Below are 230,686 nucleotides of genomic sequence, written 5' to 3' on the forward strand. Positions count from 1 at the left end.
TGATGCTGCTGACCATCAGCCTGTACCGGTTGCCGGATTTCCTGATGGGGCCGATGGCCAACCCGTTCTACGCCGATCTGGCCATGGACAAGGAATTGGTCGGTCAGGTGCGCGGCTCGTTCGGCCTGATCGCGACCATCGCCGGCGTGGCCGCGGCCGGCCTGAGCGCGGTCCGCTTCGGCTTCATCCCGACCCTGATCGCCGGTGCCGTGCTCGGCCCGGGCTCCAACCTCGCCTTCGCCTACCTCGCCCTGCACGGCAACGACACCGGCGTGTTCACCGCGGCGATGGTGATCGACAACTTCTGCAACGGTTACACCGGCGTGGCCCTGGTCGGCTACATGTCCAGCTTGACCAACATCGGCTACACCGCCACCCAGTACGCGCTGCTCAGCTCGTTCTACGCATTGCTGGGCAAGGTGCTCAAAGGCTTGTCGGGCGTGGCGGTCGAACATCTGGCGATCGACCGCAGTCTGCTGGAGGCGTATTCGCTGTTCTTCGTTGGCACCGCTGTCCTCGGTATTCCGGCACTTTTGTTGTGCATCGTGCTGGCGATACGGCGCCCGCCGACGATCGAGTCGCGGGTCGCGCCGGCGGCGTGAATCGCGTCCGGGCACCCCATCGGTGCCCCGGCGTTCAAGCAAAGTCGTGTTCCTGAACGCGATTCGGCCAACTTCGTGTTGCTAACGACACGCGAACGGTGGCAACTTGCCCGACAGTGACCGATATCATCCTGCACAACCTCGATGCCATCCTGGCCGACCGCCTGCGTCGGGTCGCGGAGGCGCGCGGCTGGAGTCTGCAGCGCACCGCCCTGCATCTGATCGAAAGCGGGCTGTTCGTGGTTGAGGCCGAGATGGTCGGGCGCTTCAACGACCACGACGCCGACGCGCTGCAGGAAGCGATCGCGGCGCTGCAGGAAATCCCCAGCGATCCGGGCTTCTCGCTGATCGGCCGCGCCGAACCGCAGGAGGCGCCGAAACCGCGCAGCGCCGGCCCGGACCTGAGCGGCCTGGAACTGCTGGAAGAATTCCGCCCCCGCACCCCCGATTCGGCCTGACTCACCGCGGCGCAAGCCCCGTCGCCGCATCGATGGCTCCCTGTAGGAGCGGCGCAAGCCGCGACCGCGCAACCGCGCATACGACGAAAACCCAATTCCCGGCATAGACCGCAAACGCTCGCGGCCTTTCGCCGCCATCCGCCGTGCTTCAACCCGCCGGATGCACCGTCCCCAACACCCGCGACCCGCGCGCCCCGGTCACGCTCGGCAGATTCCCCGGCAACCCCGCCAAGGTCTGTCGCGCCAGCCAGGCAAAGCCCATCGCCTCGACGAAATCCGGGTCCAGCCCGTACCGCTCGGTCGATTCCACCGTCACCCCCGGCAAGCGCGCCGCCAGCCGCGCCAGCAGCGCGTTGTTGCGCACCCCGCCGCCGCAGGCCAGCACCCGCGTGGTCGCCGGCTGATGCGCGCGCAGCGCGTCGGCGATGCTGATCGCGCTGAGTTCGAGCAAGGTCGCCTGCACGTCCTGCGGCCGCTCGCCGCCGCTCAGGCGCGCGTCGACCCAGTCCAGATGGAACTGCTCGCGGCCGGTGCTCTTGGGCGGCGGCAGGGCGAACCAGGGCTCATCTAACAACCGCGCCAGCAACGACGGATCGACCTCGCCCTGAGCCGCGAACGCGCCGTCGGCGTCGTAGGGCCGGCCCAGATGGCGCAGCGCCCAGGCGTCCATCAGGCAATTGGCCGGTCCGGTGTCGAACCCGCGCACCTCGCCGCGCGCCGGCAACAAGGTGAAATTGGCGATGCCGCCGAGATTCAGCGCGGCGCGGTCCTCGTCGGGCGAATGCAGCAGCGCGGCATGGAAGGCCGGCATCAGCGGCGCGCCGTGGCCGCCGGCGGCGACATCGCGGCGGCGGAAATCGGCGGCCGTGGCGATGCCGGTGCGTTCGGCGATCACCGCGCCGTCGCCGATCTGCCAGGTGAAAGGATGCTGGCCGTCGAACCGCGCCCCCGCCGGGCGATGGCGCACGGTCTGTCCGTGCGAACCGATCGCCGCGACCGCGCGCGGGTCCACCCCGGCTTCGTCGATCAGCGCCAGCGCGGCCTGGGCGAAGGCTTGCGCGATCTGGATATCGAGCGTGCCCAGCTCCTCCAGCGAGCGCGCATCGCCGCCCTGGCCGAGCGCGACCAGGCGTTCGCGCAGCGCGTCCTGCCACGGATAGGTGCGGCCGAGGACCAATGCGCAGCGCGTCGGCGCCGCGCCGTGTTCGAACCGCACCAGCGCGGCATCGATGCCGTCGGCGCTGGTGCCGGAGATCAGTCCAAGATAAAGGCCTGAAGCCGGTTCACCCGCGCCAGTGCCCGCCGGGATCGAAGAGTTGTCAGCCACGAAGCAGTTTCCTAAGGCCTGAAGCCGGCTCCCTCGCGCCAGCAGCCGCGGGGATCGAAGAGTTATCAGCCACGACGCAGTTTCCTAAAGCCAATCGATCGATCGCTGGATACTAACTGTAGGAGCGGCGTGAGCCGCGACCGCGACATCGCGCTTGCATCGAATGTGCGATGTCGCGGTCGCGGCTCACGCCGCTCCTACAAGGGGAAACCCACATCCAATCGCGTCCCCCAAAAAGCGAAAAGGCCTCCGAAGAGGCCTTTCGCATATGCCGACATTCGCCCCGGACTTACGCCCTGCGCGACTTGGCCACCTTCTTCGCCACCTGCTTGATCGACGGCGTCGCCTGCTGGGCCGGCGCGGGCGCCGGCGCCGGACTGGCGTCGGCATAGATCACGTTCTCGACCTGGCGGATGCGCGCCAGCGCCACGCTGGTCTGGCTGCGGAACTGCGCCAGCGCCACGCCGCTGAGCGGCTCCGGCGGCGGCATGGTCACCGACAGCGGATTGCGATGCACGCCGTTGACGCGGAATTCGTAATGCAGATGCGGACCGGTCGCCAGACCCGAGCTGCCGACATAGCCGATCACCGTGCCCTGGGCGATGCGCTGCCCCGGCTTGACCTTGCTGAAGTTCGACATGTGGCCGTACAGCGTGGTGTAGCCGCGGCCGTGATCGAGGATCACCGCGCGGCCGTAGCCGCCCTTCCAGCCGATGAACTGCACGCGCGCGTCGCCCGCGGCCATGATCGGCGTGCCGGTGCCGGCGGCGTAGTCCACGCCCTTGTGCATGCGGATGTTGCCGAGCACCGGATGCCGGCGCGAGCCGAAACCCGAGGTCAGCCGCGCGTACGCGATCGGCATGCGGATGAAGCTCTTCTTCAGCGGTCGGCCGTCGCCGGTGAAGTACTCGGGCTTGCCGCCGCGATCGAAACGGAAACCCGTGTGCAGCTTGCCTTCGCTGGTGAAGGTCGCGGCCAGGATCGGACCGGTGCTGAGCAGTTCGCCCTCGCGCCAGGTCTGTTCGACCACCACGCTGAAACGGTCGTCGCTGCCGACGTCTTCGTTGAAGTCGATGTCGTACTTGAAGATGTCGTCGGTCAGGGTGTTGATGTTGGCCGCGGTCAGGCCGACCTTGCGCGCCGAACGGAACAGGGATTTGCCGACCTTGCCGCTGAGCACCACGGTGCGGGTTTCGGTCGGACGCGCGATCACCTTCTGGGTGATCTTGTCGCCGGTGAGGCTCAGCTCGATCCGGTGGCTGTCGTCCTTGTCGTAACGGAAGGTACGCAGCGCGCCGTTGACCGGCATGTCGAAGCCGAGCTCGGTGCCGGGCTTCATCCGCATCAGCGCTTCCTTCGCGCCGGGCTGCTCGAGAATCTGGCGCATGGTCGAGGACGGAATGTCCATGTCCTTGAACACCGAGCCCAGGGTCTGGCCGCGGTTGACCCGGACCAACTGCCAGCTGTCGCCGGTTTCGCCTTTAAGGCGCGCCAGGGTCAGCGGTGGCAACGCCAGCGCCAGCGACTGACGCGGCTCGTGCGCGCGCACCGAGGCGGTGGACTGGCTGAAACCGGGAACGATCGCGGCGACCATCATGCCGAGGGTGGCGAACAGGCCGGCCTGCACCCACTGCCGGCCCGACCAGCGACCGTTGAACCCATCGGAGATATGACGCGCCAACACCGGTCGTTTCAACGCGGCTTCACGCAAGGCTTTCAGTCGTTCGCGTCGTTCGGCGACCACACTGGAAGCCTGCTCGGGTACTGTCATGGATGGATCCCTCGTGTCGAGGTGTGAAGGCCGCGTAGCGGCGTTACCATAGACACGCGAGCAGTACGCGTCAAACCCTTGAGCTGAATAGGGTTTTTCACTACCGTCGGGTGCCAATTCGTTTAACCCACACTTAACCTGAATTCGTGACGGCGTTAACAAAATCCGTTCGCGACCGTCCTTGAGTCCAGCCCTTTGAACAGCGTGCCTCCCACCACCCAAGAAGCCCTCGACCTGATCGCCCGCGGCGCCGACGAAATCCTCAAGCGCGAGGAGCTCGAAGCCCGGCTCAAGCTCGGTCGCCCGCTGCGGATCAAGGCAGGGTTCGACCCGACCGCGCCGGACCTGCACATCGGCCACACCGTCTTGTTGAACAAGATGCGGCAGTTCCAGGACCTGGGCCATCAGGTGATCTTCCTGATCGGCGACTTCACCGGAATGATCGGCGACCCGACCGGCAAGAACGTCACCCGCAAGCCGCTGACCCGCGAGGACGTGCTCGCCAACGCCGAGACCTACGCCGAGCAGGTGTTCAAGGTGCTCGACAAGGAGCGCACCGAGGTCCGCTTCAATTCCGAGTGGTTCGGCAAGATGTCGGCCGCCGACATGATCCGCCTGGCCGGTCAGCACACCGTGGCGCGCATGCTCGAACGCGACGACTTCGCCAAGCGCTACGCCGGCCAGCAGTCGATCGCGATCCACGAATTCCTGTATCCGCTGGTGCAGGGCTACGACTCGGTGGCGCTCAAGTGCGACGTCGAACTCGGCGGCACCGACCAGAAGTTCAACCTGCTGATGGGCCGCGGCCTGCAGGAGCACCATGGCCAGCCGGCGCAGATCGTGCTGACCATGCCGCTGCTGGAGGGCCTGGACGGCGTCAACAAGATGTCCAAGTCGCTGGGCAACTACATCGGCATCAACGAGCCGCCGATCGACATCGTCACCAAGACCATGAAGATCGACGACGTATTGATGTGGCGCTGGATCGATCTGCTGAGCTTCGAGATCGGTATCGCCGAAGCGGCGAGCCTCAAGGCCCAGATCGAGGCCGGCCAGCTCAACCCGCGCGACCTCAAGCTGCGCCTGGCGCGCGAGCTGGCCGCGCGCTTCCACGGCGAGCAGGCGGCCGAAACCGCGGTCGCCGGCTGGAATGCGGCCGTGCGCGGCGAGGGCGATATCGCTTCATTGCCGCTGACCGACGTGGCGGTGCCGGCCGAGGGGTTGCGGATCGCGGCCTTGCTGGTGGCCGCGGGCCTGACCCCCAGCAATGCCGAAGGCAACCGCAAGCTCAAGGAGCGGGCGGTCAAGGTCGACGGCAACGTCGTGGAAGACCCGCAGCAGGTGTTCGGCCCGGGCTTCGAGGGCGTACTGGCGGTGGGCAAGCGCAATTTCGCCCGGGTGCGTCTGGTGGCTGCCTGAGCGCGGGCCCGAGTCCTGGCCTGGGCCATAACCTGATTCCCGGCGAAAACCGGGCTGCCGCCTCGGCAGGCGCACCTAAGGCTGCCGAGACACTAATTAGCCACACGGGCACTTATAAGACAGCGCCCTGCTTGTCTCCCTCTCCCGCCCGCGGGAGAGGGCCGGGGTGAGGGCCCCGCCAAGCCGCGAACCCGCCGACAGCCCCGTCGCGCATAGCTTTTGATGCAGGGCAAAAAATTCCCTGTTCATTTTTCCCGAAACCCCTTCCCAACCCCCATTCAGATCTGCATAATGCGCGGCCCCGCTGACCGGTTGATTGGTTGACGGGGACGCGCAAAAGCAGCGGTTTCGACAGGTGTTGACGGTCTGAAACATTGCTGTAAGATGCGCGGCCCGCCGACCGGTTTGTAGGTTGGCGAGACGCGCGGAAAGCGGCGGTTTCGACAAGTGTTGACGAGTCGAAAACATGCTGTAAGATGCGCGGCCCGGTGAGGTGGAATGCTTCGGAAACGAAGGGTTTCGGCGAGTTGGGAAGCAGCAAGAAGTTCGCGGACAGGTGTTGACGTTCACGAAAACTGCTGTATAGTGTGCGGCTCCCTCGGGCACTTCGGTGACGAGACGGAACAAGGCGCTGAGGCCGGTTCCTAAAGATCTTTGACAGTGTGCGCAGGTGACTTGTGCGGGCGTCTGGCGGGTGGATAGTTGTCCATCTTGCAGACGTTCGTAACAGAGTCCAACGATTTAAGAAGCATGCAAATGCAATTGAGTAATTGGCCTGGAACGAAGTCTGCACTCAAAGCATTGATGAAGGCCGCAAGGCTGGAATCGAAACATTTAAGTGAAGAGTTTGATCCTGGCTCAGAGTGAACGCTGGCGGCAGGCCTAACACATGCAAGTCGAACGGCAGCACAGAGGAGCTTGCTCCTTGGGTGGCGAGTGGCGGACGGGTGAGGAATACGTCGGAATCTGCCTATTTGTGGGGGATAACGTAGGGAAACTTACGCTAATACCGCATACGACCTACGGGTGAAAGCGGAGGACCTTCGGGCTTCGCGCAGATAGATGAGCCGACGTCGGATTAGCTAGTTGGCGGGGTAAAGGCCCACCAAGGCGACGATCCGTAGCTGGTCTGAGAGGATGATCAGCCACACTGGAACTGAGACACGGTCCAGACTCCTACGGGAGGCAGCAGTGGGGAATATTGGACAATGGGCGCAAGCCTGATCCAGCCATGCCGCGTGTGTGAAGAAGGCCTTCGGGTTGTAAAGCACTTTTGTCCGGAAAGAAAAGCCTTGGGTTAATACCCTGAGGTCATGACGGTACCGGAAGAATAAGCACCGGCTAACTTCGTGCCAGCAGCCGCGGTAATACGAAGGGTGCAAGCGTTACTCGGAATTACTGGGCGTAAAGCGTGCGTAGGTGGTTTGTTAAGTCTGATGTGAAAGCCCTGGGCTCAACCTGGGAATGGCATTGGAAACTGGCTGACTAGAGTGCGGTAGAGGGTAGTGGAATTCCCGGTGTAGCAGTGAAATGCGTAGATATCGGGAGGAACATCTGTGGCGAAGGCGACTACCTGGACCAGCACTGACACTGAGGCACGAAAGCGTGGGGAGCAAACAGGATTAGATACCCTGGTAGTCCACGCCCTAAACGATGCGAACTGGATGTTGGGAGCAACTTGGCTCTCAGTATCGAAGCTAACGCGTTAAGTTCGCCGCCTGGGAAGTACGGTCGCAAGACTGAAACTCAAAGGAATTGACGGGGGCCCGCACAAGCGGTGGAGTATGTGGTTTAATTCGATGCAACGCGAAGAACCTTACCTGGCCTTGACATCCACGGAACTTTCTAGAGATAGATTGGTGCCTTCGGGAACCGTGAGACAGGTGCTGCATGGCTGTCGTCAGCTCGTGTCGTGAGATGTTGGGTTAAGTCCCGCAACGAGCGCAACCCTTGTCCTTAGTTGCCAGCACGTAATGGTGGGAACTCTAAGGAGACCGCCGGTGACAAACCGGAGGAAGGTGGGGATGACGTCAAGTCATCATGGCCCTTACGGCCAGGGCTACACACGTACTACAATGGTAGGGACAGAGGGCTGCAAACCCGCGAGGGCAAGCCAATCCCAGAAACCCTATCTCAGTCCGGATCGGAGTCTGCAACTCGACTCCGTGAAGTCGGAATCGCTAGTAATCGCAGATCAGCATTGCTGCGGTGAATACGTTCCCGGGCCTTGTACACACCGCCCGTCACACCATGGGAGTTTGTTGCACCAGAAGCAGGTAGCTTAACCTTCGGGAGGGCGCTTGCCACGGTGTGGCCGATGACTGGGGTGAAGTCGTAACAAGGTAGCCGTATCGGAAGGTGCGGCTGGATCACCTCCTTTAGAGACATAAAGACAGCCAATTGCCTGTCCAGACGTCCGCACAAGTGACCTGCATTCAGAGTTCCCGATCGCCACAGGGCGATTGAGGAGTCGTCCCGTTTCGATGGGGCTTTAGCTCAGCTGGGAGAGCACCTGCTTTGCAAGCAGGGGGTCGTCGGTTCGATCCCGACAAGCTCCACCACCTAGCCAGTAGCAGTTTTGGGTCTGTAGCTCAGGTGGTTAGAGCGCGCCCCTGATAAGGGCGAGGCCGGTGGTTCGAGTCCTCCCAGACCCACCACCCTGGTGAAGAGTTAAGGCAAACGACAAGACTTCTGAATTGCGCACACACATAAAGATTTGAAACTGGAAAGGCGCTGAAGCCTTTCAAGTGTTCTTTGAAAAACTGGAATGTAGCGAGCGTTTTGAGACGGAATGTCCATGACGTGTCGTGAGGCTAAGGCGAGTGTCGAAAGACACTTTATTAATTGAGTCGTTATATTCGAGTCCGGGCTTTGTACCCCTGGACCCGTGTAATTCCGAGGCAACTTGGGGTTATATGGTCAAGCGAATAAGCGCACACGGTGGATGCCTTGGCGGTCAGAGGCGATGAAGGACGTGATAGCCTGCGAAAAGCGCGGGGGAGCTGGCAATAAGCTTTGATCCCGTGATGTCCGAATGGGGAAACCCACCTAGCAATAGGTATCCTGCAGTGAATACATAGCTGCTGGAAGCGAACCCGGAGAACTGAAATATCTAAGTACCCGGAGGAAAAGAAATCAACCGAGATTCCCTAAGTAGTGACGAGCGAACGGGGACTAGCCCTTAAGTTGCATCAGCTTCAGCAAAACGAGTTGGAAAGCTCGGCCATAGAAGGTGACAGCCCTGTATGTGAAGGGGCTGATGCGATGAAATCGAGTAGGGCGGGGCACGAGAAACCCTGTCTGAACATGGGGGGACCATCCTCCAAGGCTAAATACTCCTGACCGACCGATAGTGAACCAGTACCGTGAGGGAAAGGCGAAAAGAACCCTGGTGAAGGGAGTGAAATAGACCCTGAAACCGTGTGCGTACAAGCAGTAGGAGCTCGCAAGAGTGACTGCGTACCTTTTGTATAATGGGTCAGCGACTTACTGTTCGTGGCAAGCTTAACCGTATAGGGGAGGCGAAGGGAAACCGAGTCTGATAAGGGCGCATAGTCGCGGGCAGTAGACCCGAAACCGGGTGATCTAGTCATGCCCAGGGTGAAGGTTGAGTAACATCAACTGGAGGCCCGAACCCACGTCTGTTGCAAAAGACGGGGATGAGGTGTGATTAGGAGTGAAAAGCTAATCGAACCCGGAGATAGCTGGTTCTCCTCGAAAGCTATTTAGGTAGCGCCTCGGACGAATACTGCTGGGGGTAGAGCACTGTTATGGCTAGGGGGTCATTGCGACTTACCAAACCATGGCAAACTCCGAATACCAGCACGTACTATCCGGGAGACACACGGCGGGTGCTAACGTCCGTCGTGAAAAGGGAAACAACCCAGACCCACAGCTAAGGTCCCAAATTTATCGCTAAGTGGTGAACGATGTGGAAAGGCACAGACAGCCAGGAGGTTGGCTTAGAAGCAGCCACCCTTTAAAGAAAGCGTAATAGCTCACTGGTCGAGTCGGTCTGCGCGGAAGATTTAACGGGGCTAAGCGATAAACCGAAGCTTGGGGTGCATCACTTTGTGATGCGCGGTAGAGGAGCGTTCCGTAAGCCGTTGAAGGTGGATTGAGAAGTCTGCTGGAGGTATCGGAAGTGCGAATGCTGACATGAGTAACGATAATGCGGGTGAAAAGCCCGCACGCCGAAAGCCCAAGGTTTCCTTGCGCAACGTTAATCGACGCAGGGTGAGTCGGCCCCTAAGGCGAGGCTGAAAAGCGTAGTCGATGGGAAGCAGGTTAATATTCCTGCACCTCGCGTAAGTGCGATGGAGGGACGGAGAAGGTTAGGCAGGCCAGGCGTTGGTTGTCCTGGTGAGAGAGTTGAGGCGGTTCCCTTTGGCAAATCCGGGGGAGCAACGTTGAGACTAAGGACCGGCCCATTCGGGCTAGGCTGCCGATATCACGCTTCCAGGAAAAGCTCCTAAGCTTCAGCTTACGCAGACCGTACCGTAAACCGACACAGGTGGGCAGGATGAGAATTCTAAGGCGCTTGAGAGAACTCGGGTGAAGGAACTAGGCAAAATAGCACCGTAACTTCGGGAGAAGGTGCGCCCTCCACGGTTAATAGCTGAGGGGGGCCGCAGTGACCAGGCCGCTGCGACTGTTTATCAAAAACACAGCACTCTGCAAACACGAAAGTGGACGTATAGGGTGTGACGCCTGCCCGGTGCTGGAAGGTTAATTGATGGGGTCAGCCGCAAGGCGAAGCTCTTGATCGAAGCCCCAGTAAACGGCGGCCGTAACTATAACGGTCCTAAGGTAGCGAAATTCCTTGTCGGGTAAGTTCCGACCTGCACGAATGGCGTAACGACAGCGGCGCTGTCTCCACCCGAGACTCAGTGAAATTGAAATCGCTGTGAAGATGCAGCGTTCCCGCGGCAAGACGGAAAGACCCCGTGAACCTTTACTATAGCTTTACACTGAACGTTGAGTTCGTCTGTGTAGGATAGGTGGGAGGCTATGAAACCATGGCGCTAGCTGTGGTGGAGCCATCCTTGAAATACCACCCTGTCGTGCTTGACGTTCTAACCTAGGCCCGTTATCCGGGTCAGGGACCGTGTATGGTGGGTAGTTTGACTGGGGCGGTCTCCTCCCAAAGTGTAACGGAGGAGCACGAAGGTACGCTCAGCGCGGTCGGACATCGCGCACTGTGTGCAAAGGCATAAGCGTGCTTGACTGCAAGATCGACGGATCAAGCAGGTACGAAAGTAGGTCTTAGTGATCCGGTGGTTCTGTATGGAAGGGCCATCGCTCAACGGATAAAAGGTACTCCGGGGATAACAGGCTGATACCGCCCAAGAGTTCATATCGACGGCGGTGTTTGGCACCTCGATGTCGGCTCATCACATCCTGGGGCTGTAGTCGGTCCCAAGGGTATGGCTGTTCGCCATTTAAAGTGGTACGCGAGCTGGGTTCAGAACGTCGTGAGACAGTTCGGTCCCTATCTGTCGTGGGCGTTGGAGATTTGAGAGGGGCTGCTCCTAGTACGAGAGGACCGGAGTGGACGAACCTCTGGTGTTCCGGTTGTCACGCCAGTGGCACTGCCGGGTAGCTATGTTCGGAAGCGATAACCGCTGAAAGCATCTAAGCGGGAAGCGCGCCTCAAGATGAGATCTCCCGGGACTTTAAGTCCCCTAAAGGAACCATCAAGACTAGGTGGTTGATAGGCAGGGTGTGTAAGTGCGGCAACGCATTGAGCTAACCTGTACTAATGATCCGTGTGGCTTGACCATATAACCTCAAGTTGCCTTGGCTTCATTGACACGTTAAGACGTTCCATCCAAAATACTGTTCGCTACATTCCAACTTATTCGCCGACAACGGGGTCCATTCCGTTGAAAGCACACCCACGTGAGCGTGAGCGCAACTTCAATCCACCGAAGCCTGCGACCCTCCACCCTCTCCCTGGTGATAATAGCTGTGTGGCACCACCCGATCCCATCCCGAACTCGGAAGTGAAACGCACATGCGCCGATGGTAGTGTGGCCTAAGCCATGCAAGAGTAGGTCATCGCCAGGGGCTTTACCCTAAAACGCCGCAACCACTGGTTGCGGCGTTTTTCTTTGCGCCAAACAAAAGCATGCCAGGCCCGCGGCTGGATTGCGAAGTTAATGCGCTGATAATCGATCGACGTGTCGTTCGGATAATCGATGCCGCCACGGCCCCGACCTGTAGGAGCGGCGCGAGCCGCGACCTGAATACCCACATCCGACGTAAGCGGGGCCTGCGGTCGCCGTTTGCGAAACGCCTACTGCGAGCGGATGCCGGAACGACGCAGACGGCCAGCTGCGCAATACATCCGCTTGGACAGATAACCGGTGTGCGACCACCGGGACGGCTTTGCCGAGACTGGCGATTTCCGGCTCGCATCAAATGCGCGGTCGCGCGGTCGCGGCGTGCGACGCGCCTACTAGGGCTACCGAGGCTGCGCGCCCATTGGCGCGTGGCGCTGATCAGGTCTGGCGGACAACCGATATCTGCTCGCTGGCGCCAAAAAATCTATGCGGAAAACAAGTTGCCGCATGATCTCTGGCAAGGCCTGGACCGGTCGCCGCCGCGTTGACAACGGGCCGGCCACCGCCGGAACGGCGCAATCGATGCGATAGCGCGCTGACAAAATCCAGGCGATGTCCGGTCACCAGTCCGGATCAGGCCAGTGAGCAAGGAATAGCCATGGAAGATATCTCGTTGCAAAGGCGCATGCCCCTGACGTTTCTGGAGGCATGCATGTTCACCCTCATCATCGGTCTGTGTCCGGCGGCATCGGCCCGGGCCGCGGAAGCGCAGCCACTGGTGACCTTGGCTCCCACGGGCGATTCCCAGCTTGTGTCGAATGTGAGGCAACGCGGTCGCGGCTTACGTCGAATGTGTAGTGGCCCAGTCGCGGCTTGTGGCCGAAGGAAATCCAGTAGGACGCCGATCCCATCGGGGATGTCGGGCATGCGTATGAATTTGGGTTGCGACGGTGATCGCGCCACCTGGGACGGTCCTGATAGATACGCGTCGTTAAATCATGAAGTTCCCGACTTCGATAAATGCCACCTGACGTCTGGACGAGCGTTCCCCATTCTCAATGTCGGCAACACATAACGGCGACAATGCGTCGGGGCGAATGATCTCGCACGGCCACGGACAGGACGAATTTGTATGAAAAGACGAAAGTTCATAACAGCGCCGTTGGCCATGACGGCTGCGGCTGCTGCTGCTGCATTGAGCAGTGGGAGCTCGGTAGCGCAACAAACGGTGCTTATCGATGCCAACGACGTGGGCTATTCGCCCACGGACGGTAGCGTCACGCCGCGCTCGGTCCAGGGGCGTTTGCGCGAGATGCTCAGCGTTAAGGACTTCGGAGCGATCGGGGACGGCACCACCGACGATTCGGCAGCTTTCGCCCAAGCCGCAACTACGACTGGACAAGTCTATGTGCCGGAAGGCGACTACACCGTTGCAATAGCACCGGCCTTGGGAAAGTTCTTCGGCCCTGGGCGGGTCAAGGTCGGCTCGACGCGTGTATATGTCCATCCCTTGCCTGGTCCGGTCAATGCGATCTACGCGGACGTCTTTGGACTGGGGTCGAACGAAGGCGTGGATTCATCCGCGGCACTGCAAGCGGCGGTGGACTATGCCAACGATCGCGCCATCGCGCTGGAGTTGCCGGCGGGCCGCAGGATTCGCGTGGACTCCACGGTTGTGGTCAAGCTTGGCGCGGCAGCGGTAGGAGACCCGCCTCGCAGATTCCTGTTGAAGGGCAACAACTGCGAAATCATGGCTAATGTGGCTGGCCCGGCACTGCGCTTGCAACCGCAATGCCCGGTCGGCGGCACGCCGGGTTTGGAAGTGGGCTATTTCCAGATCGATAACCTACGTTTCAACGGCTATTTCGCCAGCCAAAACGGCCTGATCGGTCGCAGCGCGATTCAGATCGGCGAAGTCGGCAAAAAGTTCGCCGGTTTCCAGAAGTGCCAACTACGGGACGTGTTCGCTCTGGGCTTCAATACGCCGACGATAAGACTCGTTGGTGCGTTGACGCGGATGATAAATTTCGATCGAGTTGTGGTCAACGACGGTGGTCTGGAGATCGCGACCCACGAAAACAATTCGTTCATCGGAGACTTGGATTTCAACAATTGCCAGTTCGGTGGCACCGTGACCAATCCACCACTCAAGATCGAATCCGCAGCAACCGGGGCAGCCAGTGAGATCCGCGGCATTCGCTTCTTTGGCACGATCTTCTATGGTTCGGGTACGTTGATCTACGCGCACAAGAATGGTCGAATCGGCGATCTATGGTTCAACTCGATTCAGTGGGAAGGCAGCAGCAATCCAGTGGGCGCCCATGCCCTGTGGATTGTGGTAGACGACACGGCCGACTTGTTCCAAATATTCATCGACAACCCTTATGTTGTCGGATTTAACGGCAATGCGATGCTGTTCGAGCGTTTCGGAGCAGCTCGGGTCAAGGCTGTCTCGGTGCGCGGCGCGAAGATTAACGAGATCATGACCGCGCAATACCGGCCTATCGTGTTGACCCAATTCGACGATACTTCGATCCTGGATTGCGATTTCTTCGGCCAGATCGCCGCGGATTCCTGCGTCTCGGTTTACAACGCCAAGAACGTGATTATCAGCCGTTGCCGCTCGATGCCCAATATCGCAACCCCGTACTTCACCGAGATCAGCGGGACCTCCGATCGTGTGCTGGTAGCGAACAACATCGCTGATACACGGGTGAGCTTCATCGCGAATTCGGCTGCGGGCAGCGTCGTCAGCGACAACAACATCAACTTCTGACGCAGTTCCATGCGTGGAGGTTACGACCGGTGGCGTCTTGTCCACCTTCGGTGAATCGATTGATGGAGTGATCGTAAGTGCTCGGCAACCCGATGGGAGTTGTCGCCGGCGACGCGGCCGTGTGGTGTACCGAGGCGAGGACAGCCACATCTTCGAACGGGTCGACTGGAGCGGCCAATGGCTGCTCAACGATTTGAGCGCCACCCGCGGCACGTTGAAAGCGAACGCCGGTCCGATGGGCTTCGTCGACGCGAATGGAGCGGCGTGAATCGTGTACCGCGGCGACGAGTACATGCAGCCGCAGGCGAGCGACGACAATATGCTGCATGAATTGTTCTACAGCGGCGGTCAGTGGTTGCATCGCGACCTGTAAGCGCGGTGCGAAACGCGGGGCGGGCGCGGATCCATGCGGTGCGGCGCCCGGATTTGCGATCGCGACGATTCACCGACTATGGCTGGATGCAGCGAGCGCGCAGCGCGGTTGCCCCCATCCTTGGTCGCGCATTGCGACCCGCGCGGCCCGGCGATTGAGCCCGGGCCGGCCGATCCGAGATCGCAAGGAGAGATTCAGATGAAGTTCACAACCATCGGCAAGTTCAGCAGCAAGTCCGATTCCGCCGTCAATTTCGGGCTTGCGTCGAATGTGGGTTACGCGGTCGCGGCTTATGGCTTAAGGAAATCCAGTGGGACGCCGCTACTACGCGGTTGTCGAGCCTGCGCATTGATTGTGGTTGCGGTGGTGATCGCGCGGGTGGCGAATAAACCGCGTCCAGGCGCCAACCTCCCGCCGGGAACGCGAACCATGACGGATTGGCCTCAGCCGTGGTCGACTGATCACTGCCGCGGTAATTGCGAATCGAAGTGGCGGGCGGGTTACCGCCGGGTCGTGCAAGCGATCGCGAACATCGCGCAGCAGTCGTTCGCATCTCAGGTGACGTGATCACCCCGCGGCGCCAGACCGAGTTCGACCCGCGTGTCTCCATCCTCAGCCTGGATCCGCAGGCCGATCCGATAGCGTTCGCACAGGCGGCGCACGATCGCCAGGCCGAGTCCGAGGCCGGCGCTGCCTTCGCGGCGCTGAAACGGTCGGTGCAGGGTCGCGAGCAAATCCGGTTCGATCGCGTGCCCGCTGTTGACGATGTTGAAGCTTGCGCGGTCTCGGCTTTGCGTATGCTCGATCCAGATACGCACCACGCCGGCTTCGGTGTGCGCGAAGGCGTTGCCGATCAGGTTCGACAACAGGATGTGCAATACCGATTCGGGCAGCACGCTGCGGATGTCGGGCGGCACCTGGACATCGAGTTCGATCGGTTTTCCTTCCAGCAGCACCGCCTGATCCAGGATGACCCGCTCCAGCAATGGCAGCACGGCAACGGGATCGCCCGTTCGAGCCGACTCTTGCGACTCGCGGGCCAGACTCAGCAGCGTGCCGACGGTCTGCTCAAGCTGCGATGCCGACTGGCGCAGATGCATCAGATGCTGGCGTCCGGCCGGCGACAGCCCGGGTTCGTCGAGCAGGCGCTCGCTGGTGCTGACGATCACCGCGAGCGGCGTGCGCAGTTCATGACTGGCGTCGCGAGTGAATTCCTGCTCGCGCTCGATGAAGGTGCGGATGCGGTCGATCAGCTCGGCGACGCCTTGCGCGACCAGGCCGACTTCGTCGTCGGCGCGCTCGGGTATCGGCAGCACCGGCAGATGCTGCGGCGTGATTGAGCCGACCTGCGCGGCCAGTCGCGCCAGCGGCGCCGCGGTCCGTCGCGCCAGCCAGTAAGCGATCAACAGCGCCAACGCGAACACCGCGACCGCCGACCAGGCCAGTAATTGCAGGATGCGGTCGCGCATCGGCCGGACCACCAACTGCTGGCTGACTTCGGCGACCAGCCATGCGTTCGCGGCGGGGGCGGAAGCCTGCAGGGTCTTGAGGTGGTAATGACGGCCATCGCGCCCGGCGTATTCATGACGCCAGGGTTCGTCCTGATAAGGCGAACGCAAGTCGTCGGGGAACTGCGCTACGCTGGTGTACACCTTCATGTACGGGCTGCGCGGTGTCTCCCAGCGGCCATCGTGCCGACGCGCGCGCATCAGGGCCGCGGCTTCCTGTCGCAACGCGGCGTCGAAGAAGGCGTCTTCGGTCGCATACATGAACACCATCGCGTACAGGCCGAACACGCCGGCGACGAGCACGGCGAATCCGCCGAAGGCGATCATCAGGCGATTGCGCATGCGCCGGCGCGGTCGTTTCATGGGCGCTCGCGCAGCTTGAAACCGACGCCGTGCACGGTGTGCAGCATCGGCCACGCGAAGGGTTTATCGAGCGCTTGCCGCAGCAGGTACAGATGCGAACGCAGCGGATCGGACTGCGGCACGTCATCGCCCCACAAGCGCTGCATGAGTTCGCTGCGGGTGAGGGTGCGGGGCCAGGCTTCGGCAAGAATCAGCAGGATGCGGTACGCGGTGTGGTGCAACTCGAGCGTCGCGCCATCGCGCTGTGCGCTGTTGCTGCGGCGATCGATGCTGAGCGGACCGATCCGCAGCAGATGGTGCTCGCCGCCGCGATGACGCTGCGACAGCGCGAGGCAGCGGGCGAGCAATTCCTCGCCCGCGAACGGCTTGACCAGGTAATCGTCGGCGCCGGCCTCGAAGCCCTTGAGTTTATCGGCGAGGGTGTCGCGGGCGGTGAGCATCAGCACCGGGATGCGGCGGTCGGCGCGCTCGCGCAACTGCGCGCATACGCGAAGGCCGTCCAGGCCGGGTAAGTTGAGATCCAGCACCAATACGTCGGGTGGATCGTCCAGCGCCAGGCGCAGACCGGTGCGGCCATCGGCGGCGAAGTCCGCCCGATGGCCGTGCGACTCGAACATCGCCGCCATCGCCGTGCGCAGCGGCAGATGATCTTCGACCACGAGGATGCGCAGACGCTCCACCATCGACGCTCAGCTTCCGATGCGCTGCAACAGTTGTTTAGCTTCGGCCATGTTGGGATGGCTTTCCAGTACTTCGCCGGTCAGCGATCGCGCGCGTTCGCGATCGCCCAGCCGCAGGTGCGCCTCGGCCATGCCCAGGCGCAGTTGCGGTTCGGGCATGTACGGCGCGGCCAGCTGCATGATCGCCAGCGCGTCGCGGGTGGCGGCCAGGTCCTGTGTGGCCTGCGATTGGTAGTAGCCGAGCAGGCCGATCAGTTGCACGTGATAGGTATCGCGATCGTCGGCCAGGGCCTGGCGCACGGCCGCGGATTCGCCGTTTAATGCGCGCTGCACCAAGGTCATGGTGCGTTCGTCGCGCCAGGGCGTGCGCGCCTTGGGCTGACGGCCGAGCGCGCTGACGATGGCTTCGGCGACCGCGGGTGTCGAGTACGGGTTCTGCCCGGTGATCAGGCGGCCGTCGACGACCAGCTTAGGCATCATCAACGCCGCTTCCTGCCATTGCGCGCCACGCGCCTTGAGCGCGTCTTCGAGCTGGAAGCGGTATTGCTTCGCCCAACGCTTGCCGAACACGGCTTCCTCTTCGTTGCTGAAACCGGTCATGCGCTTGCCGTCGACCAGCCATGCGCCGTTGCCGAGCCGCACATCGACCAGCGCGGCCGGGCCGTGACACACCGCCGCGACCACGCCGCCGCGTTGGTAGATGTCCGCCACCACGCGCTGCAAGGCCTGGTCGGCGGGCAGATCGAACATCGCGCCCTTGCCGCCGACCACGTAGACCGCGGCATAGTCGGCGGCCTTGAGCTCGCCGGTCTTGCGCGTGGCCGCGAGCTGCGCGGTCGCGCCGGCATCGGCGAGCAGGCTCGCGTTGAACGCTTCGGTCGCGTCGTATTTGTCGGCTTCGACGCGGCCGCCGTTCGGGCTGGCGACGTCGATGGCATAGCCGTTGTCGCGGAAGATCAGATAGGCCTGGGCGAATTCGTCCATCTCGAAGCCGGGCTGGGTCTTGCCCTGGTCGCGGCCTTCGCCGCTGACCACGATCAGGATCTTGTCGGCGGCCATCGCGGGCACGGCGGCGAGCAGCAACGACAAGGCGAGGACGGCGCGGCGAATACGGTGTGGGGTCATGGAGGCGATCTCGGCGAGAGGGAGCCTCAGTCTCGGCACGGGCTGTGAATCAAACTTCAAATACCGCGCAGCCGCGCCGACCCCGATGCGATCAACCGGTCTTGCGGAACGTCACCACCAGCACATCGCGATGCGCTTCGCGTTGCGGATCCTGCGGCGTCACCGCGGTGACGCCATGGAACACGCGCGCATCGTCGACCAGGGCGGCGTCGAGCGGCGCGGTCAGGGTGAAACTGCCCAGTTCGGTGCCGTCGGCGGTGTGGATGGTGGTGGTGCCGCTGAGGATGTTGTGGCGGTCGATCAACAGCACCAGCACATAGTCGACGCCGTCGCGATGCACGCCTTCGGGCGTGGGCTGGCCGTCTTCGTCGCCGCGCGCTTCGATGCGGAACTGGTGCAGCTCGATATGCCAGGCCTGCGTCTGCGGCGCGAGCGTGGAAAAGAAATCGCGGCAGAACCCGAGCACGGTGGTGAGACTGGCGCCGCCGGCGATGGCGTCGTGGACCGGTTCGAACCAGCGTTCGATGTCGCCTTGCAGGGCGTTGTAGTTGAGGCTTTGGTAATGCGGCTGATGCGGCTGGCGCTCGATCGCGCCGTCGCGGCCGGCGCGGAACACCGCATGCCGGCGGCGGCGGTGGCGGCCGACGCTGGCCAGGTACTGATCGGGCGCCAGGTCGTTCCAACTGTCGGCGAACGCCGGCCAATCCTGTAGCGAGCCGTGCTGCAGCAGATGGCCGCGCATGGTCTCGCCGTCGACGAAGCAAAAGCCGTCGCCGCGCAGGGATTGGGCGAAGTCGTCGTGATCGGTGCGCGGGGCGGGGGACATTCGCAACTCTTCGGGACAGCGGGGATGCGGCGGAGGACGTGGCGAACGCGATCTGCGTTCGCGAAGGACGGATGCGAACGACGTGCGCGAAAGACTCAGCTGGGCAGGCCGGCCTGCGCGGAGCCGTCGAGCAGACGCAGCACCACCTGCGCGCTGGCGTCTTCGGACGCCGCCAGCGCGGCCAGGACCAGCAAGGCCAGCACGCAGCCGAAGCCCAGCACCCAGGCCAGACTGCGCAGCCTGGGCTGGCGCGCCACATAGAACACGCCGTGCAGTACCCGGAAGACGATGAAGGCCATTGCCAGGCCGACGATCCAGTCGGTGGCCACGCCGGTCATCTGCGCGCCGATCACGCCGGCCGCGAACGGGGCGAAGGCTTCGAAGGCGTTGAGATGGGCGGCGTAGGCGGCATTGCAACGCGGGTTGTCCTGGCGGGTCTGCCAGCCGCGCGGGTCGCGGTTGTCGTAGCGCTTGCCGCTGGCCTTGGCGACGGCGACCCACAGGTACGGCAACAGCGCGGCGATCAGCACGCACCAGTAGGCGATGGACATGGACATGCGTGTTCCTTCAGGCATACCGCGAGCCGCGGCTGCTAAAGCCTAGCGGAAAAAACCACGGCGCCCTTGGGCGCCGTCGTCGGATCGCTGTGCGGCAAGGGTCGGCCCGTCGGGCCGGCCCTGCGCGCGGGCGCGGCTTACTTCGCCGGTGGCGCCATCAGCGTGTCGTGCGCGGCGCGGAAGGCGTTGCCCTCGTACCAGTTCGGCCACTGCTCGTTGCCGGCCAGCACCTTGCCCACGCCGTACAGCGCGTCCAGGTCCTGGACCAAGCCGTCGAGCTTCCAGGCCGCGTCAAATTCGTCGGCCGGCTTGTGGTACCGGTTGTCGCGATAGTCGATCTGGGCCTTCTTTCCGGCTTCGACGCCGCCGTCGATCAGGTCGTCGCCGCCCTTGGCGTACAGCGCGGGCACGCCGGCCTTGGCGAAGTTGAAGTGATCGGAGCGGAAGTAGAAGCCGTCTTGCGGGGTGGCTTCGGCGTGCAGCACGCGCTGCTGGCCGTCGGCGACGGTCTTGAGGATGTCCTCGAGCTCGGAGCTGCCGTAACCGACCACGGTCATGTCGCGGGCCTTGCCGATGATCGGCATCGCGTCGAGGTTGATCACCGCGACGGTCTTGTTGAGCGGCACGGTCGGATGGGCGACGTAGTACTTCGAACCCAGCAGGCCCGATTCCTCCAAGGTCACCGCCAGGAACAGCAGCGAACGGTCCGGCGGCGGGGTCTGCTTGCTGAAGGCTTCGGCGATTTCCAGGATGCCGGCCACGCCCGAGGCGTTGTCGACCGCGCCGTTGTAGATGGTGTCCGGACCGGTGGTCTTGGCGTCGGCGCCGTGGCCTTCATGGCCGCCTTCGCCGGTGTGGTTGCCCAGGTGATCCCAGTGCGCCATGTAGACGATGGCTTCGTCCGGACGCTTGGCGCCGTCCAGGCGCGCGACCACGTTGCGCGAGGACTTCTCGCTGATCTTGCTCTTCAGATCCACCGAAGCCTTGGCCTGCAGCGGGATCGCTTTGAAACCGCGCTTGCCGGCGGCCTGGTACAGCTGATCGAGGTTCTGGCCCAGATCGCCGAGCAATTTGCGCGCGACGTCGTTGCTGATCCAGCCCTGCACCGGCAGGCGCGGTTCCGGATCGTCCTTGGCCGGCAGGTCGAACTGCGCGCCCGACCACGAATTCTTGACCACGTCCCAGCCGTACGATGCGCCGGCGGTGTCGTGGATGATCAATGCGGCCTTCGCGCCCTGGCGCGCGGCCTCTTCGAACTTGTAGGTCCAGCGGCCGTAATAGGTCATCCGCTTGCCTTCGAACAAGGTCGCGTCCTGGCCGTGGAAGCCCGGGTCGTTGACGAACATCACCACCGTCTTGCCCTTGACGTCGACGCCGGCGTAATCGTTCCACTGCTGCTCGGGCGCGTTGACGCCGTAGCCCACGAACACCAGATCGCTGCCGTCGACCTTCACTTCCGGCTGGCCGGTGCGGGTGCCGACCACCATGTCGGTGCCGAACTTCAACTCGCGCGGCTGGCCCTTGACCTGGAGCGTGAGCGAGGTGGTCTCGTCGGCCGTGGTCTCGACCATCGGCACGGTCTGGAAATAACTGTCGCCGTTGCCGGGCTTGAGCCCCATGCGCTGAAACTGCGCCTGCAGGTACTGGACGGTCTTTTCCTCGCCGGCGCTGCCGGGCGCGCGGCCTTCGAACTCGTCGGAGGCCAGGATCTTGACGTGCTGGGCGAAGTCGGCGGCGTTGATCGCGCCGTCGAAGCCGTGCTCGCCGGCGGGCTGGGCCGGGGCCGACGTGGCGGCGCTCGCGCCGGCGTCGGGTTTGGACGCTGTCTTGTCGCAGGCCGACAGGACCAGGGCGGCGGCCACCAGCGAGGTGGCGGTGAGCAGCGGGGTGGTTCGGGACAGATGCTTCGGCAACAAGGTCGAGACCTCCAGGAGCGGCGCACGGGCCGGGGGTGGGGGAGGTCCATTCTAGGTGCTGCGGTTTGGCGGTGTTGTCCCGATCGGTTCGCCCGCCGAGCGGTCGGGCGCAATGCGAACGCCCCGCCCGGATCGCCGCGGCGGTGGCCGTGGCGACTCGGACGGGGCGCGGGTGCGGCTTTACTCGGCCGGCGGGGTCGCGGTGTTGAACGCGATCGCGGTGGCGCCGCGGATCGGGCCGGTCTTGGCGGTGCTGTGGACGTACAGCTTCACTTCGCGCTCGAACACCAGCGCGCCGTCGACGCGCGCGTTCGGTCCGATGATCACGCGCGGGTCGCGCTGCTTGAGCAACTGGATGCCGTTGGGCTTGGTGTAGCGAATGCCGCCGCTGACGTGCGAGTCCACGCCGACGGTGAGGTCGCCGTTGACCGTCTCGATGCCGCCGGTGACGTCGGTGTCGACCAGGCCGATCGCGCCGTTGACGGTTTCCAGGTCGCCGCGCACGGTGCCGCCGCGATCGACGAAGATGCTGCCGTTGACGGTTTCGATGCCGCCGTTCGCGGTCAGGTTGGTGCCGGCGCGGATGCTGCCGTTGACCGTTTCCAGGCCGCCGGTCTGGCTGCTGTTGCCGACGTTGATGCTGCCGTTGACCGTCTCGGCCTTGCCGACGCGGGCGCTGTCGCCGATCTTGATGCTGCCGTTGACGGTGTCCAGGTCGCCCTGGCGCTGGCTGGCTTCGACGTTGATGCTGCCGTTGACCTTGCTGATGCCCTCGTCGGCGAACGCCAGCGGCGAGGACAGGGCGATCAGGACCGACAGGCTGAGAGTGAGGCGGGTGCGCGTCATGGCGTGTTCCGTTGTCTGGTGGGCAAAGTCTGTGATGCGGCGAGCGTGCGATCGGTTTAAGCCGAATGCGTATTTCGTGATGTCGGTGGACACGGAGCGTGCCGGGCCAAGCACTATCAAGCACTTGCGGAGGCAGCTTCGAACCCGTCGCCGCGTTCCCCGGGGCTTCATCGTCCGCTTCGCTACAATCGCAGAATCCGCCTGCGGCGGCCCCTGCCCCTGGTCATAGGAATCCCCCACGTGTCAGCGAATGCCCGACCCAAGCCCGTAGTGCTGTTGATCCTCGACGGTTGGGGCCATCGCGACGACCCCGCCGACAACGCCCTGGCCCAGGCCACCTTGCCGAACTGGCATGCGCTGCTGGCCTCGCAGGCCCACACCCTGATCCACACCGAAGGCCGCCATGTCGGCCTGCCGGACGGGCAGATGGGCAATTCCGAGGTCGGCCACATGAACCTCGGCGCCGGCCGCATCGTCTACCAGGACCTGACCCGGGTCGATGCGGCGATCGAGGACGGCAGCTTCTACGCCAACGAGGAACTGCGCGCGGCCTGCGCGACGGCGAAGTCGTCGAACGGCACCTTGCACGTCATGGGCCTGCTCTCGCCCGGCGGCGTCCACAGCCATGAGAAGCACATCTTCGCGATGCTCGAACTCGCCCAGCGCGAAGGCGTGGCGCGGGTCGCGGTGCATGCGTTCCTGGACGGCCGCGACATGCCGCCCAAGTCGGCCGCGCCGAGCCTGCAGCGCCTGCAAGAGGTGTGCGACCGTCTCGGCAACGCGCATATCGCCTCGATCAGCGGCCGCTACTACGCGATGGACCGCGACAAGCGCTGGGATCGCCAGTTGCGCGCCTGGAACGCGATGGTCGAAGCCGACAGCCCCGAGCACGCGCCAACCGCGCTGGCCGGGCTCGAAGCGGCGTATGCGCGCGGCGAAACCGACGAATTCGTCGCCCCGACCGTGATCGACGGCGCCACCGCGATGGCCGACGGCGACGCGGTGGTGTTCATGAATTTCCGCGCCGACCGCGCGCGCCAGCTGAGCGCGGCTTTCGTCGATCCGAACTTCGACGGCTACGCAGCGCGCCGGCCGAAGCTGTCGCGTTTCGTCTGCCTGACCGAATACGACGCGCGCCTGCCGGCGCCGGTCGCGTTCGGCCCCGACGATCTGCACAACACCCTGGGCGAATTGCTGGCCGCCAACGACCTGACCCAACTGCGCATCGCCGAGACCGAGAAATACGCGCACGTCACCTTCTTCTTCAGCGGCGGGCGCGAAGATCCGTATCAGGGCGAAAGTCGCATCCTGGTGCCGAGCCCGAAGGTCGCGACCTACGACCTGCAGCCGGAGATGAGCTGCCCGGAAGTCACCGCCAAGCTGGTCGAAGCGATTCACTCGGGCACGATCGACGTTGCGATCTGCAACATCGCCAACCCCGACATGGTCGGCCACACCGGCGACCTGCAGGCCGCGATCCTCGCCGCGCAGGCGGTCGACAAGGCGATCGGCGCGATCGCCGCCGCGGTGCAGGAGGTCGGCGGCGCGCTGCTGATCACCGCCGATCACGGCAACCTGGAAATGATGCGCGACCCGAGCACCGGCCAGCCGCATACCGCGCACACCGTCGGTCCGGTGCCGCTGGTCTATCTCGGCCCGCGCAAGGCCACCCTGCGCAGCGGCGGCGCCTTGCGCGATGTCGCGCCGACCATTCTCGACCTGCTCGGCCTCGCCCAGCCGGTCGAGATGACCGGCACGAGCCTGCTGGCGCGCTGATGGCGAGCGCGCGCGGGTGGTGGCTGGCCAGCGTGGCGGCGTGCTCGCTGGCGATGAGCCTGGGCGCCCACGCGGCCGCGCAGAGCAACAGCCGCGACGCCGAGCGCAAGCTCGAGAAGATCAAGACCGAACTCAAGTCGGTCGCGGCCGAACGGCGCAAGCTGGAAGGCCAGCGCGGCGACGCCTCGCAGCAATTGCGTCAGGCCGACGAACAGGTCGGCCATTCCAACCGGGCCCTGCGCGACACCGAAACCCGGCTCGCGCGCGAACAGGCCGCGCTGAAGGATCTGCAGGGCAAGCGCGACGCGCTCAACGCGAGCCTGGGCTCCAAGCGCGACGAGTTGTCCCGGCTGGTGCGCGCCGCGTACGCGCAAGGCAACGATGCGCCGCTGAAACTGCTGCTGTCGCAGGACAAGGTCGCCGACAGCAGCCGCATCCTGACCTATCACGGTTATGTGCAGCGCGACCGCGCGCGCCGTATCGCCGAACTGAGCGCGCAGCTGCGCGAACTCGATGCGCTCGAGCGTCAGATCGTCGAGCGCCGCGCCAGCCTCGACAGCACCCGCAAGCAGCAGCGCAACCAGCTCGGCCAGCTCGAAAAAGACCGCAAGACCCGCGCCGCGCTGGTCGCCCAGATCAACGAAAAATACGAAGACCGCAGCACCCGCGAACGCGAACTCGGCCGCGATGCGAAGGGCCTGGAGCAGTTGCTGGCCAAGTTGCGCGCGGCCGCCGCGCGCGCCGAAGCGCAGCGTCGCGCCGCCGCCAAGGCCAAGGCCGAACGCGAGGCCCGCGAGGCGCGCGCCGCCGCCGCGGCGGCCAAGGCGCAAGGCAAGCCCGCGCCGGTGCGCAAACCGCCGGTGCAGGTCGCCAGCGCGCCCGCGCCGCAGGTCGGCGGCCTGGGCTGGCCGGTGTCGGGCGCCTTGCTGGCCGGCTTCGGCGGCACCATGCCCGACGGCCGCAGCAGCGAAGGCCTGCTGATCGGCGCGCCGGCCGGCGCCACGGTCAAGGCGGTCGCCGACGGCACCGTGGTCTATTCGGAATGGATGACCGGTTACGGCCTGTTGCTGATCGTCGATCACGGCAACGGCTACATGAGCCTGTACGCGAACAACGACGCCCTGCTCAAGGACGCCGGCGCGACGGTCAAGAAAGGCGACGCGGTCGCCACGGTCGGCAGTTCCGGCGGCCACGGCCGGCCGGCGCTGTATTTCGAACTGCGCCGCGGCGGCCAGCCGGTCAATCCGAATACCTGGCTGCGGCGTTGAACGGTGACGCCGCGCAGGTAATGGCCGGGGCGAAACGGGCCGGATCGACGCGGAGTTAGGTCGAAGCGAGCTGGATTGAAGCGCGCCGGGTCGATGCCAAGCGCCGGTCCGAGCGTTGCTGGCGTTCTTCGTGGCGGCGCGTCAGTCCCGACGCTGTCCGCTCCGGTCGCCTGACAGCGGGCTTGCTTGAACCCAACGCGTCGGGGCCGAAGCCGGTTCCACGCAACCGTCGAGGCGCGCGAACAAGTCAAAAACCGCGACCCGCCGACGATTTAACAAAAGCTTGCAAGCACGCGGCTTAACGTGCGCAGATAATCGATCGAACCCGGATCGCCTCGCGCGGTCCTATCGCTACCTGATTCGTACCCGTTCCGGAGCGCCGTGCATGTCCCTGCGTCACCCCCTGCGTAGTCTGCTACCGCTCGCCCTGGCGCTGGGCGCCGCTCCGCTGGCGTTCGCGCAGCAGGCGCCGACCACGCCGCCGGCCGCGCCCCAGAGCGCGCCCCAGTCCGCACCGTCGACGGCGCCGGCCACCCCGCCAGCCGAGACCAAACCGGCCGACACCAAGCCCGCCCCCAAGCCGGCCGATACCGGCCCGACCGACGACACCGACAGCCCGCCCCAGCCGGTGCCGCCCGCGCGCGCGCCGGCCGCCAAGGCCAAGCCCGGCAAGGACGGCGACGGCGTCGACTCCAAGGTGCCGATCGAGGAAATCCGCCGCTACGTCGCGGTCTACAACGCGGTCAAGCAGGCGTATGTGGAACCGGTCGACGACGCCAAGCTCATGCACGCGGCGATCCGCGGCCTGTTGCTCGATCTCGATCCGCATAGCGTGTATCTGGACAAGGTCGCGGCCGAAGACTTCGACGAACAATCGCGCGGCAACTACGACGGCATCGGCGTGGAACTGCAGCGCCAGCCCGACGGCACCTTGAAAGTCATCTCGCCGATCGACGACACGCCGGCGACGCGCGCCGGGATCAAGGCCGGCGACCTGATCATCGCCATCGACGGCAAGCCGTTCAAGGTCGACGAAGGCGACAGTTCCAGCACGCTGCGCGGCGCGCCCGGCAGCAAGGTGGTGTTGACCATCGTGCGCGAAGGCCGCGACAAACCCTTCGACCTGACCGTCGCGCGCGAAACCATCCGCGTCACCAGCGTCAAGAGCCGCCTGCTCGAACCGGGCTACGCCTATCTGCGCATCAGCGCGTTCCAGGCCGACACCGCCGCGGATTTCGAAACCCAACTGGAAAAGTTGAAGACCCAGTCCGGCGGCAAGCTGCGCGGCCTGGTCATGGACCTGCGCAGCAATCCCGGCGGTCTGCTGACCTCGGCGGTGCAGATCGCCGACGACCTGCTCGACAGCGGCAAGATCGTCAGCACCCGCGGCCGCATCGCGATCAGCGACGCCGAGTTCAGCGCGACCCCGGGCGATCGCCTCGACGGCGCGCCGCTGGTGGTCCTGGTCGACGCCGGTTCGGCCAGCGCCTCGGAAGTGCTGGCCGGCGCCTTGCGCGACAACGGCCGCGCGCGCGTGGTCGGCAGCCGCACCTTCGGCAAGGGCTCGGTGCAGACCGTGCTGCCGCTCGACAACGGCGATTCGGTCAAGCTCACCACCGCGCGTTACTACACGCCCAGCGGCAAATCGATCCAGGCGCTGGGCATCGTGCCCGACGTGGTGCTGCGCGCGCCGAAGGCGTCCGATGCCGACGGCCGCCCGAGCTACACCGAAGCGACCCTGCCCGGGCATCTGCACGGCGACGAAGAGGACACGCCCGGCACCAACGCCGGCGAAGTGCTCGAAGGCGACGCGCCGATCGCCTCGGCCCTGGCCGAACTGAAGAAACCCGCGGGCGCGAAAACGCCGACGGCGGTCAGCAAGGCGGCGACGCCGGGCGCGAGCAAGCGCTGATCGATGCGCTGACTTTTTCCATTGCAGTCGGCAAACGAACACCCGGCCCAGGCCGGGTGTTCGCTTTTATGGTCTGGTGCGGAGCGCCGCATGATCGATGATGTCGCTTCGATCGCTTCGATCGCTTCGATCGCTTCGATCGCGTCAATTGCGTTGACCGCGTTGATCGCGTCGGACGGATCGGCCGATGCGAGGTCGCGAGACGTTTGCGTGCGGGGCTTCAGCGCCGACGCCTTTCGATCGGTCCGCCGAAATCGTGTCGGTGAGCCGAACGCATCGACGCTGAAGCCGCTCTCGCAATGGAGATGGGTGTCTTCAGGCCGAACCGCGCGGCGCGCTTCAGTCGATCGGCGCAAAGAACGCGCGGATCAGCCGGTAATGCTCGTCGTCGGGATCGTCGCGAAAACGCCGATGATCGCGATAACTCAGGTGCTCGCCGGACAAGCCGCGGCGCGCCATCACCGCGCGCGCGGCGGCTTCGAAGTCTTCGTCGTCGTGCCGATGCCAGAACCGCACCTCCTGCTGCGCGAACTCGATCTCCAGCGCGATCCGGAACGGCAGCTCGCGGCCGAATGCCTCGTCCCAGTTCGCCTCGGCCAGGCCGTGCCAATCCAACGCGAAACGGTGGCCGCGGCGCGCGCCCAGGCGCAGTTGCGAGCGCGGCAGCGACAGGTGCGAGCACAGGTACAAGGTCGGCAGGCTGTTGCCTTCGTCGTCGTCGCTTTCCAGATCGAACGCGTAACCGCTGTGTTCGAGCTTGCGCCAGTCGTCGATGCGCAGCGGCATCGCTTCGTCGTAGAAGTGCGGGCTCAGGTCCTGGCTGAATTCGCCATCGCCGAAGCGCATCGCCATGCCGCGCACCTCGATCGACCAGCAGATCTCGCCGCTCGCATCGTCGTACAGCCGGCCCTCCACCCGCGCGCGCTCGACCGCGAAGCGCCGGTCCTTGAGTTCGATCGTATCGGTGGGAGTACCGGTCATCGCGTGCTGCTCCGCGTTTCGCCGGCCCTCAGTCTAGTCAATCAGCGCGGCTTGGCCGGAAACGGAAACGGGGTGACGACTTTCTCGCCGGTGGCCGCGTCGCGGATCGCCGACTGGCCTTTGCGCTCGACTTCCTCGATCCGCACGATGCTCTGCATCGGCAGGTGCAACACTTTGGTATTGCCGAACTCGTCGCGCAGGCGTTCCTCGGTCGGATCGACGACCAGGCCTTCATGCACGTCGAACACCAGGTCGCTGACCTCGGTGAACCCCCACAGCGACCCCGAACCGATCTTGCGCGCGTACAGCTCGTAGATCTTGCCGGCGTTGAGGAAGGTGACTTTGTAGAGGGTGGGCATTGGCGGGGCGGGAATCGGGAATGGGGAGTCGGGAATCGTGAAAGCGGCAATGTCGCGATCTGAAAACAGCGTTGGGGCTTGCGGGGTCAACTCAAGAGCGTCGGGCGGCTTTTACCATTCCCGACTCCCCATTCCCGATTCCCGGCTCTCAATACCCGCGCTTGCGCCGCAACCGCCGGGCGATGCCGGCGCGGGCGATCAGCGCGAACGCGCCGCCGAACGCGAAGCCGGCCAGATGCGCCGACCACGCCACCGCGCCGAAGGCCGGGCCGATGAAGGTGAACACCACCTGCAACGCCGCCCACACGCCGATCAGCAGCGGCGCGGGCACTTTGACGAACTGCAGGAACAGGCCCAGCGGCACCACCACGCCGAGCTTGGCGCTCGGGAACAGCGCCAGGTACGCGCCGATCAGCGCCGAGACCGCGCCGCTGGCGCCGATGATCAAGCGGTCCGGGGTGCCGATCGCGATCACCGCGGCCAGGTTGGCGACCGCGCCGCCGAACAGGAACAGCGCCAGCAGCCGCCACGGCCCCATCGCGCGCTCGGCCGGCAGGCCGAAAATCAGCAGGAACACCAGGTTGCCGAGCAGATGGGCCCAGTCGGCGTGCAGAAACAGTGCGCTGAACAGGCGCAGCAGGCTGCCGTCGCGCACCGCGTCCCACCAGGCCAGCGGGCTGGACAGGCCGCCCGACAACGCGCCCCACTCGAGCATCAGCCGGCGCTGCTCCGGGTCCGGCAGGACCACCGCCGAGACGATGAAGCACAGCCAGAGCAAGGCGAACAGCAGCGGAGTGGCCCAGCGCAGCCGGGTACGCTCGCGTGTGGGAATGGTGACGAACACGCGTTCAGCTCCGCCGGCCGGGGATGCCGACAGTTACCCCATTAAGGCACGAAAGATAGGTAAGTGGTTGCGTGGCTTGGCTTTGCGACATCGGTACGGACAGCTTTGCGGTCTTGGGCGTATTGTTAGCGTTCGGTTAATAGCCGCGCTATAGTGCATACGGCGTCGTACGTCGGGAGGGGTTTCCGGCGGCATGGAGCCCGCGACCGCGGGTCCGCGCACACGGCCGAGAAAGACTAAAAATACTCCAACGGAGACTACACGCATGCAACCCTCACACCGTTACACCCGCCTGACCGCGATCGCGCTCGGCATCGCTGGCGTCATCAGCTTCGGTTCGGCCGGCGCTTCCGGTTTCCAGATTCGCGAGAACAGCGTCAAGAACCAGGGCCGTGCCTTCGCCGGCAGCGCCGTTGCCAAGGACGACGCGTCGGTCGTGTCGAACAACCCGGCGGCGATGGTCAACCTGGACAGCACCACCGTCCGCACCGACGTCACCGTGATCGACCTGACCGCGAAGTTCCGCGGCGGCGGCACCTCGGCGGCGGGCACCCCGCTCACCGGCGGCAACGGCGGCGACCCCGGCGACGCGCAGCCCGTACCGGCGCTGGCCATCGTCGTGCCGCTGTCGGGCGCGTTCGACAAGGTCACCCTCGGCGCCAGCGTCAGCGCGCCGTTCGGCCTGAAGACCGAATACGACCGCGACTGGGTCGGCCGTTACCACGCGGTCGAATCCGACGTCAAAACCATCGACCTGACCCTGTCGGCCGCGGTGGCTCTGACCGATCGCTTCTCGGTCGGTTTCGGCGTCGTTTATGAGCGCGCCGAAGTCACCCTGACCAGCGCCGCCGATCTGGGCTCGCTGATCTGCGCCGGCAACCCGGCTTGCCGTTCGCCGGCTTCGCCGTTCGGTCCGCAGCGCAACGACGGCCTCGTCGACGTGACCGGCGACGACAACGGCCTGGGCTGGCTGGTCGGCTTCCAGTTCAAGCCGACCGACAAGCTGTCGATCGGCTACTCGCACCGCTCCGAGATCGACCACGACATCTCCGGCACGGTCGACTTCACCGTTCCGGCCGCTGTCGCTGGCGCCGCGGCCGGCAATCCGGTCCTGGCCGCGCGCATCGCCGACGGTCCGGGCGGCGCCAAGCTGACCACGCCGAGCGTGGACACGCTGAGCGTTTCCTACGCGTTCACCGACAACTTCCGCATGATGGCCGACGTCCAGGCGACCGATTGGCATTCGCTGCGCGAAGTCGACATCCGTCGCCACAACGCGCTCAACAGCCAGGTCTCGTTCGAAGACTTCGAATGGGAAGACACGATGATGTACGCGCTCGGCGCCGAGTTCGACCTCAACGATGCCTTCACCCTGCGTGCCGGCGCGGCTTACGACGAAACCCCGACCAACGACCGCACGCGCACCCCGCGTCTGCCCGACAACGACCGCATGCTGTACTCGGTGGGCCTGACCTGGAACGCCAGCGAGCATCTCAGCGTCGACGCCGCCTACACCCGCATCGAGATCGACAGCCCCAGCATCGATGTCCGGAACAGCACCGGCGCGCACTTGGTCGGCAAGTTCAAGGGCCACGCCGATCTGTTCGGCATCGCCGCTCAGTACAAGTTCTGATCCAACGCTTTATCGCTTGACGAAAAACCCCGCCTCGGCGGGGTTTTTCTTTGTCCGCGACCGGCCGGGCGATGGCCGTCGCTTCGACTCAGGGCCGCAGTTCGAACAAGGCCGGCAGCGGCGGCCGATCGGAAGGCACCTTGCGCACGCGGCTGAAGCCGGCTTTCGCGGCCATGTCGCGGGCGCGGGTCTCGCCCATGAACGCGCCGAGCCCGGCGCCACCGTGCGACAGCGAACAGGTCATGCAGTACAGCGTGCTCTGCGGATACATCACCCGGCCGAACAGATTCATGTTCTCGTGCAGTTCCTCGGACAGGTTGAGCTCGACCATGAGGTAGGTGCCGTCCTCGGCGGTCGAGCTGCGCAGGTCCGTCATCATCTGCTGCGGATCGGCGGCGTCGTGGATCACCACGAAGGTGGTCACGAAATCGAACTTCTTGCCCAGCAGCGCATCGGAATCGGCGACCTCGAAGCGCACCCGATCGCCGAGCCCCGCGGCATGCGCGTTGGCGCGCGCGCGTTCGATCGAGGGAAGGTGGAAGTCGCAGCCCAGGACGGTGGCCTTCGGAAACGCCTGGGCCATGGTGATCGCGGCCAGACCGCTGCCGCATCCGAAATCGAGCACGCTGCCGCCGGCTTCGAGCTTTTCCTTGACTCCGGTCAGCGACGGGATCCAGTGCTGGACGAGAAAGTGCTTGTACCAGGGCATGGTCATGCGCTCCATGCCTTGCCAGGTTTCGACCGGGTAGGCCTCTTCCGGCGCGCCGCCGCCGTGGCGGAAGGCCTCGATGATCCGCGGCGCCATCGACACGAACGGCACGCTCAGCTGGATGATGCCGCCGGCGAAGTAGGGCGAGTCCTCGTCGGCCAGCACCGGGACGAACTCGTCGGGCAGGCGATAACGCTTGCTGTGGCGGTCGTAGGTCACGTAGTCGCCGGTCGCCATGCTGCCGAGCCATTCGCGCAGATAACGCGCGTTGAGTCCGGTGTGGCGGGTCAGTTCCTCCAGCGTCACCGCGCCGGTCTGGGCCAGGGCCTTGAACAGGCCCAATTGGTCGCCGATATAAAGCATGGCGCCGCGCAGCGTGTTGCCGTAATCCTCCATGATGCGCGCGGAAAACTGCTGGACCTTGGCCGGATCGGCTTCGATGCTCACTGACATTCCTTTCTCCCGATGAGTGGTGCGGCGGCTTGTGATTGGCGCTGGTGATCGCGGCTGATGAATTCGCGCCTGGTGAATCGGATGCCTCAGAAACGACGGTTGCCGACCTGGGTCAGTACGTCGTCGACGATGGTTTCGGCCATGCCAAGATGGGTCCTGGGTTCGAACAGGCGCGCGAGCTTTCCCCCGTCCACGGCGGCGAGCACCCTGGGATCGCACTCGACCGCCTCGCGGATCGACACCCGATCGCGCTGACAGGCCTGGGTGAGTTCGAAGATGATTTCGTAGGCGCTGCTTTTGCCGAGCGTCTTCGCCATCTCGAACACGAACGCTTCCATGCAGATCGCATCGCCGTAGGCGTGCGCGTTGCGGTCCATCGCCGCGTCGTTGACGGTGAGCTTGCCGATCGTGTCGCTGAGCAAGGCCAGCGCGGTCAGCGCGTAATGGGAGACATCGGCGACCGCGCACCACTCCAGACGGGTTCCGCGGTAGTCGCGTTCGTGCTCGAGGATCATCGCGTCCAGCGCGAGCACGACCTGCGCCTTGGCCAGGCGGGCCATCACCACCACCTGCTCGCAACCTTCCGGATTGCGCTTGTGCGGCATCGTGCTGCTGCCGATCTGCTGGTCCGACCAGCCCACTTCGACCTCGGCGATCTCCCAGCGATTCAAGGTGCGGATCTCGTCGGCCACCCGCGCCAGCGACGCGGTCATCATCGCCAGCGCGCTGACGAATTCGGCGACGCGGTCGCGCGCCACGTGCCAGCCAGCGTGCGGCACGCCGAGACACAGCCGGCGCGCGAACACGTTCAGCAGCGCCATGGCGTCGGGGCCGAACGCGGCCATCGTGCCGACCCCGCCGAACAGCTGCACCACGAGCACGCGCTGGCGCGCCTGGCCGAGGCGATCGCGATGACGCAACAACTCGTCGATCCAGCCGGCCACTTTCAGACCGAAGGTGGTGGGCAAGGCCGGTATCGAATGGGTCCGGGCGACCATCAGCGAGCCGCGGTGCGCATTCGCCAGCGCCGCGAGCTGCGCGATCAATGCATCGAGCGCGACGTCGACGCTGTCGAGCACGTCGCGCATCTCCAGCGACTGCGCGGTGTCCTGGATGTCCTGGGTGGTCGCGCCGTAGTGAACGTACTCGCGCGCGCTCGGACTGCAGTTGTCCTGCAACGCGCGCAGCAGCGGCATCAGCGAGTGCCCGGTCTTGCTCACGCCGTCGGCGATCTGGTCCAGATTCATCGCCGACAATTTCGCGCTGCGCTGGATTTCCAGCGCGGCCTGCAGCGGGATCATATGGACTTCCGCCTGCGCCATCGCCAGCACCGATTCGACGTCGAGCCAGCGCTGCAGCCGACATCGGCCGCAGAAGATCGCCCGGCTCGCGGCGCCGGCGTAGCCGCCACCATGCACCTTCGAATCCAGAATGTGGCTGTGTTCGTGCCGGCAGTCGTCGACCAGCGCCGGCTCGCTCACCGAACAGCTTCGGCGCGCGGCGAACGCAGGATGCGGCGTCACGTTCAAGGTCTGTGGTTCCATCGCATACCCTCCATCCAAGAATGGGCTGACTGGAAACTCTTCGGGTGATGTCGCCCGCTCAGGATCGGCCGCGCGGCTGGCCGGTCGCGTAGCATGCGACCCGGTCGACCATCTCCACGGCCAGTCCCGCATAGGTGACCGGATCGAGCAGATCTTCGAGCGCCTGAGGCGTGAAGCTGCCGCGCAGGCGCTCGTCCTTGAGCAAGGCGTCGCGGAACGGAACATCTTGCCGGCGAGCCTCCATGGATATTTCATGCACCAGTTCGTGCGCGGTCTGCTTGCCGAATCGACCGCCCAGCGCGAGCATCACCCGCTCGGACAGAATCAACCCGCCGAGCAGATCGAGGTTGTCGCGCATGCGCTGCTCGCGTACGTCCAGGCCAGTCGCCAACATTTCGTCCATGCGCGCGAGCAGCGCGCCGGTGTAGACGAACAGTTCGGGCAACGCGGCCCATTCGATCCGCCAGGCCGTGCCGTCGCGTTCGTGCAGGTGGAACGCGGCATCGGTGAGCGCGACCATCTGCGCCCGGATCAGGCGCGACAGCGCGCTGATCAGATCCGCGGTCGACGGGTTCTGCTTGTGCGGCATGGTGCTGCTGCCGATCTTGCCCGGCGCGTTGCCTTCGCGGACCTCGTCGACTTCGGTTCGCTGCAGGTGATAAATCTCGTTGGCGATCCGCCCGAACGTGACCGCGCACTGGACCAGCAGCCCGCCGACTTCCAGGATCCGATCGCGCACCGAATGCCAGCTGGTGCGCGGAGCGCCGAGCCCGAGGCTGGCCAAGGTGCGCCGCTGGATCTCGAATCCCTGCGCGCCGAACGAGGCCATGGTGCCGACCGCGCCGGTGAGGTTGCCCACCATCACCCGCGCGCGCGCCTCGTCGAAGCGTTGCAGATGCCGGTCGATCTCGTCGACCCAGACCGCGACCTTGTAGCCGAAGGTGGTGGGCAGCGCGTGCTGGCCGTGAGTGCGCGCGACCATCGGCGTGCGCCGGTGCTTGCGCGCCAATGCGAGCAAGTGAGCCTGGATCGAACGCAGCCGCGCCAGCGCGAGCTCCCACGCTTCGGCGATCTGCAGCACCAGCCCGGTGTCGAGGATGTCCTGGGTGGTCACGCCGTAGTGAACGTATTCGCCCCAGCCGTCCTGACAGCGTTCGGCCAGCGCCCAGATCGTCGGAATCAGAATGTGCCCGGTTTCGCGGCTCTCCCGGCCCAGCCGCTCCAGATCGAACAGCTCCACATGAGTACGGCGCGCGATTTCCTGCGCCGCTTCATGCGGGATCAGGCCCATCTGCGCCTGGGTCAGCGCGAGCGCGCGTTCGACGTCGAGCCACTTCTGCACCTGATTGCCATCGCAGAAGATCGCCGCGAACTCGGGATCGGAGTAGACGCCCCCGTAAATGCGCGATTCGGTCACGTGGCTCGGCATGATCGCTGATCCGCCTGGTTGGCTGGCCGCTTGGCTGCCGGGCTGAAGGACGGCCCCGTCACGTCCTGCATTTCCGCCCAGACCGCGTCGTAGTACGCACGCTCGACCCGGAAATGCTGCGCGAGCGAGGTCAGGAACGATTTCTGGAACGCCGGATCGGGAATGCGCCGCGCGATCAGCTGCCACTCGCGCTTGGCGCGCGGCGGCACCAGGCTGACGTGGATCTTGTAGTACTCGGCGGCGTCTTCGCTGAGGCCGGCCTGGAGCAGCGCGTTGTAGAGCTTTTCGTGATTGCCCGGGACGACGATTTCGGTGATGTAGAACACCGCCAGGCCCCAACCCACGTCCGGATTGCGGAAGCTGCGCACGCGGTTGTTCAAGTACGCGATTTCCTCGGGCATCGTGCTGACGGCTTGGAAGTCGGCTTCCAGATCGACGGCATCGAGCAGCTTGGCCAACAGTCGCGGATGCGAGCGGACCTCGTCCTCCTCGCCGAGTTCTCCGTGCAGGTAGCGGCCGAGCGCCGCGGCGTCGTCCACGTCGACCAGGTTCACCAGCAGGTCCGCGGCTTCGCGGTACAGGCGGAAGGTGCGGAACCATTGCCGCCGCAGGAACACCCGCAGCTGCGCGGGCGAGGCGCAGCCTTCGAAGATGTACTGCGACATGGGGTGCTTCTCGCGCGAGCGCGACGACACCTCCTGTTCTATCCGCGCCAGGAACTCGGCTTCCGACAAGGCCGTGGGCACGTCCGCGGCGGGAATGAAACGTTCCTCGACCCGATACGCCCAGTTGCACAGCCAGCGGCGCGCGAGCGCGGTGGCGGTGTCGTCGCTCAACGACAGGATGTACAGCAGCGTCTGGTACTCGGTCTGGCTGTCGGTATGGCCGTTGAGCGCGCTTTCGGCGAGCTCGGACAAGGTCTTGGCCGCGGTTTCCAGATGGGCGAACGAGGCGCCCGGTTCCAGCGCGCGGGCGAGAATGCGCGCGCGGTTGGTCTGAAGGGCTTCGAGCTGTGGCAGGGAATGATTGCGGGTGTTCGACATGCGCGCTCCTTTGCAGGCACGGTGAGGAATCGGGCTTAGTGGATGTGCTGTCCCTGCATCTGTCGCCACAACATGTCGAAATAGGCCCGATTGATGTCGAAGTGACGCGTCAGCGATTGCATGAACGTGCGCTGGAACGATTCGTCGTGGGCGAACTTGGCGATCAGCTCCCACATCTCCTCGGTGTCGATCTCGTCCTGGGTTCCGTGCAGGCGATGGAATTCGCAGGGGCCTTCGGGAACGCCCATGCGCTGCAGCAGTTCGTAGATCCGCAGGTGATTGACGCAGCTGACCGATTCGACCGCGTACACCAGCGACAGCCCCCAGGCCACGTCGGTGTGGCGAACGCAGCGGATGCGATTGTTGATGTAGGCCTTTTCCAGCGGATCGAGCGCGGCGAAGTCCACGCGCAGCGGGATGTCGAAATACGCCATCAGCTGCGCCAGCAAGGTGGGATGGGCGCGCTCGGGCGTCTCGGCGCCGGCTTCGCCGTAGAGGTTGCGATAGAACACCGAGGCGTCGTGGATGGCCTCGAACCGGAACGCGAGTTCGGCCAGCAGGCTGTAGAAGTTGTACGAGCGGTTCCAGTGATGCCGCAGGAACAGGCGCACGTCGCGCAGCGGCGGCGCGCCCTGGAACAGGTGCAGCGACATCGGATGCCTGACCCGCGTGCGCGAGGCGATCTCGGCATCGACCTTGGCGCGGAACTCATCCACCGGCAGAACGCGGAAGTCCGGCAGCGCCGGCGCGAACCGGTCTTCGACCTGGTAGATCTGGCTCGCGAGCCAGCGTCGGGTCGGCTCGGTGCGAGGCTCGCCGGGCAGGTGCAGGTCGAGCAGGATGGACTGGTACTGCGCATATGCGGCCGCATCGCCCTCGAGTCCTTTCTGGGTGAGCGCGAGCAAGGCGTCGGCCGCGAGCGCGGTTCGCGAACTGGCCGCGCCCGGTTGTAGCGCTTCGGCCAGCAGGATCGATGCCTGGTCCGGCGCCGGCATGGCGTGGCCCGAAGGAATGTTTGCGTGCTGGGTATCGCGAAACGTGCTGGTCTCGTTCATGAGTGTCCCCGTTTGCTGGCGAATGGCCGCTGGCTGTGAATGAACGGCGCGCAGGCACGCGCGCCGCGATCGACTCGCGACCATGGTGTTTGTCGGTAATCAAGAACCCCGGAGGCCGCGCCGTGTTCGGCGGCCTGTCAGGCGGCGCGGACGGTGTCGTTATGCGCGGCCGCTGCGCTTGCCAGGGCTATTCCCCCTGCATCGCTGAAACCCGCTGTCAGCGCGCCGCCGAAGCCTGCGCGCTGGAATCGACGAACGCTTGCCGGCAATGCGCCGAACAGAAGTGATGTTCGACGCCGGCCTGCGTGAGGCGATGCGGCGTCGTGGCCGGATCCACCGGCATGCCGCAGACCGGGTCGATGCTGGCGGCGGCCGTCGTGGCGACGGTGCTGGCGCAGGTTCGCGCGGCCGAACAGCAATCGCGCGGGGCATCGTCGACGTTGTCGGATGGCTTATCCGACGCTTGGTTATCGCTCATGTTTCGTCCCCTCCCAGGGCGTTGAGAATCGGGCAGCGCTCCACCGCTCCGTGCCCGGGGCACGAATTGAGCAGCGTCCGCAGTCCGTTACGTATGCGTGTGAGTTCGTCGATCTTGGATTCCAGGTCGGCCAGCTTCTGGGTCGTGGTCGCCTTGACCCCCGCCATGTCGCCGCCGCGCCGACTGGACAGAGCGAGCAGTTCGCGGATTTCCTCCAGGGTGAATCCGAGCGCCTTGGCCTTGCGCACGAACTGCAGCCGGGCGATGTCCTTCGCCTCGAAACGCCGATAACCCGACAATTGGCGCATCGGCAGGGGCAGCAAACCCCGGCGTTCGTAATAGCGCACCGTGTCGATACCCACCCCTGCGCGCTGCGCGAGTTCCCCAATCTTCATTGCGCACCTCCATGTTCACAGTGGCGGGTATTGGAACAGTGTTCGGTCTGGACCATGGTCCAGAGTCAAGCCTTTTTGCGACCAACTTCCAGCAACGTTGACCGAGTTCTCACAGTCGGCGCATCCGGACGATGCGCTGGGCGGGCCGGTTCGGTCCGACTGCATCCGCGTTTGAGCGGGCGCTGCCCGTGATTGCGGTCGCGGTTCGGTCCATCCATTGCCATGGGTGAAACGGCGCGCGCCACGCGGCGAGTGCTTTATCCGGGTTTCGCATGGCGGCGGTCTGGTCTGGAGGGGCATGACCCCGCGGAGGTGCGAGAATGGCGGCGCAGGCCACGCCGGCTCGCACGAGCCATCGTTGCGATGCAGCCCCTGTGTGGGTACGCGCCGATCATGACCTCTCAGAGCGCCATCGTTTTGATCCAGTCCGACACCGTTATCGACGCGCTGTTGCGCGGCCGCGCCCGGCCTTACACACGGCCGGGCAGCGTCAGCGCGATCGCCAAGCGCGCGTTCGAGGGACGCGTGCATGTCGGCGAATCGGGTCTGGACGGCGACGAGCGGGGCGACCCGCGCGTGCATGGCGGTCCCGACAAGGCCTTGCATCACTACCCGCGCGATCATTACGCCTGGTGGACCGAGCGGATCGGCGGGCATCCGCTGTTGCGCGAGCCCGGCGCGTTCGGAGAGAACTTCAGCAGTCACGGGCTGACCGAGGCGCAGGTCTGCCTGGGCGATCGCTATCGCATCGGCGGCGTGCTGCTGGAGGTGAGCCAGGCCCGGCAGCCGTGCTGGAAACTCAACGATCGCTTCGGCGTGGCCGACATGGCGCGACAGATGCAGGCCAGCGGACGCACCGGCTGGTATTACCGGGTGCTGCAGACCGGCGAGATCGCCGCCGGCGAGGCGATCACGCTGCTTGAACGGCCTTGGCCGCAGTGGACGCTGCAACGCATCGCGACCCTGCTGTACACGCGCACCCTGGAACTGGACGAACTGCGCGCCGCGCTGGCGCTGCCGTTGGTGCCGTCGTGGCGCAGGCTGGTGGAGGCGCGGCTGGCGCGCGGCACGGTCGAGGACTGGCGACCGCGTATCGACGGGCCGGCGACGGATTGAACGTCGCGCGCGTGTGCATCGTCGCGCAATGCCGCGATTGAATCAGCTCATGCGACGCTCGACGCATACTGTGCGCGACCGGCACGATCGCGGCGCGTTCCGCATCTTGCCCTCCTCCCGGACTCGGACCCAGCGATGAGCGACATCAAATTCTCCAGCGAAGAAAAGACCCTGATCGCGGCCAAGCTGCAGCGCTACTTCAGCGAGGAACTCAAGCAGCAGATCGGCCGGTTCGACGCGGAGTTCCTGATCGACTTCATTTCCGAGGAGATCGGCGGGTACTACTACAACCGCGGGGTGTACGACGCGCAGACGGTGGTCGCGGCGCGGCTGGAGGATATCGGCGATCAATTGTTCCAGTTGGAGCGGCGGACCGATTTCAAGCGTTAGTGGGTTTGCGGAATCGGTCGGTGACGCGCGAGTGTCGATCGAAAGATGCGCATTGGCTTCGCCGGCCCGGCATCGAATCGATTCGGCCCGAGCCGCGCAAGCGATACGGCGACTCAACTCGCGTGCCGCGATCCGGCCCGCGCTTGCGCGAAGCACGCCCGCGCCGGCGTGCTCACGATCAGCACCGCTTCCTGCTTGAAGCGGCGCTTGTACTCGTCGGCGACCTCGACCACGCGCTTGCGCTCCTCGGCGGTGTCGGCGTGGATCAGATCGATCGCGCGCGAATCTTCCTGTTCGACCTGGCCGCTGTCGCCGCGCCACTGGCCCTTGGCCTGATACACGGTGAGCCCGGCGGGAAAACGCGGCGTCACCACCTCGGCGAGGAACGCCTGCCACTGCGTTTCGCTGACCGGGCCGTCGGGGCTGTTCATGCCGAACAGCACTCGGTCCTGACGGCGTTCGCTGCACGCGCTCGGATCGCCGGGCTTGACCGGCAGCGGGGCGAGGGTGGCGCAGGCGGTGAGCAGGCACAGCGCCGCGGAGGACAGCAGCAGGTTGCGCGACATGGTCCGTGTCTCGGAGGGGCGATGGCGTAAGCGTACTGCGCGCGGCCGAGGCGGCATCTGCGACGGCGGTCGCAGGCCGGGTGTCGGGTCACATCGTTGCGATGGATAGATCGTAGCGGTCGGCGAAACCACCCGCCCGCGCGAACGTACGAAGCCCGACTGTAGGAGCGGCGCGAGCCGCGACCGCGACACCTCGGTTACGACGTCAGCGCGGTGTCGCGGTCGCGGCTTGCGCCGCTCCTACAGGGAGTGAACGTTGCCGCGCGGCGAAATGATGGTGGGCTTGGGGTGTAACCGCGACATCGTGCGTGCGACGTCATTGAGGTGTCGCGGTCGCGGCTCACGCCGCTCCTACAGGGAGTGAACGATGCCGCGCGGTGAAGTGATGGGAGCTTGGGGCGATAACCGCGACATCGTGCGTGCGACGTCATTGAGGTTTCGCGGTCGCGGCTCGCGCCGCTCCTACAGGGAGTGAAGGATGCCGCGCGGTGAAATGATGGTGGGCTTGGGGTGTAACCGCGACATCGTGCGTGCGACGTCATTGAGGTTTCGCGGTCGCGGCTCGCACCGCTCCTGCAGGGAGCGGCCGAGGCTGCGCGGCGGGACGAATTGCTCGCCCCGCCGCGCTCGGCGATCAATCGCCCAGGGTCAGCAGCGAAGCGTTGCCGCCGGCCGCGGTGGTGTTGACGGTGATGGTCTTTTCGGTGGTGAAGCGCGGCAGGTAGTGCGGGCCGCCGGCCTTGGGGCCGGTTCCGGACAGGTTCTGGCCGCCGAAGGGCTGCACGCCGACCACCGCGCCGATCTGGTTACGGTTGACGTAGCAGTTGCCGACCTTCACCCGCGCGCTGATGCGGTCGATGGTTTCGTCGATGCGCGAGTGGATGCCCAGGGTCAGGCCGTAACCGGTGGCGTTGATCGCGTCGATCACCGCGTCGAGCTGATCGGCCTTCCAGCGGATCACGTGCAGCACCGGGCCGAACACTTCCTTGTGCAGCTGATCGAGCGACTTGAGCGCGTACGCGCGCGGCGCGAAGAAGCTGCCGTGGGCGCTGTCGGCGTCGACCGGCACTTCGGCGATCTTGGTCGCTTCGGTGTCCATGCGCGCGGCATGGTCGACCAGCATCTTCAGCGCGTCTTCGTCGATCACCGGGCCGACATCGGTCGACAGCAGGCCGGGGTTGCCGACCTTGAGCTCGGCCATCGCGCCGGCGAGCATGGTGGTGACCTTGTCGGCGATGTCGTCCTGCACGAACAGCACGCGCGCGGCCGAGCAGCGCTGGCCGGCCGAGGTGAAGGCCGAGCCGATCGCGTCCTTGACCAGTTGCTCGGGCAGCGAGGACGAATCGGCGATCAGCGCGTTCTGGCCGCCGGTCTCGGCGATCAGCACGCCGATCGCGGCGTCGCGCGCGGCCAGCGAACGGTTGATCGCGCGCGCGGTGTCGGTGGAACCGGTGAAGGCCACGCCAGCGACGCGCGGATCCTTCGTCAGCGCGGCGCCGACGGTGGCGCCGTCGCCGGGCAGGAACTGCAGCACCGCTTCGGGCACGCCGGCTTCGTGCAGCAGCTTGACCGCGTAGTAGCCGATCAGATTGGTCTGTTCGGCCGGCTTGGCGATCACGCTGTTGCCGGCGGCGAGCGCGGCGGAAATCTGGCCGGCGAAGATCGCCAGCGGGAAATTCCACGGGCTGATGCAGACGAACACGCCGCGGCCCGACAGATGCAAGGTGTTGGATTCGCCGGTCGGGCCGGGCAGGGCTTCGGGCGCGAACAGCTTGCGCGCCTGGGCGCCGTAGTAACGCAGGAAGTCGACCGCTTCGCGCACTTCTGCGACGCCGTCGGGAATGGTCTTGCCGGCTTCCTTGGTGCACAGCGCGATGTACTGCGGCATGCGCTGTTCGAGCAAGGTCGCGGCGTGTTCGAGGATCGTCGCGCGGCTGGCGGCCGGCATCGTGTCCCACGATTCCTGCGCGGCGACGGCGTTCTTCAGCGCCAGCTCGACGGTGGCGCTGTCGGCGGCCTTCCACTGACCGACGATTTCGCGACGGTCGGCCGGGTTGGTCACGGCGATGTCGGGGCCGGTGATGTTCGCGCCCGGCACCAGCGGCGCGGCGCGCCAATCGGCGGCCGCGGCGTCGTTCACTTGCGCGGCGAGGGTCTGCAATTGCTGATCGTTGGCGAGATTGACGCCCATGGAATTGGTCCTGTCGAAGCCAAAGCTGCGATACAAATCGGCGGGAAGAGGAATGCGCGGATGCGGAATGCTGTCGAACGCGGCGACGGTTTCGACCGGATCCTGGATCAGGTCGTCGATCGCGATGGCCTCGTCGGTGATGCGGTTGACGAAGCTGGAGTTGGCGCCGTTCTCGAGCAGGCGACGCACCAGGTACGGCAGCAGGTCTTCGTGCGAACCGACCGGCGCGTACACGCGGCACGGCGCGTTCAAGCGGTCGGCCGGAATCACTTCGGCGTACAGATCGTCGCCCATGCCGTGCAGCTTCTGGAACTCGAAGTGCTGCGCGCGGCCCATGGCCTTGGCGCGCTGGTGGATGGTGGCGATGGTCTGCGCGTTGTGGGTGGCGAACATCGGATAGATCGCGTCGCCGGCTTCGAGCATGCGCCGCGCATTGGCCAGATACGACACGTCGGTGTTCGGCTTGCGGGTGAACACAGGATAGCCGGCCTGACCGTCGACCTGGGCGCGCTTGACCTCGCTGTCCCAGTACGCGCCCTTGACCAGACGCACCGGAATGCGCCGACCGGTCTTGCGCGCGAGATCGGCGATGAAGTCGATCGCTTCGGGCGCGCGCTTTTGGTACGCCTGGATGGCCAGACCGTAGCCTTCCCAGCCGTCGAGCGACTTGTCGCTGTATGCCGCGGCGATCACATCCAGCGACATTTCCAGACGGTCGGCTTCCTCGGCGTCGATGGTGAAACCGATGCCGTAGCCCTTGGCCAGCTGCGCCAGTTCCAGCACGCGCGGGGTCAGTTCGGCGAACACGCGCTCGCGCTTGGCGTGCTCGTAGCGCGGGTGCAGCGCCGACAGCTTGACCGAGATCGACGGGGTGGCGAAGACGTCGGCGTTCTTGTAATTGCCGCTCTTGCCGATCGCATGGATCGCGTCGCGATAGGCCTGCAGATAACGCAGCGCGTCCTTGGTGGTCAGCGCGCCTTCGCCGAGCATGTCGAAGGAATAGCGGTAGTTGGCGTTGTCGCCCTTTTTCGAGCGCGACAGCGCTTCGCCGATGGTGCGGCCCATGACGAACTGGTGGCCCATGATCCGCATCGCCTGGCGCACGGCCAGACGGATCACCGGTTCGCCGACCCGGCCGACCAGACGCTTGAAGGCGTTGTGCACGTCGCGCTTGGTGTCGTCGGCCAGATCGACCAGCTTGCCGGTCAGCATCAGGCCCCAGGTCGAGGCGTTGACCAGGACCGAGTCCGATTGACCCAGATGGCGCTTCCAGTCGGCGTCGCCGAGCTTGTCGCGGATCAGCTTGTCGGCGGTTTCCTGATCCGGAATGCGCAGCAGCGCTTCGGCCACGCACATCAGCAGCACGCCTTCGTCGCTGCCCAGGTCGTACTGGCGCATGAAGGCTTCGATCGCGCCCTGGTCCTGGGCGCGGGCGCGCACGCGCTTGACCAGATCGGCCGCGGTGGCCTGGGCGGCGTCGCGGTCGGCATCGGGCAGGCGCGCGATCTCGAGCAGGTGGCGGACGTGATCGGCTTCGTCGCGGACCCAGCCGGAGGTCAGCGCGGCGCGCGGTCCGGTGGTGGGCGGCGGCAGCTCGGGGCTGATCATCGGGTTCGACGGCGGCGGGCCGTCGCTGGCGACGGCGGAGGGAGCATTGGTGGACATCGGGCCCGGCACGGGGGTGGGAAGTCCGACATTTTAGAGCTTTCTCTCGGGCGCGGACGGCCCCGGACCGGGCCGGGGCCGTGTCCATGGTGTCGGGCCGCGCGGAACGACCGAAGGGACACGCTGGGCAAGGTCGCCACGCCGCGCGGCGGGCGCCGATGGCGCGATCGGCGCGTTATGGCCCACTGGAACTTGCATGGATCACGTTTGCGCGGGACATCGTAGACGGGCCATAACCGCCCCGAAGCACGCGCAAAGCCCCGCGCGGCGTAGCGCGGCCGCGGTGGCGCGCGCGCCAGGTTCGCAGTTCCGGGTTGCCGCAGGACGGGTCGGCCGCTACCATTTCTCGGTTATCCGTAGCGCCGATGCCGGCGTGATGGGCCCTGATCAGGGCTCGCCAGCCACCTTTAGACCGGACGGCCCCCTGCCCAGCTCCATGGCGCAGGTCGGTGCCGGGAAAGGCAGCCCGCGGAGCGCGTCGTGAACATCACACTGATTTTTCGGGGCTCGAACTGATGAAAGCCGGTCGTTTCAAGCAGTGGGCAGCGGGCATCGCCTCGATGGCGCTGCCGGTCCTCGCGTTTGCCCAGGCTGCGGACCCTAAGCCGTGGCAGCTGAACATGGGCAAGGGCGTCACCGCCCAGTCGATGAACGCCTACTCCGCGCACATGCTGGCGCTGTGGATCTGCGTGGTGATCGGCATCCTGGTCTTCGGCGCGATGGCCGTGGCCATGTTCAAGTTCCGCAAGTCCAAGGGCGCGGTGCCCGACAAGGACTTCGTCCACAGCACCAAGCTGGAGATCGTCTGGACCGTGGTGCCGGTGGTGCTGCTGGTGCTGATGGCGTTCCCGGCGACCAGCAAGCTGATCGCGATGTACGACACCCGCGACGCGGGCATGACCGTCAAGGTCACCGGTTACCAGTGGATGTGGAAGTACGACTACCTCGGCGAAGGCGTGTCCTTCACCAGCCGTCTGGACCGCAAGAGCGACCAGCTGCGCCAGAGCGGCAAGCACGTCAGCGCCGCCGATCACGAGCACTACCTGCTCGACGTCGACAACGTGCTGGTGCTGCCGGTCGACACCAAGATCCGCTTCGTGATCACCGCCGACGACGTGATCCACGCGTGGTGGGTGCCGGCCCTGGGCTGGAAGCAGGACGCGATCCCGGGCATCGTCAACGAGGCCTGGACCGACATCAAGGAACCGGGCATCTACCGCGGCCAGTGCGCCGAGCTGTGCGGCAAGGACCACGGCTTCATGCCGATCGTCGTGCGCGCGGTGTCCAAGGTCGAGTACCAGCGCTGGTTGGCCGAACAGAAGTCCAAGAACGCGCCCGCTCCTGCCGCCGCGCCGGCGACTCCGGCTGCCGCGCCTGCCGCCGCCCCGACCGAAGCGGCGCCCGCCGCGCCGGCCGCCGCGGCTTCGAATTCCGACACCACGACCGCGGCTCCCGCGGTCGCCGGTTGATCGTCCAAGCATTCTCAGAGGTAGGCCATGGCAGCCACGCACCCCGTCGCCGATCATCATCACGACCACGATGATCATCATGCCCACCAGCAGGGCTTCATCGAGCGTTGGTTCTTCTCGACCAACCACAAGGACATCGGCACGCTGTATCTGATCTTCAGCTTCGTGATGTTCATCATCGGCGCGGGCATGTCGGTGATCATCCGAGCCGAACTGGCCGAGCCGGGCCTGCAGTTCGTCAAGCCCGAGTTCTTCAACCAGATGACCACCATGCACGCGCTGGTGATGATCTTCGGCGGCGTGATGCCGGCCTTCGTCGGCCTGGCCAACTGGATGATCCCGCTGCAGATCGGCGCGCCGGACATGGCGCTGCCGCGCATGAACAACTGGTCGTTCTGGATCCTGCCGTTCGCCTTCACCCTGCTGCTGATGACCCTGTTCCTGCCGGGCGGCGCGCCGGCCGGCGGTTGGACGCTGTACCCGCCGCTGTCGCTGCAGGGCGGCTCCAACGTGGCCTTCGCGATCTTCGCCATCCACATGATGGGCATCAGCTCGATCATGGGCGCGATCAACGTCATCGCCACCATCCTCAACATGCGCGCCCCGGGCGTCGACCTGCTGAAGATGCCGATCTTCTGCTGGACCTGGCTGATCACCGCGTTCCTGCTGATCGCGGTGATGCCGGTGCTCGCCGGCGCGGTGACGATGCTGCTGACCGACAAGTTCTTCGCCACCTCGTTCTTCAACGCGGCCGGCGGCGGCGACCCGGTGATGTTCCAGCACATCTTCTGGTTCTTCGGTCACCCCGAGGTCTACATCATGATTCTGCCGGCGTTCGGCGTGGTGTCGGAGATCATCCCGACCTTCAGCCGCAAGCCGCTGTTCGGTTATCAGGCGATGGTGTACGCGACCGCCTCGATCGCGTTCCTGTCGTTCATCGTGTGGGCGCACCACATGTTCACCGTCGGCATGCCGCTCGGTGGCGAGATCTACTTCATGTTCGCGACCATGCTGATCGCGGTCCCGACCGGCGTGAAGGTGTTCAACTGGGTCACCACCATGTGGCGCGGCTCGATCTCGTTCGAAGCGCCGATGCTGTGGGCGATCTCGTTCGTGATCCTATTCACCATCGGCGGTTTCTCCGGCCTGATGCTCGCGATCGTGCCGGCCGACTTCCAGTACCACGACACCTATTTCGTGGTCGCGCACTTCCACTACGTGCTGGTGACCGGCGCGCTGTTCTCGATCATCGCCGCGGTCTACTACTGGTGGCCGAAGTGGACCGGCCGCATGTACAGCGAGGCGGCGGCCAAGTTCCATTTCTGGTGGACGATGATCTTCGTCAACCTGCTGTTCTTCCCGCAGCACTTCCTGGGCCTGGCCGGCATGCCGCGCCGCATCCCGGACTACAACGTGGTGTTCGCGGACTGGAACCTGATCAGCTCGATCGGCGCGTTCGGCATGTTCCTGACCCCGTTCATGATGCTCGGCATCCTGTTGCATTCGAAGCGTTACGGCGTCAAGGCCGAAGCGCGTTCGTGGGAATCGGCCAAGGGCCTGGAGTGGACCGTGCCGAGCCCGGCGCCGCACCACACCTTCGGCACCCCGCCGGTCATCCGCGACGGCGATCTGGCCCACGGCGACATCACCCACTAAGAGCGCATGATCGGGTGAGGCCCGCGCTCGAACGCCCCGGCGAACGAGCGCAGCACGCCCTGCCAACAAGACCGCCATGACCCAGTCGACCGACCAGACCGATCTGACCCAACGCCGTTCGGCCGCGCGCCGCACCGCGCTGTGGTTCGGGCTGGCCGCGATCGCGGTGTATGTCGGCTTCATCGCGCTCGGGGTGCTGAACCGATGAGCGCGCACGAGTCCAAGGGCGATCGGTCCGGCGTGGAGCAGGGCGATCTGCGGCAGCGTGATCTGAACCAGGCCCGCGCCCAGTCCGGCCCGAAGATGACCAAGATCATGGTCGGCGTGGCGCTCGGAGCGTTCGCCTTCACCTTCGCGCTGGTGCCGATGTACCGCATCGCCTGCGAGAAGGTGTTCGGCATCCGCCTGGAACGCGGCGTGGCCGATGCCGACCTCGGCGGGCACGCGGTCGCCGATCGCATGGTCACCGTGCAGTTCGACGGCAGCGTCAATTCCAAGCTGCCGTGGGACTTCAAGCCGCACCAGCTGAGCATGAAGGTGCGTCCGGGCGAGCAGTACGAGACCACCTACTACGCCCGCAACACCACCGACCGCGCCATCGTCGGCAGCGCCTCGCCCTCGGTGGCGCCGGCGCGCGCGTCGGGCTATTTCAACAAGACCGAATGCTTCTGCTTCACCGCCCAGACCCTGCAGGCCGGCGAAGCGCGCGAAATGCCGGTGCGTTTCATCATCGACCCGAATCTTCCGGCCGATGTCGAAACGGTCACCTTGTCCTACACGTTCTTCAAGAACGACGTGCTGACCGCGCGCCTGCAGCAGGGGGCGACGTCGAAGACGCCGGCCTCGCCGCTGGCGGCGCCGTAAGCCTCGCACTAATCACCAACGGAACGCCGCCATGGCCCACGCCCACACGCCAGACGCCAACATCTACTACGTGCCGCACAGCAGCCGCTGGCCGTTCCTCGGTTCGATCGGGCTGTTCACCACCATGATCGGCGTCGCCAGCTGGCTCAACGAAGTCAGCTGGGGCAAGCCCACCTTCTTCGTCGGCATCGCGTTGATGATCGGCGTGCTGTTCGGCTGGTTCGGCGACGTGATCCGCGAATCGGTGCGCGGCAACTACAACAAGCAGGTCGACGTGTCCTTCCGCATGGGCATGGTCTGGTTCATTTTCTCGGAAGTGATGTTCTTCGCCGCGTTCTTCGGCGCGCTGTTCTACGCGCGCCAGTTCGCGCTGCCGTGGCTCGGCGGCGACGGCGACGGCGTGATGACCAACAGCCTGCTGTGGCCGGAATTCAGCGCGGCCTGGCCGAGCAGCGGCCCCGGCGGCGTCGGCGGCGCGTTCGAGACCATCCCGGCGTGGGGCCTGCCGCTGCTCAACACCCTGATCCTGCTGACCTCGGGTTCGACCGTCACCGCCGCGCACCACGCGCTCAAGGGCGGTCACCGCAAGGCGCTGCTGTTCTGGCTGGGCCTGACCGTGCTGCTGGGCTGCACCTTCCTGTTCTTCCAGGCCGAGGAATACATCCACGCCTACACCGAGCTGAACCTGACCCTGGGTTCGGGCATCTACGGTTCGACCTTCTTCATGCTCACCGGCTTCCATGGTCTGCACGTGACCCTGGGTACGCTGATGCTGGCGATCATCTGGTTCCGTTGCCTCAAGGGCCATTTCGACAAGGACAACCACTTCGCGTTCGAAGCGGTGGCCTGGTACTGGCACTTCGTCGACGTGGTGTGGCTGGGCCTGTTCCTGTTCGTCTACGTGCTGTAAGCGCGCGACGGACGAACGGCAAAATCATGACGAGGGCCGGCGCTGCCGGCCTTTCGTTTTTTGGGTAGTGGTGGCGGTGTTGCGTTTGTTTCTTTCCGCAGACGCGCTCGATGCCTGCGATGTGCAGGTCTGAAGGCATTCAAAGCGGTGAGTGCGTCGAGTAGGGACGCCCCCAAGACCGTCATTCCCGCGAAGGCGGGAATCCAGTGACTTCAAACGTTCTCGCACGAAAGTCACTGGATTCCCGCCTTCGCGGGAATGACGATCTTGAGAGACGCCGAACTGTTGTGGCTCTACGGCTTTCGTGCGGCCTGTGCTTGAAAAGCAATAACAGTTCCCGCCGCTGCCAGCGTGATCAGCCAGCCTATTTCGGCCAGCCGCCAGCCCGCCTCAATTCGGATTCGACCCCACCCCATGCGGCGTGATCCAGCCCATGTAGATCGCCAGGACCACCAGCAGGATCAGCGCGACGGACAGCGCGATACGACGGGTCAGCGCGTTGACGGTGCGCTTGCTCTGACCCTTGTCCACCAGCATGTAATACAGACCGGCGCCCAGGTTCCACACGATGACGATCAGGAAGGCGACAACCAGCAGGATCTTCAGCGACTCGTTCATCGCGGCCTCCTCGGGCGCGCGCGGTGCGCGCATGAATGCGAAGGCGGCATTATCGCTCCGATTCGCGGGCTGCGCCGAGTGCGGCATCGGGTCGCAGCGTCATGACGGTGTCGGGCGCGGTCGCCGCCACTGCATTGGCGACATGCGCGCTCTAGCCACCCACGCGGTCGTCACCCACACGGATGGCGCGCGATGAGCCGCCGCGGCACCCTGCTGTTCGGCTGGATCCTGGCGCTGGCGACGATCGCGGTGTTCGCCAGCCTGGGCCGCTGGCAGTCGCATCGCGCGGTCGAGAAGCAGGCCATGCTCGATGCCGCCGCCGCGGTGCTGCACGATCGCCGGCCCAAGCCGCTGGCGCTCGCCGACGATCCGGCGCGGCTGCGCGATTACGACTGGGCCTCGGGCCTTGGCACGTTCGACGCGCGCGGCCCGCTGCTGCTCGACAACCAGCAGCGCAACGGCCGCGCCGGCGTGCGCGTGTACCGCATCTTCCTGCCGCGCCAGAGCGGCCCGCTGCTGGTCGACCTGGGCTGGCTGCCGCTGGCCGGCGACCGCAAGCTGCCGGTGATCGCCAAGCCCGAGGGCGAGTTCGCGCTCAGCGGCCTGCTGACCGCGCCGCCGTCCAGCGGCATCGCCCTGGGCGCCGGTATCGGCCGCGAGGGCGAGGGTTGGTTGCTGACCCGGGTCGACCCGGCCGCGATCGCCAGCACCACTGGTTTGTCGGTGCCGCTGGCGCCGCGCGTGCTGCGCCTGGACCCGGCGATCAAGCTCGGCTACGAGCGCGATCTGGAATTGCTCGCCAACACCCTGCCGCCGCAGCAGCATCGCGGTTACGCGCTGCAGTGGTACGCGCTGGCCCTGGCGGTGCTCGCCACGGCCTTGATCCTTACTTTCCGCCGCAAGCGGACCCGTCCCGACGCCGCGAACCCATGACTACCCCCACCGACACCCTTCCCACCGACCCCGCGTCGGTCCGTCAGCGCAACCGCAACCGGCTGGTGTTGATCCTGATCGCCGCGTTCTTCTTCGTGCCGATGCTGGTCGCCGGGATCCTGCGCTTCACCGACCACCATCCGGCGGTGACCCGCCAGCACGGCGAATTGCTCGATCCCAAGCCGGACCTGCGCAGGCTCCCGCCGAGCTTCGTGGACGGCAAGCCCTATCCGTGGCAGCCGCAGGCGCGGGTGTGGCGCATCGTGGTCGCGCCCCAGCCCGGTTGCTTGGATGCCTGCGTCAAACTGTCGCGCGAGCTGGACACGGTGTGGCAGCTGTTCGGCAAGGACGCCGACCAAGTCGACATCCTGTGGTTCGGCGCCCTGCCCGAGGGGGCCGCGCGGCCGCCGTCGCTGCGGCTGCTGGCCGATTCGCAGTCGACGCGGGCCCGGCTGCCGCGCCTGAACGATCCGGCCGGCACGCCGGTGTACGTGATCGACCCGAACGGCTTCGTGATTCTGCGCTACGCTCCCGGCTTCGAACCGGGCGGTCTGCGCGAGGATCTCGTCAAGCTGCTGAAACTGATGTGATCGGTGGGCCGGCGCGGCGCGCTGGCCCCGGTATCGCAAGCCTCGAGCAGGAAAGAGTTTTCGAATGAGCGTAGCGAGCATGACCGGCCTGAGCGCTTCGGGCCTGTACAAGAATTTCCATCGCATCGCCTGGCTGGCCGTCGCGCTGGCTTTGTGCGTGATCGTGTTCGGCGCCTTCGTGCGCCTGTCCAACGCCGGCCTGAGCTGCCCGGACTGGCCGACCTGCTACGGCCGCGCTGCGTGGCCGAGCACCGCGCACGAGATCGGCGACCACGCCGCGACCGCGATCCGCCCGGTCGAAGTGCACAAGGCCTGGCGCGAACAATTCCATCGCATGATCGCCGGCCTGCTCGGCGTGCTGGTGCTGACCCTGGCGCTGGTGTCGGCGCGCCGGCGCAGCAAGGGCATGTTGCAGATCGCGCTGGCCGCTGTGGTGGTCGCGATCGCGATCCCGCTGTACATGAAGGGCCAGCACGTCGCCGCGTCCGCGCTGGCGATCGTCGGCGAAGGCATCCTGCTCGCCGCGGCCTTGCGCTGGAGCAATACCGATCTGTCGCGCGCCAGCGCGCTGACCCTGGCGGTGATCATCTTCCAGGCCCTGCTGGGCATGTGGACGGTGACCTGGCTGCTCAAGCCGATCGTGGTGATGGGCCATCTGCTCGGTGGCTTGCTGACCTTCTCGCTGCTGGTGTGGATCGCCTGGCGCGCGACCAATCAGCCGATCCGGCTGGCCGATGCGGTCAGCGTGCGCCGCCTGATCATGCTCGGCATCGCCGTGCTCGGCGTGCAGATCGCGCTCGGCGGCTGGACCAGCGCCAATTACGCCGCGCTCGCCTGCGGCAACGATTTCCCGACCTGCGTCGGCCAGTGGATGCCGCGCCACGATTTCCGCGAAGCCTTCGTGCTGTGGCGCGGGATCGGCGTGGACTACGAAGGCGGCATCCTCGACGGCGAGGCGCGCATCGCGATCCAGCTCGCGCACCGGGCGATGGCGATGGTCGTGTTCGTGTACTTGCTGGGCCTGATGGTGAAGCTGCTGCGCACCCCGGGCATGCGCGGTTGGGCGAGCCTGTTGGGCGCATTGACCCTGCTGCAGGTCGGCCTGGGCATCGCCAACGTCAAACTCAGCCTGCCGCTCGCGGTCGCGGTCGCGCATAACGCCGGCGCGGTGCTGCTGCTGTTCGTGCTGGTGTCGCTGCTCGCGCGCCTGCGCACGCCGGAGACCTGATGAACGCCACCAGCCGTCCCACCGCGAGGCAATACTGGGCGCTGACCAAGCCGCGCGTGGTCGCGTTGATCGTGTTCACCGCGATCGTCGGCATGTTCCTGGCGGTGCCGGGCTGGCCGCCGTTGCGCGAGTCGGTGCTGGGCTTTCTCGGCATCTGGCTGGCCGCGTCCTCGGCCGCGGCGATCAACCAACTGCTGGACTCGCGCATCGACGCCAAGATGGCGCGCACCTCGTGGCGGCCGATCGTCGCCGGCCAGGTATCGCCGACCCAGGCGCTGGTGTTCGCGTTGATCCTGGCCGCCGCCTCGATGCTGATCCTGGTGCTGTGGGTCAACGTGATCACCGCGGTGCTGACTTTCGCCTCGCTGATCGGCTACGCGGTGATCTACACCGTGTTCCTCAAGCGCGCCACGCCGCAGAACATCGTGATCGGCGGCGTCGCCGGCGCCGCGCCGCCGCTGCTGGGCTGGGCCGCGGTCACCGGCATGCAGGGGCCGTGGGACTGGGCGCACGCGCTGCTGCTGGTGCTGATCATCTTCGTGTGGACGCCGCCGCATTTCTGGGCGCTGGCGATCTTCCGCCGCGCCGACTACGCGCGCGCGATGGTGCCGATGCTGCCGGTCACCCACGGCGTGCAGTACACGCGCTGGCAGATCCTGTTCTACACCGTGCTGCTGGTGGCGGTGACGGTGATGCCGTGGGCGGTGGGCATGAGCGGCGTGTTCTACCTGGGCGGCGCGTTGGTGCTCGGCGCGATGTTCCTGTACTACGCCTGGAAACTGATGGACCCGCCCGACGAGTTGTACGCGATGCGGGTTTTCAACTACTCGATCGTCTACTTGATGGCGTTGTTCGCGTTCTTGATGATCGACCACTGGATGCTGCCGGCGTTGCAGCCGGCCGCGGCGTTCGAGCTGCGCCAGGTGGGTTGATCGGTCGCGCGCCGAACGCGCGACCACCATTCGAAAACCAGGGGGAGATGCTGTCGATGAGGAATCCGGTCCTTCGTTCCATCACGGCGCTCCTGCCGCTGGCCGTCGCCTTCGCGGCGTCGGCGCAGACCCCATCGCCAGCCAATGCGTCGGCGGCCGACGATCTGGTGGTGACCGCGGCCAGGCTGTTCGACGCGCGCAGCGGCAAGTTGATCGACCGGCCGCAGGTGCTGATCCGCGACGGCCGCATCGTCGAGGTCGGCCGCGTCGGCGACGCCGTACCCGAGGGCATCAAACGCCTGGACCTGGCCGGCATGACCTTGCTGCCGGGCCTGATCGACATGCACACCCACCTGGATTCCGATCCGAGCTACGGCGGTTACACCGGCCTGCAGTTCAACGATCGCTTCTGGTCGGTGCTCGCGGTCAAGCACGCGCAGCAGACCCTCGATGCCGGCTTCACCACCGTGCGCAACGTCGGCGCCGATGCGTGGAACGATGTCGGCCTGCGCCAGGCCATCGACGAAGGCCTGTTGCGCGGCCCGCGCATCGTCACCGCGGCGTATTCCTTCGGCGCCACCGGCGGGCATTGCGATTCGACCTTTTTCCCGCCGTCGATGAATCAGAAGAGCCCGTACAACGCCGACTCGCCCGAACAGGCACGCCAGCGCGTGCGCGAGCTGCGCAAGTACGGCGCGCAGGTGATCAAGATCTGCGCCACCGGCGGCGTGTTCTCGCGCAATACCGAGCCGGGCCAGCAGCAGATGAGCTTTGAAGACATGAAGGCCGTCGCCGACGAAGCGCACCAGTGGGGCCTGCGCGTGGCCGCGCACGCGCACGGCGCCAGCGGCATCCGCGACGCGATCCGCGCCGGCGTCGACACCATCGAACACGCCAGCCTGATCGACGACGAAGGCATTCGCCTGGCCAGGCAGCACGGCGCGTGGTTGTCGATGGACATCTACAACACCGACTACACCCAGGCCGAGGGCAAGAAGAACGGCGTGCTCGAGGACAACCTGCGCAAGGACCGTGAAGTCGCCGACATCCAGCGCGAGAATTTCCGCCGCGCGCATGCGGCCGGGGTGAAGATGGTCTACGGCACCGACGCGGGCGTGTACCCGCACGGGCAAAACGGCCGCCAGTTCGCGATCATGACCCGCTACGGCATGAGCGCGGCGCAGGCGATCCAGGCGGCGACCGCGAACGCGGCCGAGGCCTTGGGCCGCAAGGACGTCGGCATCATCGAGAAAGGCCGCTGGGGCGACCTGATCGCGGTCGCCGGCGATCCGACCCAGGACGTGGCCTTGCTGGCCTCGGTGCCGGTGGTGATCAAGGGCGGCGAGGTGGTGAAGGACGTGCGTTGAGCGTTTGGGCGGGTGGTTGCGACGCGCTCCCTCAGTCGAGCGCTATTGATTGCCCACTTTGCAAAAGGGGGCGGCGCTCGGCGTCAAATCGCTGCTGGACGATGCATAGCGCGGGGATTTGCTCTTTCGTCGGCGGCGTCGCGATCTGATCGAAAAGCAAATCCCCCCTGGCCCCCCTTTTTCAAAGGGGGGGAGCCCTTCGTTGTGGATCCGCAAGGGCGAGTGGATGCCGGGCTCTCCATCATTCGAGCGCGTTGAGGTTTGCCCACTTTGAAAAAGGGAGCGGCGCCCGGCGTCAAATCGTTGCTGGCCGATGCATAGCGCGGGGGATTTGCTCTTTCGTCGCCGGCGTCGCGATCTGATCGAAAAGCAAATCCCCTGGCCCCCTGACCAAAGAGGGGAACCGTTCGTTGTGGATTCGAACGGCTGGTTAATCCGCAACTTGTTCCGGCGCCACCTGCGCCCGCTGCTGCGCCGCCCGCCGCGCATAACGTCGCGCGATATGCGCGCACACGATCAACTGCAGTTGATGGAAGATCATCACCGGCAGCACGATCGCGCCGAGCGTACTGCTCGCGAACAATATCTTCGCCATCGGCACGCCGGTGGCCAGGCTCTTCTTCGAGCCGCAGAACACGATCGCGATTTCGTCCTCGCGCGAGAATCCCATCCGGCGCGCGGCGAAGGTGGTGGTCAGCATCACCGCCGCGAGCAGCAGCGCGCATACGCCGATCACCACGTACAACGCGCCCAGCGGCGTGTTCTGCCACAGGCCGCTGCTGACCGAAGCGGCGAACGCGGTGTACACCACCAGCAGCACCGTGCCCTGGTCGGTGTAGCGCAGCACCGCGCGCTGGCGTTCCACCCAGGCGCCGATCCAGCGCCGCAGCAGATGCCCGGCCACGAACGGCACCAGCAACTGCAGCATGATCTTGCCGATCGCTTCGCCTGGGTTCGCCATCGCGCCATGCGCGCCGGCCAGCGCGCTCATCAGCAGCGGGGTCAGGAACACGCCCAGCAGGCTCGACGCCGAGGCGCTGCACACCGCTGCCGGCACGTTGCCGCCGGCCATCGAGGTGAACGCGATCGAGGACTGCACGGTCGAGGGCAGGGTGCACAGGAACAGCAGACCCAGGTACAGCTCCGGCGTCAGCCAATGGCCCGACAGCGGCCGCAGCGCCAGCCCGAGCAGCGGAAACAGCACGAAGGTGCTGGCGAAGATCACCAGGTGCAATCGCCAGTGCAAGGCGCCGGCGAGGATCGCCTCGCGCGACAGGCGCGCGCCGTGCAGGAAGAACAGCGCGGCGATGGCGACATTGGTGAAATCGTCCAGGGCGCCGGCCGACACGCCGCGGACCGGAAACCACCAGGCCAATGCGACCGCGCCCAGCAGGGCCAGGGTGAAGGCGTCGACGCGCAGACGTTTTAGCCAGTGCATTGGAGGCGGGGATTCGGGATTGGGGATTCGGGATTCGCGGGGTCGGCGTGTGTGTGGTTCAACCGGGGGTATCGTCCGCATTCTGGCCGGCGCATGTCGTCCGGTCCATTGCCTGTCGTGGCGCTCTCACCCACGGCGATCGTGGGTTTCGCACTGTAGGAGCGGCGCGAGCCGCGACAGCGCCACTTCGCATCCCGACGGTTCTGGCCTGGGTCGGTGATGGGTGGCGGTCGGCCTCGCCTTTGCGGCGAGGTTTCATTGCCGCGGTCGCGGCTCGCGCCGCTCCTACAGGGGGCGGGCGGAGCTAGCGTCGCGAGTGCGGATTGCGCACCCGCGAACGCACCCCTCACCTCACCAAGGCTTGACCTTGTCCGCGATCTCCGCCGCGCTGTCGGGCGTCACGTACCACTTGCCCGGTTCTTCGTACTCGAAGTCGATCGCGACTTCGGCCGCTTCGCGGTTGATGCGGATGATGCACACCCGCCACGGCGCCTTGTCCTTGACCTGGGTGACCCGGCGCAGTTCCTCCAGGCGGTTTTCGATCTCCACGCCCGACGGCGTCAGCGGTTCGCCCGGCTGGCCTTTGTCGTAGCGGAAGCCGTTGAGGCGGCTGATGCCGTCGCCGTACCACGCGATCAGCGCGTAACCGTCCCACGGCCGTTCGCCGGCCTTGGGGTCGACCACGATCAGGCGCGCGATCTCGCCAAGCAATTCGTCTCTGTTCATGTCCTGCCTTGGGCGTATCGGTAAGGGCGCGCCGGCGTTCAACCGGCGGCGATCATGTCGTCCATCTGACTGCCGTCGACCCGGTCGTAGTGCTGACCGGCGCGGTTGTCGAAGCTGACGCGTTGATCGTAAACCCTGCTGCCGTCGCTCGGGTCGATGACCTCATAGGAAATGCGAACCCGGTCCGGTCGATCGACGTTGCGCGGGGTCAGATCGACGCTGATCTGCACGTCCATGCCCTTGTCGACCCAGGCCGCCCATTCGTTTTCCAGGGTCTTGTAGGCGCCCATGTTGAAGTTGCCGTTCTGCGGAAACAGGTTCTTCAGGCCCTGATCGGTGACGAAGCGGTGGCCGAACACGTGGCCGCCCTGGTCGCCTTCGATGCCGCGATCGGCGGCGGCGCCTTGCGCCTCGGTCTCCGCGTCGCTGCGTTCGAGCTTGCTGAACACGGTGCGCAAGGTGCCCTCGGCGTGAATCGGCCGGCCTTGCGAGTCGACCGTCCAGACCGCGTCGTTGACCTCGCCGCTGTCGGGGTTGACGACGCTGGCGGAGATTTCGCGGGTGCCGTCCTGCGATGACGGCGACAGGCCCAGCCATTGCTTGAGCTTGTCGACCAGGCCGCCGTCGCCGTCGTCGCGCGGCAGCGCCGCGTAGGCATCGCGCACCTGCGGCCCGCTGCTGCGTTCGACCGCGCCGGCGATGGTGTCGCGTCCGAATGCGGCTTCGAGCTTATGCAGTTGCGGCGCGTCGAGTTTGCCGGCGAGGTCCTGCGCGATCGTGTCGCGCTCGGCCAGCGGCAGCGCATCGACCTGCTCGCGCAAGCTGTCGAGTTGCGGCGGCGTCAGCGCCTCGGTCGCGGCGCGCGCTTGCGCCGGGTCGGCATCGCGCAAGGCCTGCGGCGTGATCGCCCCGGCCGACGACTGCGCCGACGGGTCCAACGGCGGCAGGCGCTCGAAGGCGGGGCGCGAGCTGATCGGGTCGGTCATCGACGGGGCCTGACTATGCATTGGTTACACAGGAAGTTAGCCATTAATGCGCCGGGATCCCAGTGGGGAAAACCCCTGGTATGTATTTCAATTCAATGACTTCGGCCAGGGTTGGTCCCATCCGGCCGGGCCAGTCGCAGGGGCTTGAGGGATAGGCATTCCCCCGCTTCGCGACGGCTACGGGTCGAATCTTCGACGTCGTCTGATCGCGGTGGAATCGATGGGTTGAATGGATCGGATGTAGCGATCCAGGTCGCGTCGCAGGCGGGGTGTCGCGAAAATCCCCCGCGCTGATGAGGCGCCGCGACTTCGTGCCGGCGCGGGGCGCTCGCCCCCTTTTTCAAAGGGGGCGATGATTTTGTTCGGGATTCGGGATTCGGGATTCGGGATTCGGGATTCGGGATTCGGGATTCGGGAGTCGGAAGTCGGAAGTCGGAAGTCGGAAGTCGCATTGCGACGCATCCCACCCGACAAAGCACGTCCCGCTTTTCCCCCTTTTGCAAAAGGGGGGCAGGGGGGAGTCGCTTTTAGCTCCTAACCCGGCAACCCCAACAACCCAGCAACCTCACTTCCCGATCAAATGCTGCCGCCAGAACTCCATGGTCGCCGCACTGAAGTAATCGGCATTGGCCTTCTTCTGAAACCCATGCCCCTCGTCGTTGAACATCAAAAACCACACCGGCTGCCCATTGCCGCGCACCGCTTTGACGATCTGCTCGGCCTCGGTGTACGGCACCCGCGGATCGTTCTTGCCTTGCGCGACGAACAACGGTGAACGGATCTTGCCGGCGTTCTTCAGCGGCGAAATCCGGTCGAACACCGCCTTCATTTCCGGCACGCGCTCGTCGCCGTACTCGGCGCGGCGCAGGTCGCGGCGGTAGGCCTCGGTGTTGTTGAGGAAGGTGGTGAAATCCGAGATGCCGACGATGTCGACGCCGGCGCGGATACGGTCGCTGTAATGCATCAGCGAGGCCAGCACCATGTAACCGCCGTAACTGCCGCCATGCACGCCGACGCGTTGGGCGTCGAGCTCAGGCTGTTTGGCGATCCAGTCGAGCAGGCTGCCGATGTCCTTGACCGAATCCTCGCGCTTCTCGGCGTTGTCCAGGCCCAGGTAGGTGCGGCCGTAGCCCGATGAACCGCGCACGTTGGGCACCAGCACCGCCACGCCGAGTTCGTTGGCGAGGAACTGCGCGGTCGCGTTGAAGGTCGGCTGCGCCTGGCCTTCCGGGCCGCCGTGGATCTGGATCACCACCGGCAGCTTCTTGCCGGCCGGCACGTTCGCGGGCTTGTAGTAGAACGCCGGGATCGTGCGCGGCTTGCCGTCGAGTTGATCGAAGGTCGGGTAACGCACCAGGGTCGGGGTGACGAACTGGCTGGAATCCAGACCGCCGACTTCGCTGCGGGTCCAGCGCGCGAGCTGGCGGCTGCCCAGATCGATCACGTACACGTCGCTGGGCGAGGTCGCGGTATTGATCGACACCGCGATGCGCTTGCCGTCCGGCGAAAAGTCGACGCCGCCGATCACGCCGATCGGCAGCTCCGGCAGTTTCACCGGCTTATGATCGGGCAGCGACAGCACATGCAGTTTGCTGATGCCGTCCTCGTTGCTGACGAACAACAGGTGCTTGCCGTCCTGCGACAGCGACACGCCGCCCACATCCCACGGAATATCGGCGCTGAGCACCTGCATCTTGTGATTGGAAAGATCATGCCGGCGCAGACTGGTGAACTCCTGCGCCTTGCCGTCGATCGGTTCGTCGGACACGAAGTAGACCGCGCGACCGTCCTTGGCGAAGCGGAAATCGCTGATCGCCGCCTTGCCGCCGTCGACCGGGAACATTTCCAGCTTGCCGGTCTGCAGGTCGACCAGACCCGGATAGGTTTCGCTGGCCGAGACGAACTTGCTGACCAGCAACTGCTTGCCGTCGGGCGAGAAATCCGCCGCGTCCCAGCTGCCGCCCTCGGTCACCACCGCGCGCGGTTTGCGCGTGGCGAAGTCCATCACCCACACGTCGGTGTCCTTGCCGTTGCGCACCGTGCTGCTGTAAGCGAGCTGTTTGCCGTCGTGCGAGAACAGCGGCCCGTCGTTGCGCGACTTGCCGTCGGTCAGCAGGCTCACCTGACGCGAGCCCAGGTCGAACCAGTGCAGTTGCCAGAACTCGTTGCCGCCGACGTCCTTGCCGAACACGAAGCCGTTCAAGCCGCCGGGCGCGGCGGTGAGGCGATTGACTGGCTCGGGGTAGAAAGTCAGCTGCTCGCGCATGCCCAGCGGCTGGCAGACGCGATGGGCCTGGGTGGTTTCTGCGAAGCGGGTGCCGATCAGCACGCAGCCGTCATGGGTCCAGCCGGCGAAACCGGCGCCGCGGGTGTTCTGGTAGCGGTTGAGCCGCTCCAGCAATTCGGGGCTGATCGCCGGTACGTTCTCGCTGACCCGGTTGCCTTGTTCCGTGCGTGCAACATCCTGCGCGTGGGCAGGAGCGTAGGCGAGTTGGGCGAATGCCAGCGCGAGCGCGCTGACGGATAGGGCATGGCGCAGCGACATCGTCGTTCTCCCCGGTGTGTCGAGTGGGCGTCCGCCCCGCGGCGCTGACGCACGGACCCTGAGCTTAGCGCGCCGCGCCGCCGCTGTGATCCATCCCGAAAGTCACGGACGGAACCCGTCGGCGTTTGGCTTAGAGTGCGGGACCGGTGTCACGCCGGATGCCGCGTCCAGGGAGAAGGTCGATGCTCGATCGAAGGTCGTTTTTGATCCGCGGCGCGCTGGCCGGCGCGGCCGCGTTCGCCGCCGGCGCGGCCGGTCCGTTGCGCGCAGCGATGTCGCCGCCGCGCTGGGCGCCGTACGACGAGGCGATGGTGATCGACGGCTGCGGCTTCATCGGCGACGCCGACGCCGGGCCCGGCGAGGCCTTGTCGCAGCGGTTGATCGACGAAGCGCGCGGCAGCGGCCTGCGCGTAATACAGACCACGGTCGGCCCGGTCGCGCAGTACGAAGGCGCGTACGAAGAAGCGGTGCGCAGCATCGGCCTGTGGGAAAACGAAATCGACCGGCACCCGGACGTGTTCGCGCGCGTGCGCACCGGCGCCGACCTGGAACGCGCGCGGCGCGAGAAGAAGCTCGGCGTGGTCTATCAATTCCAGGACAGCGCGCCGATCGGCGAGAAGCTCGAACGCGTCGACGATTTCCATCGTATCGGTCTGCGCACGGTGCAGCTGACCTACAACGTGCGCAACCTGGTCGGCGACGGCTGCATGGAAGCCGGCAACGCCGGCATCAGCCGCTTCGGCCATAACCTGATCGAACGCCTCAACGAGCGCCGCATCCTGATCGACCTGGCCCACAGCGGCCGCCGCACCGCGACCGAGGCGATCGCCGCGTCGAAGGCGCCGGTGTTGATCAGCCACACCGGTTGCGCGGCCTTGGTCGAGCGTCCGCGCAACAAGACCGACGCCGAATTGCGCGCGGTCGCCGACGGCGGCGGCGTGGTCGGCATCTACCTGATGCCGTTCCTGCGCGAAAGCGGCCAGCCGATGGCCGCCGACCTGATCCGGCATATCGAACACGCGGTGAAGATCTGCGGCGAAGACCACGTCGGCATCGGCACCGACAACATGCTCTCGCCGGTGGAGCTGAGCGAGAAGTACAAGGCGCGTCATCGCGAAGACATCCGCGACCGTCGCCGCCTGGGCATCTCCGCGCCGGGCGAAAGCGAGACGGTGTATCTGTACATCCCCGACCTCAACACCCCGCGCCGGTTCGAGACGCTGGCCGGATTGTTGTCGGCGCGTGGTCATTCGGATGCGCGGATCGGGAAGATCCTGGGCGGGAATTTTGCGCGGGTGATGGGGCAGGTCTGGGGGTGAGGGTTAAGCGGAAACGCCTGCACCCGGTGAATCCTTAAAGGACCGCGTTGCCCTCAGATCGTCATTCCCGCGACAGCGGGACTCCAGTGACTTGAGCGCCATCCTTCCAGAACGTCATCCCGCGAAGGCGGGAATCCAAGACGTCAGCGTCATCCGTCCAGAACGTCATTCCCGCGAAAGCGGGAATCCAGCGACTTCAAACGGTCTCGCACGAAAGGCACTGGATTCCCGCCTTCGCGGGAATGACGGTAGGAGTGGGCGCAGAGCTTTGTGAGCGGATAGGCTCCGGCAAACGCGCTGTTTGCAAATGCGTGTGATGTTGACCGCAACCGCAACCGCAACTCACTACGAACGATCCAGATACCGACTTCCGATTCCCGATCCGCGATTCCCGATTCCCGATTCCCGATTCCCAAATCCCGATTCCCAAATCCCAAATCCCAAATCCCAAATCCCAAATCCCAAATCCCAAATCAATCCGGCGCCCGCGGCCGACTCAACCGCGCCTGCAACAACGCCAGCAACTCCCGCTTCTCCTCATCGCCAAGCCCCGTCTCGCCCTGCTGCATCTGCAACTCGGCCAGCCGCTGCTCGACCATCTGCTTCTCCAGCTGCCCCACCGCATCGAAGAACTCGCGCTGCAAGGTGTCGTCGTTGCCCGGCAGGCTCTGGCTGGCGAGCTTCTGCAAGGCGCCGGACTGCGGATGCTCGGCGAAGTGTTCGAGCAAGGCGCCGGTGCTGATTTCCGGGCGCTGCTGCACCACCTCGACGATCTCGGTCAGCAGGTCGATGCCCGGCTGGCGCAAGGCGGAGAAGCGATACGGCGGGGTCAGTCCAGCGGCCAGCGAAGGCTTTTGCAGAACTATAGCTATAGCACTACGTACAAGGCTGCGTTTGGGGGCCGGCGGCGCAGCCACGTAACGGTTGCTAACCCCTCTAAGGGGAGGTATGGCGTATCCCTTAGGAATTTCGCCTTTAGCTATGGCTCGTAAATCCTCTCCAAGTTGCTGCGCGTACTCTTTAACTCTTGCAGATGCGGTCTCGGAAACAGAAACGGTAGCAGTCTTCCTGAGACTCAGTTGCTCCATCTGATCCCTGAACTCTCCATCGGGAATTGTTTTCAGAAGATGTTTCGCTTTTTCAGCCAGTCGCGATTTTCCGTCGGGAGTAGTTACGTCTACCTCATGTCCTATCTGTTGGAAAAAAAATTCAGAAAGCGGCATTGCTTCGCGTAAGCGTCGGTTGAAACCTTCCGAGCCTTCGGTACGTACTAGTGAATCAGGATCTTCACCGTCGGGCAGGAATAGGAAATACGCTTGGCGCCCGTCCTTCATCCGCGGCAGTACCGATTCCACCGCTTTCCACGCCGCGCTACGCCCGGCGCGGTCGCCATCGAAACAGAAATACACGTCGGCAGTGTTGCGGAACAGTAGCTCGGCATGGTCGGGCGTGGTCGCGGTGCCGAGCGTCGCCACCGCGGTGTCGACGCCGTGCTGGAACAGCGCAATCACGTCCATGTAGCCCTCGACCACGATCAGGCGCGGGATCTTGTTGTGGGTCTGACGCACCTGCCACAGGCCGTACAACTCACGGCCCTTGTGGAACAGCGGGGTTTCCGGCGAGTTGAGGTACTTCGGCCCGTCTTCCTTGTCGAGCACGCGGCCGCCGAAGGCGATCACGCGTCCGCGCCGGTCGTGGATCGGGAACATCACCCGGTCGCGGAATTTGTCGTAGACCCGGCCGCTGTCGTTCTTCGACAGCATGCCGCCGCGTTCGAGCAATTTCATCCGGCGCTCGTCGGTGCCCAGCGCATCGCGCAATGCGTTGAAGCCGTCGGGCGCGTAGCCGATGCCGAAGCGGTCGCGGATGTCGATGCTGACTCCGCGGCTGTCGAGATAACCCTGGGCCTTGCCGCTGCTGGCGTACTGCTTGAGGAAGAAACGCTGCGCGGCTTCCAGCGCGTTGAACAGATCCTGAGTATCGGAGTTCTCATCGCGCCCGCGAGCGTCGCGCGGGACTTCCACGCCGACCCGTTTGGCCAATTCCTCGACCGCGTCGAGGAACTCCAGCCGGTCGTAGTTCATCAGGAAGCTGATCGCGGTGCCGTGTGCGCCGCAACCGAAGCAGTGATAGAACTGCTTGGTCGGCGACACCCAGAACGACGGCGAGCGCTCGTCGTGGAACGGGCAGCGCGCCGAGTATTCCTTTCCTTTACGTTTCAGCGGCACGCGCGCGCCGACCACCTCGACGATGTCGGTGCGGGCGAGGAGGTCGTCGATGAAGCCGTCGGGGATGCGGGCCATGCCGGGGGCGCCCGCGAAGGGCGGCGGAACTCGTTGCGGATCGGCGACTAGGATGCCATGAGCGGCGCGCTCAGGCCGCGACGGGATCGGGCGGGCTTCAGGCGGACCTGCGCCGCCACCGCGGATCGGGCTTGGATGTCTGTGGGCCGGGCGTCAATCCGACGCCCGAGCGCTCGATGCCGCCGCGCCTACAACCCCGGCCGACCCGGCCACGGCTCGGCCCAGGCCGGAATCCGCATCAGCCCGTCCAGCCAGCGCACGATGTTCGGGTAGTCGCCCAGCGGCAGATGGCACTGGCGCCAATAGGTCGCCATCGAGGCGAGCTGAAAATCGGCGATGGTCAGCCGGCCGCAGGCGACGAAATCGCGGCCTTGCAAGTGGCCGTCGAGCACGCCGGCGTACTTGGCGATGTCGCGCTGGCGCGATTGCAGCAGCTCCAGGTCCGGTTCGCCGAAACCGTAGTGGCCCTTGATGATGTATTCGAAATAATGCGCATCGATCGTCGGCGCCCAGTGGCAGTCGTTCCACGACAGCCAGCGCAGCACCTGCACCTGTTCGGCCGGATGGTGCGCCGGCCACATGTCCGAGCCGGCGCGGATGCACAGGTAGGCCATGATCGCCGAGGCTTCCCACAGCGCCACGTCGCCGTCGACCAGGGTCGGCGCTTTCATGTTGGGGTTGAGCGCGGCGTAGTCGGGGTGTTTCATCGAGCCGGCCATGAGGTCGTGCTCGATCAGCTCGGCCTCGATGCCCAGGTGCTTGACCAGGGCCAGCACCCGGCGCGGGGCCTGGGCTTGAATCCAGTGGATTTCCATCGGTGTCCTCGTTTGCGCTGCGGATACTCAGGCGACGAACGGGCACGCGCGGAATCGACAGGCGCCGCGTTCGCCGCGCGGCGGTCGGGGCCGTCTATGTTCCGGCGGAGGTTGCGGCGTCGTGCGCGGCCAATCCCGCCGCCTTGCGCTCCTCGGCCAGGCGCCGGCGCACCCGCGCGTGCTCGTCGAGCATCGCGGTGATCAGCGCGCCGAGCAGAAACACCACCGCGCAGTAGTACATCCACACCAGCATGATCACCAGGCCGCCGGCCGGCCCGTAGGCGGTGCCGAGGCTGGCCTGGCCCAGGTACAGGCCGATCGCGCTGCGGCCGAGCATGAACAAGCCCGCGGTCAGCGCGCCGCCGACCAGCGAGCGGCCCTTGCTGACCGGTCGGTCGGGCAGCCAGCGGTACATCGCCGCGAACACCAGCGCGTACAGCACGAACGAGGCGACCGCGGCGAACACCGGCAGCAGGTCGGGCACGTAGGCGATCAGCAGTTGCAGCGCGGCCTGCACCGCCATCGACACCACCAGCAAAAAGCCGACGCTGATGACCATGCCGAACGAGAGCAGGCGCTTGCGCAGCCACGCGGCCAGCCCGCCCAGGCGCTTGGCGTCGCTGCGGAACACCCGGTTGAGCGCGGCCTGCAATTGGCCGAACACCGCCGAGGCGCCGACCAACAGCGCCACCGTGCCCAGCAACGCGGCGAACGAACCCGTGCCCGGTCGGTTTTCGGCGTTTTCCACGATCAGCCGCGCCGTGCTTTCGACCTGGCTGCCGGCGAGCAGGCCGATCTGGCGGAAAAATTCTTCCTGCGCGGACGGATACAGCGCGGTGGTCAGCCACAGCACCATCAGGATCAGCGGCGCCAGCGACAGCAGGGTGTAGAACGACAGCGCCGCAGCCAGGGCGAGGATGTCGTAATCGACGAAGCGCTGCACGAACTTGCCCGGCCAGCTCTGCTCCAGGCGGGCCTGCAGGGCGTGGATGCGCTCCATGGTCTCGTGCGCGAACTCGCCGGCGCCGCTGCGCAGGTCCGGGTTGGAGGCGCGCGACGCGGCATCGCGTGGGGGCGCGTGCTCGGTCGCGGGCGAGGTCGGCGGATCGGGATTTACGGGCATGCGGAAGTAATGGCGGCGCGTGCGGCGTCGCATTCAGTATCCGCCAATCGGGTTAGCGGCGCGTCGGCGTGGTGTGCAGATCGCGCGGGTGGGGTTCAGGCGGAGCGCGGGTCGATGCGGGTGCGGCGATTCGCCGCTACAAGCCGAGGCCGAATGCCATATATCCCGTGTGGGAGCGGCGTCCTGCTGGATTTCCTTCGGCCATGAGCCGCGACCGCGGCAAAAAAACCATCGCGCCGCCTGCAAGCAAGCGACGCGACGGCCATCACCGCGGCCATTCTCAGCCGCCGAAGCGATCAATCACGGAAGTAATCGTCGCGCTCGACCCCTTCATACCGCCCGGCGCCGAGGCAACAGTTCCTTAAACCTCCGCGTGGAGCCGCAGGGACAGGGATCGTTGCGGCCCAGCTTCTCGACCAGTTCCTTGTCGCCATGGACCAGCCGCCGGCCGCGTTTGACCCGGGATTCGGAGGGGAAGCCTTTGCGGCGCTTGCGGGTGATTTCACGCGTGGGCGCCGCGTCGAGCGCGGTGTCGACGATGCCGCGATCGTTATCGTGGGATGCCGCTTCGAAGTCGGTCTCGAAAGCAGGCCGCGGCGTCAAACGCCGGCGTAATCTCGGACAGCAGCGGCTCGAAAGCAGTCGCGGTGGGTGGTCTTGCGTTTCATGGTGCACCTCCGGGTGTGCGGCCCTTGCGGGCGTGGATCGCAGGCGCCACGGACGCGGCGCCTGCGGGGTTCCAAGGCCACTCTCGTCCAGGAGAGCGGCGTGTCTTGCGGCGCGGCTCAGCCGGCCAGACGCTTCTTCGCCAGCGCCGAGGCCTGGCCCATGTCGGCCTTGCCGGCCAGCTTGGCCTTGAGCGGGCCCATCAGCTTGCCCAGGTCGGCCGGGCCGGTCGCGCCGACTTCGGCGATGGTCGCTTCGATCACCGCCAGCACCTCGGCCTCGCCCATCTTGGCCGGCAGGTAGCGTTCGATCACCACGATCTCCTCGCGTTCGACCTGGGCCAGGTCTTCGCGCGCGGCCGCCTCAAACTGGCTGACCGAGTCGCGGCGCTGCTTGACCATCTTGTCGAGGATCGCGATCACCGCCACGTCGTCGAGCTCGATGCGCTCGTCGACTTCCTTCTGCTTGAGCGCGGCATTCATCAGGCGGATCACGCCCAGGGAGTGCTTGTCGCCGCTCTTCATGGCGGCCTTCATGTCTTCGGTGAGGCGTTGCTTGAGGCTCATAAGGGGCTCGTGAATCGGGAATGGAGAATCGGGAATCGGGAATCGGGAATCGGTCACGGACCGCGCGGCGGCGGCAGGATGGGGTGAGGTGGGGCGGTGGCGGTTGCCTTTCCGATTCCCCACTCCCGATTCCCCATTCCCGCTCTTCCAGCGTGGAACGCAAAAAGCCGGCAGCGCACAAGGCGCGGCCGGCTTGATGGTCATCCCATGCAGGGCCAGCCGCGAAGCTGGCCATGCGCGGAATGCGCGATCAGTACAAGCGCTGGCGCTTGGTGACGTCGCGCGAGGCGCGGCGCGCCTGACGCTTCACCGCCGCGGCAGCCTTGCGCTTGCGCTCTTGGGTCGGCTTCTCATAGAACTCGCGCTTGCGGGTTTCGGCGAGGACGCCGGCCTTTTCGCAGGTGCGCTTGAAGCGACGCAGGGCAAACTCGAAAGGCTCGTTTTCGCGGACTTTGACGCTGGGCATACGTAATCTCGTTATCTGGGACCGGCCCGGAGGACCGGGAGAGCCGCGCATTATAGCGATGCCCCCGCCGAAGGTGCAACATACACCCCATGAACGCGACATTCTCCCAGAAAACGGCTTTCCCCGCCCCCTCCCAGGGCCCGTCCCGATGAAAGTGCTGGGTATCGAGACCAGCTGCGACGAGACCGGCGTGGCCGTCTACGACACCGACACCGGCCTGCGCGCGCACGCCCTGTACAGCCAGATCGCCTTGCACGCCGAGTACGGCGGGGTGGTGCCCGAGCTGGCCAGCCGCGACCACGTGCGCAAACTGCTGCCGCTGGTCCGCCAGACCCTGGCCGAGGCCGGGCTGGGCGTGGACGAGCTCGACGGGGTGGCCTACACCGCCGGCCCCGGGCTGGTCGGCGCGCTGCTGGTCGGCGCCGGGGTCGCGCGCGCGCTGGCCTGGGCGCTGGAGGTGCCGGCGGTCGGTGTCCACCATATGGAAGGCCATCTGCTCGCGCCGCTGATGGAGGACGACCCGCTCGGCCGCCCCGAGCCGCCGTTCGTGGCCCTGCTGGTATCCGGCGGCCATACCCAGCTGGTCGCGGTCGAACGGATCGGCCAGTACCGCCTGCTCGGCGAGACCCTCGACGACGCCGCCGGCGAAGCCTTCGACAAGACCGCCAAGCTGATGGGCCTGCCGTACCCGGGCGGCCCGCAACTGGCGGCGCAGGCCGCGTTGGGAACCCCCGGCAAGTTCAAGTTCGCCCGGCCGATGACCGACCGGCCCGGCCTGGATTTCAGTTTCAGCGGCTTGAAGACCCAGGTGCTGCTGGCCTGGCAGAACAGCGACCAGACCGAGCAGACCCGCGCCGACATCGCCCGCGCGTTCGAGGACGCGGTGGTCGACACCCTGGCGATCAAGTGCGAACGCGCGCTCGACGCGGCCGGCTGCAAGACCCTGGTGGTCGCCGGCGGCGTCGGCGCCAACACGCGCCTGCGCGCCAAGCTCGCCGCGATGGCGGAAAAGCGCGGCGGCCGGGTCGCGTTCCCGCGGCCGATGTTCTGCACCGACAACGGCGCGATGATCGCCTACGCCGGCGCGCTGCGATTGCAGGCCGGGCAGCACGAAGAGGCCGCGGTGAAGGTGACGCCGCGCTGGGATATGGCGTTGTTGCGGGCGGTGTGAGGAGCTGGGAATCGGGAATGGGGAGTCGGGAATCGGACGGCGCATTCGTGCGGCCCGTGGCATGCTAGCGCCCCGCGTTTCGCCGCTCTTGTCGTTCGTTGAATGCAAACGCCATGAACGATCCCCGATCCGAACGCGATGCTTCAGATAGCGCCGCAACCGCTTTTCCGATTCCCGACTCCCCATTCCCCATTCCCGGCTCTCAACTCATGGATCACGTTTTCATAGAAGGCCTGGAAATCGAAGCCGTGATCGGCATCTACGACTGGGAGCGCGGCATTCGCCAGCCGCTGGTGTTCGATCTGGAGATGGCGTTCGACAACCGCGTGCCCGCGGCCAGCGATGCGATCGGCGACACGCTCGACTATGCGGCGGTGTGCGCGCGCATCACCGAGTTCGTCGCGCAGTCGCAGTTCGGCCTGGTCGAGACCCTGGCCGAACGCGTGGCCGCGATCGTGCTCGATGAGTTCAAGGTCGCCCGGGTCCGGCTCAAGTTGAGCAAGCCCGGCGCGATCCGCAACGCGCGCGGGGTCGGGGTGTCGATCGAGCGCAGCCGCGGGTGAGCTGAGTTGTCGAGCTGATGGCTTGGGTGTTCGGCGATCCAAGACGAAAGCGTCGGGGCTGACGCCCCGCCCACAAAAGACTTCGAAGCGTCGGCCTGAGCCCAGACACGAAAACCGCCCGCAAGCGCGAGCGCCGAAGGTCTTTTGTGGGGGCAGCCCCGACGCGCTTGTTTCAGATCGCAGTGCATCTCCCACTTGCGAATTCCCATCACAGGTTCGACGATGCCCCGGTCACTAAACCTGGGGGCAGGCGATGTTCGAGAAAATTTCCCGCAGCTGGCAATTGGCCAAGGCCAGCGCGGCGGTGCTCAATTCGGATCGGGAGCTGTTGATCTTCCCGATCATATCGGCGGTCTGCGTGCTGGTCGTGCTGGCGACGTTCCTGATTCCGGCGCTGGCGCTGGACGTGTTCGCCGACGGCTATGGGCCGGGTTCGCTGCTGTTCGCCTTCGCGTTCTACTTCTGCCAGTACTTCGCGATCATCTTCTGCAATTGCGCGCTGGTCAGCGCGGCGATGATCCGGCTGGAAGGCGGCGACCCGACCCTGGCCGACGGCTTCAACGCCGCGCGCTCGCGCTTGGGCGCGATCGCCGGGTATGCGGCGATCGCCGCGACCGTCGGCATGATCCTCAAGGCGCTCAAGGACCGCGACAACAACTTCATCGTGCGCCTGATCGGCGGCGCGCTCGGCGCGGCCTGGACCATGGCGACGTTCCTGGTGGTGCCGGTGCTGGTCGCCGAGGACGTCGGCCCGGTCGATGCGGTCAAGCGCAGCGTGGCGATGTTCAAGCGCACCTGGGGCGAGAGCACGGCGGGCATGGTCGGGATCGGCCTGGCCACGGGCCTGGCGATGGTCGCGGTCGGCCTGATCGGCTTCGGCCTGGCGTATGTGCTGGGCCTGCTGTCTTCGGCGCTGGCGGTATTGCTCGGCGCGATCACCGTGCTGGTGCTGCTGGCATTGGCGGTGTACCAGAGCGCGCTCGGCAGCGTGTACTCGGCGGCGTTGTACCGGTATGCGGTCGACGGCGAGGTGCCGCGCGGCTTTGAGGGCCTGCAACTGGAAAGCTCGCTGGTTCGTTGAGGCGCAGCATTCGCGACGGCCAGGATCGGGGCGCTTCGGCGCCCCGATTTGTTTGCGATTTCGCGCTTGTCGCTCGCGCGGCATTTGCAATGGCAAGGTAAGCGAGCCCGCATGCTCGCATCGCAACCACGTAAACCGATTGCTGGCGCGCCGCTAGTCGCGACCGCGCCACCGCGACCACGCCGAAGCGCGCGCAATCACCGCGGCGCGATGACTCGCCACTAGGTTTTGGCCAACGCCGCGGCCAGCAATTCATCGTCGACCGCCCCCAGCGCCACCGCGATCCGGCTTTCGTCGCCGGCATGCTCGGGATAGAACCACACCACCGCCGCATCGCCCGCGCGCGGCAACTGCATCGCGTCGAACTGCCCGGTCTTGGTCACCCAGCGTTCGACGCCCTGGTGATCGCTGAACTTGACCACGTAGCGAATGCGCGGCTGGTTGAGGATCTCCACGCCGGTGTCGTGGGTTTCGGTCACCACGCCGGCGGTACGCGTGCCTTCGCCGACGATCCGGCGCAGACGCTGGAAGTAGCGCAGGCGCTTGCGGTAAGCGCGCCGCGCGAGCATCGCGCACACCAGCGCCGTGGCGACCAGCAACAGCGGCAACCAGTACTGCGAATGCCAACCCAGCCAGGTCAGCCGGTCCCACTGCGCGCTGGGCGGCGAGGGCGCGGCCAGCGATGCGCCGAGCGGCACCGGCGGCAGCCACGCATCCGCCGCGCCGCGCCACAGGCCGAGCGCCCAGGCGACCTGAGTCACGGCGAAGCCGCCCCAGGTGGTCGCCGCCATGCCGTATAGCTCGGCCAGGGCGAAGCTCAGCAGGAAGCCGAGAATAAATGCGCCGAAGGCGCCGACGAAGATGCCCCAGAACATCGGCGGGGTGGCGTCGGCCGCATACGCCAAGGGCGCCACATAGCCGTCGCCGACGGGGTACTGACCGACGTGCGCGACCGAATAGGCGAACAGGCCCCACAGCGCGGCGACGATCGAAACCAAGACCCAGAACAGCCCGCTGGGCCGTTGCGGCTGTCGAAACTGATCGATCAGTTCCTGGCGCCGGACGATGGCCGGATCGACCGTGCTCATGCGCGAACCTCCCTGGATGACCGCGCCATCGTGCACGGACAGGTTGAAAGTAAACCGCACACCGCGCCGAAAGCCGCGGGTTTAGTACCAAAGCGCTAGCGTCCGGCGCCGGGCGGCGCGGCGCTGCGTGATGGTGCAACAGCCCGTTCGCCGCGCGCGACTCGCCGGCGCCGTCGCCGGACCGTATCCTGACGCCCTGTTCCTGCCGCCGCCCCAGACCTTTGAAAACCTTCGATCTGCCGCCTCCCGACGCCGACGCGCTCGCCCACAGCGCGCGCCTGGCCCAATTGATCCGCGAGCAGATCGCCGCGAACGGCGGGGCGATTCCGTTCTCGCGCTACATGGAACTGGCCTTGTACGCGCCCGGCCTGGGCTATTACAGCGCCGGCGCGAGCAAGTTCGGCCGCGACGGCGATTTCGTCACCGCGCCCGAGCTCGGGCCGATCTTCGCCGCCTGCGTGGCCGAAGCGGTGGCGCCGGTGTTGCAGCAGATCGGACCGCAGGCGCGGTTTCTGGAAGTCGGCGGCGGCACCGGCGCGTTCGCCGAGGTCGCGCTCAAGCGGCTGCTGGAACTCGATGCGCTGCCCGATCGCTACGCCATCCTCGAACCCAGCGCCGAGCTGCGTCACCGCCAGCGCGAGCGGCTGCGCGAACGTCTGGTGCCGCCCTTGTTCGAACTGCTCGAATGGCCGGACGGCCCGTTCGGCGACGAGTGGGACGGCGTGCTGTTCGCCAACGAAGTGATCGATGCGCTGCCGACGCCGCGCTTCGCCATCCATAACGAAGAAGTCCACGAAGAACACATCGTGGTCGAGGGCGAGGGTTTCGCCCGCGAGTTGCGTCCGGCCGACGATTTTCTCGCCAACGCGGTGCGCCAGGCCGAGCGCCGGCTCGAACATCCCTTCGCCGAAGGCTATCGCTCCGAGTTGTTGCCGCAGTTGCCGTACTGGATTCAGGCCGTGTCCGGCGGTTTGCGCCGCGGCGCGATGCTGTTCGTCGACTACGGTTATCCGCGCGGCGAGTTCTACGCGCCCGAACGCAGCGACGGCACCTTGCGCGCGTTCTACCGTCATCGCATGCACGGCGATCCCTTGCTGTGGCCGGGCTTGCAGGACCTGACCGCCTCGGTGGATTTCACCGCATTGGTCGAGGCCGGCGTGCATGCCGGATTCGATCTGGCGGGTTATTGCTCGCAGGCGAATTTCCTGCTCGGCAACGGCCTGGCCGGCGTGTTGCAGCGGATCGAGACGATCAAGGACGAAGCCGAAAAGCAGCGCCGGCTCGCCGAGGTCAAGCAGCTGACCTTGCCCAGCGAGATGGGCGAGCGCTTCCAGGTGATGGGCTTGCAGAAGGACGTCGAATTCGGCGTCGCGTTCCTGGCCGGCGATCTGAGTCATCGCCTGTGAGCGCGTGTCGGTTCGTCGAACGGTGTGTCGAGTTGTTCGTGGGCGCGGGCCCGTGAGCGTCGCGCCAGCGCGCGCGTGGCTGCGCGAGTTCGAACGTCCCGCGCTGTGGGTCGCGCTGTGGCTGGCGATGATCGCGGTGGTGATCGCGACCTGCCTGTTGCCCGCGCGCGATCTGCCGCCGACCCCGTTTTCGCAGTTCGACAAGATCGAACACTTCAGCGCCTACCTGGCGATGTCGGCCTATGCCGGCATGTTGTTCGCGCGGATGCGGCCGCAGGCGATCGCGGCGATCGGTTTGATCGCGATGGGCGTCGGCCTGGAATTCGCCCAGGCCCAGCTGACCGATTCGCGCAGCGGCGACGCCGCCGATGCCCTGGCCAACGGCCTGGGCGCCTTGGCCGGTTTGTTCTTGGCGCGCACGCCGGTGGCGTTGTGGCTGCAGCGGGTCGATCGCAGGCTGGCGCCTAAGCGGGGTTGAGCGGGGCGCAGCGGGACGGCTGTGGAACGGCAGCGGGATTGCGGCGTTGTTTCATTGACGTGGTCGCGGCTCGCGCCGCTCCTACAGTCGTTTCGCCCAATCACGCCGACACCGGCACGCTCCCCGCCCCTAGCCCCTGTAGGAGCGGCGCGAGCCGCGACCGCGCCACCGCACCCACGACGACGGCCTGCCACCCCGCGCAACCCACCGCTTCGCGCACCTGGCACACGACATGCGCATAAGACGTGCCAGACAAGCGCCGCCACTCGCCGAACCCATTCAGTGACGCCCGCCCATTAACCGCTGAACCGCTCATTAGCCATTCGTCATTCTAGGAAATCGGTCACAAAGGCAAAGTCGGCACAGTCACACGGCGTATTGCGTAAAGGTTAAGAACTTGTGAGGCTCCAGCGCGGGCCACGGGAGCCCGCCTCTCTTTCGCAAGGAACCGACTCATGTCTTCAGTGCATCGCAACCGATTGGCGCTGGCCGTGGCCGCCGCCATGGCCGCCAGCGCCTTCGTCCCCACCGCCGCGCTCGCCCAGGACGCCGCTCCGGCCAGCCGCGATGCGACGACCCTCGACGCGGTGCAGGTGACCGGTTCGCGCGCGCGCGGTCGCGCCGCCGAGGACACCGCGGCGCCGGTCGACGTGATCGGCAAGGAAGAACTCAACGCCACCGGCGCGACCGAGATCGGCCAGATCCTGCAGATGCTCGAGCCGTCGTTCAATTTCTCGCGCACCTTCGTCAGCGACGGCACCGACATCCTGCGTCCGGCGACGCTGCGTTCGCTCGGTCCCGATCAGGTGCTGGTGCTGGTCAACGGCAAGCGCCGCCACCAGCAGGCGCTGGTCAACGTGCAGCAGACCATCGGCCGCGGTTCGGCCGGTACCGACATCAACGCCATTCCGCTGTCGGCGATCGAGCGCATCGAAGTGCTGCGCGACGGCGCCGCCGCGCAGTACGGCTCGGACGCGATCTCCGGCGTGATCAACATCATCCTGAAGAAGCAGACCGAAGAAACCCAGCTATCGTTCCAGGCCGGCAAGAACTACGCCGGCGACGGCGCCAACTACCAGGGCTCGGTCAACACCGGGGTCAAGCTCGGCGACGACGGCGGCTTCCTCAACTTGTCGCTGGAATACCGCGACCGCGCCGAAACCAATCGCGCCGGTCCCGACAGCCTGCGCGTCAATCCGCCGCGCGTGACCCAGCGCCTGGGCGACGCCGACGCGACCGACGCCTATTTCTGGTTCAACGGCGGCCTGCCGGTCGGCGCCGGCGAGCTGTACTGGTTCGGCGGCCTGTCCAGGCGCAAGGGCGATTCCTCCGGCTTCTTCCGCAGCCCCGGCGACAACCGCACGGTGCCGGCGCTTTACCCGGACGGCTTCCTGCCCAACATCCTGACCACGGTCGACGACACCTCGCTGGCGGTCGGCTACAAGGCGACGATCAACGACAACTGGGACTGGGACATCTCGGTCAACCGCGGCCGCAGCAAGTTCGGCTTCGAGGAAAGCAACTCGGTCAACGTCAGCTGGTGGTACGAGCCCAAGCCCGGCGGCGGCATTTATGCGCAGTCGCCGACGAGGGCCGACACCGGCACCCTGCAGTTCGACCAGACCACGTTCAACCTGGATTTTCGCGGCACCCTCAAGGGCTTCAACGATCGTCCGCTGTACCTGGGCACCGGCGTGGAATACCGCAAGGACGACTACCAGATCCGCGCCGGCGCGCCGGTGACCTACACCTACGGCCGCACCAACAACCGCGCGATCAACATCGTCGGCCAGACCGGCGACACCGCGCAGCCGGGCATGCAGGGCTTCCCGGGCTTCTCGCCGAACGAAGCGGTCGACGACGGCCGCCACAACTACGCGATCTACCTCGACGCCGAAACCAACCTGACCGACAAGTTCCTGCTCGGCGGCGCGGTGCGTTACGAGGATTACTCCGACTTCGGCAACACCACCACCGGCAAGCTGTCGGCGCGTTTCGACGCGACCGAGCAGTTCGCGCTGCGCGGCACGGTCTCCACCGGTTTCCGCGCGCCGGGCGTGCAGCAGCTGTTCTACAGCCAGCGCTCGACCAACCTCAATGCCGCCGGCGTGCTGACCGACACCCTGACCGCGCGCCAGGACAGCGCGGTCACCCGAGCGTTCGGCATCGAACCGCTGAAGGAAGAGACCTCCAAGAGCGCCTCGGTCGGTTTCGTGCTCAAGCCGAACGATCGCTTCTCGCTGACGATGGACGTGTTCCGCATCGACATCGACGATCGCATCATTTTCTCCAGCAACATCCAGCCCGAGTCGGTCGGCACCAACGGCCAGCCGTGCGCGCCGGGCAACGGCAACTGCCCGATCCGCGCGATCCTCGATCCGATCGGCGTCGGTCAGGTGCTGTTCTTCACCAACGCCATCGACACCCGCACCACCGGCGTGGACATCGTGGCCAACCACAACACCGAGTTCGCCGGCGGTTCCAAGTTGAACCTCACCGCGCTGGTGCATTTCAACAAGACCGAAGTGAAGGACCGCCGTTCGCAGTCGAGCATCCTCTCGCCGAGCGCCTTGTTCGACGACACCCAGGTGACCTTGATCGAACGCGGCCAGCCGCGCGAACACCACGTGCTGCAGGGCGTGTACGAGATCAACAAGTGGGAGTGGACCGCGCGCGCCAACTACTACGGCCCGGTGACCGGCGAAGGCTTCACCCCGGGCGTCAAGCAGACCTGGGGCGGCAAGTGGCTCGGCGACCTGGCGGTGCGTTACAAGTTCAACGACAAGACCAGCGTGACCGTCGGCGGCAACAACATCTTCGACACCTATCCCGACAAGTGGGACCCGCAGACCGGCGCGCCGTTCCCGCAACTGGGCTTCAAGTACGGCTGGGAAACCTTGCCGTTCGGCATGAACGGCGGCAGCTATTACGCTCGGATCGATTATCGGTTCTGAGCGGCTCCGCATTCGCTGCAAACCAACCGCCGCGCGGCTGAGTCGCGCGGCGGTTTTGTTTTATGCGGTCGAGTACGGCTCGCGATATTGCACAGTAAATCTTGCTGTTTTGATGCGATTGATGGCGCCGCTTGACCGGCGAAAAATCGCTTGAAGGCGCCTGATCAGGTGATCGTCGCGCAGTGCTTCAAGGACTCGGCGTTCGACGAACGCGCGGGCAAGGGCAAGCACAGCGCGCAGGGATTGATGCAGGTTCAGCCCAATGCGATCAAGCAGGTGTACGCGGTGGGCCTGAAGGCGAAACTCGGCGAGACCCCGAGCGATATTCAGAAGGCGGCGGCCTTCAAGGAAGCGAAGGCGGCCTACGATAACGACGAATTGTACAAGGGCGCGACCAATATCCAGGTCTGCACTGAGTACCTGCAATACTGGCTGGACAAGAGCAACGGCGATATCACCAAGGTCTACGCGGGATACCGTGGGCCGGAACAGCCGACGTACTGCAACAAGATCTAGATCACCGCCGACAAAATGGACGCGGATCCGAATTCGATAAAGCCGCTGCTGGAAATGAAAGACCTCAAATGAAACGTATCGGCCTGAGTCTGCTGTTGCTGCCCGCCCTGGCCTTGGCCGGGACCAAGCCCGTGTCCTGCGACCTGGGGCCGGCCAAGCAGCCGCGTGTCGCCGAGATTTCGCGCGCCGGCAAGATCGAAGACACCTACGTCTACTCTTTGCGCCAGGGCAAGGCGGCGAAGGCGACCTTGTGGGGTGGCGAGTCCGACGACTCGCGCGGCTCCGAGGTCAAGGTCAAATGCGTCGGCGACAGGCAGCGCGCGCTGGCGGTGATGGGCGAATTCATGTCGGCCGGTTATCCGCGCGGACTGGTGCTGGTGTACGACACCGGTAGGCGCGCCTACGAGCGGTTCGATTTCGCCGAACGCAATGCCCCGGGCTGGTTGTACCTGGGCGCGAAGGACCGCCTGCTGGTGTTTCCGCCCGGCGGACGCCTGGAGACCGAACGACGCTACCTGGTCTATCGCTTCGCCGCCGGTGCCGGTCAGGACGATAGCGAGGAGATGGTCGACGCCTTGCCCGAGGCCGACGGCTACCGGGTGATCAGGATCGATCTTTGACCGGTCCGCGGCGTTGGATGGCGCCGACGCGATAACGCGGACGCACGATGGGTGGTTGCGTTATCGCCGTTACCAAGCCGCCAACTAGCTGCTCTCGCTGCTCTCATTGCTCTCGCCACGACGGGCCGCGATCGCCGCGATCCGCGCGCGCCGCATCGCCTCGCCGACCGCCGGCCCTTCCAGTCCCGCTGGCAAATCGCTCGCGCGCACCTTCAACGCCGCGGCCAGGGCGGCGCACAAGGCCGGTCCCTGCGGATACTCGCCGTCCTGCAAGCCCAGCCGGCCGCGCTTGTCGGCTTCGCACACCAGCGCCATCTGTTCGATCCGCTTCGGGTTGCGGAAGCCGTCGCAGCGCGCGATCAGCTCAAACACGGTGCGCGCGCGCAGCTCGTTGAAGCGATGCACGTTGAGGTGTTCGCGACACACCGCTTCGGCGAGCAGGCGGTGCTCGGTCGGTATTTTCAGGCGCGCGCACAAGCCGGCCAGCGGTTCCAGTCCGGCGCGTTCGTGATTGAGATGGCGCGGCAGGATGTCGGCCGGGGTCAGCGCCTTGCCCAGGTCGTGGGTCAGCGCGGCGAAACCGATCAGGTCGTCGCCGGGCGCGAGCTGCGCGGCCATGTCGACCACCATCTCGGTGTGGATGCCGGTATCGACTTCGGGATGGAATTCGGCGCGCTGCGGTACGCCGTACAAGGCGTCGACTTCCGGCAGCACCACCGCCAGCGCGCCGGCGTCGTGCAGGGTGCGCAGGAACGCCGACGGCCGCGCGCAGCTCAGCGCGCGGCGCAGTTCCTGCCAGACCCGTTCGGCGACCAGGTCGGACAGTTCGCCCGACTCGGCCATTTGCCGCATCAACGCCATCGTCTCGGGCGCGACGGTGAAGCCGTGTTCGGCGAAGCGCGCCATGAAGCGGCCCGCGCGCAGCACCCGCAACGGGTCTTCGACGAAGGCCGGGCCGACGTGGCGCAGCACTTTCGCCTCGAGGTCGCGCGCGCCGCCGTAGGGATCGACCAGGCGGCCGTCGCTTTCGTCGCGGGCGATCGCGTTGATGGTGAAGTCGCGCCGGCCCAGGTCCTCGTCCAAGGTCACCGACGGATCGGCGTCGACCACGAAGCCGCGGTAGCCGCGTCCGGACTTGCGTTCGGTGCGCGCGAGCGCGTACTCCTCGCCGCTGTCGGGGTGCAGGAACACCGGGAAATCCTTGCCGACCGCCTTGAATCCGGCCGCGAGCATCGCCTCGGGGGTTTCGCCGACCACAACGTAGTCGCGATCGCCCGCCGGCAGGCCGAGCAGGGAATCGCGCACCGCGCCGCCGACCAGATACACCTTCATCCTTGCGTTCCTCGAATACCGTTGCGATGCGCGCGCGCTAGCGCGGCGTGTTCTGCGCCAGCAGCGCGATGATGTCTTCCGACCCGGCGCTGCGGCCGAGGTGGCGGATGATCGGATTGGGCTGGCCCGACACCCACAGCCGCAGTTCGGCTTCCAGGTCGAAATGGCCGGCGGTTTCCAGCGAGAACATCACGATGCTGCGGTAGGGCAGGCTGAGGAATTCGGTCTTGCGACCGGTCACGCCCTGTTTGTCGACCAGGATCAGGCGGCGGTCGGTGAACACGATCAGGTCGCGGATTTCGCCGAACGCGCGCTGCACGCTCTCGCCGGGCGCGAGCAGCGGGGCGAAATCTTCGTTGACCTTGTCGGTGGATTTTTCGCCGGCATGGCCGAGCAGGGTGTCGAGCAGGCCCATGGGGATGTCCTTGTCGTGGCGGTGATGCGCATCCTAGCGCAGGGCGGTCGAGACGACGTTGTCGCGTCCGCCCCCTGTAGGAGCGGCGTAAGCCGCGACCGCGACATCACAGATACGACGTAAGCGCGATGTCGCGGTCGCGGCTTACGCCGCTCCTACAGTCGGGTGCCGAGGATTTCGGGCAAGTGCGGCAACACCGGCGTCGGCGTCACGCCCAATTTCAGCAAGCCATTCTCGACACTGGTCGAATCGCTCTGCAGCGAGCGCCAGTTGTCGCGGCTGATCGGTTTGCCCGGCAGGAATTCGCCGATGTCGGCCTGCAGCTTGCCCAGCGCATCGGGCAGCGGCAGCACCGCGCGCAGGCGGCCGCGTGCCTTCGCCGTGGCGCGCACGATCTCGCCCAGGCTCATCACGTCCGGCCCGACCAGGTTGTAGCTGCGCGCGATGTGGCTGTCGTCGTTCAAGGCGTTGACGAAGGCCTGGGCGACGTCGCCGACCCACACCGGCTGGAAGCGCGCGTTCGCCCGGCCCATCGGCAGCAGCGGCGCGTAGCGCAGCAACTGGTCGAAGCGGCAGAACAGGCCGTCGCCGGGGCCGGCGATCACCGACGGTCGGAACAAGGTCCACGACAGCTTGCTCGCGCGCACTTTCTGTTCGGCGCGGCCGCGCGATTCCAGATAATGGCTCTGGCCGGTGCCGGCGTTGAGCGCGCTCATCTGCAGCAGTCGCATCACGCCCATGTCGCGCATCGCCTCGATCAGCGCATCGAGCAGTTCGACATGGACATGCTCGAAACCCGCGCCGCTGTCGCCTTGCTCGTTGAGGATGCCGACCAGATTGACCACCGCGTCGACATCGTCGAGCACCGCGCGCAGGAAATCCGGGTTGCCGACATCGCCTTCGATCAGGCTGGCGTCGCGCGACAGCAGTTGCTTCTTGACCGGATCGACGCCGCGGCTGAGCACGGTGATGCGGCAGCGCTCGCGCAGCAGCTGTTCGACGAGGTGGCGGCCGACGAAGCCGGTACCGCCGAGTATCAGGACATGGCGACGGGGCGCGGGCATCGGCGCGCGCTCAGTCGGTTTCGGCCGGCAGCGGCGCCGTCGCGGTGGCGGCCGAGGCCGGGCAGGTGAAGGACTTGCGCGCGGTGTTGTTGATCCCGCGCATGCGGTCGCTGACCTTCAGCGCATCGCCGTTGAGGCGCCAGTCGTAGAGCACGCTGAAGGCCAACACGCGGGCGACGTACTCGCGGGTTTCCTTGTAGCTGATCGTTTCGATCCAGAAATCCGGATCCATGCCCGGCCGCTGCGACTGCCAGCGCCCCAGCGGCGCCGGACCGGCGTTGTAGCCGGCCATGGCGAAATACGGCTGGCCGCCGTACTTGTCGAGCAACTGACGCAGGTAGGCGGTGCCCAGAATGATGTTGGTGTCCGAGTCGTACAGGCTGGCCGCGCCGCCCCAGGGCAGGCCCAGGCTCTTGGCGACCTGCGCGCCGGTGCCGGGCAGCACCTGCATCAGGCCCATCGCGTTGGCGCCGGAGCGCGCGGTCGGGTTGAAGATGCTCTCGGCGCGGATCTCGGCGGCGACCCAGGCCGGGTCGATGCCGTTGCGCGCCGATTCGCGGCGGATGGTGTCGCCGTGGTGCAGCGGGAAGCGCAGGTAGTACATGCGCTGTTCGTTCGGTGTCTTGTTGAGCGAGAACACCGCGCGGTCGAACCAGTTGTAGCTTTGCGCCACTTCGATCGCGATGCGGCGCTGGGTGTCGTCGTAATGGGTCAGCGCGTCATCCCATTCGCGGATCGCCCACGCGGCGCGTTCGATCTGGAACAGGCCCATCGCCCGCAGCAGGATCGGATCGCGCGCGATCGCGGCCTTGGCCGCGACGCTGTCCTTGGGTTGCACCGGGCACAGCGTGTACGGCAGGCCGAGCCGGTCGGACGACAGGAAGCCGTGGAAATCGGCATTCTTGGCCGATTCGCGGTACAGCCGCGCGGCGCTGGCCTTGTCGCCGGCCATTTCGCTCAGCCGCGCTTCGAAATACTCCCAGCGCGATTCGTCGCGCTGCTTGGCGCCCATCTTGCGGATCGCGGCGAGCGCGCCGGCCCAGTCCGAACGCGACATCGCTTCGCGCGCGCGCCATTCGTGCAGGCGTTCGTCATAGGCCACTTCCGGCACGGCGTTGAGCCGGCGCGCGGATTCGGAATCGTAGGAGGCCACCGACCACAGCGCGGTCTGGTACAGCACGCGGCCGCGGTCTTCGTCGCTGAATGCCAGGGCGGCGGCGTATTTGGGCAACTGCGCTTCGGCGCTGGCCGGTTGCGCCTTGGCCAGCTTGGCCAGGCCGTAGGAGGCGATCTTGCGGCTGCGTTCGGTTTTCGGCCACGCGAGCGCGCGTTCGTTGACGTTGTCCAGGAACGCGGCGTAGTCGTTGGCCTGGGCGAGTTGATCCGCCGGCAATCCTCGCGCCGCCGCGCGCATCACCGCCGGCTGCCACTCCGCGGCGGCCGCGTCGATGCGTTCCCAGCGCAGCTCCGGGCTCAGCCCGCCTTGCGCGGCGAGCACCGCGAACGGCGCATCGCAGCTGTCGGGCAGCGACTTGCCGCTGCTGCGCCAGATCACCTGCGCGTCCTTGGTCCATTGCGCGTCGGCCTTGCCGAGCGCCTGGCGCGCGTTCAATTCGGCGCAGCGCAGGCTGACGCTGCGGTCCTTGCCGCTGCTGTTCTTCGGCGTCCACGCCGCGGTGAACGCGGCCCAGTCTTCGCGGCGCGCGGTCGCGGCCAGCCAGATGTCGCGGAACGCATCGCCGGAGGCTTCGTTGCCGCGGCGATTGAGGAAATCCTGCGCCTGGCCGTTGTTCACGCTGTCGATGTTGCGGCGCAGGCTGGCGTACTCGACCCAGCCGTAGAGCGGATGGCGGGCGATGTCGGCGTACTGGCCGGCATCGAACGGCCCGCGTTCGGCGGCGTCGATCGCGGCGCGCACGCGCGGCAGCAGCGGATCGACCGTGGGCACGGGCAGCGCGTTGCTGATCGCCGCGGGTTTGACCGCGGGCAGCGTCGGCGCCGCGGCCGTGGTCTGGGCGCAGGCGGTGGTGGCGAGGGTCGCGGCGAGCGCGGCGAACAGCAGGGAATAGGGGCGCGGGAGCATGTTCGGGACTATAGCCGAGCGTGGATGAATGTCTTATGTGAACGGTGGGTGGATGGGTGCGGAGTGGGAATGCGGTCGCGGTGTTTGGTTATCGAAGTCGCGGTCTGGAGGAGTTCTTTGGTGATCAGGTGCGGCGGTGGTCTTGTATTGGCGAGGTTGTTGCGAGGGGTTGGTTGATGAGTGAGATTCGGGGGCGCGGCTTTTTTCGTAGTGATTGGGAAAGGCAAAAGCGAATCCCCCCTGCCCCCCTTTTGCAAAGGGGGGAAAAGCAAAGGCGGAAAGCAAAGGCGTGGGAAGTGGGTCGCGTGTGGGAGCGATGGCATGCAGAATCGGTGCATCGCGACGTTCGCCGGATGACTCCAGGCATGTGGGCAGGCCCATGGGTCGACCCGCGATCGTCGCTTCGCTGATTCCTTGGAGCACTGCATGGCGATCTGGCTGGTTTTCCTCGCGCTCGGCGCGGTCGCCGGCGTGCTCGCCGGTTTGCTCGGGATCGGCGGCGGCTTGGTGCTGGTCGCGGCGCTGGCCTGGATCGCGCCGGAAATCGGCATTCCGCAGGAAGCGGCCATGCACACCGCGCTGGCCAGTTCGTTGGCCAGCATCGTGCTGACCGCGACCGCGTCGGCGCGCGCCCACGCCAAGCGCGGCAGCGTGATGTGGCCGACCGTGCGCTGGATGGTTCCGGGCCTGTTGCTCGGCGGCTGGCTCGGCAGCTTCGTCGCGGTGCGCATCGACGGCGAGTGGCTGCGTTGGATCGTCGCCGGTTACTGCCTGATCGCCGCCGCGCAGCTGCTGTTCGGCAAGAACCGCGCCGAACTCGGCGCCGATGCGCCGCCGCCGCAAGGCGCGCCGATGACCGCCGCGGGAGTCGGCATCGGCGCGGTGTCGGCGGTGGTCGGCATCGGCGGCGGCAGCATGACCGTGCCCTTGCTGGTCTGGCGCGGGGTCGCGCCGGTGCGCGCGGTCGGCACATCCTCGGCCTGCGGCGTGGCGATCGGCCTGGCCAGCGCGATCGGCTATGCGCTCAACGCGCCGGCCGGAGCCTTGCCCGAGCACGCGATCGGCTATGTGTACCTGCCGGCGGCGATCGGCGTCGCCGTCGCCTCGGTGCTGTGCGCGCCTTACGGCACGCGGCTTGCCCACAAGCTGCATGGCGACACGCTCAAGCGGGTGTTCGCGGCGTTTCTGGTGCTGGTCGCGGTGAGCCTGCTGCTGGGCGGCTGAAAACGCGACCGGCTTCTCGTTTCGCGGCGATTCCGGCAAGCCCCTGCATCGCCGCCGCTGGCACACGAAAACCCCGCGCTCGACCGTGTCCGACCCGGTCGCGGCCCCGCATCGGGCCGCAGGCCAATCAAAACTGAGACCCAGTTGGCAAGTGCCCGCTATTTGCGCCTTGTGGCGGCTTCACGAATTGTTTACAACCTTCCGGTGCCGCCGGCCGCCGCGGGCGGTGCGCCAATGGCCATCAGAGCCACGCCAAACACCTTGAGGGAGAGAGAGTCGATGAAAGCGTCGCGTCGTCACGCCTTGGCGAAAGCCATCCAGTTGTCCCTGCTGGTCGCCCTGCCGGGCTTCGCAGCCGCCCAGGAAGCCGCACCCGCCAAAGACGCCACCACGCTGGACACCGTCCAGGTCACCGGCACCCGCATCAAGAAGGCCGAGATCGAAAGCCAGGTCCCGGTCCAGACCCTCAATCGCGAAGACATCGAACGCACCGGCCTGACCTCGATCGGCGACGTGGTGCAGGAACTCACCGGCGCCGGCTCGGCGCTCAACACCAAGTTCAACTCCTCGGGCAACTTCGGCTTCTCGCCGAACGGCGACGGCATCGGCGCCGGCTCGGCCCAGGTCGACCTGCGCCACCTCGGTCCCAAGCGCGTGCTCGTGCTGGTCGACGGCATGCGCTGGGTCAACGAGTCCTCCGCCTCGGGCGTGGGCGCGGCGACCGACCTCAACACCATTCCGCTGGCGATCGTCGAGCGCATCGAGATCCTCGAAGACGGCGCGTCCTCGCTGTACGGCTCCGACGCGATCGCCGGCGTGGTCAACATCATCACCCGGCGCAATTTCGACGGCGGCCAGATCAGCCTGAACTACGGCCAGTACGGCAAGGGCGACGGCGAGCTGCAGGGCGTCGACCTGGCGTGGGGCTTCAACACCGACCGCGCCAACCTGTTCCTGGGCTTGAGCTATGTCGATCAGGACCCGGTGTACTCGCGCGACCGCGCGGTCGCGAGCTTCCCGGTGCCCGGCCTGGGCGTGGAGACCGGCAGCTCGGCGACCCCGAACGGCCGCTTCATCTTCAACCCGCCGACCGCGAGCACCGCGTGTCCGCTGACCGACGTCGACGACGATCCCTCGACCCCGCCGGTGCCGTTCTGCAACATGACCACGCCCAACGGCAGCAGCTTCCCGAACGGCGTGCGCTATCCGCAGGACTTCATTCCGTTCACCGGCGCGAACCGCTACAACTTCGCCCGCGAGAACATGCTGCTGACGCCGTCCAAGCGCATGGGCGCGTTCGGCCAGTTCCGCTATCACTTCAGCGACAACGTGCAGGGCTACGTCAAGGCGCTGTACAACCGTCGCGAGTCGGTCAACCAGGCCGCGCCGGAACCGATCTTCCTCGGCGCCGGCGCCGGCACCGGCAATCCGTGGTCCGAGCAGATCACCATCTCGCGTCTGAATCCGTACAACCCGTTCGGCTTCGACCTGACCTCGATCGGCCCCAACGCCAACCTCGACACCATCGCGCGCCGTCCGATCGAAGGCGGCCCGCGCGTGTTCGAGCAGCAGGTCGACACCAAGTACATCGCGGCCGGCGTGGAGGGCAGCTTCGATGTCGGCGACCGCACCTATTTCTGGGACGTCAACGTCGCCAGCAACCGCAACGAAGCCGACCAGACCAACTACGGCAGCTACAACGTCCGCAACATCAACATCGCCCTGGGCGATCCGGCGCTGTGCGCCGCGACCCCGGGCTGCGTGCCGCTCAACATCTTCGGCGGCCCGGGCACCATCACCCCGGCGATGCTGCAGTGGATCAGCCCGGTCGTCCGCGACCGCAGCGAGCAGAAGCTGCAGACCTTCACCGCCAACTTCTCCGGCGACCTGTTCAACCTGTGGGCCGGTCCGCTGTCGTTCGCGGCCGGTTACGAATACCGCAAGTACGAAGGCTTCTACCGCCCCGATCCGATCACGGTCGCCGGTTACTACAACGGCACCCAGTCGCTGCCGACCCAGGGCGAGTACGACGTCAACGAAGCCTATGTCGAACTCAACCTGCCGCTGATCAAGGAAGGCGCGTTCGGCAAGAGCCTGGACCTGAGCCTGGCCGGCCGCTATTCGGATTACTCGACCTTCGGCGGTCAGTTCACGCCGAAGTACGGCCTGCGCTGGCAGGTCGCCGATGAATTCCTGCTGCGCACCACCTACGCCGAAGGCTTCCGCGCGCCGTCGATCGGCGAACTGTTCGGTTCGGCCAGCCGCGCCGACCTGCAGCTCAGCGATCCCTGCCTGACCTCGATCACCGGCGCGCCGCCGACCGGCAACCGCGCCAACTGCGCCGCGCTCGGCGTGCCGGCCGGCGCCGCCCAGGCCAACAGCCAGATCTCGGTGCAGACCGGCGGCAACGCCGACCTCGAGCCGGAAACCGCGCGCAGCTTCACCGCCGGCTTCGTCTACAGCCCGGCCTGGGCCGCGGGCGTGCCGTGGTCGGACAAGTTCGACTTCGAAGTCACCTACTACCGCCACTCGCTGGAAGGCGCGGTGCAGGCGATCGACGCGCAGACCCAGCTCAACCTGTGCGTGCAGACGCTCGATCCGCTGTACTGCGGCGGCATCACCCGTTCCTCGATCGGCGGCATCTCCTCGTTCGAGAACAAGCTGACCAACCTGGGTTCGATCAAGACCTCCGGCTGGGACATCGACTTCTTCTGGACCCTGCCGGAAACCTCGTGGGGCCAGTTCAAGATCAACTGGCAGAACACCTGGGTCACCCAGTACGAAGCCGTCGGCGCCGCCGGCCAGATCCAGCCGCGCAAGCCCGGCGTGGAAGTCAACGACAGCGCGATTCCGGAATGGACCTCCAACGCGACGCTGTCGTGGAAGAAGAACAACTGGAACGCGTCGTGGACGATCCGCCACATCTCCGAGCTGACCGAAATCTGTCAGGCCTCGGCGCTGGACTCGCCGTACTGCGACAACCCGGTGACCGGCGAGAACAAGCTGTCGGCGATCACCTACCACGACCTGCAGCTGGGCTATCGCTTCGAACTGCTCAAGGGCCTGCAGATCACCGGTGGCGTCAACAACGTCGCCGACAAGGATCCGCCGGTGTGCCTGTCGTGCTCGCTCAACGGTTACGACGCGTCCACCTACGACATCCCGGGCGGCCGCTTCTTCTACCTGCGCGCGGACCTGCGCTTCTGATGGCGTCGAGCTGATCGGGCGTCCGCGACCCGGACGCATCCGATCGACGCGGGTTTCAGTGCATGACTGAAACATCGAACCGAACACGGCCGGTAGGAAACTACCGGCCGTTTTTGTTGGGACGGGTTTGCCGGGCGGATTTCGTCGGGCGGATTTTTTCGGTGGATGGGTGGGCCAGATCCAGTTGGATGAATCCGACCGAGCGCAACGTCAGCACGTTTTTAGTGAGTGTTCTCGACCACCATGCGACGGCCTAATCGCGATCGCATCACGTTTTAAATGGACTTGAGTTCCTGCACCGCGTCAGTGCGTGTTTTTGCTGTCTTGCGGCTGCTTCGCGAATGCTTACAAACTCGGCAGCCGTCCGCTGGGGGCGACGGCGAGCCGGGCCATCAGAGCCCGGCCAAATCACCTTGAGGGAGAAAGAGCCGATGAAAGCGTCGCGTCGCCATGCCTTGGCGAAAGCCATCCAGTTGTCGTTGTTGATCGGCCTGCCGGGCTTCGCCGCCGCGCAGGATGCCGCACCCGCCCGCGAGGCCACCACGCTGGACACCGTCCAGGTCACCGGCACCCGCATCAAGAAGGCCGAGATCGAAAGCCAGGTCCCGGTGCAGACGCTCACCCGCGACGACATCGAACGCACCGGCCTGACCTCGATCGGCGACGTGGTGCAGGAACTCACCGGTTCGGGCTCGTCGTTCAACGGCAAGCGCAACGCCTCGGGCAACGACGGCTTCCCGTCCGACGGCGGCGGCGTCGGCGCCGGCGCGACCACGGTCGATCTGCGTCATCTGGGCTCCAAGCGCGTGCTGGTGCTGGTCGACGGCATCCGCTGGGTCAACGAATCCTCCGCCTCCGGCGTGGGTTCCTCGACCGACCTCAACACCATTCCGCTGGCCATCGTCGAACGCATCGAAGTGCTCGAGGACGGCGCGTCCTCGCTGTACGGCTCCGATGCGATCGCCGGCGTGGTCAACATCATCACCCGGCGCAATTTCGACGGCTTCCAGCTCACCACCAATTTCGGCCAGTACACCGAGGGCGACGGCACCAGCCGCGGACTCGACTTCGCTTATGGCGGCAGCAGCGATCGCGCCACCTGGTTCCTCGGCGCCAGCTACACCAAGCAGGACGAAGTCAGTTCGTCCGATCGCGAGCGTTCGCGCTTCCCGGTGCCCGGCACCGGCCTGGCGCTGGGCAGTTCGCGCGTGCCCGGCGGCCGCATCGCCTTCACCGCGCCGGACGGCCGCAAGTACGACCTGGTCGCCAACGCGGGCCAGAGCAACCCGACTTACACGCCCGGCCAGGCGCCGTGCTCGGCCGGCATGCCGCGCACCGACGGTTTCCATTGCTTCGGTTCCAACGACCCGTTCAACTTCGCGCCGTTCAACTACGTGCTATCGCCGTCCGAGCGCAAGGGCGTGTTCGGCCAGTTCCGCTTCGACATCAACGACAAGGTGCGCTGGTATGCGCGCGCCTTGCTCAATCGCCGCGATTCGGAAAACCGCGCCGCGCCCGAGCCGATCGACCTGGGGCCCGGCGCTGGCAACGACTTCGCCGCCAACGTGGTGATCCCGGTCAACCATCCGTTCAACCCGTTCGGCGTGCAGCTCGATTCGAGCAACCTGAGCATCCTGCGCCGCCGTCCGGTGGAAGGCGGCCCGCGCCGCTTCGAACAACAGGTCGACACCTGGTTCGTCGGCACCGGCCTGGAGGGCACCTTCGACGTCGGCGAGCGCGCCTGGTTCTGGGACGCCAACCTCGCCAGCAGCCGCAACAAGGCCGAGCAGACCAACCGCGGCAGCTACAACGCCAAGAACATCGCCACCGCGATGGGCGATCCGGCGATCTGCGCGGCCACGCCGGGTTGCACGCCGTTGAACATCTTCGGCTACAACACCATCACCCCGGCGATGCTCAAGTGGATCAGCCCGGTGCTGCACGACCGCAGCGAGAACAAGCTGCAGCAGGCGACGTTCAACCTGTCGGGCGACCTGTTCGAGATGTGGGCCGGGCCGCTGTCGTTCGCGACCGGTTATGAGTACCGCAAGTACGAAGGCTCGTACCGTCCCGACCCGATCACCGTGCGCGGCGAATACAACGGCGTGCCGTCGCTGCCGACCCAGGGCGAGTACGACGTCAACGAGGTCTATGTCGAACTCAACGTGCCGCTGTTCAAGGACTCGGCGTTCGGCAAGGGCCTGGACCTGAGCCTGGCCGGCCGCTATTCGGATTACTCCACCTTCGGCGGCGAGTTCACCCCGAAGTACGGCCTGCGCTGGCAGGTGGCCGACGAACTGCTGTTGCGCGGCACCTACGCCGAAGGCTTCCGCGCGCCGTCGATCGGCGAACTGTTCGGTTCGCAGAGCCGCGCCGACGTCGGCATGATCGATCCGTGCCTGATCGGTTCCAACGGCGCGCCGCCGACCGGCAACGCCGCCAACTGCGCCGCGCAGGGCGTCAATCCGGGAACGCGTCAGGTCGATCCGCAGATCTCGGTGCTGACCGGCGGCAATCCGAACCTCGAGCCGGAGCGTTCGACCAGCTTCTCGCTGGGCTTCGTGTGGTCGCCGTCGATTCTCGAAGACAGCGCGATCGCCAAGCGCGTCGACATCGAGGGCACGTTCTACAGCCACCGCATCGAAGGCGCGATCCAGGCCATCGACCCGCAGACCCAGCTCAACCTGTGCGTGCAGACGCTGTCGCCGGAATTCTGCGGCGGCATCCAGCGCAATCCGATCACCGACCAGATCGACGGCTTCGCCAACTTCCTGGGCAACCTGAGCGTCATCAAGACCGACGGCTGGGACATCGACGTGTTCTGGACCCTGCCGGAAACGCGCTTCGGCCAGTTCAAGCTGATCTGGCAGAACACCATCGTGGGCAACTACGAAGCCGTCGGCGCCGACGGTTCGCTGCAGCCGTTGCAGGTCGGCCGACTGGTCAGCGATCCGGTGACCCGTTCGATTCCCGAATGGACTTCGAACGCGACCCTGGAATGGAGCTACGGTCACTGGAACGCGTCGTGGACCGCGCGCCACATCAGCCAGCTGGTCGAAGACTGCGGCGACGCGGCCGATTTCGCGGTGTGCAAGAACGATCCGCAGACCGGCCAGAACCGTCTGGGCGCGACGACCTTCCACGATTTCCAGGTCGGTTACCGCTTCGACGTGCTCAAGGGCCTGCAGCTGCAGGCGGGCATGAACAACGTGTTCGGCAAGGACCCGCCGGTGTGCCTGGCCTGCAACCTCAACGGCTTCGACGGGTCGACCTACGACCTGCCGGGTGGTGGTTACTACTACCTGCGCGCGGATCTGCGGTTCTGATCGTAGCGGCGGTGTTTAAAGCCGCGGCCGTTGGTCGGTCGCGGTTCGCGATTGCGATCAATGCGACGGCCGGTGGTTCGCCACCGGCCGTTTGCGTTTGTGCACACCGGTAAGTTCACGCCCCCGCGCCGCTTACGGGTGCCCCCTGTAGGAGCGGCGCGAGCCGCGACCAACCGAAGAGGTGTTCGCAAGCGAATCAACCCAAGCCCGTAAACGCAGGGCGCTTATAGCGGGCGCTCGGGGTTTTCATCGCTTCGGTTGGTGCAGTGGTATTCAACCTCTTCGGTTGATCGCGGCTCACGCCGCTCCTACCCTCGGCCCCCTGATCGATCAGCGGTCCACCCGCTCACCCGCATACCGCAATACCTCCAGCACCGCATCCGGATCGCAGGCATACAAACCCGCGCCCCACGCCGCGTTCTGCTCGACGCAGGCCCAATCGCTGCCGTCGATGATTCTGCGTTGGTTACTGAGATATCAGTAATCGGGAATCGGGAATCAGGAATCAGGAATCGGGAATCGGGAATCGGGAATCGGGAATCGGGAATCGGGAATCGGGAATCGGGAAGGGGACGAACAGCTTTTGCTTTTCCCCCCTTTGGAAAAGGGGGGCAGGGGGGATTCGCTTTTAGCTTTCGTGTTTGCTTTTGAAGTTGCTCTTTCGCTTCGTGCGACAACAGCGTGGAGCAAAAAGCGAATCCCCCCTGCCCCCCTTTTCCAAAGGAGGGAAAAGCAAGAGCGTGGCGCAGAGGCCGTGGCCTTCGCAGCGGTAAACTGTCGCGAAACCGCGAAACCGCGAAACCGCGAAACCGCGAAACCGCGAAACAACTAAGCAACTAAACAACTAAGTCAGCAGCGAAGCTGCATGCGGACAAGATCGCGATCGAAGCACACCCAACCCGAGGCATGCCCGCACGACCCGAGAAAATCCCGCGCGGGCCACTCAACTCGTTGAATACCGAACACACGCGTCCCCCGGACACGCCTCCATCTCAACGCAACGCGTGATCCGGCACATCCAGATCCAGCGACAACGCCAGATGATCCGACAACGCCGCGGGCACCGCGCGGGCGCCGGCGAAGCTCAGGCCATCGCCCAGCAGGATGTGGTCGATCGCGCGCTGCGGACGCCAGCTCGGGAAGGTCGGAAACACTTCGTTCGGCGGTTGCAGGCGGGTGTTGCGGAACAAGGTCTGCATCTCGGGGCGATCGGCCGAGCAGTTGAAGTCGCCCATCAGCACCGCGTGCGGATGGTCGTGCAGCAGTTCGGCGATGAAGGCCAGCTGCGAGGCGCGCGAACCGGCGCCGAGCGAAAGATGGGCGACGGCGATGGTCAGCCCGTCGTCGTCGCTGCCGTAGTGCGCGATCAGCACGCCGCGGCCGGAAATGCGGCCGGGCAGGGGATGGTCGACGACTTCGCGCGGTTCCAGCTTGCTCAACAGGCCGTTGGCGCTGGAGGCGACATTGCCCACGCGGCGATTGGGCTGGTGGCTCCAGTAATCGAAGCCGGCGCGCTGGGCAAGGTAGTGCGTCTGGTTGGTGAAACCCGAACGCAGACTGCCCGGATCGCTTTCGTTGAGGCCGACGATGTCGTGTTCGCCGGCCAGCTGGGCGATGGTGTCGAGGCTGCCGCGCTTGTTGCCGGCCGGCAGCACATGCGACCAGCTGCGCGTCGCGTAATCGCTGTAGCGACGCGTGCTGGAGCCGGCCTGGATGTTCGCGCTGAGCAGGCGCAGCCGGCGTGTGGTCATGCTCGAGTCGTTCCTTGCGCGCCGATTACGGCTTCGGCGCCGCGGCGGCGGGCGCGCTGGACTGCAGCGCGGCGCGTTCCTGCGCGACCAGGTGGTCGGTGATGCGCAGCATGTCCTCGAAGCTCTTGCCCTTGACCAGGAACTTGCCGTCGACCACCAGCGACGGGCTGGAGCTCACGCCCGAGCGCTGCATGAACTGTTCGGCGCGCTTGCCCTTGGCGTTGATCGCGAAGCTGTTCATGGTGCCGATGAAGTCGGCCGCCTTGACGCCGTACTTGGCGTAGAACGCGCCGATCTGCTCGTCGGTGATGGTCTGGTAGTTCAGCGACTGGTCGATGTGGATGGCGCGGAACATCGCTTCGTGGGTCTTCTCGACCAGGCTCAGGGTCTGGGCGGCGTAGAAGGCCTTCTGGAACGGGATCGGGTTGCCGCCGAAGGGGCCGGCGATCGGAGTGAACTTCACGTCCGCGGTCTGCTTCTTGCGCCAGTCGAGCAGCACCGGCTCGAACTGCGCGCAGTGCGGGCAGGTGTAGCTGAAGATTTCGGCGACTTCGATCTTGCCCGGGACCGGGTCGAAGGCTTGGCCGCCGGGGATTTCTTCGTAATCGGTACCGACGACCGGCGCCGGGCCGGCCGGCGGGGTCGCGACCGCGGCCGGCTGGATCGCGGGTTCGGCGGGCGCCGGCGCGGTCTCGGCCGGCGCCGGCGTGGCGCCCTCGGCGGCCGGGGTGGCGGCTTCGGTCGCGGCCGGCGTGGCGGCGGACTCGGCCGGCGCGGTTTCGGTCTTGTTGCAGGCGGCCAGCGCGAACAGCGCGGTCAGCACCAGCGGAAAGCGGGACAACGAGGCCATACGCGAATTCATCGGGAATCTCCGCAATCGATCAAAGAAGACGAGGGCCTCGCGGCGTTGCGAACGCCATGCGCGAAGCCGACAAGGGCGGCGGCCAGCATAGCGGCCGCGGGACTGAACGTGGAGTGTAAGGGGGGCGGGAATCGGGAATGGGGAATGGGGAATGGGGAATCGGAAAATCAAAGGCCCGCGCAGCCGCTGTTGATCTTCCGATTCCCCATTCCCGATTCCCGATTCCCGGCCGTCAAGCGCCTCAGCGCTTGGCGGCGGCACGTTCCTTGGCGATCAACCCATCGGCCACGCGCAGCATGTCGTCGAAACCCTTCTGGGTGATGATCCGGTACTTGCCGGCGACCACCATCGACGGGGTGCTGTCGACTTCGCTGGCCATGATGAAGGTCTTGGCGCGGTCCATGGCCTTGGCGGTGGCCGGGCCGTTCATGGCCGCGGCGAAGGCGATCGGATCGGCGCCGAATTTGGCGTAGAACGAGGCGATCTCGGCCGCTGAAGCGTTCTGGATCGGCAGGCTGCGCTCTTCGTGCAGGGCCTTGAACACCGCTTCGTGGGTCTTGGGCTGCAGCTTCATCGCCTGCGCGGTGTAGAACGCCTGCGCGTAGGGATTCCAGTAGCCGCCGAACGGCGCGGCCAGCGGAACGAAATTCACGTCGCTCGGCAGCTTGGCCTTCCAGGCCGCGACCTGCGGTTCGAAATGGGCGCAGTGCGGGCAGGTGTAGCCGAACACTTCGACCACTTCGATCTTGCCCTTGACCGGCGCGAACGGCTTGCCGCCTTCGATCTCGACATAGTCCACGCCCACGACGGGCGCGGCGCTCGCGGCGGCGGCCTTGGGCGCGGCGGAAGCGGCGAAGGGAAGCACGGCGAGCAGCAGCAGGGTGGCCAGGCGCAGGTTCATCGGTAGGTCTCGTCGGTGGGGATGGCGGCGCGCGGCGAACGGGGTTCGCGCTGGGCCGGGGAACATAAAAACGCCGGCCCCAAGGATAACGGCCGGCGTACAGAACCAAGAGTATGCAGTGAGATCAAAACCGCCCGAAGAAGTTCCTGAGCGCGCAGGCAGTGATGGCCGTCACTTTTATGGGGCCGATCGCGACCCCGGCCGAGGGCGAAAGCCGCGTCCCGTGGCGATGTCTTCCGCTCGCGAGCCGCGGGCGCGGCCCTCGAAACCGCCGTCGCCGCGCCAGGCGCGCGACTGAAGCCGATCATCGAAGCCCGCGCTGCGATCGCCGCCGAAGCTTGCCGCCTCGCCCCGTCGCGCCAACAAAAACGCCGGCCTGTCGCCAGGCCGGCGTCGGGGTGTTGCCTTGGCGCGCGCGATCAGCCCTTGGCGGGCTGGGCCGGCGCGGCCGGGGCGGCGGCGGGCGCGGCGGCCGGAGCCGCGGCGGGCGCCGGAGCCGGTGCGGGCGCGGCCGCCGGCTTGGCCGCCGGGGCATCGGCCGCGGCGACGTCGTCGGCGCGTTCGTGCAGGCCCTGCAGATAGCTCGACAGCGAACCGATCTCTTCGTCGGTCAGCGACTTGGCCACGCTGGCCATGATGTTGAACAGGTGCGGGTCTTTCTGGGTGGTGGTGCCGGCGCGGTATTCCTCCAGGCGACGCTTGGAGTAGGCCGCCTGCTGGCCGGCGACGTGCGGGTAGGCCGGGCCGGGGTTGCCGGCGCCGCCCGGGCCGTGGCAGGCCATGCAGGCCGGGATGCCGCGGGCCTTGTCGCCGCTGCGGAACAGGTCTTCGCCGATCTGGTAGAACTTCTTGTCCTTGTTCGGACCCGAAGCCACGACCGTGTCGTCGGCGACGCCGGCGCCGGACTTCTGGGTCGCGAAGTAGGCGCCCAGGTCGCGCGCGTCCTGCTCGCTGAGCGCGTCGGCGAACGGCTTCATCGCCGCGGCCATGCCGGTATTGCGCTCGCCGGTCTTGAACAGGGCGATCTGGTGGGCGATGTAGCGCTCGCTCTGGCCGGCCAGACGCGGGTACTGCGGATCGGTCGGATTACCGTCGAGACCGTGGCAGGCCGCGCAGGTGCCCGCCTTGGTCGCGCCGGCCTTGACGTCGCCCCAGGTGGCCTTCGGGCCGCCGTTGAGCGGCGCGGTCTGGACCGGCTCCTTGTCGGGAATCGGGGTGACCGTGGTCTGGGCGAACGCAACGGCGGCGACCGCGAAGGCGGCGAGGCCGACGAGGCTCAGGACGCGGGCTTGGCTCATGTAGCTGGGCTCCGAACTACTCGTTGCTTCAGGGCTGGCTTGCTGCTGAAGAGGCTGGCTGAAAGGCGGTACGGGGCGGCTGGGCCGACACCGGAACCTCGGAATTATCTTCGCCGGCCGTGATCGGGTCAACGCGGGTTCATCCGGATGTGACCGGAAGGGCAAGTATTCCGGTGCGCCGTGCGATCCTACCCGCATGACCAACCACCTCGCCCGCGCCCGCTATCTGCTGTCGGCGCACAACGTCAAGCAACTGCCGCCCGATGGCGGCTTCGAGGTCGCATTCGCCGGCCGCTCCAACGCCGGCAAGTCCAGCGCGCTCAACGCCATGTGCCAGCAGAACGCGCTGGCGCGGGTGTCCAAGACCCCCGGCCGCACCCAGCAGCTGGTGTTTTTCGACGTCAGCCTGCCTTACCGCGGCCCCGATCCGGCGCCGGAACCGGACAAGTTCCTGGTCGACCTGCCCGGTTACGGCTACGCCAAGGTGCCGCAGAACCTGCAGGCGCACTGGCAGGCGTTCCTGGACCGCTATTTCCGCACCCGCCAGGCCCTGCGCGGGCTGGTGGTGGTGATGGACATCCGTCACCCGCTCAAGGACTACGACCGGCAGATGCTCGGTTACGCGGTCAGCCGCGACCTGCCGGCGCACGCGCTGCTGACCAAGGCCGACAAGTTCGGCCGCGGCCAGCAACAGCAGCAGCTGATGATGGTGCGCAAGGAATTGAACGCGGCCTTCGGCGACACGGTCAGCGTGCAGACCTTCTCCGGCGAGTCCAAGCAGGGCGTGGACGAAGCGCGCGAAAAGGTGATGGGTTGGCTGGGGCTGCTGCCGAGCGTCGCGCCGACCCCGCTCGCCGTGCCCGAAGCGCTGTTCCCGCCGCCGTCGGACGAATAAGCCGGCCGCTGCGCCGGTTTGCGGGGAACGGGCTTTTTCAGGTGAGCGGGGTTTCGGCCCCGCCTACGGAAACCCCCGCTCCCACCGCCGGCGATCGCTGGCCGCTTTCGCACCACGCTTCGCGTTACTGACTGGGTGACTCAAGGACCTTCGCGTGTCTGCGCGAAGGCCCGGCCTGCCCGTGCAGGCCACGACCCAGGACGCGCTACCGCATGGACACGATCACCGATCCGCAAACCATTCTCGCCGCGGGCGCCTATGGCACCGCGCTGCTGTTCTTCGCCTATGGCGCGTACGCGCTGCTCAAGACCAGGAACGCCGAACAGAACAAGAACGTGCGCTGGTATCTGGGCATCGGCGCGATCGTCGTGGTGGCGATGATCGGGTTCGACACGCTCAAGAGCTGGCGCAGCGGCGAACGCGTGGTGCCCAACGTCTACCTGACCTTCTCGCCGCGTTTCGCCGCGGTGAAACTGCCCGATCCGGTGATCGAATACAGCGGCCAGACCCTGGCGCCGAACGCGCCGATCCGGGTCGCCGACAACAACAGCAGCATCAACATCTCGGTCGATTCGATCATCGAGACGGTCAAGGGCCTGCAGCAGAACAACCAGCAACTGCAGAGCGCGCTCGGCAGCGCCGCGCTGGCGAGCCAGCCCAGGGAACTGGCCGAGGAAATCGCCGCAGCGTCCAGCGCCGGCAAGGATCCGTGCGAAGGCGGCGACGCCACCTTGTGCGGCTGGAAGCAGTTGTCGAACGGCCAGCTGGCCAACGCGCAGCAGACCCTGACCCAGGCGGTGAAGGACGCGCCGGCCGACGACCCCAAGGCCCGCGCCACCGCGCTCAGCGGCCTGGGCGAGATCTATGTCGGCCAGGGCCGCCTCGACGAAGCCAGGATCGTGCTGAAGAAAGCGGCCGATCTGGGCAATAGCGGGGCGAAGAAGCGGCTGGATACGTTGGCGGTTCCGTCGAGGAGCGGAACCTTGCGGCCGGTGGTGTCGCCGGAGCGGCCGGAGCTGCGTGATCGGCCGGTGCGTCGCGTACCGCAAGGCTGAAGTTCGCCGATTCACAACGCGCGTTGCCGCCTCGCGAATGAGGCCGCGCGCGCGTCGGGCTCAACGCTGCGACAGCGGCCGGCTTGAGGCGATTTCTCCGCGCTCGTCATAGGTGCGTTCGACATCCAGCGTGCCGTCGCCGTCGCTGTCGTACTTGCCATCGAGCGTGCGCAAGGCGGTGTGCCGGACTTGCTTGATGATCCGGCCCTGGGGATCGAGCCATTCTTCCAATTGCGCGAGCCCGTATTCGCCGTGGCCGCGATAATCGGGTTTGCCGTCGCCATCGCGATCGATGGAAAAGTCGAATATCTCGTTACCCCGATAGCTGTACTGCGTCTCGTGATAGCCGTCGAAATCGTTGTCCTGGGCGGCCGTATGGGCCACTCCTTTCTTGTAGCGCACGACCTGATCGATCTTGCCATCGCCGTTGCGATCGCTGCGCATCAGCGTGGGTTGGCCTTTGACGTAGAGGGTCCATTGATCCGTTTCGCCATCGCCGTTCGTATCGGTCTCGACGGTCTGGGTGGGTCGGGGCGAAGGTTGGCGGCGATGTCCGGAATGCGCGACCGTCTCGAGCAGGAAAGCGCCCAGGACAGCGCCGACGATCAGCGCCAACACCATGCTGGAAATGCTGAAGCCGCCTGCCGGCTTGTCTTGCTTCAACGGCTTGTAGAGGTTGGGATCTTCGGCAGGTTCAACACGGTCCTGGCCGCCGACATCGGGACGGGCCGGTTCGTCGCTTTCGTTCTTGGTGAGCGGCGCCGCCGTGGTCTGCCATTGCGCGATGATGTTGCGCGCGCGCCCTGCGTCGTCGTCGACCACTTCGACCCGCATCGAGCCATCGACCACGAACGATTCGATTCCTTCCTGCGCCAACAACCCACGCACCAGCTGCGCGTCGGCCGAATTAGCCGCGTGATAGACGATCTGCATCGATTCCCCCTGGCGCGCGGCGACGCGCTCGCGCAGGCGAAGTATGCATCGGCGCGATAGGGCGACGCACGAAAGCCGCGCCGCCATCAGCCGCGGCGCGCAGACGGAGCCGATCCGCCGATCAGCGCCCGGCGCGCGCCGCGTAGATGCCGTAAGCCGGCAGGATCAGCCGCCCGTCGACGACCCGGCCCTGCGGCAGGCCGTGTCCCGAATCTACCTGCCAGTCCGCCATCGCGCCGAGCTCGACGCTGGCCTCGTCGCCGCCGAGATTGAACGCCATCAGCATCGCCTCGCTGCCTTCGCCGCGCACGAACGCGATCGCGGGCTCGGCGCTGTCGACGAAGGCGATCGCCCCATCGAGCAGCGCGGCATGGCGCTTGCGCCAACTCAGGAAACGGCGAAAACCGTTGAGCATCGAATCGCGATCGGCATGCTGGGTGGCGACATCGAGCCCGCGATGGCTGGCCGGAATCGGCAGCCACGCCTCGCCGGTGCTGAAACCGGCGCGTTCGCTCGCGTCCCACGGCAGCGGCGTGCGGCAACCGTCGCGGCCCTTGAAGGTCGGCCAGAACGCCTTGCCGTAAGGGTCCTGCAGCGATTCGTACGGAACCTCGGCCTCGGGCAGGCCGAGCTCCTCGCCTTGATACACGCACACCGAGCCGCGCAGCGAGCAGGTCAGCGCGCTGAGCATGGTCGCGAAATGCGCCGGCCTGGCGCCGCGGCCCCAGCGCGTGACCACGCGCTGCACGTCGTGATTGGAAATCGCCCAGCACGGCCAGCCCTCTCGCATCGTGCCTTCCAGCCGCTGCACGGTGTCGCGGATGTGGGCGACGCTGTAGTCGTCGGTCAGCAGTTCGAAGCTGTAGCCCATGTGCAGGCGGCCGTGACGGGTGTATTCGTCCATGGTCGCCAGCGAGTCTTCCGAGGAGATCTCGCCCAAGGCCACCGCGCCGGGATATTCGTCCAGCAGCGCGCGCAGATCGGCGAGAAACGCCAGGTTCTGCGGCTGGGTGTTGTTGTAGTGGTGGTACTGGAACGCGTACGGATTGTCCGGGCTGAAACCGCGGCCCACCCGCTGCGCCGGCGGCTTGGGCGGGTTGTCGCGCAGTTGCGCGTCGTGGAAGCAGAAGTTGATCGCGTCCAGACGCAGGCCGTCGACGCCGCGATCGAGCCAGAAGCGCACGTTGTCGAGCACCGCCGCGCGCACCGCAGGGTTGTGGAAATTCAGATCCGGTTGCGACGACAGGAAGTTGTGCAGGTAGTACTGCTGCCGGCGCGGTTCCCAGCGCCAGGCGACGCCGCCGAACAGCGACATCCAGTTGTTCGGCGCGGTGCCGTCCTCGCGCGCGTCGGCCCACACGTACCAGTCGGCGTGGTCGTTGTCGCGGCTTTCGCGGCTGCGCTTGAACCACTCGTGCTCGCTGGAGGTGTGGCTGAGCACCTGATCGATCATGACCTTCAGGCCCAGCGCATGCGCCTTGGCCAGCAGCCGGTCGAAGTCGTCGATGCTGCCGAACAGCGGATCGACCGCGCGGTAATCGGCGATGTCGTAGCCGAAATCGGCCATCGGCGATTTGAAGAACGGCGAAATCCAGATCGCGTCCACGCCCAGGTCGGCGACATAGCCGAGCTTGTCGATGATGCCGGGCAGGTCGCCGACGCCGTCGCCGTCGAGGTCGCGGAAGCTGCGCGGATAGATCTGGTAGATCACCGCGCCGCGCCACCACAGGTCGTCGCGCGGGTGTGGGTCGGTGGAAAGGCTGACGGCTGACAAGTGACGCCTCGGGTGTCGATGCTGGGGTCGGTCGCGGCGTCGTGCTGCACCGCCGCGATGGATGCCAGCTTACCGCCGCGAACCGGCGCGGCCGGAGCCTGTGCATACGTATTCACCGGTAAACGGGCCGACGAAGTGCGACATGAATGCGACTTCATCCCATGAATACGTATGCAGAACCCGCTGCGGGCGCGATCGCTTGCCTAACATGCGCCTCAGACCGAGGGCGTACGCCGCCCAGGCAACCGCAGCGCGCCGCAGTGCGCGCGCGGACGACACACAGCGCTTCTGGAGGGGAGCATGTCGAGACTCAAGCCGGCCACGCCGCAATCGCAATTCAATCGCCATCTGTTGACGATGGCCCTGGCCTCGCTGGGGCTGTGCAGTTCCTGGACGGTGTGGGCGGCCGATGAACCGGCGCCGCAGGACGCCGCGCCCGCCGCCGCGCAGGCCGCGCCGCAAGCCGCGCACGAACTCGACGCGGTCCAGGTCACCGGCAACCGCCGCGTGCAGTCGATCCAGAAGTACGCCGGCACGATCCAGTCGTTCAGCGGCGAGGACCTGACCAAGCTGGGCATCAATACCGACTTCCGCAATCTGCAGGCGGTGGTGCCCGGACTGCAGATCACCAAGCAGGAAGGCAAGTACGAAATCTTCCTGCGCGGCATCGGCGCGGCCGATTCGGACTTCTCCTCCGATCCGTCGGTGGCGACCTACTACAACGGCATCTACCTGCCGCGCCCGCGCTCGATCGGGCCGATGTTCTTCGACGTCGACCGCATCGAGGTCAACAAGGGCCCGCAGGGCACGGTGCGCGGCCGCAATGCCACCGGCGGCTCGATCAACGTGATCTCCAAGCGCCCGGAGCTCGGCGTGACCAGCGGCGGGCTCAAGATCGGCGCCGGCAACCACGACTTCACCACCGCCGAGGGCGTGCTCAATCTGCCGATCGGCGAGACCTTCGCGCTGCGCGCGGCCTTGTTCGATGAGGAACGCTCCTCGTACATCAGCAACGGTTATCCCAAGTCGCTGTTCGACGCCGAAGGCCCGGGCGCGCTCGACAATCAGGCCGCGCGCCTGTCGATGCTGTGGGAACCCAACGACAAGTTCTCCGCGTTCGTGATGCTCGACAAGGTCACCGAGCGCGGCACCGGCGACCCGGGCCTGTTCGCCGAGCGCGGCCTGTCGGCGGGTTACGACATCAAGGACCTGCACGACCCGTTCAAGCAGTACTTCCGCACCCAGGGCCAGACCACCAACGACATCGAAGGCATCGCCGGTACCTTCACCTACGCCTTCAACGACAAGATCTCGGTCGAGTTCAACACCTCGTACCGCAAGTACGATTTCTACAACCGCAACGCCTCGCGCGAGTGGCAGCTCGGCCCGGTGTATCCGGGTTCGGAGCGCGAAGCCTATTTCAATCCCGAGCGCCTGGACTGGTACGACACGTTCTATCAGGCCGACAAGTCCAGCTCGACCATCAACGAACTGCGCTTCTTCGGCGACACCGGCCGGGTGATCTGGTCGGCGGGTCTGTTCAACTACGAAGAAAAGTACGACTACACCTCGTGGGACGTCGGCAACGGCTACTTCGGCGATTGCGACTGGTGGCGTCCGGGCACGATCTGCGGTTACCAGGACGGTCTGGGCGGCGAGAACCGCGGCGACAACTCCAAGGTCGAATCGAATGCGGCCTACGCCGATTTCAGTTTCGCCGCGACCGATTCGCTGCGTCTGATCGGCGGCGTGCGCTACACCCGCGACAAGAAGATCGCGCGCGAATCCAACGTCAAATACCAGTTCATCATTCCCGAGGAGTTGTTCGCGCAGTTCACCGGCCAGCCGATCAACACCGCGACCAATCCCTACACCACCGGCCTGATCCTGGGTTCGCCGGGCTTCCGCCTGGCGCCTCCGGGCAATCGCGGCGGCGGCCAGCCGAGCATCTGCACCGGCTGGAGCCCGGCCGACCTGCGTTGCGGGCCCGGCGGCAACACGCTGGATTATTTCCTCGGCGGCATCCAGAACTTCGGCGCGCAGGACAACTGGCAGCAGTTCCTGCAGCAAAACCGCGACCAGATCCAGGTGATCGCGCGTTCTGACTTCCCCAACGGCCGCAGCGAAGACGTCTACAAGGACAGCTACGTCGACTGGCGCGTGGGCTTCGAATACGACATCAATCCGCAGGTGATGGTGTACGGCACCGTGTCCACCGGCACCCGCTCGGGCGGCATCAACCGGCCGTTACTGCTCAACGACGGCAGCGCGCTGGCACCGACCTTCGAACCCGAAGAGCTGACGTCGTACGAAGCCGGCATCAAGGGCGACTACGTCTGGGGCGAGACCCCGGTGCGCTTGAACGCGTCGGTGTTCTATTACGACTACAAGAACAAGGTGCTGCAGAACCTGATCGACGTGCCGGCGCCGACGCCGACCAATCCGAACGCGACCAGCCGTCAGGTGTTCAACGACAACGCCGCCAACGCCAGCGTGCTGGGCCTGGAACTGGAAGGCCGGGTCGGCCTGCCGTACGGCTTCAACCTGGGCTACAACTTCACCTATCTGGATGCGACCTTCGACGAGTCGAACGTGCTCGACACGCGTTCGGGCGGCCTGGGCCTGATCGTGCCGCTGGACGGCAACCGTCTGCCGAACACCTCGAAGTACAACGCGAACGTCAGCCTGTCGCAGACCATCGACATCGGCCGCGGCGCGCTGTCCTCGTTCGACTGGACCATCAACCTGACCTACCGCTCCGACTACTATCTGACCGCGTTCAACAGCCGCGGTTTCGGCCTGGACGCGAACGGCCGGGTGATCGAGATCCCGTTGCGCGACATGCCGTTCAACAACGGCTCCAACCCGGCCGCGGGCGGCGGCCCGGCCAACGGTCTGGCGATGCGCGACGACGTCGACGGCTTCATGACCGTCAACGTCTCGGCCGGCCTGAACTTCGGGAGCGACAATCAGTTCCGCATCGACGGCTTCGTGTCCAACCTCACCGACGAGGTGTATTCGGGCAAGGGCTTCGTCAACAACGCGACCAATATCCGTTATCTCAATACGCCGCGGATGTATGGGGTGCGGTTCTCGTCGCAGTTCTGACCGGACGCGGGGATTTGCGGGTAAAGGCAAATCCCCTGGCCGCTTGCGAAGATTCTTCTCCCGCTTGCGGGAGAAGGTGGCCCGAAGGGCCGGATGAGGGCGCGCGAAGCTGGCTTGCGATATAGGTTTGCAGTTCGTGGGCCCTCACCCCGGCCCTCTCCCGCAAGCGGGAGAGGGTGAAGTAAGGAGTCGCCGGGGCCGTGTTTTTTCGTACGGCGAGAACGGTCGGATGATGTCTTGCCGATTCGTCGTATCCGAGCGTGCGACGTCTCGCGGTTCGCGTCGTAGCAAGACCAGCTCGTGCTTGTCGTCCCCCTTCGCGCGGGGGATTGAGAGGGATTCGCTTTTGCCAGCCGAAGCCCGCGTAGCCACGCTCAACTTCGTGCCAGTATCGAGCCCATGACCGACCGCCAAAGCGCCCCCAACCGCAAGCCGCAGCTCTCGTTCTGGCAGATCTGGAACATGTGCTTCGGTTTTCTCGGCATCCAGTTCGGCTTCGCCCTGCAGAACGCCAACGTCAGCCGCATCTTCCAGACATTGGGCGCGCCGATCGACGACATCCCGATGCTGTGGATCGCCGCGCCGCTGACCGGACTGATCGTGCAGCCCATCGTCGGCTACCTGTCCGATCGCACCTGGACCGGCCTCGGTCGTCGCCGCCCGTATTTCCTGATCGGCGCGGTGCTCGCGACGCTGGCGCTGATCGCGATGCCGAACTCGCCGACGCTGTGGATCGCCGCCGGCCTGCTGTGGATCCTCGACGCGTCGATCAACATATCGATGGAGCCGTTCCGCGCCTTCGTCGGCGATCAACTGCCGCAACAGCAACGCGCCAGCGGTTATGCGATGCAGAGCTTCTTCATCGGCGTGGGCTCGGTGATCGCCAGCCTGCTGCCGTTCGCGCTCGCCCACTTCGGCGTCGGCAACACCGCCGGGCCGGGCGAAGTGCCCGACACCGTGCGCTATGCGTTCTACTTCGGCGGCGCGGTGCTGCTGCTGTCGGTCGGCTGGACCGTGCTGCGCACGCGCGAATACCCGCCGGAGCAACTGCACGCCTTCGACGAGGCGCCGGTGCTGGCGCGGCCCGATCGCGACCGCGTGCGTTGCCTGCTGCTGGGCGCGTCGTGGATGGTGGTCGGCGGCATCGTCGCGACCACGATCTCGATGCTCGGCTGGGATAAGCAGTTGTACGTGCTGGCCGCGTTGATCGCCGCGTTCGGGCTGGCGCTGGCGCTGCGCGGCCTGGTCCGCGACGGCGGCGGCTTCGCCTCGGTGATGGACGATCTGGCGGCGATGCCGACCACGATGCTGCGCCTGGCCGTGGTGCAGTTCTTCTCCTGGTTCGCCTTGTTCGCGATGTGGATCTACACCACGCCGGCGGTCACGCAACTGCATTATCACAGCAGCGACACCGCCTCGGCCGCGTACAACGAGGGCGCGAACTGGGTCGGCGTGTTGTTCGCCGCCTACAACGGCTTCGCCGCGCTGGCCGCGATCGTGATCCCGCCGATGACCCGCCGCTGGGGCCTGCGCTGGAGCCATTTGTTCAACGTGTTTCTCGGCGGCGCCGGCTTGATCTCGATTGCGTTGATCCGCGATCCGCAATGGCTGCTGCTGTCGATGCTGGGTGTCGGTTTCGCCTGGGCCTCGATCCTGTCGCTGCCGTACGCGATGCTGTCCGACAGCGTGCCGGCGGCGAAGATGGGCGTGTTCATGGGTATCTTCAATTTCTTCATCGTGATCCCGCAATTGGTCGCGGCGAGCCTGCTGGGTTTTCTGCTCAAGCATCTGTTCGGCGGACAGCCGGCGATGGCGCTGGTGATCGGCGGCGTCAGCCTGTTCCTGGCCGGGCTGTGCGTGCTGTGGGTGCGCGAACCGAGCCAGGCCGCGCAGCCGGTCGATGCCGCGCAGGCGCGCGCATGAAGACGTTGACGATCGCGCTATTGAGTCTGGCGCTGGCGGCCTGCGCGCAGGGCGCGCGCGACACGAAACCTGCGCGCGGCTACTACGGCACCCTGGAGCCGATGGCGAGCGACGCGGTGTATTTCGTGGTCACCGACCGTTTCGTCAACGGCGATACCAGCAACGATCAGCGCGATCAGGGCGGGCCGGACCCGGCGACGCGGACCTTCGATCGTCCGGTGCCGGGCGCGCCGCCCGGGCAAAGCGACAACATCGGTTACCTCGGCGGCGACTTCAAAGGCCTGCTCGACAACGCCGACTACATCCGCGACATGGGCTTCGGCGCGGTGTGGCTGACGCCGATCGTCGACAACCCCGATCAGGCCTTTACCGGCGGCGACGCGGTGACCTGGGGCGGCGCGTTTCAGGACCGCGGCAAGACCGGTTATCACGGTTACTGGGGCGTGGATTTCTATCGGCTCGACGAGCATCTGCCGAGCCGCGATCTGGATTTCGCCGGGCTAACCGGCGGGCTCAAGCGTCACGGTCTGAAGACCGTGCTCGACATCGTCGCCAATCACGGCTCGCCGTCGTTCACCATGCCGGTCGATCAGCCCAAGTACGGCGAGATCTATCGCGACGGCGTGCTGGTCGCAGATCACCAGAATCTCGCGCCGGAACAGCTCGATCCCGCGCACAACCCGTTGCACCGGTTCTTCCACAACCAAAAGGACCTGGTGCAGCTGTCGAACATCGACGACACCAATCCCGCGGTGCTGGACTATTTCGTCGGCGCGTATTCGCAGTGGATCGATCAGGGCGCCGATGCGTTCCGCATCGACACCATCCGGCATATGCCGCCGGCGTTCTGGAAGCGGTTCTCCGATCGCATCCGCGCCAAGCGGCCGGGCTTCTTCATGTTCGGCGAAGCCTTCGACTACAAGGCCGAAAACATCGCGCCGTTCACCTGGGCGCGCAACGGCGGGGTCAGCGTGCTCGATTTTCCGCTCAAGGAGCGGATGGCGCAGGTGTTCGGGCGCGAGCGCGGCGATTTTTCGTTGTTGGCCGAGCGGCTGTATCTGACCGATGGCCCGTACGCGAATCCGTACGAGCTGATGACGTTCTACGACAACCACGACATGCCGCGCCTGGATGCCAGCGACGAGGGGTTCATCGACGCGCACCACTGGCTGTTCACCGCGCGCGGGATCCCGGTGATCTATTACGGCTCGGAGGTCGGGTTCGAACGCGGTCGCGCGGAGCATGCCGGCAATCGCAATTATTTCGGCCAGCAGCGCATCGATGCGGCACGCGGCAATCCGATTCGCGAATCGCTCAAGCGCATCGCGAAGGTGCGCGAAGCGTCGCCGGCGTTACAGCGCGGCTTGCAGTTGAACGTTGAATTGCGCGGCGATCGGGCGGTGTTCTATCGGGTGTACGAGCATGCCGGGCAAGCGCAGATCGCGCTGGTGCTGCTCAACAAAGGCGATGCGGCGGCACAGTTCGAGGTGAGTGAGTATCTGCAGGCCGGGCGTTGGCGTGCGGCGCTGGGAGGGGGCGAGGTGGACGTGGCTGAAGGCGGGTCGCTTCGCGCGTCGGTGCCTGCGCATGGGGTTGAGGTGTACTTCCTCGATCAACGGGTGATTCGCGAGGATCTTCGCGTGGCGCTGGATCATGCGATGGGGCATGCGCGGCAGCGTTGAGTGCGCTGTTTGGTTGCGGCGTTTGCGTCTGCGAATTGCCAAGTCCCGACGAATGTTTTGTATCGTCATTCCCGCGAACGCGGGAATCCAGTGGCTTTGTGCTCCAAGACTTCAAGCGTTCTCGCACGAAAGGCACTGGATATTCGGCTGCGCCGAATAAGGCGGAGCCCGCTTTCGCGGAAATGACGGCAGGTAGGATTGTCGAGGCTGGTGACTAATGAAGAGCCTGTCGGCCCACCTCACTCCGCCCCACACGACTTACGCACCACCAACGACGTAGGCAACCGAATACTCTCCGCGGCCTCCCCGCGCACCAAGGTCATCAGCGTATCCACCAGCAGCTCCCCCGCCTGCTTGGTGTCCTGAAAAATCGTGGTCAGCGGCGGATGGGCGAAGCGCGCCATCGGGATATCGTCGAAGCCGATCACCGACACGTCCTCGGGCACGCGCAGCCCGCTTTCGGTCAGCGCGCGCATCGCGCCCAGCGCAATCAGGTCGCTCGCCGCGAACACCGCGTCGAACGGCAGCGCGCGTGCGATCAGTTCGCGCGCGGCGGCGTGGCCGGCGTCTTCTGAGCTTTCCGCGTCGACCTGCAACGCGCGATCCATCGTCAGGCCGGCGTCGTGCAAGGCCTGTTCGCAGCCGAGAAAGCGATCGAGGAATTCGGGGTAGTGCGTGGACGCATCGCCGAGAAACGCGACCCGCTTGCGTCCCAGCGCGACCAGATGCGCGCCGGCCTGGCGGCCGCCGCCGATGTTCTCGCAACCGATCGACAACCCGGGCTGGTCCGGCAACACCGCGCCCCAGCGGACGAAGCGCGTGCCTTGCTCGACCAGTTTCTGCAATTTGCCCTGATAGGCGAGGTAATCGCCGTAGCCGAGCAGAATCAGCCCGTCGGCCTTCATGCTGTCTTCGTAGTCGCCGGCCCAGTCGTCGGACAGCTGCTGGAACGAGATCAGCAAGTCCTGGCCATGGCGCGCGCAGGCGCGGGTGATCGAGCCGAGCATCGACAGGAAGAACGGGTTGATATGCGATTCGTCCGGGGTCGGATCCTCGAACAGCAGCATCGCCAGGGTGCCGGAGCGTTGCCGGCGCAGGCTGGAGGCGTGCCGGTCGACCTTGTAGTTGAGCTCGCGCACCACCGCCTCGACCCGCTTGCGGGTTTCGGCGTTGACCAGGGTGCTGCCGCTGAGCACGCGCGACACCGTGGCCTGGGACACGCCGGCCAGGTGGGCGATGTCGAGCGAGGTGGCTTTCGACTTCTTGCGCATGGGGACGAGTTTGGCACGGGAATCGGGAATGGGGAGTCGGGAATCGGCAGCGCCCGCCGCGATGCTCAGCTTTCCGATTCCCTATTCCCCATTCCCGATTCCCGCCGCTTCAACGAGGATCCATCCACCCCCGCACCGCATCCACCACCACATTGATCGCCACGATCAGCGCGCCGATCACCAGCACCACGCCGAGCACCAGGGTGTAGTCGCGGTTCAAGGCGCCCTGGACGAAGTAGCGGCCCATGCCGGGGATGCCGAACACCTGCTCGACCACCGCCGAACCGGTGACCACGTTGATCAGCGCCGGCGACAGCCACGCCACCACCGGCAGCAATGCCGGCTTGAGCGCGTGCGCGAACAGCAGGCGGGTATCGGACAGGCCGCGCGCGCGCGCCGCGCGCAGGTAGTCGGCCGAGAGCACGTCGAGCATCGAGGCGCGGGTCAGGCGCGCGCAGTAGGCGATGTTCGGCAGGGCCAGCGCGATCACCGGCAGCACCACGTTGTTCCAGTCGCCCCAGCCGCCGGCCGGCAGCCAGTGCAGGGTCACCGCGAACAACAGCACCAGCAGCGGCGCGACCACGAACTTGGGCACCGCCAGGCCCAGGCCGGCGAGCAGCATCAGCGCGCGATCGGTCCAGCCGCCGGCGCGCAAGGCCGCCCACACGCCGACGCTCACCCCGACCAGCACCGCCAGCAGCAGCGCCAGGCCGCCGTTCAAGGCCGACACCGGCAGCGCGTTGGCGATCAGTTGATTGACGGTGTAGTCGGGGTATTGGAACGACGGTCCGAGGTCGCCGCGCAGCGCGTCGCCGAGCCAGCCCAGGTACTGCATCGGCAGCGATTGATCGAGCCGGTACTGCGCGTCGAGCACGGCCTGCACTTCCGGCGGCGCGGCTTTCTCGGTATCGAACGGGCCGCCCGGCGCGGCGCGCAGCAGGGCGAAGCACAGTGTCGCCAGCAACAGCAGGGTGATCAGCGCTTCCAGCAGGCGCGAGGCGAAGCGTGCGGGCAAGGAATCGCCGCGCATCAGACGTGTACGTCGAACAGGCGGCCGACCGCGCTCGCCGCGGCCATCGCCAGCGCGCCCCAGAACGCGACCCGCAGCGCGCCGCGCAGCGCCGGTGCGCCGCCGGCCCAGGCCGCGAGCGCGCCGGAGATCGACAGGCCGACCAAGGTGATCGGGATCGCGACCGCTTCGGTGCGGCCGGTCGGCGCCAGCAATACCGCGGCGATCGGCAGCACCGCGCCGCTCACGAACGCCGCCGCCGAGGTCAGCGCCGCCTGCACCGGGCGCGCGCGCAAGGTGTCGGTGATGCCCAGTTCGTCGCGCGCGTGGCTGCCCAGCGCGTCGTGCGCGGTCAGCTGTTGCGCGACTTCGTGCGCGAGTTCCGGCGTCAGCCCGCGCTGCACATAGATGCGCGCGAGTTCGGCCAGTTCGCTTTGCGGATCGTCGTCGAGTTCGCGCTGTTCCACCGCGATGTCGGCGCGTTCGGTGTCGGCCTGCGATTGCACCGACACGTATTCGCCGGCCGCCATCGACATCGCCCCGGCGACGGTGCCGGCGATGCCGCTGGTCAGGATCGCGCCCGGCGATGCGCCGCTGGCGGCGACGCCGACCACCAGGCCGGCGATCGAGACGATGCCGTCGTTGGCGCCGAGCACGGCCGCGCGCAGCCAGCCCACGCGCTCGGAGCGGTGGCGTTCGGGATGGCGGCTGCGTGATGTCGGCGTGGTCATGGCGACAGACTCAGCCAGCGGCTGGCGTGGCGATCGAGCGCGTTGGCTTCGAAACCGCGCACATTGCTCGCGACCAGATGCTTGGAGCTGTAGAAATACAGGGGAATCGCCGCGTTGTCGTTCAACAGGCGCTGCTCGGCCGCGCGCAGCCAGGCGTTGCGCGCGGCTTCCGAGTGCGCCGCATCGGCCTTGGCCAGGCGTTCGCGATAACCGGCGTCGTCGTAGCCCATCCAGTTCAGCGGCCCGTCGCTGCCGAACGCGGCGAGGAAGTTGCGCGCATCGGCCAGATCGCCGATCCAGCCGCCGCGGAACACCTGGGTGATGGTGCGCTGCTTGCGGTTCTGCACGAACACTTTCCATTCCTCGTTGCGCAGCCGCACCTGCACGCCGAGGGTCTGTCGCCACATCGCCGCGACCGCGAGGGTGAGGCGACGATGCGGGGTCGAGGTGTTGTAACGAAGTTCGATCACCAGCGGCTTGTCGTCCGAATAGCCCGCGTGACGGTACAGCGCGCGCGCATGTTCTTCGCGCTGAGTTTGACTCAACGACTGCCACGGCATCGCCGCGGGCGTATACCCGGCGATGCCCGGCGGAACGATGCCGTAGGCCGGGGTTTCGCCCAGGCCGGTGACGTAGCGGGTGAGCTTCTCGCGATCGATCGCCAGGGTCAGCGCGCGACGCAGCGCGAGTTCGCGATCCTCGCAGGGCGGCGTCGCGCAGGCGGCGCTGCGCAGCGGCGGTCGGGTCAGGTTGATGCCGAGCCAGAACGCGCCCAGGTACGGCGACAAGCGCAGTTGCGCGCCGAAGCGTTTGCGCAAGGCCGGCAACGGCTGCGGCGGCACCACCTCGGTGATGTGCAGGTCGCCGGCGGCGAAGCGTTGCAGTTCGGCGGCGGCGTCTTCGGTGACCTGGAAGCGCACGCGTTCGATCGCGACCGCGGCGGCGTCGTGGAAACGCGGGTTCTTCTCCACCACCAGGTTGGCCTGCGGCGTCCACGCGGCCAACCGGTACGCGCCGTTCGATACCAATCGCCCCGGCCGCGTATGTTGCGCGCCGTATTGTTCGACCGCGGGCAGATAAACGGGGAAGGCGATCGGCAAGGTCAGCAAGGCCGGCAAGCCGGCGCTGCGGTTCAGGCGGAACACCACGGTGCGCGCATCGGTCGCGCTCACGCCGAGCCGCTGCGGCGGCAGTTTGCCGGCCTGCACCGCCTGCGCGTTGTCGAGCGCGTCGAACAGTTCGCCGAACGGCGCGGCCGTGGCCGGAGCGAACGCGCGGCGGAAACTGGCGACGATCTGCTGCGCGTCGATCGGCTCGCCGTTGCTCCATTGCAGGCCTTCGCGCAGGGTGAAGGTCCAGCTGCGGCCGTCGGCCGAGACCGACCAGCGCTGCGCCATGCCCGGGATCAGCCGGCCGCGCGCGTCCTCGGTGACCAGGCCCTCGTACAGGTCGCGCAGCACGTTGCCGCAGGCCACTTCCTGGCAGCGGTGGGCATCCAGCGTGCTCGGCTCCGGGCCGTTGCCGCGTTCGAGCATCGTCGTCGCGGCCTGCGCCCGCGCGCCCGGCGCTATCAGCCACAGCAACGCCAGCGCCAGTGGCAAGGCCGCACCATAGCGTTGCAAGGCGGACGTTGTTCGGTGCAAGGCGGGGTCTACACTGCCGGGGGTCTTGCGATTGTAGGCGAGGTGCCGCATATCCAGACCCGAAACTGAGGCAATGTAGGTCGTCAGGTTTGCGCCGGTCCTCGCCCGTCGAGGCGCCGGCCGCGTCCGCTGGTTTGGCGGGCGCGAATTCCGCGCAGCGATGCGCGAGCAGGGCATAGTGCCTTGCAGCAGGTTTTTCTCAGCGAGGTGGATGTGTCCGGTCCCAGCCAGGTCAAGGATCTCGAGATTCCCGACATCAAGGGCGGCGCGCGCGCCGTGCTGGTGGATTACCTGGCCTCGGGCGTGCGCCCGGAGTCGGATTGGAAGATCGGCACCGAGCACGAGAAATTCGGTTTCCGTACCGACGACCTGCGGCCGCCGACCTTCGACGGCGATCGCGGCATCGAGGCCTTGCTCAAGGGCCTGGTCCAGTTCGGCTGGGCGCCGGTGGAGGAAAAAGGCCGGGTGATCGCGCTGACCCGCGACGAGGCCTCGGTGTCGCTGGAGCCGGCCGGTCAGCTGGAGTTGTCCGGCGCGCCGCTGGCGACCCTGCACGACACCTGTGTGGAAGCGGCGACCCACCTGCGCGAAGTGCGCACCGTCGCCGAGCCGATGGGCCTGGGCTTCCTCGGCATGGGTTTCCAGCCCAAGTGGCGCCGCGACGACATGCCGTGGATGCCGAAGGGCCGTTACAAGATCATGCGCGACTACATGCCCAAGGTCGGCTCGCTCGGCCTGGACATGATGACCCGCACCAGCACCGTGCAGGTCAACCTCGACGTGCGCGACGAAGCCGACATGGTGAAGAAGTTCCGCGTGTCGCTGGCGTTGCAGCCGATCGCCACCGCGCTGTTCGCCGATTCGCCGTTCACCGAAGGCCAGCCGAACGGCTATCTGTCGTACCGCTCGCACATCTGGACCGACACCGACCGCGACCGCACCGGCCTGCTCGATTTCGTGTTCGAAGACGGCTTCGGTTACGAGCGCTATGTCGATTACCTGCTCGATGTGCCCATGTACTTCGTCTACCGCGACGGCACCTACATCGACGCGGCCGGGCAATCGTTCCGCGATTACCTCGAAGCCAAGCTGCCGGCGTATCCGAATCAGCGCCCGACCTTGAAGGACTGGGCCGACCACACCACCACCGCGTTCCCGGAAGTGCGGCTGAAGAAGTATCTGGAAATGCGCGGCGCCGACTCGGGCCCGTGGAACCGGATCTGCGCGTTGTCGGCGTTCTGGGTCGGCCTGCTGTACGACGCCGACGCGCTCGACGCGGCCTGGGACCTGGTGCTCGACTTCACGCCGGCCGAGCGTCACGCCTTGCGCGACGGCGTGCCGCAGCATGGCTTCCACCTGCCGTTCCGCGACGGCAAGGTGCTGGACCTGGCGCGGCGCGCGCTGGAAATCTCCGCGCACGGCTTGAAGCGCCGCGCGCGCTTGAACCACAACGGCGCGGACGAATCGATCTATCTCGAACCGCTGACCGAGTTCGTCGCGATGGGCAAGAGCCCGGCCGAACGCAAGCTCGAACTGTTCCATGGCGCCTGGGGCGGCAGCGTGGATCCGGTGTTCAAGGAATTCGCGTACTGAGATCGCACTAGCGATCGGCGCATGCGCTTCACATTGAGCGCATTCGCCCAACACCATCCGTCACTCGACCCCATGCTTTTCCCCCCTTTGCAAAAGGGGGGCAGGGGGGATTCGCTTTTCCCGCAAGATCCCAGCGAACACCCTTCAATCAGCGCAGCGGCTCTTACCGCCAGACCGCCATCTCACCCCGCAAACCGCACCTCCCGCGCATCCACCACCCGCGCCACCGTCCCCAGCATCTCCAACGCCGCGTCATGCAGCCGCGGGTTCGCGCTCGCGCAGGCATCGCCGATCACCTGCACGGCGAAATCGCGATCGTGCGCATCGCGCGCGGTGGTCTGCACGCCGGTTTCGGTGCTTACCCCGCAGATCGCGAGACGGCGGATGTCGGCCGCGTGCAATCGCGCGGCCAGGTCGGTATCGAACAGGGCGCTCACCCGCGGCTTGGTGACGATCCAGTCGCGCGGCGCCACCACTACCTCGGCATGGAACTGCGTGCCCCAATCGCCGTCGCGCAGCGCGCCCAGCTCGGCAGCGCGGCCGAACAACGGCGATTGCCGCGGCGCGTTGGAGTAATCCGGCGCGAACGCCACCCGCACCATCGCGACCATGGCGCCGGCGGCGCGGGCGCGTTCGCTCAGCGCATTGACCTTCGCGATGAGGCCGCGCTCGCGCACTGCCGCGGCGGCGCGCGCGATCTTGCCGTCGGGGTGGACGATGTCGTTGATCAGGTCGATCACGATCAGGGCGCTGTGGCTGGTCGCGATGCTCATGCGGGATCTCCGGGGTTGGAATTCGCGGCGACGGGCGCCGCGCGGCGGCTGCCGCGCAGCGCGGCGATCGCGCCGGCCACGATCAGCGCCGCGCCGATCAAGGTCGCCGCGCGCGCCGCATGCCCGAACAGCAGCCAGTCCAGCGCCGCGCTGACCGGGACCGCCACATACATAAGCGGAGCCAGTGTGGAGGCGTTGTCCATGCCGCGATACGCGAGGTCGCGCAGCGACTGACTGCCGAGGCTGCACGCGGCCATGCCGAGCAGGGCCAGCACCAACACCAGCGGCGGCTGCGCGGCGAACGGCTGCGCCGGCATGCGCCAACAAGCGATCAGCGCCAGCGGCAAGCCGACCATCGCCGCCTGCAGATACAGCTTGAATTGAGTACGAAACGGCGGCTGATGCTGGGCGCTGCGGTAGAACAGCACCTGCGAGGCGGCCATCGCGAAGCCGCCGAACAACGACACCAGCGCGTTCGCGTCGAGCCCGTGCCGGCCGGGCTGCAGCACCACCAGCACGCCGGCGAAGCCGACCGCCAGGCCGTACAAGGTCGAAGGTTGCAGGCGTTCGCCGAGCCAGGCGCGCGCGATCAGCGGGATGAACAAGGGCCCGGTGTTGTACAGCAGCACCGCGTGCAGCAGGTCGCCGCGCATCGCCGCGAGCACGAAACAGCCCTGCGACACGATCACCGCGACCGCGCGCACCCAGCCGGGCCGGTCGGCGAACGACCACACCGCGCGCCAGTCCTCGCGCCGGGCCAGCCCGACCAGGATCAAGCCGGGGATCGCGAAGCGCAGCCAGGTCACCAGCTCCGGCGGCAGACCGCGGGTGTAGCGGCTGAGCAGCCCGAGCAAGGCCAGACAGACCGAGGCTGAGGCCATGAGGCCGGCGCGAACAACCAAGGAACGCGACGGCGAACGTACAGCCGAAGAAATCAGAGGGGCAGCAGACATATGGTAAAGATAAACCCGCCAGACGCCCTTAAAAATCAACAAAACCCACAACAGTGGTAAGTAAAAATGACCACGGACGACCCATCCCCCAGACGCCTGCCCCCCCTGCGAGCCCTGCAAGCCTTCGCCGCCGTGGTCCGCCACGACGGCATGCGCCGCGCCGCCGAACACCTGCACCTGAGCCACGCCGCCTTGAGTCAGCACGTCCAGCACCTGGAGGAAGCCTTCGGCCTGCGCCTGCTCGACCGCAGCGGCGGCGGGCGCGCCCGGCCGACCGCGTTGGGCCGCGAATACGGCGAGGCCTTGATCGCCGGCTTCGAACAGATCGAAGCGGCGACCGCGCGCCTGCGTCTGCGCGGCGACGAGAGCCGCCGGTTGGTGCTGGGCGCGCCGACCAGCCTGAGCGTGAGCCTGCTGTTGCCGCGGATCGAGGAGTTCGGCGCCGATGCCGGCTTCGACCTGCAATTGTTCTGCCCGGCCGCGGCGGCGGATCTCGCCCACAGCCGCATCCACGCCTTGCTGATGCACGGCGACCCGCGCGAACAGGGACTGCAGGGCGAGTTGCTGTTCGAGCAGGCCTTGCTGCCGGTGGCATCGCCCGAGTTGATCGCGCGCCTGGACCCGCGGCGTTGGTGGCAGGACGCGACGCCGGGCGTGCGCGTGCTGCATGTGGTCAGCGACGGTTGGCGGCACGATTGGCCGGCGTGGTTCGGCGAGGATCCGTCGACCTGGCCGCTGCCGCATCTGAGCCTGTCCTCGCCGATGCCGGCGATCAGCGCCGCGCTGGCCGGACAGGGCATCGCGCTGATGTATCCGCGCCTGATCGCCGATCGACTGGCCAGCGGCGAATTGCGCGCGCTGCCTTCGCCGTATCCGGCGCAGCTCAAACGGCTGTATCTGGCGTGGTTGCCGCAGGCGCAGGGCAGTGGGCGGCTGGAGCGGGTGCGCGATTGGCTGGGGGAATTGTTGGGAGCCAGCGCGGCGATCTGAAACAAAAACGTCGCGGCTGAAGCCGCTGCCACAAAAGACCTCGCGGCCACGCCCACTTTCTGTGGGAAGGGCTTCAGCCCCGACGCTTTCCGCTCAGATCGCCAGGCCCTACATGCTCTCGGCGCGCTTGCTCAATTCCTTGAGTCGATCCAGCGCCGGCTTGTTCATCCGCCGCGCATACGCCGGCAAGCGCTTGGCTCGCGTCTGCGCCTGCTCGCACAACTCGCGCGCGCGGCCGAGTTCGCCCCAGCCGATCAGGCCTTCCACGTAATGCACGTGCGCGTCGAAACCGCTGCTGTAACCGACCAGGGCTTCGAATTCCTCCTTCGCCTTGGCCTTGTCGCCGCCCGCCGCGACCGCGCGCGCATAGGTCAGATGGCCTTCGGGCGAGCGGAAATCCGGCTTGCGCGCGATCAGGTCCTCGAGCATGTGCCGCGCCTGCGCGGCGTCGCCGGCTTCCAGCAGCGCGTGCGCGAGCTTGACCTGGATCTGCGGATCGTCGCGATGGATGCCGCTGAGCGCGGCGCGGTACAGCGGCAATGCGTCGCTGGCGCGGCCGGCGCCGAGCAGCGCGTCGGCCAGGCGCATGCGGTTGTCGGTGGTGGCCGCGGTGTCGTACGCGTCCTGCGCCTCGCGCAGCTCGCGGCCCGGGTCGAGCAGGCGCCGCACGTTGCCGGCCAGTGCGCGGCCGTGACGGGTATGACGCTGCTCCGGCAGCCAGATCGCCACGCCGTAGACCACGCTGCCCAGCAGCGGGAACATGAAGAGGATCATCAGCCAGTAGCGGTCCTGGCCGCTGCGCACCACGTGCACGGCGAAACACAGCGCGACGATGACGTGCAAACCCAGGCCCAGGTACGGCATGACGCGATCCTTGCGAAAGAAGGGCGAAAACGGACGGCCGATAGTTTCGTGATTCCGGTCGCAGCGCGCCAGGGGGTTCGGACGCCGCTCGTCGCCTCGTCGGCGGCGCGCTCGCCCGTGCATTCGTGGCTCAGGCCGAGGCGCGACCGGCCGCGTGCCCGAGGCGGCCGGGCGCGACGGCAGTTGTCCGGAGCGCTGTCGCCAATCCGTCACAGCTGCAACCGTCGGCACATCGCGCATGACGTGCTGTAGCCTTTAAGCCATGAATGTCCTCCTCGATACCAGCGACGAACCGCTGCGTGCGGTTGATTTCGCCTCCACCGACGCCTTGCTGCGCGACGACGTCAAGACCCTGGGCGCCCTGGTCGGCGAAATCCTCGCCGAACAGCGCGGCCCGGCCTTCCTCGACGATGTCGAACGCCTGCGCCGCGCCGCGATCCGCCGCCGCGAAGCGCAAGCGCCGATCGGCGCGCTGGCCGAGGTGCTGGCCGATATCGATCTGGACCAGGCCAGCGATCTGGTGCGCGCCTTCGCCACCTATTTCCAGGCGGTCAATCTGGCCGAGCGCGTGCACCGCATCCGCCGCCGCCGCGACTACGAACGCAGCGGCGCCGGCGCCCAGCCCGGCGGCCTGCGCGACGCGATCGGCCTGCTCGCGCGGCAGGGCGTCAGCGCCGAGGAAGTCGCCGCGTTGCTGCCGCGGCTGCGGATCGAACCGGTGTTCACCGCGCATCCAACCGAAGCGGTGCGACGCGCGCTGCTGGAGAAAGAACGCACCATCGTCGGCTGTCTGGTCGCCGACATCGACCGCAACCGCACCCCCACCGAACGTCGCGCCGATCGCGAACGCATCCGCCTGGCCCTGACCGCGAGCTGGCAGACCGCCGAAGCACCCGCGGCCAAGCCCAGCGTCGCCGACGAGTTCGAACACGTCGGTTTCTATCTGTCCGACGTGCTGTACCGGGTGCTGCCGGTGTATTACGAAACCTTCGAGGACGCGCTGCGCGAAATCTACGGCGAGCGCTTCGGCGAAGGCGGCGCGGCCTTGCCCGACGTGCTCGGCTTCGGCACCTGGGTCGGCGGCGACATGGACGGCAATCCCAATGTCGGCGCCGACACCATCGCCGCGACCTTGTCCGGTCAGCGTGCGCTGGTGCTCAATGCCTATCGCAACGACCTGGCCTCGCTGGCCGAATTGCTCAGCCAGTCGGTCACCCGCGTGCGCATCGACGACGCGGTGCTCGCGCGGGTCGAGGACTACCGCTACCAACTGCCGAAGGCGGCCGCGCTGCTCAAGCCGCGCCACGCCGACATGCCGTACCGCAACCTGCTCAGCCTGATGGCCGCGCGCCTGCAGGCCACGGTCGAGGAAAGCGTGCACGGCTATCCCGACGCGCCCGCGTTCCTGGCCGACATCGCTCTGATCGAACGCAGCCTGGCCGCCAACCAGGGCGAACACGCCGGCGGTTTCGCGGTGCGCCGCCTGCGCCGCCGCGCCGAGTGCTTCGGCTTCCATCTGGCCAGCCTGGACCTGCGTCAGGACTCGGGCACCCACGACGCCGCGCTGGCTGCGTTGCTCGATATGCCCGACTGGGAATCGCTGGACGTGGCCACCCGCGCCACCCGACTGCACAGCCTGCTCGACGGCGACGCGCCGCCCGCGCGCGCCGCGGCCAATGCCGCGCAGTCCACGCTTGAGGTGTTCCGCGCGGTCGCGCGGCTGCGTCCGCGTTACGGCGAGCGCGCGTTCGGTCCGTACATCGTCAGCATGAGCCGCAGCGCCGCCGACGCGCTGGCGGTGCTGGCGCTGGCCAAGACCGCCGGCTGCGTCGACGGCGACGGCCGGGTGCCGCTGGATGTCGCGCCGCTGTTCGAAACCGTCGACGACCTCGACGCCGCCGCCGACACCTTGCGCGCGCTGTTCGCCGATCCGATGTACCGCGCTCATCTGCGCGCGCGCGGCAATCGCCAGGTGGTGATGCTGGGCTATTCCGACAGCGCCAAGGACGGCGGCATGGTCGCCTCGCGCTGGGCCTTGCAGCAGACCCAGATCGCGCTGACCGCGCTGGCCCACGACAGCCAGGTGCGGATCGCGTTCTTCCACGGCCGCGGCGGCTCGATCAGCCGCGGCGGCGGCAAGACCGAGCGCGCGGTGATCGCCGCGCCGCGCGGCTCGGTCGACGGCTACCTGCGTCTGACCGAGCAGGGCGAAGTGATCCATCGCAAGTACGGCATCCGCGCGCTGGCGCTGCGCAATCTCGAACAGACCACCGGCGCGGTGCTGCGCGCGACCCTGCGTCCGCGCGCGCCGGAACCGCGCGAAGCCGGCTGGCGCGCGATCGCCGCCGAACTGGCCCAGCGCGCACGCGCGCACTACCGCGCGCTGGTGCACGAAGACCCGCAGTTCCCCGCGTATTTCCGCGCCGCCACGCCGATCGACGTGATCGAGCGGCTGCGCATCGGCTCGCGCCCGGCCAAGCGCGCCGGCGTCGGCGACATCGGTTCGCTGCGCGCGATCCCGTGGGTGTTCGCCTGGTCGCAGAACCGCGCCGGTTTGACCGCGTGGTACGGCGTCGGCACCGGCCTGGAACGCGCGCTGGCCGAACACGGCCGCGACGCGCTGGCCGAGATGGCGCGCGACTGGCCGTTCTTCGGCACCTTGATCGACGATCTGGAAATGGTCCTGGCCAAGTCCGACCCGGCGATCTTCGAACGCTATTCGATGCTCGCCGCCGACCTGCCCGAAGGCGACCTGCATGCGCGCTTCCATCCCGGCATCGCCGAGGAATTCGAACGCACCCGACGCGCGGTGCTGACGATCAAGGGCAGCGAGGAGCTGTTGCTGGGCGATCATCGCCTGCGCCAGTCGATTCGTCTGCGCAACCCTTATGTCGACCCGATCAGCCTGTTGCAGGTCGACCTGCTGGCGCGCTGGCGCGCGGCGGGACGGCCGGACGACGGCCTGCAGCAAGCCTTGGTGGCGACGGTCAACGGCATCGCGGCTGGGGTGCAGAATACCGGTTGAGCGCGAACGGTCCGTATCGACGAATCGACCCGCAGCCGCCTGTAGGAGCTGCGTAAGCTGCGACCGCGAATCCACAACGACGCCGCAACTTTCGTCGTAGCCGCAACGGCGCGGTCGCGGCTTACGCCGCTCCTACAGTCGGCCCAGGTGCCGACGACGCAATCGGACAGATTTTTCGACCAACGACGAAACTCCCCCAGCCCCCCTGTAGGAGCTGCGTAAGCTGCGACCGCGAATCCACAACGACGCTGCAAGTTTCGTCGTAGTCGCAACGGCGCGGTCGCGGCTCACGCCGCTCCTACAGTCGGCTGACGCTCCTACGATGAGACCGAACAAACTTCGCCGGCCGACGAATGTTTATGGAATTCGCGAACTGCCGCAACGCGCCCGCTTTGTCATCGACTCGTCGTGCTAATTTTCCGCGCGTCGCCACCGGGCGGCGCCGCTGCGGCCCGCGGCTACAGGGGGTGGTCGCCACTTCTGATACGTGCATAGAAGGCTCCCCCATGACTTCTCGATTTTCTTCCGTCGGCCTCGCCATGGCGAGTGCGACGCTGCTGGCGCTCGCCAGCGCCCACGCGTCCGCGCAAGCCCAAGACGCAAGACCCACATCAAGCGACACCGCCATCCATCGCGCGACCGGCGACGGCAGCCTGGACCCGAGTTTCGGCAATGGCGGCCTGGCGCAGACCGACGCGCCGGAGCGCTTCCACTTTCCCAAGGCCATGGCCATCCAGCCCGACGGCAAGATCCTCGTCGTCGGGCATATTTCGAACCCGCCCGACGATCCGTTCGGCAACTGCCGGCTGACGCGCTTTCTGGCCAATGGCGCGCTGGACCGCGATTTCGGCATCGACGGTTCGATACGCACTGGCGCGATCGGCGACTACGCCAATTGCAACACGCTCGCGGTGCTCGGCGACGGCAAGATCGTGATCGCCGGACATACCACCAAGACGACCTTGGTGATGCGCTACCAGGCGAACGGCGCGCGCGATCTGTCGTTCTCCGACGACGGCGTGCAGACCACGAGCTTTCTCGACCTGGGCTTCCCCGAGCCCAAGGTGTGGGACATGGCGATCCAGGCCGACGGTCAGATCGTCGTCGCCGGCTATGCCTTCGATTGGCGCGGCGATCTGCCGCGAAACCAATTCATGCTCGCGCGCTACAGGCAGGATGGACAGCTCGACGAAGGTTTCGGCGACGGCGGAAGAATCCTGACTTCGTTCGCCGACTACGCCAGGTCCGACGCCATGGGCAACGATCTGGTGATCCAGGCCGACGGCAGGATCGTCGTGACCGGCGCGCTTGGCGGCACAGGCGTCTACGCGACGGCGATGGCGCGCTATCTGCCCGACGGCCGTCTCGATCCGGAATTCGGCGAGCACGGCCGGCTCGCGTCCCTTGTCCCGGGAATGCATCGCGGCAGTCTCGATCTGGCGCTGCAGGCCGACGGCAAGCTGATCATGGCGCGCGGACTGACCGGACACGGCGAGCACTGCGCGGTGATGCGCTACTTCGCCGACGGCCGCGTCGATCCGAGCTTCCGGCGCGAGGTGTTCGATGGCGTGATCACCGCGCTCGCGATCCAGGCCGATGGCAGGATCCTGGTGGCGGGGCAATCGGACTTCGGCGATCCCAACCATCCCGATAATCCGCGCGGCCATCTGATCCGGCTCAATCCCGACGGTTCGATGGACGAGAGTTTCCAGCTGGGGCCTTTCAGGTTCGGCGGAAAGAACGAATTCTTCCACGGCGTGGCCGCGCAGCACGATGGCAGGGTGGTGCTGATGGCCGACAGCAAGAAAGCCGACAACAGCTTCGACATCGGCGTGGCGCGACTGCGCACGAGCACCTACTGCATCGCCGACCTGTTCAACCCCGGTCGTTACCTGGGTTTCAGCGACAGCGGCTGGTTCGCCACCGCCAATCGCGATCGCAACGGTGCGGGTTTCGGCCTGGTGGGGCAGGGGCGGACGTTCGCGATCGCGGGTCGGGATTCGCAGCTGCATTTGTTGAAAGCATCGATTCCCGGGGCGGCCTCGACCGTCGCGGTCAATGGCGCGGCCTTCACCCGCGACGCGAGACTCGGCTGGGGACTGGCTCAGGTGGCTGCGGCCGGCACGCCGCGCGCGAACTACGCGGTGCTCGATCCGGCGATCAACGATTCCGCGTGCAGGGTCAGGCCCGGCCGATAGGAGCCAGGCGGCCGGATTCGTTTTCGAACGAATCCGGTCCGGTCGTCGCGCGCGGGCGTGGTGGTAGCTGGCATATCGCTGCGGCGCGAAGCGCGGCGCGGCGATCGTCGATGTATCGGCGCTTCGCTCGGTTCCTTGGCGAAGCACCGTGGCGATCCCGCTTTCTTCCATGCAACGCGGCTGTGCATGCGGCCGCAAGATCTCAGGCTTGGTGGCGCTGTCCGTAGTTTCCTTGCCCAGGGCCGTCACGACGCTTGGCCGGCGCGAGCGATCTGATACTATCCCCCAGTATCCAGTGCCGACCCGCCGCTGCCGCGTGAGACCGCCGCCATGCCGCATTCCCCCGCCGAGAAAAAACGCGTGCTCACCCGGGTGCGCCGCATCAAGGGCCAGACCGAGGCGCTGGAGCGCGCGCTCGAGGCCGGCAGCGAATGCGCCGCGGTGCTGCAACAGATCGCCGCGATCCGCGGCGCGATCAACGGTTTGATGTCGGAAGTGCTGGAAAGCCACATCCGCGAAGAACTCGGCCAGGCCGTGTCGTCGCAGAAAACCCGCAGCGCCAGCATCGACGAAGTCGCAGCGTTGGTGCGTTCGTATCTGAAATGAATCCGTTGCAGTCGCGCGCTTCGCATCGATCCGCGCGTCGCCGCATCGCATCCTCGCCATCCCTATCCTTTCCCGCCCCACGCGGCGCCACCGCAGGAGAATCCTTCCCATGAGCCGGACCATCAAAAGCCGCGCCGCCGTCGCCTTCGCCGCCGGCCAGCCCTTGCAGATCGTCGAGATCGACGTCGAGCCGCCGCGCGCCGGCGAAGTGCTGGTGCGCATCACCGCGACCGGCGTGTGTCACACCGATGCGTTCACCCTCAGCGGCGACGACCCGGAAGGCTTGTTTCCGGCGGTGCTCGGCCATGAAGGCGGCGGCGTGGTGGTCGAGGTCGGCGAAGGCGTCACCAGCGTCAAGCCCGGCGATCACGTGATTCCGCTGTACACGGCCGAATGCCGCAAGTGCAAGTTCTGCCTGTCGGGCAAGACCAATCTGTGTCAGGCCGTGCGCGCGACGCAGGGTAAGGGCGTCATGCCCGACGGCAGTTCGCGTTTCAGCTATGAAGGCAAGCCGATCCATCACTACATGGGCTGCAGCACCTTCAGCGAATACACCGTGGTCGCCGAAGTGTCGCTGGCGGTGGTCAATCCGCAGGCGCCGCTGGAAAAAGTCTGCCTGCTCGGCTGCGGCGTCACCACCGGCATCGGCGCGGTCCACAACACGGCGAAAGTGCAGCCCGGCGATACGGTCGCGGTGTTCGGACTCGGCGGCATCGGTCTGGCGGTGATCCAGGGCGCGGTGCAGGCCAAGGCCGGGCGCATCATCGGCGTGGACACCAACGCGGGCAAGTTCGAACTGGCCAAGGCGATGGGCGCGACCGACTGCGTGAATCCGAAGGATCACGATCGTCCGATCCAGGACGTGCTGGTCGAGATGACCGACGGCGGCGTGGATTTCAGTTTCGAATGCATCGGCAACGTCAACGTGATGCGCGCGGCGCTGGAGTGCTGCCACAAGGGCTGGGGCGAGTCGGTGATCATCGGCGTGGCCGGCGCGGGCCAGGAAATCAGCACGCGTCCGTTCCAGTTGGTGACCGGGCGCGTGTGGCGCGGTTCGGCGTTCGGCGGGGTCAAGGGCCGCACCCAGTTGCCGGGCATGGTCGAGCAGGCGATGAAGGGCGAGATCGATCTCGATCCGTTCATCACCCATACGCTGCCGCTGGAGCGGATCAACGAGGCCTTCGATCTGATGCATGAGGGCAAGTCGATTCGCACGGTGATTCATTACTGATCGCTTGCGGCCCTCACCCCAACCCCTCTCCCGCCAGCGGGAGAGGGGCTAATGACGAGTTGTGTCCTTCTCCCGCGAGCGGGAGAAGGTGCCCCGAAGGGGCGGATGAGGGCCGCGGCGCTTCGCTGATCGGCGAAAATCGAGAGAGGGCACCATGCAAAAAATCGAATCCCACGCCTGCTTCGGCGGCCGCCAGGAAGTCTGGAGCCACACCGCCACCACCCTGGGCTGCACGATGCGTTTCGGCGTGTACCTGCCGCCGCAGGCCGAGCGCGGCGATTGTCCGGTGCTGTATTGGCTGTCAGGCCTGACCTGCACCGAGCAGAACTTCATCACCAAGGCCGGCGCGCAGCAGTTCGCGGCGCAGCACGGGGTGATCCTGGTCGCGGCCGATACCAGTCCGCGCGGCGAGGGCATGCCCGATGCCGAGGGTTACGACCTGGGCCAGGGCGCGGGGTTTTATCTCAACGCGACGCGGCCGAAATGGGCGGCGAACTTCCGCATGTACGACTACGTGGTCGATGAATTGCCGGCCCTGGTCGACGCGCATTTTCCGACCACCAGCGCGCGCGGCATCAGCGGGCATTCGATGGGCGGGCATGGCGCGTTGATGATCGCGTTGAAGAATCCGGGCCGCTATCGCAGCGTGTCGGCGTTTTCGCCGATCGCCGCGCCGTCGCATTCGCCGTGGGGCGAGAAGGCGTTCACCGCTTATCTGGGCGAGGACCGCGAGGCGTGGAAGGCGTGGGATGCGACTGCGTTGGTCGCTGGTGCGCGCGAGCGGTTGCCGTTGTTGATCGACCAAGGCGGCGACGACGAGTTCCTGGCGCCGCAGTTGAAGCCGGAGTTGTTGCGGGTTGCGTGCGAGGTGGCCAGGCATCCGCTGGAACTGCGCATCCGGCCGGGATACGACCATAGTTATTACTTCATCGCCAGTTATATCGGCGAGCATGTTGCGCATCATGCCAAGGCGTTGCACGGCTGAGAGTTGCTTGCCCTCACCCCGGCCCTCTCCCGCAAGCGGGAGAGGGAGTAATCCGAAGTGATCGATGCAAGCGGCAGACCGGGAGGTATCCCGAGTAGCCCGCGCCCTTCTCCCGCGACGCGGGAGAAGGTGGCCCAAAGGGCCGGATGAGGGCCCGCGGCCCTTACGACTTCTTCGGCGGCGGCAACGCCTTCGCATGCACCTTGTTGCCGTCGGCCAGCAGCGCGTTCGGCGCCAGCACCACGGTGTCGCCGGCCTGGATGCCGGTCAGCACTTCGACTTCGTTGCCCAGGTTGCGACCCAGGGTCACGTCGCGATACGACAAGGTCGAGTCCGCCTTCAAGGTCACCACCTGCACGCCGGTCGCGCGCTGGATCACCGTCGACACCGGCAACACCACCGCCGGCGCGACGCGCGGCAGGTGCAGGCGCGCGGAACCGACCATGCCGGCCGGGATGCGGCTGTCGGGATTGGGCAGGCGCAGCTCGGTGCGCATCACGCCGGCGTCGCGCGAGAGCGTGCGCGCGCTGCGCGCGACCTGCGCCTTGAACACCTGGCCGGGCAATTCCGGAAAGCTCACGTCGGCTTCCAGCCCGTTCTGGATCTGCATCGACACGTTCTGCGGCACGTCGACCACCACCCGCAGCGGATCGAGCACGGCGATCTCGAACATCGGTACCGTCGAGGACGCCGAATCGCCGACCACCCGATCGCCGCGTTCGACATTGCGCGCCACCACCACCCCGGCGAACGGCGCGCGCACCGACTGGAACGACTGCCGTTCCAGCGCCGAGGTCAGCCGCGCCTGGGCCGCGTTGCGCGCGGCCACGGCCACGTCGTAATTGCCCTTGCGGTCGCTGAAGTATTCCTTCGACACCGCGCCGGTACCGATCAGGGCCTGGGCGCGGTCGTAGTTGACCTTGGCCAGTTCCTGATCGGCGGCGGTCTGCGCCAGCAGCGCGCGCGCTTCGCGCACCGATTGATCGATCTCCGGCGCCGAGATCGTCGCCAGCACCTGGCCCGCGTCGACCTTGTCGCCGAGTTCGACCTTGCGTTCGCTGACGAAACCGGTCGCGCGCGCGTACAGCTGCGCCGACTCGCCGGCCTGCGCGCGCGCGGGCAGGGACAGATCAAAGGCGGCATCGGCGGCCTTGGCCTGCACCGTGAGCACTTCGGGCAGGGCGTTGGCCGGCGTGGTCTCGGCGTCGCTGCGGCTGCAGCCGGCGAGCACGGTCAGCAGCGCGGCGGCGAGGGCGAGGCTCAGGCCGGCCCGGTCGAGCGGGTGGGAGACACGGATCGAGCGGTTCATGGAGCGACTCCTGCGGGGGCGCCGGCGCTGTCGGAGGATTCGTCCTCGACGCGCGGCTTACGACGGCGGCCGACGACGGCCAGGATAGAAGGAACGAGAATCAAGGTGGCGGGCGTGCCGAACAGCAGGCCGCCGATCACGGCGCGGCCGAGCGGCGCGTTCTGTTCGCCGCCGTCGCCCAGGCCGATCGCCATCGGGATGATGCCGAGCACCATCGCGCTGGCGGTCATCAGCACCGGACGCAGGCGCACCGCGGCCGATTCGTACGCGGCCAGTTCGGGATCGTGACCGTCGGCGATCAGGCCGCGGGCGAAGCTGGTCACCAGCACGCTGTTGGCGGTCGATACGCCGATCACCATCATCACGCCCATCAGCGCCGGCACGCTCAGCGGCGTACCGGTCACCCACAGGCCGACGGCGGCGCCGGCGATCGCGATCGGCAGGCCCGACATCGCCACCGCGGGTTGAATCCACGACTGGAAATTCACCACCAGCACGAGGAACACCAGGATCGCCGACATCACCAGACCGGTCGCGAGTTCGCCGTAGGCGCTCTGCATCTCGCCGGCCTGGCCGACGATCTCGATGCGGTTGCCGGGCTTGAGCTTGGCGTTGAGTTCGCCGGTGATCTTCGTGAGCTGGTCGTAGATTGAACCCAGGTCGGTGCCTTCCACGTTCGCGATCACGCTGATGGTCGGCGCCAGGGTGGTGCGGGCGACGCTGGCCGGCACCTGGCGCGCGGTGACCGTGGCGATGTTGCGCAACAGCACCGCTTCGCCGTTGGCGCCGATGCGCAGCGGCGAATTCATCAGCGCGTCGATGTTTTTCAGATTGTTGATCGGCGCCTGCACCTGCACGGTGTAGGCGATCGCATTGACGGTGTCGGTCCAGTACACCGGCGACACCGTGCCGGCCGAGCCGAGCACCGCGAGCACGGCGCGGCTGGCCTGCTGCGCGTCCAGGCCCAGTTGCGCGGCGCGGGTGCGATCGATCTTGACCTGGTATTCGGGCAGATCGAGCACCTGGCGCAAGGCGATGTCGACCGCGCCGGGCACCTTGTGCAGGCGTTGTTCGATCTCTCGCGCCATCGCCAGGTTGCCGGGCACGTCGCGGCCGATCAGGCGCACTTCGAACGCCGCCGCGGCCGAGCCGGCCAGGGTGCGGCTGGTCGCGTCCGGCGGACGCTCGAACAGCTTGGCTTCGGGGAAACGTTCGGCGATGCGCTTGCGGATCTTGACCAGATAGTCGTGGCTGTTGGCGTGCGGCGAGCGCAGCTGCAGCATGATCTCGGCTTCGAACGAACCCACCACCGCGCTGTCGACCAGCGACAGGTTGATCGCGTCGGGCACGCCGATCTGCTCGTACACGGTCTGCAATTCCTGCGGCGGAATGATCGTGCGGATTTCGCGCTGGATCTCGCTGAGCTTGGCCGCGGTTTCCTCCAGGCGGGTGCCCGAGGGCAGCCGCACCTGCATGCGCAGCTGGCCGGCGTCGACCTGCGGGAAGTACTCGCGGCCGAGCGAGGCGGCGGCGAGCGCGCCGACGCCGAACACCAGCACCGCGACCACGGTCAGCACCAGGCCGTGATGACCGAGCTTGATCAGCAGCGCGTGGTGCTTGTCGCGCAGCGAATCGAGCACGTGCTCGACCTTGTGGTTGATCTTCAGCAGCAGCTTTTCCGGCGCCCAGCGCGGATTGGCGCGGCTCTTGATATCGGCCGGCAGCAGCATGTAGCAAAGCACCGGGATCAGCGTGCGCGAGAGCAGGAACGAGGCCAGCATGGCGAAGATCACCGCCAGCGCCAGCGGGGTGAACACCCACGCCGACAGGCCGGTCATCAGCAGGATCGGGGTCAGCACGATGCAGATCGAAATGGTCGAGACCATTTCCGGGAACACCACTTCCTTGGCGCTGTCGAGGATCGCGGTGCGCACGTCCTTGCCCAGGGCGATGTTGCGGTTGGTGTTTTCCACGTCGACCACCGCGTTGTCGACCAGGATGCCGATCGCCAGCGCCAGGCCGCCCAGGGTCATGACGTTGAAGGTGTAGCCGAGCAGATGCAGCATCGCGATCGAAGACAGCAGCGCCAGCGGAATCGCCGACAGCACGATCATGCTCGAGCGCCACGAGCCGATGAACATCAGCACCACCAGCGCGACCAGCAGGCCGACCAGCAGCGCTTCGTGTTCGATCGAGCTGATCGCGTTGTCGACGAACACCGACTGATCGAAGATCGCGTGGATGCGCGTGCCCGGCGGCGCCGAGGCTTCGATCTCGGGCAGGCGCTCGCGCACCGCGCGCACGATCTCGACCGCGGACGCGCCGCCGAGCTTGATCAGCGCCACCGACACCGCGCTGGAGCCGTCCATGCGCGCGACGTTGGTCTGCAGCGCGCCGCCGTCGCGCACCGAGGCGACGTCGCGCACGTAGATCACCGTGCCGCCGCGCGACACCACCGGGATGTCGAGGAACTCGGCCGCGGTCGCCGGGCTGGTGTCGATCGAGATCTGCATCTCGCGCTGGCCTTCGCGGATCGAACCCGACGGCAGGGTCGGGCTGCCGCGCTCGAGCGCGCCGGTCACGTCGGCCGGGGTCAAGCCGTAGGTCTGCAGCTTGGCCGGATCGAGATCGACCATGATCTGCCGCGGCGCGCCGCCGTAGGGCAGGGTCATGCGGATGCCGGGAATGGTCTGGATCTGCGAACGCAGCTGCAGGCGCGCGTAGTCGTACAACTGCGCCTCGGTCAGCGAATCCGACGACAGCACCAGTTGCAGCACCGGCGTGCTCGACACGTTGTTGCGCACCACCAGCGGCGGCGAGGTGCCCGGCGGCATGCGCCGCAGGATCGTCTGCGAGACCGCGGTGATCTGCACCAGCGCGCGGTCCAGGCTCACGGTCGGCTGGAAGTCGATGCGCACGATGCTGGCGCCGTTGATCGTTTCCGATCGCACTTCCTTAAGGTCGTCGACGGTGTTGAGGATCGCCGCCTCGGAGAACGAGGTCATCTTCGCCGCGACGTCGGCCGCCGGCAGGCCGGTGTAGGTCCACACCAGATTGATCGAGGGAATCCCGACCTCGGGGAGGATGTCGGTCGGCATCTTGCGCGCCGACAGCACGCCGAACAGCAGGATCAGGATCGCCAGGACGCCGATCGTGTAACGGCGGCTCAGGGCGTATTGAACAATCCACATCGTGAGGGGAATCCGAGTGAGGGAGCCGACGGCTGGATGAATGGTGCGAAGTGTCCGCGCCTGGCGATCGGGCCGCAGCCGTGTCGCGTGGAACGGTTCGTATGCAGGCCGCAACGCTGGCGATGCGTCGCGCAAGGAACGGTGAAGAGCCGAACGATGAAGAAGCGAAAACCTGCGGGCACTCTAGGCGCGGCACGCGTACGCGAAGCTGTCGTTTGGCTGACAAATTCGTCAGTTGCGCGGACGGGGCGATGCGAGTGCGCGATGCGATCGCTCGCGGGTGACGTATGCGCGCGATCGTCAGCGTGTCGAGTGTTGGGTCGTGTCGAGTGTGGGGTTGGGTGGACCTCGCTCGCTGTTGGACCGGCGGCATCCGTTCGTGTTTCGCCCGGCCCGCTCCGGGGTCTGCGCGACCACCGCCGCTACCCGGCGTACCGTCGAGGCGGGCGTCGGGTCAAAGGTCGTCGCCCAGCGTTCGCTGGCCAGGGTGCTTCGGGGGAGTGCGGTTACGTTAGTCCGTGGCTCGCGCGTGCGTTAGTACATTACTGTCGCATCGTTGCCTATTTCTGCAATTTGGCCGGATCGGCACAGCTTGCGGGCAGATTTCTACCGATCGCGGCATCGGCCGGTATTCCTCGGGAACCCCGGGACATCAAGACGTTCGTCTGATTCGCCGTGGCAGCGCGTTGTGGTGGCTGGCGAAGCGGACGGATTGCCTGATCGAGCGGCGCCCGCAGGTCGTTCGCTGCCGGCCCGAGGCGGCGCGGGCATGGCATCGGCGCCGCGGGCGAACGCGCGGCCATCGATCAGGCGATTGGGCGGCCCCGGCTTCCCAGGCGCGCGGCCGCTGGCATACTCGACGCTCACGGAATCGCTCGCACCGAGCCGCGGCACGACAGGGAGACAGACGTCGATGGTCAACACCCGGATCCCGGCCTGGCTGGCAGCGGCGATGCTGTTGCCCGCAACCGGCTTGTTCAGCGCATGCGCCGCGAAACAGCCGCACGAACTCTCGCCCCCATCCGAACCTGTGAAGGTCAGCGCCGCCATGTCCGAAACCACGTCGTCTTCGCTGCCCGCCGCCGGCGGGTCAACGCTCACGTCCCAGGAAGCCGGGCACCGGCTGTTGAAGTTGATCGACAGCCTCAAGACGCCGGCGGATTTCAGCCTGGACCGCTTCAAGGCGGTCATGCGCCTGCCCGAGCCGCCGGGCGGTGAGGCGGGCGAACGCGAGCCTGGTTACGAAGGGTTTTCCGAAGCGATCGCCGGCAGCGACTGGTCGCAGACCATCGCCTACTCGGACGATGCCTCGGCCGCGGACGCGAAGAGGATCGAATACCGCCTCGACTACGACGGCGCTCAGGCCGATCAGGACCAGCTCGATCTGGGCCCGGCCTGCGCGATGGATTACGCGGCCTATCGGCGCGCGCTGCTCGACATGGGATTCGAGGAAGGCCCGGCGACACCGAGCAAGGTCGAATACGCCACCCGCGGCACCCTGGCGCACGTGTTCCGGCGCGGCGGCGTGAACGTGGACATCGTGACCCAGCGCGAATCGGCCGCGTCCGAAGCCAAGCGCGCGCATGCCTGCGTGCGCAGCATCGAGGTGCGCCCGAGTGCTTATGACGCAGCCAAAGAGGAGGGCTAAGCCATGCCCGGTCCCAATCCTCAGCTGACCGCGGCGCTCGATCAGTTCGCGCTGGAACCCGGCGTCACCCCGGCGCAGGCCGCGCAGTTGCGCGCGGCGATCACCGCCACCCCGACCTTGTTGAGCAGCCTCAATGCCGACGCGGCCAACGGGCATCTGCGCAGCTTCGCGCTGGCGCCGCCCGGGCCGGCGTCGATCGGCCAATACGACATCGCCAGCGGCCGGGTGACCTTGCCGGCCGAAGTGCTGACCGGCGCCACGCCGGTCAACCCGGACCTGCGCGCGGTGTTGAAGTTGCAGGACATGAGTCTGCGTTTCGCCCACACCGCCAACGTCACCGCGGACATGCACGCCAACCTGGAGCGCACCCTCAACGGCTCGCCGGTGTTGGTCGATCAGTTCAAGGACGCGGTGCGCAACGAGACCCAGCGCGAATTGCGCGGTTTCGCGCTGCATACCGCGCCCGGCGCCGGCGGCAGTTACGATCCGGCCACTCGGGTCATGAACCTCACGCCCGCGAGCCTCACCACCGCCAGCTTCGATCAGCACAACATGAGCTTCGTGCTGGGCCACGAGATGGAGCACGGCTTCAACCGCGCCGGCTCGGAGCGCGCGCGCGACCGCTTCGATGCGCAGGCGCGGCAGATCGCCGGCGACGCCAACCCGATCAACGACTACACCGCGCCGAGCGTGCGTTGGATGCAGTCCAATCGCAACGACGAAGCCGAGGCCCACATCGCCGGCTGGAACGCGATGCTGAGTTACGAGAAACAGCGCAGCGGCAATCCGAACGCCGGACTGACCGAGATGTGGAACAACGCCAACCGCGGACGGGTCGAGGATTTCCTCGAACTCGATGCCGCCGGCGCGCCGGTGGCGCGGGCCAATCTGAGCTTCAACGCCGACAACAGCCTGACCAGTTCGCCGACCAATGTCGCGACGATGGGCCAGTACTACTTCGATCAGAAACCGGTGGGAACGCCGGGCGTCGCCGCGCACGCCACGGTCGGTCTGGGGCCGCACGGCCATTCGGATTACGCCAACATCTATGGCGCCGAAATCGTCGGGCGCGCGATCTGGATCGAGCGGAGCGTCGCGGTGCCCAAGCACGGCGCCGCCTCGCAGATGCATCTGAACTTGAACAGCCTGGGCGTGAACGAAACGCTGTTGGAGGAGAACGGCATCTTCATCCGGACCAGCGCCGGCCCCGGGTCGCAGGCGTATCGCGACACCAGCACGACGCCGTCGGTGGCGGGCCGGTTCGATCACACCTTCGACGGTCCGAACCAGCATCAGCACGTGCCGATCGATGCGCCGCTCGCGCGCGAAGGCGAGCGTTCGGTTCCGGGCGGCACCGGCGAGGGGCCGGCGCGCAACGAGTCGGCGCCGGGCCGCGCCGCGGTGCTGTCCGATCCCGAGCATCCCGGGCATTCCATGTACAACAGCGCGCTGCAGGGGCTGCGGCACTCGGTCAATATCCCGCCGGGGACCTTCCAGCCGCACGACGAAGAGCGCCTGGCCGCCGGCATCGTCGCGCAGGCGCTCAATCAACGCGACGCCTTCCCGGCGGCGCGGATCGACCATGTGGTGTTCAACCGCGACCGCAGCATGCTGATCGGGGTGCAGGGGCCGCTCAACGACCCGACCCACCATCTGGCCGGCGTGAACGTGCAGCGTGCGATCGCGACGCCGATCGAACAATCCTCGCAGGCGAGCCAGCCCGGCTTGCAGTCGCAGCAGCAGGTCCAGGAGGCCGCCCGCATCCAGGCCGAGACCCAGGGCGCGCAGGCGCAGGCGCGCGGGATGCAGCAGTAGCCTGGCGGCGTTGGTTCGAGCGTCCCGGCCGTGCCGAGCCGGCCGGGGCGGACACGTGGCGCGGCCGCCCCGGTGTTCCCAGCCCCATGGCGCATGGCCCGGCGCCGCGAGACCGCGCCTAATCCCGTCACATCCTTGCCTATTTCTGCAAACCGGCCGACTAGGCACAGTCCGCGGGCAGATTCGTACCGATAATCGAGGCAACCCGACTGTGCACGGGACGCCATGAACGCCAATAGCTCCGCCGAATCGATCGCGCAACGCGGCAGCTGCGCCGCGCAGGCCGAACTGGTCGATCGGATTGCCCGATTGACCGACAGCGACGGCGTCCACGCCACCGCGGTCCGGCCGCTGCACCTGATCCGCATGAGCGCGCCGACCGAATGTTCGCCGTCGGTGTACGAGCCGCGGCTGTGCGTGGTCGCGCAAGGCCGCAAGGTCGTGACCTTGTCCGATCGCACCTATCACTACGACCCGCTCAACTATCTGGTGGTGTCGGTGACGCTGCCGATGATCGGCCAGGTGGTCGAGGCGACGCCGGACAAGCCGTATCTGTGCCTGCGCCTGGACATCGATCCGGCGCAGATCGCCAGCCTGATCGTCGATGCCGGCCAGTCGCCGACGATCGACCACGGTCACGGCGGCAACGGCGTCGACCTGGGCCTGTACGCGGCGCGGGTCAACACGACTTTGATGGACGCGGTGCTGCGGTTGATGCGTCTGCTCGATACGCCGCAGGACCTGCCGGTGCTCGCGCCGATGGCCTTGCGGGAAATTTTCTATCGGGTGCTGATGGGCGACCTCGGCCATCGGCTGCGCGCGCTGGCGTTGACCGACAGCCGCTCCAGCCGCATCGCCAAGGCGGTGGCGGTGCTGCGCCAGTGCTATCTGCAGCCGTTGAGCATCGACGAGCTGGCCGAGCAGGTGCACATGAGCACCTCCTCGCTGCACCACCAGTTCAAGGCGGTGACCACCTTGTCGCCGCTGCAGTTCCAGAAGCATCTGCGCCTGCACGAAGCGCGGCGCCTGATGATGGTCAGCGGAGTCGAGGCGGTGACCGCCGCGCACCGGGTCGGTTACGAAAGCCCGTCGCAGTTCTCGCGCGAGTACAAGCGCTTGTTCGGCGCGCCGCCGCGCGCCGAGGTGGTGATGGCGCGCGGCATGCCGCAGGGCTGAGCCCGCATCGCGATCTTTCGATGCCTTCGCGCGTCGACAGATGCATGTCCTGGCCGATACGTTCACCGCTGATCGGCGAAATCTTCCGCGATGCCAATGCGCGCTCGCGAATTCGCGATCGGCTGAATCATCGCGAAAAGTTTCGTATGCAACCGCGTTTCGCGCGATGCCGCGACGCGCGTGTCGCGATGCAGGCACGCAGTCGCGAATGCGCGAACGCACGAGGCGCGAACGGGGTAGGGCGTTGGCCACGCACTTGCGTTTCGCGCGCGGCGAAAGCCATGCGCGTCGCGTCGATATGAAAAATCGTGCTGTCAAAATAAGTGCCACGGTGATGGGGGGAAGTCGCACTTTTTGCGTTTGAGGATTGAGCGCGACGAAAACCCGATCCCCACCTCCCCCCGTCGATCGTCGCGCTCCCATCGCTGTTCCCTTTCCCGCACCCAGGTCTTCGCGCCTCGGCCGTGCCACGGGCTTGCGCCCGTCGGCAGCGGACGACCATGACCGCAATCCGCATCAGGAACCAACGAATGAACAAGATGTCGTCGAAAAAATTCGCCGTGCTCGGTCTCGCCGCGGCCTGTGCCACGGTGCTGTTGTGGTCGCGCAACGAAGCGCAGACAGCGGGCGCGGTCGCCTCCGGCGCGCTCGCCAATACGGCGGGCGCATCAACGGCGTCGGGCTCGTTGCCCGTGGCGAGCTGGAAACCGGTCGCGATGAACGCGCCGACGCCGCGCAACGACGCGCAGAGCAAGCTCGGCGCCGGCCAGTTGCTGCAGGCGGTGCAGGCCTTGTCGCAGCTGCCGAACGCGGCGGGCGCATCGGCGTCGACGGGCGCGTCGTCCTTGGCGCGCGGCCCGGCCTATGCCGGCGCCAGCGTCGCCGCGCAGATCGCGGTGCTCGACCGGGTCGGCATTCCGCTGCGTTATCGCGACGGCGAGAAGCTCAAGGTCAACGTCAATCTGGCCCTGACCCACGAACAGATTCAGAACCCGAGCCTGCTCGATCGCGCGACCTCGACCTTGCGCGAGACCTTGCTCGCCGCGGGCCTGGAAGCCGAACAGGTCAACGGTTCGCCGAGCCTGGAAGCCAAGGTGCCGCTGGCGCGTCTGGAATGGGTGGCGGGCCTGCAACCGGTCGCGCAGGTGTCGCTGCTGGCGATGCCGAACACCGCCGCGTTCACCGACGGCGCCGCCGCCAGCAATCTTGATCAGCTGCGTTCGCTCGGTAACTATGCGCAGCTGCCGGCCGCGCAGCGCCGCGATCTCAAGGGCGAAGGCCTGACCGTCGCGGTGTTCGATCAGTTCGCCGACAACACCGGCCAGATCAAGGCGCTGCAGGACGCGGGCGAATGGCCGAAGAACACCGCCGCGGTCGCCGACAAACTCACCTTGTTCAAGCCGGCCGGCGGCGCGTTCGGCTACACCAAGGTCAAGCACGGCAACGCCGTGGTCGAGATCGTCTACGACATCGTGCCGGAAGCGAAATTCCGCGTGTACGACGCCGGACAGACCGCCGACTGGATCAAGGGCATCCAGGACGCGGCCAACCTCAACGCGCTCAACGAGCCGCAGGGCGAGCCGCGCGCGCAGGTGCTGACCGCATCGCAGGGCATGGCCTTGTACGCGCCCGGCGACGGCACCGGCACCGGCAGCAATCTCAAGGGCCTTTACGATGCGATCGACGCGGCCGCGCGCAACGGCGTGCTGATCCTCAACGCCGCCGGCAACGAAGCGCAGGTGCACTGGGACGGCGACAGCACGCCCGGCGCGGTCGCCAACACGTTCCAGGATTTCGTGGTCGGCAATGTCGACGCCAACGGCGCGGCGATCGCCGACAACATCAACCTGCTGCGCCTGGAAGGCCAGGGCTTCGGCGATTGCATCCCGGTCGGCGGCAAGACCGCGGCCGACGCCGATCTGATCGCGATCGACGTGTGGCTGGGCTGGAACGACTGGACCAGCGCCAACAACACCACCAACGCCGACTATCGTCTGGAACTGGTGCGCTGGGCGGACGCGGTGACCCGCAACGGCCGCGTGGTGACGCCGGCCGGCTGGGTCGCCGTGACCCAGTCCGACGACGCCCAGACCGGCCTGGCCGGCCAGCAACCGCTCGAACGCATCGCCCTGCAGCCGGCGGCCAACACCAAGACCGCTGCCTGCAACAACGTGTTCAACACCGCGCGTTTCTCCGGCGGCGGCAAGTTCGGCGTGCGGGTGGTGCGCAAGACCGCCAACGCCAGCAACTTCCTGCGTCTGATGAGCGGCGGCCTGCACAACTTCCAGTACGGCGTGCAGGATCGCTCGCTGGTGCATCCGGCCGATTCGGCCAATGTGATCACGGTGGCCGCGCTGGATGCGGCGACCTCGAACCTGGAAGCCTACAGCTCGCGCGGCCCGGTACTCGCCGCCGGCGGCGCGCGTCCGAACGGTCAGGCCGCGGGCAACGCCAAGCCGGACATCGCCAACTTCGCCAACGTCGACACCGTGTCCTACGGCGACAACGCCTTCAACGGAACGTCCTCGGCGACGCCGCACGTGGCCGCGCTCGCGCTGCTGGGTCTGCAGCATCAGCGCCAGCTGACCAACGCGACCGTGCCGGCGGCCTTGCCGGCCGACGCGACCGCGCAGCAGAAAGCCGATCGCGCCGCCTTGCTCAAGCAGCGCAACGTCAGCCTGTCCAACTCGGTGTACGACTCGCTGGTGTACGTGGCCAGCACCGGCGGCAACGATCTGGGCACGGCCGGTTTCGACAGCAGCTACGGCAATGGACGACTGAAGTTCCATGCCCAGTCCGAGGCCTGCTTCCTGTCGGCGACCTACGACCCGTCGTATCGCTCGCTGCTGCCCGCGCAGGCGACGCCGCTGCCGGCCGGACAGAAGACCTACGATCAGTTGCGCGCCGACAACAGCGCGAGCTGCGCGGCCAACTGAGCGGCCGGCGAAGCGGCTTGCGTTCGCGCAAGCCGTTCGCGGCAATCGAGCGCGCGGTTCGCCGCGCGTATCGATGAATGAGCAAGACGATTCTTACCTGGCGAGCGCAAGCCGCGCAGGTCCCCCGGCACCGGACGCGATGTCCGGTGCTCTTTTTCGACACCCCCTGTCGCGATGGTGTCGGCCTTCGCGATATCGCTCGGGTCGCGTTCGCGCAAGTCGACGTTGCAGCGCAAACGCGTGGCGCGCGTACTCACCCTCGCTCACCCTCGCACCACCGCCGATAACGCAAAAACGCCGCGCGTTTCATCGGGGCAATGCCTGCCGCTTGAACAGTGAACGCAATTGCGCGCTCGCGCAGGACAGCGTTTCGCGCTCGATCGCAAAGAAAGATCGTTTAATTTGTTTCTGCGCGAACAGTCGCATTTTTTCGACGGACGCGTGGTAGCGTCTGCGCCCGACGCGACGTAGCCAGCGATTCGATCGCCAGCCATCCAACCTGGCTTGTGTTCCATCCTCCGCAGCCTGTTGCGGTGCGCTGCCCGCCTCGCGGCGAAGCGAATCTTCGCTTCGTATCACCAGGGAGCAGGGGACTCGCCATGAATCATCGATACCGTCTTGGCCCGCAGCGGTCCGTTTCGTTCGTCAGGCCAATGATCGCGCCGCTGGCCGCGGCCACGTTCGTGTTCGCGCTGGCGGCATGCACCGACAGCCATCTCAAGCCCGAGCCGCACGACAGTCTGTCGCGCGCCGACATCCGCCAGCACGCGAGCGCCGCGACCGCGCCGCTGCCGCCGTTGAGTTCGACCATTCCGCTCGAGATCAGCGTGCCGCAATCCAACCCGAACCTGCAGGACCTGCAGGACGATTTCGATCTGTTCTCGTGGCAGTCGTTCATCGCGGTCAACTGGCCCGGCGGCAGCGACGGCAATCCCAAGCCCGGCGCGACCTTCGGCGCCAACGTACCGACGGTGTGGGAGAACTGGAAGGAAAGCCGCGACATCTTCCTGCCCGGCGGCGCCACGCCGCCGCCGTGGGGCCAGGACCCGCCGCCGCCGGACGTGTGCAAGGGCATGGGCAACGGCGTGCTGAACCTGACCCAGGTCGGCAAGACCCCGAACGTGCTCGACGAAAGCGGCGAGCCGTTCGAAACTGGTCCGCTGATCGATCAGAACGGCCAGTACGTGCGCTTCGCGATCATGGCCAACCAGGACATGTTCAACACCATCGTCAGCGATGGTCTGTACAGCAAGGCCGGCCAGCAAAAATTCGGCAAGCCGGCCAACTTCGCCCAGCCCGCCGGTTCCAAGAACACCGGCGCGATCATGATCAAGTCGTCGTGGAAGGTGATGGGCGGCAAGGACCAGGCGAGCCGCTTCCACACCATCCAGGCGCTGGTCTACACCAACCCCGGCGAACACGAGGGCGTGCAGGCCTCGTGCAAGTTGCAGACGGTCGGCCTGGTCGGACTGCATATCGCGCACAAGACCGCGGACGAGCCGCAGTGGGTGTGGTCGACGTTCGAACACGTCGACAACGTGCCGGTCAAGGGCGAGCCGATCGACAAGTCGCAGTACAACTTCTACAACAAGGATTGCAGCGGCGACTGCGATGTCAACGAACCGCCGGCGCGGCCGTGGAACCCCAACAATCCGCACACCCCGCCGAGCCAGATCATGCGCGAGGTCGCGCTGACCGCTTCGACCAAGTCGCTCAACGCGCGCTATCAGGCGCTGTTGCAGCAGACCTATCCGGGCACGGTGTGGGCCAACTACGAGCTGATCAGCACGCAGTGGCCGACCAACGCCAAGAACCCGACCGATCCGACCGGCAATCCGGCGCCGTCGTTCCTCGCCAACGCGACCTTGGAAACCTACATCCAGGGCAAGGTGCCGCAGGCCTCGTCGAGCTGCATGGCCTGCCACAACAACGCGACGATGACCAACCGTCAGCCCTCGGACTTCACCTACCTGCTGCAGCGCGCGCAATAAGGAGCTCGGACATGGTCGATTACATGGAGTACTTCATCCGGCTCAGCGTCGGGCTGACCGGTTTCACCCGCGCCGCGATCGCGCCGCGGATCGATCCGGTCGATATCAAGACCGTGTACCTGCAGGTGTTTCGCGACAAGCTGCCCAACGGCATGGCCGATCAGATCATCTGCGAGTACTACAACCTCAACCAGGCCGAAGGCGGCCAGGACGGCAACAACGAAGCCATCGCCGGCGCGCTGCTCAGCGGCACGTATCCGGCCGAAGTGCTGGCGCTGCGCCAGCTGATCTACCTGTGGTACATGGGCGCCTGGCCGACCGTGGTGTCCGACAATTCGCCCACCCGCGGCCAGACCTTCAGCGAGGTGATCTCGGCGACCAGCTACACGCAAGGGCTGGTGTGGCGGGTGATGCAGTCGCATCCGATGGGCAGTTCCAACTACACCTACGGCTATTGGGCGACCACGCCGCCGCCGCTGCAGGACTACCTGGAGAACCCGGCATGAGCATCACCATTCCAGCGGGCGGTTTCGACGTGGTGATCGTGGGCTCGGGCATCTCCGGTTCGATCATCGCCTACCAGCTCGGCAAGGCCGGCAAGCAGGTGTTGATCCTCGAAGGCGGCCCGCCGGTGCCAAAGAGCCGCGAAGACTATATGCAGACGTTCTTCACCGCGAACGCGAAGACGCCCGAGTCGCCGTATCCGCCGACCATGCAAGGAACCGGCAGCGCGAGCAATCCGCTCGGCCAACCCGATCCGGCCACGCTCAACACCCCGCGCTACACGGTGTTGCAGATCAACGCGTGGCAGAACCCGGCGCAGTGCTATTTCGTCTACCCGCCGCAGACCGCGACGCGCGCCGACGACCCGGAGATGACCTTCGCGTTCGGCAGTTCCTACGAACGCGTCGCCGGCGGCACCACCTGGCATTGGCTGGGCACCTCGCTCAATCACCTGCCCAACGATTTCCAGCTGAAAACCAAGTACGGCCAGGGCGTGGACTGGCCCGGCGGCGCGCAGTTCTATCAGAGCTTGCTGCCGTATTACCGCAAGGCCACCGAAACCATCGGCGTGTCCTCCGACAAGCAGCCGATGGTCGATCTGTACAAGACCTTCGACGTGCAGCCCGATGGCAACTACGGGCCGAATTACGATTTCCCGATGCCGGGCATCACCCCGTCCTTGAACGATGTGCTGTACGAGGACAAGGTGACCTCGCTGAAGATCGACAACATCGGCCTGTTCGTCACCCCGACACCGCAGGGGCGCAACTCGCAGCCGGGCAAGCGCCGCCAATGCGCGGGCAACACCAACTGCATTCCGATCTGCCCGATCCAGGCCAAGTACGACGGCACGGTGACATTGGCCGAGGCGCTGCAGACCGGCAACGTGCAGATCCAGTACAAGACCGTGGCCAACAACATCCGCCTGAGCGGCGATCAGGTCAGCGGCATCGATTACCTGACCTACGACAGCCAGACCGGGCCGTCGACCGGCAAGGGCACCGCGGTCGGCAAGCGCTACGTGCTGGCCGCGCATGCGATCGAGACGCCCAAGCTGTTGCTGATGTCGAACGGCAACCCGGGCTATCCCAACGGCGTGGCCAACCGCTCCGATCAGGTCGGCCGCAATCTGATGGATCACGTGATGTACCTGGCCTGGGGCCTGTCGAAGGACCCGATCTATGCCTTCCGCGGGCCGCTGTCGACCTCGGGCATCGAGTCGGTGCGCGACGGCGCGTTCCGCACTCAGCGCGCGGCCTATCGCATCGAGATCGGCAACGAAGGCTGGAACTGGGCGACCAACGATCCCTACACCACGCTCGCCGATTTCGTGTTCGGCCAGAACAACACCCAGTTGAACGGCGATTCGGTCAATCAGCAGGGGCAGTCGCTGCGGTTCGATCCGAGCCTGCCGGCGTTCAGTCAGTTGTACGGTTCGAAACTGGTCGCCACGCTCAACAACGTCTACATCCGCCAGTTGCGCCTGGGCTATCTGATCGAGCAGTTGCCCGATCCCGACAACCGCGTGCAGCTGTCGAGCCAGTACAAGGATCATCTGGGTTTGCCGCGGCCGCAGGTCACGTACCGCATTCGCGAGAACTACGTGCGCAACGGTTTCGTCTCGGCGAAGGCGGCTTCGACCGAGATCTTCCAGGCGCTCGGCGCGACCGAGTACACCCAGGTGCCGGCGACGCCGGTGTTGAGCGGGACGAGTCCGAGCCCGACCACGTTCCAGTACCTCGGCGATACCTTCACGTTCTACGGCGCCGGCCACATCATCGGCACTTACCGCATGGGCGACAGCGCCACGACCTCGGTGCTCAACGCGCGCCAGCAATCGTGGGATCACAGCAACCTGTACATGGTCGGCAGCGGCGTGTTTCCGACCACCGCCACCGCCAATCCGACCCTGACCATCGCCGCGCTGGCGTTGCAGGCGGCGGACAATATCCTGGCCGATCTCGGCTGACCCCGCCGGGACCCAGGATGCTGCAGGCAGGGTAGAGGAGGCCGCGTCCGGGGAGGACGCGGCCTCGTTGCTTTGCATCGAAGAGTGAGGCCTGCAAGTTTTCGTGGCCGGGACCTCGACCGCGCGCTCGCATCGCGTGCGATCGCAATGCGACGATGCGCATGGCCCCGCGCGCGACGACGATGCGGCAACCCGCGGCGCGGCTTACTCCACCGCCCGCAACAAACGCTGCGCGACTTCGCGCAACCGCGGCAGTTGATCGCCCGCGTCGAGCAGTTCGAACTCCACGCCGGTCAAGGCCAGCAAGGCGAGAATTTCTTCCGGGGTTTCGCCGCGCACGTGCAGCATGCAGCTGTGCTCGTCGATGTGTTCGAGCAGCCCGCACCACGGCGGCAGGCCCGGCGCCAGCGCCTCGGCCGAGCCGCGCAGGCGCGCGCGCAAGGTCGGGCCCTGGTTGGGCTGGCTGATCGCGCGCTGCACGTACGCCGCAACGTCTTCGGGAAACTTGCGCGCGGCGAACGCGCCGCCGCCGCAACGCAACGCGACGATGCGGTCGGCGCGGAACAGGCGCCAGTCCTCGCGGCCGCGGTCCCAGGCCAGCAGATACCAGCGGCGTCCGGCGCTGACCAGGCGCAGCGGCTCGATGCTGCGCCGGCTCGCGCGGCCGCCGCGGTCGCTGTAGTCCATGTCGATCAGCCGATGGTCGCGGCAGGCGCCGGCCAGTTCGGTCAGGGTGTCGACGTCCGGGCCGGTTTCGTTATGCGCCAGCGACACCGTCACCGAATACAGCGCGCTGACCCGCCGACGCAGCCGCGCCGGCAGCAGCTGATCGAGCTTGCCGAGCAGGCCGACGGTGGTGTCCTCGATCCGCGCCACGCTGCCGGCGGCGCTGCGCAGCGCGACCACCATCGCCACCGCCTCGTCGTCGTCGAGCAGCAGCGGCGGCAGCGAGGCGCCGGCGGCGAGCCGGTAGCCGCCGCCGACCCCGGTCGAGGCCTGCACCGGATAGCCGAGTTCGCGCAGCCGATCGACGTCGCGGCGCACGGTGCGGCCGTCGACTTCCAGGTGCTCGCACAGCTCCGCGCCGGTCCAGTGACGGCGCGATTGCAGCAGCGACAACAGGCGCAGCAGGCGGGTCGAGGTCTTGAGCATGGGCGCAGTGTAAAACCTATTGAGGACATATCCTGTCCTCAATGGCTACTATCCTGTAACTGTCCCGGGCCCACCGCCCCTCGCTATCGGAGAACCGCCATGACCGTCGAGACCTACCAGGCCAGCTGCCACTGCGGCGCCATCCGTTACGAGGTCGATCTCGACCTGTCGGCCGGCACCTCGCGCTGTAATTGCTCGATGTGCAACAAGCTGCGCAAGTGGGGAGCGATCGTCAAACCCGATGCGTTCCGCCTGCTCAGCGGCGGCCCCGAGGACACCGGCACCTACCAGTTCGGCACCTTCAGCGGCACTTACCATTTCTGCAAGCATTGCGCGGTGCATGCCTACGGCACCGGCGAGCTCGAGGTGCTCGGCGGCAAGTACTACTCGATCAACATCGCCTGCCTGGATGTGGATCATGCGGTGCTGGCGGCCGCGCCGGTGCAGTACATGGATGGCTTGAACAACGACTGGTTCAACGTGCCGAAGATTACCTCGCATATGTGAGCGCGGGTTTGTCGCGGGTTCGCGGTGGTTGACGTGTCTCGGTCGCGGCTCGCGCCGCTCCTACATGGGCTGCCTGTAGGAGCGGCGCAAGCCGCGACCGCGATACATCGATCACGACGAACACGTCGAAGCCCGAACGAAACCCCGCAACGCATGCGACCCTAGGCTCCTCAACCGCGATCTGGCCGCAATGGACACCAATGCCCTCAAGAAACACTGCCGCGCCTACCCCGGCGCCGAGGAAGTCCTGCACGCGGCGCCGTCCAATATCCTGGTCTACAGCGTCGGCGGAAAATTCTTCGCCTACTTCAAGACCAGCGAACCCGAGCGCTGGCGTTTCAGTTTCAAGACCACGCCGGAACGGTTCGTCGAACTCACCGACATGCCCGGCGCCAAGCCGGCGCGGTTCATGGGCCGCTATCACTGGGTGACGGTGGTCGAGGTCAAGCGCATGCCGGCGGAGTATCTGCTCGAACTGGTCGACTGGTCGTATCGGCGCGCGCTCGGCAATCTGAGCCGCAAGCGCCAGGCCGAGGCGCTGGCCGATGCGAGCGAGGAACAACGCCTGCGACTGACGCCTATCGCGCCGACGAAAGCGCGCCCAAGACTTGCAACGCTGCATCCACCCGCGCATCGAGGGCGTGGCCGTAGTTGAGCCGCAGGCAATGCGCGTAACCGCGATTGGCCGAGAACATCGGCCCCGGCGCGATGCTGATGCCCTGCTGCGCGGCGCGGCGTTGCACCGCCAACGCGTCGCTGCCTTCGGGCAATTCGGTCCATAGGAAATAGCCGCCGTCGGGCCGGGTCACCCGGGTGCCTTGCGGGAAATAGCGCGCGACCGCATCGAGGTACGCCGCCTGCTGCGCGGCCAAGGTCTTGCGCAGGCCGCGCAGGTGGCGGTCGTAGCCGCCGCGCTGCAGATAGCGCGCGATCGCCAGTTGCGCGGGCACGCAGGTCGCCAGGGTGTTGGTCAGTTTCAGCCGCGCCACCCGCTGCGCATAGCGTCCCGGCGCGGCCCAGCCGATCCGGTAACCCGGCGCGAGGGTTTTCGAAAACGACGAGCAATGCAGGACCAGGCCGCGGGTATCGAAGGCCTTGGCCGGCGCCGGCCGATGCGCGCCGAAATGCAGCTCGCCGTAGACGTCGTCCTCGATCAGCGGCAGCTCGTGGCGCGCGAGCAATTCGACCAGTTCGCGCTTCTTCGCCTCGGGCAAGCTGCTGCCGAGCGGGTTCTGGTAATTGGTCATCAGCCAGCACGCCGCCGGCGCGTGGCGGCGGATCGCCGCGTCCAGCGCGCCCAGCTCGATGCCTTCGCGCGGATGGGTGGGCACTTCGATCGCGTGCAGGCCGCGGCGTTCCAAGGTCTGCAGGGCGGCGTAGAAGCACGGCGATTCGACCAGCACCGCGTCGCCGGGCCGGGTCACCGCGGCGATGCTCAGGTTCAGCGCTTCGATCGCGCCGTTGCACACCACCAGATCGTTGGCGCCGATCGGCACCGCGCCGATCCGGTAGCGCAGGGCGATGTGCCGGCGCAGTTCGGCGTTGCCCGGAGTGAGGTCGTCGACGGTGCTGCGCGGGTCCAGATGCACCGCTTCGTGCGCCATCGCGCGGCCGAGCCGGGCCAGCGGAAACAGGGTCGGGCTCATGAACGCCGAACCCAGCGGCACGATGTCGCGCGCCATCGCCGATTCGAGCACTTCGAACACCAGTTCGCTGACATCGACCGCGCGCGCCTGCCCGTCGGGCTGCGAGGCGGTGTCGGGCTCGGGCGGCATCGCGCGCGCGCGTTCGCTGACGTAGTAACCCGAGCGCGCGCGCGGCTCCACCAGGCCCTGCGATTCGAGCAGGTAATAGGCCTGGAACACGGTGGCCGGGCTGAGCTTGCGCGCGGCGCTGGCCTGGCGCACCGAGGGCAGCCGCTGGCCCGGACTCAGCAGGCCCTGGCGGATCGAGCGGGCGATGTCGTCGGCTAGGGCTTGGTAGCGTTTCATTGGGCCGGGATTGGGGATTGGGGATTAGGGATTGGGCGAGGAATTTGCGGGTTCGCGTCAGGCCGCGAGGTGGCGGGCTCTTGCGATTCCCGACTTCCCGTTCCCGATTCCCGGCCCCTCAAACTGATCCGGTTTTTTATTCAAAACCTGATTCTATGCAATCTGCGCCAGTAGGCGAACAATGGACCCCGCAGCAAAAGCTGCGCCACGCCCAACGCCTCGCGCTCGCCATGAACCCGCAAGTCGAACTCAATCTGGCCCTGATCCTGTTCGTGCCCTGGTTTTCGATCCTGGCCTGGCTGTTTTGGGCCTATCCGCGCCAGCCGCGCGGCGCCCTGCGCACCGTCTACGACAGCGCCAGCCTGATCGTGTCCACCCTGGCCGCCGGCTGGGGCATGCACTGGAGCATGTACAACGCCGACCCGCAGGCCGGCGCGATCTGGAAACAGGTGCTCGCCACCTCGGTCGCCTACGGCCTGTTCCTGGGCCTGATGACGGTCGCCATCGTGGTGCGCTGGCGCTGGCTGCGCGCCCGCAAGGCCGACGCATCGCAATCCCCCGCAGACCACTCGCGCCCGCTCCCGGGCAAGGTCGAATCATGAAGATCCTGTTTGTCGCCGCGTTCCTGTCGGTGATCGTCTACAACCTCGGCGCCGGCCTGTACTACATGCTGGTCGACAAAGGCGCGAGCAAGCGCACGGTCAACGCATTGACCCGGCGCATCGGCTTTTCGATCGCGCTGATCGCGCTGGTCGTGGTCGGCATCGCCACCGGCGTGGTTCAGCCGCACGGCGTGGGGGTCTGAGCGAAACGCGGTAGGCGCGCGCCGCCGGCGGAGCGATACTTGCCACCAAGCGCCTTGATGGGGCGAGTGGAGCGACGCCGGCATGGAGATTGGGTCGTCTTGGGCGTGGTTGCTGGCGGCGGTCGCCGCCATCGCCGTGTTGCTGCGCGTCGCTGTGCTCGGTGAAAAGCGCCTGGCCCGGCATTGGCCGGATTTCCACGCGCGCTGGAGCGAGCGCTGGTACGTCCAGCACACGCTCGCCGCGTCGATGGCCGCGGTCGGCCTGGGCTGCGCGGGTTACGCGCACGGGCTGCCCGACGGCTTCGGCTCGTTCGCGATCTACCTCGCCTGGGCGGCGTCGGCCGCGGCGCTGGCGTATCTGGCGCGGTGGATCCTGATCGCGGCCGTGGTCTGTCTGTGTCCGCTGCTGCTGCCGGAGGTGATCGGCGGACTGCTGCATGCATGGAGGCATCGGCGCGATCGGGTGCCTTCGCCTTCGGACTGGTTGCCGCCCGGCGGCGCTAGACTCGGCGGTCCCGCTCCCTGCGACCGCGAATCATGACCGAGCCGCGCCTGGTCCGCCGCGATGAACCCCGCGAGTTCTACATCGGCGAACGCTGCCACGTCCTTGAACACTGGAACTCGCCGGACGATGCGCAAGCGTCCATCGCCCGCATCCGTGTCGCGCCGGGCATCACCACCTGCCTGCATCGCCTGCGCGGCACCGCCGAGCGTTACCTGATCCAAAGCGGCCGCGGCCGCATCGAAGTCGCCGGTCTGGCCGCCAGCGAAGTCGGCCCGGGCGATACCGTGTTCATTCCGGCGGATGCCGCTCAACGCATCGCCAACCTCGGCGACGAGGATCTGGTCTTCTTCGCGATCTGCACCCCGCGCTTCGTGCCCGAGTGCTACGAAGACCTCGAAACGGAGCTGGCATGAGCGCCGTGCCCGGTCTGCGCGAGCGCTATCTGGGCTGCCTGCTCGGCCTGGCCTGCGGCGATGCGGTCGGCACCACGGTCGAGTTCCGCTCGCGCGGCAGTTTCGCGCCGCTGACCGACATGACCGGCGGCGGGCCGTTCGCGCTGCGCGCGGGCGAATGGACCGACGACACGTCGATGGCCCTGTGCCTGGCGGCCAGCCTGATCCATCGCCGCGGCTTCGATGCGCGCGATCAGATGAATCGCTACTGCAACTGGCGCTCGCACGGCTACATGAGCAGCAACGGCGAGTGCTTCGACATCGGCATGACGGTGAGCGCGGCGCTGGACCGCTATCGCAAGAACGACGATCCGTATGCCGGCGATCCCGGCCCGCGCGCGGCCGGCAACGGCGCGCTGATGCGCCTGGCGCCGGTGCCGATGCTGTGGCGCCTGGATGCGCGGCGCACCGGCGAATGCGCGGTCGAATCGACCCGCACCACCCATGGCGCGGCCGAAGCGCTGGATTGCTCGCGCTTGTTCGCCGCGCAATTGCGCGCGGCGCTGATGGGCGCCGGCAAGGAGGCGGTGCTGGCGCCGTCGATCCCCTTGCTCGGCAGCGAAAAAGTCGCGGCGATCCATGCCCGCGCCTACGCCGGCAAGCGCGAGGCCGAGATCGTCGGCTCGGGCTACAGCGTCGAATCGCTGGAAGCGGCGTTGTGGTGTTTCCTGCACACCGACAGCTTCGACGCGGCGGTGCTGCGCGCGGCCAACCTCGGCGACGACGCCGACACCACCGCGGCGATCTGCGGGCAGATCGCCGGCGCTTACTACGGTGTCGATGCGATTCCCGGCGCGTGGCTGGACAAGCTGGTCATGCGCGAGGAGATCGGCGGCATGGCCGAGAGCTTGCTGCAGTTGTCCGAGGACCCGGCCGCATTGGCCTGAGGCGTATCGCTCGGAGCCGGCCTGGCTTGAGTCGAATTAGTTAGAGCAGGGCTCAGGCCGGCGTCGCCGGTCCTGAGCCGTCGCGGACCGCGGATCGTTCCACGGCCGGCGGTGCGAGCACGTCGCGGCTCAGCCAGCCGCGATCAACCCGCGGTAACGTCGCGCAATTCCCAGCCGCTGCCGGCGAGCAGGCGCAGGCGGTGCTTGAGCACGGTGCCGGACAAGGTCGTGGTGACCACCAGATCCATGCGCAGATCGCGCTGTTCGCCGTGCACGACCGCGGCGGGGTCGGTGGCGCCGAGCATCGGGTCGACTTCGTCGGGATCGGGCTGCTTGGCGCGCCAGCGTTCGAACAGATCGTCGCCGCGCAACGCCGACTGCAGCTGCGCGGCGAAACCTTCCGAGCTGATCGCGGTGAACGACAGGTCGGTGTCGTTGCCGCGCGCGCGATCGGCGTCGGGAATGCTCAGGTAATAACGGGTGGCCATGCGTTAGTCTCGATTGCAGGATCGATCAAGGGTAAACGCGGCGATATGCGCCACGCGTGAATATCGCGCGAGTGCGCTACGTGGGTCGCGTTTGTGGGGTGTGGGTGTTGTTAGCGATGCGTTATCGCGTGCAAAAGCAAATTCCCCAAGGTCTCCCTTTTGCAAAGGGACGCGATGGGACGCAGAAGCCAAGCCTCGGCAGGCGCACGGGCGCTACGAACCGGCGCTTGAACGCAAACCGGCCGTAGCGACCCGAGCGGGCGCGTTACCGCGCCACCCCATCACTCCTCATCATGATCGTGCGCCTCATGCGGCCCATGCCCCTTCGGGCAATGGCATACCGAGGTCGGACCGAACTCGGTGCCGAAGGTGCGGCCGTCGCGATGGCGCTGCCAATAGAAATTCGGCGCCTTCTCGGCCTGGTTGCCCAGTTCGGCCATATCCGCGTCGACGTCGAACAAACGTCCGTCGACCATCACGTAACGCGTGTCGATGGTCGCGCGGATGTTCTCCAGCGGGTTGCTGTTAAGCACCACCAGATCGGCCTTCTTGCCGGTTTCCAGCGAACCCAGCTGTTTGGACATGCCCAGGTAATCGGCGCCGTCGATGGTCGCCGCGCGCAGCGCTTCGAAATTGCTCATGCCGCCCTGGGTCAGCATCCAGATTTCCCAGTTCGCCGACAGGCCCTGCAACTGGCCGTGGCCGCCGACCTGGATCTTGATGCCCGCATCGCGCAGCTTCTTGACCGACTTGGCGACCTGGATATGCCAGTAATCCCAGTCCGGCGCGGTCTCGCGGCGGATCGAGCGCGCGTCCAGGGTTTCGCGCGGGAAGAAGCGGTTGAGCTTCTTGTCTTCCCACACGTTGTCGCGCGCGTACCACCAGTATTCGCCGGACAAACCGCCATAGCTGACCACCAGGGTCGGCGTATTGCGCACGTCGGTCTGCCGCCACAGTTCGACCACGTCCTTGTACAGCGGCGCGACCGGGATGTTGTGTTCGATGCCGGTGGCGCCGTCGAGGATCATCGGCAGGTTGTGGTTGAAGGTCGAACCGCCTTCCTCGACCACCAGCATGTTCAACTCGCGCGCGGCCTGGTTGATCTGCTGGTGCTGCTCGCGCCGCGGCTGGTTGTAGCTCTTGACCGAGAACGCGCCGTTGGCCTTCATCCGCCGCAGGTGACTGCGCGCGTCGTCGATCGAGTTGATCACCGCCTTGAAGTCGCCGTCGGCGCCGTACAGGATCGTGCCGGTCGAGAACACGCGCGGGCCGACCATCTTGCCGGCCTTGAGCAATTCGGCTTCGGAGAACACGAACTCGGTGGTCGCCGAGGGGTCGTGCATGGTGGTGATGCCGAAGGCGAGGTTGGTGTAGTAGGCCCAGTTCTGTTGCGGCACCACGCCCTGGCCGAAATGCGCCGCGTGCGCATGCACGTCGATATAGCCCGGCAGGATGGTCTTGCCGCTGGCGTCGATGCTGCGCGCGCCGGCCGGCACGCTGACCGACGCGCTCGGGCCGACCGCGACGATCTGGTCGCCGCGGACCACCACGGTGCCGTCCTCGATCACTTCCTGATTCTTCTGCGCATCGCGCATGGTCACTACCCGCGCATGGGTGAAAGCGACCGTGTCGCTCGGCGCGTACACCGGCACGTCCAGGCCGATCGGGATGCCGCGCTCGTCGGCCGAAGGTTTCGCCGGCGTCGCCGGCGCGCCCGGCAAGAATGCGAACGCCTGATTGAGCGGGCGCGAGTAGTACTGATTGCCGACCATCCAGTGCAGCGACTTGGAATCGGCCGACCAGTGCAGATAGCTGCCGACATCGGCGCTGACCGGCGCGACCGGCAGGGCCTTGCTGTCCTTGCTCAATTCCACCGACGTGCCGGCGGTCATCAGCGGCGCTACATAGGCGTTGAACAGTTCGGTGAACGCCACCCACTTGCCGTCGGGGCTGATGCTGACCGAGTCGACGTACTTGAGGTTGAAGACTTCGCGTTCGTCCTCGCCGTTGAGGCCGACCGACATCAGTTTCTTCTTCAGCCCACTGCCGGTGAGGTAATACACGCGGCTGCCATCGGCGCTGAACTGCGGCGACTCGCCGCTGTTGGCCACGCGCACGGGGCGGCTGCCGTCGGCGTTCATTACGTAGATGCCGCGATCGACCGACCACAGGCTGCCGGTGAGTCCGCCGCCGCCGGTCTTGGCGTAGACGATGCGGCGCGCGTCGGGCGAGAAGCGCGGGCCGTAATAGAAGCCCTTTTCCTGAGTCAGGCGCTTGCTGCCGCCGCCGCCCGCGCCGGTCACGTAGATCGCGCTGAGCGCTTCGTCCGACCAGGTGGTGTACAGCAGCTTGCCGCCGTCGGCGCTGAAGCTGGGCTGGTATTCGTAGAGGTTGTCGTTGCCGGTCAGGCGCTCGGGCTTGCCGTCGGGCAGGCGCTTGCGCCACAGCTGGCCGACCGCGTGGAAGATCAGGGTCTTGCCGTCGGCGCTGGTGGCGACGTCGCGGATCATCTTCGGCGCGAAGCGGCCTTCTTCGAGCTTGTGTTCGAAGCGCAGCGGCTCGGCGACGGTCTGTTCGACCTTGGCCGCGAACGGAATCTGTTCGTGCTTGCCGTCGGCGATCGACACCCGCCACAGCTTGCCCTGCGCCCAGATCACCACCGATTTCGAATCGGGGGTCCAGTTGAAATTCGCGTACGGGCCGAAGATCGCCCACGCCTCCTGCATGTCGTGCGACAGCCCGTCCCACACCGGCCGCGCTTCGCCGCTGGCCAGGTCGAGGACGTGCAGCACCGACTTTTCGCGGATGCGTTTGACGAACGCCAGCGACTTGCCGTCGGGCGAGGGCTGCGGCCGAACCGCGCCGCCGCCGGTGTCGATCACCGTCGCGCTCTTGCCGCTCTGGCGGTCCAGACGCTTGATCGCGTAGATCGTGCCGTGCGGGTCCTTGTTGTACTGGAAGGTCGGGCCGCCGCTGACGTCTTCGGAGTAATAGACGTAGCGTCCGTCCGGCGACACCGCCGGTTCGCCGAGGTCCTGCTGGTCGTTCTTCTGCTTGGTCAGCTGCAGCCCGCCGCCACCGCCGGCGGCGTGGTAGATCCACAGCTCGCCGGCGCCGAGCGAGCGTTCGCCGGTGAAATGCTTGCGGCCGATCAGGAACTGGCCGTCGGGCGTCCACGCCGGATTATTGAGCAGGCGGAAGTCTTCCTTGGTGACGGCGGTGGCGTTGCTGCCGTCGGCCTTCATCCGCCACAGGTTGTTGCCGCCGCCGCGGTCGGAGGTGAAGGCGATCTCGCGGCCGTCGGGCGAGAAGCGCGGTTGCACGTCCCAGGCCGGGCCGCTGGTGATGCGACGCGCCTGACCGCCGCCGATCGGCAACAGATAGATGTCGCCGAGCAGGGTGAAGGCGATCTGGCGGCCGTCGGGCGAGACGTCCAGATCCATCCAGGTGCCTTCGTCGGTGTCGAAGGCGATCGACTTGGTCGGGCCGTGGGCGGCGTTGACGTCCCACTTCTTCTCGTCCTTGTCCTCGCCCTTGCCCACGCCCTTGGCGGTCCGCGCCGAGGCGCGCGCCGGGTCGGCGCCGGCGGGCTTGAGCGCGTCCTGCTCGAGCTGCGCGGCCGGCTTGTCGCCGTTTTTCTTGTCGCCCGCCTGGTTGTCGTCGCCTTGTTTGGCGTCGCCCGATTTGTCCTGGGGCGCGGGCTGCGGCGGAGTCTGTGCGTGCGCCGCGGTGGCGGACACGGCGGCGAGCGCGCTGGCGAGCGCGAGAACGAGCAGGCGGTGAGTGGGCATCGAGCGGCTACCTGGGGCTGACAAAGTCCGAGGCTAACCTGCGCGCGCGGGCGGGGCGTGGGCTGGAAGTCGTGGTTGGGGATGGATCGCGGTGGGGCTTGGCCTTCAGCGTCATCCTTCAAGAACGTCATTCCCGCGAAGGCGGGTTCCGCTTTACTTCGGCGTAGCCGAACATCCAGAGCCTTCAGCGCCATCTTTCAAGAGCGTCATTCCCGCGAAAGCGGGAATCCAGAGCCTTCAGCGCCATCTTTCAAGAACGTCATTCCCGCGAACGCGGGAATCCAGCGACTTCAAGCGTTCTCGCACGAAAGGCACTGGATTCCCGCGTTCGCGGGAATGACGGTAGGTGAGTACGCTGCATCCGAATCACGAATCACGAATCACGAATCACGAATCACGAATCCAAAACCACCCACTCACCCAGCAAAATCCGCCTTCTCCGCCGCAAACCCCACCACCAGCGCACCCTTGCCGACATTGACCATGCCGGTCAGGCTCATCACGCTTTCGAACAGTTCGACGTTGTTGTCGCGGCAAACCGTGCGTAGGCGCTCGTACCCGGGCACCGCGCGCAACTCGGCCAGTTCGCCGCCGTAGCTCAGGCATACGGTCGGAGTCAGCAGGCCATCGCCGCCGCTCGCGCCGGCCTTGCGCGCGGTGAATTCGAGCAGTTTCTGCGCGGCGTTTTCGTAGCCCTTGATCTTCGCCACCGGCCCGGTTTCGCCGCGGTTGCAGTGCAGCACCGGCTTGATGTCGAGCGCGGTGCCCAAGGTGGCGCTGAGAAAACTCACGCTGCGATCGCCGCGCACGCGGGTGCGCGCGCGCAGGTAGTTGAGGTCGCGCGGAATCAGATAACCGTGGGTGTGCAGGGCCAGATGCTCCAGCCGCGCGCGGATCTTCGGCGCGCCCTCGCCGGCGTCGCGCAGGCGCACCGACTCGACCGCGGTGATGCCCTGGGCCGCGAACAGGTTGAGCGTGTCGATCACCCGCAACGCGAACGGCGTGTTGATCCCGGCCGCGCTGCGCACGGGACGGTAGTCGTTGAGGATCGCGAAGCTGGCCTGATTGGCGTTCTCGTAGACCGGGCTGCGGGTCTTGGTGATCGTCATGCAGAACACGTAGTCGTATTCGATCGCGAACTGGCTGACGAACAGGTCGCGGATCTGCTGCACCGAGAACGGGGTGGTCTCGGCTTCGAAACCGCGCTCGGCCAGATGCGTGTTCAGGAACTGCAGCGTGGCTTCTTCGTTGCGGTGGTCGGCCAGCACCGCCTGGCCGATGCGTACCGTGATCGGTAGCAAATGGATGCGATTGCGTTGCAGATACTCCAACGGCAAATCGCAAGCCGAATCGACGACGAGTCCGATGCGCATGGTCCCCCCCGGGTCGTGGCGCGTGGCGGTAAATGTGACCGCAGCATACCTTTTCGGGTCCGGTGTCACCGTCGGCGCGGTGCCTGATTTGCGGTCGGGTTCAGGCTCGGCGCTGAATGCCGACAGGCAGCCGTTGCAGGCGTTGCATTTCCGGATCGTCAAACAGTTCAGGATGTTGCAGTGCGTCAAGGGCGAAATCGTGTGCGTCGTTGCCCCAGAACAACTGCTTATCAATACTCAACGTTGGCACGCCGAATACACCGGCCACCAGAGCCGATTCGGTGTTGTCGCGCAGGGCCGCCTTGGTCGCGTCGCTGCCAATCGCGGCGGCGTCCGCGCCGAGGGCCTGGATGACCGGGTTCAGCGCTTCGACGCTGTCGCCCGCCTGCCCTTGCCGCCAGATCCAGTCGAAGATCGCATCGACCGCCTCGGGCGTGCTGCCGGCGACGATGCACAGCCGCAGCGCGGTCAGCGGATTGAACGGATGCGCCGGCGGGAAGCGCAGCGGCACGCCCTCGCGCCGGGCCAGCCACAGCACGTGCTGGTAGGTGAATTCGCGTTTGCCGCGGATCTCGGCCGGGCCTTTCTGGCCGTGCGCGGCGAGCACCGCGCCGAACGCGACCGGCACCAGCTCGATCGCGCGTTCGCGCGCGAGCGGGCGCAGCTTGTGCCAGTGCAGGTAGGCGAACGGCGAGATGAAATCGAAATACCAGCGCAGCGCGGGCGACTGAGATGCGCTCATGGTCGAGTCCTTATTTCCAGGCGCCGAGGATCACGCCGTAGAGGATGAACTGGAGGATGTGGTAACCGCTGTCGATCATCCACAGCTTGAGGCTGCGCTGGGCGAAGGCGTAGTTGATGCCGAAGCTCATCGACACGAAGAACACGCCGACGACGAAGCCGACCCCGAAGCCGTCGACCGCGTTGGCGCTGGGCGGCATCAGCATCGAGAAGATGGTCGCGGCCAGGAACGCGCAGACGATCGCGACGGCGAATACGCGGCCGGGGTGACCGGGCTTGGCATCGGGATCGACGCCGGCCTCGCGGCACCAGGCCTTCTTGAACAACGGGCCGTACCACAGGCCGCCGAGCAGGAAGGCCGACGCGGTGGCGGCGATGATGGCGAGCCAATTAAGTTGCAGCAAAGACAAGCTCATAAGCATTCCTCCGAAGCGAAAACACCGGCAGCACAATCAACTCGCAGAAAAGGCAAGCGCATAAGCATTCCTCCGAAACCAAAGCACCAGCAGTTCACTTAAGCCGCAGCAGCGACAAGCTCATGCGCGGCCGTCCGAAGCGAAACTCAATTAGCCGCCGCAAAGCCCACTGCCAGCCTGCCCACATCGTCATGCTGCAAACCCACACGCATCGACCACGCCATGCCGCGACCCGAAGAGCGCACCGCCGGCAGGACAACGCCGACAGGATACGCCGCCGCTCGCGCGCTGGCTCGGTCCGGGTGCGGTTCCGGCCGACGGAGCGCGATGCCCTGCGGTGAAATCGTGCGGGCCGCGCTATCGTGTGTTCGCCGTCGGCTGCCTGCTTCATGGCGAGCGCGCTTGCCAGCCGGCGTGCCATGCATGCACGGTGTAAGTCCGCCGTCGCATCGACCCTGCACCCATCGATGAGCAGTCGAGCGCTGTCCTTATATCCCTGCCGTCCTCGCGGACGGTTCGTTCCGAACCTCGAGCCGCAATGAAAAAACACGCGTACGCCATCGTCATCCGACTGTTCCTGTTCATCGCCCCGCTGTATGCGCTGCACCTGTTCGCGCTCAACGCGTTCGAGCAAGCGCGTCGGCAGGAGCATCACGGCGATACCGGGCTGGGCATCGCCATCGTGCTGGGCCTGGTGTCGTTGACGATGTTGCTGGGGTTCTTCATCGACTTCATCGTCCAGATCAAACGCAAGTGGCCGGCCGGCTATCTGACCGACGCACTCATTCTGTTGGCCTTGCTGATGCCGTTCGGCTGGTTCGCGTGCAATTGGTATGGGCTGGGCGAGAACGTCGCATGCAAGCTGCCGCTGAGCGGGTTCGGCGCCTTTCTGGAATGGATGAACCTGTAAGGCGCGATCGCGGGTTCCGGCCGACACCTTGCGCGGCCCGGTTCGACCGAAAGACGTAGGGACCGGAACAAGGTGGCGCATGCCGCGGCGGCAAAACCTCATCGACGCGATCGAACGCTACGACGACTGGGGCCGGCCGTGGGCGTTCTTCGATGCGGTGGCATCCGACGGATCGCTCGACGATGCCGATCGCCGCGAGTGGGCGATCGTATGGGCCGCGGTTTGCGATGAGCGGCTGTGGACGTCGGGCAGCCTGGGCGAGGCCACGGCTCAGGCGGAAATCGCCATCGCTTCGAGCATGCCGTGGCTATCCCCGCGCGCCTGTCGGCATTTGGCCAACGCCGCGGGGTACCAATGGCGTTAGCGAGAGCCGGTATCCGCTCGGATCGCGACCCGGCCGGCGCGATCGGCGCCGGCCGGACCCTCGATCCAAGACTTCAACTACGCGAGCTCAATTCCCCGACGGCGCCGAATACGCGCGCGGCAGGCCGTTGTCGGGACGCAGATAGCGATCGCGCAACTCGGTCTGGCGGCTGCGCATTTCGATCGCGCGTCCGTCCATCCACACCTGCAGCGCGACGCTGCTGACATCCAGCGGATCGGCGCTCCACAGCACCAGGTCGGCGCGCTTGCCCGGCGCGATCGAACCGACTTCGCCGGCCACGCCGAAGGCCTCGGCCGGCACCCGGGTCAGCCCGGCCAGGCCGGCGTCCCAGGGCAGGCCGGCGGCGACCGCGTTGCCGGCCAGTTGCCGCACCTTGCGCGCGTTGTGCGAGGCGCCGCCTTCGCTGAAACCGACCGCGACTCCGGCCGCCTGCAGCCGCGCGGCGTTCTCCATGCTCGCGCCGACCTGATCGAAATCGCTGGGCAGGTTGGACAGCGGATTGACGAACACCGGCACCTTGGCCGCCGCGAGTTGCGGCGCCAGCCGCCACGCTTCGCCGCCGCCGGCGATGGCGATGCGCAATTGGTGTTTCGCCGACCAGCGCAGCAGCTGGCGGATGTCGGCGGCGCGGTCGACGCCGAACACGATCCGGCCGCCGCCGCCGAAGTATTTCTGCAAGGCCGCGCGTCCGGCCGGGGTCAGCAGCGCGGCGTGGTTGTCCGGCGTGATGCGGCCGCGGCTTTCGTCGATCAGCTGATCCAGGATCATCCACTGCGCCGCGCGCGAGCTGCCGCTCAGGCCCAGGCCGTCCTTGCCCAGACGCACGAACAGCACGCGCGGGCCGATCGGATCGGGGCCGCCGTCGAGGCGTTCGATGCCGCCCTGACCGGCGACGATCGAGCCGCCGGTGGCGGTGCCGGCGCCGAGCAGGGTCCAGCCGATGCCTTCGATGCGCGCGACCGGGATCAGCACCGAATCGGGGTTGTAGGCCAAGGTCACGTCGAACTCCGGCCGCACCGTCATTTCCTTGGTGTCGGCGCCGAGCGCGACGGTCTGGTCGACCGTGGATTTTTCGCCGGAGACTTCCTCCAGGCCGATCTCGGTGATGCCGCCGAACAGGGTCGGCGTCAGCGGCCGGCCTTCGGCCTCGATCACCTTCACCCCGGCCGGCGCGCTCAGGCCTTTGCCGACCGCGCGCACCACGCCGTTGCCGACCAAGACGTCGGCGCGTTCCAGGGTGCCTTGCGCGGTCGCGGTATGGACCACGGCATTGCGGATCAGGACGTTCTGCGCGGACGCGGCGAAGCTGGCGCCCAACAACAACCCGGCGAACAGCGGCGCGCGCCGCAACACGGACACGCGGCTCATCGCACACCTCCGATCTGCGGAATCGTCTGCGCGGCCGGCTGGCCGAGCATGAAGTCCGACTTGGGCTGGCGCGACGGATCGGCGCGGTCGTAGATGCGCGCGCCGTCGATGTAGACCTGCTCGGCCTTGGCGTAAACGCTGAAAGGATTGCCGTTCCACACCACCACGTCGCCCATCTTGCCCGGCTCCAGGGTGCCGGTGCGCTCGCCGATGCCCAGCGCCTTGGCCGGGTTCTGGGTCAGCCAGCGGATCGCGCGTTCCGGCGCGATGTCGATGCCGGCCAGGCGCGCGTGCGCCATGACCTTGGCCGCTTCCTGGTTGAGCCGCTGGATGCCTTCCTCGGAATCGGAATGCACGATCGCGCAGCTTTTGGCCGGTCGGTCGACGATGGCGATGTTTTCCTGGATGCCGTCGAAGGCTTCCATCTTGAAGCCCCACCAGTCGGCCCACAGCGCGCCGCACACGTTCTCGGCGGCGAGGCGGTCAGCGATCTTGTACGCCTCCACGCCGTGGTGGAAGGCGGCGACCTTGAAGCCGAATTCCTTGGCCAGGTCGAGCATCGTGGTCATCTCGTCAGCGCGATAGCAGTGAATGTGGACCAGGATGTCGCCCTTGATCGCGCCGGCCAGGGTGTCGAGCTTGAGATCGCGCTTGCCGCCAGTGTCCTTCTCGCTGTCGGCGCCGTTGGCGGCGGTGGAGCTCTGCCACCAGCGCGACTTCTTCGGCGCGGCCGGCTTGGGCGTGGTCTTGCGCAGGTATTCGCTGGCGTCGATGAAGGCCGCGCGGTAGCCGGCGACGTTGCCCATGCGCGTGCCCGGCGAGGTGTTGCGGCTGCCGTAGACGCGCTTGGGGTTTTCGCCGCAGGCCATTTTCAGGCCCCACGGCGCGCCGGGGAATTTCATGCCCTGGTAGGTCGTGGACGGGACGTTCTTGAGGGTCACGCCGCGGCCGCCGATCAGGTTGGCCGAACCGGGCAGGATCTGCAGCGAGGTGATGCCGCCGGCCAGCGCGGCTTCGAAGCCCGGGTCCTGCGGCCAGATCGAATGCTCGGCCCACACGTTCGGGGTGACCGGGCTGGTCATTTCATTGCCGTCACTGTGCGCGCCCACGCCGGGGCTGGGGTATACGCCCAGGTGCGAATGGACGTCGATGATGCCCGGGGTCACCCACTTGCCGGTCGCATCGACCCGGGTGGCGTCGGTCGGCGCGTCCAGCGCGGTGCCGACCGCGACCACCTTGCCGTCCCGCAGCAGCACGTCGGCATTGTCCAGGCGCTGGCCGGTGCCGGTGAGGACGGTGGCGTGCTGCAGCAGCACCGGGCCGCCGGCGAGCGGCTTGTAGGTGCTGGGATACGGGTCCTGGGTGTAGCGCGAAGGTGCGGGCGCGGGCGTGGCGGCCTGCACGGCGCCGGCAAGCAACGCCAGGCCGAAGCCGGCCAAGAGCGGTCGGAGCATGGATGTCCCCATGGAAGGCAAGCACAAGGCGAGCGGAAAACGTGCGGAAGGTGGTCGAAACCGAACTTTGGAACCGTAACGGCCGGTTTCGCCGCTGCCAACCCTGACTAAGGTCATGGGCGGTGCGACAATGGCCGGACAACAACAAGAACAGGCCAACAGCATGAAAGACAAAGAACAGATCGTCGAAAACTGGCTGCCGCGCTACACCGGCGTGCCCCTGGACCAGTTCGGCCAGCACATCCTGCTGACCAATTTCGGCGGCTACCTCAATACCTTCTCGCGCCTGACCGGCGCGGAGATCGTCGGCCTGGACCGGCCGATGCCGAGCGCGACCTTCGACGGCATCACCATGATCAACTTCGGCATGGGCAGCCCGAACGCGGCGACGATGATGGATCTGCTGTCGGCGATCATGCCGCAGGCGGTGTTGTTCCTGGGCAAGTGCGGCGGGCTCAAGCGCAAGAACGAACTGGGCGATCTGGTCCTGCCGATCGCGGCGATCCGTGGCGAAGGCACCTCCAACGATTACCTGCTGCCGGAAGTGCCGGCGTTGCCGGCATTCGCGCTGCAGCGCGCGGTCTCGACCATGATCCGCGACCTGGGTCACGACTACTGGACCGGCACCGTCTACACCACCAACCGCCGGGTCTGGGAACACGACGAAGCGTTCAAGGAACGGCTGCGCGCGATGCGCTGCATGGCGATCGACATGGAAACCGCGACCGTGTTCGCCGCCGGTTTCGCCAACCGCATCCCGTGCGGCGCGCTGCTGCTGGTGTCGGACCAGCCGATGATTCCCGAGGGCGTCAAGACCGAAGCCTCGGATGCGAAGGTCAGCGCGAGCTTCGTCGATACGCATATCAACGTCGGCATCGAAGCGTTGAAGTTGATTCGCCGGCATGGCAAGTCGGTGAGGCATTTGCGCTTCGACGAGTGAGGTGTGCTGGACGGCCCTCACCCCGGCCCTCTCCCGCAAGCGGAAGAGGGAGGAGTGCTGCGCGAACTGTCTAACGACTGCCGCCACGCAAAAATCTCGTCAAACACGTGGCGACGATCACCTCCCGCTCCGCTTCATAGCCCCTCTCCCGCTTGCGGGAGAGGGGTTGGGGTGAGGGCTCCAAGTGCCGACGCGGCCGCCTGATTTCGCCGCCAACCCGTGCTTGCGACAGCCTGAATCGTTTACCCCTGTCACAAAGAAAATCCCTATATTTATAGGGGTTTTGCGACGCACGGCACGCGACATCGCATGGCCTGAGACCTTCGAAGACGACACTGTGGACCAAGGCCGGAGGACAGGTCATGGAACAGTTGATCTTCACCATCATCGGCGCCCTGCTCACGTGGGCGTTCTACTTCATCCAACGCATCGCCGAACGTCGCGGCACCGTCGACGCGATCGAGCGCGGCAAACAGTTGCTCGCGCTCAAGCAGGAACTCGACGGCGCGCACACCAGCGTCGAGGAACTGCGCCGGTTCGAAAACCGCCTGATCGGCAAGGCCGAAACCGCCGCGCGCATCGCCGACAACTACTTCGGCAAGGCTGAAGCGATCGCGCGCGACAGCGACGACGACGGGGTCAGCCAGGCCGATATGAGCCGGCATGCGATCGCCGAACTCGGGCGCGAGGAAGTGCGGCTGGAAGGGCTGGTCGCGCATCTGCGCAAGCAACTCGACAGCGACGGCCTGGCCGCGTTCGAACACGCGCATCAGGCGTGGCTGGCGTTTCGCGAAGCGCATGCGCGTTTCGTCTCGCAGTCGTACTCGGCCGGCTCGATCCGCCCGCTGATCTATGCGGTGACCATGGAGAGTCTGACCGTGGCGTGGATCAACGAACTGGAGACGCAGCTGGGCGAGGGTGAGGCGGGTTGATCGCGGATTGCGGTCGAAGCGCTTCGCCGCGAGATCGCGTGACTGTCGTTTTTGCCCGTCATTCCCGCGAACGCGGGAATCCAGCGACTTCAAACGTTCTCGCACGAAAGGCCCTGGATCCCCGCCTTCGCGGGTATGACGGCAGGGACGTTGCGACAGGTCGTGGCAGCCATCAAGCGTCGAGGCAACGCCCTTGATGAGGCAAGCTCCCACCATTGCCAGCCGCGTTTGCGACTGTAGGAGCGGCGCGAGCCGCGACCGCGAAACCACACATGCGTCGCAGCCGTGATGTCGCGGTCGCGGCTCGCGCCGCTCCTACAGTCGGGTTCGTCGCAACGTCTTCACTGATGGATTGCGTGGTGAAAGGAAGCGGCAGTGAGGGCTTGGCATTCATCGAGCGACAATGCGTGGTGCATTCGTGCGCGGCCGATCGGCCTGGGCGCGTCATGCCTCATTGCCCATTATTTGCTAGGGTTTCCTCATCACTTCCCGCGAGCCCCCGCATGCCCGTCACCGCCCAAGAAGTCGTCGCGTTCTGGCGCGACGCCGGTCCCGCCCGATGGTTCGACCGCAGCGACCATTTCGACCAGCAATGCCGCAGCGGCTTTCTCGAAGCGCACCACGCGGCCGCGCGTCGCGAACACGACGACTGGGTCGAACGCGACGCCGAATCGGCGTTGGCGCTGCTGATCCTGCTCGACCAGATCCCGCGCAACGTATTCCGCAACAGCGCGCATTCCTACGCGACCGATCCGCTGGCGCGGCATTACGCGCGGCGCGCGCTGGAACTCGGCCACGATCAGCGCATCGAGCCGGCGTTGCGGCCGTTCTTCTATCTGCCGTTCGAACATTCGGAGGCCATCGACGATCAGCGTCGATCGGTCGAACTGCATCGGGCCTTGCCGGCGAACGACGACGGCACCGATGCCGCGCAATGGGCGGTCAAGCATCTGCAGATCATCGAGCGTTTCGGCCGATTCCCGCATCGCAATGCAGAGCTGGGGCGACAGACCACGGCCGAGGAACAGGCCTATCTCGACGATGGCGGCTTCAAGGGCTGAGCGACGCGGCCGGCGATCCGCGTAATCGCATCGAAGCTCCTGTAGGAGCGGCGCGAGCCGCGACCGCGACACATCGGCTGTCGGCGAAAGTCCAAATCAAGCCCGTAATACCTCATATACCGCCCTTGCGCCGAGATGCGTAATTCGCGGTCGCGGCTTACGCCGCTCCTACAGGGGGCTGTCGAAGATTCGCGGCGCGTGTTGGATGAGGCGCAAACAAAAACGGCCGCGATGCCAGGCATCGCGGCCGTCGTTCAACGCGGTCGCGGCGGATCAGTACTTCGCGATCGATCCATCCAGATCGGCCCAGGCGTCGATGCCGCCGATCACGTTGTAGACCTGGGTGAAGCCCTGCTGGCGGAAGTGTTCGGCCGCCTGCGCGCTGCGCCCGCCGTGATGGCACAGGAACGCCAGCGGGGTGTCCTTCGGCAGCGATTCCAGCGCGTCGGTGCCGGCGTCGAAGGTGTCGAAGGCGACGCCGACCCGGGCGATCGCGCGTTCGTCGGCCGGACGCACGTCGACCAGGCGCAGGCTGCCGGCGCTCACGCGTTCGCGCGCCTGCTCCGGGGCGATCGACTGCACCGGCGGCGGCGCGTTGGGGTTGGTGATCACCAGGCCGCGGCCGCGTTCGTCGTCGGCCCAGTCGATCGACACGCCGTCGGCGCGGCGCGCGTTGATCCAGTCGGTCTGCACGCGCACGCCGTCGATCTCCACCGCGACCGCGTCGGCATCGACCGGCGCCAGCTGCAGGCGCACGTTGTGGCGCGCGTCGACCTCGAGCTGCACGGCGAAATTCTCGCCGGCGTTGGCGACCGCGTCGCGCAGCATCTGCGCCGCGGCCGGGGTGATGCTGAGCTTCGGCGGGCTGCGGTCCGGCGCGGGCAGGCCGAGCAGGCCGTGCAGTTCGCCGCTGCCGGCCATCTGCTCGATGATGTCGCTGCCGCCGACCAGCTGCGCGTCGATATACAGCTGCGGGATGGTCGGCCATTCGCCGTAGACCTTGATGCCTTCGCGCAGGTCCGGGTTCGACAGCACGTCGATGTGGGCGTAGCCCTGCGGCAGCAGCGCATTCAGCGCGCCGGCGGCCTTGGCCGAGAAGCCGCATTGCGGCGCGTTCGGCTCGCCCTTCATGAACAGCACGACGCGGTTGGACTGGAGCAGGGTTTCGATGCGCGAACGCAGGGCGGGATCGAGGGACATGGCGGTCTGTCTGGCGGGAATGAAGCCCACATGGGGGCGGCGCGAAGCCGCCGCAAGGTAGGATGCGGGAACGGCCGCGGCACGCGCGCGGTGCCGACGGTGCCGACTGTGCCGAATTGGCCCGCGCCGCCTCCAGGACGGCCCCTGCGCTTGTGAACGCTTGACGCCGTGCTTTGCTGTTCCCGATTCCCGATTCCCGATTCCCGATTCCCGAGCCCCCGCCCGCTTGATGAACCCGACCGTCGTCCATCGCCCGCCGCGCCGACCCTTCGTCTGGCTGTGGCTGTTCGCCGCCTCGCAGCTGGCCGTGATCGGGGTGTGGCTGGGCTTGGGTTGGCGGGTCGGACTGCCGGCGCTGCTGCTCACCCACGCGGTCATGTTCTGGGGCACCTTGTGGCCGCGCTCGCGTCTGTTCGGGCCGGTCCTGAGCCGCTTGCCGACGCGCGAGCGCGAGGTCTGGCTGACCATCGACGACGGCCCCTCGGCCGATACCCCGGCGATGCTCGACCTGCTCGATACGCATGCGGTCAAGGCGACGTTTTTCGTCGTCGCCGAACGCGCGCGCGAGCGGCCGGACCTGCTGGCCCAGATCGTGCAGCGCGGCCACGGCATCGGCCATCACAGCGCCGATCATCCTTCTGCGGCGTTCTGGCGGCTGGGGCCGTCGGCGATGCGGCGGCAGATCGTCGACGCCGACCGCACCTTGCGCGACCTGCTGCCCGGTTACCCACTGCGCTGGTTCCGCGCGGTGGTCGGCATGGCCAATCCGTTCACCGCGCGCTGGCTGCGCGATTGCGGGCTGGCGCGGGTGGCCTGGACCGCGCGCGGCTTCGATGCGGTCGCCGCCGACCCGGCCACGGTGGTGGCGCGGATCGAACGCGGCCTGTCGCCCGGCGCGATCGTGCTGATGCACGAGGGCGCGCGGCACGGCCGCAATGTCGAGACCATGGCGATGCTGCTGGCGCGCCTGCAGGCGCTGGGCTATCGCTGCGTGTTGCCGGTGGTGCGCTGACCGCGCCGGGAACGCGACGATGGCCCGAAGCCGCATCGCCATGATCGACGCGCGATCGATGCCACGGCTTATTTCGAAGCCACGATCCGCCAGTTGTTGAACGGCGTGCGCCCGAACAGCGGGGTGAACTCGACCTGCAATCCGGCCGCGAGCAGGCGCGCGCGCAGCGCCTCGCCATCGGGGTAATAACGCGGCATCGCGTTCATCCAGCCCAGCGCGCGCGAAAACAGATCGACCGCGCGGGTGATGCGCGCGCGCCCGGTGCCGTCGTCCAGGCCGGTGCGGATCACCAGTTTCGCCCCGGGCGTGAGCATCGCGATCATCTTGTCGATGGCCTGCGCCTGGGCCGGATAGGGAATGAACTGCAGCACGTCGAGGATCACCACGTTGCCACGGTGGTTGGGCAATTCGCGCGACAGGTCCATGGTGTCGAAGCGCGCGTCCTTCAGCCCGACCTTGGCGGCGGCGCGCACCGCGCGGCGGATCTTGGCCGCGTCGCTGTCGACCCCGCGGTAGGGCACGCGGATGCCGTCGGCGTACAAGGTGTGGGCGAGCAGGCCCAGCCCGCAGCCCAGGTCCAGCAGGGGCGCATCGGTGCCGCGCAGGGCCTCGCTGACGCCGGGGTAGAGCGGATCGCTGCTGAGCTTGGCGCGGCTGTAGTAATAGTCCCAGCGATTGCCGAGCGGATGTTCGGGCAGGTAGGCGCGGGCGATATGCAACGCCTGTCCTGGAGCCATGGCTTGGGCCGCTGGGGTCATCGCTGGTTGAAGGCCGCGTCGCTGGGGTGGTCGGGCAGTTTGGCACTGTGGGCGCGGATGGGGAAATCCGCGTGGTTCGGTGCGTTGCGGGGTAATCGATGGTAGGAGCGGCGCAAGCCGCGACCGCGACATCACGGTTACGACGCAAGCGCGGTGTCGCGGTCGCGGCTCACGCCGCTCCTACAGGGGCTACCGCGCGATAGCTCAGGCCGACGGATCGCGCAGCAAGTCCATCGCCACCGGCAACGCCAGCGCGGTCCACTGCGCGTACATCGCCGCCGACGGATGCAGGCCATCCTCGGCGACCATCGCCGGCTCGCTGCCGCGTTCGCGCGAGACCGCGGTGATGTCGACGAAGGCGACCCCGTGCCGCGCGCAGATCTCGCTGGCGGTGATGTTGAACACGTCGAGTTCGGCGCCGATCGTGGCCGGGCCGCGCTTGTCGGTGGCGCCGAACGGGGTCGCGCCCCAGTCGGGAATCGACAGCACCAGCACGCGGTCGCTGCGGCCGTGCGCATAACCGATCGCGCGTTCCAGCAGTTCGCGAAACTCGCCCGCGTACTGGGTGGCGCCGCGGCCGCGGTATTGGTTGTTGACCCCGATCAGCAGGCTGACGAAATCCCATTGACCCAGCGGCTCGGCCAGGTCCAGCGCGAGCGCGAGTTCGTCGGTGGTCCAGCCGGTGGTGGCGATGATGCGCGGCGCCGCCACGGCGATGCCGCGTTCGCTCAGGCCGGCCGCCAGTTGCACCGGCCAGCGGCCCGACTCGGCGACCGCTTCGCCGATGGTGTAGCTGTCGCCCAGCGCGAGGTAACGGAGTTGGTTCACCGCCGGCTCAGGCGACCGCGGCGGACAGCGCCTGTGCGTTGTGCTCGGCGCGTTGCGCGTGCAGGTCGAGCACGCGCTCGATCCGGCCGAACACTTCGCGCACGTCGGCCGGCTGCGGCAGCAGGGTCACGCGGAAGTGATTGCGGTAGGGCACGTTGAAGCTGGAGCCCGGAACGACCAGCACGTCTTCGGTTTCCAGCAGCTCCAGCGCGAAGCGGTGATCGTCGAAACCTTGCGCGGCGGCACCGACCACGGCCGGGAACGCGTACAGCGCGCCGGCCGGCTTGACCAGTTGCAGGTGCTTGCTGGCTTCGACCGACTCGATCACCGCGCGGCGCGCTTCGTACAGGCGGCCGCCGGGCGCGCACAGCGGCGCGATGGTGTCTTCGCCGTTGAGCGCGGCTTCGATCGCGAACTGGCCCGGCACGTTGGCGCACAGGCGCAGCGCGCCGAGCAGGTCCATGGCGTGATGGAAATCGCCGCTGGCGACCGGATCGCCCGACAGCACCGCCCAGCCCACGCGCCAGCCGCAGGCGCGATGCACCTTGGACAGGCCGCCGAAGCTCAGGCACGGCAGATCGCCGGCGATCGGCGCGACCGGCACGAACTGCGCGCCGTCGTAAAGAATGGAGTCGTAGATTTCGTCGCACATCAGCAGCAGCTTGTGCTTGGCGGCGATGGCGACGATGCGTTCGATCAACTCGCGCGGATACGCCGCGCCGGTCGGGTTGTTCGGATTGATCAGCACGATCGCGCGGGTGCGGCTCGATACCAGCTGCTCGATCTCGTCCGGGTCGGGCAGGAAGCCGTTCTCGGGCTGGCAGCGGTAATACACCGGGCGGCCGTCGTTGAGGATGGTCGCGGCCGACCACAGCGGGTAGTCGGGCGAGGGCAGCAGCACTTCGTCGCCTGGATTGAGCAGGGCGCGCAGCGACAGGTCGATCAGCTCGCTCACGCCGTTGCCGACGAACACCCGCTCGGGCGAGGCGTTGGGCGTGCCGCGCTTCTTGTGGAAGGCGGCGATGGCTTCGCGCGCGACCGGCAGGCCTTGCTGATGGGTGTAGGGATCGGTGTCGGCGATGTGGTCGGCGATCGCGCGCTGCAGGTGCTCGGGGGCGCGGAAACCGAATGCGCCGGGGTTGCCGATGTTGAGCTTGATCTGTTTGCGGCCCTGGGCCTCCAGCTCGCGGGCTCGCCGGGCCAATTCACCGCGGATTTCGTAACGGACTTCGGACAGGCGTTCGCGGGTTTTCAGAGGCGGCAAGGACATCGCGGCGGGTCGGGGTCGATGAAAGTGGCGTCCAGACTAGCTGAATCGGCTTCAGGATTCAGCGGGGGCGGGGCGGGCGGGGGATCGTCCGCGTTCGACCGCACGCACGCTTCGGCGATCCGGCCGCCGTCGCCGGGCCGTCCCCGGGCGCAAACCTATCCGCCGACCGACCCATTCGGCCCAAAAGCCGCACGCGGCCTATAGAATCGCGCCATGCCCAATGCCTGTCGCGCCTTTGACTCCTGAACTCGCCGCCTTGCAGGCGATCGGCTGGCCGATCACGGCCGAAGACCCGTTGCCGGCCGATCCGGTCTGGCGCCAGGCCCTCGCCGACCACCCGCGGGCCCGCCCGGCGCGGGTCACCGAGCAGCACCGCAGCGGCTATGTGGTCTCCGACGGCCCCGACAGCGGTTACCGGGTCGAGTCCCTGCCCGAGTGGCAGCGCGCGGCCAACTACAAGAAAGGCTCGCTCGCGCCCGAGCAACGGCCCGGGGTCGGCGACTGGATGCTGGTCGAGGGCGAGCCCGAACGCGCCAAGGTCGTGGCCTTGCTGCCGCGCTACAGCGCGATCAAGCGCGGCGCGGCCGGGGAGCATTACAAGCAGCAGCTGATCGCGGCGAACATCGACACGGTGTTCGTGGTCTGCGGGCTGGACGGCGACTTCAATCCGCGCCGGATCGAACGTTATCTGTTGCTGGTGCGCGGCGGCGCCGAGCCGGTGATCGTGCTGACCAAGGCCGACGAAGCGCTCGCCGCGAACGAGCACGCGGTGGCCGAGGCTAGCGGCGCGCTGATCGAACTGGCGCAGGGCGTGGCGATCCGCGCGGTCAATGCGCGCGATCGCGAAAGCAGCGTCGCGGCGATGTCGCCGTGGCTGAAACCCGGGCGCACCGTGGTGCTGGTCGGGTCCTCAGGCGCCGGCAAGTCGACCCTGACCAACAGCCTGCTCGGCAACGAACGCATGAAGACCGGCGCGGTGCGCGAAAGCGACGCGCGCGGCCGCCACACCACCACCCACCGCGCCTTGATCCCGCTGCCCTCGGGCGCCTGCCTGATCGACACGCCCGGCATGCGCGAACTCAAGCCGACCGGCGAAGAGGACGTGGCCGAGAACTTCGCCGACGTCGAAGCGCTGGCCGAGCAATGCAAGTTCCGCGACTGCTCGCACGCGAGCGAGCCCGGCTGCGCGGTGCGCGAGGCGATCGAGAACGGCAAGCTGGACCCGCAGCGGTTCGCCAGCTATCTGAAGTTGAGCGGCGAGGTCTCGGGCGCGGCCAGCAAGCTCGCCAACCGGCGCGCGCACAAGACCGACATCAAGGCGCCGGGCAAGCCGTCGGGCAAGCCTTCGAACAAGAGTTCGGGCGATAAGCATGGGCGCCGTTGAGCGCGGCGGTTTGAAGGCTTCCGCGTTTGGTGGTCGTTTGCTTTGTCTTCGTGGCGAGCAAGAGCAAAAGCAAATCCCCCCTGTCCCCCTTTTGCAAAGGGGGGAGGCGATCGGCGGAGTTCGTTGCTTGGGGGATGGCGCGGTGGCTTTCGTTGATGCTGTGATCGCGGCATGGAAGACGTTCCGGATATCGAAGACGCTCCAGGCACCGACAATGTTCCAGATGTCGAAGGTGCTCCAGATATCGAAGGTGCTCCAGACATCGAAGATGGTCCAGACGTCGAAGATGGTCCAGACGTCGAAGCAGTTCCAGGCATCGCGAATGCTCCGACCATTCCGCCTGCTCCAAATCTCCCCGACGCCTTCGGCTCTCCAAACTCGCTGTGTCCCCCCATCCAAACCCGTGCTTTTCCCCCCTTTGCAAAAGGGGGGCAGGGGGGATTCGCTTTTGCCTTTGCTGTTGCCCCTGCCGTCAGCGCCAACCCCGAACCCCCACCGCCCCCGCGGAACCCACCCATGAGCCTGCCGCCCCCGCCCAGCCTCGCCCCCGACATCCAGCACCACGCCGCGCTCGACGCGCGCATGGTCCGCGCCGCGCGCGGCATCAAGCTGCTGACCATGGCCAGTTGGCCGGCCGGGCTGGAAGCGCCGTTCCTCGCCGATTACGCGCGCGGCGTCGCCCGGCTGCCGGTGATCGATTACCCCAAGCACGATTTCAGCGACGTGCGCGCCGAACTCGAGGCGGTCGCCAACGAAGCCGACCCCGACCATCCGCTCGGCGAGTACCTGATCGAATCGGCGCATTCCTGGGGCATCGCCGCGCAGTTGCTCGAATGCCTAGGCACACCGCAAGTCACCGATTACTCGGTGCGGTTGTTCGGCAAACCCGATGTCGCCTTGCCCGGGCAAGGCCCGAGCACCCGCGAAGCGGCCAACCATTTCATCTCCATCGCCAACGAACTCGACCGCGAACTGATGTCGCCGGCGGAAACCGTGGAGATTTCCGCGACCGCGCTGAGCCTGCAATTGCAGCGCGACCTCGACGACTATTTCGATACCCGCGTGATCGACGTAGTCCTCGACCCGACCCTGATCGCCAAGGCCGCGGCCGGCGCGACCCGCATCCGCCTGCGCACCGGCGCGGCGTTCAGCGACTACGATCGCCACCAGTTGCTGCAACACGAAGCCTTCGTGCATTCGCTGACCGCGCTCAACGGCCGCGAGCAACCGGTGCTGCCGAGCCTGGCGCTGTCGTCGCCGCGCAGCACCGCCACCCAGGAAGGCTTGGCGACCTTCGCCGAACAGATCACCGGCAGCATCGACATCGGCCGCATGAAGCGCCTGAGCCTGCGCATCGACGCGGTCGCGATGGCGCTGGACGGCGCCGATTTCATCGAAGTGTTCCGCTATTTCATCGACGCCGGCCAGACCCAGGACGAAAGCTTCGCCTCGGCGCAGCGCGTGTTCCGCGGCGTGCCGACCGGCGGCGGCGCGGCCTTCACCAAGGACACCGTGTACCTGCGCGGCCTGGTCGGCGTGCATACCTTCTTCCGCTGGGCCTTGCGTCAGCAGAAGCTGCACCTGTGCCGCTGGCTGTTCGCCGGCAAGATGACCCTCGGCGACGTGCAGCGTTTCGAACCCCTGTTCCACGACGGCGTGCTGGCGCCGCCACGCTGGATGCCGCCGTGGATTACCCGCGCCAATGGCTTGGCCGGCATGCTGGCGTTCTCGCTGTTCGCCAATCGCATCCGCCTGGACCAGATGGCCGAGGGCGATTTCAGCGAGATCGGGTGATCTAAAAAAGTTGATCCCTAGAAAAGCCCCTCTCCCGCTGGCGGGAGAGGGGTTGGGGTGAGGGCATCGGCAACCCGCGTACCCTCATCCGCCCTTCGGGCACCTTCTCCCGCAAGCGGGAGAAGGAAACAAAAGCTCAATTCATATGCAGGCCGCCATTGACCGCATAGTCCGCGCCGGTCACGAACGCCGCATCATCCGACGCCAACCACGCGCACAAGCTCGCGACTTCCTCGGGCTTGCCCAGCCGTCGCACCGGCACCGACGCGGCCAAGCGATCGAGCACGTCCGGCGGGAACGCGCTGATCGCGGCGCTGGCGACATACCCGGGTGACACGGTGTTGACGGTGACCCCGCGCGCGGCGAACTCCTGGGCCAGTGCACGAGTGAAGCCATGCATCGCCGACTTCGCGGTGGCGTAGTTGACCTGGCCGATCTGTCCCTTCTGCGCGCTGACCGAGGCGATGTTGACGATGCGACCCCAGCCGCGCGCGGACATGCCGTCGATCACCTGCTTGGTGATGTTGAACAAGGTATGCAAATTGCCGGCCATCACCGCGTTCCAGTCCTCGCGGGTCATCTGCCGGAACAGGATGTCGCGGGTGCCGCCGGCGTTGTTGACCAGCACATCGACCTCGCCGACCTCGGCCTTGACCTTGGCGAACGCGGCGACCGTGGAATCCCAGTCGGCGGCATTGCCTTCCGAGGCGATGAAGTCGAACCCCAGCTCGCGCTGCTCGCGCAGCCAGCCGGCCTTGCGCGGCGAATTCGGCCCGCAACCGGCGACCACGGTGTGGCCGCTGAGCGCGAGCTTTTGGCAGATCGCGGTGCCGAGGCTGCCCATGCCGCTGGTGACGTAGGCGATGCGGAGTGTCATGGTTTACTCCTTGGAGCGAGAAGTGAGTTTGCAGGAGTGAGGAGTGAGTAAAAGCGGGACGTGGGGAAGGTGGGCGGCCTTGGCTCCTACTCACTCCTCACTCCTGCGAACTCGTTCCTGACGTGGTGACATGGGCGATGCGGTGGGGCATGGCGAACGGTTCCCGTAGGAGGCGTCGCCCGGTATCCGACTGTAGGAGCGGCGCGAGCCGCGACCGCGACATCGCGCTTGCGACGCAGCCGTGAGGTCGCGGTCGCGGCTTGCGCCGCTCCTACAGGGAGCCATCAAGCAGCGAAGGGGTATAGGGCGAAAGCGAGCGAAGCGACCATCAACAACAACGAAATCAACACCGCCCATTTCAAGGTGAACTTCTGGTGGTCGGCGAAATCGACGTTGGCCATGCCGACCAACAGATACGTCGACGGCACCAGCGGGCTGAGCAGATGCACCGGCTGTCCGGCCAGGGACGCGCGCGCCATTTCCACCGGCGTGATCCCGTAATGGCCCGCCGCTTCCGACAGGATCGGCAGCACGCCGAAATAGAACGCGTCGTTGGACATGAAGAAGGTGAAGGGCATGCTCGCGATCGCGGTGATCACCGCCAGATACGGGCCCCAGGCATCGGGAATCACCGCCAGGAAGCTGCGCGACATCGCCTCGACCATGCCGGTGTTGGACAGGATCCCGGTGAAGATGCCGGCGGCGAAGATCAGCGACACCACCGCTAGCACGTTGCCGGCGTGATTGCCGATGCGGCGGCGCTGTTCGGCCAGATCGGGGTAGTTGATCACCAGCGCGATCGCGAAGCCGATCATGAACAACACCGGCAGCGGCAGCACGCCGAGCACCAGCGCGGTCATCAAGGCCACGGTCAAGGCGGCGTTGACCCACAGCAGCTTCGGCCGCTTGGTGTCTTCGCTGTCGGCGAGCGTGGGCAGGTTGTCGCTGTCGGTATCGAGGTCGGGGTTCCAGTCCTCGCCGTGGCCGGGCAGGGTGACGATGCCCAGCCGACGGCGTTCGCGGATGCCCAGGTACCAGGCCAGCGCGATGATGCCCAGCAGCGAGATCGCCATCGCCGGCACCAGCGGCACGAACACGTCGCTGGGATCGACATGCAGCGCGGTCGCCGCGCGCGCGGTCGGCCCGCCCCAGGGCGTGAGGTTCATCACTCCGCCGGCGAGAATCGTCACGCAGGTCAGGTTGAGCGCGTTCATGCGCAGGCGCTGATACAGCGGCAGCATCGCCGAGACGGTGATCATGTAGGTGGTCGAGCCGTCGCCGTCGAGCGAGATCAGCATCGCCAGCACCGCGGTGCCGACCACGATCTTGACCGGATCGCCCTTCACCAGCTTGAGGATGCGGCGCACGATCGGATCGAACAGGCCGGCGTCGATCATCACCCCGAAGTACAGGATCGCGAACATCAGCATCACGCCGGTCGGCGCGATCTTCTTGATGCCCTCGATCATCATCTCGCCGATGCCGGCGCTGAACCCGCCGAGCAGGGCGAACGCGATCGGGATCACGATCAACGCCACCAGCGGCGACAGCCGCTTGCTCATGATCAGGTACATGAAGGTGAGGACCATGCCGAAGCCGAGTGCGGTCAGCATTTGCGATTCCTTGGAGAAAAGAGTGGAGAGGAATGAGGAACGAGTGCGCAGGAGTGAGGAATGAGTGGCGGCGCGCGATAGTTTCGAACTGCCGGTGGTCGGCTGTTACTCGTTTCTCACTCCTGCGCACTCGTTCCTGGCTTCAAAAGTCGTACTGAAACCGTCCGGTAACCGCGCGCGTCCGATCCAGCGTCACATCCGCCAGCCGATCGCGATTGCGGCTCTCGATCCAGTCGAGCATGAAGCGAAGATTCGAGCGCAGATGCCAGTTCACCCCGAAGCTGACCTGTTCCATCGACACGTCGTTGAAATCCGCCGCGCCATTGAGATGCTGTTTGCCGCGGATCGTGTCGTAGCGCGCCGCCAGCTGCCAGGCGCCGCTGCCGCGCGTGGGCTTGACCCGGCCGAAGCGGCCGGACTTGCTGTCGTACGGCGTGGTTTCGCCGGTGATGAACCAGCCGATCAGGCCGTAGGCCGAGCGGATCTCGCCGCGTTGCGAACCGTCGTCGAAATTCGCGCCGCTCACTTCCGATTGCAGATACCAGGGCCCGCGAGCGAAGCCGAACTCCAGCGAGTATTTGTCGACATCGGTATCGAGCCCGCGATTGAAATTCACCAAGGTCGCGCGGCTGTTGTCGGATAGATGCCCGGCCGGGCGCGGCGCGATGCGCAGGCCGTTGGCGCCGTCGCGGCCGGGATGGTCGTAGGACTCGCGCGCCAGCGACAGGCCCAGATGCAGGGTGTCGCCGTCGTCGTGGCGCGGCGCCCAGGTGCCGCGCGCGCCGAATGCGCGGCCCTTGACCTGCCACACGTCGATGCTTTCCAGGCTGTAGACGCTGCCGCCCACGGTGTAGTCCTCGCCCGCGGTGATCCACGCCGCGCCCAAGCGATACAACGGCGCGACCGAACTGGCGAACATGCTGCGTTCCATGAACGCGCCGTAGTTCGAACTGATCCGGTCGTCCAGGGTGAAGTACTGCTTGAACTGGCCGATCGTCAGCTTGCCGGCCTTGAAGTCCCGGGTGACGTAGACGTCCTTGGCCTCGACGCTGTCGCCGGTGAAATCGTCCTGCAGCCCGGCGAAGTCGCCTTCGATCTTGTAGCCCCAGCCGTAGAACTTGCCCGACACGTCCAGCCACAGCCGTCGCACTTCGGTGTCGTCGGGGTTGGCGATGCCGCGGCTGTCGTTGTCGAACTGGGCGAAGTCCCAGTGAATGCGTCCGCCGAGTTCGGCGGTGACCGGGCGCTCGCCGGAATCTTGCGCATGGACGCCGCCGGACGCGGCGAGCAGGCACAGCGCGACGCACGCGCCGGCGTGGTGGACAACAGCCATCGATGGTTCTCCCGACCCTGCTTTTCCCGCGGTTTCGCGCGACATGCGCGCTCACTGCGCTTATAGTTGGGTCGGCCCGCACGGCTGTCCCAACCCCTCCAGCGCAGGCTAGGCGGCGCAAGCTGTCAAAGACCTGTCATCGCCGATGCTGTTTTTACCGCCGCGGCCTGAACCCGGCTTCTGACCGAGCGACGGAGTCCATCTGGTGCGAATTTTGTTGGTGGAGGACAACGCCGATCTGGCCGACGCGATCGTCCGGCGCATGCGCCGCGACGGCCACGCGCTGGATTGGCAGTCCGACGGGCTCAAGGCTGCCAGCGTGTTGCGATATCAAAGCTTCGACTTGATCGTGCTCGACATCGGCCTGCCGCGCCTGAGCGGGCTGGGCCTGCTCGCCGGCCTGCGCGAACGCGGCGACGCCACCCCGGTGTTGATGCTGACCGCGCGCGACGGCATCGAGGACCGGGTCCAGGCGCTCGATGCCGGCGCCGACGACTACCTGGCCAAGCCCTTCGATTTCCGCGAGTTCGAAGCGCGCTGCCGGGTGCTGCTGCGGCGCAACCGCGGCCAGGCCAGCGCGGTCGTGCAGATCGGCGGCTTCGCCTTCGACAGCGGCGCGCATCGGGTCAGTCTCGATGGCGAAGCGATCGAACTGCCGAACCGTGAATTCCGCCTGCTGGAAATCCTGATCGGCAAACTCGGCCAGGTGGTCAGCAAGGACGAGATCGGCAACGGCCTGTTCGGCTTCGACGACGAAGCAGGGCCGAACGCGATCGAGTTGTATATCGGCCGTCTGCGCAAGCGCCTGGCCGCCGCGCCGCTGCGCATCGTCACCGTGCGCGGCGCCGGTTACATGATCGAAGCATCCGATGCCGCGCAAGTCGACGTTCCGGTGGAGCCGGCCGATGGCTGAGCCGGCGCGCCCGCATTCGATCCGCCGCACCTTGCTGGTATATCTCGGCGTGCTGTCGTTGATCGGGGCGGTCCTGCTGTTTCTCGCCGCGCGCAGTTATGGCCGCGCCGCCGCCGACCGTTCCTACGATCACCTGCTGATCGCCTCGGCGTTGTCGATCGCCGACAGCGTCGCGCTGGTCGACGGGCAATGGCAGGTGGACCTGCCGTATGCCGCGCTGGATCTGCTGGCGATGGCGCCGGAGGATCGCGTGTACTACCGCGTCTCCAGCAGTCGAGGCGCCGGCCGCGGCGGCGGCACCATCACCGGTTACGCCGATCTGCCCGCGCCGCCGTCGCCGCCGCTGGACGGCAAGCCGAAGCTGTTCGATGCGATGTACCTGGGCGAACGCACGCGGTTCGTCGCGGTGTCGCGCTGGGTCGCCGGTCCGGCCAGCCAAGGGCAGGCGATCGTGCAAGTGGGGCAGACGCGGATCGCGCGCGAAGCCCTGGCCGACGATGTGGTGCTGCGCGCGCTGATCGCGATCGTGGCGCTGTCGCTGGCGGCGCTGGCGCTGGTCTGGGTCGGCGTGCATCGCGCACTGCGTCCGTTGCAGAAACTCGAACGCGACCTGTCGCTGCGCGAACCGTCCGACCTCAAGCCGGTGCCCGGTTCGGTGCCGCTGGAACTCGGCGAACTGGTCGGCGCTTTGAACCGCTTCATGGGCCGGCTGGCGGCCAGCAACGAAACCTTGCGCGCGTTCATGGGCGACGCCGCGCATCAGATGCGCACGCCGCTGGCCGCGCTGCGCGCGCAGGCGCAGCTGGCGCTGGACGAAGACGATCCGGCCGAGCAGCGCCGCAGTCTGGTGATGATCGAACGCAACGCCAATCACATGAGCCGGCTGTTGAACCAGTTGCTCAGCGATGCCAGCGCGATTCATCGCTCGCACCTGCAGCAGTTCGAAACCGTCGACCTGGCCGAACTGCTGCATCAGGCGCTGTACGAATCGATCCCGCAGTCCGGCCCGCGTCCGGACCTGAATCTGGCGGTGACCAGCGACCCGGTGCGCGTGCAGGGCGATGCCTTGCTGCTGCGCGAGGCGATCAAGAACCTGATCGACAACGCGCTCAAGCACGGCCAGCCGCGTCCCGGCCAACCCAGCGGCCCGTTGCAGATCGCGCTGACCGTGGCCGCGGGCGAGGGCAACGCCGCCTCCAGCGCAGTGCTGACGGTGGCCGACCACGGCCCCGGCATCGCCGCCGCCGATGCGCAAACCGTGTTCGAACGCTTCGCGCGCGGCCGCGACGCCGCCTCGGGCGGCGCCGGTTTGGGTTTGGCGATCGTCAAACGCATCGTCGACAGCCACGGCGGCCGCATCGACCTTAACAATCGGGTCGGCGGCGGCTTGGTGGTGACGTTGCGCTTGCCCAGGAGCTTGCTGTGAAAAACGAGTGCACAGGAGTGAGAAGTGAGAAAAAGCGGGAACGCTGGCATTGGACCGCCGCGCGCTGCTTTTGCCTTTACTCGTTCCTCACTCCTCTCAACTCGTTTCTCGCCTTGATGGTGACGTTGCGCTTGCCCAGGAGCTTGCTGTGAAAAACGAGTGCACAGGAGTGAGGAGTGAGAAAAAGCGGGAACGCTGGCATTGGACCGCCGCGCGCTGCTTTTGCCTTTACTCGTTCCTCACTCCTCTCAACTCGTTTCTCGCCTTGATGGTGACGTTGCGCCTGCCCAGGAGCTTGCTGTGAAAAACGAGTGCACAGGAGTGAGGAGTGAGAAAAAGCGGGAACGCTGGCATTGGACCGCCGCGCGTTGCCTTTGCCTTTACTCACTCCTCACTCTTCTCAACTCGTTCTTCGCCCCTGCCGCCGCCGCCCCCGGCGACGTGCGAACCTTCAAGGCACCGCAGCCCGCCACCGCCCACCTGCGCATCCACGGTTCCACCGACATCGAGAACTTCGCCGCGGTCATCGCCGACTACCAGCGGCTGCATCCCAACACCCAGGTCGAGTATTCCGATCTGGTCGCGCAGGACATCTACACCCGCCACCTGCGCGCCGGCGCGGGCGATCGCGCCGACCTGCTGATCAGCAGCGGCATGGACCTGCAGACCAAGCTGGCCAACGACGGCCATGCGCTCGCCCATCGTTCGCCGGCGACCGCCGCGCTGCCGGCGTGGTCGCAATGGCGGCACGAAGCCTTCGGCATCAGCTACGAGCCGGTGGTGATCGTCTACAACAAGCGCCTGCTGCGGCCCGAGCAGGTGCCGCGCACGCGCCGGCAACTGCTGGCCCTGCTGCGCGACCCGGCGGCGAAGCTGGCCGGCCGGGTCGGCACCTACGATGTGGCCCGCAGCAGCGTGGGTTATCTGCTGGCCACTCAGGACCATCAGCTCGGCAGCATGGCCGGCGCGCTGCAGGCCGCGCTCGGCGACAACCGGGTCCAGCTGGAGGAACGCACCGGGCCCTTGCTCGACCGGGTCGCGCGCGGCGATCTGGCCCTGGCCTACAACGTGCTGGGCTCCTACGCCCAGGCCCGGGTCGATGCCGGCGCGCCGCTCGGGATCGTGCTGCCCGAGGACTACACCCTGGTCCTGCTGCGCACCGCGCTGATCCCGCGCACCGCGCCCAACGCGGCCGAGGCCGGGCGGTTTCTCGACTATCTGTTGTCGCCGCGCGGCCAGGCGATGCTGGCCCGGCAGGTCGGCCTGCAGCCGATCCGCGCCGCCGACGGCGCGCCGCTGTCGCCGCATGCGCGCGACGGCGCGCGGGTGCGCGCGCTGCGGCCGATCGCGCTCGGGCCGGGTCTGCTGGTGTACCTGGACGCGCTCAAGCGGCGCCAGTTCCTGGAGGCGTGGCGCAGCACCGTGCAGCCTGGGAAGGCAGCGGCCGATGCGCCCTGAGCCCCATACGCAGGCGTCGGTTTCCGCCGCGTCGGTCACGTTTTCGCCCCGGTCGCCGCGCGCGCGGCCGGCCCCCGCACCCCCCGCGACAGGTTCGCCGCCGGGTTGGGCAAAGTGCCGGCGGCGGGCGAAGGCACAACTCCAAAGTACTAATGAACAAGCCGCCGCGGTCGCGCGAATCCGCCTTGGCGATCCATTAGACTGCAAGTCCAATCACCTCGCGCCCTTGCCACGGCAGCCATCCTCTGATGTCCGATAACGATCTGAAAACCGCCGCGCTCGACTACCACCGCCTCAGCCCGCCGGGCAAGATCAAGGTCACCGCGACCAAGCCGATGGTGACCCAGCGCGACCTGGCCCTGGCCTATTCGCCGGGCGTGGCCTACGCCTGCGAGGCGATCGTCGCCGACCCCAACGCCGCCAGCGAGCTCACCGCGCGCGGCAACCTGGTCGCGGTGATCAGCAACGGCACCGCCGTGCTCGGCCTGGGCGACATCGGCCCGCTGGCCGGCAAGCCGGTCATGGAAGGCAAGGGCGTGCTGTTCCAGAAGTTCGCCGGCATCGACGTGTTCGACATCGAGATCGACGAGCGCGATCCCGACAAGCTGGTCGACATCATCGCGTCCTTGGAGCCGACCTTCGGCGGCATCAACCTCGAGGACATCAAGGCGCCGGAGTGCTTCATCGTCGAGCGCAAGCTGCGCGAGCGGATGAAGATCCCGGTGTTCCACGACGACCAGCACGGCACCGCGATCATCGTCGGCTCGGCCGTGCTCAACGCGCTGGAAGTGGTCGGCAAGAAGATCGAGGACGTCAAGCTGGCCACCAGCGGCGCCGGCGCGGCCGGCATCGCCTGCCTGGACATGCTGGTCGCATTGGGCATGAAGCCGGAGAACATCCTCGCGGTCGATCGCGACGGCGTGCTCTACACCGGCCGCGGCAACATGGACCCGGACAAGCAGCGCTACGCGCGCGACACCGACAAGCGCAGCCTGGCCGACATCATCGCCGGCGCCGACGTGTTCCTCGGCCTGTCCGCCGGCGGCGTGCTCAAGCCGGAAATGGTCGCGACCATGGCCGACAAGCCGATCATCCTGGCGCTGGCCAATCCCTACCCGGAAATCCTGCCCGAAGACGCCAAGGCCGTGCGTCCGGACTGCATCATCGCGACCGGCCGTTCGGACTACCCGAACCAGGTCAACAACGCGCTGTGCTTCCCCTACATTTTCCGCGGCGCGCTGGATGTCGGCGCCACGGTCATCAACGAAGAAATGAAGCTGGCCTGCGTGCGCGCGATCGCGGCGCTGGCGCGGATGGAATCGTCCGACCTCGGCAGCGCCTACGGCGGCGATGTCCCCACGTTCGGTTCCGAATACCTGATCCCGCGTCCGTTCGACCCGCGCCTGCTGGTGATGCTGGCGCCGGCGGTGGCCAAGGCGGCGATGGACTCCGGCGTCGCCACGCGTCCGATCGCCGACATGGACGCGTACGAGGAAAAGCTCAGCCAGTACATCTACCGCACCGGCCTGCTGATGAAGCCGGTGTACGACCGCGCCCGCAGCGACCGCAAGCGCGTGGTCTACGCCGAAGGCGAGGAAGAGACCGTGCTGCGCGCGGTGCAGACGGTGATCGACGAAGAGCTGGCCTATCCGATCCTGATCGGCCGCCCGGACGTGATCGAAACCCGCATCCAGCGCCTGGGCCTGCGCATGCGCGAGGGCGTGGACTTCGAGTTGACCAACATCAACGACGACCCGCGCTTCAACGAATACTGGCAGCAGTACCACGCGCTGACCGAACGCCGCGGCGTGAGCCCGGCGGCGGCGAAGAACCTGCTGCGTTCGCGCCCGACCCTGATCGCGGCGCTGATGGTCGAGCGCGGCGAAGCCGACGCGATGATCTCCGGCTTGGTCGGCCGCTTCCACAAGAAGCTCGGCTACATGCGCAGCATCTTCGACTTCGATCCCGGCGTGTCGGGCACCTCGGCGATGACCGGCGTGATCAACGACCAGGGCGCGTGGTTCTTCCTCGACACCCATGTGCAGGTCGATCCGACCGCCGAGCAGATCGCCGAGGCCACCTTGCAGGCGACCTACCGCCTCAAGCTGTTCGGCATCGAGCCCAAGGTCGCGCTGCTGTCGCACTCCAATTACGGCAGCCACGACAACCCGTCGGCGGCGAAGATGCGCAAGGTCCGGCAGATCGTCAAACAGCGCCAGCCCAAGCTGGAAATCGACGGCGAAATGCAGGCCGACACCGCCTGGGACGACGCGCTGCGCCAGCGCATCTTCCCCAACGCGACCCTGCACGGCCGCGCCAACCTGTTCGTGCTGCCCAACCTCGACGCGGCCAACATCACCTACAACATGGTCCGGGTGATGACCGACGGCGTGGCGATCGGCCCGATCCTGATGGGCCTGGACAAGCCCGCGCACATCCTGACTCCCGCCTCGACCCCGCGCCGCGTCGTCAACATGACCGCGATCGCGGCCGTGGACGCGCAGATCCGCGCCTCGCGCGAATCCGAGCGCAAGGGTCTGTCGGAACTCGGCGGCGTCTGACCGCGGCGCCCATGAACGATATGGGCGCCCTCGCCACCCTGCCAGCGGCCGAATTTTCGGCCGCTGCTTCGTTGGCGCCGCCATTGCCGGCGCCGCCGCCGGCATCGACACCGCGGGTCAGCATCCTGCTGCTGTGCTATCGCGACGCGGCCTACATCCGCGCCGCGATCGACAGCGCGTTCGCGCAGACCGTGGCGTGCGAAATCATCATCTCCAACGACTGCTCCGACGACGGCACCTTCGAGCTGGCGGTCGAGCAGGTCGCGGCCTACCGCGGCCCGCACCAGGTCAGCGTGCGCCGCACCGCGAGCAACCGCGGCGTCACCGCGCATTTCAACGAAGTCATGGCGCTGGCCAGCGGCGACATCATCGTGATGATGGCCGGCGACGACATCGCCTATCCGCAACGGGTGGCGACCATCCTCGATGCGTTCGGGCGCGCGCCGCAGGCGATGGTGCTGGGCAGCGATTTCGACGGCATCGACACCGACGGCAGCCCGGTCCGGATCAGCTTCCGGCAGCGTCCGGAGCGGTACGAATTCGATTACTACGTGCGCATCGGGCGCCTGATCGGCCTGCTCGGCGCGACCCTCGCGTTTCGTCGCTGCGTCTTTGATCGCTTCGGGCCGTTGCTCGGGCCGATCGAGGACAACGCGCTGAGCCTGCGCGGCGCCTTGCTCGGTCAGTCGCTGTGCCTGCGCCAACCGCTGATCCAGTACCGCCGCCATTCCGGCAGCGTCAGCGGCACCGTGTTCGCGCGCGACGAACCGCGCGAGGTGGCGATGCGCCGCCGTTACGAACGCACCGTGCAGTTCTACCGCGGCACCGCCGACGACCTCGACGCCTGCCTGCGCCAGATCCCCGACCTGCCGGCGAAAAAGCGCCGCCTGGCCGAGCAGGTGCTGGCGATGTACCGGATCGAAGCGCAGGCGCGCGAAGCCATCCTGCTGCAGCCGCGCTGGCGCTGGATCGGCCCGGTGATGCGCGGCCTCGCTCAACGCGGCCTGCGCCGCAAGAGCGCCGAGCGCGCCCTCAAACTGCTGATCCCGCGCGCCTGGTTCGGCCTGCGCTGATCGTCAAAGCTCCCAATAGCCCCCTGTAGGAGCGGCGCAAGCCGCGACCGCGACCCCGCGCCTACGTCGCCGGCGCGAAGCCGCAATCGAACCAACAAACACATCGCACGCGCGAACGCGCGCCGAGGCGAAGTCGCGTCGAGATCGCGAGGCGTTTGCGAGTCTCAGCCCCGACGCTTTCCGCCCAGGCCTGACCACGCTCGCAAGCAATCGAACCCAGGCGCATCGCGGCGGATACCCCGCTCAGAAAAACTTCGCCGCCGCATGGCGCGCAGACTCTCAACCCGCCACCCGAGTGAATTCACCTCGGCGTATCCATCTGAAAATCCAGATACGGCCGTTCGAAAAACTCCCGCCCCAAGGCCTCGGCCGCCGCCACCGACCCTTGCGGATCGCGCATCACCTCGCCGCGCCCGTTGCCCCAGCCATGCACCGTGCCGATGAAGCGCGAATGGGTGTAGCGCGCGTACTCCTGCAGCTGATGCACGATGCCGAGCGCGATCGCCGGATAGATCTCCTCCGATGAGGTCAGCAAGGCCACGCGCTTGCGCTTGATCCGCTCGCGCACCTGCGCCGAGCCCGCGTGGCTCTTGGCGAAATAGCAGAACATCCGATCGAAGAACACCTTGGCCTGGCCCGACATCCCGTACCAATACACCGGCGTGCACAGCGCGACGCCGTCGGCGGGCAGGAACCGATCGAGAAACAACCCGCCGAACCCGTCTTCGATCCGGCAGCGTCCCTGATCGTCGCGGCACTCGCGGCAATCGCGCACCAACCCATCAAGGTGATCGTCGATGAAAGCCAGCGACACCTCGCTGCCCGCGGCCTGCGCGCCGCGCACCACCGCCGCGCCCAACATGCCGCTGTTGCCATCGCGGCGCGGACTGGCGACAAGGACGAGCAATCGTTGCGGCGAAGCGGAAGCAGTCATCGGGCGAACCACCGTTGGGGGCGGGCCCTGAATCTATTTCCCGTAACGCACCGTCACAAATGACGATAGTCGCACCCACATGAACTAAGTTCATCCTCACTCCCGACTGTAGGAGCGGCGCAAGCCGCGACCGCGAAATAAAAATCCCCGGCGCAATCCAGGCGCCGCCAGTTACACCGCAATCTAGGCCTGCCCCTGAGCCCATGTTCGCCAACCTCCCCCTGACCGCCCTGCGCAGCTTCGAATCCGCCGCCCGCCACCTCAGCTTCAAGGCCGCGGCCGAAGAACTGCACGTCACCCCGACCGCGATCTCGCACCAGATCAAGCAGCTCGAGCACACGCTGGGCCTGGCCTTGTTCGACCGCCTGCCGCGCGGCGTCGCCCTGACCGGCGACGGCCGCCGCCTGTTCCGCGACCTGCACGGCGCGCTGCTGGAGATCGCGCAATCGCTGGCCGCGCTGCAGCCGCAACGCAGCACCGGCCGCCTGACCGTCACCACCACCGCCTCGTTCGCCGCGCTGTGGTTGATCCCGCGCATCGGCGGCTTCTACCAACAGCACCCGGACATCGCCGTGCGCATCGACACCGGCGCGCAGGTCGTCGATCTGCAGCAGGACGCCAGCGTCGACCTGGCGATCCGCTACGGCGGCGCGGTGCCGGCCGGATTGCATCGCCATGGCGGCTTGCGCGAACACTTCGGCGTGTACGGCGCGCCCGGTCATGTCGAGGCCGAAGCGGCGAAACCTTCGCCGACGTTGATCTCGGTGGAGTGGGGCGAATCGCAACTGTACGAATGCACCTGGCAGACCTGGTGCGACCGCGCCGGCGTGGACTGGATGAAACCCGGCGGGGTGATGCGCGCCTACGACGAAGAGCATTACGCCTTGCATGCCGCGAGCGCGGGGCAGGGGCTGGTGCTGGCGAGTTCGGTGGTGACCGCGGGCAGCGTCGAACGCGGGCTGTTGGCGATGCATCGTCCCGACATCACCGTGCCGGGCGAGACCTATCACGTGCTGTGCGTGCCGGGTCGCGAGCGGCATCCGCCGGTGAAGGCGTTCTTGCGGTGGTTGGATGGGCAGATGGGTGAGGGGTGAGTGGGCCGAAGGTGTTCGACGCTGCTCGTGGTGCGAATGCAGTTGGTTGTGGTGATGACGAGGCGTTCTGGCGACTGCTCGCTAAAGTCACTGGATTCCCGCCTTCGCGGGAATGACGGTAGGAGAGTGCGTCCTCGCCTGTGACTTCGCTTCGCCTTTGCTCGTCATTCCCGCGAACGCGGGAATCCAGCGACTTCAGCCCGTCCCTACCAGCGAAGCTCTACCAAGCCAAACAGCTCATCAAAAACCCATCACCCATCACCCACGACCCGTCTGTGACTTCGGCGTTGCCTTTGCTCGTCATTCCCGCGAACGCGGGAATCCAGAGACTTAAGCCCGTCCCCACCAGCGAAGCTCCGCACAAAAAACAAAGCAGAAGCGGTCTCAACCCAAACACCTACCCAACCTCAACCCGCCCCGGCAACCAGCCCATCGCAAACTCCCGCAACAACTTCACCTTCGCCGAGCGCCGTAAATCCGGATGCACCGCGAACCACAACTCCGTCGGCACCTCCGCCATCGGCCCCGACAACCGCTTCACCCCACCGGCCGCATCGGCGTAGTAGCAAGGCAACAGCGCCCGCCCGATCCCCGCCTGACATGCCGCCAAAGCCGCCGGCAGCGAATTGACCCGCATCGCGATCCGCTCATCGCCCACATGCGCGCGCAACCAATGCGCCGACGACAGATGCGACAAGGCATCGTCGAACCCGATCCACTCGCCCTCGGCCAACCGGGAACGCTTGCTGACCTTCGCCGCGCTGGCCACATACACCGCGGTCGAAATCGAAGCGATCCGCCGCACCGACAAGCCATCGGGCATCAACGCACTCGCGCGCAAGGCCACGTCCGCATCGGGCTGCTGCAGATTGACGAAGGCATTGGCCACGCTCAGATCGCAGCGCACCGATGGATGCTGCCTCGAAAACGCCGCGCACATCCGCGCCGCCACCGCGGCCAAGGTATCGGGAATGGTGATCCGCAACCGCCCCTGCGCCTGCGCATCGCGCCCGGCCAACTGCCGCTGCAATCGATCGGCATCGTCGAGAATCCGCTGCGCCCCCGCGATCGCGACAGCCCCGGCCTCGGTGGCGACATAACCGCTGCGGCTGCGCCGGAACAAGGCCGCGCCCGCGCGCGCCTCGATCGCCGCCAAACGCCGGAACGCACTGGAATGATCCAGCGCCAAGGCCTTGGCCGCGCCGCTGAGGCTGCCGTGCGCGCCGATCGCGCGCAGCAGTTCGAAATCCTCCAAAGACAACCGAGCTTGTCGCATCCGCAAGCAATCCTTGTGATCGCGCCGTATTCACGGCGAAGGCCCGCGCGGGGAGAGTAGCGCCACTCCTCCACGGACACACGGCCATGAAGCTCTACTACACCCCGCACACCTGTTCGTTCGCACCGCACATCGTCCTGCGCGAACTCGGCATCGACGCCGAACTGCGCCGCGTGCGTATCGGCCCGGACCCGGTCGTCGCCGCCGACGGCCGCGACTTCCGCGAACTCAGCCCGCTCGGTTACGTGCCGTTGCTGGAACTCGACGACGGCCGCATCCTGCACGAAGGCGTCGCCATTTTGCAGTACCTCGCCGACCGGCACCCCGACAGCGATCTCGCTCCCGCACCCGGCAGTTTCGAACGGGTCGAACTGCAGCAATGGCTGACCTTCATCAGCTCCGAACTGCACAAACTGTTCAGCCCCTGGCTGTTTCATCCCGAATACGGCGACGCCCCGGGCGCGGTCGCCCGCGAACGCCTGCAGCCGCGCCTGGCCTACGTCGATCGCCACCTCGCCCAAAACGCCTACGTGCTCGGCAAGACCTTCAGCATCGCCGACGCCTACCTCTACACCATCGCCGGCTGGGCCCGCGCCTTGAAGATGGACCTGCACCCGTACCCGGCCCTGGACGCCTACCTCGACCGCATTGGCCAACGCGACAGCGTGCGCGACGCTTTGCGCCGCGAGCGCGAGGACGCGCGCGTTAAACCTGAGCCCGCGTCGGCATGAAAGCCTCGACCGCGTGGACCATGCTGATCGCCGCCGGCCTGATCGACGTGGCCTGGGCCTTGTCGATGAAGTTGTCGCAGGGCTACACCCGGCCGGGCTGGACCGCGGCGTCCGTCGTCACCCTGATCGCCTTCGTCTGGCTGCTGGGCCGCGCGCTGACCGCCTTGCCGGTCGGCAGCGCGTACGCGGTGTGGACCGGCATCGGCGCGGCGGGGACGGTGTTGCTGGGCGCGATGGTGTTCGGCGAATCGATCACGGCGATGAAGCTGGGTGGTGTCGGCTTAATTGTTGCGGGGATCGTTGTACTTCGCGGCGCGCCAGCGTGAGCAAGGCGGGTCTGCGGCCGTTCGCGTCGTGGTTCCATTGATGCGGTCGCGGCTCGCGCCGCTCCTACCCACGAAACCGTCCTGGGTAGGAGCGGCGTAAGCCGCGACCCGAGACCTCAACGCCAGACAGCTCCCCAATATCGATAATCCCGCACCCGCCTTACCAACCCCGCCCGCACCGGATTCATCACTACATAGCGGGCCACATGAATCAACGACGCTTCTCGTCGCAGCGCATGATCGTGATACGCCCGCGCCCACACGACCTTCAGCGCAGGCGCCTGCTGACGCAACAAGCGCGATGAATTCGATTTAAGCCGGCGCATCAGTGCCGATAACAATTCGCCATCGCCGAGCTCGATCAGGCCGTGCCAATGATCCGGCATCAGCACCCATGCCAATAATTTCGAGCGCTCCCAAGCCCGCGCATCCAACAACGCCTCGGCGGCTATGCAGGCCAGCGCCTGGTCGGCAAACAAAGGCCGTCTATGCGCCGTGGCGAACGTAACCAGATAAATATGATGGGCCTCGGACGCCCGGCCTCGACGCAGGGCCGCATGTCCGGGAGCGGGTGTTCGTCGAATTTGAGGCATGTCGGCAAGATGTGCGTCGCTGGGGTGCGGCTGAATCAGCGAAAGACGGCGTCGACTGTGGGGTTTCATCCCGGCATCGGATCGCGGCTCACGCCGCTCCTACCCCCTGAGCAGCCCAGCCAAGGGTAGGAGCGGCGTAAGCCGCGACCAAGACACCTCAACGACCGACAACCCCCACCACACGCCCGCGTATCTACCCACCACCGCCCCCAACCGCCCCGGCCCATCCAATCCCCCTAGCCAATACGGACTATCCCGCCCCAGCGACCACCCAAAGCAAGCCGAACCCCACCCCCCGTTTGTTAGACTCGACGCTCTAATCCGCCCCCACACCACGAGGCGCGGCCACGGGGCCGCGAGATAGATGAACCAGCCGCTTGCCAGCTCCCTGCACGACCTCCTGCAGAACGACCCCGACCCGACCGAAACCCAGGAATGGGTCGAATCCGTCCAGGCCGTCATCGCCCGCGACGGCGCCGAGCGCGCCCACCAGCTGCTCGAAGGCATGGTCGAGGTCACCCGCCGCGCCGGCGCCCACCTGCCGTTCCAGCCCACCACCGAATACATCAACACCATCCCCGCGCACCTGGAGGCCAAGAGCCCCGGCGACAACGCGATGGAATGGCGGATCCGCTCGCTGATCCGCTGGAACGCCATGGCCATGGTCGTGCGCGCCAACCGCAAGCCCGGCGACCTCGGCGGCCACATCGCCAGCTTCGCCTCCGCGGCCACCCTGTACGACGTCGGCTTCAACCACTTCTGGCGCGCCCCGTCGGCCGATCACCCCGGCGACGTCATCGGCGTCCAGGGCCACAGCTCCCCCGGCATCTACGCGCGCTCCTTCCTCGAAGGCCGCATGAGCGAATCCCAGCTCGACAACTTCCGCATGGAAGTCGACGGCCGCGGCCTGAGCTCCTACCCGCACCCGTGGCTGATGCCCGATTACTGGCAAGTCCCGACCGTGTCGATGGGCCTGGGCCCCATCAGCGCCATCTACCAGGCGCGCAACTGGAAATACCTCGAAGGCCGCGGCCTGATGCCGAAGTCCGACCGCAAGGTCTGGGCCTTCCTCGGCGACGGCGAAACCGACGAACCCGAATCCTTGGGCGCCATCTCCGTCGCCGGCCGCGAAGGCCTCGACAACCTGGTCTTCGTCATCAACTGCAACCTGCAGCGCCTCGACGGCCCGGTGCGCGGCAACGGCAAGATCATTCAAGAGCTGGAAGGCCAATTCCGCGGCGCCGGCTGGAACGTCATCAAGACCATCTGGGGCAGCTACTGGGACCCGCTGCTCGCGCGCGACACCACCGGCAAACTGCGCCAGCTGATGATGGAAACCGTCGACGGCGAATACCAGAACTGCAAAGCCTTCGGCGGCAAATACACCCGCGACAACTTCTTCGGCAAATACCCCGAGACCGCCGCGCTCGTCGCCAATCTGTCCGACGACGACATCTGGCGCCTCAACCGCGGCGGCCACGACCCGCACAAGGTCTTCGCCGCGTACCAGGAAGCCGTCAACACCAAGGGCATGCCCACCGTCATCCTGGCCAAGACCGTCAAGGGCTACGGCATGGGCGCATCGGGCGAATCGCTCAACCCGACCCACGGCACCAAGAAGATGGACGACGAAGCCGTCCGCCTGTTCCGCGACCGCTTCAACATCCCGGTCACAGACGAACAACTCAAGGACGGCGCCGTCCCGTTCTACCACCCTGGCGAAAAATCGCCGGAAGTCGAATACATGCTCGAGCGCCGCAAGGCCCTCGGCGGCTTCCTGCCGCAGCGCCGCCGCAAAGCCAGCACCTCGCTGGAAGTGCCCAAGCTCGAAGCCTTCGACCGCCTGCTCAAGAGCACCGGCGAGCGCGAAATCAGCACCACCATGTCGTTCGTGCAGGCCCTCAACATCGCCCTGCGCGACAAGCAGGTCGGGCCGCGCATCGTCCCCATCGTGGCCGACGAAGCGCGCACCTTCGGCATGGAAGGCCTGTTCCGCCAGCTCGGCATCTACGCCCCGCACGGCCAGAAGTACAAGCCGGTCGATCGCGACCAGCTGATGTACTACCGCGAAGACACCACCGGCCAGGTGCTGGAAGAAGGCATCACCGAAGCAGGCGCGTTCTCGTCCTGGCTCGCCGCCGCGACCAGCTACAGCACCAACGACCTGCAGATGCTGCCGTTCTACATCTACTACTCGATGTTCGGCTTCCAGCGCATCGGCGACAGCGCCTGGCAAGCCGCCGACATGCGCGCGCGCGGCTTCCTGCTCGGCGCCACCGCCGGCCGCACCACGCTCAACGGCGAAGGCCTGCAACACGAAGACGGACACAGCATGGTCCAGGCCGGCCTGATCCCGAACTGCCGCAGCTACGACCCGACCTTCAGCTACGAAGTCGTGACCCTGCTGCAACACGGCATGCAGCGCATGCTGACCGAACAACAGGATGAGTACTGGTACCTCACCCTGATGAACGAAAACTACACCCACCCCGACATGCCCGAAGGCAGCGCCGACGGCATCATCAAGGGCATGTACCTGCTGAAGGACGCCGGCAAGCCCAAGAAGGGCGAACCGCGCGTGCAGCTGCTGGGCAGCGGCACCATCCTGCGCGAAGCCATCGCCGCCGCCGAGTTGCTGGACAAAGACTTCGGCGTCACCGCCGACATCTGGTCCTGCCCCAGCTTCAACGAACTCGCCCGCGACGCCACGGACGTCGAACGTTGGAACCGCCTCAACCCCGAAGCCAAGACCGCGCGCAAGCCCTACATCACCGAACTACTGGAAGGCCGCGCCGGCCCGGCGATCGCCGCGACCGACTACATCCGCATGTACCCCGAGCAAGTGCGCGCGTTCGTACCGATGCGCTACACCGTGCTGGGCACCGACGGCTTCGGCCGCTCCGACACTCGCGCCAACTTGCGGCGTCACTTCGAAGTCGATCGCTACTACATCGCCCATGCGGCCATCGCGGCGCTGGCAGCGGAAGGGAAGATGACTGGGAAGGATGTGGCGAGGGCTATCAAGCAGTACAAGATTGATGTGGAGAAGCCGAACCCGTTGGGGGTTTAAGAAGATAGTTCCACTACAAGCTGAGTTTAATTAAAAGAGGCGGCCGTTGGCCGCCTCTTTTTTATTGCTTTGTATAGGTGCTGAAGGACTGCGTTTGTTTCGATTGTTAAACCAATGCCGGCTCACTTGAGTGACTGCTAAGCTTTAGGCTCTAATTTGGCGAGTTCAGAAAGCTTGGTTATGTCGCTCGATATAATTTTATCGGCGCACTCCTTGCAGTAATGATCCCATCCTCTCCCGTTTCTAACCTTTAGCCTAATGTCCCCTTTGGCTATGCGATGATTAGAATTGGCTTGGCAGTTATGAGATTTAAGTGCGGTATCAACCAAGGCCTGTTCGATAAGAGATTTAGTTCTGCCCATTGAACACCTCCAAAATCGCGGCTTCTACAATCTCTGCGAAGCGATCGTCGATGGCGTCTAGTTCATCGCGAGAATAGTCGTGTCGTTCAACGTCTTTTCTAAGTAGAGCGGCCTTGATCTGTCGATCAATGGCGCTCTTTAATACAACGAAGTTTGATTTTCCCAGCCTTTTTCTATCAAGTTGATGACCTTCGTGAGGGATTTTTCTCTGGTGAAGAATGCGGGCGGCCTCCGTTTTTACTCGCGTATCTAAAGCTCCTCGTTTGGCTTGGCGTTGCTTGGCTTTTGTGGTGGGAACGGGCTCTAGTGCGCTAGCTGCAGCACTTATGTCGTCGGCAGAATATCCGCGTTCCTGAAGTAGCTTGAGTGCGGCTACAGCTGCTTCGTCATTAAGTAGGGGAATCTCTTCGAGAAGAACGTCCGATTGTGATTTGACTTCAACTCCATGCATATCGTGAGGCTGTGGTAGAAAAACTCTCTCTTCATGGGGGTCAATGGAGTCAAATTCCTCGAGAGGCAGGAGTTGCTCAAAGTAATCTTGATCTGCCTCGCTGTAACTTTGGAAGTCGGACCATTGCCTGGCAATATTTGCGCCAGCATGGAAAACCACGACCCCATTGTTGAGCGGGTGATTCGGTGAGTTTTGGACGATGACTCGCATTATTCGACCAACGAATTGGACGAAGGGGGATAAATTGCTAAATATGCTAAAAACAGCAGCAACACTTAAGTGAGGGTGGTCGAATCCTTCGCCTAGCTTCCTGACTTGAACAATCACGTCTAACTCATGGGATTCAAGTCGTTTCATCACCGCATCATTAGCCGCGCCATCTTCCTTTGAATGCACGTAGTCTGAACGGCACCCTCGCGCCCGATATGCCTCGACTATTTGACGGCAATGCTCGTAATTCAGAGCTGAGGCAATAATCTTGAGTCGCTGTTCGCCAGTGTTTTCTCTTAATCGCTGGAGCTCACGGATGGATGCATCGGCGATTGTCGCTAAGGTTTCTGCGGAGGTGACAATGCTGCGACGAAAATCCGCCTCAGTCTCTCCTAGGCGCTTGACCTCGGCTAGGCCCACTTCGATTTCTCTATTATCTTCTCTGCGTACGTACTTAAGCGTTCGTGGGTTGAGCTGAACTGCCTTAAGCCTTTTGACATATCCGGCTTGAATGGCGTCAAAAATAGGGTATGAGTAAAGAATTTTACCGGCCATTATCTGGCCATCGGCGCGTGCAGGCGTTGCGCTGAAATTGACGATCGTTGCCTCGTTGAATTTTTCTTTCAAGAATGCCCAGCTTTCTGCGACGCTGTGATGACCTTCATCAAAAAGTATGAGGTCAAAGAAGTCGTTAGGCAGCTCAGAAAGCCATTTGTTGCTAGCGCCGCCTTGCAGTTGTTGGATATTCGTTATGACTACATCTGCCTCTTCAAGGTCTGATCTATTGGTGGTGGTTCCCCGAATCTCCACTGGCTCAGGATAGGGCGGCTGTCGTAGTACCCCCGTCTTTCGATAGAAGAGCGTGGGACTGGTGGGGTCAAAGTCCTTTTGTAGTTGCTCTGCGATTCTCAATCCGGGTGCAATTACCAAGACTCGACGAGCGCCATATGCGAATGGTGAAATGGCTATCGCCCCGGATTTTCCGCATCCAACCGGTAGAACTATTCCCACTTCGCGTTTATCAAGTTCATCCGAGGCGGCATGCGCCGCTAATGCTTCGAAAGCACCTTTCTGCGGAGTTCGAATGTTGGGGTTGTGAATGATGTCAGCGGCTGTGCTGCTAAAAAAACTCGGCATTTAATATCCCCCTGAAGATAATTATATAACCCAGTAATTTCTGGTATTCGCCATGGTGCTGAAGATTGCATCGAAAGTTGTGGCCGGTTCTTGGCGCGTTTTTCGTTTCGCTTTGACTCCCTGGTTCTATGCAATTATTGATTAGCATGATTGTGTAAGAGTCATGCCGCAAGTAGCTTTATCTTGCCAATGCAGTACATATCTTGGGGGGGCTGATATGGATACCGCTCGTTGCACTCTTAACGGACGTACTTACACTGCTATTGAGTTCTCTCAATTGCCTGCTCACGAGATCGCCGCATTGAGGCATGATTTGATATGCGGGGAGTGCGAAGGGCCTGGCTACTATCGAAAACCGTCCAGAAGTGGTCACGGTGCCTGCTTCGGCGCTCGACCGCATGCCGACCATTGTCAGTCTGCCGTCCGCACTGAAGACCCCTGGGGGGAGTGTGGTGATGAGGTGGTCATGCGGATGGAAGCAGACCAGACTCGGATCATCCTAAATCTTGGGCGCGCGAACGGCCGCGGCGATGGAGCCGGGCGAATAGATGAGCCAGGTCAACGAGGTGGCGGCCGCAGATTCGTTGGAGGCGATGCGCCGGGGCGGACGCAGATTCAGCGGAATCCTGAAAAACTCTTAAAAATGCTAGTGAGCACTCCGAGCTTCAATGCCAGTGAAATCATTATCGCAACCGGGCATGGGGACTATCCAGCAAGAAGCTATTTTGTTCCGATTGTTGCTGCCGATCGAGCTTTGCATACTGATATGGAGCGAGGTTTTTGGGGCGTCTTGGATCGAACAAATGTTTGGAATGGATTGAGGATTTTTAACCGAGGTGGACATGGGTCCCTTGGCTTTGAGTTCCATGATGCGTTAATTCAAGAAGTAATGCAGAGGTATTCCCTGGCGACAATAGAAGAAATTGTCGGTAAACACGTCCTTTTCATAGGGAAGCCAAGAATAACTACCGGGGACAGTTTTATGATGTCGATAATAAATTCGAATCATGTTGCGTTGGCAGATCCATTGCGCCCGTGATGAGTCGATTGTATTATTTTGGAGCTGTATCGTGAATTACGTTTATCGTAATTGACGGAATGAAGCGTTGTCGTAATCCTTCCGCTGCCATGAGCTTCTTTGATCAGAAGAAGGTAATGGGTTGAGTTTGTCGATCAATGCAGAAGGAGCTGGGCATGACCATAGGTCTACCGCAAGAAACCGCGGCCGTGCGGATCAACCGCTACGAGAAGGCGGTCCATGACGCCGATCTGGCGACCGCGCGCCGCATCGCCGAGGCCTTGGGCGTCCCGCTCGCCTTCCTCTACGCCGAAACCGACACCATGGCCGAGGCCATCCTGACCTTGGGCCTGTTGTCCAAACCCGAGCAGCGCAAGGCCGTGGCCGACCTCAAGGCCCGCCTGACCCAGTCGGTCGCCGCGCGTGACAAGCCCTAACGAGGCGTCGCCGACTAGAATCGGGCGCAGTCGTGTCAGTACGATTCGTTCAGTGGCTGACGCAGCACAAGGTGTCGATAGACGCCTCTCGCGTGGGCGAGTTGGACCAAGGAGCTTCGAGTGACGACAACCCCTTTTCTGCAAAACATTGCGCGTAACTACGACCTGATAGCGGTCGAGGTGCTGGAAGTCTTGCCGGAGCAGCGACTTCGCATCCGGATCGAACGAATCTATGCCAATCGTCATTGTGGCGCGCTGCTGCAACTACAAAAGGACATGGAGATCGTTCACATACCACCTGTTTTCGGCGTACATGTGCTGCATGCCGGCGAGCGCGGTCTGATGTTCGTATCGCCAATCAATGGAATCCTCTATGAAGAGCCGGCACGCGGGCATTTCGTGATTGATCAGATTGATGGAATGTCTTATGCCGGATTCAAAACACATTCGGATCTCCATGAGCTGCCAGAAGCGCTTTCTGCGGCAAGTCGCCGGGATCATCCAAGAGGCCCGGCGTTCGCAGCGATAGAGTTAAAGGCCCTGGAGGACTATCTAGTGGGTCTTTACGCACAGACATCGCCACGGGAAAAACTCTCGAAGGAGCGGTGACGGGTAAGCAATCAGATCCGATTTCTTAAGCACTGGAGCCGACAGAGTGGCTTGGCGACCGCGCGCCGCATCGCCGAGGCCTTGGGCGTCCCGCTCGCCTTCCTCTACGCCGAAACCGACACCAAGGGTGCGGCATTTCTAACCTGGGGCGAGTTGTCCAAACCCGAGCAGCACAAGGCCGTGGCCGACCTCAAGGCCCGCCTGACGCAGTCAGTAGGCAACGGCGCAAAACCGTAGGCCACTGATCTCCGGTATTGAATAGACGGGCAGTCCGGCGAGCCGGGTGTCAAACTCAACGCAACAAAGTCGAGATGCGCATTGGTGAGGCGATATGACGAATGCCGATACTCTCAAACGGGACATCCGTAAGCGCCTGTTCTTATCGGTCGCTCGCCGAGGCGACGGCACCACTCGCCATGGATTTCGCTGGTGCACGCCGTGCCGAGGCACCGGTGACGTGTGCAATGAGTACTCCAAAGGCTCAGAGCATTGGGCGGTTTTCGAGTTGTGCGCTCAGTGCGGCGGAGAGGGGGTCGTCGATGCGCCGCAAGACTAACCGCGACTCTGGCGACTGATCACACAGACTTAAGGCACTGATCCAAGCAGGTCACCTACTAGATCTTCGATCGGGTCTGCACTTTTCTTGTACCGCCGCTCAAATACCTGTGCACGGTGATAGTCCAGATACGATGTCTGCTTGTCGTTAAACAAACCGCAATTGCGTCCAGGGCGCAGATTCAGCCCCAGTCGTTTGATGACATCACTGGGCAGGTCGCTAGTCACAACCAAGCGGCCTTTGTCTTCAAAGGTAATCCAGCCGCGATCGAATAGCAGATCGGCCTGCGGAGTCAGCAGCATGCCGTTATGACCGTCGGTACGCTCGTTACCGCTAATGCAGTCGGCCCATGGCTTGATGTGGCTAGCGCGAAGAAAGCGTAGATCTTGAATGCCCGTCAACCGGCACTGCTTTTCTACGCTAAGCAGGCGCCGGCGGAACAAGGACTGCTTACTGCGAACTTCTTGTAACCGTTTGGAGACCGTGCTGTCGAGCGTCTGGTAGGGCGCTTGGGTTTCTGCGACCTTGGTTCCCTGAAAGAATGCGCCTTCGCTGACAGGAACAAGTCGAAAGACAATCGCGGTTCGCAGAGCGCCTTTTGTGTCTTGCGAGTTCGGCTTCAAGTAAGAGGACAGTTTTACAAACTCACCATCGTAGCGGCACGGCTTGCCATGTCCCATCATCTGAAAAAGCAGCAGCCTCTTGCCGTCTGCTACATGATTTTCGACAGCTCGATTGCCGCCGGTATACTGCATGTCGCCGTTTTGGCCTTCGCCAAAGTAGTGGAAAACGTTATCGTCATCCCAGCCATCGTCATAGCTATGCGACTTACCCGCTTCGCCGGTAAAGATAATGACGAAGGGTTGGTCCTTGGGCGTAGAGATCCCGCCTTGCCGCTGGCCGCCCAGCAGGCCATGAATGTCTCTGCCGCGGTGATAAAGCGCGCCTACTTCAAAAGGGAGTTCGATCACTGATGGCTCGCCATGACTGCGTCCGATGCGGGGGGGGGCTATGTCACTAGTCTTCTAGAAGGCCAAGGAGCATTTTTTGCTTCTTGGCGGACAGCCGCCGATAGCGAGCGAGCAAGGCCTGCTCGTCCTGGGTGTCAGCGGCGCGAGGCGATGGCTCGTTACCCTTGCGGGGCTTATCGATCTTGGTCGAACCCGACTTATTACCCGTAACCAGCCAGTCCAGCGTGACGTTGTCCTGGGCGAACACCTGCAAGAACAGCTCAAGGTGACCCAAATTTGGCTCAGCCCGACTGGTCTCCCACTTTGAGACCGTAGCGCCCGTGACCTCGAGTTCGAAGCCCAGCTTCTCCTGAGACCAGCCGCGCGCCTCGCGCAGACCACGCAATCTTGAGCCGAAAGTGTCCATGGCCGGAGTCTGACCAAATTGGCAAGGAGTTTCCTTTCCAAAACGGTTGACAAGAATATATCCGTATTGGAAAGTATGGATGTGTCCGATCTGGACATGTCAGCCGGTCTTCGTCGCCGGTCCGCTGAGGAGTGGAAGCATGGATGCCGTCACAAACACCTGTCTCCCCAATGCTAGATTCGTGCGCTACTTAAAGCCGGGCGATAAGCCTGAATTAGCGACGGTGCAGCGCATTGCAGATGAACTGCAGGTGCCAATCGCATACCTGTTTACAGATTCTGATCTGCTCGCCCAAATGGTTCTGGCTTTTGGTTTGCTATCGGAAGGGCAGCAGCGCAAGGCACTGGCACAGATTAAGCAACAAATATTCCTGGCGCGGAGTTCGCACAGCTAAGATCATGGACAGGGCCGTGATACGGATATCTAGGAAAAGAGATGACTTCGAAGAGCGCTGCAATCGTAGGTTTCATCGCGAATTTGATGCCGTTGTATGAAGGCGAGCACGTTGATGATCATTGGTGCGCCCGTTCATTGACAGATGGGACTTTAATTCTACCGTTTGATGAAGCGGCTGCCGGTATCGATGCTGCTGAAGAGCAAGGCTGGGTGCGGGTGCGTTGGCAGGGAGATCCCAATCGCGAGATAGAAACCTATGGCTCCAATATCGCGACACTGGCCGTAGTGCGTTACGTAGAGCTGCATCAGGTTGGGCAGCCCGCAAAGAGAGTCATCTCAGAAGTTGAGGGGCTTGCGCAACACTTCACGTTCAAAACAGGTTGTTCTTTGTATCTCCCATACGACAAAGACATATCGCCAGATCTTGTTTCAGCGGTTAAGACCGCCGTAAACCGTATAGGTGAGAAGGCACTAATTGGTTTGCTTCTGAAAGCGATGAGTGGGTGATAGGTCGTGAGGAGCAGCGGGGAGTGGGGCTAAGCACATGGTCATCGCTCGTTCGTAAGCCTGGCGCTGGCGTGCGCCGCGCCAGCATTACGTCGGACCGCTCGGGTGTTTCCTCAGTTCGAAGCGCCCCGCCGGAGGCCCGTCCGGGCCTGCGTGTGGTCCCGAGCCTCATTGCGGAAAGCCAACGAGGCCTTCGCGAATCCCGTCGAGGGATTACGGAGAGTGAATTCGGGACTCGCGAGAGCGAAATCCGTACTCCCGAAGGCCCGCGCCTTACTCGCGAAAGCGAAATTCGCTCTCCGGAAAGCCAATTTCACTCTCGCGAGAGCGAAATCCGTACTCCGGAAGACCTCCGTCGCACTCGCGAGTCCGAAATTCATTCTCCGTAGTCCCGCCGCGGGCTTCGCGAAGCTGAAAAAGCTTTAACGGAATGACTCGCCGGCATTCCTCTAAGGCTTTTTCGCCTTCCGGAATGTATTTTTTACTCATCGATGTACGTTGTTGGCACACCAAGCCTGCGCCGCGGCCCTGCACCATCGCGCCGGATAGATTCGCGACTGCCCAGTGCCTGCCGATACGGGCAATTAAGCGTCAGGGCACCGCCATGCTGGCCCGGCCCAAAGGCACGATATCGCGCCTCAAGCAACCGCATTACTCTCCAATCGCAGCTCGCACTGCGCACGAACGGAGAGCGTAACTATGAGTACCGCGATGAGCGCGCAGGGACTTTGTTTCAAAGCGGCGTTGCTGCTCGCCTTGTTGGCGCAAAGCGCTTGCGTCACCTCCACGCGCCCAGTGCCTGTACCCGATGCGACGGCGGAAACAACGCTCGCGGTCGAGGATTTCCTGCGCTGGCCCTTGCAAGGCCCGGACGGCTACGACACAGCGGTCGCCGCCTTGCTCGGCGCGTATCGCCCCCAGGCGTTCAGCACGGCGCCACCCAGCCTCTACGCGCGAAATCCGGTGCGCCTGGGCGACGGTTTCAGCCTCGCAGGCGCGCAGGTGGACAACCAATACTGGTATCGGGCCGTTGCCTCGGTCTTCATCGCCGACCAGCCCTGCTTCCCGATGGATCGAGCCGCGAAAATCGCAGGTGTTCAGTGGAGTCCGCCGGCGCCGGCTACTGGTGTGGGACGAAGCTTTTCTGTGGAGCAAAACGGCATGAAGTTGACGCTGACCGAATCGCAGGACAACCCGCAATGCCTCGCCGATATCAGTTTCCTTCATCTCGCGACCACGCGGCGAACCAGGTAATGCTGATCAAAAGCGCAAGGCCGTGGCCGATCCCAAGGCACGCATAGGTCGTTCGGTCGCGATGGGAAGGGCTGCGACTACGTTCGCTGTCACCAGCTGAGCGGAAGAGGATGCCGCCAGCGATAGCGTCAGCCGTATCAGCGGGGCGTTTCCGCGATCTCAAGCGATGTCACGCAATCGCGCTTGGAGCCATCGGCGGAAAAACCGACGGACATTCCCTCGCCGGTTGCCGTGTAGATGCCCGTGCGTTGGTAGTAATCCATCCGCGATGGGTCGGGTCGCGCGATCGCAATGGCTTGCTTGACCGGGAAGCACGGCTCGCTGCTCAACTCCACCAGCATGTGGCGCTCGTCATCCAGGCGTAGATAGCGACGGACCACATAACCGTCGCGCAGCGTCGCCGGATTCTGCGTGGCGATTCGATCTATCCCACTCGCGTCATCGGTGGCACCGAAGTGGCCGTGCAACGCTCGGTCCAGACGATCGAACCCGGCGGGGCCCTCACGAAGAGGGAGTGTCAGGAGGCTCTCGGCATGAAGATCGGATAGCGTTTCGCGCCGTATCGCTCTGGTATCCGAGCAAGCCGATACGAAGCAGGCGATGACGAGCGTCGACGAAATCCTAGTGTATGAATGCCTGACAAAGCCACATGTTTTCAACATCAATCCTCGGCTTTTTTCTGATCCGGCGCATAAGGTCTACGGCGGTCGTTGTTTATCACATGATGGCTCGCTTATGCTCAGCGCATCCTCTCTGCGTGCGGTGCAAGCAATGCGCAACTTCCAGTTCCGCTGTGTCGCCGCAGCTATTCGGCCCTACGCAATCGCGCCCGCATTGATTGTGCTCAATGTCCTCGCGGTCAGCGCTTGCGCCCATGGCCCGACACCACCGCACACCACCGTTACCGCCCAGGAGCCTCATGGCATGACGTCGAACGAGCACTATCGGATCAGCGACGCCTCGGAGTACCCCACATTGCCGCCCGAAGAGGTTGGGTTGAGGGTGTTGAAGCTATTGGGGGAACTGCCTTCCCTGAAGAGGGTGACGGCGCAGCAGGTAATCGAAAAAACCGGGCTTCCCCTTAGGCTGGCTCCAGCAGCCGGCGTTTATGGGTTTACGGTTCGCATGCCTGATTCGGGATGGCTCTACATGGTGACGTTCGAGCCGGCCGGCGACCACTTCAAAGAGAGGCTGTCCTACGAGGTACGCAATCCCGCTAACCGCAGCGGCGCGGACATGACCCCCGTATGCAAGCTCGACTTCGATGCCTATGCCGACGCACTGAAACGGGCCGGTTATAGTGTCGGCGAGAATCGCAATGAAATCGGAATGCTGGAGGAATACGTCTTCCATCGCGAGAATTGGACGATTCGTATAGGAACCAGAATACGATCCGTGAAAGATATCGATTCGCTCGCATGTGTTGAGCGTCTGACCGCTTATCCGACGGATTGATCCATGGCTAGACCGAATAAGCAACTATCCGATGCCGTGGATCGGCTATCGGATGATCCGCACGCCGCCCGCGACCATATCTCTCAGTTGCGCAATGCGCTCGCGTCGGACAGCGAATTGCTGGATCGCATGAACGACGAGGCCAAAAAGGGGCATATCAAGGCATTCGTCATCGGGGAGAAAGGGCCGGCGGGGTACTACGACATCCATTCGGGTGCTGTGACATTGCCCGCCGTTAGCTTTCGTCCAGCGGGCGCCTCTGCTTCGGAAGATCTGGTCGCTGCTTTGAAACTACAGGACATGTCGGTAAGGTTCGGCAATAGCGTCTATGCAGATACATCGGGCCATAAAATCCCTGTGTCGCAAGAAATGCTCGGGAACTTGCAGCGCGCGATAAACGACTCCCCGGTGTTGGCAGCGCAAATGAAAGCGGCGGTAAGCGCCGTGCCGGATCCGCACTTGATCAAATTCGAAATTCTGGATGCCGGGTTTGGCGCGGGTGCGACTTATGACGGAGACAGCAAATCGATCAGCATTCCGGCTGCACGTTTGCAAAATACGTCCGCCAGCAATAGTGAGGGGTTCGACCCGTTTTCCATGGTCTACACGCTTGCGCATGAAACCCGGCATGGGTTCAACCACGCGGCAAAGCGACAAGCCTATGATGTATTCGATCGCGAGGTCCGCGAGATCGCGCGCGACAGGAACCCTATCAATGACTACACCGTCCCGATCGGAAGACTGATCGGCGCGGGTCGGCAGGACGAGGCCAAGGCCGAGATTGCCGGATGGAACGCCGTGGTCAGCATGGTGAAGCAAGTCAATCCAGAGGCAGAACTGGATGCCATGGGACGGGTAAATAACATACGAGGCCATTTATTCGTCGCCAAGAACGACGCCACACTCAAGTTTGAGGGGCGCCCAGGGCTGGCATTCGGACCTGAACTCAGCCTCGAGCCGACCGAGGCCAACATCGAAACTCTTGGCAAGAACTATTTCGACCGATTTCCGGCAGGAACACCGGGCAAGACGGCTCGCGAAGTATCCACGCTCGGTCCCCACAGAGAGGCCGACTACGCCAACTACTACGGCCGCAATGCGATCGAGCGACTCATAACGATCGACAGGAAGCATGCGCGCGCAATCGACGGAGTCGAGCCGCAGATGCATATCGATATGGCGGCTTTGCGGCTCAACGAGCGCTTGATCGAGCGACTGGGGTTGGAGATAGACCCGCATCCGGAGCAGCGGCAGGCCTACTACGACACCAGCCGGTCGCCACCTGCACTCCAGCACTTCGATCACACCAAGACGGGGCGCAGTTTGAACCAGCATGTGCCCATCGATGCGGCTGTTCTGGCGGACGATCCTGTCGCTGTAGGCCGCGAGCGTTTGACGCCGAGGGAGCAAGGGCATCCAGATCACGGCTTGTATTCCCAGATTGCGACCCAGGTCCGACAACAGGATCAACAGCACGGCCGCCAGTGGGACGAAACCAGCGAGCGCATGACCGCTAGCTTGTTGGTCCTGGCGAAGGAAAATGGTTTGTCGCAAGTGGATCACGTGGTTTTCAGCACCAATAAGGAACGCGTCGTCGCGGGCGAGAACGTCTTCGTCGTACAAGGTCGGCTCGACGACCCGGCGCATCTGCGGGCGCATATGAAAACGGACGAGGCTGTTCGTACGCCGGAGGCGGTTTCGTTGGAAAAAGTAGAGGCGATTAACGAGCGTATGGCCCGACAGACGGCGCAGGCTCAGGCGCTGGGGCAGATGCCGGAGGAAGCGCCCAAGGGGCCGGGCATGGGGCGATGACGGTACTGCGCTATCAGGAGGGCCAAGAGGTTCGGCTGGGCGACAGTGTTCGCTGGGAAAGCGATGCGCATAGCATGGTCGTGGTCATGATCGCCGAGCAGACGGTGCTGCCTGGCTAGATCGCAGCGGATTGGGCGTATCTGCTACACGGCTGCATGATCGAGGTCGCTGCGTTTGGACTATTCCATTACGATGCCGAAGGATTCGCGCAGGACGAAAATCGCTTATTGCTCGCTCGGACGACCTGATGAAACCGGATCAAGCCGAATTTTTCGCCGCGCAAGGTTACTTGCGGTTGGATGCCTTCCATCCGAAGAGCCGGATGGCGGCGATCAGGCGGAGCGTGCTTGATGAGATGAAGCGGTTGTCGGCTAGGACCGGCCTGACGAAGTCGTTGCGGCAACTTCCGTTCTTTCAGCAGATCGGCAAGCTCTCCGCGCTCGTGGATGTCCCGGGGCTGCACGATGCGCTGGCGACGCCGGAGCTCATCGAATTCATATCCCGATTGGGCGGTCAGGCATTGACGCCCAGCCAAGGCACTCAGCTGTTGCTGTCGCCGCCGAACCAAGGCGATTGGACCTTGAACGGCCTGAACTGGCACGTGGACGTAACGGCCGATCCGCCGCATCGGCTTGCCGGCATTCAAGCGTTCTTCTTGATCGACGATGTGTCGCCCCACGGCGGCGCGACGCTCGCGCTGGCGGGGTCGCATCGGCTCGATCCATCTGGACCCGGTTCCGCCTCCGCGCTGCGCAAGTTGTTGAGGACTTCGGCCGATCTGGCGCGCGATCTTCACGGATCGGGCGTTTCCATCATCGAAATGTCAGGTCGGGCGGGTGACATTTGTCTGATGGACATGCGGCTTTTGCACACGCCGTCGATCAACGCGAGCAAGCATCTGCGAATGATGGCGACGTGCCGTTGTTTTCCGCGCGCTTGATGATACTTTTGCCCGGCGCTCGCCCGGGCCCCGTTTAATCATGTGATCGGGCATGCGCAGGCGCCATGAGACGATCGTGCATACGCTTCGTGGCAGGCAGGGCGTCGATGCGGTCCGGCGCGCTGCGCGACTTGAATGCACGTATCCACCTGAAACCAGGAGAACGGTCATGGTCAGCAAGAACGCGATCAGCAAGAACACGGTTTGTCTGTGGTACGACGGCGCCGCCCTGGAGGCCGCGACGTTCTACGCGCAGACGTTTCCGGACAGCGCGGTGGGCGCGGTGCATCGCGCGCCCGGCGATTATCCCGACGGCAAGCAGGGCGATGTGCTGACGGTCGAGTTCACGGTGATGGGAATTCCGTGCATCGGCTTGAACGGCGGGCCCATGTTCAAGCACACCGAGGCGTTCTCGTTTCAGGTCGCGACCGACGATCAGGCCGAAACCGATCGCTTGTGGAATGCGATCGTCGGCAACGGCGGCAAGGAAAGCGAGTGCGGCTGGTGCAAGGACAAGTGGGGGCTGTCGTGGCAGATCACCCCACGTGTGCTGACGCAGGCGTTCACAAATCCGGATAAGCAGGTGGCCAAGCGCGCGTTCGACGCCATGATGAAGATGCAGAAGATCGATATCGCGACGATCGAGGCCGCGGTGCGCGGCTGATCCGGTACGCGCGACGGTGGTGCGCGAGGCCGCGATTGAACCGCGGTTTCGCGCCGGAGCCGGCGGCAATTTCGGATTCGCCGAACCATGGGATGCGGCCTGGGCTGCGTCCCGGTGGTGTGCGACGCGCTCGTCGTACCTGCGGCGTAACCCCGATTCCCGCGCCTTGACTGGTTGGACGCGCGGCTGTCTTGACCCTGTCATGCCCGTGGCATCGAATCCGCGGAACGGCTCAAGCGCCGGGAGACGAGCATGGCTCCGTTCCGCATTCCAGTCTCATGCCGGGTTTCGGCCGTTTCGCCCGTGTTTGTCCGGTATTTGACCTGGCTTGTGTTCTTGCTGGCGGCGTGCCCGGTGTTCGCGAGTGAACAGGCTACGCAGTGGCGGGTGGTCAGCGACAAGGATGGCATCCGGCTGGAGGCGAGGCGGATTCCCGGCGAGCGCTTCGATGAGCTTCGTGTCACCACGTCGCTGAAGGCTTCGCCGAAGACGATCGCCGACTATCTGCTCGGAAAGTATCTCGACGAGAAGAACAAGAACATCAGCCGGACCTTTATCCAGCGCGGACCGGACATGGCGCTGTGGTCCGATGTGCTCAGCACCTCGGTCGCCAGCGATCGTTGCTATTCCATGCGCTTCGAGCGGCACGCGCTGGCCAACGGCGCGATGCGGGTGACGTTCGTGTCGCTCGACTATGCCGGCCGCAAGCCGATGCCGGACTGCATCGCCTTGCGCGCGCGCGGCGAGTGGATCATGACGCCGACCGGCGCCGGCACGCGCTTGACCTACGCCTCGCTGACCGACATCGGCGGCAGCGGGCCGGCGTTCCTGGTGCATCGTTCGCTTGCTTCCGCCGCCGTCTCCAGCGTGCGCAAGGTGGTCGCGGGCTCATCGGGATTGGCGCTGCCTCGGGGCATCGGCGACTGAGCGCAGGCGATCCGATCCGCATTCGGATCGAAAACCGTCGCGAATCGGAACCGAACGTCAGCGTGCGGGTTCGCCGAACCATCGGGCCGCGGCCTGCGCGGCCTGCTCATGATCGGCCGCGCGCTCGCCCGCCCAGGCGACGAAGCCATCCGGGCGCACGAGTACGGCGCTCACACCGAGCCGGTCCTTGGCGTCGCTGGCGACATACGCGATGCGCTCGCTCCAGCGCTGTGCGAGCGCGTGCAACCGCGCATCGGCGTCGAAGTCCAGCAGCAGGCCCTTGCCGTTGCGCAGCAGTTCGCCGAGCCGGGTTCCATCGGTCAGCTCGAAGTCGGGAGCGCTGCGCCCCACCAGCGGATGGCTGTCGCCCAGATCGTAGCGAAGGCCGACGCCCCACACGCGTTCGGCGAAATAGGTGGCGCCGTCGCCCGTGTCGATGAGGTCACGGACGATGGCCTCAAGCGCGCGCGTACTCGGGCTGGGCCGCATCAGCGCGACTTGGGCGCGCGACCAGTCGAGAACCTGCGCGCCCACCGGATGGCGTTCGCTGAAATAGCTGTCGAGCAGGTCGGCCGGCGCGTCGCCGCGAATCGTCGCGGCGAGCTTCCATCCCAGGTTCATCGCATCGTCGAGACCGAGGTTGAGCCCCTGGCCGCCCAGGGGCGAATGGATGTGCGCGGCGTCGCCGGCGAGCAGCACCCGTCCGTTGCGATACGCCGTCGCCTGATAGGTGCGATCGGTCCAGGTCGTGGCGAGTTGCAGCGCGGTTACCTCGACGTCGATACCGGAGACCCGGCGCACTACCGCCTGCACGTGTTCCAGCGTGATCGGCTGGGTCCGGTGATACGCGCCGCCATCGAAATCGACCATCGCGATGATGCCGGGCGGCTGATAGGTGTACATGCCGGTCGCGGTGTAATGGCGGCCCGGGCGCAGTTTGTCCGCGTCGGCCAACGCCACTTGAACCGAATAGCCGGTGAATTCCGGATCGGTGCCGACGAACGCAATGCCGGCCAACTTGCGCACCGTGCTGCGCCCGCCGTCGCAACCGACCAGCCAGCGTGCGCGAAACGTCTCATCGCCGGCGCGAACGGTCACTTCGTCGTCCGACGCTTCGATGCCGTCGACGCCCAGGCCGCGCCGGATCTCGACGCCCATGGCTTCGGCGCGAGCGGCCAGGACGGTTTCGAGGTGCTCCATGGTGATCGCCATATTGGTGCCGGCTGGGCCCGGCAGGCGATACGGCCACTTGGAGGTGTCGATGTTGTCGAGGAAGAACTGGATGCCGGCGAAGTGGCCGCCCGGCCGCCGCGCCTGCTGCATCCAATGCGCGCCGCCGGAAGCGTTGCGCGCATCGTCTTTTGCCGACGGCGGCATCGCGATGTCGTCGAGCAAGCCGCGGCGATAACACGCTTCGATGGTCGGCGCCGACAGGCCGCGCATGCCGAACGGGAGTCGCTTCAACGGTGAGTGGGGGTCTTGAGCCTGTTCCAGCGCCAGGACCGACAGGCCGGCGAGGCGAAGCTCGCAGGCGAGGAACAAGCCGACGGGGCCGGCACCGGCGATCACGACGTCGTAGATCAAGGGGGAGTCCTCGCGCGGGTGGCGGGTGTGTTGCGGGGGGCGAATGCGGTGCCGCTTTGTTGACGATGCGGCGATTGGCTCGCCCGTTGCCTGGGTAGTTTAGTGGCGGTTTGGGCGTGGAAGGATGCCGAATCGGGTTTCTGGCGGGGGTGTGGGAAGGCGGGCGGTGTTGGGTTGCGCCGTGGTTTCGGTGGCTGTGGGTGAGGTGGTGGTTGGGGCGTTGCGATTTGGGGCTAAAAGCGAATCCCCCCTCCCCCCCTTTTCCAAAGGGGGGAACAGCAACGGCAGTTTCAAAAAGGAGAAATGGCAGCGGCAATGGCGATAGGGACAGCCACGATGACTGCGACAGCAGCAGCAGCAACAGCAACAACAACAGCAACAGCAACAACAGCAACAACAGCAATGGCAGAAACGAACGGAACATTGCCCCCTTTAAAAAAGGGGGCTGGCGCCTGCGTTGCTTGCTTCAGGTTGATACGGCTGCGCCGGGGGACTTGCTCCACCCGCTCAGGAAATCACCAAATCGAACACCTCCCACCCGCCCACCTGCGTCGCAGTAGGAATCAACGGCCCCTTTGCCTCGTTCGTCGCGGTCACATACCGATCGTTGGCCCGCGCCCGCAGCGCGATCGCACCGCCGGGCAGGATCTCGACCAGGAAGCGTTCGCGCGCGCCGACGCTGTCGCGGCTGGCGATCAATGCGTTCTGCCGCGTCGCATCCACCGTCACGAACTTGGCATTGGTGTGCGACAGCAGCGCGATGTCGCCGCCGCCCGCATCGACCATGTCGAAGCGCTCCCATGGCCCCAGCGCGTCGCGGTTCGCGATCAGGGGTTCGGCGCCGTTGCTTTCCGCGACCACGTAGCGGTTGTTCACGCGCGAACGCAGGCTCAGAACAGTGGCCAGGCCCACGCTGCTTCCGCTGACCGGCGCGGTCGGTCGTACGGGAGTGAGAGCGAGCGCGCCCTTGAGCATGCGGCCACCGTCGCCGGTCAGGCGCAGGTAGTAGTCCGATGCGCAGGGAGTGCCGTCTTCATCGAGCGCGGCGAAGTTGAAGTTGGCCGGAGCGTCGTTCAAGGTCTCGGCGGTTTTCGCGATCTGGTTGCCTTCGTTGTATTCGTCGAACATCGAGATGTAGAAACCGGCGACGCCGAGCCTGGCCAGGTTGTAGAACTGCCGCCACATGAAATTGCCGTGCGCGCGTTGGTGCTCGGCGAGATCGCCGGGAAGCACGCAGGGCTGGTAGTCGATGCCGCGCGCGTCGCAGTAGTCCTTGTCGGCGATGTTGGCCGACAGCCAGAACGCATCGGCGTCGGGGATTTTCCCGATCACGCCGATCATCCACGGCGAGATCATGTCGAACTGATCGAACACCGGCAAAAAATCCGGACGTACCGACTCGCCGGTGCGCCAGCGCGTGGGCACGCCGCCAATCACGTAGCAGCCCTGGCGCTTGAACCATGCCACCACCTCCGCGCATTCGGCCGCATGGAAGGGGCGGCTGTCATCGTCGAAGCCGAAGCCCCAGATGCACACCACCGGTTTTCCGTTCTGACGCGCGTACGCCGGCGATGCGGCCAGCGCCGACATCTTGTTGCTCCAGTCCTCCTTCATCTGCGTGCGCATCTGCGTCCAGCCGCTGACGTCGTACATGATGTAGAACTTGCGCTGGTAGCGTTCGGCGGCCTGACGCACCTTCGCGGCCATGGCGTCGCGGGTCGGGCCTTCGCCCGAGACGGGGTTGAAGCGTTGCAGCGCGGCGGTGTCGATGCCGTGCTGCTGCATCCAGCGGAAGTGGACGTCGACCGTGTCCTGGTCGTAACTCGAAAACAATGTGGCGGGTTGGCCATTGCGCAACGGCGCGAAATTGGTCGGATAGCCGCGCGCGTATTCGCGCATGTCGGGCCAGGACTTGATCGCGTTATAGGTGGGATCCGGTGGACGGCCCCAGTCCTTCGACCAATGCCACCAGCCGTTGATGGGCGCGCCGTCGCCGGGCGCGGCGTACCAGCCCTGATAACCGACGGACACTTTGCCGACGACATCGCCGGGACCGCTGGCCGCGGAGATGCGATGGACGCCGTGCGTCTGCGTCGCCGCGCGGGCGAGCGCCGATGCGTTGACGGCGCCGGTCGCGGCCGCGGCGGCGCTGCCGAGCAGGAAGGTGCGGCGTGTGATGCTCATCAATGTGGCTCCCGAAGCAGGTTGAGGGGTGGGCGCGGCCATGCCGGCGATGCCGCGCGGTGACGGCGTGCCTCGGTCCTTGATGGCTTCATCGTGGGAGTCGGGTGGCGCTTGCTTCAATGCATCCTTCGGATTAGTTCGCGCGCCGGCGTCTCGTTTCGTCAGCGTCATGCGTCGCATAAGCGATGGGCCAGTCAAGCAGCGCCATCAAAACCGCTGCATAACGCTCCCTCTCCCGCTGGCGGGAGAGGGCCGGGGTGAGGGAGCCGCGCCGCAGTCACGAGGATGCATGCATGAAGTCGCGCCAATCGCCGATCCCTCGCCAGCCCATCAAGCGCAACAGCGACGCGCTATCCACAACCGCTTCTCGGCTATGCTCCAAACCCACATCGACCCCAGGCGCCGACATGCTTCACCACATCTCTATTGGCGTCCGCGATCTGCGAGCGGCCGGCGCGTTCTACGACGGCACCCTGGGCGCCTTGGGTTACCGCCGGGTGTTCGACGGCGAGGCCTCGATCGGTTACGGCCTCGTGGATGGTCAAGACATCTTGTTGCTGAATCTTTGTGTTGATGCGGCGGCTCCGGGAGACGGGTTCCATCTCGCGTTTTCCGCGCCGTCCCGCGCGAGCGTCGATGCGTTTCACCGCAACGGTCTGGCCGCCGGCGGCCGCGACAACGGCGCGCCGGGGCTTCGTCCCGATTATGGAGATGCCTACTACGCTGCGTTCCTCGTCGACCCGGACGGCCACCGTATCGAAGCGGTGATCAACCGGATTGCCGCTTAAACGGCGCCGGCAAGGCCGATCACTCCAGTGCGGACGCGGCGTTCACAGCGCCGCGGGCTGCTGCTGGGTCACGCAATGCACCATGCCGCCGTTGCGATACAGATTGCGCACGTCGATGCCGATCACGCTGCGGCCCGGGTAGAGGCCTTGCAGGATCGATTTGGCGACCGCGTCGTTGGGATCCTTGTACTCGGGCATCAGTACGACAGTGTTGCCGACGTAGTAATTCACGTACGAGCCTTTGTAGCCCAGTTCGTAGCCATACGCGGTCACCACGTCGCGCGCGGTCAGCGGCAGCTGCACGATGCGGTAGGTGGCGCCGTCGATATCGCTCGCGCGGTACAGGCGATCGATGTCGGCCGACGACAGGCCCCATTGGCGCAGGTCGGCGCGGCTCATGGTGACCACGGTGTCCGGCGTGCCGAAGCGGGCGAAGCCGTCGATGTGCATGTCGGTGATGTCGTCCTTGCCGCCGGGCGCGCCGTCGAGCCAGATGAACTTGGACACGCCCAGTTGCTCGGACAGAACCGCTTCGAGTTCGGCTTCGCTGAGCTCGGCGTTGCGGTTCGGCTCTCGCGTGGAGCTGCGCGTGGCCATCAGCACGCCGCGACCGTCGACTTCGATCGCGCCGCCTTCGAGCACCACATCGTTGACGTCCACGCGCGGCAGGCCGAGACGGCCGGCGACGGCGGCGGGCACGACGTCGTCCTTGCGATAGGGCGCATCGAGGCCCCAGCCGTTGAAACCCCAGTCGGTGATCGTGAGCTGATCGTTGCGGTCGTAGACGAACAACGGGCCGTTGTCGCGCACCCACACATCGTCGGTCGGACGGATCAGAAAACTCACCTTGGTCAGCGCGACACCGGCGGCGCTGAGCAGGGCGCGCACGCGGGTCTGCTCGTTGGCGTCGTAGACGATGAGGTGCACGTTCTCGCTGGCGACCAGGGCGCGGGTCATCGCCACCCAGGTCGGATCGAGCCGGTCGCGATAGGCGCGGCCATAGGTGTAGGCGTGCGGCCATTGCAGCCAGGTGCCTTCGTGGCGCGCGGTTTCGTCGGGCATGTAGCCGGTCTGCGCATGGGCCGCGCCGGGTGCGGCGGCGCTCAGGGCGAGGGCGCACAGGACGCCGGCGACCAGCGGACGCCAGCCGGCGCGGGGAGGGGTGGAGGTGTGCATGGGGGAAACCTGTCGGGTGGGGTGGGCCTGGACGCGCACCTTAGCCAGCGAACCTGACATCGAGCTGATATCGGCCTGTCGACAACCGGCGACCGAAAAGAATCAGTCGACGGCGGCCGCTACGACGCCCGCGCCATCACAGGCTCAATTCCACCCGCGCGCCGCCGCCGGCGCGGTTTTCCAGACGCAGCTCGCCGCCGTGCAACTGCGCGATGTGCTGGACGATCGACAGGCCGAGTCCGCTGCCGCGGCTGGCCGGGCCGGTCACGAAGGGTTCGCGGATGCGTTGCAACAGCGACTCGGGAAACCCGGGACCGCGATCCTCGACGATCACCTTGCGGCCGCTGACGGTCACGCTGATCGGCTCGTCGCCTGTGTCGGGCGCCGCGTGCAGCAAGGCGTTGTCGATCAGATTGCGTACGGCGGTCTGCGCCAGTCGCAGGTCCGCGTTCACCACCGACTCGGCGGCGTGGAAGGCGATGGGCCGGTCGTCCGGCAGGATCGCTTCGACCAGCAGATCCAGACGCACGGGTTCCTTGTGGACCGGCGCGTCGGCCGCATCCAGCCGCGCCAACAGCAGCAATTGATCGACCAGGCCGGCGGTCTGGGTCGTCACTCGCTCGACCTTGGCCAGCACCTGCACCGGCGACTCGCGCCCGTCCTGCGCCGATTCGCACAAGGCCTGCAAGCGCGCGACCGGCGTGCGCAGCTCGTGCGCTGCCGCGGCGATGAAACGTTCCTGTTGTTCGAACGACGCGATCGCCGGCCGCAGCGAGCGGCGCGACAGCACGTGGCCGACGAGGATGCCGAACGCGGCCAGGGCCGCGGCGATCGCCAAGGTCCAGCGAACGAAGGCCGCATGAGCGGCGTCGCGCGCGCCGGGATCGGCCAGCACCAGGATCGCGGCGATGGCTCGGTCGCGGTCGTCGTAAGTCACCTTGGCCTGCAGCAGGTAAGCACGGCCGCGGCGATCGTGGCCTTCGTTCGCGATGTCGCGTCCGCCGGCGATCACGGCCTCGGCCAGCGCGAACGGCTCGGCCAGATCGAAGCGCGGACGTTGCGGCTGCAACAACACCTGCGGCGGCGGGCCCTTGCCGATCACCCAGACATCGCTGCCGCTGTCGATCACGTCGGGTTCCTTGCGCAGCACTTCGTCGTGAAAACGGCCGTCGCCGTCGAACCACGTCAAGCCGTACACCGCCGTCGCGCGCAGCCGCGCGCTGGAGGCGAGGTCGAGTTGCGCCAGCCGCGCATGCGTGGCGATGGCGACCGAGCACAGCACGACCACGCACAGCAACCACGCCGCCGTCCACACCGCGGTCAGGCGCAGATGCAGCCGGCGCAGGACCTGTTCACGCCGTCGCGTCATCGCGTCCGTCCAGTCGATAGCCCGCGCCGCGCACCGTGTGCAGCAACGGCGGGGCGCCGAGTTTTCGGCGCAACGCGGCGATCAGCACTTCCTCGGCGTTCGATGCCGGTTCCTGACCTTCGCCCCAGCAACTGGCGATGATGTCGCCGCGTGCGACGACTTGTCCGGCGCGCTCGGCCAGCAGTTGCAGCAGGGCGAATTCCTTCGGCCGCAGCGGCAGCGCGATGCCGCCGCGGCGGACTTCGCGACGGCCCAGGTCGACTTCCAGATCGGACACGCGCAACACGCTGGGCCGGATCGCGCCGCCGCGGCGCCCGATCGCGACGATCCGGGCCATCAGTTCGTCCATCGAGAACGGCTTGATCAGATAATCGTCGGCGCCGCCGGCGAAACCGTCGATGCGATCCTCGACCGCGTCGCGCGCGGTCAGGAACAACGGCGGCGTGGCGATGCCGCGCTGGCGCCATTGCCGCAGCGAGGCGAGCGCGTCGCCATCGGGCAAGGTGCGATCGAGCACGAAGGCATCGTAGGCATACGACAGCACGAAGGATTCGGCCGTCGCCAGATCGGCGACCGCGTCAACGGCATGCCCATGCGCGCGCAACCGCCCGGCGACGGCCTCGCGCAAATCGGTCTGGTCTTCGAGTACGAGCAGGCGCATGGGCGAGAGCTTACCGCCGCGGTGGCCCGGACGCGCGGGGCGTCACAGTTTGCTTCGAAACCTTCCCGGCAACGCCCTGTATCCGCCCCGGATCGCCCTTGTCGCCCGCGCGAGGCCGTGGCCACTGTGGCGTGTGGTGCGTGCGCTGTCGTGCTGGCCGTGCCACGCACCGACGCGAGGAGGCGCGCAGCACTTCGGAAGGTGAACTGCGTATTGAATTAACAAAGCGATGCGACCTCGCCTGTCCGTTGACCGGGGTGCGGGGCGTTGACCAGAACGGGGCGAGTTCATTGGTCTTCTCATTGAGCGAATCAGCAAGCCGCGCAGGCCGGCTCGCACGACGACCGCCGATGCCCCGCATGCGCCGCGCCGGCATGCGCAAGGCGTGATCCACGCCACAACGAAGTTGCGACTTCACCCAGGCCTGCACCAAGGAAATCCGACTCAGTCAAGGAGAGTGCTATGAGAACCACATGGCTCAAAGACGTACCCGACGGCAGGCGATGGCTGCGCCGTCTGGCCATTGCGACCGTGCTGGCCTGCCTGCCGCTGCAAGCGGCGGTGGCCAGGATGAGTGAAACGCCCAGAAGTTTTTCGCTGCAGGACAAATCGCTGAGCGCGGTGCAGCGCAAGACGCTGACGGCGGTCGACTCGCAACGCTTGTTGGCCGAGGACCGCGCGCGCGGAAAAGTCGCGCAAGGGCCGCAACCGATCCGCTTCGCGGTCGATGCCGGCGTGGCGTTCGATCTGAACAATGCGGGCAGCTGGCAGAAAGTGAGCGACGGCCGGCTGTGGCGCCTGCGCATCCAGTCGCCGGGCGCGGTCAGCCATAACCTCGGCATCACCCACTTCGATATGCCCGAAGGCGCGAAGCTGTGGATCTACGATCCGGCCGGCAAGCAAGTGGAAGGGCCGTACCTTTCGTATAACCGCAGCCATCAAGGCCGCTTGTGGACGCCGATCATCCAGGGCGACGAGATCGTGGTGGAGCTGTTTGTGCCGACCGGCGCGGCGCAGCCCGCGCTGACCATCGGCCAGGTCAATCAGGGCTATCGCGATTTCGCCGACAACAACCTCGACAAGTCCGGCGCCTGCAACAACGATGTGGTCTGTCCGGTGGGTGCGCCCTGGGCCAACGAGATCCGCTCGGTCGCGCGTTACAGCATCAGCGGAACCTCGCTGTGCAGCGGCCAGTTGGTCAACAACACCTCGTTCGACTTCACCCCGTATTTCCTCAGCGCCAATCACTGCGGCGTGAGCGCGGCCAACGACGACACCCTGGTGTTCTACTGGAACTTCCAGTCGCCCACCTGCGGCGCGCTCGGCGGCGGCAGCCTCGCCGACAACCAGAGCGGCGCGATCTTCCGCGCGGCCTATGCACCCAGCGATTTCCTGCTGGTGGAACTGGAGGAAGAACCGGCCCCGAGCTCCAACGTGTTCTATTCGGGTTGGGACGCGAGCGGCGCGGCGCCCGCTTCTACGGTCGGCATCCATCATCCTTCCGGCGACGAGAAGGCGATCTCGTTCAACACCAATGCGGTCACTTCCACCGCCTATCTGTCCAACACCGTCAACGCCACGGCGAACCATTGGCGGGTCGACGCGTGGGAAGACGGCACCACCGAAGGCGGTTCGTCCGGCTCGTGCCTGTGGAGCGCGTCGACCAAGCGTTGCGTCGGCCAACTGCATGGCGGCTATGCCTCGTGCACCGCGCCGACCACGTCGGACTGGTACGGCAAGCTCAGCGTGAGCTGGAACGGCGGCGGTACCGCCGCCACCCGGCTCAAGGATTGGCTCGATCCGACCAACACCGGCATCATCGGTGTCGACGGCGACCCGCACGTGACCACGCTCGACGGCACCCGCTACGATTTCCAGGGTGCCGGCGAGTACACCATCCTGCGCGATCCGAGCGGCGTTGAAATCCAGGCGCGGCAGACGCCGATCGCCACCTCGTTCACGCCGGGCGCCGATCCGTACAGCGGTCTGGCCACTTGCGTGAGCCTCAACAGCGCGGTCGCCACGCGCGTGGGCAAGTACCGCGTGACCTATCAGCCGAACCTCAACGGCGTGCCCGATCCGAAGGGACTGGAACTGCGCATCGACGGCCGCTTGACCACGCTCGGTTCGGGCGGCATTAACCTGGGCAACGGCGGCAGCATCAATCCGACCGCCGCGCCGGGCGGCATCAAGATCACCTATCCCGACAAGTATCACCTGCAAGTGACGCCGGGCTGGTGGTCGTCGCAATCCAAGTGGTATCTCAACATCGGCGTTACCCCCAAGCTGGCCGACGGCGCGAACGGCGCGCAGCCGGGCAGCAATCTGGTCGGCGGCATCGGCGCGCCGTTGGCGTCGAAGAGCTGGTTGCCGCCGCTGCCCGACGGCTCGGCGCTGGGGCTGCGGCCGGCCGCGCTGCACGATCGCTATATCGATCTGTACAAGAAGTTCGGCGACGCGTGGCGGGTGAGCCACAGCTCGACCTTGTTCGATTACGCCCCGGGCACCTCGACCGAGACCTTCACCAACAAGGACTGGCCGATGGAAAGCCCGCCGTGCAATCTGCCGGGCGCCGAACCGGTCAAGCCGCTGCCGCTTGAAGTCGCGGTGCAGGAATGCCGGATCGTCAAGGACGAGCGGACCCGCCAGAACTGCGTGTTCGACGTGATGATCACCGGCGAGCGCGGCTTCGCGCAGACCTATGCGCGCACCCAGGAAGCCAACGCGAAGGAGGCCGCGAAGGCCGCGCAGCGCGAGGGCGGCTCGGCGAAGTGAGGCAGGCAATGGCCGGCCGTCGATGACGGTTGCGGCCGGTAGCAGCGACGCCGAGGGAGCGATCCCTCGGCGTCGCGTTGTGGCTCGGCCGGCGAGGATGGCAGGGCTCGCGCCGGCGACAATGGCCGAAAACCCCGGAAAAACCAGGGTGCGGATTATGCGGGCCAGCCGTGGCCGACTGATTTATGAACAACCAGGGAACGCCCTCCACGCGCGCATGAATTCGCTAAATCGGCCGCGAACGCCGCGAATGACGGCGCGCCGACGCGTTCGCCTGCGCATCGATCGGCAGGCCGCGTCCATTCGCGTGTAAAATGGCGATCTTTTAGCCAGTAGTAATGATGCAAGCACCTCGACGGGCTACGGTTCGCGGCCCGACGTTCATCCGCACGCTCGCTCGCCTGACCGCCGCCGACGTACCACCGCCCGCGCGATCGTTGTCGGATCAGCTGAGCCAGTGGGTCGATTGGACCCACGCCGTGGCGCTGTCCACGGCGCTCGATGGCAGGCCGCCCGCGGCGCTGCTCGACGATCGGATCCTGCGCAGCGCCGACGACGACGAGTGCGCGCGCGTGCGCGCGGCGCTGACGAGCGCGATCGTCGCCGACCGCGCATTCGCCGCGGCGACGCCGCGTGGGCCGGGGCCGGCCAACGCCGCCGATGCGGACGAAACGCTGGATTTCCCGTTCTATCGTCAGCGCTATCTCGCCCTGCAACAGACCATGGAGGCCGGCGTCGGCCGCCTGCGCGAGCGCCTGCGCGCGATGCTGACCCACGGCGAGCCCGGCATGGTCCGGCTCGCCGCCGTGGATGCGGTCATGGAGCGGGCCTTGAGCCGGCGCGAGCGGGCCTTGCTGTCGGCCGCGCCGACCCTGCTGAGCGAACACTTCGAGCGCCTGCGTCAGGCCGCGCTGACGGCCGCGGACGATGCCGCGGACGATGCGCCGCCGGCCGCGTCCACCGCGTGGCTGGAGGCATTTCGCAAGGACATGCAGAACGTTTTGCTCGCCGAACTGGACGTTCGCCTACAACCGGCGCAGGGCCTGCTTGCCGCCCTTCGCACTCATGCAAAGAACTAACATGCTCAGAAATCTGCTTTATCCCGCGGTCTTCGCCGCCGGTTTGATCACCGTGTGCTGGGTCGGCGCGGGCTATGTGGCCGCCAATCCGCTGGCCTTGTCGGTGGTGGCGCTGATCGCCGCGTGTTATCTGGCCGGCGGGTTCGAGCTGTATCGCTACCGTCAGGCCACCGCGACGCTGCAGCAGGCCGTCGCCGACCTGTCGCAGCCGCCGTCGAATCTCGGCGACTGGCTTGGTCGCCTGCATCCTTCGTTGCGCAATGCGGCGCGCCTGCGCATCGAAGGCGAGCGCGTGGCCTTGCCGGCGCCGTCGCTGACGCCGTATCTGGTCGGTCTGCTGGTGTTGCTGGGCATGCTCGGCACCTTGCTGGGCATGATGACCACGCTGCGCGGAACCGGGATGGCGCTGGAAAGCGCCACCGACCTGCAGGCCATCCGCGAGTCCATCGCCGCGCCGGTCGCGGGGTTGGGTTTCGCGTTCGGCACGTCGATCGCCGGCGTCGCCGCATCGGCGATGCTCGGTCTGCTGTCCGCGCTGTGCCGGCGCGAGCGGGCGCTGGCGGCGCAGCGGCTGGATGTCGCCATCGCGACCACGCTGCGCACGCATTCGCAAACCTATCGCCGCGAGGAAGCATTCAAGCTGCTGCAACAGCAAGTCGAGGTGATGCCGACCCTGGTCGAGCGGCTGCAGGCGATGACCGCGGCGATCGAGCAGCACAGTCAGGTCGCGCACGAACAGCTGACGCTGCGTCAGGATGCCTTCCACGAGCGCACCGACGCGGCCTACAGCCGATTGGCGTCGTCGGTCGAGGCATCGTTGAAGGCGAGCATCGGCGAGAGCGCGCGCGTCACCAGCGCGGCGCTGCAGCCGATCGTGGAAACCACGATGGCGGCGATCGCGCGCGAGACCGCCTCGTTGCACGAGGCCGTCACCCAGTCCGTGCAGCGGCAGATGGATGGGCTGTCGGCGGGTTTCGCCGCCAGCACCACCACCGTGGCGGGCATCTGGAGTCAGGCGCTGGTCGATCAGCGCCAGTCCAACGAGGGCTTGGTCCAGAACCTGGGCAGCGCGCTGGAGCGTTTTACCGACCGTTTCGATCGAGGCGCCGCCGGCTTGCTGGATACCGTCTCCGCGCGCTTCGAAGCCACCGCCGAGCATGCGGCGGACGCATGGGACAAGGCGTTGTCGCGCCAGTTGAGCGCCAACGAGGACGTGGCCGCGCGTAATCAGCAAGCGCTGGTCGCAACGACGCAGGCATGGAACGAGACCCTGTCGCGGCAACTCAGCGCCAACGACGAGATGGCCACGCGCAACCAGCAGGCGCTGGTGACGGCGGCGGAAGCGTGGAACGAGTCGCTGTCGCGGCAACTGAGCGCCAACGACGACATGGCCACGCGCAACCAGCAGGCGCTGGTCGCGGCGGCGGAAGCGTGGAACGAGTCGCTGTCGCGTCAGCTCAGCGCCAACGAGGACATGGCCGCGCGCAACCAGCAAGCTCAGCTCGCCGCGGCGGATGCATGGAACGAGGCCTTGTCGCGGCAGACCAGCGCCAACGACGAAGTGGCGACGCGCAATCAGCAAGCCTTGATCGCGGCGGCGGCGACGTTCGAACAGCACGCCAGCTCGCTGCTGCAGGCGATGCGCGAGTCGCACGGAAACCTGCAGGCCGAACTGGAATCGCGCGACAGCGAGCGCCTGGCCGTGTGGACCGGTGCCTTCGCGTCGATGGCCGCCGAACTGGGCCAGCGCTGGGAACGCAACGGCGAGCACGCGGTCGAGCGCCAGCAACAGATCTGCGACGTCCTCGCGCAGTCCGCGCGCGACATCGCCGCGCAGACCCAGGCGCAGGCGCAGGAGACCATCGCCGAGATGTCGCGTCTGGTCGATGCCGCGTCGCAGGCGCCCAAGGCCGCGGCCGAGGTCATCGCCGAGCTGCGCCAGAAACTGTCCGACAGCATGGCGCGCGACACCGCCATGCTCGACGAGCGCAATCGTCTGCTGGCGACGCTGGAAACCCTGCTCGATGCGGTCAATCACGCATCCACCGAGCAGCGGGTCGCGGTCGATGCGCTGGTCGCCACCTCGGCGGATCTGCTCGATCGCGTCGGCACCCGCTTCATCGATCATGTCGGCGCGGAAACCGGCAAGCTCGGCGTGGTCGCCGCCCAGGTCGCCGCGGGCGCGGTCGACGTGGCGAGCCTGGGCGATGCGTTCGGCGCGGCGGTGCAGCAGTTCGGCGAATCCAACCAAGCGCTGGTGATCCGCCTGCAGGGCATCGAAACCGCGTTGGACAAGTCGCTCGCGCGCAGCGACGAACAACTGGCGTACTACGTGGCGCAGGCCAGGGAAGTCATCGACCTGAGCATGCTTTCGCAGAAGCAGATCATCGAGGACATGCAGCAACTGGCCGATCGGCGCGCCGCCGACGGAGCGCAGGCGGCATGAGCGTGGATATCTATGACGACGGCGGCGACGGCGAATCGACCGCGCCGGTCTGGGCCGCGTTCGGCGATCTGATGTCGGTGCTGCTGGGCGTGTTCGTGCTGATCCTGGTGGGCGTGCTCGGCGTGCAGATGCAGTTGTCGAACCGGCTGGACGAAGAGGTCAAGCAGCGCCGGCTGGAAGCGCAACGCCGCAGTTCCCTGGAACAGGCGCTGGCGGTGCCGCTGGCGGCCGGACGGGTGACCCTGGTCGACGGTCGCATCGGTATTCGCGGCAGCGTGCTGTTCGCGTTCAACTCCGAGCATCTGCAGCCGGAAGGCCGCGAGCTGTTGAAGAGTCTGGCCGGCCCGCTGTCGGGTTATCTCAAGACCCGCAACGAAATCCTGATGATCAGCGGCTTCACCGACGACCGTCAGGTGCGCGAGGGCAACGGCCAGTTCGCCGACAACTGGGAACTGTCGGCGCGGCGTGCGTTGACCGTGACCCGCACCCTGATCGCCGAAGGCGTGCCGGCTTCGTCGGTGTTCGCCGCCGCGTTCGGCGCGGAGCAGCCGGTGAGTTCCAACGCCGACGAAGCAGGGCGGGCCAGGAACCGGCGGGTGGAAATAGCGCCGATTCCGAAACCGCCCAAGGCCAAGTGACGCACCGTGCGCAATAACCAGGTCAATGCGCGGACGGTACTCGATGCGTGGCGCGAACAAGGCGCCGACCGCATGAGCCGCGTTCGTTTTCATCGACTCGATGCGCTGGAGCGACGCGCCGCAAGCCACGACGGCGAAGTGCGGCGTCTTCTCGACGCGCGTCTGGCCGAACTGATCGCGGCCTATGCCGCCGATCTGGAAGCCGCCGCACCTTCCCTTGCGGCGCGCGCCGACGATGCCGCCGCGGTTGCGCCCACGAGCGATGCGATGAGCGGACTGATCGGCTACATCGCCGAGCAGGCGGCGTTGCGCGATCAGATGGCGACGGACGAGGCGCCGCCGCGCGCCGCATTTCCGGAACTCGCGGCGCTGGACGATTTCAGGCAACTCTGGTCGGCCGTTCGCGTCGAAAACCAGACCCGGGTGTCGCTGGAACAGGTGCCCACCGATGCCGGCCCGCTCAATTCCGGCGCGCTCGTGCATCGTTCGCTGACCCTGATGCGCGAATTGTCGCCGGGGTATCTGCAGCACTTCATGGCCTACGTCGATGCCCTGACCTGGCTGGAGCGGATGAGCGACGACGGCGTGCTGGCGCCGGACGACACCTCCCAGGCCGCGGCCAACGGCAAACGTACCCGCGACAAGCCGCGCAAGCGCCGCGAATGAAGCGGTAGCGACATCGGCGCCGGTCCTGCTTCGCCGGCGCGATCCGCGGCTTCGAACCGAACTTGTCCCGTCTGGCGACGATTGTGCTCGCAACCCAGGCCGGCTGGTCCACACTTCAGACTTCAACCCACGAGAGAAGAAGTGCATGAAGTCTTTGCTGATGCTGCTCGGCGCGACCCTGGCGATCGCATTAGGGAGTGCCGATGTCCGTGCCCAAGCGACCGAGGCGACCGAGAAGACCGAGAAAACCTTCGTCGATGCGGTCAAGGCGCGCGCCATGCCGCTGCGGATCGCGTCGAGCGGGCTGTCGGGCGCGGGCGCCGGGTTCCTGCTTGAGCAGGCCGCGGCCTCGCAGTTCGTCCTGATCGGCGAAGACCATGGTTTCGCCGACACGCCGCGGTTCGCCCAAGGCTTGCAGGCCTCGCTGGGTGACCGGCGCTTGGATCACCTGGTCCTGGAAATCGGCTACTACGCGGCCCGCCGGGTCGAAGCGTCGCTGTGCGAGCGCAAGGATGGACTGGCGCGGCTCAACCAGACCTTTCCGTTCTTCTCGCCGTTCGTGAACTTCAAGGAGGACGGCGCGCTGGCGGCCTCGTTCGCCGCCTGCGATCCCGCGGCGCCGTCGCTGTGGGGCATCGACCAGGAGTTCCTGCTGTCCTCGCAACTGCACCTGGACCGTTTGCAGCAACTGACCACGAGCGAGCCGCAACGCAAACAGCTGTCGGTGTTCCGTCGCGAGGCCGATGAGGCCTGGAACGCGATGGTGGCTAAGCACGACCCGGGCTCGATCGCGCTGGTCAACTGGACGGCCGAGGACCTCAGCCGCCTGCGCGGCATCTTCAACGCCGATCGCGATCCGGAGGCGGTGGCCCTGATCGATGCGATGGCCGCGAGTTCGGAGATCTATCGTTCGCAGAACACCGGCGCGTATGCGTCCAATCGCGCCCGCTCGGTGATGATGAAATCGTTGTTCATGCGCAACTATCAGGCGGCGCGGGCGAAACAGGAGCGGCCGCGGGCCTTGTTCAAACTGGGCGCGTACCACGCCGCGCGCGGGCTGACTCCGACCCAGCAATTCGACATCGGCAATCTGGCCTCGGAGCTGGCCGAGTCGAACGGCGGGCGCAGCTTTCATGTGCTGGTGCTGATGAACGGAGGCGAGGTGAATCGCCACTTCCCGTTCTCCGCGGACAGCACGGACGAACGCGCCGCCTACGATGCCAAGGAGGAGTTGAAGACCCTCGGCATCGAAGCGCTGCTCGCGGTTGCGCCGTCGGACGACGCGGTGGTGATCGATCTGGCCTCGCTGCGAGCCGATGGGCCGCGCATGCCGCCCGGAAATCCGATCAACCGTTTGATCTACAACTACGACGCGGTGGTGCTGGTGGCCAACGGCCACGCGGCGTCTAACTACTAGCGGCTGGGCTTCAGGCCCCCAGCCAATCGCGCAAGGCGGCGGCGCGTTCCTGGCTGACCACGATCTCGAGCTGGCAACCGGCGATCAATTCCAGCTCCAGTTTGCCCTTGAAGCCGCGATGCACACGCGCGATGGCATCGATCTGGACGATGGTCTGGCGGTTGGCGCGAAAGAAGCGCGAGGGGTCGAGCATCGGCATCAGCTCGTCGAGGCTTTGCGACATGACATGGCCGCGCGCCTCGCGGGTCACCAGCCGGACCATCAGGTCCTTGTGGAAATAGGCGATGTCGCCCACCGGAACCGAGGTCAGCACCTGCCCGGTGGCGACCAGGAAACGTTCGCGACAGCGTTGGCCCGGGCCGAAATAAGCCTGCGCCAGATCGACAGGACGAGGGGCCGGGCTTGTACCGGCCATGGTCAGCTGTCGCCACTTCGACAGCGCGAGCGCCAGGCGTTCGGGCCGCAGGGGTTTCAACAGGTAGTCGATGCCGAACGCGTCGAAGGCCTTCAACGCGAACTGATCGTAGGCGGTGGTGAAGATGATCGGAATGCTGGCCGGGATCGCATCGAGGATGTCGAAGCACAGGCCATCGGACAGATGCACGTCCATGAACATCAGGTCGGGCAGCGGCTGCCGCGACAATCGCTCGATGCAGGCCGCGACCGAGCCCAGCGGCGGCTCGACTTGCAATTCCGGCGCGGTCTGCCTGAGCAGATCCAGCAATGTCCGGGCCGCGACGGCCTCGTCCTCGACGATCAGGGCGCGCATGGCAGCAATGGCACGGTGACGCGGAACATGTCGGCGCTGCGTTCGATCCGGATCTCGCGCTCGCACAGCAGGCGATAGCGCGCCTGGATATGGCTCAGACCGGAACCGGTGCCGCGCGTGTCGCCGCGGCGCGCGCGTATCGGGTTGCTGACGGTCAGTGCGTCGTTCTCGCAGTGGATGTCCACGTGCAGGCCTGGTCCGGATTCGATGTCGTTATGGCAGACCACGTTTTCCAGCAGCAGTTGCAGGGTCATCGGCGCGATCGCGCGGGCGGTGACATCGTCGCAACCGCTCACTCGCACCTGCAGGCCTTCGCCGTGCCTGGCCCGCAGTATCTTCAGGTAGGCCTCGAGAAACGCAAGTTCCTGCGGCAGCGGCACCAGATCGAGGTGATTGTGCAGCAGCACGTAGCGGAAGATGTCCGACAGATCGAGCAGAACCGAGCGCGCCCGCTCGGGATCGTGTTCGATCAGTCCGTACACCGTGTTGAAGCTGTTGAACAGGAAGTGCGGATTGATCTGGGCCTTGAGCGCATCGAGTTCGGCCCGGGTGACGGCCAGACGCTGTTGTTCGGCCTCGGCCTGAGCGGCCCGCCACTGCCGGAAAAAATCGAACAGCAGTTGAAACGCGGCGAGGGCCGTGCCGAAGATCAGCGCCAGCAGCAGGGTGAAGGCGATATGCGGCCATGCGAGCACGTCGTCGGCGCCCTGGGAAATCTCATAGAGCTTGAGCGGCACATAGATCAGCAACAGGTAGACGCAGGCGAACGCCACCGATAAACCGAGCTGCGCCACGACCCGCAACGCGCCCGCGTTCTTCCACGACACACGCCGGTCGAGGTAGCGCGAAATGGCGCGGATGGCTTCGGCGATGACGTAGATATTGATCAGGTACAGGCCCAGCGCGGTCCACGACCGTCCCGGCGGCTCGTCGAACATCGCCGCCAGCTCGATGCTGGCCAGGGCGAGTGCGGCGACCAGCGCCGGCACCCACAGCCGTGCCCATGTCTCGATGCGATCGGCGCCCGCGTCCAGAGGTTTCATCGAACCAGGGTGCCCGCTGGCCGGCGCGCTGCCAAGGATTGCGGCGCGAAGCCCGAATAATCCGGTGTGAGCCGGGACGATGACGCCGCAATCGGTTCCAGCCTGCCGTCTCGGACTGCGGTCGCATCGGATCTCATTGGAACGCGCCGCCCAGCCATGCCCAGGCCGATGCGGACCCCACGCACCAGGCCACGACCCACAGCGCCGGCAACCGGAAAACCATCAGCATGCCCAACCCGATCGCCACGATGACCATGTCGACCGGACTGTTCACGCCCTCGCGCCAGACCGGATCGTAGAACGCGGCGGCGAGCAGGCCGACCACGGAGGCGTTGACGCCGGCCAGCGCGCGGCCGGCAAGGGGACGCCGCGCTACCGTGGCCCATACCGGAAGCGTCGCGAACAGCAACAGGAAGCCCGGTAGAAAAACGCAAAGCAGCGCGAGCGTGGCGCTTGCCAGCGGCGCCGCGCCCGCATCGACGCTGGCGCCCAGGTAAGCGGCCAATGAAAACATCGGCCCGGGCATCGCCTGCGCGGCGCCGTAACCGGTCAGAAACGTATCGGCGCTCATCCATCCGCTGGCGACCAACTCGCTTTCGAGCAAGGGCAATACGACGTGTCCGCCGCCGAACACCAACGCGCCGGATCGATAGAACGCGCTCGCCAGCCCGCCCAGCGAGGGTGGCCCGGCCGGCAGCAGCAACGAGCCGGCCAGTCCGGCCAAAAACAGCAGCGCGCAGATCGCCGCGGTGCGGCGCGCATACGGAACCGGAAAGGTCGCGACCGCGCCGGTGGCGACGGCCGGACACAGCCACGCGCCGAGCGCGCCGCCGGCCGCGATCGCCAGCAATTGCCAGCCGGCGCCGCCGGCCACAAGCACCAGCGCGCACGCACCGGCCGCGATCGCCACGCGCCGCAGATCGGGCGTCAGGGTGCGCGCCATGCCGATCAGGCCATGCGCGACCACGACCACGGCCACGAGCTTGAGTCCGTGCACCAACACCGCGCCCGCGGCATGGCCGAACACATGCGGCGCGAACACGGCGAGGCAGAACATCAACAGCATCGACGGCGCGGTGAAGGCGACGAACGCCGCCGCCGCGCCCCACCATCCAGCGCGGAACAGGCCGATGGCCGCGCCCATCTGGCTGCTGGCCGGCCCCGGTAGAAACTGGCATAGCGACAGCAACTGCGCGAAGGACGCATCGCTGAACCAGCCGCGGCGCGCGACGAACTCCTCGCGGAAGTAGCCCAGGTGCGCGATCGGCCCGCCGAAGGAGGTCAGGCCCAGGCGAAGGAAGATCCGGAATACTTCGCCCGCATCGCCGCGCGTCGCGAACGAAGGATGCGACTCGGTGTCGGGCTGCGGATTCATGCGCGAATTGTAGCGGTGGCGATTTTGGCTGACGATGGTGGCGATGAGCGAGTCGGCCGATTCGGTTGGGCGAAACGGGAAGACCGACCTGCCTGTCGATACCTTCCCGTCGGCAGACGGCGGCTCGATGCCATCGAAGCCGGTGCACGCAATGTCGGCGCACGAGCCGATGAGCCAATTCTCGCGAGTCGGTGTTGACGCTTGAGCGTCGCATCGATGCGACGACGTGCGACGAGGTCCGGTAGCCGCTTGTGCATCGCAGCAGAACGGCCATGGCCATGTCGACGCCGTCACCGTGTTTCATTCGCGATATTTTTCGTGGAAAAGCGTCGATGCGGTCACTTTTAATTGACCGGTCGCAACCCATCGCGGGAGTCCAGTCCGGGGTCGTGCGCGTTTGGCTTTCGACGATCCGTTTCGACCCGCGCGAAAAAACGCTGACTTGCGATCGCGCGCGCCGATATCGCACGCGATCCCGATTGACACCGCTCAACCGTGCATCTAGCGTGTGCGCTCGCGTTCCGTGCCTGGAGTCGCTGCACAACGCATGGACGCGAGACGTCTTTCCTGCACTTCAACCGCAGTCGACGCAACCAAGGAGTAGGTGATGAGCGATGTTTCCGAAGGCGCGGCCCTGGTCGCCCAGTGGCGCACCGATGCTGAAAGCAACAACCCGGCGGGTCCTCTGTTCATCGGGGGCGAGTACGTAGAGTCGGACATCATCGGTGAAGTGGCTCCGGCCATCACCGGGTGTTCGCTTTGTACCGGTTCGATGCGCATTAACTGCTGCGCCTGATCCACGCGACACCCGATGGGTTCCAGGCCGTCCGCCGACTCTCGCAAGCGGCGCCGGCGGCCTGGTTTATCGGACGCGCTTGCGCGCCGGTTCGCATCCTCGGGTTTCAACACCGACTCTACTTCTTACCGATTCGCTACGGCCGCAAGGGCGATGCCATGGATGCAATGCAGCATGCGCGCGGCGGGCGTCGCCGCCGCGATGACGTGAGCCCGGTTCCGCCGTCGCGTTTCCCGCCACTCGTCTTGTCGGCCGATCGCGCGTGACCGTCGCCGCGATCGAGGAAAATTTTCAAGCCTCGCTGCATTGCCTGGTCGAACCGGCGCTCGATGCGCTGCGTGCCGAGCTTGCCGCGGTTGACGGTCTGGGCGCGGGCGAATCCGAGGCCGTGCTCGCCGCGACCCGCGAATCGCTGCTCGCCTTCCTGCACGGCAAGCTCGCCCGCGTGCTGGTGCTCGAACTCAACGCCGCGCGCGTCACCGGCCGCCTCGATGGCATCGATGCCGCGCAGCGCTGGGTGCAGTTCCGCGAGCTGTCCTCGCAGCAATCGTTCTGGGACGAACTCGCGCCGCACTATCCTTCGCTGCCGTTGCGCATCGAGCGGATCGTCGCGAACCGCTGCGCGGCGTCGCTGGATTTCGCCCGTCATTGGATCGCCGACAAATCCCTGTTGACGTCGTTGTGCGGCGCCGCGCCGGGTGAGCTGCGGCAACTGAGTTTCGGCGCCGGCGACAGCCATCGCGGCGGGCTGTCGGTGGCGCTGCTGCGTTGCGACGGCGGCCGGCTGGTGTACAAGCCGCGCTCGGTCGCGATCGACGATGCCCTGCACGCGTTCGTCGCCGAGCTCGGCGCCGACGCCGGTATCGAATCGAGCATCCGCGTGCCGCGCGTCGTCGACGGCGGCGAGCACGGCTGGGCCGAATTCGTCGCCCACCGTTACGCCGCCGACGAGGTCGAACTCGCCGCGTTCTACCGCGGCATCGGCCATTGGCTGGCGATCATGCGCGCGCTCGGCGGCAGCGATCTGCATGCCGAAAACCTGATCGCCGCCGGGCCGAGCCCGGTGGTGGTGGATTGCGAGACCTTGTTCACGCCGCGCATCGCGCCGCATCCGTCGGGTTTCGGCGAGGCCTACGATCAGGCCGCGGGCCTGCTCGGCCGCAGCGTGCTGACCATCGGCCTGCTGCCTGGGCGCGGTCAGGGGCTGGGCTGGCGCGGGGTCGACAACTCCGGCATCGGCATGCTGCCGGGGCAGCAGCCGATGATGCCGCTGCCGCATATTCTCGAAGCCGGCACCGACCAGGCGCATATCGGCATGGCGATGTTCGAGGCCGGCGTGGCCCAGAACCATCCCTGCGCGCAACCGGCGCTGGCGCGGTTCTGGCCCGACGTGCTCGATGCCTTCGACGGCGTGACCGCGCATCTGCAACGGCTCGACGACAGCGGCGCGTTGCGGCAACGGCTGCAGCGCTTCGCCGATTGCGAAGTGCGCGTGGTCACGCGCGCGACCGAGGTCTACGCCGAGATCGGCCGCATGCTGTGGCATCCGGTCTCGCTGCACGACGATGCCGCCGCGCGTCGGCGCGCCCACGACGTGCTGGCGAAGATGGCGCGCAACAGCTCGATCGCGCCGGCCGATCCGGCGGTGATCGAGGCCGAGATCGACGATCTGCTCGACGGCGACGTGCCGTTCTTCAGCACGCTCGCGCGCGACGGTCGTCTGGTCGGTCCACACGACACGTTCTGGCTTGCGCCTTGCGATCTGGTCGAGCACACGCTGCAGCAATGGCGCAGCTCCGATCTGCCGCTGGAACGCGGCATCATCCAGGCCGCGCTGGTCAGCGCTTACCTCAACGATGGCTGGGTGCCGAGCGAGCGGTCGCTGCGGCCGCAACAGGTCCGCGACGGCGATATCGATTCGCGCAGGCGCACGCAGGCGGCGGCGATCATGCGCCGCTTGCTGGACGCGGCGATTCGCGGCCGCGACGGCAGCGTCGCCTGGATCGCGCCGAGCGTCACTCCGACCGGGTCGTCGATCCAACCGATCGAACAGGATCTGTACGGCGGTATCTGCGGTATCGCCCTGCTGGCGGCGGCGTATGCGCGCGAGACCCAGGCCGGTCGCGCCGATCCGGTCGACGGCGTCGACGATCTGTTGGCCGCGACGTTGCATACGCTCGATCTGGCCGAAGAAAAACGCCGCGTCGCCGAAAGCCGCGCGCTCAAGCTGCGGCCGCGATCGATCGGCGCTTACATCGGCCTGGGCTCGCAGATCTGGACCCATCTCGTGCTGGCGCATTGGCGCCGCGACGGCGGTCAGGGCGTGCAACGCGCGCGCGCGCTGGCCGATCGCATTCCAGCCGCCGCGGCCGCCGAGCGCAGCAACGATCTGATCGATGGCGTGGCCGGCGCGATCGCGCCCTTGCTCGCGCTGGCGACCGCGAGCGGCGAGTCGAGTTACCTGACGATGGCCTGCGAACTAGGCGATCTGCTGGCCGAACGCGCGCAGCATCGCGACGGCACCGCGTGCTGGGCCGAGACGCGCTGGCCCGACGGCATGGGCGGTTTCGCTCATGGCGCCACCGGCATCGGCTGGGCCTTGAGTCGGCTCGCGCGCGCCTGCGGCCGGTCGAGTTATCAGACGCTGGCGCAAGCGGCGTTCGCGTTCGAGGATGGGTTGTTCGATCACGACGAAGGCAACTGGCTGGATCTGCGCGACTTCGAAGATGCGCGGTCGACCGCGGCCTGGTGCCACGGCTCGGTCGGCATCGGTCTGGCGCATGTCGATCTCGATCCGCGGTTGGCCGATCCGGCCACGCGTGTGTTGCTGCGGCGCGCGGCGGCGGCGACCTGGCGCATGGGGTTCGGCGCGAACCACGGCCTGTGCCATGGCGATCTGGGCGCGTGGGAATTGCTCGACCGCGCGATCGCGCTCGGCGAAGCGCCGCAGGGGCTCGATCGCGAGCAGGTGTTGGCGTCGATCCTGACCAGCCTGGAGGATCACGGCCCGACCTGCGGCGTATTGCGCGATACGTTCGTGCCCGGCCTGATGTCGGGCCTGGGCGGCATCGCCTATCAATTGCTCAGGGCGCATCCCGACAGCGCTCTGCCGTCGGTGTTGACGCTGACCGATCCGGGCCGGTGAGCGCGTCGATGTCCGATGCGGCGCGCGGCGACCGCATCGGATTCGATCGAAGCCGCGGCGCGGCGACTCAGGGCTTGGGATGGGCGAGAAAGAAATCCCAGGTCAGGTTGCTGGCGTCGGGGCCGGAGGTATCGCCGTACAGACTGCAGGCGCAGCCGCCGGGATAGGCATGGCCCGCGCCGTCGATCATGTACTGCTCGATCAGCGATTGACCCGCGGCGTCGCGATACGTCGTGCGCGTATACGAACGACCGCCGGGAACCTGTCCGTATTCGACCTGGTCGGCGACCGCATCGATGCCGTCGATGGTGGCCCATTGCGCGGCGATGCGATCGGCGGTGGCCGGCGGAACCACGAGATCGGCGGTGCCCTGGAAGATGATCGCGGGCACCGCGCGACGGCGGCTGCCCATTTCCGTGATCGCCTTGTTGCCGGCGGTCGCCCCCGATTGCTGTTGCAGGATGTCGCAGTCGTACTCGCAGCCGGCCAGGATGCTGGTGGCCGCGTACACATCGGGATAGGCGATGGCCATGATGTTGGCCATGACGCCGCCCGCGGACACGCCGGTCACATAGATCCGTTTCGCATCCACGCTGTACTGCGAACGCACCTTGTTGGTGATGCCGGCGATCAGCGCCGGCTCGCCCATGCCGCGGTGACGGTTGCTGCTCAGGAACCAGTTCCAGCAGCCGGCCGGGTTGGCGAAATTGTTCTGGTCGGGAAACACGACGATGAAGCCGCGCTCCTCGGCGACGCGCGCCCAGCCCGACAACAGTTCGAAGCCGACATCGTTCTCGGTGCAGCCGTGCAGCGCGACCAGCAGCGGCATCGCCACGCCGGGGCGGTAACTCGTCGGCACGTAGCCGTGGTAGTCGCGCGCGCCGAACACGCTGATGTAGGCGCCGTTGAAATAACCGGCGGCGTAGGACGGACCGGGGATCGCGACGGCCAGCATCAGCGCGGCCAGCGCGAGGATGAGGCGTCGGCGTAACGATTTGCGCAACTCGTACATGCCACTGTCTCCTGGTGGGTACGGCGGGGTGGAGCGTGCGGACGTTCCGGGCCTATGGTCGACACAGCCGCCGATGGTCGCGATGACGGTTGTCCGCGAGGCGCTGGGCCTGCGAACGGTCGAGCGCCCGAATAGCGGTGTTGTAGCCGCTTGCGGGCCACGGGGTTTTACCGTCGGCGAACTCGTTGTTGACGTACGCCGAACCCGAATTGCGAGCGGCATCGCGCGATACTCGCAACCGTCTTGTAGTCGCGCGGCAGGTCCGCAATGATGCGGCGACGCCGGCGCGGCTTCGCGGCCGCGGCACGGATCGCTCGAAACCAGCCGTTGCGGCCGTTCGCCGCGCAACCCATCGCAACCCCATCGCAACCCGTGGAGAGGGCATGACCGCTCGCTATAGCCTGGATACCGTCGCCGATTTCGTGTCGCAGGAAATCGGCGTGACCGACTGGCAGGCGGTCGAGCAGGCGACGATCGATCAGTTCGCCTCGGCCACCGGCGACCGGCAATGGATCCATGTCGATGTCGAGCGCTGCCGTCAGGAAAGCCCGTTCGGCGGCCCGATCGCGCACGGTTTCTTGTTGCTGTCCCTGCTCGCGCCGATGCAGATGCGGCTCGGGCTGATGCCGTCGGGCGTGTCGCGGGCGATCAACGCCGGCCTGGGCGAGGTGAAGTTCCAGTCGCCGGTGCTCGCCGGCGAATCGGTGCGGTTGCGGGTGACGCTCGAATCGATCGAACCCAAGGGCGCCGACCGCTTGCTGATGGTCACCCGCAACGTGCTGGAAGTGCAGGGCAAGGACAAGCCGGCGCTGACCGCGAGCATGGCGGCGATGCTGTATCGCTAGCGGCCCGCCGTTAGTCGTGCATCGCGCTCAATGGCGGCGCAATTGCGTCGGCGACACGCCGTAGATCTGGCGGAACACCCGGCAGAAATTCGACTGCGAGCGAAAGCCGTTGCGGTAGGCGATCTCCGAGATCGGCAGATTCGCCAGCGCGGCGCTGGTCAACATCTCGCGCGCCTTGCTCAGGCGCAGCGCGCGCAGGCGCTCCATCACCGACTGGCCGCTGTCGCGGAACAGCCGATGCAGATAGCCCTCGGAGATGCCGCAGCGCCGGGCGATTATTTCGGCCGACAGGTCTTCGTCGGCGTAATGCGATTCGATGCAGTCCAGCGCCTTCTGCTTGTGCGCGGCGGCCAGCGTGCGGTCGTCGCAGAAGGTGCGGGTATCGCCGCGCAGCATCAGCGCGACCAGATCGCACAGCTGGGTGGTCAGCACCTGCGCTTCGCTGTCGCCGATCTGGCCGGCGAGGCGATCGATCTGGCGCGCGTACACGCCCAGCAGTTCGGCGCGCGGGTCGCTGCCGTCCAGCGGCGCGGAAAACACCGTCGGCAGGTTGGACACGCGCTGGCGCAGCAGATGCACCGGGATCAGGGTGTTGAAGCTTTCGTAGTGGCCTTCGGGTTGCACGTCGCCGACCACCGCCGCGGAGATCAGATAGATGCGCCGCGGCTCCAGCAGCACGTCGTGGCCGCCGACGACATTGCGCGAGCGGCCGGCCGCCGGCAGCGCGAGCACGTAGTTCTGCGCCAGCCCGGACAGATGCACCGAGGTGCGGCGCATGTGCAGGCCGCTGAGCGCGATGTGATTGAGCTGCAGCGCGCCGACCGATTGGCTCGCCAGCCAGCCCATGCGGCCCTCGGGCCGGGTCAGCTGGATGTCGGCGCTGCCGAATCCGGGCGAGGACACGGTCGACCAGCCGCCCATCGCGACCGCGGGACTCGACGCATTCCTCGCGGAAAACACCGTGCGCGTGGAAGGAACGGTTGCGGACATCGGCCACCTCGGGCGGATCGGATCAGCGGCATCTTAGGAGCGATCCGGCCCGCGCCGCATGCTGCGACGCAGCACATCGAGTGCAGTCATCGTCAATGCGCGGTGCTGCAAACGTAGAACCGACCCGGCGCATCGCCGCTATGTTGCTTGCGACACACCGACGCCCATGGGGCGCGGTCCGAGTCGGACGCGTCCGGCGCCCGGGCCGCACGCGGCGCGGCATGCATCCGATGACGGCCGCGCCTTGCGCGGCCATGGGCGAGGGGATCGAACGAAATGAGACAAGGGATTTTGAGCGCGGCGATCGGTCTGGCGATGCTGATGCATCTGCAGCAGGCGCAGGCGCAGGACGCGGCCGAGCCTGAGCAGGCGCAAAGCGCCGAAGCCTCGGCAAGGAAACCGACCCAGCTGGAATCGGTCACCGTGACCGCGCGCAAACGCGAGGAGACCTTGCAGGACGTGCCGATCGCGGTCAGCGCGTTCACCGCGTCGGCCCTGTTCGAACAGAACGTGCAGAACCTCGGCGACCTGCAGGGCAAGGTGCCGTCGTTGCAGGTGTATGCCGCGCGCGGCTCCAACACCACCTTGACCGCGTACATCCGCGGCATCGGTCAGGCCGATCCGACCTGGGGCTTCGATCCCGCGGTCGGCGTGTATCTCGACGATGTCTACCTGGCCCGGCCGCAGGGCGCGTTGCTCGACGTGTTCGATGTCAGCCGGATCGAAGTGCTGCGCGGCCCGCAGGGCAGCCTGTACGGCAAGAACACCATCGGCGGCGCGATCAAGTACGTGTCCAACCCCTTGCCGAAAACCACCCAGGGTTCGGTCGAAGCCAGCATCGGCACGCACGGCGAGCAGGGCATCAAGGCGAGCCTCGGCGGCGCCAGCGACGACGGCGTGTGGCGCGCGCGGGTCGCGGCGGCGAGCATGCACAACGACGGCTACGGCGAAAACCTGACCTACGACAGCCGCAACGGCAACAAGAACACCAATGCCGCGCGCGCGACCCTGGGTTTTTTCCCGTCCGACGAGTTCAGCATCGAGCTGGCGCTCGACGGCATGCACGACAATTCC

General features: G+C 66.1%; 186 protein-coding genes, 2 tRNA genes, 3 rRNA genes and 1 pseudogene (2 of these 192 only partly in view). 104 read left to right on the forward strand and 88 right to left on the reverse strand.

Annotation, left to right across the window (positions count from 1 at the left end; all coding sequences use genetic code 11):
• Together IEQ11_RS01870 and IEQ11_RS01875 are read left to right on the forward strand one after the other, a co-directional pair.
• A protein-coding gene (locus IEQ11_RS01870) for an AmpG family muropeptide MFS transporter (RefSeq protein WP_247024697.1) crosses the window boundary here: on the forward strand, positions 1-602 show its 3' end. The gene continues 745 nt to the left of window position 1, outside the view; the window shows 602 of its 1,347 coding nt (coding positions 746-1,347); the start codon falls outside the window, past its left edge; its stop codon occupies positions 600-602.
• A 116-nt stretch (positions 603-718) separates the two neighbouring features.
• The gene (locus IEQ11_RS01875) at positions 719-1,060 is read left to right on the forward strand and encodes a hypothetical protein (protein ID WP_194735244.1); all 342 of its coding nucleotides are present in this window, start codon (positions 719-721) and stop codon (positions 1,058-1,060) included.
• Between the two features lie 148 nt (positions 1,061-1,208).
• Here the strand turns inward: IEQ11_RS01875 and IEQ11_RS01880 are convergent, their stop codons facing one another.
• Together IEQ11_RS01880 and IEQ11_RS01885 are read right to left on the reverse strand one after the other, a co-directional pair.
• On the reverse strand, positions 1,209-2,387 hold the full coding sequence (locus IEQ11_RS01880; RefSeq protein ID WP_247024699.1) for an anhydro-N-acetylmuramic acid kinase: 1,179 nt from the start codon (positions 2,385-2,387) through the stop codon (positions 1,209-1,211).
• Between the two features lie 289 nt (positions 2,388-2,676).
• Positions 2,677-4,158 carry a M23 family metallopeptidase gene (locus tag IEQ11_RS01885; RefSeq protein ID WP_046658777.1) on the reverse strand — a complete coding sequence of 494 codons (1,482 nt, stop codon included), beginning with the start codon at positions 4,156-4,158 and terminating at the stop codon, positions 2,677-2,679.
• 204 nt (positions 4,159-4,362) lie between these two features.
• Here IEQ11_RS01885 and tyrS point away from each other — a divergent pair, with 204 nt between their 5' ends.
• The 7 genes from tyrS to IEQ11_RS01920 all read left to right on the forward strand — a co-directional run bounded on the left by tyrS (position 4,363) and on the right by IEQ11_RS01920 (position 14,418).
• Positions 4,363-5,577, forward strand: coding sequence for a tyrosine--tRNA ligase (gene tyrS, locus IEQ11_RS01890; protein ID WP_191823911.1), 1,215 nt, complete (start codon positions 4,363-4,365; stop codon positions 5,575-5,577).
• An 835-nt stretch (positions 5,578-6,412) separates the two neighbouring features.
• Positions 6,413-7,957 (forward strand): 16S ribosomal RNA (locus IEQ11_RS01895).
• A gap of 105 nt (positions 7,958-8,062) precedes the next feature.
• Positions 8,063-8,138: transfer RNA gene (locus IEQ11_RS01900), tRNA-Ala, on the forward strand.
• 19 nt (positions 8,139-8,157) lie between these two features.
• A tRNA-Ile gene (locus IEQ11_RS01905) sits at positions 8,158-8,234 on the forward strand.
• 260 nt (positions 8,235-8,494) lie between these two features.
• A 23S ribosomal RNA gene (locus tag IEQ11_RS01910) occupies positions 8,495-11,360 on the forward strand.
• 171 nt (positions 11,361-11,531) lie between these two features.
• Positions 11,532-11,646: ribosomal RNA gene (gene rrf / locus IEQ11_RS01915) — 5S ribosomal RNA — on the forward strand.
• Together the 16S, 23S and 5S rRNA genes with 2 tRNA genes alongside form the textbook arrangement of a ribosomal RNA operon.
• Before the next feature lie 1,128 nt (positions 11,647-12,774).
• Entirely contained in the window at positions 12,775-14,418 is a 1,644-nt protein-coding gene (locus tag IEQ11_RS01920; RefSeq protein ID WP_191823580.1) for a glycosyl hydrolase family 28-related protein, read from the forward strand.
• Here IEQ11_RS01920 and IEQ11_RS01925 read toward each other — a convergent pair.
• A complete protein-coding gene (locus IEQ11_RS01925; RefSeq protein ID WP_191823579.1) occupies positions 14,408-14,779 on the reverse strand; it encodes a hypothetical protein in 372 nt (123 codons plus the stop codon). The two genes, IEQ11_RS01920 and IEQ11_RS01925, sit on opposite strands and share 11 nt — an antisense overlap.
• 210 nt (positions 14,780-14,989) lie before the next feature.
• On the opposite strand from IEQ11_RS01925, the gene IEQ11_RS01930 reads away from it, so the two are divergent.
• On the forward strand, positions 14,990-15,358 hold the full coding sequence (locus IEQ11_RS01930; protein WP_191823578.1) for a hypothetical protein: 369 nt from the start codon (positions 14,990-14,992) through the stop codon (positions 15,356-15,358).
• On the opposite strand, the gene IEQ11_RS01935 is transcribed toward IEQ11_RS01930, so the two are convergent.
• The 7 genes from IEQ11_RS01935 to IEQ11_RS01965 form a co-directional block, all read right to left on the reverse strand.
• Positions 15,346-16,662, reverse strand: a complete 1,317-nt coding sequence (locus IEQ11_RS01935; RefSeq protein WP_191823577.1) for a sensor histidine kinase — start codon at positions 16,660-16,662, stop codon at positions 15,346-15,348. The two genes, IEQ11_RS01930 and IEQ11_RS01935, sit on opposite strands and share 13 nt — an antisense overlap.
• Positions 16,659-17,345, reverse strand: a complete 687-nt coding sequence (locus IEQ11_RS01940) for a response regulator transcription factor (RefSeq protein WP_191823576.1) — start codon at positions 17,343-17,345, stop codon at positions 16,659-16,661. The genes IEQ11_RS01935 and IEQ11_RS01940 overlap by 4 nt, the downstream gene beginning before the upstream one ends.
• A 6-nt stretch (positions 17,346-17,351) precedes the next feature.
• A complete protein-coding gene (locus IEQ11_RS01945; RefSeq protein ID WP_191823575.1) occupies positions 17,352-18,467 on the reverse strand; it encodes a type 1 glutamine amidotransferase domain-containing protein in 1,116 nt (371 codons plus the stop codon).
• Between the two features lie 91 nt (positions 18,468-18,558).
• Positions 18,559-19,293 carry a 2OG-Fe dioxygenase family protein gene (locus IEQ11_RS01950; protein ID WP_191823574.1) on the reverse strand — a complete coding sequence of 245 codons (735 nt, stop codon included), beginning with the start codon at positions 19,291-19,293 and terminating at the stop codon, positions 18,559-18,561.
• A gap of 95 nt (positions 19,294-19,388) precedes the next feature.
• Positions 19,389-19,850: an MAPEG family protein gene (locus IEQ11_RS01955; protein WP_198338957.1), complete on the reverse strand. Its 462-nt coding sequence runs from the start codon at positions 19,848-19,850 to the stop codon at positions 19,389-19,391.
• Between the two features lie 137 nt (positions 19,851-19,987).
• Positions 19,988-21,766, reverse strand: a complete 1,779-nt coding sequence (locus IEQ11_RS01960; RefSeq protein ID WP_228465015.1) for a M28 family metallopeptidase — start codon at positions 21,764-21,766, stop codon at positions 19,988-19,990.
• Positions 21,767-21,946: 180 nt separating this feature from the next.
• Positions 21,947-22,612 carry a DUF4097 family beta strand repeat-containing protein gene (locus tag IEQ11_RS01965; RefSeq protein WP_057920508.1) on the reverse strand — a complete coding sequence of 222 codons (666 nt, stop codon included), beginning with the start codon at positions 22,610-22,612 and terminating at the stop codon, positions 21,947-21,949.
• A gap of 240 nt (positions 22,613-22,852) precedes the next feature.
• On the opposite strand from IEQ11_RS01965, the gene gpmI reads away from it, so the two are divergent.
• The 3 genes from gpmI to IEQ11_RS01980 all read left to right on the forward strand — a co-directional run bounded on the left by gpmI (position 22,853) and on the right by IEQ11_RS01980 (position 27,568).
• Positions 22,853-24,388: a 2,3-bisphosphoglycerate-independent phosphoglycerate mutase gene (gene gpmI, locus IEQ11_RS01970; RefSeq protein ID WP_191823573.1), complete on the forward strand. Its 1,536-nt coding sequence runs from the start codon at positions 22,853-22,855 to the stop codon at positions 24,386-24,388.
• Positions 24,388-25,656: a murein hydrolase activator EnvC family protein gene (locus IEQ11_RS01975; protein ID WP_096411999.1), complete on the forward strand. Its 1,269-nt coding sequence runs from the start codon at positions 24,388-24,390 to the stop codon at positions 25,654-25,656. Before gpmI ends, IEQ11_RS01975 begins: the two co-directional genes overlap by 1 nt.
• A gap of 385 nt (positions 25,657-26,041) precedes the next feature.
• Positions 26,042-27,568: a S41 family peptidase gene (locus IEQ11_RS01980; RefSeq protein WP_191823572.1), complete on the forward strand. Its 1,527-nt coding sequence runs from the start codon at positions 26,042-26,044 to the stop codon at positions 27,566-27,568.
• Between the two features lie 339 nt (positions 27,569-27,907).
• Here IEQ11_RS01980 and IEQ11_RS01985 read toward each other — a convergent pair whose 3' ends face one another.
• The 3 genes from IEQ11_RS01985 to IEQ11_RS01995 all read right to left on the reverse strand — a co-directional run bounded on the left by IEQ11_RS01985 (position 27,908) and on the right by IEQ11_RS01995 (position 29,752).
• Positions 27,908-28,549, reverse strand: coding sequence for a hypothetical protein (locus IEQ11_RS01985; protein ID WP_191823571.1), 642 nt, complete (start codon positions 28,547-28,549; stop codon positions 27,908-27,910).
• A gap of 41 nt (positions 28,550-28,590) precedes the next feature.
• Positions 28,591-28,908 carry a DUF1820 family protein gene (locus IEQ11_RS01990; protein ID WP_036112538.1) on the reverse strand — a complete coding sequence of 106 codons (318 nt, stop codon included), beginning with the start codon at positions 28,906-28,908 and terminating at the stop codon, positions 28,591-28,593.
• 148 nt (positions 28,909-29,056) lie between these two features.
• Complete coding sequence (locus IEQ11_RS01995; protein ID WP_036112535.1) at positions 29,057-29,752, reverse strand: rhomboid family intramembrane serine protease; 696 nt, start codon at positions 29,750-29,752, stop codon at positions 29,057-29,059.
• Positions 29,753-30,017: 265 nt separating this feature from the next.
• Between IEQ11_RS01995 and IEQ11_RS02000 the strand changes: the two genes are divergently transcribed.
• The gene (locus tag IEQ11_RS02000) at positions 30,018-31,385 is read left to right on the forward strand and encodes an OmpP1/FadL family transporter (protein WP_191823570.1); all 1,368 of its coding nucleotides are present in this window, start codon (positions 30,018-30,020) and stop codon (positions 31,383-31,385) included.
• Between the two features lie 88 nt (positions 31,386-31,473).
• On the opposite strand, the gene IEQ11_RS02005 is transcribed toward IEQ11_RS02000, so the two are convergent.
• From IEQ11_RS02005 to IEQ11_RS02035, 7 genes are all read right to left on the reverse strand, one after another.
• On the reverse strand, positions 31,474-32,541 hold the full coding sequence (locus IEQ11_RS02005; RefSeq protein WP_247024702.1) for a class I SAM-dependent methyltransferase: 1,068 nt from the start codon (positions 32,539-32,541) through the stop codon (positions 31,474-31,476).
• Between the two features lie 92 nt (positions 32,542-32,633).
• The gene (locus tag IEQ11_RS02010) at positions 32,634-34,091 is read right to left on the reverse strand and encodes a class-II fumarase/aspartase family protein (RefSeq protein ID WP_191823568.1); all 1,458 of its coding nucleotides are present in this window, start codon (positions 34,089-34,091) and stop codon (positions 32,634-32,636) included.
• A gap of 58 nt (positions 34,092-34,149) precedes the next feature.
• Complete coding sequence (gene purB, locus IEQ11_RS02015) at positions 34,150-35,520, reverse strand: adenylosuccinate lyase (protein ID WP_191823567.1); 1,371 nt, start codon at positions 35,518-35,520, stop codon at positions 34,150-34,152.
• A complete protein-coding gene (locus tag IEQ11_RS02020; RefSeq protein WP_191823566.1) occupies positions 35,505-36,563 on the reverse strand; it encodes an HOASN domain-containing protein in 1,059 nt (352 codons plus the stop codon). The genes purB and IEQ11_RS02020 overlap by 16 nt, the downstream gene beginning before the upstream one ends.
• Before the next feature lie 35 nt (positions 36,564-36,598).
• Positions 36,599-37,618 carry an HOASN domain-containing protein gene (locus tag IEQ11_RS02025; protein WP_228465014.1) on the reverse strand — a complete coding sequence of 340 codons (1,020 nt, stop codon included), beginning with the start codon at positions 37,616-37,618 and terminating at the stop codon, positions 36,599-36,601.
• A 217-nt stretch (positions 37,619-37,835) separates the two neighbouring features.
• Positions 37,836-38,096, reverse strand: coding sequence for a YHS domain-containing protein (locus tag IEQ11_RS02030; RefSeq protein WP_191823565.1), 261 nt, complete (start codon positions 38,094-38,096; stop codon positions 37,836-37,838).
• Positions 38,093-38,491 carry a heavy metal-responsive transcriptional regulator gene (locus IEQ11_RS02035; RefSeq protein ID WP_036112518.1) on the reverse strand — a complete coding sequence of 133 codons (399 nt, stop codon included), beginning with the start codon at positions 38,489-38,491 and terminating at the stop codon, positions 38,093-38,095. The genes IEQ11_RS02030 and IEQ11_RS02035 overlap by 4 nt, the downstream gene beginning before the upstream one ends.
• 393 nt (positions 38,492-38,884) lie before the next feature.
• On the opposite strand from IEQ11_RS02035, the gene IEQ11_RS02040 reads away from it, so the two are divergent.
• Both IEQ11_RS02040 and IEQ11_RS02045 read left to right on the forward strand, forming a co-directional pair.
• Positions 38,885-39,607 (forward strand): MOSC domain-containing protein, encoded by a 723-nt coding sequence (locus IEQ11_RS02040; RefSeq protein ID WP_191823564.1) that lies wholly within the window; start codon positions 38,885-38,887, stop codon positions 39,605-39,607.
• Between the two features lie 135 nt (positions 39,608-39,742).
• Complete coding sequence (locus IEQ11_RS02045; RefSeq protein ID WP_191823563.1) at positions 39,743-39,997, forward strand: DUF2164 domain-containing protein; 255 nt, start codon at positions 39,743-39,745, stop codon at positions 39,995-39,997.
• 113 nt (positions 39,998-40,110) lie between these two features.
• Here IEQ11_RS02045 and IEQ11_RS02050 read toward each other — a convergent pair whose 3' ends face one another.
• Positions 40,111-40,563 (reverse strand): DUF3574 domain-containing protein, encoded by a 453-nt coding sequence (locus tag IEQ11_RS02050; RefSeq protein ID WP_157753744.1) that lies wholly within the window; start codon positions 40,561-40,563, stop codon positions 40,111-40,113.
• 634 nt (positions 40,564-41,197) lie between these two features.
• Positions 41,198-44,362: a bifunctional proline dehydrogenase/L-glutamate gamma-semialdehyde dehydrogenase PutA gene (gene putA / locus IEQ11_RS02055; RefSeq protein ID WP_191823879.1), complete on the reverse strand. Its 3,165-nt coding sequence runs from the start codon at positions 44,360-44,362 to the stop codon at positions 41,198-41,200.
• Positions 44,363-44,934: 572 nt separating this feature from the next.
• Here putA and coxB point away from each other — a divergent pair.
• From coxB to IEQ11_RS02075, 5 genes are all read left to right on the forward strand, one after another.
• Entirely contained in the window at positions 44,935-45,888 is a 954-nt protein-coding gene (coxB, locus tag IEQ11_RS02060) for a cytochrome c oxidase subunit II (RefSeq protein ID WP_046659773.1), read from the forward strand.
• A gap of 27 nt (positions 45,889-45,915) precedes the next feature.
• Positions 45,916-47,544 carry a cytochrome c oxidase subunit I gene (gene ctaD / locus IEQ11_RS02065; RefSeq protein WP_096412036.1) on the forward strand — a complete coding sequence of 543 codons (1,629 nt, stop codon included), beginning with the start codon at positions 45,916-45,918 and terminating at the stop codon, positions 47,542-47,544.
• A gap of 76 nt (positions 47,545-47,620) precedes the next feature.
• Positions 47,621-47,752 carry a hypothetical protein gene (locus tag IEQ11_RS25860; RefSeq protein WP_281439902.1) on the forward strand — a complete coding sequence of 44 codons (132 nt, stop codon included), beginning with the start codon at positions 47,621-47,623 and terminating at the stop codon, positions 47,750-47,752.
• On the forward strand, positions 47,749-48,408 hold the full coding sequence (locus IEQ11_RS02070; protein WP_191823878.1) for a cytochrome c oxidase assembly protein: 660 nt from the start codon (positions 47,749-47,751) through the stop codon (positions 48,406-48,408). The genes IEQ11_RS25860 and IEQ11_RS02070 overlap by 4 nt, the downstream gene beginning before the upstream one ends.
• Positions 48,409-48,439: 31 nt before the next feature.
• Complete coding sequence (locus IEQ11_RS02075; protein WP_096412044.1) at positions 48,440-49,318, forward strand: cytochrome c oxidase subunit 3; 879 nt, start codon at positions 48,440-48,442, stop codon at positions 49,316-49,318.
• Between the two features lie 390 nt (positions 49,319-49,708).
• Here the strand turns inward: IEQ11_RS02075 and IEQ11_RS02080 are convergent, their stop codons facing one another.
• A complete protein-coding gene (locus tag IEQ11_RS02080) occupies positions 49,709-49,936 on the reverse strand; it encodes a twin transmembrane helix small protein (protein ID WP_036112601.1) in 228 nt (75 codons plus the stop codon).
• Between the two features lie 192 nt (positions 49,937-50,128).
• On the opposite strand from IEQ11_RS02080, the gene IEQ11_RS02085 reads away from it, so the two are divergent.
• The 5 genes from IEQ11_RS02085 (at position 50,129) to IEQ11_RS02105 (ending at position 54,986) form a co-directional block, all read left to right on the forward strand.
• Positions 50,129-50,869, forward strand: a complete 741-nt coding sequence (locus IEQ11_RS02085) for an SURF1 family protein (RefSeq protein ID WP_096412047.1) — start codon at positions 50,129-50,131, stop codon at positions 50,867-50,869.
• Positions 50,866-51,459 carry a hypothetical protein gene (locus tag IEQ11_RS02090; RefSeq protein ID WP_096412052.1) on the forward strand — a complete coding sequence of 198 codons (594 nt, stop codon included), beginning with the start codon at positions 50,866-50,868 and terminating at the stop codon, positions 51,457-51,459. Before IEQ11_RS02085 ends, IEQ11_RS02090 begins: the two co-directional genes overlap by 4 nt.
• Positions 51,460-51,538: 79 nt before the next feature.
• Complete coding sequence (locus IEQ11_RS02095; RefSeq protein ID WP_096412056.1) at positions 51,539-52,687, forward strand: COX15/CtaA family protein; 1,149 nt, start codon at positions 51,539-51,541, stop codon at positions 52,685-52,687.
• Positions 52,687-53,619: a heme o synthase gene (locus tag IEQ11_RS02100; protein ID WP_096412059.1), complete on the forward strand. Its 933-nt coding sequence runs from the start codon at positions 52,687-52,689 to the stop codon at positions 53,617-53,619. The genes IEQ11_RS02095 and IEQ11_RS02100 overlap by 1 nt, the downstream gene beginning before the upstream one ends.
• 56 nt (positions 53,620-53,675) lie before the next feature.
• Positions 53,676-54,986: a Xaa-Pro dipeptidase gene (locus tag IEQ11_RS02105; protein WP_191823299.1), complete on the forward strand. Its 1,311-nt coding sequence runs from the start codon at positions 53,676-53,678 to the stop codon at positions 54,984-54,986.
• Positions 54,987-55,416: 430 nt separating this feature from the next.
• On the opposite strand, the gene IEQ11_RS02110 is transcribed toward IEQ11_RS02105, so the two are convergent.
• From IEQ11_RS02110 to IEQ11_RS02125, 4 genes are all read right to left on the reverse strand, one after another.
• On the reverse strand, positions 55,417-56,424 hold the full coding sequence (locus IEQ11_RS02110; RefSeq protein ID WP_191823298.1) for a bile acid:sodium symporter family protein: 1,008 nt from the start codon (positions 56,422-56,424) through the stop codon (positions 55,417-55,419).
• 351 nt (positions 56,425-56,775) lie between these two features.
• The gene (locus tag IEQ11_RS02115; RefSeq protein ID WP_036112484.1) at positions 56,776-57,150 is read right to left on the reverse strand and encodes a hypothetical protein; all 375 of its coding nucleotides are present in this window, start codon (positions 57,148-57,150) and stop codon (positions 56,776-56,778) included.
• Between the two features lie 38 nt (positions 57,151-57,188).
• Complete coding sequence (locus tag IEQ11_RS02120; RefSeq protein ID WP_191823297.1) at positions 57,189-58,136, reverse strand: DNA/RNA non-specific endonuclease; 948 nt, start codon at positions 58,134-58,136, stop codon at positions 57,189-57,191.
• A gap of 565 nt (positions 58,137-58,701) precedes the next feature.
• Positions 58,702-60,681: a S9 family peptidase gene (locus IEQ11_RS02125; protein WP_191823509.1), complete on the reverse strand. Its 1,980-nt coding sequence runs from the start codon at positions 60,679-60,681 to the stop codon at positions 58,702-58,704.
• Positions 60,682-60,863: 182 nt separating this feature from the next.
• On the opposite strand from IEQ11_RS02125, the gene IEQ11_RS02130 reads away from it, so the two are divergent.
• Positions 60,864-62,000, forward strand: a complete 1,137-nt coding sequence (locus tag IEQ11_RS02130) for a dipeptidase (RefSeq protein WP_191823510.1) — start codon at positions 60,864-60,866, stop codon at positions 61,998-62,000.
• Between the two features lie 473 nt (positions 62,001-62,473).
• Here IEQ11_RS02130 and dnaG read toward each other — a convergent pair whose 3' ends face one another.
• From dnaG to rpsU, 6 genes are all read right to left on the reverse strand, one after another.
• Entirely contained in the window at positions 62,474-64,303 is a 1,830-nt protein-coding gene (dnaG, locus tag IEQ11_RS02135; RefSeq protein ID WP_191823511.1) for a DNA primase, read from the reverse strand.
• A 188-nt stretch (positions 64,304-64,491) separates the two neighbouring features.
• A complete protein-coding gene (locus tag IEQ11_RS02140; protein ID WP_191823512.1) occupies positions 64,492-65,118 on the reverse strand; it encodes a glutathione S-transferase family protein in 627 nt (208 codons plus the stop codon).
• Positions 65,119-65,212: 94 nt separating this feature from the next.
• Positions 65,213-66,118, reverse strand: coding sequence for a YihY/virulence factor BrkB family protein (locus IEQ11_RS02145; RefSeq protein ID WP_046660199.1), 906 nt, complete (start codon positions 66,116-66,118; stop codon positions 65,213-65,215).
• Positions 66,119-66,571: 453 nt separating this feature from the next.
• Complete coding sequence (locus IEQ11_RS02150; protein WP_194735222.1) at positions 66,572-66,844, reverse strand: SEC-C metal-binding domain-containing protein; 273 nt, start codon at positions 66,842-66,844, stop codon at positions 66,572-66,574.
• Between the two features lie 182 nt (positions 66,845-67,026).
• Complete coding sequence (locus IEQ11_RS02155) at positions 67,027-67,473, reverse strand: GatB/YqeY domain-containing protein (RefSeq protein ID WP_036112471.1); 447 nt, start codon at positions 67,471-67,473, stop codon at positions 67,027-67,029.
• Positions 67,474-67,723: 250 nt separating this feature from the next.
• Positions 67,724-67,939, reverse strand: a complete 216-nt coding sequence (gene rpsU, locus IEQ11_RS02160; RefSeq protein WP_031371286.1) for a 30S ribosomal protein S21 — start codon at positions 67,937-67,939, stop codon at positions 67,724-67,726.
• Between the two features lie 148 nt (positions 67,940-68,087).
• Here rpsU and tsaD point away from each other — a divergent pair.
• The 3 genes and pseudogenes from tsaD (at position 68,088) to IEQ11_RS02175 (ending at position 70,754) form a co-directional block, all read left to right on the forward strand.
• Positions 68,088-69,261, forward strand: a pseudogene (gene tsaD / locus IEQ11_RS02165) (tRNA (adenosine(37)-N6)-threonylcarbamoyltransferase complex transferase subunit TsaD).
• A gap of 58 nt (positions 69,262-69,319) precedes the next feature.
• Entirely contained in the window at positions 69,320-69,673 is a 354-nt protein-coding gene (gene folB, locus IEQ11_RS02170; RefSeq protein WP_036112582.1) for a dihydroneopterin aldolase, read from the forward strand.
• 253 nt (positions 69,674-69,926) lie between these two features.
• Positions 69,927-70,754: a DUF6159 family protein gene (locus tag IEQ11_RS02175; RefSeq protein WP_191823513.1), complete on the forward strand. Its 828-nt coding sequence runs from the start codon at positions 69,927-69,929 to the stop codon at positions 70,752-70,754.
• A gap of 221 nt (positions 70,755-70,975) precedes the next feature.
• Here the strand turns inward: IEQ11_RS02175 and IEQ11_RS02180 are convergent, their stop codons facing one another.
• Entirely contained in the window at positions 70,976-71,842 is an 867-nt protein-coding gene (locus tag IEQ11_RS02180) for a hypothetical protein (RefSeq protein WP_191823514.1), read from the reverse strand.
• Between the two features lie 221 nt (positions 71,843-72,063).
• Here IEQ11_RS02180 and IEQ11_RS02185 point away from each other — a divergent pair, with 221 nt between their 5' ends.
• From IEQ11_RS02185 to IEQ11_RS02205, 5 genes are all read left to right on the forward strand, one after another.
• Complete coding sequence (locus tag IEQ11_RS02185; RefSeq protein WP_096412097.1) at positions 72,064-73,248, forward strand: class I SAM-dependent methyltransferase; 1,185 nt, start codon at positions 72,064-72,066, stop codon at positions 73,246-73,248.
• 52 nt (positions 73,249-73,300) lie between these two features.
• Positions 73,301-73,726, forward strand: coding sequence for a VanZ family protein (locus IEQ11_RS02190; RefSeq protein ID WP_232526235.1), 426 nt, complete (start codon positions 73,301-73,303; stop codon positions 73,724-73,726).
• Positions 73,727-74,181: 455 nt separating this feature from the next.
• The gene (locus IEQ11_RS02195) at positions 74,182-76,680 is read left to right on the forward strand and encodes a TonB-dependent receptor plug domain-containing protein (RefSeq protein ID WP_046659789.1); all 2,499 of its coding nucleotides are present in this window, start codon (positions 74,182-74,184) and stop codon (positions 76,678-76,680) included.
• 150 nt (positions 76,681-76,830) lie between these two features.
• Positions 76,831-77,196, forward strand: coding sequence for a transglycosylase SLT domain-containing protein (locus tag IEQ11_RS02200; protein WP_191823515.1), 366 nt, complete (start codon positions 76,831-76,833; stop codon positions 77,194-77,196).
• A 68-nt stretch (positions 77,197-77,264) separates the two neighbouring features.
• Positions 77,265-77,816 (forward strand): hypothetical protein, encoded by a 552-nt coding sequence (locus IEQ11_RS02205; protein ID WP_191823516.1) that lies wholly within the window; start codon positions 77,265-77,267, stop codon positions 77,814-77,816.
• 84 nt (positions 77,817-77,900) lie between these two features.
• On the opposite strand, the gene IEQ11_RS02210 is transcribed toward IEQ11_RS02205, so the two are convergent.
• The 4 genes from IEQ11_RS02210 to IEQ11_RS02225 form a co-directional block, all read right to left on the reverse strand.
• Positions 77,901-79,148: a multifunctional CCA addition/repair protein gene (locus IEQ11_RS02210; protein ID WP_046659793.1), complete on the reverse strand. Its 1,248-nt coding sequence runs from the start codon at positions 79,146-79,148 to the stop codon at positions 77,901-77,903.
• A 37-nt stretch (positions 79,149-79,185) separates the two neighbouring features.
• Positions 79,186-79,563, reverse strand: a complete 378-nt coding sequence (locus tag IEQ11_RS02215) for a PH domain-containing protein (RefSeq protein ID WP_036112450.1) — start codon at positions 79,561-79,563, stop codon at positions 79,186-79,188.
• A 155-nt stretch (positions 79,564-79,718) separates the two neighbouring features.
• Positions 79,719-80,627: a complex I NDUFA9 subunit family protein gene (locus IEQ11_RS02220; RefSeq protein ID WP_191823517.1), complete on the reverse strand. Its 909-nt coding sequence runs from the start codon at positions 80,625-80,627 to the stop codon at positions 79,719-79,721.
• Positions 80,628-80,637: 10 nt separating this feature from the next.
• Positions 80,638-82,710 (reverse strand): lytic transglycosylase domain-containing protein, encoded by a 2,073-nt coding sequence (locus IEQ11_RS02225; protein ID WP_191823518.1) that lies wholly within the window; start codon positions 82,708-82,710, stop codon positions 80,638-80,640.
• Positions 82,711-83,136: 426 nt separating this feature from the next.
• On the opposite strand from IEQ11_RS02225, the gene IEQ11_RS02230 reads away from it, so the two are divergent.
• From IEQ11_RS02230 to IEQ11_RS02240, 3 genes are all read left to right on the forward strand, one after another.
• Positions 83,137-83,934: a sulfite exporter TauE/SafE family protein gene (locus tag IEQ11_RS02230; protein ID WP_194735223.1), complete on the forward strand. Its 798-nt coding sequence runs from the start codon at positions 83,137-83,139 to the stop codon at positions 83,932-83,934.
• 279 nt (positions 83,935-84,213) lie between these two features.
• A complete protein-coding gene (locus IEQ11_RS02235; protein ID WP_096412125.1) occupies positions 84,214-87,141 on the forward strand; it encodes a TonB-dependent receptor plug domain-containing protein in 2,928 nt (975 codons plus the stop codon).
• A 431-nt stretch (positions 87,142-87,572) separates the two neighbouring features.
• Complete coding sequence (locus IEQ11_RS02240; RefSeq protein ID WP_191823519.1) at positions 87,573-90,467, forward strand: TonB-dependent receptor plug domain-containing protein; 2,895 nt, start codon at positions 87,573-87,575, stop codon at positions 90,465-90,467.
• Between the two features lie 992 nt (positions 90,468-91,459).
• On the opposite strand, the gene IEQ11_RS02245 is transcribed toward IEQ11_RS02240, so the two are convergent.
• The 4 genes from IEQ11_RS02245 to IEQ11_RS02260 all read right to left on the reverse strand — a co-directional run bounded on the left by IEQ11_RS02245 (position 91,460) and on the right by IEQ11_RS02260 (position 95,279).
• Positions 91,460-92,218 carry an endonuclease/exonuclease/phosphatase family protein gene (locus tag IEQ11_RS02245; RefSeq protein WP_036112434.1) on the reverse strand — a complete coding sequence of 253 codons (759 nt, stop codon included), beginning with the start codon at positions 92,216-92,218 and terminating at the stop codon, positions 91,460-91,462.
• Positions 92,219-92,243: 25 nt separating this feature from the next.
• Entirely contained in the window at positions 92,244-93,080 is an 837-nt protein-coding gene (locus IEQ11_RS02250) for a thiol:disulfide interchange protein DsbA/DsbL (protein WP_228464885.1), read from the reverse strand.
• Positions 93,081-93,321: 241 nt separating this feature from the next.
• Positions 93,322-93,981 carry a thiol:disulfide interchange protein DsbA/DsbL gene (locus IEQ11_RS02255; RefSeq protein ID WP_046659800.1) on the reverse strand — a complete coding sequence of 220 codons (660 nt, stop codon included), beginning with the start codon at positions 93,979-93,981 and terminating at the stop codon, positions 93,322-93,324.
• 419 nt (positions 93,982-94,400) lie between these two features.
• Entirely contained in the window at positions 94,401-95,279 is an 879-nt protein-coding gene (locus tag IEQ11_RS02260; RefSeq protein ID WP_191822921.1) for a c-type cytochrome, read from the reverse strand.
• Between the two features lie 196 nt (positions 95,280-95,475).
• Between IEQ11_RS02260 and yihA the strand changes: the two genes are divergently transcribed.
• Entirely contained in the window at positions 95,476-96,174 is a 699-nt protein-coding gene (gene yihA, locus IEQ11_RS02265) for a ribosome biogenesis GTP-binding protein YihA/YsxC (RefSeq protein WP_051547443.1), read from the forward strand.
• Between the two features lie 212 nt (positions 96,175-96,386).
• Positions 96,387-97,229, forward strand: a complete 843-nt coding sequence (locus tag IEQ11_RS02270; RefSeq protein ID WP_191822922.1) for a tetratricopeptide repeat protein — start codon at positions 96,387-96,389, stop codon at positions 97,227-97,229.
• Positions 97,230-97,289: 60 nt separating this feature from the next.
• Here IEQ11_RS02270 and IEQ11_RS02275 read toward each other — a convergent pair whose 3' ends face one another.
• Positions 97,290-98,162: a putative signal transducing protein gene (locus IEQ11_RS02275; protein ID WP_191822923.1), complete on the reverse strand. Its 873-nt coding sequence runs from the start codon at positions 98,160-98,162 to the stop codon at positions 97,290-97,292.
• 121 nt (positions 98,163-98,283) lie between these two features.
• Positions 98,284-99,936 carry an alpha-amylase family glycosyl hydrolase gene (locus IEQ11_RS02280; RefSeq protein ID WP_228464887.1) on the reverse strand — a complete coding sequence of 551 codons (1,653 nt, stop codon included), beginning with the start codon at positions 99,934-99,936 and terminating at the stop codon, positions 98,284-98,286.
• A gap of 300 nt (positions 99,937-100,236) precedes the next feature.
• On the opposite strand from IEQ11_RS02280, the gene IEQ11_RS02285 reads away from it, so the two are divergent.
• From IEQ11_RS02285 to IEQ11_RS02295, 3 genes are all read left to right on the forward strand, one after another.
• The gene (locus IEQ11_RS02285) at positions 100,237-103,044 is read left to right on the forward strand and encodes a TonB-dependent receptor (protein WP_191822924.1); all 2,808 of its coding nucleotides are present in this window, start codon (positions 100,237-100,239) and stop codon (positions 103,042-103,044) included.
• 399 nt (positions 103,045-103,443) lie between these two features.
• Positions 103,444-104,967 carry an MFS transporter gene (locus IEQ11_RS02290; RefSeq protein WP_191822925.1) on the forward strand — a complete coding sequence of 508 codons (1,524 nt, stop codon included), beginning with the start codon at positions 103,444-103,446 and terminating at the stop codon, positions 104,965-104,967.
• A complete protein-coding gene (locus IEQ11_RS02295) occupies positions 104,964-106,649 on the forward strand; it encodes an alpha-amylase family glycosyl hydrolase (protein WP_191822926.1) in 1,686 nt (561 codons plus the stop codon). The genes IEQ11_RS02290 and IEQ11_RS02295 overlap by 4 nt, the downstream gene beginning before the upstream one ends.
• 239 nt (positions 106,650-106,888) lie before the next feature.
• Here the strand turns inward: IEQ11_RS02295 and IEQ11_RS02300 are convergent, their stop codons facing one another.
• The 4 genes from IEQ11_RS02300 to IEQ11_RS02315 form a co-directional block, all read right to left on the reverse strand.
• Positions 106,889-107,920 carry a LacI family DNA-binding transcriptional regulator gene (locus tag IEQ11_RS02300; protein ID WP_096412165.1) on the reverse strand — a complete coding sequence of 344 codons (1,032 nt, stop codon included), beginning with the start codon at positions 107,918-107,920 and terminating at the stop codon, positions 106,889-106,891.
• Between the two features lie 109 nt (positions 107,921-108,029).
• A complete protein-coding gene (locus tag IEQ11_RS02305; protein ID WP_247024704.1) occupies positions 108,030-108,935 on the reverse strand; it encodes an ABC transporter permease subunit in 906 nt (301 codons plus the stop codon).
• A gap of 14 nt (positions 108,936-108,949) precedes the next feature.
• Positions 108,950-109,660 carry a VIT1/CCC1 transporter family protein gene (locus IEQ11_RS02310; protein WP_191822928.1) on the reverse strand — a complete coding sequence of 237 codons (711 nt, stop codon included), beginning with the start codon at positions 109,658-109,660 and terminating at the stop codon, positions 108,950-108,952.
• The gene (locus IEQ11_RS02315) at positions 109,657-111,282 is read right to left on the reverse strand and encodes a peptide ABC transporter substrate-binding protein (RefSeq protein WP_191822929.1); all 1,626 of its coding nucleotides are present in this window, start codon (positions 111,280-111,282) and stop codon (positions 109,657-109,659) included. The genes IEQ11_RS02310 and IEQ11_RS02315 overlap by 4 nt, the downstream gene beginning before the upstream one ends.
• A 234-nt stretch (positions 111,283-111,516) precedes the next feature.
• Between IEQ11_RS02315 and IEQ11_RS02320 the strand changes: the two genes are divergently transcribed.
• Entirely contained in the window at positions 111,517-112,896 is a 1,380-nt protein-coding gene (locus IEQ11_RS02320) for a glutamate--cysteine ligase (RefSeq protein WP_425494658.1), read from the forward strand.
• Positions 112,897-113,078: 182 nt separating this feature from the next.
• Here the strand turns inward: IEQ11_RS02320 and IEQ11_RS02325 are convergent, their stop codons facing one another.
• Together IEQ11_RS02325 and IEQ11_RS02330 are read right to left on the reverse strand one after the other, a co-directional pair.
• Complete coding sequence (locus IEQ11_RS02325) at positions 113,079-113,669, reverse strand: cysteine hydrolase family protein (RefSeq protein WP_191822930.1); 591 nt, start codon at positions 113,667-113,669, stop codon at positions 113,079-113,081.
• The gene (locus IEQ11_RS02330; protein ID WP_046659818.1) at positions 113,666-114,550 is read right to left on the reverse strand and encodes a DMT family transporter; all 885 of its coding nucleotides are present in this window, start codon (positions 114,548-114,550) and stop codon (positions 113,666-113,668) included. Before IEQ11_RS02330 ends, IEQ11_RS02325 begins: the two co-directional genes overlap by 4 nt.
• A gap of 138 nt (positions 114,551-114,688) precedes the next feature.
• Between IEQ11_RS02330 and IEQ11_RS02335 the strand changes: the two genes are divergently transcribed.
• On the forward strand, positions 114,689-115,612 hold the full coding sequence (locus tag IEQ11_RS02335; RefSeq protein ID WP_191822931.1) for a LysR family transcriptional regulator: 924 nt from the start codon (positions 114,689-114,691) through the stop codon (positions 115,610-115,612).
• 108 nt (positions 115,613-115,720) lie between these two features.
• Here IEQ11_RS02335 and IEQ11_RS02340 read toward each other — a convergent pair whose 3' ends face one another.
• Positions 115,721-116,476, reverse strand: coding sequence for a tetratricopeptide repeat protein (locus tag IEQ11_RS02340; protein WP_191822932.1), 756 nt, complete (start codon positions 116,474-116,476; stop codon positions 115,721-115,723).
• A gap of 262 nt (positions 116,477-116,738) precedes the next feature.
• Here IEQ11_RS02340 and ppc point away from each other — a divergent pair, with 262 nt between their 5' ends.
• From ppc to fghA, 5 genes are all read left to right on the forward strand, one after another.
• On the forward strand, positions 116,739-119,501 hold the full coding sequence (gene ppc, locus IEQ11_RS02345; RefSeq protein ID WP_056115450.1) for a phosphoenolpyruvate carboxylase: 2,763 nt from the start codon (positions 116,739-116,741) through the stop codon (positions 119,499-119,501).
• A 506-nt stretch (positions 119,502-120,007) separates the two neighbouring features.
• Entirely contained in the window at positions 120,008-121,699 is a 1,692-nt protein-coding gene (locus IEQ11_RS02350; protein ID WP_191822933.1) for a hypothetical protein, read from the forward strand.
• 330 nt (positions 121,700-122,029) lie between these two features.
• On the forward strand, positions 122,030-122,305 hold the full coding sequence (frmR, locus tag IEQ11_RS02355; RefSeq protein ID WP_036108252.1) for a formaldehyde-responsive transcriptional repressor FrmR: 276 nt from the start codon (positions 122,030-122,032) through the stop codon (positions 122,303-122,305).
• A 121-nt stretch (positions 122,306-122,426) separates the two neighbouring features.
• Positions 122,427-123,536, forward strand: coding sequence for an S-(hydroxymethyl)glutathione dehydrogenase/class III alcohol dehydrogenase (locus IEQ11_RS02360; protein WP_096418098.1), 1,110 nt, complete (start codon positions 122,427-122,429; stop codon positions 123,534-123,536).
• A gap of 154 nt (positions 123,537-123,690) precedes the next feature.
• Positions 123,691-124,521, forward strand: a complete 831-nt coding sequence (fghA, locus tag IEQ11_RS02365; protein ID WP_191822934.1) for an S-formylglutathione hydrolase — start codon at positions 123,691-123,693, stop codon at positions 124,519-124,521.
• Between the two features lie 163 nt (positions 124,522-124,684).
• Here the strand turns inward: fghA and IEQ11_RS02370 are convergent, their stop codons facing one another.
• Both IEQ11_RS02370 and IEQ11_RS02375 read right to left on the reverse strand, forming a co-directional pair.
• Positions 124,685-125,830 carry an efflux RND transporter periplasmic adaptor subunit gene (locus tag IEQ11_RS02370; RefSeq protein ID WP_057920556.1) on the reverse strand — a complete coding sequence of 382 codons (1,146 nt, stop codon included), beginning with the start codon at positions 125,828-125,830 and terminating at the stop codon, positions 124,685-124,687.
• A complete protein-coding gene (locus tag IEQ11_RS02375; RefSeq protein WP_191822935.1) occupies positions 125,827-129,021 on the reverse strand; it encodes an efflux RND transporter permease subunit in 3,195 nt (1,064 codons plus the stop codon). The genes IEQ11_RS02370 and IEQ11_RS02375 overlap by 4 nt, the downstream gene beginning before the upstream one ends.
• A gap of 814 nt (positions 129,022-129,835) precedes the next feature.
• On the opposite strand from IEQ11_RS02375, the gene IEQ11_RS02380 reads away from it, so the two are divergent.
• The 4 genes from IEQ11_RS02380 (at position 129,836) to IEQ11_RS02395 (ending at position 136,596) form a co-directional block, all read left to right on the forward strand.
• Complete coding sequence (locus IEQ11_RS02380) at positions 129,836-130,669, forward strand: hypothetical protein (protein ID WP_191822936.1); 834 nt, start codon at positions 129,836-129,838, stop codon at positions 130,667-130,669.
• 3 nt (positions 130,670-130,672) lie between these two features.
• The gene (locus IEQ11_RS02385) at positions 130,673-132,484 is read left to right on the forward strand and encodes an XVIPCD domain-containing protein (protein WP_191822937.1); all 1,812 of its coding nucleotides are present in this window, start codon (positions 130,673-130,675) and stop codon (positions 132,482-132,484) included.
• A 225-nt stretch (positions 132,485-132,709) separates the two neighbouring features.
• The gene (locus tag IEQ11_RS02390) at positions 132,710-133,660 is read left to right on the forward strand and encodes an AraC family transcriptional regulator (protein WP_036108272.1); all 951 of its coding nucleotides are present in this window, start codon (positions 132,710-132,712) and stop codon (positions 133,658-133,660) included.
• 530 nt (positions 133,661-134,190) lie between these two features.
• On the forward strand, positions 134,191-136,596 hold the full coding sequence (locus IEQ11_RS02395) for a S8 family serine peptidase (RefSeq protein ID WP_191822938.1): 2,406 nt from the start codon (positions 134,191-134,193) through the stop codon (positions 136,594-136,596).
• Here IEQ11_RS02395 and IEQ11_RS02400 read toward each other — a convergent pair.
• Positions 136,554-136,814 carry a hypothetical protein gene (locus tag IEQ11_RS02400; protein ID WP_191822939.1) on the reverse strand — a complete coding sequence of 87 codons (261 nt, stop codon included), beginning with the start codon at positions 136,812-136,814 and terminating at the stop codon, positions 136,554-136,556. The genes IEQ11_RS02395 and IEQ11_RS02400 overlap by 43 nt on opposite strands.
• Before the next feature lie 381 nt (positions 136,815-137,195).
• On the opposite strand from IEQ11_RS02400, the gene IEQ11_RS02405 reads away from it, so the two are divergent.
• From IEQ11_RS02405 to IEQ11_RS02415, 3 genes are read left to right on the forward strand one after another with little or no spacing between them, the layout of a single operon-like run.
• On the forward strand, positions 137,196-138,587 hold the full coding sequence (locus IEQ11_RS02405; protein ID WP_228464894.1) for a hypothetical protein: 1,392 nt from the start codon (positions 137,196-137,198) through the stop codon (positions 138,585-138,587).
• Positions 138,588-138,598: 11 nt separating this feature from the next.
• Entirely contained in the window at positions 138,599-139,093 is a 495-nt protein-coding gene (locus tag IEQ11_RS02410) for a hypothetical protein (protein WP_046659837.1), read from the forward strand.
• Positions 139,090-141,060 carry a GMC family oxidoreductase gene (locus tag IEQ11_RS02415; protein WP_046659840.1) on the forward strand — a complete coding sequence of 657 codons (1,971 nt, stop codon included), beginning with the start codon at positions 139,090-139,092 and terminating at the stop codon, positions 141,058-141,060. Before IEQ11_RS02410 ends, IEQ11_RS02415 begins: the two co-directional genes overlap by 4 nt.
• A 204-nt stretch (positions 141,061-141,264) precedes the next feature.
• Here IEQ11_RS02415 and IEQ11_RS02420 read toward each other — a convergent pair whose 3' ends face one another.
• On the reverse strand, positions 141,265-142,212 hold the full coding sequence (locus IEQ11_RS02420; RefSeq protein WP_191822940.1) for a helix-turn-helix transcriptional regulator: 948 nt from the start codon (positions 142,210-142,212) through the stop codon (positions 141,265-141,267).
• A 99-nt stretch (positions 142,213-142,311) separates the two neighbouring features.
• Between IEQ11_RS02420 and IEQ11_RS02425 the strand changes: the two genes are divergently transcribed.
• Positions 142,312-142,719 carry a GFA family protein gene (locus tag IEQ11_RS02425; protein ID WP_046659842.1) on the forward strand — a complete coding sequence of 136 codons (408 nt, stop codon included), beginning with the start codon at positions 142,312-142,314 and terminating at the stop codon, positions 142,717-142,719.
• 190 nt (positions 142,720-142,909) lie between these two features.
• Positions 142,910-143,374 carry an MmcQ/YjbR family DNA-binding protein gene (locus IEQ11_RS02430; RefSeq protein ID WP_082124788.1) on the forward strand — a complete coding sequence of 155 codons (465 nt, stop codon included), beginning with the start codon at positions 142,910-142,912 and terminating at the stop codon, positions 143,372-143,374.
• On the opposite strand, the gene IEQ11_RS02435 is transcribed toward IEQ11_RS02430, so the two are convergent.
• Positions 143,298-144,710 (reverse strand): aminotransferase-like domain-containing protein, encoded by a 1,413-nt coding sequence (locus tag IEQ11_RS02435; protein ID WP_191822941.1) that lies wholly within the window; start codon positions 144,708-144,710, stop codon positions 143,298-143,300. The genes IEQ11_RS02430 and IEQ11_RS02435 overlap by 77 nt on opposite strands.
• Before the next feature lie 230 nt (positions 144,711-144,940).
• Here IEQ11_RS02435 and IEQ11_RS02440 point away from each other — a divergent pair, with 230 nt between their 5' ends.
• The 5 genes from IEQ11_RS02440 to IEQ11_RS02460 all read left to right on the forward strand — a co-directional run bounded on the left by IEQ11_RS02440 (position 144,941) and on the right by IEQ11_RS02460 (position 147,359).
• Positions 144,941-145,312: a hypothetical protein gene (locus tag IEQ11_RS02440; RefSeq protein ID WP_060410516.1), complete on the forward strand. Its 372-nt coding sequence runs from the start codon at positions 144,941-144,943 to the stop codon at positions 145,310-145,312.
• Positions 145,309-145,515 (forward strand): twin transmembrane helix small protein, encoded by a 207-nt coding sequence (locus IEQ11_RS02445; protein WP_036102620.1) that lies wholly within the window; start codon positions 145,309-145,311, stop codon positions 145,513-145,515. The genes IEQ11_RS02440 and IEQ11_RS02445 overlap by 4 nt, the downstream gene beginning before the upstream one ends.
• An 82-nt stretch (positions 145,516-145,597) precedes the next feature.
• Positions 145,598-146,056 carry a hypothetical protein gene (locus IEQ11_RS02450; protein WP_191822942.1) on the forward strand — a complete coding sequence of 153 codons (459 nt, stop codon included), beginning with the start codon at positions 145,598-145,600 and terminating at the stop codon, positions 146,054-146,056.
• Positions 146,053-146,433: a cupin domain-containing protein gene (locus IEQ11_RS02455; RefSeq protein ID WP_191822943.1), complete on the forward strand. Its 381-nt coding sequence runs from the start codon at positions 146,053-146,055 to the stop codon at positions 146,431-146,433. Before IEQ11_RS02450 ends, IEQ11_RS02455 begins: the two co-directional genes overlap by 4 nt.
• Positions 146,430-147,359 carry an ADP-ribosylglycohydrolase family protein gene (locus IEQ11_RS02460; protein ID WP_191822944.1) on the forward strand — a complete coding sequence of 310 codons (930 nt, stop codon included), beginning with the start codon at positions 146,430-146,432 and terminating at the stop codon, positions 147,357-147,359. The genes IEQ11_RS02455 and IEQ11_RS02460 overlap by 4 nt, the downstream gene beginning before the upstream one ends.
• Before the next feature lie 143 nt (positions 147,360-147,502).
• On the opposite strand, the gene IEQ11_RS02465 is transcribed toward IEQ11_RS02460, so the two are convergent.
• The 5 genes from IEQ11_RS02465 to IEQ11_RS02485 all read right to left on the reverse strand — a co-directional run bounded on the left by IEQ11_RS02465 (position 147,503) and on the right by IEQ11_RS02485 (position 154,168).
• Positions 147,503-147,847: a hypothetical protein gene (locus IEQ11_RS02465; protein WP_191822945.1), complete on the reverse strand. Its 345-nt coding sequence runs from the start codon at positions 147,845-147,847 to the stop codon at positions 147,503-147,505.
• 281 nt (positions 147,848-148,128) lie between these two features.
• Positions 148,129-151,638 carry an amidohydrolase family protein gene (locus IEQ11_RS02470; protein WP_191822946.1) on the reverse strand — a complete coding sequence of 1,170 codons (3,510 nt, stop codon included), beginning with the start codon at positions 151,636-151,638 and terminating at the stop codon, positions 148,129-148,131.
• Positions 151,639-152,054: 416 nt separating this feature from the next.
• On the reverse strand, positions 152,055-153,011 hold the full coding sequence (locus IEQ11_RS02475) for a DegV family protein (protein WP_191822947.1): 957 nt from the start codon (positions 153,009-153,011) through the stop codon (positions 152,055-152,057).
• A 100-nt stretch (positions 153,012-153,111) separates the two neighbouring features.
• Positions 153,112-153,753 (reverse strand): 2-hydroxychromene-2-carboxylate isomerase, encoded by a 642-nt coding sequence (locus tag IEQ11_RS02480; RefSeq protein WP_191822948.1) that lies wholly within the window; start codon positions 153,751-153,753, stop codon positions 153,112-153,114.
• Positions 153,754-153,763: 10 nt separating this feature from the next.
• Positions 153,764-154,168: a DUF1761 domain-containing protein gene (locus IEQ11_RS02485; RefSeq protein WP_191822949.1), complete on the reverse strand. Its 405-nt coding sequence runs from the start codon at positions 154,166-154,168 to the stop codon at positions 153,764-153,766.
• A 538-nt stretch (positions 154,169-154,706) separates the two neighbouring features.
• Here IEQ11_RS02485 and IEQ11_RS02490 point away from each other — a divergent pair.
• Positions 154,707-155,078: a hypothetical protein gene (locus IEQ11_RS02490; RefSeq protein ID WP_191822950.1), complete on the forward strand. Its 372-nt coding sequence runs from the start codon at positions 154,707-154,709 to the stop codon at positions 155,076-155,078.
• A 79-nt stretch (positions 155,079-155,157) separates the two neighbouring features.
• Complete coding sequence (locus IEQ11_RS02495; protein WP_191822951.1) at positions 155,158-155,442, forward strand: hypothetical protein; 285 nt, start codon at positions 155,158-155,160, stop codon at positions 155,440-155,442.
• Positions 155,443-155,529: 87 nt separating this feature from the next.
• Here IEQ11_RS02495 and IEQ11_RS02500 read toward each other — a convergent pair whose 3' ends face one another.
• A complete protein-coding gene (locus tag IEQ11_RS02500; RefSeq protein ID WP_057920575.1) occupies positions 155,530-156,831 on the reverse strand; it encodes an amidohydrolase family protein in 1,302 nt (433 codons plus the stop codon).
• The gene (locus tag IEQ11_RS02505; protein ID WP_191822952.1) at positions 156,828-158,285 is read right to left on the reverse strand and encodes an amidohydrolase; all 1,458 of its coding nucleotides are present in this window, start codon (positions 158,283-158,285) and stop codon (positions 156,828-156,830) included. The genes IEQ11_RS02500 and IEQ11_RS02505 overlap by 4 nt, the downstream gene beginning before the upstream one ends.
• A gap of 163 nt (positions 158,286-158,448) precedes the next feature.
• On the opposite strand from IEQ11_RS02505, the gene IEQ11_RS02510 reads away from it, so the two are divergent.
• The 3 genes from IEQ11_RS02510 to IEQ11_RS02520 all read left to right on the forward strand — a co-directional run bounded on the left by IEQ11_RS02510 (position 158,449) and on the right by IEQ11_RS02520 (position 161,218).
• A complete protein-coding gene (locus IEQ11_RS02510) occupies positions 158,449-159,225 on the forward strand; it encodes an AMP nucleosidase (RefSeq protein WP_036102821.1) in 777 nt (258 codons plus the stop codon).
• Positions 159,226-159,587: 362 nt separating this feature from the next.
• Positions 159,588-160,157 carry a lysozyme inhibitor LprI family protein gene (locus IEQ11_RS02515; RefSeq protein ID WP_052756621.1) on the forward strand — a complete coding sequence of 190 codons (570 nt, stop codon included), beginning with the start codon at positions 159,588-159,590 and terminating at the stop codon, positions 160,155-160,157.
• A gap of 503 nt (positions 160,158-160,660) precedes the next feature.
• On the forward strand, positions 160,661-161,218 hold the full coding sequence (locus IEQ11_RS02520; protein WP_191821335.1) for a DUF924 family protein: 558 nt from the start codon (positions 160,661-160,663) through the stop codon (positions 161,216-161,218).
• 273 nt (positions 161,219-161,491) lie between these two features.
• Here the strand turns inward: IEQ11_RS02520 and IEQ11_RS02525 are convergent, their stop codons facing one another.
• On the reverse strand, positions 161,492-162,418 hold the full coding sequence (locus IEQ11_RS02525; protein WP_036102586.1) for a glutaredoxin domain-containing protein: 927 nt from the start codon (positions 162,416-162,418) through the stop codon (positions 161,492-161,494).
• A gap of 226 nt (positions 162,419-162,644) precedes the next feature.
• Here IEQ11_RS02525 and IEQ11_RS02530 point away from each other — a divergent pair, with 226 nt between their 5' ends.
• Positions 162,645-163,430, forward strand: coding sequence for a polysaccharide deacetylase family protein (locus IEQ11_RS02530; RefSeq protein WP_425494659.1), 786 nt, complete (start codon positions 162,645-162,647; stop codon positions 163,428-163,430).
• Between the two features lie 68 nt (positions 163,431-163,498).
• Here the strand turns inward: IEQ11_RS02530 and IEQ11_RS02535 are convergent, their stop codons facing one another.
• From IEQ11_RS02535 to IEQ11_RS02545, 3 genes are all read right to left on the reverse strand, one after another.
• The gene (locus tag IEQ11_RS02535; RefSeq protein WP_191821333.1) at positions 163,499-164,167 is read right to left on the reverse strand and encodes a methyltransferase domain-containing protein; all 669 of its coding nucleotides are present in this window, start codon (positions 164,165-164,167) and stop codon (positions 163,499-163,501) included.
• Positions 164,168-164,392: 225 nt separating this feature from the next.
• Positions 164,393-165,016 carry an SGNH/GDSL hydrolase family protein gene (locus tag IEQ11_RS02540; protein ID WP_191821332.1) on the reverse strand — a complete coding sequence of 208 codons (624 nt, stop codon included), beginning with the start codon at positions 165,014-165,016 and terminating at the stop codon, positions 164,393-164,395.
• A 7-nt stretch (positions 165,017-165,023) separates the two neighbouring features.
• Positions 165,024-166,286, reverse strand: a complete 1,263-nt coding sequence (locus tag IEQ11_RS02545) for a pyridoxal phosphate-dependent aminotransferase (protein ID WP_046659879.1) — start codon at positions 166,284-166,286, stop codon at positions 165,024-165,026.
• A 220-nt stretch (positions 166,287-166,506) separates the two neighbouring features.
• Between IEQ11_RS02545 and rsgA the strand changes: the two genes are divergently transcribed.
• Both rsgA and IEQ11_RS02555 read left to right on the forward strand, forming a co-directional pair.
• The gene (rsgA, locus tag IEQ11_RS02550; RefSeq protein ID WP_036102580.1) at positions 166,507-167,670 is read left to right on the forward strand and encodes a ribosome small subunit-dependent GTPase A; all 1,164 of its coding nucleotides are present in this window, start codon (positions 166,507-166,509) and stop codon (positions 167,668-167,670) included.
• A 516-nt stretch (positions 167,671-168,186) separates the two neighbouring features.
• Complete coding sequence (locus tag IEQ11_RS02555; RefSeq protein WP_046659881.1) at positions 168,187-169,464, forward strand: flavohemoglobin expression-modulating QEGLA motif protein; 1,278 nt, start codon at positions 168,187-168,189, stop codon at positions 169,462-169,464.
• Positions 169,465-169,600: 136 nt separating this feature from the next.
• Here the strand turns inward: IEQ11_RS02555 and phbB are convergent, their stop codons facing one another.
• From phbB to IEQ11_RS02570, 3 genes are all read right to left on the reverse strand, one after another.
• The gene (gene phbB / locus IEQ11_RS02560; RefSeq protein WP_046659882.1) at positions 169,601-170,341 is read right to left on the reverse strand and encodes an acetoacetyl-CoA reductase; all 741 of its coding nucleotides are present in this window, start codon (positions 170,339-170,341) and stop codon (positions 169,601-169,603) included.
• A gap of 284 nt (positions 170,342-170,625) precedes the next feature.
• Positions 170,626-171,954: a CitMHS family transporter gene (locus IEQ11_RS02565; protein WP_191821331.1), complete on the reverse strand. Its 1,329-nt coding sequence runs from the start codon at positions 171,952-171,954 to the stop codon at positions 170,626-170,628.
• Between the two features lie 142 nt (positions 171,955-172,096).
• Positions 172,097-173,287, reverse strand: a complete 1,191-nt coding sequence (locus IEQ11_RS02570) for an OprO/OprP family phosphate-selective porin (protein WP_191821330.1) — start codon at positions 173,285-173,287, stop codon at positions 172,097-172,099.
• 205 nt (positions 173,288-173,492) lie between these two features.
• Here IEQ11_RS02570 and IEQ11_RS02575 point away from each other — a divergent pair, with 205 nt between their 5' ends.
• From IEQ11_RS02575 to IEQ11_RS02595, 5 genes are all read left to right on the forward strand, one after another.
• A complete protein-coding gene (locus IEQ11_RS02575) occupies positions 173,493-174,200 on the forward strand; it encodes a response regulator transcription factor (protein ID WP_191821329.1) in 708 nt (235 codons plus the stop codon).
• Entirely contained in the window at positions 174,193-175,626 is a 1,434-nt protein-coding gene (locus IEQ11_RS02580) for a sensor histidine kinase (RefSeq protein ID WP_191821328.1), read from the forward strand. Before IEQ11_RS02575 ends, IEQ11_RS02580 begins: the two co-directional genes overlap by 8 nt.
• A 441-nt stretch (positions 175,627-176,067) precedes the next feature.
• Positions 176,068-177,084: an ABC transporter substrate-binding protein gene (locus IEQ11_RS02585; RefSeq protein ID WP_232526239.1), complete on the forward strand. Its 1,017-nt coding sequence runs from the start codon at positions 176,068-176,070 to the stop codon at positions 177,082-177,084.
• Between the two features lie 248 nt (positions 177,085-177,332).
• Positions 177,333-179,645 (forward strand): NADP-dependent malic enzyme, encoded by a 2,313-nt coding sequence (locus tag IEQ11_RS02590; RefSeq protein WP_046659887.1) that lies wholly within the window; start codon positions 177,333-177,335, stop codon positions 179,643-179,645.
• An 11-nt stretch (positions 179,646-179,656) separates the two neighbouring features.
• Complete coding sequence (locus IEQ11_RS02595) at positions 179,657-180,718, forward strand: glycosyltransferase (RefSeq protein ID WP_082124792.1); 1,062 nt, start codon at positions 179,657-179,659, stop codon at positions 180,716-180,718.
• Between the two features lie 301 nt (positions 180,719-181,019).
• On the opposite strand, the gene IEQ11_RS02600 is transcribed toward IEQ11_RS02595, so the two are convergent.
• Complete coding sequence (locus tag IEQ11_RS02600; protein WP_191821327.1) at positions 181,020-181,652, reverse strand: flavodoxin family protein; 633 nt, start codon at positions 181,650-181,652, stop codon at positions 181,020-181,022.
• 203 nt (positions 181,653-181,855) lie between these two features.
• Here IEQ11_RS02600 and IEQ11_RS02605 point away from each other — a divergent pair, with 203 nt between their 5' ends.
• Positions 181,856-182,746, forward strand: a complete 891-nt coding sequence (locus tag IEQ11_RS02605; RefSeq protein ID WP_191821326.1) for a LysR substrate-binding domain-containing protein — start codon at positions 181,856-181,858, stop codon at positions 182,744-182,746.
• 397 nt (positions 182,747-183,143) lie between these two features.
• On the opposite strand, the gene IEQ11_RS02610 is transcribed toward IEQ11_RS02605, so the two are convergent.
• Complete coding sequence (locus IEQ11_RS02610) at positions 183,144-184,022, reverse strand: LysR family transcriptional regulator (protein WP_191821325.1); 879 nt, start codon at positions 184,020-184,022, stop codon at positions 183,144-183,146.
• Between the two features lie 86 nt (positions 184,023-184,108).
• Between IEQ11_RS02610 and gstA the strand changes: the two genes are divergently transcribed.
• A complete protein-coding gene (gene gstA, locus IEQ11_RS02615; RefSeq protein WP_191821324.1) occupies positions 184,109-184,753 on the forward strand; it encodes a glutathione transferase GstA in 645 nt (214 codons plus the stop codon).
• The gene (locus tag IEQ11_RS02620) at positions 184,750-185,079 is read left to right on the forward strand and encodes a DMT family transporter (RefSeq protein WP_036102546.1); all 330 of its coding nucleotides are present in this window, start codon (positions 184,750-184,752) and stop codon (positions 185,077-185,079) included. Before gstA ends, IEQ11_RS02620 begins: the two co-directional genes overlap by 4 nt.
• A gap of 116 nt (positions 185,080-185,195) precedes the next feature.
• On the opposite strand, the gene IEQ11_RS02625 is transcribed toward IEQ11_RS02620, so the two are convergent.
• Positions 185,196-185,741 (reverse strand): REP-associated tyrosine transposase, encoded by a 546-nt coding sequence (locus IEQ11_RS02625; RefSeq protein ID WP_228464495.1) that lies wholly within the window; start codon positions 185,739-185,741, stop codon positions 185,196-185,198.
• 295 nt (positions 185,742-186,036) lie between these two features.
• Here IEQ11_RS02625 and aceE point away from each other — a divergent pair, with 295 nt between their 5' ends.
• On the forward strand, positions 186,037-188,742 hold the full coding sequence (gene aceE / locus IEQ11_RS02630; protein ID WP_191821323.1) for a pyruvate dehydrogenase (acetyl-transferring), homodimeric type: 2,706 nt from the start codon (positions 186,037-186,039) through the stop codon (positions 188,740-188,742).
• Between the two features lie 348 nt (positions 188,743-189,090).
• On the opposite strand, the gene IEQ11_RS02635 is transcribed toward aceE, so the two are convergent.
• Positions 189,091-190,902, reverse strand: a complete 1,812-nt coding sequence (locus tag IEQ11_RS02635; protein ID WP_191821322.1) for a DEAD/DEAH box helicase — start codon at positions 190,900-190,902, stop codon at positions 189,091-189,093.
• A gap of 472 nt (positions 190,903-191,374) precedes the next feature.
• On the opposite strand from IEQ11_RS02635, the gene IEQ11_RS02640 reads away from it, so the two are divergent.
• From IEQ11_RS02640 to IEQ11_RS02655, 4 genes are all read left to right on the forward strand, one after another.
• Entirely contained in the window at positions 191,375-191,941 is a 567-nt protein-coding gene (locus tag IEQ11_RS02640) for a hypothetical protein (RefSeq protein WP_191821321.1), read from the forward strand.
• A 155-nt stretch (positions 191,942-192,096) separates the two neighbouring features.
• Complete coding sequence (locus IEQ11_RS02645) at positions 192,097-192,357, forward strand: helix-turn-helix domain-containing protein (protein ID WP_191821320.1); 261 nt, start codon at positions 192,097-192,099, stop codon at positions 192,355-192,357.
• Positions 192,358-192,477: 120 nt separating this feature from the next.
• Positions 192,478-192,966: a hypothetical protein gene (locus tag IEQ11_RS02650; protein ID WP_191821319.1), complete on the forward strand. Its 489-nt coding sequence runs from the start codon at positions 192,478-192,480 to the stop codon at positions 192,964-192,966.
• 51 nt (positions 192,967-193,017) lie between these two features.
• On the forward strand, positions 193,018-193,203 hold the full coding sequence (locus IEQ11_RS02655; RefSeq protein WP_191821318.1) for a hypothetical protein: 186 nt from the start codon (positions 193,018-193,020) through the stop codon (positions 193,201-193,203).
• A gap of 348 nt (positions 193,204-193,551) precedes the next feature.
• Here IEQ11_RS02655 and IEQ11_RS02660 read toward each other — a convergent pair whose 3' ends face one another.
• Both IEQ11_RS02660 and IEQ11_RS02665 read right to left on the reverse strand, forming a co-directional pair.
• A complete protein-coding gene (locus IEQ11_RS02660; protein ID WP_191821317.1) occupies positions 193,552-194,493 on the reverse strand; it encodes an HNH endonuclease in 942 nt (313 codons plus the stop codon).
• Positions 194,494-194,539: 46 nt separating this feature from the next.
• Positions 194,540-194,899 (reverse strand): helix-turn-helix domain-containing protein, encoded by a 360-nt coding sequence (locus IEQ11_RS02665; protein ID WP_191821316.1) that lies wholly within the window; start codon positions 194,897-194,899, stop codon positions 194,540-194,542.
• Between the two features lie 139 nt (positions 194,900-195,038).
• On the opposite strand from IEQ11_RS02665, the gene IEQ11_RS02670 reads away from it, so the two are divergent.
• From IEQ11_RS02670 to IEQ11_RS02680, 3 genes are all read left to right on the forward strand, one after another.
• The gene (locus IEQ11_RS02670) at positions 195,039-195,293 is read left to right on the forward strand and encodes an XRE family transcriptional regulator (RefSeq protein ID WP_191821315.1); all 255 of its coding nucleotides are present in this window, start codon (positions 195,039-195,041) and stop codon (positions 195,291-195,293) included.
• A 41-nt stretch (positions 195,294-195,334) separates the two neighbouring features.
• Entirely contained in the window at positions 195,335-195,802 is a 468-nt protein-coding gene (locus IEQ11_RS02675) for a hypothetical protein (protein ID WP_191821314.1), read from the forward strand.
• 699 nt (positions 195,803-196,501) lie between these two features.
• Positions 196,502-197,056: a hypothetical protein gene (locus tag IEQ11_RS02680; protein WP_191821313.1), complete on the forward strand. Its 555-nt coding sequence runs from the start codon at positions 196,502-196,504 to the stop codon at positions 197,054-197,056.
• A 137-nt stretch (positions 197,057-197,193) separates the two neighbouring features.
• Here the strand turns inward: IEQ11_RS02680 and IEQ11_RS02685 are convergent, their stop codons facing one another.
• Entirely contained in the window at positions 197,194-197,523 is a 330-nt protein-coding gene (locus tag IEQ11_RS02685; RefSeq protein WP_191821312.1) for a hypothetical protein, read from the reverse strand.
• 133 nt (positions 197,524-197,656) lie between these two features.
• Here IEQ11_RS02685 and IEQ11_RS02690 point away from each other — a divergent pair, with 133 nt between their 5' ends.
• From IEQ11_RS02690 to IEQ11_RS02710, 5 genes are all read left to right on the forward strand, one after another.
• Positions 197,657-198,511 carry a hypothetical protein gene (locus IEQ11_RS02690; protein WP_191821311.1) on the forward strand — a complete coding sequence of 285 codons (855 nt, stop codon included), beginning with the start codon at positions 197,657-197,659 and terminating at the stop codon, positions 198,509-198,511.
• 3 nt (positions 198,512-198,514) lie between these two features.
• Positions 198,515-200,323, forward strand: a complete 1,809-nt coding sequence (locus IEQ11_RS02695; protein ID WP_191821310.1) for an XVIPCD domain-containing protein — start codon at positions 198,515-198,517, stop codon at positions 200,321-200,323.
• A gap of 247 nt (positions 200,324-200,570) precedes the next feature.
• Entirely contained in the window at positions 200,571-201,263 is a 693-nt protein-coding gene (locus IEQ11_RS02700; RefSeq protein WP_191821309.1) for a phytanoyl-CoA dioxygenase family protein, read from the forward strand.
• Positions 201,264-201,432: 169 nt separating this feature from the next.
• Positions 201,433-201,927, forward strand: a complete 495-nt coding sequence (locus IEQ11_RS02705; RefSeq protein WP_036102525.1) for a VOC family protein — start codon at positions 201,433-201,435, stop codon at positions 201,925-201,927.
• Positions 201,928-202,179: 252 nt separating this feature from the next.
• The gene (locus IEQ11_RS02710; RefSeq protein ID WP_191821308.1) at positions 202,180-202,854 is read left to right on the forward strand and encodes an SRPBCC family protein; all 675 of its coding nucleotides are present in this window, start codon (positions 202,180-202,182) and stop codon (positions 202,852-202,854) included.
• A 57-nt stretch (positions 202,855-202,911) separates the two neighbouring features.
• On the opposite strand, the gene IEQ11_RS02715 is transcribed toward IEQ11_RS02710, so the two are convergent.
• The 3 genes from IEQ11_RS02715 to IEQ11_RS02725 all read right to left on the reverse strand — a co-directional run bounded on the left by IEQ11_RS02715 (position 202,912) and on the right by IEQ11_RS02725 (position 206,622).
• The gene (locus IEQ11_RS02715; protein WP_191821307.1) at positions 202,912-204,438 is read right to left on the reverse strand and encodes an FAD-dependent monooxygenase; all 1,527 of its coding nucleotides are present in this window, start codon (positions 204,436-204,438) and stop codon (positions 202,912-202,914) included.
• Positions 204,439-204,728: 290 nt separating this feature from the next.
• A complete protein-coding gene (locus tag IEQ11_RS02720) occupies positions 204,729-204,941 on the reverse strand; it encodes a hypothetical protein (RefSeq protein WP_191821306.1) in 213 nt (70 codons plus the stop codon).
• Between the two features lie 4 nt (positions 204,942-204,945).
• Complete coding sequence (locus IEQ11_RS02725; protein WP_191821305.1) at positions 204,946-206,622, reverse strand: lectin; 1,677 nt, start codon at positions 206,620-206,622, stop codon at positions 204,946-204,948.
• Between the two features lie 293 nt (positions 206,623-206,915).
• Between IEQ11_RS02725 and IEQ11_RS02730 the strand changes: the two genes are divergently transcribed.
• The gene (locus IEQ11_RS02730) at positions 206,916-207,410 is read left to right on the forward strand and encodes a VOC family protein (RefSeq protein WP_343226521.1); all 495 of its coding nucleotides are present in this window, start codon (positions 206,916-206,918) and stop codon (positions 207,408-207,410) included.
• Between the two features lie 42 nt (positions 207,411-207,452).
• Here IEQ11_RS02730 and IEQ11_RS02735 read toward each other — a convergent pair whose 3' ends face one another.
• From IEQ11_RS02735 to IEQ11_RS02745, 3 genes are all read right to left on the reverse strand, one after another.
• Positions 207,453-208,586: an agmatine deiminase family protein gene (locus IEQ11_RS02735; RefSeq protein ID WP_228464494.1), complete on the reverse strand. Its 1,134-nt coding sequence runs from the start codon at positions 208,584-208,586 to the stop codon at positions 207,453-207,455.
• Positions 208,587-208,722: 136 nt separating this feature from the next.
• Positions 208,723-209,955 carry a sensor histidine kinase gene (locus tag IEQ11_RS02740; protein WP_191821304.1) on the reverse strand — a complete coding sequence of 411 codons (1,233 nt, stop codon included), beginning with the start codon at positions 209,953-209,955 and terminating at the stop codon, positions 208,723-208,725.
• A complete protein-coding gene (locus IEQ11_RS02745) occupies positions 209,939-210,616 on the reverse strand; it encodes a winged helix-turn-helix domain-containing protein (protein WP_191821303.1) in 678 nt (225 codons plus the stop codon). Before IEQ11_RS02745 ends, IEQ11_RS02740 begins: the two co-directional genes overlap by 17 nt.
• A gap of 462 nt (positions 210,617-211,078) precedes the next feature.
• Here IEQ11_RS02745 and IEQ11_RS02750 point away from each other — a divergent pair, with 462 nt between their 5' ends.
• From IEQ11_RS02750 to IEQ11_RS02775, 6 genes are all read left to right on the forward strand, one after another.
• Entirely contained in the window at positions 211,079-213,391 is a 2,313-nt protein-coding gene (locus IEQ11_RS02750; protein ID WP_191821302.1) for a hypothetical protein, read from the forward strand.
• A 338-nt stretch (positions 213,392-213,729) separates the two neighbouring features.
• Positions 213,730-214,470: a DUF3348 domain-containing protein gene (locus tag IEQ11_RS02755; protein WP_191821301.1), complete on the forward strand. Its 741-nt coding sequence runs from the start codon at positions 213,730-213,732 to the stop codon at positions 214,468-214,470.
• Between the two features lies 1 nt (position 214,471).
• Positions 214,472-216,916, forward strand: coding sequence for a DUF802 domain-containing protein (locus IEQ11_RS02760; protein WP_191821300.1), 2,445 nt, complete (start codon positions 214,472-214,474; stop codon positions 216,914-216,916).
• Positions 216,913-217,554 carry an OmpA family protein gene (locus IEQ11_RS02765; RefSeq protein ID WP_096412433.1) on the forward strand — a complete coding sequence of 214 codons (642 nt, stop codon included), beginning with the start codon at positions 216,913-216,915 and terminating at the stop codon, positions 217,552-217,554. The genes IEQ11_RS02760 and IEQ11_RS02765 overlap by 4 nt, the downstream gene beginning before the upstream one ends.
• A gap of 6 nt (positions 217,555-217,560) precedes the next feature.
• Positions 217,561-218,220, forward strand: coding sequence for a DUF2894 domain-containing protein (locus IEQ11_RS02770; protein ID WP_191821299.1), 660 nt, complete (start codon positions 217,561-217,563; stop codon positions 218,218-218,220).
• 145 nt (positions 218,221-218,365) lie between these two features.
• The gene (locus IEQ11_RS02775; protein ID WP_191821298.1) at positions 218,366-219,637 is read left to right on the forward strand and encodes a hypothetical protein; all 1,272 of its coding nucleotides are present in this window, start codon (positions 218,366-218,368) and stop codon (positions 219,635-219,637) included.
• Between the two features lie 10 nt (positions 219,638-219,647).
• Here IEQ11_RS02775 and IEQ11_RS02780 read toward each other — a convergent pair whose 3' ends face one another.
• From IEQ11_RS02780 to chrA, 3 genes are all read right to left on the reverse strand, one after another.
• Entirely contained in the window at positions 219,648-220,406 is a 759-nt protein-coding gene (locus IEQ11_RS02780) for a LytR/AlgR family response regulator transcription factor (RefSeq protein WP_191821297.1), read from the reverse strand.
• Positions 220,394-221,449: a sensor histidine kinase gene (locus tag IEQ11_RS02785; RefSeq protein ID WP_191821296.1), complete on the reverse strand. Its 1,056-nt coding sequence runs from the start codon at positions 221,447-221,449 to the stop codon at positions 220,394-220,396. Before IEQ11_RS02785 ends, IEQ11_RS02780 begins: the two co-directional genes overlap by 13 nt.
• A gap of 133 nt (positions 221,450-221,582) precedes the next feature.
• Entirely contained in the window at positions 221,583-222,824 is a 1,242-nt protein-coding gene (gene chrA / locus IEQ11_RS02790; RefSeq protein ID WP_191821295.1) for a chromate efflux transporter, read from the reverse strand.
• 607 nt (positions 222,825-223,431) lie between these two features.
• Here chrA and IEQ11_RS02795 point away from each other — a divergent pair.
• Both IEQ11_RS02795 and IEQ11_RS02800 read left to right on the forward strand, forming a co-directional pair.
• Positions 223,432-223,620, forward strand: coding sequence for a DUF6229 family protein (locus IEQ11_RS02795; protein ID WP_036102482.1), 189 nt, complete (start codon positions 223,432-223,434; stop codon positions 223,618-223,620).
• 262 nt (positions 223,621-223,882) lie between these two features.
• Positions 223,883-226,765 carry a type 2 lanthipeptide synthetase LanM family protein gene (locus IEQ11_RS02800; protein ID WP_191821294.1) on the forward strand — a complete coding sequence of 961 codons (2,883 nt, stop codon included), beginning with the start codon at positions 223,883-223,885 and terminating at the stop codon, positions 226,763-226,765.
• Positions 226,766-226,832: 67 nt separating this feature from the next.
• On the opposite strand, the gene IEQ11_RS02805 is transcribed toward IEQ11_RS02800, so the two are convergent.
• Positions 226,833-227,777, reverse strand: coding sequence for an extracellular catalytic domain type 1 short-chain-length polyhydroxyalkanoate depolymerase (locus tag IEQ11_RS02805; protein ID WP_191821293.1), 945 nt, complete (start codon positions 227,775-227,777; stop codon positions 226,833-226,835).
• Positions 227,778-228,160: 383 nt separating this feature from the next.
• On the opposite strand from IEQ11_RS02805, the gene IEQ11_RS02810 reads away from it, so the two are divergent.
• Entirely contained in the window at positions 228,161-228,622 is a 462-nt protein-coding gene (locus tag IEQ11_RS02810) for a MaoC family dehydratase (protein WP_036102476.1), read from the forward strand.
• Positions 228,623-228,649: 27 nt separating this feature from the next.
• Here IEQ11_RS02810 and IEQ11_RS02815 read toward each other — a convergent pair whose 3' ends face one another.
• Complete coding sequence (locus IEQ11_RS02815) at positions 228,650-229,612, reverse strand: AraC family transcriptional regulator (RefSeq protein ID WP_191821292.1); 963 nt, start codon at positions 229,610-229,612, stop codon at positions 228,650-228,652.
• Between the two features lie 276 nt (positions 229,613-229,888).
• Between IEQ11_RS02815 and IEQ11_RS02820 the strand changes: the two genes are divergently transcribed.
• Positions 229,889-230,686, forward strand: the beginning of a protein-coding gene (locus tag IEQ11_RS02820) for a TonB-dependent receptor (protein WP_191821291.1). It continues 1,431 nt past the right edge of the window; only the first 798 of its 2,229 coding nucleotides appear in the window; it begins with the start codon at positions 229,889-229,891; its stop codon lies off the right edge, out of view.

The organism is Lysobacter capsici, assembly GCF_014779555.2.
Lineage (GTDB): Bacteria > Pseudomonadota > Gammaproteobacteria > Xanthomonadales > Xanthomonadaceae > Lysobacter > Lysobacter capsici.

Bases quoted from the DNA above. Each gene is read 5' to 3' on its own strand.
- IEQ11_RS02040 (WP_191823564.1), top strand. From the start codon at position 38,885: ATGACCTCTCAGAGCGCCATCGTTTTGATCCAGTCCGACACCGTTATC.
- IEQ11_RS01940 (WP_191823576.1), bottom strand. From the start codon at position 17,345: ATGGTGGAGCGTCTGCGCATCCTCGTGGTCGAAGATCATCTGCCGCTG.
- IEQ11_RS02370 (WP_057920556.1), bottom strand. From the start codon at position 125,830: ATGAACCGCTCGATCCGTGTCTCCCACCCGCTCGACCGGGCCGGCCTG.
- IEQ11_RS02140 (WP_191823512.1), bottom strand. From the start codon at position 65,118: ATGGAAATCCACTGGATTCAAGCCCAGGCCCCGCGCCGGGTGCTGGCC.
- IEQ11_RS02625 (WP_228464495.1), bottom strand. From the start codon at position 185,741: ATGAAACCCCACAGTCGACGCCGTCTTTCGCTGATTCAGCCGCACCCC.
- IEQ11_RS02300 (WP_096412165.1), bottom strand. From the start codon at position 107,920: ATGCGCAAGAAGTCGAAAGCCACCTCGCTCGACATCGCCCACCTGGCC.
- yihA (WP_051547443.1), top strand. From the start codon at position 95,476: ATGACCAACCACCTCGCCCGCGCCCGCTATCTGCTGTCGGCGCACAAC.
- coxB (WP_046659773.1), top strand. From the start codon at position 44,935: ATGAAAGCCGGTCGTTTCAAGCAGTGGGCAGCGGGCATCGCCTCGATG.
- IEQ11_RS02110 (WP_191823298.1), bottom strand. From the start codon at position 56,424: ATGCACTGGCTAAAACGTCTGCGCGTCGACGCCTTCACCCTGGCCCTG.
- IEQ11_RS02505 (WP_191822952.1), bottom strand. From the start codon at position 158,285: ATGCTCCGACCGCTCTTGGCCGGCTTCGGCCTGGCGTTGCTTGCCGGC.
- IEQ11_RS02255 (WP_046659800.1), bottom strand. From the start codon at position 93,981: ATGAACCTGCGCCTGGCCACCCTGCTGCTGCTCGCCGTGCTTCCCTTC.
- IEQ11_RS02395 (WP_191822938.1), top strand. From the start codon at position 134,191: ATGAACAAGATGTCGTCGAAAAAATTCGCCGTGCTCGGTCTCGCCGCG.
- IEQ11_RS02780 (WP_191821297.1), bottom strand. From the start codon at position 220,406: ATGCGCGCCCTGATCGTCGAGGACGAGGCCGTCGCGGCCCGGACATTG.
- IEQ11_RS02020 (WP_191823566.1), bottom strand. From the start codon at position 36,563: ATGTCGAACACCCGCAATCATTCCCTGCCACAGCTCGAAGCCCTTCAG.
- IEQ11_RS02195 (WP_046659789.1), top strand. From the start codon at position 74,182: ATGTCTTCAGTGCATCGCAACCGATTGGCGCTGGCCGTGGCCGCCGCC.
- IEQ11_RS02070 (WP_191823878.1), top strand. From the start codon at position 47,749: ATGAGCGCGCACGAGTCCAAGGGCGATCGGTCCGGCGTGGAGCAGGGC.
- IEQ11_RS02235 (WP_096412125.1), top strand. From the start codon at position 84,214: ATGAAAGCGTCGCGTCGTCACGCCTTGGCGAAAGCCATCCAGTTGTCC.
- IEQ11_RS02545 (WP_046659879.1), bottom strand. From the start codon at position 166,286: ATGTCCTTGCCGCCTCTGAAAACCCGCGAACGCCTGTCCGAAGTCCGT.
- IEQ11_RS02515 (WP_052756621.1), top strand. From the start codon at position 159,588: ATGGAACAGTTGATCTTCACCATCATCGGCGCCCTGCTCACGTGGGCG.
- IEQ11_RS02785 (WP_191821296.1), bottom strand. From the start codon at position 221,449: ATGAAACCTCTGGACGCGGGCGCCGATCGCATCGAGACATGGGCACGG.
- IEQ11_RS02430 (WP_082124788.1), top strand. From the start codon at position 142,910: ATGGACACCAATGCCCTCAAGAAACACTGCCGCGCCTACCCCGGCGCC.
- IEQ11_RS02595 (WP_082124792.1), top strand. From the start codon at position 179,657: ATGAACGATATGGGCGCCCTCGCCACCCTGCCAGCGGCCGAATTTTCG.
- IEQ11_RS02050 (WP_157753744.1), bottom strand. From the start codon at position 40,563: ATGTCGCGCAACCTGCTGCTGTCCTCCGCGGCGCTGTGCCTGCTCACC.
- IEQ11_RS02410 (WP_046659837.1), top strand. From the start codon at position 138,599: ATGGTCGATTACATGGAGTACTTCATCCGGCTCAGCGTCGGGCTGACC.
- folB (WP_036112582.1), top strand. From the start codon at position 69,320: ATGGATCACGTTTTCATAGAAGGCCTGGAAATCGAAGCCGTGATCGGC.
- IEQ11_RS01935 (WP_191823577.1), bottom strand. From the start codon at position 16,662: ATGAAACGACCGCGCCGGCGCATGCGCAATCGCCTGATGATCGCCTTC.
- IEQ11_RS02775 (WP_191821298.1), top strand. From the start codon at position 218,366: ATGAAGTCTTTGCTGATGCTGCTCGGCGCGACCCTGGCGATCGCATTA.
- IEQ11_RS02250 (WP_228464885.1), bottom strand. From the start codon at position 93,080: ATGAATTCGCGTATGGCCTCGTTGTCCCGCTTTCCGCTGGTGCTGACC.
- IEQ11_RS02635 (WP_191821322.1), bottom strand. From the start codon at position 190,902: ATGCCGAGTTTTTTTAGCAGCACAGCCGCTGACATCATTCACAACCCC.
- IEQ11_RS02580 (WP_191821328.1), top strand. From the start codon at position 174,193: ATGGCTGAGCCGGCGCGCCCGCATTCGATCCGCCGCACCTTGCTGGTA.
- IEQ11_RS02695 (WP_191821310.1), top strand. From the start codon at position 198,515: ATGGCTAGACCGAATAAGCAACTATCCGATGCCGTGGATCGGCTATCG.
- IEQ11_RS02025 (WP_228465014.1), bottom strand. From the start codon at position 37,618: ATGAACGAGACCAGCACGTTTCGCGATACCCAGCACGCAAACATTCCT.
- IEQ11_RS25860 (WP_281439902.1), top strand. From the start codon at position 47,621: ATGACCCAGTCGACCGACCAGACCGATCTGACCCAACGCCGTTCGGCC.
- IEQ11_RS02045 (WP_191823563.1), top strand. From the start codon at position 39,743: ATGAGCGACATCAAATTCTCCAGCGAAGAAAAGACCCTGATCGCGGCC.
- IEQ11_RS01980 (WP_191823572.1), top strand. From the start codon at position 26,042: ATGTCCCTGCGTCACCCCCTGCGTAGTCTGCTACCGCTCGCCCTGGCG.
- IEQ11_RS02245 (WP_036112434.1), bottom strand. From the start codon at position 92,218: ATGACCACACGCCGGCTGCGCCTGCTCAGCGCGAACATCCAGGCCGGC.
- putA (WP_191823879.1), bottom strand. From the start codon at position 44,362: ATGATCAGCCCCGAGCTGCCGCCGCCCACCACCGGACCGCGCGCCGCG.
- IEQ11_RS02290 (WP_191822925.1), top strand. From the start codon at position 103,444: ATGACCGACCGCCAAAGCGCCCCCAACCGCAAGCCGCAGCTCTCGTTC.
- IEQ11_RS02455 (WP_191822943.1), top strand. From the start codon at position 146,053: ATGACCGAGCCGCGCCTGGTCCGCCGCGATGAACCCCGCGAGTTCTAC.
- IEQ11_RS02220 (WP_191823517.1), bottom strand. From the start codon at position 80,627: ATGCCCGCGCCCCGTCGCCATGTCCTGATACTCGGCGGTACCGGCTTC.
- IEQ11_RS01925 (WP_191823579.1), bottom strand. From the start codon at position 14,779: ATGCAACCACTGACCGCCGCTGTAGAACAATTCATGCAGCATATTGTC.
- IEQ11_RS02275 (WP_191822923.1), bottom strand. From the start codon at position 98,162: ATGCAGATCGTCTATCACGCGGCTAATTCGGCCGACGCGCAGCTGGTG.
- IEQ11_RS02115 (WP_036112484.1), bottom strand. From the start codon at position 57,150: ATGAACAGAGACGAATTGCTTGGCGAGATCGCGCGCCTGATCGTGGTC.
- IEQ11_RS02105 (WP_191823299.1), top strand. From the start codon at position 53,676: ATGAGGAATCCGGTCCTTCGTTCCATCACGGCGCTCCTGCCGCTGGCC.
- IEQ11_RS02030 (WP_191823565.1), bottom strand. From the start codon at position 38,096: ATGAGCGATAACCAAGCGTCGGATAAGCCATCCGACAACGTCGACGAT.
- IEQ11_RS02350 (WP_191822933.1), top strand. From the start codon at position 120,008: ATGACTTCTCGATTTTCTTCCGTCGGCCTCGCCATGGCGAGTGCGACG.
- IEQ11_RS01955 (WP_198338957.1), bottom strand. From the start codon at position 19,850: ATGTCCATGTCCATCGCCTACTGGTGCGTGCTGATCGCCGCGCTGTTG.
- IEQ11_RS02500 (WP_057920575.1), bottom strand. From the start codon at position 156,831: ATGAGCCGCGTGTCCGTGTTGCGGCGCGCGCCGCTGTTCGCCGGGTTG.
- IEQ11_RS02230 (WP_194735223.1), top strand. From the start codon at position 83,137: ATGGCGATCTGGCTGGTTTTCCTCGCGCTCGGCGCGGTCGCCGGCGTG.
- IEQ11_RS02535 (WP_191821333.1), bottom strand. From the start codon at position 164,167: ATGGCTCCAGGACAGGCGTTGCATATCGCCCGCGCCTACCTGCCCGAA.
- IEQ11_RS02285 (WP_191822924.1), top strand. From the start codon at position 100,237: ATGTCGAGACTCAAGCCGGCCACGCCGCAATCGCAATTCAATCGCCAT.
- IEQ11_RS02435 (WP_191822941.1), bottom strand. From the start codon at position 144,710: ATGAAACGCTACCAAGCCCTAGCCGACGACATCGCCCGCTCGATCCGC.
- IEQ11_RS02810 (WP_036102476.1), top strand. From the start codon at position 228,161: ATGACCGCTCGCTATAGCCTGGATACCGTCGCCGATTTCGTGTCGCAG.
- rsgA (WP_036102580.1), top strand. From the start codon at position 166,507: ATGCCTGTCGCGCCTTTGACTCCTGAACTCGCCGCCTTGCAGGCGATC.
- IEQ11_RS02090 (WP_096412052.1), top strand. From the start codon at position 50,866: ATGACTACCCCCACCGACACCCTTCCCACCGACCCCGCGTCGGTCCGT.
- IEQ11_RS02555 (WP_046659881.1), top strand. From the start codon at position 168,187: ATGAGCCTGCCGCCCCCGCCCAGCCTCGCCCCCGACATCCAGCACCAC.
- IEQ11_RS02480 (WP_191822948.1), bottom strand. From the start codon at position 153,753: ATGAGCGCATCTCAGTCGCCCGCGCTGCGCTGGTATTTCGATTTCATC.
- IEQ11_RS02215 (WP_036112450.1), bottom strand. From the start codon at position 79,563: ATGGGCCTGCTCGACACCCTGCTCGGCCATGCCGGCGAAAAATCCACC.
- IEQ11_RS01945 (WP_191823575.1), bottom strand. From the start codon at position 18,467: ATGACCCCACACCGTATTCGCCGCGCCGTCCTCGCCTTGTCGTTGCTG.
- aceE (WP_191821323.1), top strand. From the start codon at position 186,037: ATGAACCAGCCGCTTGCCAGCTCCCTGCACGACCTCCTGCAGAACGAC.
- frmR (WP_036108252.1), top strand. From the start codon at position 122,030: ATGCCGCATTCCCCCGCCGAGAAAAAACGCGTGCTCACCCGGGTGCGC.
- IEQ11_RS02755 (WP_191821301.1), top strand. From the start codon at position 213,730: ATGATGCAAGCACCTCGACGGGCTACGGTTCGCGGCCCGACGTTCATC.
- IEQ11_RS02725 (WP_191821305.1), bottom strand. From the start codon at position 206,622: ATGAGCATCACACGCCGCACCTTCCTGCTCGGCAGCGCCGCCGCGGCC.
- IEQ11_RS02445 (WP_036102620.1), top strand. From the start codon at position 145,309: ATGAAGATCCTGTTTGTCGCCGCGTTCCTGTCGGTGATCGTCTACAAC.
- IEQ11_RS02425 (WP_046659842.1), top strand. From the start codon at position 142,312: ATGACCGTCGAGACCTACCAGGCCAGCTGCCACTGCGGCGCCATCCGT.
- purB (WP_191823567.1), bottom strand. From the start codon at position 35,520: ATGCCGAGCCACGTGACCGAATCGCGCATTTACGGGGGCGTCTACTCC.
- chrA (WP_191821295.1), bottom strand. From the start codon at position 222,824: ATGAATCCGCAGCCCGACACCGAGTCGCATCCTTCGTTCGCGACGCGC.
- IEQ11_RS02495 (WP_191822951.1), top strand. From the start codon at position 155,158: ATGCCGCGGCGGCAAAACCTCATCGACGCGATCGAACGCTACGACGAC.
- IEQ11_RS02750 (WP_191821302.1), top strand. From the start codon at position 211,079: ATGAGAACCACATGGCTCAAAGACGTACCCGACGGCAGGCGATGGCTG.
- IEQ11_RS02125 (WP_191823509.1), bottom strand. From the start codon at position 60,681: ATGTCGCTGCGCCATGCCCTATCCGTCAGCGCGCTCGCGCTGGCATTC.
- IEQ11_RS02525 (WP_036102586.1), bottom strand. From the start codon at position 162,418: ATGTCCCTCGATCCCGCCCTGCGTTCGCGCATCGAAACCCTGCTCCAG.
- IEQ11_RS02440 (WP_060410516.1), top strand. From the start codon at position 144,941: ATGAACCCGCAAGTCGAACTCAATCTGGCCCTGATCCTGTTCGTGCCC.
- IEQ11_RS02180 (WP_191823514.1), bottom strand. From the start codon at position 71,842: ATGAGCACGGTCGATCCGGCCATCGTCCGGCGCCAGGAACTGATCGAT.
- IEQ11_RS02645 (WP_191821320.1), top strand. From the start codon at position 192,097: ATGACCATAGGTCTACCGCAAGAAACCGCGGCCGTGCGGATCAACCGC.
- IEQ11_RS02405 (WP_228464894.1), top strand. From the start codon at position 137,196: ATGAATCATCGATACCGTCTTGGCCCGCAGCGGTCCGTTTCGTTCGTC.
- IEQ11_RS02465 (WP_191822945.1), bottom strand. From the start codon at position 147,847: ATGGCCACCCGTTATTACCTGAGCATTCCCGACGCCGATCGCGCGCGC.
- IEQ11_RS02665 (WP_191821316.1), bottom strand. From the start codon at position 194,899: ATGGACACTTTCGGCTCAAGATTGCGTGGTCTGCGCGAGGCGCGCGGC.
- IEQ11_RS02605 (WP_191821326.1), top strand. From the start codon at position 181,856: ATGTTCGCCAACCTCCCCCTGACCGCCCTGCGCAGCTTCGAATCCGCC.
- IEQ11_RS02700 (WP_191821309.1), top strand. From the start codon at position 200,571: ATGAAACCGGATCAAGCCGAATTTTTCGCCGCGCAAGGTTACTTGCGG.
- dnaG (WP_191823511.1), bottom strand. From the start codon at position 64,303: ATGGCCCGCATCCCCGACGGCTTCATCGACGACCTCCTCGCCCGCACC.
- ppc (WP_056115450.1), top strand. From the start codon at position 116,739: ATGAATGTCCTCCTCGATACCAGCGACGAACCGCTGCGTGCGGTTGAT.
- IEQ11_RS02335 (WP_191822931.1), top strand. From the start codon at position 114,689: ATGACCACGGACGACCCATCCCCCAGACGCCTGCCCCCCCTGCGAGCC.
- IEQ11_RS02330 (WP_046659818.1), bottom strand. From the start codon at position 114,550: ATGGCCTCAGCCTCGGTCTGTCTGGCCTTGCTCGGGCTGCTCAGCCGC.
- IEQ11_RS02815 (WP_191821292.1), bottom strand. From the start codon at position 229,612: ATGTCCGCAACCGTTCCTTCCACGCGCACGGTGTTTTCCGCGAGGAAT.
- IEQ11_RS02675 (WP_191821314.1), top strand. From the start codon at position 195,335: ATGACTTCGAAGAGCGCTGCAATCGTAGGTTTCATCGCGAATTTGATG.
- IEQ11_RS01930 (WP_191823578.1), top strand. From the start codon at position 14,990: ATGAAGTTCACAACCATCGGCAAGTTCAGCAGCAAGTCCGATTCCGCC.
- IEQ11_RS02710 (WP_191821308.1), top strand. From the start codon at position 202,180: ATGGCTCCGTTCCGCATTCCAGTCTCATGCCGGGTTTCGGCCGTTTCG.
- IEQ11_RS02270 (WP_191822922.1), top strand. From the start codon at position 96,387: ATGGACACGATCACCGATCCGCAAACCATTCTCGCCGCGGGCGCCTAT.
- IEQ11_RS02730 (WP_343226521.1), top strand. From the start codon at position 206,916: ATGAAGTCGCGCCAATCGCCGATCCCTCGCCAGCCCATCAAGCGCAAC.
- IEQ11_RS02035 (WP_036112518.1), bottom strand. From the start codon at position 38,491: ATGAAGATTGGGGAACTCGCGCAGCGCGCAGGGGTGGGTATCGACACG.
- IEQ11_RS02080 (WP_036112601.1), bottom strand. From the start codon at position 49,936: ATGAACGAGTCGCTGAAGATCCTGCTGGTTGTCGCCTTCCTGATCGTC.
- IEQ11_RS02490 (WP_191822950.1), top strand. From the start codon at position 154,707: ATGAAAAAACACGCGTACGCCATCGTCATCCGACTGTTCCTGTTCATC.
- IEQ11_RS02155 (WP_036112471.1), bottom strand. From the start codon at position 67,473: ATGAGCCTCAAGCAACGCCTCACCGAAGACATGAAGGCCGCCATGAAG.
- IEQ11_RS02470 (WP_191822946.1), bottom strand. From the start codon at position 151,638: ATGCCCACTCACCGCCTGCTCGTTCTCGCGCTCGCCAGCGCGCTCGCC.
- IEQ11_RS02760 (WP_191821300.1), top strand. From the start codon at position 214,472: ATGCTCAGAAATCTGCTTTATCCCGCGGTCTTCGCCGCCGGTTTGATC.
- IEQ11_RS02620 (WP_036102546.1), top strand. From the start codon at position 184,750: ATGAAAGCCTCGACCGCGTGGACCATGCTGATCGCCGCCGGCCTGATC.
- IEQ11_RS01975 (WP_096411999.1), top strand. From the start codon at position 24,388: ATGGCGAGCGCGCGCGGGTGGTGGCTGGCCAGCGTGGCGGCGTGCTCG.
- IEQ11_RS01950 (WP_191823574.1), bottom strand. From the start codon at position 19,293: ATGTCCCCCGCCCCGCGCACCGATCACGACGACTTCGCCCAATCCCTG.
- IEQ11_RS02385 (WP_191822937.1), top strand. From the start codon at position 130,673: ATGCCCGGTCCCAATCCTCAGCTGACCGCGGCGCTCGATCAGTTCGCG.
- IEQ11_RS02260 (WP_191822921.1), bottom strand. From the start codon at position 95,279: ATGAGCCAAGCCCGCGTCCTGAGCCTCGTCGGCCTCGCCGCCTTCGCG.
- IEQ11_RS02210 (WP_046659793.1), bottom strand. From the start codon at position 79,148: ATGAAGGTGTATCTGGTCGGCGGCGCGGTGCGCGATTCCCTGCTCGGC.
- IEQ11_RS02805 (WP_191821293.1), bottom strand. From the start codon at position 227,777: ATGTACGAGTTGCGCAAATCGTTACGCCGACGCCTCATCCTCGCGCTG.
- IEQ11_RS02485 (WP_191822949.1), bottom strand. From the start codon at position 154,168: ATGAGCTTGTCTTTGCTGCAACTTAATTGGCTCGCCATCATCGCCGCC.
- IEQ11_RS02130 (WP_191823510.1), top strand. From the start codon at position 60,864: ATGCTCGATCGAAGGTCGTTTTTGATCCGCGGCGCGCTGGCCGGCGCG.
- IEQ11_RS02120 (WP_191823297.1), bottom strand. From the start codon at position 58,136: ATGACCGACCCGATCAGCTCGCGCCCCGCCTTCGAGCGCCTGCCGCCG.
- IEQ11_RS02010 (WP_191823568.1), bottom strand. From the start codon at position 34,091: ATGGAACCACAGACCTTGAACGTGACGCCGCATCCTGCGTTCGCCGCG.
- IEQ11_RS02510 (WP_036102821.1), top strand. From the start codon at position 158,449: ATGAAAGACAAAGAACAGATCGTCGAAAACTGGCTGCCGCGCTACACC.
- IEQ11_RS01965 (WP_057920508.1), bottom strand. From the start codon at position 22,612: ATGACGCGCACCCGCCTCACTCTCAGCCTGTCGGTCCTGATCGCCCTG.
- IEQ11_RS02475 (WP_191822947.1), bottom strand. From the start codon at position 153,011: ATGCGCATCGGACTCGTCGTCGATTCGGCTTGCGATTTGCCGTTGGAG.
- IEQ11_RS02705 (WP_036102525.1), top strand. From the start codon at position 201,433: ATGGTCAGCAAGAACGCGATCAGCAAGAACACGGTTTGTCTGTGGTAC.
- IEQ11_RS02460 (WP_191822944.1), top strand. From the start codon at position 146,430: ATGAGCGCCGTGCCCGGTCTGCGCGAGCGCTATCTGGGCTGCCTGCTC.
- IEQ11_RS02415 (WP_046659840.1), top strand. From the start codon at position 139,090: ATGAGCATCACCATTCCAGCGGGCGGTTTCGACGTGGTGATCGTGGGC.
- rpsU (WP_031371286.1), bottom strand. From the start codon at position 67,939: ATGCCCAGCGTCAAAGTCCGCGAAAACGAGCCTTTCGAGTTTGCCCTG.
- IEQ11_RS01985 (WP_191823571.1), bottom strand. From the start codon at position 28,549: ATGACCGGTACTCCCACCGATACGATCGAACTCAAGGACCGGCGCTTC.
- IEQ11_RS02310 (WP_191822928.1), bottom strand. From the start codon at position 109,660: ATGACCACGCCGACATCACGCAGCCGCCATCCCGAACGCCACCGCTCC.
- IEQ11_RS02095 (WP_096412056.1), top strand. From the start codon at position 51,539: ATGACCGGCCTGAGCGCTTCGGGCCTGTACAAGAATTTCCATCGCATC.
- IEQ11_RS02670 (WP_191821315.1), top strand. From the start codon at position 195,039: ATGGATGCCGTCACAAACACCTGTCTCCCCAATGCTAGATTCGTGCGC.
- IEQ11_RS02420 (WP_191822940.1), bottom strand. From the start codon at position 142,212: ATGCTCAAGACCTCGACCCGCCTGCTGCGCCTGTTGTCGCTGCTGCAA.
- IEQ11_RS02745 (WP_191821303.1), bottom strand. From the start codon at position 210,616: ATGCGCCTGCTCGTACTCGAAGACCAGACCGATTTGCGCGAGGCCGTC.
- IEQ11_RS02240 (WP_191823519.1), top strand. From the start codon at position 87,573: ATGAAAGCGTCGCGTCGCCATGCCTTGGCGAAAGCCATCCAGTTGTCG.
- IEQ11_RS02450 (WP_191822942.1), top strand. From the start codon at position 145,598: ATGGAGATTGGGTCGTCTTGGGCGTGGTTGCTGGCGGCGGTCGCCGCC.
- IEQ11_RS02765 (WP_096412433.1), top strand. From the start codon at position 216,913: ATGAGCGTGGATATCTATGACGACGGCGGCGACGGCGAATCGACCGCG.
- IEQ11_RS02295 (WP_191822926.1), top strand. From the start codon at position 104,964: ATGAAGACGTTGACGATCGCGCTATTGAGTCTGGCGCTGGCGGCCTGC.
- IEQ11_RS02390 (WP_036108272.1), top strand. From the start codon at position 132,710: ATGAACGCCAATAGCTCCGCCGAATCGATCGCGCAACGCGGCAGCTGC.
- IEQ11_RS02690 (WP_191821311.1), top strand. From the start codon at position 197,657: ATGACGAGCGTCGACGAAATCCTAGTGTATGAATGCCTGACAAAGCCA.
- IEQ11_RS02000 (WP_191823570.1), top strand. From the start codon at position 30,018: ATGCAACCCTCACACCGTTACACCCGCCTGACCGCGATCGCGCTCGGC.
- IEQ11_RS01920 (WP_191823580.1), top strand. From the start codon at position 12,775: ATGAAAAGACGAAAGTTCATAACAGCGCCGTTGGCCATGACGGCTGCG.
- IEQ11_RS02600 (WP_191821327.1), bottom strand. From the start codon at position 181,652: ATGACTGCTTCCGCTTCGCCGCAACGATTGCTCGTCCTTGTCGCCAGT.
- IEQ11_RS02570 (WP_191821330.1), bottom strand. From the start codon at position 173,287: ATGGCTGTTGTCCACCACGCCGGCGCGTGCGTCGCGCTGTGCCTGCTC.
- IEQ11_RS01885 (WP_046658777.1), bottom strand. From the start codon at position 4,158: ATGACAGTACCCGAGCAGGCTTCCAGTGTGGTCGCCGAACGACGCGAA.
- gstA (WP_191821324.1), top strand. From the start codon at position 184,109: ATGAAGCTCTACTACACCCCGCACACCTGTTCGTTCGCACCGCACATC.
- IEQ11_RS02100 (WP_096412059.1), top strand. From the start codon at position 52,687: ATGAACGCCACCAGCCGTCCCACCGCGAGGCAATACTGGGCGCTGACC.
- IEQ11_RS02205 (WP_191823516.1), top strand. From the start codon at position 77,265: ATGAAACGTATCGGCCTGAGTCTGCTGTTGCTGCCCGCCCTGGCCTTG.
- IEQ11_RS02340 (WP_191822932.1), bottom strand. From the start codon at position 116,476: ATGCCGTACCTGGGCCTGGGTTTGCACGTCATCGTCGCGCTGTGTTTC.
- IEQ11_RS02225 (WP_191823518.1), bottom strand. From the start codon at position 82,710: ATGCTCCCGCGCCCCTATTCCCTGCTGTTCGCCGCGCTCGCCGCGACC.
- IEQ11_RS02590 (WP_046659887.1), top strand. From the start codon at position 177,333: ATGTCCGATAACGATCTGAAAACCGCCGCGCTCGACTACCACCGCCTC.
- IEQ11_RS02375 (WP_191822935.1), bottom strand. From the start codon at position 129,021: ATGTGGATTGTTCAATACGCCCTGAGCCGCCGTTACACGATCGGCGTC.
- IEQ11_RS02520 (WP_191821335.1), top strand. From the start codon at position 160,661: ATGCCCGTCACCGCCCAAGAAGTCGTCGCGTTCTGGCGCGACGCCGGT.
- IEQ11_RS02085 (WP_096412047.1), top strand. From the start codon at position 50,129: ATGAGCCGCCGCGGCACCCTGCTGTTCGGCTGGATCCTGGCGCTGGCG.
- IEQ11_RS02680 (WP_191821313.1), top strand. From the start codon at position 196,502: ATGAGTACCGCGATGAGCGCGCAGGGACTTTGTTTCAAAGCGGCGTTG.
- IEQ11_RS02740 (WP_191821304.1), bottom strand. From the start codon at position 209,955: ATGACGCGACGGCGTGAACAGGTCCTGCGCCGGCTGCATCTGCGCCTG.
- IEQ11_RS02610 (WP_191821325.1), bottom strand. From the start codon at position 184,022: ATGCGACAAGCTCGGTTGTCTTTGGAGGATTTCGAACTGCTGCGCGCG.
- phbB (WP_046659882.1), bottom strand. From the start codon at position 170,341: ATGACACTCCGCATCGCCTACGTCACCAGCGGCATGGGCAGCCTCGGC.
- IEQ11_RS02735 (WP_228464494.1), bottom strand. From the start codon at position 208,586: ATGCACACCTCCACCCCTCCCCGCGCCGGCTGGCGTCCGCTGGTCGCC.
- IEQ11_RS02075 (WP_096412044.1), top strand. From the start codon at position 48,440: ATGGCCCACGCCCACACGCCAGACGCCAACATCTACTACGTGCCGCAC.
- IEQ11_RS02325 (WP_191822930.1), bottom strand. From the start codon at position 113,669: ATGAGCATCGCGACCAGCCACAGCGCCCTGATCGTGATCGACCTGATC.
- ctaD (WP_096412036.1), top strand. From the start codon at position 45,916: ATGGCAGCCACGCACCCCGTCGCCGATCATCATCACGACCACGATGAT.
- IEQ11_RS02640 (WP_191821321.1), top strand. From the start codon at position 191,375: ATGGAAGCAGACCAGACTCGGATCATCCTAAATCTTGGGCGCGCGAAC.
- fghA (WP_191822934.1), top strand. From the start codon at position 123,691: ATGCAAAAAATCGAATCCCACGCCTGCTTCGGCGGCCGCCAGGAAGTC.
- IEQ11_RS02145 (WP_046660199.1), bottom strand. From the start codon at position 66,118: ATGGAGCGCATCCACGCCCTGCAGGCCCGCCTGGAGCAGAGCTGGCCG.
- IEQ11_RS01990 (WP_036112538.1), bottom strand. From the start codon at position 28,908: ATGCCCACCCTCTACAAAGTCACCTTCCTCAACGCCGGCAAGATCTAC.
- IEQ11_RS02795 (WP_036102482.1), top strand. From the start codon at position 223,432: ATGAGCGATGTTTCCGAAGGCGCGGCCCTGGTCGCCCAGTGGCGCACC.
- IEQ11_RS02565 (WP_191821331.1), bottom strand. From the start codon at position 171,954: ATGCTGACCGCACTCGGCTTCGGCATGGTCCTCACCTTCATGTACCTG.
- IEQ11_RS02175 (WP_191823513.1), top strand. From the start codon at position 69,927: ATGTTCGAGAAAATTTCCCGCAGCTGGCAATTGGCCAAGGCCAGCGCG.